Source organism: Adhaeribacter rhizoryzae (assembly GCF_008629685.1).
In the GTDB taxonomy this organism is placed as follows: domain Bacteria; phylum Bacteroidota; class Bacteroidia; order Cytophagales; family Hymenobacteraceae; genus Adhaeribacter; species Adhaeribacter rhizoryzae.
In genome coordinates, this window is the sequence record NZ_VWSF01000006.1 from 1 (window position 1) to 230,686 (window position 230,686).

Below are 230,686 nucleotides of genomic sequence, written 5' to 3' on the forward strand. Positions count from 1 at the left end.
TAGCCGCCAACCTTATTTATTTCCTCTTTGCTGCTTGACTACTGATTAGTAATAAGTAGTAGTTGTAAGAAGTAAGAACCTCAAGCCCCGGTACAGCAATGTAACGGGGCTTTTTGCTTTATAGGGAGATTGGGAAGGTTAAGAGGGGGGGGAAGTGGGTAGCTGTTCTTTTTTACAAAGTTTTTGAATAAATCTGCCTTATCGTTTTAGTTACTGACATTTTCCTGACAGCAGATTAGATATTATAACAGGCTATAAACATCCTGCCATCTATAAGCTACTTCAGCTTAGTAGGTAAATAAATGGGCGTTTAGAGCGGGTCTTCAACTTGCATAATAGAATAGCAAAGCGAATAGGTGTGCAATTATTTTAGCAATAAACTACTCGTTTGCGGGTCTTATAACTTGTAAAATTGTACAGCGTTGCTCCCTAATATTTTCTCCCGTTCCGCTTGCGTTAGCTGGTTTATATAATCTTTTACCAAGTTCATAACTTCTGTATATGAACCTGCCAGGGTACAAACAGGCCAGTCAGAGCCAATCATCAAACGGTCTGGGCCGAAAGCTTCCATTACTACATCTAAATAGGGTTTAAAATCAGTTGGTTGCCAGTAATGCCAGTCAGCTTCGGTTACCATACCCGAAAGTTTGCAGTACACGTTTGAATGATTAGCTAATTTTTGGATATGTTGTGCCCAAGGTAGCAATTGATGGTTTTTAATAAAAGGTTTGGCAATATGGTCAAGTACAAAAGGCTGATCCGGAAATTTAGATACAAACTCAGTTGCTACCGGCAGGTGCTTGGGATATATGAGAATATCATAAGTAAGGTTGAATTTTTGGAGCAAGCTAATACCACGTAAGAAATCCGGCCGCAATAAAAACTGGTCATCGGGTTCAGCCTGAACAACATGGCGTAAACCTTTCAATTTTAGGTTTTGGGAAAATTTGGCTAATTTGGTTTCAACATCCACAGCCTGTAAATCAGTCCAGCCTACTACACCTTTTATAAAATCATGCTGGGTAGCCAAGTTCAGCAAGAATTCAGTTTCAGCTTCAGTTTGTAAGGCCTGCACCGCTACGGAGCCAGAAAAACCATTTTGCTGTAGCAGAGGAGCCAAATGTTCGGGCAAAAAATCCTGCTGCAAAGGCTGCATGGTAGCATCAATCCAATCGTATGCGGAGGGGGAATATTGCCAGAAATGCTGATGCGCGTCTATATGCATGTTTATTTAGTTGGAGCTTTTAGGGTATTGGTAAACCGCCGCTCGGCTTTACTCGCAGTTTTGAGTTCGGTAACGCGGGCAGCCTCATCTTTTTGCTTTTGCAGCTCAAAGGCATCGTATAATTCGCCGGTTACGGTCATTGATTTGTAAATTAACTTATCTTGCTCAACCGTAATAACCTGATACAATTGAGTATTTTCGGCGCCCCGTTCCAGCCATTCCTTATCGCCCAATGTGTACATTTTTGGTCCACTGATAGATACCACATAAACCGGTGCCGTTTTAAGACAACCATTATTTTCTTTGCTTGCTGAACTAGCGCCCCGGGCATACGTATGGTCGTGACCTTGCAAAACCAAATCTACTTTGTATTTATCCAGAATGGGTTGCCAATGTTTTAATAAATTTTCGTTTTCGCGACCAATGGCAGTAGATTGTATTGGGTAATGACAAGTTACTACTGTCCATTTTTTTGGATTGTTTTTTAAAATTTCTTCCAGCCACTTGGCTTGGGCCGGCACCTTCCAGTAAGAATTCAGGCTAATAACCCGTAAATTCTGGTAATCGGTGTAATATACCAGGTCGGGCTCCGATTTAATTCCGTTATCGGGCAAATTAAACTGGGCTGCCCAGTGATGGGTAATACGGGGAAAACCTACAGCATTGCGGGTATATTCGTGGTTGCCGGCCACCAAAATATTAGGCACGGTGGCATGTATAAAAGAACCGGCGGCAAACCATTCCTGCCATTCGGTATCATCTTCCGGGTGGTTTATTAAATCGCCAACGTACAACATAAATTTAGCTTTAGGCACTTCGGCGTAAGCGGCCCTGATAACCCGCGACCAATGGGAAAATACCTGGTTTTGTACATCGCCGAAATAAATAAAGGAAAAAGGTTCGGGTTCTTGGCTGGCAGTTCTAAACTGAAACCACTCGCTCCAGTAAGTGCCATCACCTACCCGGTAAGCATAAAGGGTGTTGGGCAGTAATTGGGTAAAATTAACCGAATGATAGAGCGCCTCGCTCGTTTGGGTTTTAAGCGGCTCGGTTTGAGCTGGCAAAGCTTTAGCGTAATTAGCAAAATTGGCCGAGGCATCGGCCAGTGCAATTTCCGCCAAAGGCGTCTTAACAGATTTATCGGTGCGCCAGGTAACGGTTTGAGAAGTAGTTGGATCGGTTTGCCAGGTTAAAATAATGCGATCAGGTCGGGGCGTTGGCGTGGAGTTTACTTGTTTTACGGCAGTTTGGGCCACCTTTTGGGCCTGCAAATGTAGCGGCAGCAGACAAGCCGTAATCCAGGAAAAATTTAATAAAACAAATATTAAAAACTTTACCCGCATGTGTTCCAAACGCATTTCTTAAGCCTTAATTGTTCTGGTTAACTCAGATGTAAAATATTGATATAGCATTAGAGCCAAAACTGTCTAATAAATACGCTAATTAACGGATGCAGGTAGTAGATTCCGGTTATAACCTTTCGGATAATTCGGAGGGTTTCTAAAATATCACGGGCTAGTTGGTTAGCTGCTAATATTTTTTACTAATAAATTAGTTTTGTATGCTTACTAAGCTGTACTTAATCATTACACTTTTTTGTGAAAACAAAACCAGCTTTTTTTAACTTAAATGAAAAAAAGCTGGTTTTGGAATATTTAAGCTGGGCTATAAGCTTTTGCCACTTGCCGCGACTCGCCTAGACCTTCAATGCCTAGTTCTACCACATCGCCGGGCTTTAAATATTGCGGGGGCTTAAAGCCTAAACCCACACCCGCCGGCGTACCCGTAGAAATAACGTCGCCGGGCAGCAACGACATAAACTGGCTTAGATAGCTCACAATAAAAGGAATTTTAAAAATCAGGTTAGCAGAATTGCCATCCTGCTTGGTTTCGCCGTTTACTTTCAGCCACAAGCGCAGATTGTGTACATCATCAAGTTCGTCGGGGGTAGCCATAAACGGGCCGAGCGGCGCAAACGTATCGCAGCTTTTACCTTTCACCCATTGCCCGCCACGTTCCAACTGAAAAGCCCGCTCGCTGTAGTCGTTGTGCAGGGCGTAGCCAGCTACGTAATCCAACGCTTCTTCTTCTGATACATAAGACGCTTTTTTGCCGATTACCACCGCCAATTCTACTTCCCAGTCAGTTTTTTCGCTGTTCTTCGGAATAATTAAATCATCGTTCGGACCAACCAAAGAAGAAGTTGCTTTAAAGAAAACAATCGGTTCGGTGGGTAGCGCCATATTGCTTTCGGCGGCATGGTCGGAGTAGTTCAGGCCAATGCAAATTATTTTACCCGGTCGGGCAATAGGCGGCCCTAGGCGCTCTTCGGCAGCAACGCGCGGCGCAGATTCCTGGTTTTGCGCCAGCCAGGTAGCTAAGCGGGTTAAACCATTGTTCTGGAAAAAATCTTCGGTATAATCTTCACCAAATGCGCTCACGTCTAAGCGGCTGCCATCGGGTAATAACAATCCTGGTTTCTCACTGCCAGGCTGACCAAAACGAATTAATTTCATTTATATAAGTTTTAAATAATTTATAGTATCAGGTATCAAGTAGCAGGTATCAGGAATGAAGAGCCTTGCTTGGTTTGGGTTTTATCGCTGTTTGTTAAGGTTTTGAATTTATAATCTACAGAAACTAGTTTTGCTAAATCGGGCTGAATAAATTAAGTATTCAGGGTGATAAAGCCGCCGTCGATGGGGTAATTGGTGCCGGTTATAAAAGCCGCTTCGTCGGAACAGAGGTATAGGGCCAGTGCGGCTATTTCGTCGGGGGTGCCCATGCGGCCAATAGGTTGGGTTTTCGATAATTTATCGAACATTTCCTGTTCCTGGCCCGGATAATTTTTTTTCAGGAAGCCGTCTACAAAAGGCGTATGCACCCGGCCGGGCGCAATGCAGTTGCACCGAATGTTATTTTTAATGTAGTCGCGGGCCACGGAGTAGGTCATGGTAAGTACGGCCCCTTTGCTCATAGAGTAGGCAAACCTATCCGGAATGCCAATAACCGAAGCTACGGAGGCCAGGTTTAATATTACGCCGCCACCAATTTCCTGCATGTGCTTTACGGCTGCCAGCATACCGTTGTAAACGCCTTTTACATTTACCTGGTAAATCCGGTCTAAGTCGGCTTCGGTGGTTTGTTCAATATTGCCAATGTGCGCAATGCCGGCATTATTTATGACAATATCAATGCGGCCGGTTTGCTGCTTAATATTTTCGAAAACGGCAGTTACTTCTTCTTGGTTGCTTACGTTGCAGGCAAAGGAATCGGCTTGGCCACCTTGTTCGGCAATATCTTGCAGGGTTTGCGTGGCTGCCTCCGGGTTAAGTTCCAGAATAAAAACGGTAGCCCCCTGGCGGGCAAAAAGTTTAGAAATGCTACGACCAATGCCGCTGCCGCCACCGGTTATTACAGCCGTTTTACCGGCTAAATTAAATATTGACATAGTGCCTTTGGGTTAATATAATGTCAGATTTCTGCTAACCAGAACCGAGCATTACAGGTAAACTTTAATATTATTAATTATAATTCGCGCAGCCAAATATTGCGGAAACGTACCGGATTGCCGTGGTCCTGCAATTGAATAGGGGCTTTGCCGTGCGCTTTATAAGATGGTAAGCCAATATATTCGGTAGCGCCTTTTATTTCGGTATTATGTTGCACCACTACCCCGTTATGAATTATAGTTACCCGGGCCGGCATTATTAACGTGCCATTTTCTTTAAAACGAGGAGCCGTGTATAAAATATCGTAGGTATTCCACTCGCCGGGTTTGCGCATGGCGTTTACCAGGGGCGGCGTTTGCTTGTAAATACTACCGGCCTGGCCGTTGGCGTAAGTACGGTTGTTGTAATTATCCAGCACCTGCACTTCGTAACGGTCTTGTAAAAATATACCGCTGTTGCCGCGCCCCTGGCTGTTGCCTACCACTTCGGTTGGCGCCGACCATTCTACGTGTAGTTGAAAATCTTCGAAGTTTTGCTTGGTGGTAATAGCGCCGGTACCTTTGGTTACAATCATGGCACCATCTTTTACCTGCCACTTAGCGGCACCACCGTCTTTGCCTTTCCATTGCGACAGATCTTTACCATCGAATAAAATAATAGCATCGGAAGGGGCAGCAGTGCCGGTGCCCGGCGTAATTGTTTTTACTTCGGGTTCCCAGAACTCGGTCATCTCGGGTACCATTTTGGGAGGCTTGGGTACCGCACCTGGTTGGGTTTGGGCCTTGGCCTGACCAAAAACGAATAAACCGGCCGCCAGGGCAACTAAGGCCAACTTATTAAAAGTTATAGCGTGAATCATAATTATTGGTGGTGTTGAATATTTTGCGCGTTTAAATATATTAAATATTCTTTCTCTTATGCAAAACTATAGCAAGAATAGGAGATAGCGGCTAATATATTCTGTAATAAATTGAATATTTAATAGTAAATAAATTCAAATTGAAGGCTTTGTAAAGATGCTGCTGGTGGCTAATTGCGTAAGGAACTGCACGGACTTCTATGCAAAAGATTCTTGCTAAATGAGTAATGTGTATTATCATCTAAAACCTTAATTTTATATGAAACCTTAATTTTTTATGCTAAGGAATATGTGCTTTTTCTTTTTGAAAAGGAATTTGTGCTTTGACAAGTTATATAAAAGCAAAAGCCCCGGTTTTGCCGGGGCTTAAAAGTATTTTAGACGCTATTGCGGTGTAGTTATTCTGGGTAATTAATTATCAGATAGATTATTTGCAGGATTTTGTTTGCAGTTCGCGGGCTTCTCTGGAGCCCATTTGGGCAGCCTTTTGTAAATCGGTGCAGGCAGCGGTTTTGTTATTAAGCATTAACTGGCTGTAACCGCGGCCATAATAAGCATTAGCAAGTTTGGGATCTAGTTTAACAGCTTCGCTAAAATCGGCTAAGGCACCTTTGTTATCACGCAAATTCATTTTGGCAAAACCGCGCTCAATGTAAGAATCTATGGCATCGGGTTTCATGGTAATACTTTTGTCGAAATCTGCAATTGCATCTTTTTGTTGATTCAGGTAAACTTTGGCGATACCCCGGTTAAAGTAAGCATCGGCATCATTGGCGCCTAAGGCTACGGCTTTGTCGTAATCGGAGAGCGCGCCAGCATAATCTTGTTTCCGGATTTTTAAGGTAGCGCGGTTGCGGTAAGCTTCCGCATTTTTTGGCTCCTTGCCAATAACTTTATTAAAATCGGCTAATGCACCAGTAAAGTCGTTTACTTCTAGTTTAGCCAACCCACGGTTGTTATACGCCTGCATAAAAGAAGGCTCAATGTATATGGTTTTGGAATATTCTGCAATTGCTTCTTTGTAAAGGCCGGCATCATAATATTTATTAGCCTTATCTAACGATGGATTAACCAAACTTACTTTTTGGGCAATAACGTTGCTGCTAATGGAAAACAAAAGCGCAATAATAAAGCAAAAATTTTTCATGAGTACTGAGTAAGTAATTATGCAGGCAAGGTCAAAAAGTGTGCCCGAAGCCCTAACTATTTTCTTTCACGAAAAAGTTTCCGGAAAATTGTTTCGGAAGGGAATATTTTGGTGATACAACTGCTTTCTTTGAAAAGGATAAATATTTCTAAATTAGTTCGGAAGCTTTGATTCTGGCTTATTGCTAAGCCTTAATTATTACAAAGGCTAAATATTATATCAGGGCTTCCATTTAATCTTTTTAAAAACAATTTGCTTGTAATTATCCCGCTCGTACAACACCCCAATTTCACTTTTAGAAATATTTACCAAATCGGAATATGCGGTAAAATTGGGTTGGTTGGGGGCGGTACTTTTGTCGATTAATATATTTTTGGGCCAAGATTTACCTTCGTCGTAGCTAATGCGCAAGGTAAGGTTATCGCGCAGTTTGGTACTGGCGGCATTGCTGAAAGCAATAATATTTTTACCTTTTTTCTTACCTAACGTTAGCAGGCTGCCTTGGTTAACCGGGTCTATTAAGGTGTGGTCGAACCAGGTACTATCCCAGGTGGTTCCGCCATTGCTGCTTACCGAAATAATCCGGGCCCGAATATCGCCTTTCTGGTTGCGCGAGTTCATCAGGAGTTTACCCCCCGAAAGTTCGGTAGCCGTAGATTCGTTGGAGCCGGGCACCTGTACCGTAATTCCCAGTTTAAAGGTTTTGCCGTGGTCGTCGGTGTAAAAGCAGTGGGCCTGGTAATCCTGGGCTTGCGGCTGCGGATTGCCCGCCGAGTGGTTAGCAGCTACAAAAATGCGGCCTTTGTAAGCACCCGAGGCAAATTGCATGGCGTGGCCGGGAGTATTGGCATAACTGCGCCAATCTTCTGAAAAATTATAAGCAACGTTTATCTGGGGCTGTTTCGGCCGGTGTACCTGGGTGGTAATATTTACGGGCTCCGACCAGGACAGGCCGCCGTCAGTGGAAGTTTTGTACCATACTTCGCGCAAGCCGTTTCCTTTTCTTACTTCGTTTTCGTGGTTATTGCCGGTATTGTAAAACAAAAATATGCGCCCTTTGGGGTAAGCAGGGTCTTTAACATCTACCACCGGCGCCGGATTACCGGCTTGTAAATTATTGTAATCTACCACGGTTTGCAGGTTGCTCCAGGTTTTGCCTTTATCGGTGCTACGCTTCAACACAATATTTATGTCGCCGAAATCGCCGGCACCCTGCACCCGGCCTTCGGCAAAAGCCAGCAAATGCCCGTTTGGTAATCCAATAATAGCTGGTATGCGGTAAGATTGATGTCCTTCCGTTCCGGATATATAAACCGGTACAACAGTTTGCGCCCGCAGGACTAAGGCACAAAAAATTAAAGTACAGGCCAAAAATATTCTTTTCATCCGGAAGATTTTATAAGGGTTTATAATTATTAAGGAGACTAATTTCCGAGGAATATTCGGTTACACAACCAGCTTGGCGTAGAGTTTTTCCAGGGTTTCTTTAGGATCGGTACACAGGCCGGGGTGTACCGCCGAGGTTTGTACCACGGTGCTGCGGGTAGCAGTTAACCAACGAAACCGGGAAGCTATGGGTAATTGCCCAATGGAGCCGCCCTGGCTGCGGCCGGCACAAATGCGTTCGAAAGCCCGGAGGCGTTCCTGCAGTTCCGGAATATTTAGTTCGGGGTTAAAAGCCCGCAACCGTTCGGCGGGTAAGCTATAAATAGTTTGCAAAAAGCCCTGGCTGGCGCAATACAGAATTACGCCCACGTTCATAAATTCTTCGCGTTCTACGCAGGGCACCACCCGGATTACGGCGTACTCAAACAAGTGCTTTTCTGGCATGTTGCGCGGCTTTTACAAATATTTCGGATGCGGCCACCCGGTTAACTAAAAAATGAAAGTAGGCCTGGCGGTATTCTTCCGCGGTTGCAAACGGCGAATCGCCGGTTAACCAAGCGTCGGGAATAAGGGAAACAATGGCTTGGATGCGTTCGAGGCTTAATATTTGCCGGAATTCAGCATCAACCAGTTCGAGTTCAGAAGCCTGGGGTAGCAACACGTGGTCTTTTATTTGGGCAAATGGCCGGCGGGCTTGTTCTTCCAATTCGGGCCACGAATGATGAAAGTAAAACGCTGCGCCGTGGTCAATCAGCCATAATTCTTTGTGCCACATGAGCATGTTGGTGTTGCGGGGCGTGCGGTCTACGTTGGTAATGAGGCAATCGAGCCAAACAATTTGGGAAGCCAGCCGGGCATCAACGGTATTTACCAAAGAGTCGAAGGTAATAGCGCCCGAAAGATAATGCACGGCCAGGTTCAGGCCTTCGCTGGCCCGGAGTAAATCCTGAATTTCTTCGTCGGGTTCAGTGCGGCCAAAAGCTTCGTCGAGGTAAGCAAAAACTATTTCGGGTACCCGTAAACCCAAAGCACGGGCTAGTTCGCCGGCTACCAGTTCAGCAATTAAAGCTTTTTCGCCTTGGCCGGCTCCCCGGAACTTTAAGGCGTACAAAAAATCATCGTCGGCCTCCACAATGGCCGGCAGCGAGCCGCCTTCCCGCAAAGGCGTTACGTACCGCGTTACCTGCACCGTTCTTAACTCGGGTGAGTTATTAATCATAATAGAAACCTTTTCCGGAATTTAGCTTGCCAATGCCCACATAAGCCCAAATTCCCAGCCCAATTCTAATGGGCCGGAGCTTAGTTTAGCAGGGTGCAAATTGCTTAGAATTTCCGAAGAAAAGTACCACCCGTTTTTTTTTTAGCTTTTATTACTGTACAGTAACCTAAAAAATTTAAGTTGTTATACCAGGACAATGATTAAGGAGTATGCTTAATTCATTTTCTGGTTCTGATTTAGGTTTTTTATATGTTCCAGCAAAATAGCCCAAATGGTAATTAACAGAACCGGCGTGAAAATTATGATATACTTTGTCTCGAAATCTGTTTGAATAATTATGGTTAGATGAATAGCTGTAAATATTAATATTAAAATAGCTGCCTTTATTTTAGATGATTTTAGTTCTCTAAAATCTTTGGCCGCCGGATTGTAAATGCGTAACTGCTGTGAAATCTGCTCGGCAAGCCGGAAAAATGCTTCGTTTTCTTCTGCTAAAATCACCGCTTTAGCGGCGTTTACTTTTATTACTAATCGTTTGGTGTTGCTGTTGGACGAAAACTGATCTATTCTTTACCATTGAATACTTTCCCAGGCGATAAAAGGATAATGAGGCAATAGGATGCCTTGCGCATTTAAATAAACCTTGCCAGGTTTTCGGTAGAAAGCAAAAGCCACCGCTGTAACTATGCTCGCACACAGGAATATTCCGATTAATTGGACGGCCGTTTTAGCCAGGTAAGTGGGAAAAGAATACCAAATATAAGTATAAAGGTCAAGCTTGCTTTTGGATAGTTTTACTGGCCAGTTTGAGGGAATATTCTGTTGGGGTGTCCATAATTACTTTATAAACTAAATATTTAGCTTATCTATGGTATTAAAGTCAAAATTCAGGTAATTCTTAATATATAGAACTACCTGAATTTGTTTTATGCAGCAACCAACCAAAAATAGTTTTACCCAGCCGTATTTCTGGTGCTCTTGGGCAGGCCGTTAGTAGGAGCAAAAGCAGGTTCTTCTTTCATGCGGTTCATAACAGAGGTAATACTGCCTACTACGCCCGAAATATCGGCTAAGTCGGTGGGAATAATCATGGTGTTGTTGGCTTTAGCCAGTTTACCAAATTCGTTTAAATATTGCTCGGCTACGCGCAGGTTTACCGCATTCATGCCGCCTTCGGCGTTGATGGCCATGGCAATTTCGCGGATGCCCTGGGCGGTGGCCGAGGCAATGCGTTCTATTTCGGCAGCGCGGCCTTCCGCTTCGTTTATGCGGCGCTGCTTTTCGCCTTCCGAAACGGCAATCATTTGCGATTTTTCACCTTCGGCGCGGTTAATGCGGGCTTGCTTATCACCCTCCGATTCGGCAATAATAGCCCGTTTCTCGCGTTCGGCGCGCATTTGTTTTTCCATGGCATCGCGAATAGTAGCCGGTGGGTTAATATTTTTTACTTCGTAGCGGGTAACTTTTACTCCCCACGGCTCAGAGGCAATATCTACGGCGTTTACAATAGAAGCATTAATGGTTTCGCGTTCTTCAAAAGTGCGATCCAGTTCGAGTTTACCTACCACGCTGCGCATGGTGGTTTGGGCAATTTGGATGGCGGCAAAACGGTAATTATCGATGCCGTAAGAAGATTTAGCCGGATCTACTACCTGTAGGTACAAAATGCCATCTACTTCTACGGCAATATTATCGCGGGTAATACAATTCTGGGGTGGTACATCTATGGCCTGTTCTTTCAGGGTGTGGCGGTAAACAATTTTATCGATAAACGGAATAAGCACGTGAAAACCTGGTTCCAGGCTGGCGTGGTATTTACCCAATCGCTCTACAATAAAAACTGAGCGCTGCGGTACTACTTTTAGCGCCGATAAAAAAAGAAATACAATAAATATGGCTAAGCCAATTAATATGATAGTGGAAGTCATAAGCAATAATTTAAGTTTAAGCTAAAGGTTGTACTACTAAAACAATGCTGTCTTTGGCAATAATCCGGACGGTTTCGCCAGCGGTTACCGGCACCTGCGAAATGGCTTTCCAGTTGGTGCCCCGGAACTGCACGCGCCCGCCATTGGGGCCGGGCAAAATAGGTTCGCTTACGGTGCAAGTATGGCCGATAAATTCCTGGTTCAGTTCATTTGAATTTAAGTAAGGCGTAGCCGGGCTTTTATCTTTTACCAGGAAGCGCCGCAGCACGGCCAAACTAACTAATGAACTGATGATGAAAATAGATAACTGACCGTTGAAGCCAAAATCAAAGAGCAGGCAAGCCAGCGCAGTTAGCCAGGCACCCACCCCAAAGAATAATATAACAAGGCCGGGCAAAGCCAGCTCGGCCAGCAAAAAGGCCAAACCCACGATAAACCAGAGTATAGCCGGATTTTTTATGAGCTCATCCATAGCGATTTAATAAAGTATTAATGGTTAAATCTCAATATACAAAAAATAAATGTTTCTGGCAGCATTTAGCCGTGATAAATACCCCAGAGATACGCAATTGTTAGCGTATTAAGGTTATTTACAGAACCGTGAAAGTTATTAGTAAAAACAACAGTCTTACAAGCGTGGTGTGTTGTACCGTAAATATTGTGCGATTAAGTTTTGGAAGGAATTAATTTCAAAGAGTTATTTTTGAAAAAGCCCAGAAAGGGCGTAAATAATCCGCGATGGGTGCAGCCCATTGTTATAAGGAATATTTAAACAAGCCCTGCAAGGGCGCAATCCGGATAAGGAGATTTAGGATTGCGCCCTTGCAGGTCTTTTACTTTGTATTTTCCAAATACCCAGGACTGCACCCTGGGCTGGAATATTTCGCCCATTCAGGGCTTAATAAATATTCTTCGGCCCAATATTATTGCTGCACTTCTAATTCCAAAACTTGCTCGGTTTTATCGGTTACTTTAAAACGGTTATCCAGGCGGTGGCCAATAATCCAGACAACAGATTTATCGGAGGTAAGTACCATAATCTTAGCTTTTAAATTGACGGGTATTTTTTCGTTTATAAAAAAATCGCTGAGTTTCTTTTTGCCGTTCATGCCCAGCGGCACAAACCAATCGCCTTCTTTCCAGGGCCGTATTTTCAGCGGGAATTGCAGCAAATTTAAATCCAGGGCGGCAATATTTCGGCTACGCGGTATTTTGTAGTTTTCGGCGGGTAGCTGATGTATTTTTAGTTTCAGGCCGTTTTGATCGAAATATTCATCTGCCAAATTAATTTCGAAAGAGCCGTAAACCCGCAAATCTTTGGAGGTAATTACCAACTGGTCGCGGTCTTTTACCAGCACGTGCGTCGCCGATTGAAAGGTTTTGCCCGATATTCCTTCGAAGGTTTCCAGAATAGCGCGGGTGTTTTCGTAATTAAAATTATAATCGCGGAGCAATTCAAAAAGCACCACCGGCAATGCAAGGGCTTCCCGGAGGGGCGTTAAATTCAGGTAAGTAACGCCTGCTTCCTGGCGCAAAGCTTTTGTTTTTATCTCGTTAATATATGCCAGGTAAATTTGTTCGGCGCCCTGTATTTTTTCTACAGTTTGGTTTAGGGTGGTTTCTAAGCTGGGGTTAATATTTTTCAGAACCGGTATTACTTCGTGCCGGATAAGGTTGCGCTGGTATTTGGTGCTTTCGTTTGAGCTGTCTTCGCGCCAGATGAGCTGGTTCTCGGTTACGTATTCGTAAATATCGTCTTTGGTTAAGCAGAGCAGCGGGCGTATTAAATATGCTTTTTTAGCCGCAATGCCGTGCAGGCCAGCAATACCAGTGCCTTTGGTCAGGTTTAATAAGATGGTTTCGGCGGCATCGTTCTGGTGGTGCGCCGTGGCCACGTAGTTGTAGCCGAGTTGTTGCCTAAGCTGTTCGAACCAATTATAGCGCAAGGTGCGGGCCGCCATCTGGGTCGATATTTTTTCCTGCTGGGCAAACTCCAGGGTATTAAATTGTTCGCTGTAAAACGGTACGTTGTATTTTTTGGCTAGCTTTTTGACAAATATTTCGTCGGCATCGGATTCTTCGGCGCGCAGCCCAAAATTGGCGTGGGCCACGCAAAAAGAAATTTTTAGTTTATATAAAATATCGCACAGCACTACCGAGTCGATGCCGCCGCTTACCGTTGCTATTATTTTATCTGTTAAAGTAAAAAGCGCGTGTTGTTCGGCGTAGGCTAAAACTTTATTTATCATAGAAATAAGATTGGTATTTTGTAATTTTGCCAATTATTCAGATTTTAATGAAAAGAACCAACGTATTTTTTTCGATTCTTTTTTTACTCTTAACAACCCTAACGGTTAAAGCCCAGGACAAAATAGAAATATTGCCTGGGGTTGGTTCGTTGCAGCGAGGTGAAAAAAATGGCGTGGAATATTACCGGCTGTTGCAAAATGTGCAGTTAAAGCAAAAAGATACTTACCTGTACTGCGATTCGGCGCACTTTTACCGCGAACAAAACTACGTTGATATTTTCAGTAATGTGCGCGTGGTGCAAAATACTTTAACTGTTACCAGTACCACGGCTACCTACAACGGCAACCAACGCATTGCTACTTTTAAAGGCGGCGTTACCCTCCGCGACGAAAACCTGACCCTGACTACGCCTTCGCTCATTTACAACATGGCTACCCGCGTAGGGCGTTACACCGAAGGCGGGACTATTGTGGAAACCGAAAATACCTTAACCAGCCGGTCGGGTAATTATAACCTCGATTCCAAACTGCTATCTTTTAAAGGCAATGTGCACGTGGTAGGCAAAGATGCCGATATTAAATCGGACTCGCTGCAATATAATACGATTAATAAAACCGCGTATTTTGTTACGCTTACGCACATTAAAAATGAGCAAGGCAACTTAACGGCGCGCGGCGGTTATTATAATACCGTTACCAAAGAATCGCAGTTTTTAAATTCGCAGGTAGAAACCACCGATTATACCATTTCGGGCCAGAAGCTGTTCTACGACCGCACCCGGCAATATTTGCACGCCACCGGCAACGTAAAAATGGTATCGAAAGACCAGAAGAATAAAACTGTAATAACGGGGCAGGAGGCAAAACACTGGGAAGCTTTAGGCCGATCTAAAATAACGGGTAGCCCGGTTATGCGCTCCCTGGTTTCCGGCGATACCCTGTATATTTCGGCCGATACGTTGGTTTCGGTTGATAACAAGGACCCCAAAAAGAAAGATTTTCTCTACGCTTATTACGGCGTGCGCATTTTTAAAACGGATATGCAAGGCAAATGCGACTCGTTGAGTTATAACCTGACCGACTCGCTGATGATGATGAACGGCGACCCGATATTGTGGAGCAACAACAGCCAGTTGGTATCTAACAGAATGCACATGCAAATGAAAAACCGTACCATCGACCGTATGTATATGTATGCCGATGCCTTTATTGTGTCGGAAGATTCACTTAAAAACTTAAACCAAATAAAAGGTCGCGATATGACAGCGTTTTTCCAGGAAGGCGATATTAGAAGGGTAGACGTAAATGGCAACGGCGAAAGTATTTATTTTGCCTTGGAAGGCGACTCGGTACTAACCGGCATGAACAAAACCGTTTGCAGCGACATGGTGCTGAAGTTTAAAGATAAAAAACTCCAAACCATTTCTTTCCTGACCAATCCCGATGCCAGTTTTATTCCGCCGCACGAATTACAAGAGCCCGATAAACGCCTTAAAGGTTTTAAATGGCGGATAGACGAAAAGCCTACCAAAGCCCAGGTGTTGGCTAAACGCACCAAAAAATCGGCCAGGCCAGCCAAACCCGTTGTTGTAGCCGAAGAAAGCGATGCGCCGCCTAAAGCCACTAAAAAGGCAGAGCCACCCCGTAGGAAAGCAAGAAATAATGATAAACCCGCCGCTCCTAAAGTTAATGCCCGGCTCCAGCGGAATAATAATTAAGCTTTAACAATAGCAGCTACCAATGGCCGTTAACTTACTTGTATATGGAAAGAAATTTTCCTAATTTTGCGCGCGCATGAATTCTTTGTTAAAATCGATACTTCTTTTTTTCGCCGGCATTATGCTGTTAAGCGCTTGCGGCGATTACAATAAAATACTCAAAAGCAACAACGTAGACCAAAAATACGAAGCTGCGTTAAAATATTTCGAAAAGAAAGATTATTACCGGGCCGGGGTATTATTGGAAGAAGTTCGTCCGTTGCTGGCCGGTCGGGTAGAAGCCGAGAAAGCGGCTTTTTTATATGCCTATACCCAATACTACGAGCGGCTGTATGCTACTAGCTCCGAATTGTTCCGGAACTTTTTCGATACTTATGGCCGAAGCCCTTTCGCTGAAGAAGGCTTGTTTATGCACGCCAAATCGCTGTACTATGATTCACCGGATTTTAACCTCGACCAAACCAGTACCCAAACCGCTATTGTAGCCATCCAGGATTTCCTGAACCGCTACCCTGAGAGCAAGTACGAAGAAGAAGCCACCAAAATGTACGACGAGCTGGCTGCAAAATTAGAGCGCAAAGCTTTTGAAAACGCGAAGCTTTACAGCCAGATGCGCTATTACCAGGCTGCGGTAACAGCTTTTTCTACTTTTCAGCGCGAATACCCATCATCGACTTTTAACGAAGAAGCGGCTTATTTGAAAATTGTGGCGCAGTTTAACCTGGCCGAAGAAAGTGTGCCAGAAAAGCAGCGGGAACGTTATTTCGATACCGTTGGTTTTTATCAGGCGTTCGTCGATAAATATCCGAACAGTAAATATTTACGTAGTGCCGAAGGACTTTTTGATAAAAGTACCAAGCAACTGGAGCGCTTAAAAGCCCCCACCAACACGGCTAACGTAGAACAAAAATAAATATTAGACATTAGATGTTGGATATTAGATATTAGACACTAGATACTAGACATTAGAACTTGTATAAGAAAACTAATCCCTAACAACTAATTACTAACAACTTTAAACGTAAAACTTACAACTTAATAAATATGGCACAAGTACCTGCATCTATTGTAACCCGTAACATGGCTGATTTTGCCGACGAAACAGGTAACGTTTACGAATCGGTAGCTATTATTTCGAAGCGGGCCAACCAGATTTCGGTTAAAATAAAAGAAGAGCTGAACTCGAAATTAGCTGAGTTTGCTACTACCGTAGATAACCTGGAAGAAGTTTTCGAAAACCGCGAGCAAATCGAAATATCTAAATATTACGAGCGCATGCCGAAGCCTACTAACCTGGCCGTAGAAGAATTTCTGGAAGGAAAAGTATTCTACCGGATGCCCGACGAAGAAGAGGCTGAATAATTTAGCGCATGCTTCGGCAGAAAAAGATTATTCTGGGCGTTTGCGGGAGTATTGCGGCTTATAAAGCGGCGCTATTAACCCGTTTGCTCGTTAAAGCAGAAGCAGAGGTGCAGGTAATCCTGACCGCCTCTGCTTCTGCTTTTATAACCCCTTTAACTTTAAGCACGCTCTCCAAAAAACCGGTATTAACTGAGTTTACCAAAAATGATGGTTCCGGCGAATGGCACAACCACGTAGATTTAGGCCTATGGGCCGATGCCCTGGTAATAGCGCCCGCCAGTGCCAATACCCTGGCTAAATTGGCTAACGGCTTTTGCGATAATCTCTTGTCGGCGGTTTATTTATCGGCGCGCTGTCCGGTTTTTTTGGCACCGGCCATGGACCTGGATATGTATGCCCATCCGGCGGTAACTGCCAACAGGCAAAGACTCCAATCGTACGGCAACACCTTGCTGGAAGCCGGTTACGGTGAGCTGGCCAGCGGTTTGGTAGGGCAGGGGCGTATGGCCGAACCCGAAGAAATTATCCATGTACTCCAGCAGCACTTCCGCCTTGCCGACTCCCGCTTCGCTTAAAAACAAAAAAATATTACTTACTGCCGGCCCCACTTACGAGCCGATCGATCCGGTGCGCTTTATTGGGAATCATTCTACCGGAAAAATGGGTTATGCTTTAGCCGAGGCATTTGCCCGCGCCGGTGGCCAGGTAATATTAGTCAGCGGCCCTACTACTCAAAAAGCCGAGCACCCAGCCATTCAGGTTATTCCGGTAACCACCGCCGACCAGATGTATGCCCAGGTAAAACAACACGCCGATGATGCTGATATTTTGGTATTTGCCGCGGCCGTAGCCGATTACAAACCCAAAGAAGTTTCGACGGTTAAAGTGAAGAAGAAAGAAGAAACGCTCACGTTGGAACTGGTAAAAAACGTAGATATTGCCAAAACCATTGGCCAAACCAAAAAGCCGGGGCAGTTTACAGTGGGTTTTGCCCTCGAAACCGATAACGAAGTGGAAAACGCCCGGGCTAAGCTACAGACTAAAAATCTGGATTTGATCGTTTTAAATTCGTTGCAGGATGTCGGGGCTGGTTTTAAGCACGATACGAATAAAATCACCATCATTCAAAAAGATAAAATAACTATCTTTGATTTAAAGCCCAAGACCCAGGTAGCGGCCGATATTGTAAATTTTATCTCCGAGAGAATTCATGTTTAAATATATATTATGCGGGTTAATATTGTGGTTAGGCTGCCGGCAAGTGCAAGCCCAGGAACTGCAGTGCGATGTAATTATTAACTCGGATCAGGTGCAAATTCAGGACCGGCGGGTGTTTACCGATATGCGCAACGCGGTTTCGAATTTTATGAATAACCAGCGCTGGACCAACGAAACTTACCGGCCCGAGGAACGCATTAAATGCCGCCTGCTCATTACTATAACCCAGGCCCCGCAGATTGGCTCCTACAACGCCATTGCCCAAATTGTAACCAGCCGGCCGGTTTACGGTACCGGGTACGAAACGCCATTGCTGTCGCTCGTAGACCGGAGCTGGGCGTTTGATTACATCGAGGCGCAGCCGCTGCAATTTTCCGAAAATACTTTTACTTCTAACCTGGCCTCGCTCTTATCTTTTTACGCTTACCTGGTGGTGGGCATGGACCGCGATAGCTTTGTGCGGCTGGGCGGCTCGCCGTATTACGACCGGGCTTTGCAAATAATGAATAATGCCAGCACCCAGGCGCCGAATACCACAGGCTGGAAATCGGCGGACGATACCCGCAGTCGTTACTGGATGCTGAACAATTTGCAGGACCCGCAACTGGAAGGATTCCGGGTGGCGCAATATTTATATTACCGGCAAGGCATGGATATTTTTATTCAGAAACCCGAAGATGCCCGGAAGAATATGGTCGAGGCCATAAAAAATATTCAGCAGGTTTTTCAAATCAGGCCCGGCGCGCCTATTCTGCGTTCTTTCTTCGAAACCAAAGCCGACGAAATTGTATCGGTATTTAAAGGTGCCAACCCACCCGAAAAGCAGGCCGTTTACGCCATGCTCTCCCAAATAGATCCCACTAATATTACCAAGTACCAAACCATTATCCAGCGCTGATATTGATAATTATGAATTAGAAATTATGAATTATAAATTAGGGTTCAGAAAAGAACAAGCCTAAACAATGTGTAATTTTGAACATTGTCTAAACTTAAACTTATTTTTATAGTTCTTCTGAAACAGAGCATAAAATTCATTCATAATTTCTAATTCATAATTCATAATTTAAAGGAGTGGGTAAACGGCAGGTAAGAATTTTCCGGAAAGATATTTTGCTCAAAAAAACCGAAATTGAGGGTGTAACGGGGCACGTAATTATGGCCGATCATGTTGTACACAGCGGGCAAATATTGGCGGTTTCGGATAGTCAATTAGCGTTGCGCGACCCGCGTTTTAACAAACATATACTGGAAATTGGTACTATCGAGGAGGTAGTATACGATAAAGAAACTGACTACTAGTTCATGCTGATTGATCTGAAAATAAAAAACTATGCTTTAATAGAGCGGCTGGAGATGCAACCTTCGCCGTTGCTGAATATTATTACCGGCGAAACCGGAGCCGGTAAGTCTATTATGCTGGGGGCGATTGGTTTGCTGCTGGGTAACCGGGCCGATACCAAAATATTGTTTAATAACCAGGAGAAATGCGTGATTGAAGGCGTTTTTGATATTGCCGAATATAACCTCCAGGAGTTTTTTGCCGAAGCCGATATTGACTTCGACAGTACCTGTATTTTACGCCGCGAAATAACCCCGGCCGGTAAGTCACGCGCTTTTGTAAACGATACCCCCGTAACCCTCGATACTATCAAATCGCTCGGTTCTAAACTAATGGATATTCACTCGCAGCACGATACCTTGCTGCTGGGCGATACGGGTTACCAGTTAAATTTAATTGACTTATACGCAGGCAACACCGCTTTGAAAGAGCAGTACGGCGAGGCTTTCCGGCGGTACCGCAAACTGGAAAGCGACCATAAAAAAATGGAAGCCCAGCTGGCGCAGTCGCAGAAGGAGCTGGATTATAATGCCTTTTTACTCAACGAGCTAGCCGAAGCCAAACTGCAGCCTGACGAGCAGGAAGAGCTGGAAGACCAGCTAAAGCAACTGGAGCACGCCGAAGAAATAAAACTAAAACTTAGCCAGGCCACCCAATATATTTCGGATTCGGAGTTTAATGTGTTGTCGGGATTAAAAGATGCTACTTACCTGGTGGGGCAACTGACCGAGTACGGCGAGCATTACAGAACCCTGAAAGAACGCCTGGATAGTTGCGCTATTGAACTGGCCGATATCTCCGGTGAACTGGAAGATGCCGAACGCATTACTGAAGCTGACCCGGAAAAAACCGAACAGGTGCAGGACCGCCTCAATGTGCTTTACACCCTGCAACGCAAGCATCAGGCCCATACCAATGCAGAATTATTAGCGATTCAAGCTGATTTGGAAGAAAAAGTAGGCAGCGTACACAGCTTAGACGAAGGATTAGCCGGTATTAAAATAGAAATGGAAGCGGCTTTTAAACAGGTCGAAACGCTGGCAACACAATTATCGGAAAGCCGGCAAGCCGTGTTTCGGAAGTTTGAATCGGAGTTGCATGGTTTATTAGCCGAGTTAGGCATGCCCAATGCGCGCCTGGTTATTCAGCACAATACCGGTGCGCCTACCAATACCGGTATCGATGTAATCAGTATTTTATTTAGTGCGAACAAAGGTGCCGCGCCGCAAACCCTAAGCAAAGCCGCTTCGGGTGGGGAGTTTTCGCGGCTGATGCTGTGCGTTAAATATTTATTAGCCGATAAAACGGCGTTGCCTACCATTATTTTCGATGAGATTGATACGGGTATTTCGGGCGAAGTAGCGGTTAAAGTAGGCCGGATGATGCAGCAAATGGCAAAGAAACACCAATTGGTAGCTATTTCGCACTTGCCCCAAATGGCCGCCCAAGGCGATGCGCATTATTTTGTTTACAAAGACGATCGCGCCGACCGAACCATCAGCCGCATCAAGAAATTATCGGAAGAAGAGCGCATCCGCGAAATTGCCCAGATGATTGCCGGCGCCAACCCCAGCGATACCGCCTACCAGAGCGCCCGCGAGTTACTGGCCCTTTAGGTTCGTTATTCGTTGGTCGTTAATCGTTGTTCGGTTTGGGTTAGTGGAGATAGTTTTATACTTTTTAAGGGAAATATTGGTTAATTAAACCTTATTTCCTTCGGAATATTAAGAGTCTAAAAATCAGATTTAAATTATTTTGGATAATTAAGTAATGCACCTGCTTACCTGGTAGGTGCATTTATATTTTTAAGTAACCGGAATATGTTTCAAATTTGGGCATAATTGGTAATATTGTATTTTAAAATCCCAACCGAACAACGGATAACGAACAACGAATAACGATACTATGGCTTATAACTTATTAAAGGGAAAAAGAGGAATAATATTTGGGGCTCTGGACGAAAAATCTATCGCCTGGAAAGTGGCCCTGCAGGCAAAAGAAGAAGGCGCTGAATTTGTGTTGAGCAATGCCCCACTGGCCATGCGCATGGGCGAAATAAATAAATTAGCCGAAACCTGTAACGCCCAGGTTATTCCGGCCGATGCCACCTCGGTAGAAGATTTAGAAAAGCTGTTTACCCAAGCCCAGGAAATATTGGGTGGCAAAATAGATTTTGTTTTGCATTCTATTGGCATGAGCCCCAACATCCGGAAAGGCAAAGCTTACGGCGAGTTAAATTACGATTGGTTCCAGAAAACGCTGGATGTATCGGCTTTGTCTTTCCATAAAGTAATGGCCGTAGCCGAAAAACTGGATGCCATGAACGAGTGGGGTTCTATTGTGGCCTTGTCTTATATTGCCGCTCAACGCGTATTCCCAGATTATACTGATATGGCCCAAGCCAAAGCTATGCTGGAATCGATTGCCCGCAGCTACGGTTACCGCATGGCCAAGCAGAAAAAAGTACGGGTTAATACTATTTCGCAATCGCCAACTAAAACTACGGCCGGCACCGGTGTAGGCGGTTTTGATGTTTTCTATGAGTATTCCGATAAAATGTCGCCGTTAGGTAACGCGCCGGCCGAAGCCTGCGCCGATTATTGCATTACTTTGTTCTCGGATTTAACCCGCTACGTAACCATGCAAAACCTGCTGCACGACGGCGGCTTCTCCAGCATGGGAATCTCGGAAGATGTGGTAAACCTGATGACAGCGAACCAGCAAGGATAAACAGCTTGTAATTAAGGGTTCCGGAAGTAATTTGCTATTTATTAGCAGCCAATATTTAAAAAGTATTTTAAAATATTGGCTGCTTTAAGAAATGGTGTTAAGCAAAAAAAAAAGTTTAAGTAATCCATTCGTGTTATTCAGGAAGAATCTAGGTAGTGGACTTGCTAAATAGGTTCTTCCGGAATAACACGAGTTATTACTAGCAAGCAACTAAGTAAGCTATTAAAAATATAGGATTTAGGTGTTTTTTACAATCAATATTTTTGACCTTGCCCGGATTATATGGCTGGTGGCTGCCACCAACGCTTAGCTGGTAATTTTTGGTTTAAAATAATGGGTTCTCCAATCTGAGGGGTAGTTACTTGTACTTGTAAAGCCTTAGCTTTTGCTTGAAGTCTTTCCACGGGTTCGGTCCAGCTATGCATGGCTAAAGTAAAGGCACCCCAATGAATGGGCATCAATATTTTACCTTTCAGGTCCAGGTGCGCTTGTACCGTTTCTTCGGGCATCATGTGAATATTAGACCATAATTCGTTGTATTGTCCGCACTCCAGCAGTGTAATATCAAAGGGGCCGTATTTATTGCCAATTTGTTTAAAGCCCGGAAAATAACCCGAGTCGCCGCTGAAAAATATTGAATCTTGGTGGCCCTGAATAACCCAGGAGGTCCATAGGGTTTGCATGCGGTCGGTTAAACCCCGGCCAGAGAAATGACGGGCCGGCGTTGATACTAATTTAATTCCCTGCAGCTCGGTTTCCTGCCACCACTCCAGTTCAGTAATTTTAGCAGCGGGTATACCCCAGGCTTCTAAGTGCGCGCCAATGCCCAAGGGTACGTAAAAATGGCCTGTTTTCTCTTTTAATTGCTGTATAGAGCCATAATCCAAATGATCGTAGTGGTCATGCGAAATCAGGATGGCATCAATGGCTGGCAAATCTGCGATAGCAATAGGCAAGGTTTTGCTGAAACGTTGCGTACCTACAAAAGAAATAGGAGAAGGTGCCTGACCCAGCATGGGATCGAGTAATAAGCGTTTGCCATCAATTTCTATTAAAAAAGCAGAGTGGCCAAACCAGGTAATGCGGGTAAGGGAATCATTTTTAGCCGCAAACGCCTGCGGGTCTATTTTTTGCACCGGAATAGACCAATTGGGCTGTTGGTTCTCGTCTTTGTTAAACATGTTGGCGAAAACCTTTACGTATCCGGAGAAATCTAAATCCATGGTAGTTTCTAACTGGTTCTGGAACCGGCCATCTTCGTAGAGCGCAGAATGTTGGATAGCTGCCAGCCGTTTTCCGGTTGCCTTACCGCCAAACTGAGGAGAACTATTTACAAATATTAGTCCTCCTAAAACTAATAATATAATTAAGCCGGCTAAAGTATAAAGTAACACCTTGATAATGCTTTTCATGGATAATACGCCATTAAGCAGGTTGCCTTGGCTATTTAATAGAAGTAATGAAATTTGTTAAACTTGTGCCACAACAGGGTTCGGAACACTTTTGCCCAGAATAAAATAAACAAAATCGTTTACTGAATTTAAAGGCACTTCATCCGGAATCGTAATTTTATATTTCTTCTCCACCGCCAATATTATATCAATCAAATCAACTAAATCTAAACCTAATTGATCGAACGATTTGGTTAATAAGCGGGAAACCCGTATACCTTTTTGCGCATAAATAAGCTGCGCAACTTCTTGGTAAATAGAACTATAGTTATTTGGATGCATGTAAGCTAAAAATAAGAATTTGATGGTATTAACTTTTAAGATTTACAAAAGCATACAGACTGGTGAGTTTTAATATTTATAAAGTAAAAGCCAGTATACCTTTTGTATTTATGAATCACCAGCATATTTGAGGTTGTCTGGGCAATGCTGCTGGCACAAATAATCCAGTATTTTGTGGCCTTCGGCCGAAGCCACCCCCATAATAAAGTTCTTTAGCGTTTGCCGGTAAGTTTCTTGTAGGTTAAATTTTCCGGCCGGAAATAATTCCGAATCAAAAATAGTTTCTAATTGCCCGGTATACAGGCGCGCAGTAATATCGGCATCTACATCCGGACGATATAAGCCCGCTGAAATTCCTTGAGCTAAATTGGCTTTAAGATGCTGAATAATGTGTTGTTGCTTGTACGACTGCCATATTAGATAAGCCTGATTATGATATTTTTTTAAATCATAAAAAAAAGAAGTATGAAATTGGAGTAACTTCTTGATGATGTTATTTAATTCCAGGCAAAATTCTTCAATGGCATTGGAATTACTGGGGGTACATTCAATTTTTATTTCGTTTAGGTAGGTAGTCAACGCTTCTTCTACCAATTGATCTTTGTTTTCGAACCACCTGTAAATAGTTTTTTTAGACATGCCCAGGTTTAGGGCAATATCATCCATAGAAATAGTTTTGATACCGTATTTTTTAAAAAGCTCAAAAGCTTGCTTTAATATGCGCTCCTTCACCACTGTGTTTGTGTCCATGCTGCTTTAAAACTTTTTTATTAGTTGAGTTGCCAAGGTTAGAACTAAAAAAACGGGTGCCAATCCTGATAGATTATTGCACCCGTTTTTAGTTCCGGAATGGCTTAATAACTATGGGCCATTTTTTGTTCTTCCAGCATAGCAGTTTCGTGCTCCAGTTCTTCCATGGTTTTCTCTTCTAGCTCAATTTTGGTGCTCTTATCTAAACCAAACTTGGCCAATACGCGGTCGAAGAGGTAATAAATAATAGGCACTACAATCAGGGTTAAGAACATAGAAGAACTTAAACCACCAATCAAGGCCCAGGCCAAACCATTTTTAGAAGCAGCTACGGCCCCACCGGCTAATGCAATCGGCAACATACCAATCACCATCGCCAGCGTGGTCATCAAAATCGGACGGAAACGAATCCGGATGGCTTCTACTAAGGCATCTTTAACGTAAACACCTTCCGATTTCAACTTGTTCGTAAAGTCAACCACCATAATCGCGTTCTTCGCTACCAGACCAATCATCATAATAATACCCAGGATAGAGAAGATACTCAGGGTTTCGGATGACAAAGCCAAAGCTAATAAGGCCCCGATAATCGCCAGCGGAATAGAGAACAATACCACAAACGGATACACATAACTGTCGTACAAGCCCACCATAATCAGGTACATGAAAATAATAGAGGCTAATAAAGCAACTCCCAATGTACCAAAACCTTCGGACTGGTTTTTCAGGTTACCTTCGTACGTAATACCTACGCCCTGCGGCATTTTAATAGCCGCCAACCGCTGCTGAATCTCGGCACCTACCGAACCAGACGGACGACCCACTACCTGCGAATTTACGTTAACGGAAGTTACCCGGTTGGTACGCTCTAGTTTAGATGGGCCCGATGATTGTTTAATATCAGCAAACTGTCCTAAACGAATGGTTTGTCCGGTATTATTTACGAATGATAAATTCGCAATATCCGTTACGTTACGGCGGTCGAATTCATCTAAGCGGATGTTAATATCGTAGTTGTTGGTTCCTTCGCGGTATTCGGCATCGGTGTTACCACTAAAAGCAATCTGCATACCGGCACCCACGCTTTCCAGGGTTAAGCCCAGGCTCGCCATTTTGTCGCGGTCTACCTGCACTTCAATTTCGGGGTTACCACCTTCTACCGAAGTTTCTACGTCGGAAGTACCCGGCACCTGCACTACTTCGTTCATTACGCGTTGGGAGAAAGAAAGTAAAGTATCGAGGTTCGGACCAGACAATACAATCTGGATAGGTGCTTGCGCACTACCCACCATACCAACCGGAACCGGCGTAACTTTAACCCCGGTAATCAGACCTTCGACTTCGGCCTTTACTAATCGGCTAAACTTCTCGGTGCTGAAATCACGTTTTTCTACCGGCACCAAAGCCACAAACACCTCCGACTCATAAGCCGTACCCTGGCCTTGCTGCGAGGCAGCAGTAGCACCTACCGTAGTAAATACCCGGGTTACTTCAGGATATTTTCCTAAGTATTTTTCAAACTGCATCGTAGCCTGATTGGTTTGTTCAACCGTGGCATTTTTAGGTAATTCTAACTGGAAGTTAACCTCACCGCGGTCACCGTTACCAATAAATTCACTACCAATAAATCCGCCTGGTATCAGCATTACCGAACCAATAAAAGCCGCTACAGTTAATACTATTACTATAATTTTATGATTAAAAGACCATTTCAGCGTTGCTGTAAATCCATCGATTACACGGTCTAAGAAGCGCTCAAAAGCCAGAATAAAACGGCCAAATAAGTTCTTGTCTGATACGTGCTCTAACTTAGAAAAACGGCTGGCCAATAACGGAATTAAAGTAAAGGCTACGAACAAACTGATTAAGGTTGCAACGGCTACCACCACGGCAAACTGCCGCAAAATATCCGAAACCAGACCAGTTGAAAGCGCTAGCGGCACAAACACTACTACAATTACCAAAGTAATAGAAGTTACGGTAGCACTAATTTCCCGGATACCATCGTAGGCCGCCTGCGCCGGTTTTTTACCCATTTCCATGTGGCGGTAAATATTTTCAATTACCACAATGGCATCATCCACCAAGATACCTACTACCAGCGAAATCGCCATCAAGGACATCAGGTTAAGGGAGAAACCAAATAAATAAATGGCAATAAAGGTAGCCACCAACGAGGCCGGAATAGACACCATTACAATAATCGCGTTCCGTAAACTGTGCAGGAACAACAACATTACCACGGCTACTAATATTACCGCCAGGAACAAATCGTGCATAACGGAATCGGCAGCCTCTAGCGTAAAGATGGAAGTATCGTTGGCAATATTAAATTTCAGGCCAACATTCGCATAAGTTTTTTCCAGTTGAGTTAATGTAGCGCGGGTTTGCTCACTTACTTCCACGGCGTTGGCATCCGATTGCTTCTGAATGGTAATACCTACCGAAGGTTTCGAATTTACCCGGTTTAATACGTCAATATCTTTTTGCGAATCCTGCACCTCGGCTAAATCGCTTAAGCGCACAACGCCCCGGTTATCCTGACGAACCACCAGGTTTTGCAATTGGTTTAAAGACTGGAATTTACCAGCCAGACGAATTTGGGTTTGGCCATTCGCATCTTTTATTTCGCCGGTCGGGAAGTCTAAGTTAGAAGTACGGATAGCTTGCATTACCTGCAGCGCCGAAATACCATATGCTTCCAGCTTATTGGCGTTCATGTTAACTTTAATCTCACGTTCCTGACCACCTAGTACTTTAATCTGGGCAACACCTTGCGCCCGCGATAACTGCGGTTTAATCTGCTTATCAATCAAATCAAAGAATTCGGTAGCGGGCATGTTGGCCGTAGCACCCAGGTTCATGATAGGTAAATCGTCAAAGTCGAATTTTCCCAAGGCAGGGGCATCGGCATCTTCGGGCAAACGGGCCAGCATGGCGTTTACTTTCCGCTGCGCATCCTGTAAACTTAAGTCTACGTTGGTACCTTGTTTTAAATTAACAACAATAATTGAGAAGCTTTCCTGCGACGTACTTTTAATATTGTCTACGTTTTCCAGGGAAGAAATCGCATCTTCAATTTCCTTTGTTACTGAGTTCTCCACCTCAGAAGGCGAAGCACCCGGATACAAGGTCGTAATGGTAAGCACCGGGGGGCTGAACTTAGGCAGCAACTCGTAGTTTAACGAGTTGTAAGACACTACCCCCAGTAAGGTTAGAACGGTAAACACTACCACCACCAGGGTAGACCGTTGTATAGATACTTTTGTAATATTCATCTTGTTTTATTTCTCTTGATATTGGGTTTAAAACCCAGCTTACAGAATACTCACTTTTAAGCCATCGCGCAGGTTAATCTGGCCGCTTTGTACAACCTTTTCGCCGGCGGTTAAGCCTTCCAGAACTTCAACTTTATCCTGGGTAATTTTTCCGATTTTAATTTTCTTCAGTTTGGCTACGTTATTTTCAACCACATAAACGGCCGGGTCTTGTACGCTACCCACTAAAGCTGCACGGGCTAATAAAAGGGCATCGCGGGAATCGGCAATATCGAAAGAAGCGGTACCGTACATACCAGCGCGCAGGCTGTTATTAGCCGGGTTTTTCACTTCAATTTCCACGTCGTATTTCAAAGAATTATCGGCTTGGGCAGCAATAGCGGTTACGGTACCTTGTACTTCGCCGGCTCCCGCATTGGCTTTCACGTTTACTTTATCACCTTTTTTAATCAGCAATACCTGGGCTTCGTCTACTTTTACATTCAGCTTCAGGCGGTCTACGTTTACAATATCGTACAGCTTGGTAGCCATACCCAGGTAAGAACCTACTTCCACGTATATTTCATTAATCTCACCGTTAATAGGCGAGGTAATGCGGGTTTTGTTTACGCGTTGTTTAGCCGCTACTAACTGGGCTTGCGTGACTTTTACATTTAAGCGGGCATCTTCTAACTGCCGTTTGGTAATGGCTTCGCCGGCGGCTAAATTCTCGAACCGGCCTAAGTCGCGCTGTGCTTTCTCGAAATTGGCTTGCGCCGTAGCTAAATCGGCACTCATGGTATTGGCTTCTACCTGCAACAACAATTCGCCGGCTCTTACGCGGTCGCCTTTGCGTTTTAGCACGCGTTGCACCTGGCCCGAAGTCTCTGACATTAGAGCCAAAGTCTGGATAGGTTCGAAATTACCTTGGGCAATAAAAGAACGGTCTAGTTTATCAATTGCGGGCTGCGTTACCTGCACCGATATAGCTTCGCTTTTTATCTCGGCTACAGCAGCTTCGGCGGCCATTTCTTTTTTATTATTTACCAGCGTGTAAGCTCCAAATCCGATAATGGCTACAGCAATGATGATATAAATAATCTTTTTCATTTTGAGTTTTATACTACTTTATTAATGTTCTTAAATTTCCTTTTGCTTGTAAATAAGTTAGCTGGGCTAACTGGTATTTTAATCTTTCATTGTTTAGGTTGGTTTGGGCTTCGCGTAAGCTAACTTCGGTATCTAGTAACTCAGTCAGCGGCGATAAACCTTCTTTGTACAATTCATTGGTATTGCGGTAAACTTCCTGTGCCAGTTCCACATTGCGTTCCTGAGCCCGAATAGACGATAAGCTGGTTTTCATTTGGGTATTGGCATTCAGCAGTTCCATTTGGGTATTGCGGGTTAGTAACTGAATATCCTGGTCTACTTTATCTACTTCTATCTGGGCCTGACGCATCTGGTTGCGGCGCTGGAAGCCATCGAAAATGGGAATATTTAAACGGATTCCCAGGGTAACGGCTTTAAACCAAGGCTGGCTGTTATCAAAAAAGTTAAACTCGTTGCGTTGCGCGTTGGTGCTGAAATTGCCAAAGCCCGATAACGATGGGTAGTACCGCGACTGAATATTCTTTACATTTAATTTATATAGCGATTTCTGCGTAGTCAGCAATTTAAAGTCAATGCGGTCGGCTAAAATAGCGTTGGCATCGTCCTGTACCGGTACTGCTTCATCCAGTACGTTAGCCGAGTCCGCCAGCTGAATATCCTGGTTCATGGGCAATCCCATGAAAAATTTCAGGGCATTCTTCTGTTGATCATAAGCAGCCGTAAGCGTCTGGCGCTGATTTTCCAGGTTGGTTTTGCTAACCGTAACCCGGTTTACCTGTACTTTGGTAGCTACATCGTTTTTGTATTGCAGGGTTAATATTTTTTCCAGTTGTTCCAGCCGTTTAGTGTTGGCATCAATGGTATTAAACTGCTCTTTTGTTTGCAGCATCTGCAAATACGCCGAGCCCACGTTGTAAATAATTTGCTCTTCGCTTAACTGCTTGCGCAAAGCATACAACTCGCGGGTAGTATTGGCTGCTTCCAGGCCCACAAAAAAAGATTTACTAAAAAGTAATTGCTGCAGTTCCAGGCCACCCGAAACATTGTATTTAGTACCAAACTGCACCGGAATAAGCGTACCCGGCTGGCCGGCTAATTCGCCGGGTAATAATTGGGTAGCCAAAGCCGGAAAAGTATTTAACTGACCAGTTCCGCTTACCTGGGGCAAGCCAGAACCTTTCGTTTCCTTTATTTTATATTCAGCGCTTTGCTCGTCCAGAGCCGCTTTTTTAATATTCTCGTTGTTAGACAGGGCAAACTTAATTGCTTCCTGTAAGGTAAGTTGGCCGGCTGGCGGCACGTTTTGCGAAAAGGCCGGCCAAAAAGAAAGAAGCGTTAAGGCCAGCAACAAAAGTTTTTTGTTCACGGTAATTATTAATGGTTTAGTTATTTATGATAAGTTCAGAATTAAAAGAACTAAAAAGAGAAAAAATATTAGGATTTTCGAGTTTTTTCCTGATCCCATTGCTGCAATAAAAGAGGCAATTGCTGGAAAACATAGTCCAGGAAATCTGCTAATTCTTTAATGCGTTCATTGTATTCTGGGGTTTCTTTGGTGCGTAATGCCAGTACTTCTCGCATAAGCGAATTAAAACCAGCCATAACTTCAATTTTATGTTTAAATTCTTCGCGCCAGTTAGATACTTTTAACCGAAAATAGCGTCTTCTGTCTCCAGAAAAGGTTATATATTCGATGCGTTGCATTTGCAGCAACAGGTTAATGCCATTACTAGTAGCACTTTTACTTATTTGTAGGGCTTCAGTTATTTCGTCGAAAGTAAGATGTGGGTTATCTGAGACGTACAAAAGACCAAGAATACGCCCTGCCACAGGTTGTAAACCCTCGCTTTCATAACTGATGCCAATTTTCTCGATTAATGTTTTTTGCTTATCCGTCAACACTAATTTGGGCTTACAACTAAAAATCATCTTTCTTGCTTATTGTATTTCCCTTCTTTAACGCTGCAAAGGTAATATAGAGTTCATTAAGTTCATAATTTTATGAACTAAAAAAATAATAAATCTTTGTGTAGAAGGTAACTAAAAGTATATCAGGTTTTTATCTGGAATTTAAGGGGGATATATTTACTTAATAGGTATAAATTACCTGCAAGTAAATGCCTATTTGGTTGGTTGCAAAATAATTTATTTATTGCTTCAGCTACTAGAAACCCATATTTTAAGGCTGAGAAATTCACCTGAAAAATATTGTTTACGTGGGTATAACTAAAAACCAGAAGAGACACATTCTAAAATGTGCCTCTTCTGGTTTATAGCAAAGCAGCCGAATTAATCTGGCAGCAGTTTATTCATCTTCGCGGTTAACGGTATTAATATCGAAAGCCGGCACGCACACCGACCAATATTCTGTTTCTTCGTCGAAAGGGTTAGAATATTTTACGCGGGCTCCGCTTTTAACCAGTAAGGTCTCGCCGGCTTGCAATATTATTTCTTCGCCGTCTACTTCGGCCATTTTCCGGCCCCGGATTACAATGGTTATTTCGTCGAACTCTGGTTGCTGGTGTGGCTCCGACCAATGCGGTGGGGCTATCATGTGGGCAATGCTATAGGCTGGGGTGCGGGTAGTGGCTAAACCCAAGTGCTCTTCTATTAATTTGCCATCGGTGGTGGGTACCCGAAACGGTTTAACTTGTTTAAAGTATTTTTTATCTGTCATGTTTTTACAAGGGTATAAGCAAAAAACAAATTATTCTGGGCAGGCGCCTTTGGTAAAAGAAATTACTCCGGCATTTTCGGCCAGGCACGCATTGCTGTAAGTTTGGTTGTTGCAACCGCAAACCGGGTCGTACTGCATGGTGCATAAAGCCTCGGAATTAATTTTTGCCGGATCTATACACAAGGGTTGGGCCGCTTTACAGGTTATTAGCAACAGACTTAAGCAGCCATATAAATAATGCTTCATGCCCCAATTATTACAGTTTTTTTTACCAGATGCAAAAGGTATTTTCTAAAGGCTGTGCATTTAACTAAATATTGCGGTATTATGTTTAGCTAAATAGTAAGGTAAGAGCTAATTATAATTAAATAATTTTTAATAGTATTTCTTATAAGAAAGCAGCCCTTTTACTAATTTTTTCTTTTCTGCTTAAGTAAGCCGCCTTGGTAATTATTAAATGCTTAGGCCGTGCCATAAGGTTAAATATTTAAAAGCACTAGCCTTAACTAGCTAAGATTTTCCGGTAGCAAAGATTCAGATATATATATAATTTAGGTAACTAACTTAACTATTACTACCTGCCTTCGTATAAAAAAATTATTGCAGTGGCCTAAATATGAATGCCTTTCTTTTATTAGAAGCGTATTTACAGGCAAACGCATACATCGTAATGAATTTAACCTTTAAAGAAGAAACAAATGTTAGGTAATGTAAACGACAACAATGGCAAAGTTTTGTTGGCTTTGCTGGCAGGCGCAAGTGCTGGTATTATAGCGGGTTTACTAATGGCTCCCGAAGCAGGTAAAGGTACCCGCGACAGCATTAAGCGTAAAGCGCAGGACTGGACCGATGAACTGGACCAAGTAGCTCGGAAGTATATGCGCAAGCTGGAAGACTTAAATATTACCGGCACCGGCAGCAGTTTAAAAATGCAAGGCTCCTGGGATGAAGTTAAGGGCCGTTTAAGAAGCCAGTACGGCGACTTAACCGATGAAGACTTAACTTATACAGAAGGCCAGGCCGACCAGTTAGTGGGCCGTTTAGAAACGAAGCTGGGTAAAACAAAAGCCGAAATCAGACGCTTAATATCCGAAATTTAAGGCAATATTTTCTGTTAGAGATATAACTGCAATTTAGTTATGATATTATCTAAAGCTTTTTACCTTTGCAACCAAAGCTATAAGTTAAAGATATAGCTATAACTTAATGTAATTAATGCCGTTATATCTGCAAGCAGAAATTAACAGGCCTTTTTTAGGAAACCTTAAAAATTAAAACAAAATCTACAACTATGAAAGACAACAGCGGAAAAATTATTTTGGCATTATTAGCTGGTGCTAGTGCCGGTATTGTAGCAGGCTTATTAATGGCCCCCGACAGTGGCACAGTATCGAGAGATAATCTGAAGAAATATGCTGGTAAATTAAGCAAAGACCTGGAAAAAACTTTTCAGGAAAACATTAACAAATTAAGCAGTTTAGATACCGGGGCTTTATTAGGCAGCCTGGGCTTAGGTGGTAAAGCTGAAAACGGTGGCAGTGCAGCCGGAGGCGCTACTGGTGGTGGCAGTACTACCACTACTGGTTCAAACCCGAATGCATCTGGTAGTGTAGCCGGTGCTTCTGGTTCTGATGCCAGTGCAGGCGGCCCACCAAGAGGCGGCAGAGCAGCCGGCGGAACTAACCCAACGGGTGCCGGTCCGGAAGTTGGCGAAGATGCCTAGAATATTTTAGTTTAAAGCAAAAGCGCTTCCTGGTTTTACCAGGAAGCGCTTTTGTTTTCATAAAGGTGATATTTAAACTTTGCTGATTTGTATAAAGCTGCTGCAAAAATAAAACCTCACAGGTTTTAGGGCCTGTGAGGTTTACTAAAATATTGCCAGATATTAATTACAACTATTATTCTGGCCTTTCGGGTTTCATTTGCGGAAAGAACAGCACATCCTGAATAGAGTTGGAATTGGTCATGATCATGCTCAGGCGGTCGATGCCAATACCTAAACCGGCGGTAGGCGGCATGCCGTATTCTAAAGCCCGTAAAAAGTCTTCGTCCAACACCATGGCTTCGGTATCGCCGCGACGGCCCAGTTCCAGTTGCTCTTCAAAACGGGCGCGCTGGTCTATGGGATCATTTAATTCCGAGAAGGCGTTGCAAATTTCTTTGCCGTTACAGATTGCTTCAAACCGTTCAACCAAGCCTTCTTTACTGCGGTGGCGCTTGGCCAGCGGCGACATTTCTACCGGATAATCGGTAATAAATGTGGGCTGAATAAGGTGTGGCTCGCACATTTCACCGAATATTTCGTCAATAATTTTGCCTTTGCCAATTTTCGGATCGAGGCGGATGCCCAATTTTTCAGCGGTATTGCGCAGTTCAGGCTCGTCCATCTCCGAAATATCTATTTTGGTAAAATGCTCGATGGCTTCGAACATGGTAAAGCGTTTCCAGGGGCGGGCAAAGTTAATTTTGTTTTCGCCTACCTGCACTTCGGTGGTGCCGTGTAAATCCAAGGCCACTTTTTCTACCATTTCTTCTACCAAATCCATCATCCAGTAATAATCTTTGTAGGCTACGTATAGTTCTACCTGGGTAAATTCGGGGTTATGGAAACGGCTCATGCCTTCGTTCCGGAAATCTTTCGCAAACTCGTACACGCCGTCAAAGCCCCCTACAATCAGGCGCTTCAGGTACAGTTCGTTCGCAATCCGCAGGTACAAAGTCATGTCCAGGGTATTGTGGTGCGTTTTAAACGGCCGGGCTGCCGCGCCACCGTATAAAGGCTGCAGAATAGGCGTTTCAACTTCTAAATAACCTTTGGCATTTAAAAACTGGCGCATGGAGTTGGTTAGCTGGGTGCGCTTCATAAAAGTTTCGCGCACCTGCGGGTTTACCACCAAATCTACGTACCGCTGGCGGTAACGCATTTCGGGGTCGGTAAAGGCATCGTAGGTAGTTTTGTTGCCCTGCTCATCTACGGTTTCTTTTACAATAGGCAAGGGCCGCAACGATTTGGTTAATAATTTAAGCTCCGTAACGTGTACCGATATTTCGCCAACCTGGGTAACAAAAGCATAGCCGCGGATACCAATAAAATCGCCGATATCCAGCATTTTTTTAAATACCTCGTTGTACAAAGCTTTATCGTCGCTGGGGGCAATATCGTCGCGCGAAACGTATATTTGAATGCGTCCGGTGCTATCCATCAGCTCGGCAAACGAGGCCTTACCCATAATGCGGCGGCTCATGAGGCGCCCTGCCAGGTAAACATCCTGGTATTCACCAGATTCGGGTTTAAAATTTTCTTTTATGTCTTTGGCAAAGGCCGATACGGGAAACAACTCCGAAGGGTAGGGGTTAATGCCTTTACTCTGAAGTTGTTCGCGCTCGTGGCGCCTGCGTATTTCCTGTTCGCTTAATTGCATGCGGATTATTTTTTATTTCTTTTGAGAAGCGCAAATTTCATAAATATTTTGCCAGTAATCTAACTTTTCGCGTAACTTCTCTTAACCCGAACCATTATAGCCGAATTTTATTACCGCAGCATGTAATATATAAATGAAAGAAATTAACCAATATTTTACCTGCCGTGTGCCTAATATATACTGGCGTTTACGGAGGACGCCAATTAATGTGATTTATCTGATTAGCGTGATTTTAATTGCGTATTGCTGCGGTATTTTAATTAGTGAAGAAAAATAAACAGGCTAAATAACTGGTTTGTAAGGCTAAAAAACATTATATTAGATAGAAATATTTAAAATTATACCTTTTTCCGGCAGTTCACGTTTATTGTGTAAACACCCCTGGAATTTGGATGAAGTGCGAGGTAACGCTGGTTTTTGAAGAACATGATGGAACGCTTAAGTGGCTATTTAATATTATTACTTACGCCCACCATATAAGTGAGCCGCGGGTGCAAAAAATGTTGGAGCCTATGCTGAAAGAGTTTTTGCACGCAAAGAGTTACCAGCAGTTAATTAAACTGGCACAGCAGCAAATATCAGAAGAAGAATTGGTGCAAAAACACCTCCGGAATGGCCTGATAAAATTTAACAGCCCTTTGGTTAAAGTACGGGACGCTAAAATAAAGGCCATGTGTTACATGATAGTACAGGCCGGTGCTATGCAGGCCGCCGCCGAAGGGGAAGAAGTACCGGATTATATTTTAAATCTTTTTCAGGGCCACGAACATATCCTGAACAGCATAAAAGAAGCAGTAACCGAAGCGCTGGTACTATCCGGGGCTAAAGGCGTACAAATAGAAGAATTTAACAGTCAGTAAAAGTAGCTTTCCTTTTCTATACCACGACGAGAGAGACTAAGAGGCTATGAATATCATTGCATATTCGTAGTCTTTTTGTTTATAGGGGCTTTACAATTTGGGTAGCTTAGTACATTGGTTTTATTAAGAAGGAATTTTCGAACGTAACTATTCTTTCTCCTACTTTGAGTTTAAAATCTAAACTATCAACCACAATTCTTGTTAAGCCTCCGTCTAAGGCTGAAGGAGAATTTATCTTCCTGATAATATTCCTAAGCGTAATAATAATTTTATCTTCTGGATTCTGCCTGATTGCCATATCTAATTCGGATAATAAATTGGCCTTGACGGCTTCAAAATCTTTCATGGAATTACCCAAACTTCTTATCTCTGAGTAATGATCTATAATAAAGATTGGCTGTGAATTACCTGGCCACCTAAGTTTAATATATCGCTTTTAGCCTTTTCAAATTCGTCTGGATTAATAGATTTAATACCATCTTCAATCAGAAAAGTTTGAAATTCTAAAGCCAGTGCATCTTTAGCAGTATAGTAAACGCAATAATCGCCGGCTAAACCCATAATATACACCTGGCTTACTTGTTTGCCGCGCAGATAATCGGCCAGGGCCGTAGTTTTCCGGTGGCCATTATCGAAAAAGCCGCTGTAACTATCTATTTCGGAATCAGTTCCTTTCCGGAAAATAGCTTCTACTTTGTTTAGGTTCAGGACTTCGAAAAAGTTAGCGCCGGCGGTACCGTGCACACAATGGTCGGGCCACAACACTTGTTCCAGGCCATTTAAGTCTATTTTTTCGAATACTGTTTTACCCGCATGGTTAGAAGCAAAGCTCTTGTGGTGGGGCGGGTGCCAATCTTGGGTAGCCACCACCACATCAAAAAGCGGTTGCAACTGATTAGCCAGGGGCACTACTAAATCACCTTCGGGCACCGCCAAAGCGCCACCCGGAATAAAATCGTTTTGAATATCTATAAGCAATAAAGCTCTCATGCTCTTTTAAGGTAATATTTTGTGTTTCCAGGAAGAAAGTTGTGCTAAGTTACTTCTAAATTTAACCTATGTGGTAATCTATTTATTGCGCCTGATTATTATGCAGCAAAGCCTTTAGTTAGCGTTTGAATGAGCGGTTATACTGCAGGTAATTTTAGAACGGAAATAATAGTAAAAGGATTAGCCGGTAAGGCAAGAGTAGGCAGGCGTATAAAATAAAAAAGCATCGTTTTCTTAAGTGAAAACGATGCTTAGAACAATAGAAAGAAAATATATTTAAGCTGCTGTGCTTAACTGGTAAGATTTACCTTCGCCAAATATTGGTTCAATGGTATCTTGCAAGCGGGCAGTCACAAAGCTATTATGCAGGTGTACAGGCAGCTCTTCCACAATTCGCTGATATTTTTCCAGGCCAATAGCTTGCGCCACGTAGCTCTCATGTATGCCATTCAGATAACTTACAATATCTAACAACGATTCGTGGAATAATTTAAAGTCAATGTCGGCTTCTACAAACCGGTCAATTTCTTTGTGGCTCGACGAGATACGTAAGCGGCTAAGTAAGTCGAATAAGGTCGTATAGCCCATCCGCCAGGTTATCTGACTCCAATGCTGGGTGTTCCACTTCTCTAATACTTTGCCTGTTTTGGGGCTTCGCAAAGCCGTTTGGCTATTGTTTTGCACCTGGTTCCGGATCGTCTGCGCCCGCAGCTTTCGTGTAGTGCGTAAGAACTGGCCAATCTGCGCCTGAGCATCTATTCCCTTTTCCGGAATTTGCAGCGTAGGTTTATAGCCGGCCAACGGTAACCGGTGCATTGTAAAATCAGGGTAAGGCCCGGCCGCATAATACCCAACCGCTCGCGGATAAGCATTGCGTACCACCAAGCGTCCTACTTCCCGGCTAATTAGTTCGGCACTATTGGTTTTAATATTCAGGGTATACAGAAAAGCCTGCAAACCGGCAAAAATGGTATAGTAAGCCTGCGGGAAAGTCCAGTGCAAAGCATGACGCAAATAATCTTCGCTGCCCAACTCTGCCGTAGCCCGCAAGGCATATTCGGTACTCCAACTAGTTAGCAATATTTTGCCGACAGCTTCCAAATCCTTTTCATCTAGGTTGGCGTGATGCTCCCGGAAGAAAGTAAGATTTTCTAAACTGTTGTCATCGGTATGCTGAATATGGTAATTAATTGCAAAGAAGTAATTCAGAAATACCTGAGCCGGAATAGACTTGCGCCAGGTTTCTTCTGGCTTTATTTGCTCTTGGGCAAAGAGCGGAATTACGTTTTCGTTTGTCACCTTTTTCATATTAAAGAAACAAAATATAGGTAGGGTTTAGTTGCAAATATATTTAGTATTTCGTACTAAAAATAAAAATAAATAGGCTGTAAAACAACATTTTAAGCATAATAATTATATGCTAATATTTTTAGTATTAAGAAATTTGGTGTTCTTCTAAGCGCGTATTTACGCTATTTCTGGCTGTATAAGAAGGGGAAATATTACAAATCGGGTTAGGTACCTATTAAAAAACCAAAAATTTTAGCTTAGCTACGTTTATTTAATTATAGCTACTTTGTGCAGAAATAATGTTAATAAGATATAATGCAATAATTACTGCTGGGTTGTAAGGGTTTGTGCTAAAACTTATTATTGGTAAATTTAAAATTATCTTTTCTTGTAGTATGTGTTTTAATGTGCTTATTTAGTGGTAAATAGTTGTAAAATATTGCTGATGGTTATTTATGGTAAAGAAAAAATATTTAAAAAATTATAATTTAATTGTGTAAATATGATTAATATTGCAGTACTTTAATTATTGAAAAATTAATATAGAGCGCATGCGCATTTTTACTCTACTTTCTTTACTTGTATTATCTTCTTTAACCAGCTTGCGCGCGCAGGAAATACCGGTTATTAAAATCAGAACTATAATACCGCAGCAATACCAGCACAATTTTGTTTTTTTTAATCCGGCATTTGCCGGCTCCGAGAATAAACGGGAAATTGGCATTACCGGACACAAATTATCGATGCAGGAGCCGGGTGGACCAACTAATGCTTTGGTTTATTATCATGCGCCATCGGGCGCCCGCGAATTGCAGACTGGTATTGGTGTAGTAGCTTCTTTAGAAAAGTTTAATCCTTATACCCGCGGCAGATTTGGGTTTGTTTATGCCCGTGGTTTACAGCTTACCAAAAATTTGAGGGTAGCGGGTGGCGTGCAGGTTAATGGCAAATTTTTGAATATTAGTTATGAAGATTATCGCCGTTTAGATCCAAATGGGCAGAACTTAACTTCCGACGATAGTGATGTATGGCCGGATTTAGATGCCGGAATCTGGATTAATGCCCATCCTTTTTTTCTGGGTGGTTCTATTATGAACCTGATGAGCCGGACGTTTGAATTTAAGGGTGATGCTTCGCGTCAGGAAATGCGGGAAGCGCTGATTACGGGCGGTTTTAAGATTCGGTTTGGCGAGCATTTTAATTTAACGCCTTCGGTGTTGATGCAAAAAGGCCTGGATGCTGCTGATAAATCGGAATTAACTTATAATGCTACGGCGGTGCTGAAGTTTTTAGTTTTGGGCGCTTCTTACCGCGGCGAACATAATACCCAAATGCCCTGGTCTTTTAACGGCGGCTTAAATTTCGGCGAAAAGGTATACTTAGTATTAGCCGCCTCTGTGCCCCAAAACACTTATAAGGAGTTCTATAAACACGAACTGGAAGCTAATTTGCGGGTGCGGTTTTAATTATTCCTAAAGGATGATCTTCAGTTATTTACTGCTTTTACGCAACAGCCAAAAATAAAAATTGGCGTAATCCTGGCCGGCTCATGCTGAGAATACAATATTCCGGCAGGAAATTATTTGGCTGCCTGCTGTATAGTTTCTTTCTGAATGACGAATGAGAACACCATGGCCTTCTAAATAATATGCGAGCAGATAGGGCTTAATATTATTTATTAAGCAGGACTTAAGACCGGTAATAATTAAGAAGGGTGCCCGCACTAAATATTAAGATTTTGTTTGGCGTTAACAGCACAATGAGTAAAGATTAGATTTAAGATAATTACACTTTAATTTTAGCGTTAAGTTTGGTGATTAAAACAAAAAAGCCATCTGTTTAAACAGATGGCTTTTTTGTTTCTAAGAAGCAGTTTCTTATAACTGGTCTTTTACAATGGCTACAGCTTCGTGCACGTAAATATCTTTCTGAATATTCTTTGCAAACTTGTTATACCGGCCAACCTTAATGGTGTCGGATTTAGCTGTAGCTAAGTCGGTGGCCAGCGCCGAGGTTTTCAGGCTTGGCATTGATTTTTCTAAACTTTCGTAACGCTTGGTTTCTTCCCGGTTCTTTTTCAAATCGGCCCGGAAAGTAGCTAATTTTAAAGATTGCGAAGAAGCTTCAATGCGTTTTTTCATCCGTTCGGCCTGCTGGGTAACTTGCTTAAAGCTTTGGTTTGTAGCCAGGCGTTGTTGGCTTTTTGCTTTCAGCGATTGCATATTCCAGTTAGGCGTCCAGGGTTTAAAACGAGCTGGTTTAATTTCATCCCAAGGCAACGGATAATCCTGGTCTTTTTCGCCTTGCTCTAAATAGCTGTAAAAATCGGGCAAGGTAATATCCGGCGTAACACCGCGTAACTGGGTGGCGCCGCCATTAATGCGGTAAAACTTCTGGGTGGTAAGTTTAAGCGAACCAAATGGTTTTAAAGCGCTGTACGGGCCACCTTGTAAAGCCTGATCCAAGTCGAATACCTGTTGTACGGTGCCTTTGCCATAAGTGGGGCTACCTACAATTACCGCGCGGTTATAATCCTGCAAAGCAGCAGCTACAATTTCGGAGGCCGAAGCACTAAAGGAGTTTACCATTACAACCAATGGGCCATCGAACTGCACGGCCGGATCTTTATCTTCCAGAACCTGCGGCTGCGAACCACTGGTTTCTACCTGAACAATCGGGCCCTGCGGAATAAATAATCCCGACATTTCTACGGCATCAGATAAGGAACCGCCACCATTGGTACGTAAATCCAGGATAATACCTTTGGCACCTTCGCGTTTTAGTTTCTCTACTTCTTTGCGTACGTCCTCGCCACTGTTGCGGCCACCAGAGCGTTTAAAGTCGGCGTAAAACTTAGGTAACCGAATATAACCTACTTTGGCATCTTCGTTAATTAAGGCCGATTGCGCGTAAGTTTCTTCCAGAATTACTACTTCCCGGATAATCGGAACAATTTTTATAGTGCCGTCTGGTTTTTTAACGGTTAAACGTACTTCGGTGCCTTTTTTACCCCGAATCATTTTAATCGCATTATCCAGGCGCATACCTTCTACGCTTACCGGTTCCTGGTTGGCTTGAGCTACTTTTAATATAACGTCGCCGGCCTTTAATTCGCCCTGGCGGTAAGAAGCACTACCCGGTACAATTTCGGCTACTTTAATCTGTCCTTCGCGTTCCTGCAACGAAGCACCAATACCTTCTAACCGGCCGGTCATTTCAATATCGAAAGAAGCTTTATCTTCCGGCGCAAAATATTCGGTGTGCGGGTCGTAAGTGTTGGTAATGGCATTCATGTACAAAGAAAACTGGTCTTCTTTGGTTGCCTGGTTCTGACGACGGTAAAAATCATCGTAAGTTTTGGTTACTTTTTTGCGGGCTTCTTCTTCTAATTGGGCAAAGGTTTTGCCGGCCTCTTTAGCGTCGCCTCTTTCTTTAGCTTTTTCCTGAATATCCATCATTTCGGATAATTGCCCTAAAGTTTGATATTTCAGGTATTTGCGCCAGGCTTCTTTTAAAGCAGCTTTGTCTGTGGGCCGGGTAACTTTATCCGGGTCTGTTTCAATGGTTTCTTCTTTATCAAAGTCGAAAGGCTTAGCTAATATTTCTTTGTAATAAGCTTCGGTTTCTTTTACCCGGTCGGTGTATAATTTACTGGCTTGTTCAAAGAAATCGTGCGTGCCTAATTTTACCTGGTCGTCGATAGCCAGCTGGTGTTTTTTTAAGGCGGTTACGTCGGCTTCCGTTAAAAATTTCTTGTTCACGTCCAGCCGCTTCATGTAAAGATCAAAAACCTTTTTCGAGAAATTATCATCTACCTTCTCGGGCTGAAAATGCGCACTGTTCAGGCCTTGCATTACTACTTTTAATAACACCGTATTTTTATCGACCGTGCCGGTGGGCGTATCAATAGCAAACGGTGATTTGTGCAGCTTAAGCGAAGCCAAAACGCCTACAGCTAACAACACAGTTATATAAATTAATATTTTTGATCTATAGGAGAACATACTGTTAAAAAATTATAATTTGTGTTTAACTCTAATCAAAAGTAGTGCCTAATATTTAAACGGCATTTACCCAATAATGTACGGTAATTTTAGAAAGATGGGGGTATTTCCATCATTTTCTTATCGAATAAAATAAGTACTAATTTATAAGGCAAGCCCATAAATATAAATTTAGGTAATTGCCTGCAAATTAGCCTGGCGCAGCCGGTTACTCGTTTATTCCGGAGTAAGGTAGAAAAAAATATTTAGTTTATTTAGCTCCGGATTAGAATAACTTTATTTCGATAACTGGAACGGAATAGATATTGTTTTATTTTGAGTAATTGGTGTTCCGGAACGCTGGGCTGGTACCCAAACCGGACCCTCTTTTAGTAAGCGCAAAGCTTCGGCATTTAGTTCCGGCGTTAAGCCCCGCACCACCCGTAAATTACTCAGGCTGCTATCGGGGTTAACGGTAAAACTAAGTACAACTTCGCCTGATATGCCAAGTTGGCGGGCTTGTGCCGGATAGCGGCTATTTTGCTGCAAATATTGCTGGTAAGCGGGTAGGCCGTTCAGGGGCTGCGCCGGCGTTAGGGTGGTTTCGGTTACAGCAGGGTTAGGCGTGCTACCCGGAGCTGCTTTTTTTGCCTGATACCACACCATTAATGCTGCCAGTAAAACTAAAAACAAAATGGCCGTAGTTAGCCCCCAGTTTTTTAAGTGCTGCAGTATGGTATTGGGGTGCCGGTGCACGGCACGGCTTTTCAGGTGGTAATTTATTTCGAAAAGCTGGCGTTCGGTTTGGGCTTTTGTAGAGGTACTTAGGCCATCCAGCGCATCGGCACAAAGGTTACATTCAAGTAAATGGCGTTCTACTTCGTGCCTTTCTTCGGGCAATAATTCATTATGCAAATATTGGTACATAATATCCGCCGACAAATGTTTATCTGGTAAAGCCGATACTGATAATTTATTATTCATGGTGCTTTTGCAGGTAAATTTTTAAGTTTCGCTTGCCGTTCTGAATATAGCTCTTCACTTTATTTAAATCGTAACCCGTTAGCTCAGAAATTTCCTGATAGCATTTTTTATGCAGGTAAAAAAGCTCCACGCAACGGCGCTGTTCTTCCGGAATATGGTTGAGGCCTTCTGCTAATTGGTTTAACTGGTTTTCCTGGTGTAAAGCTGCTTCCGGCGATATTTCTTCGGCGGCAATTTCGAGTTCCGATAAATCTTGCCTGATTACTTTGCCGGCCCGGGTTTTACGGGCGCGCAAAACCATGAGGCAATAATTTTTGGCGGTTACATACAGCCAGCTTTCAAATTTTTGTACCGGTTGGTTTTGCAAGCCCTGCAATATTTTTTCGAATAACTGCATTACCGCGTCTTTGCTGTCTTCTTCGTCTTTCAGGTACTTCAGGCAAATACCATAAACCAGGTGCGTATAGCGTTGGTAAAGCTCCGCCGCAAAAGTTAGATCAGACGTAGCCCGGTACAAACGAATCAGTTCGTCGTCGGAATGATAAGATTGCGGTTTTTTACGGCGGTTAAACATATTTAATTAAGAGATGCAAAAAAGCTAAAATTCCATAATTAAATAAATTTTAGCGCCTTTTGTGGAATCTAAATTACCCGTGCATCCTCTAAGTAATGAAGCTTTTCTGCAGAGAATCCTTCCGCCTTATTTTTTATTCTTAAAATAAACGAACAATCATGAACACTGGATTCTTTTCTGTGGCCTCCCTGGACGATATTGTCTTTGAGGGCCGAAATAAAGCTTATGGCGCGTATGTACTCCGGCAGGAATATCCGTTACGGGTAGTAAAAGCCACCAGCATTTCGCTGTTAACCTTATTTTTATTTATTATGGGGTTAGTTTTGTGGGGGCAGCAAACGCAATTTACAACTGCTACAGAAAGTAGCAAAATAAAAGACAGAACCCTTACTTTAATGCCGGAACCAATATTGCCGAAACCACCAGCAGAGCCAATTGTGCCGGCGCCCGTAACGGCCCCGCCAACAGCAGCAACCAAAGCCTTCCGGGAAATTAAGATTGTATCGGACTTAACTCCCGTAACCGCTAATATTCCGGAACAAAACAGTTTTAGCCACGCCGAGCCAGGTTTAGTAACTACGGCCGGTGATTTACCCGGAACCATTACGACCGTTATTACGGATGAGCCCGGTACTGCAATAGGTACAGCTACCGAAAGCAGCAGTCCGTTTGAAGTGGTAGAAAAAATGCCGGAATTTCCGGATGGGTTAGCCGCTATGTATAAATTTATTGGCAAGCATTTGCGCTATCCCGCCGAAGCCCAAAGCCGTGGGCTAGAGGGTAATGTAATATTAACGTTTGTGGTGAGTGCCACCGGCCAAATATCAGATATTAAAATATTGCAGGATATTGGGGGCGGAGCCGGCGAAGAAGCAAAAAGGGTAGTAGGGTTAATGCCCCAATGGCGACCGGGTTTGCAGCACAACCGGGCAGTACCGGTAAGATTTACTTTGCCGGTCCGGTTCCGGATAAATTAAGGTTCTGTATAAAAGCAAAAGCCCGGTTTTAATAAAACCGGGCTTTTGCTTTTATATATTATTATGAATTAACGGTAAATGCTTTCGCCGTTGCTGTTCCGCCATTCATTTTCCAGGTAAGTAGCATCGTCATCGTTGCGAGGATGCACGCCCATAACAATGCCGCCTTCTTTTACGCCGTGTTCGTATTCTTTAGCGCGATCTTCGGGAATACCAGAGCCAACCAAAGCGCCCAGTAAACCACCAGTTAAGCCACCCGCACCGGCACCAGCTAAACCAGCCGCCAACGGACCAGCTACTACTAAACCTAAGCCCGGAATAGCTACGGAAGTACCAATAGCGGCTACCGCGCCCACAATAGCTCCTAAAGTACCGCCAATTGCTGAACCAGCGCCGGCACCTTCCAAAGCTTTATCGCCTAAATCAGTATTAGCGGTATCTTCACCAAAGTGTTTTTTCCGGGTATCATCCGACATAATTAAGTTAACATCGTCTTTGGTATAGCCTCGGCTATGTAACGAATTGTAAGCCCGTTCGGCACTTGAGCGATCCCGGAACATGCCGGTCATTATACGCGAAGAACCAGTGTGGCCTGACATGGAGCTGCCGGAACTCATACCGGAATCAGACATAGAACTGCCGGAATTTAGGTTACTGTCGTTGTCTAAACCGGCTCTGCTGCTACCCGATAGGTTATTTAAGGAAGAACCGGAAGTATTATTTAAATTATTGTTATTAGCGTTGTTTTGATTATCAAAATCGCGGCCTGAGTTAGCATTATTACCTGTGATATTTTCCATAGTTGTTAAGTTTTTAATTTTATATTGGTTTGCAATAAGTAACAGTTTTAAAACCGGTACCTAATTTAAACTAAACGATACGACCAGGAATTAGTTACAAATACGGGTAACCACAAGTAGCAACCTATTGGTTTTGGGCTTTAAAATTTTTTTAACGAAAAACAATATTTCTGCATCTTTTTGAAGATGTAGGCTATATTGAACCAATATTTTAAATATTAATAAAAGGCTTTAATTTAGTCTGCAGATTTTAGCTTAAATCTGACCATGACGGGTGTGCGGTATAAGCAAAGAGCCTTCCGTATTTTTACTTAGCCTTTGCTTTTTTGCGCCGGTTCATTTCTTTTTTTATCAGGTTAAATTCCCGGCTGCTTTGGCCGGCTATAGCGGTATTTTCATCGGCCCGCCGCAGTAAGTAAGGCATAACCGCTTCTACTGGTCCGTAGGGTACGTACTTGGCTACGTTGTAGCCGGCGTTTGCCAGGTTATAAGATAAATTATCGCTCATGCCATACAACTGCGCAAAATATACCCGGGTATCGTTCGGCGCAATATTATATTCAGCCATTAATTTTACCAGCAAATAACAACTTTCTTCGTTGTGGGTACCGGCGCAAAAAGCTATTCTATCTAAATGCTCCAGGCAAAAAACCATGGCATCGTTAAATAATTTATCGGTAGCGGCTTTGTTGGGGTTTATGGGGTTCGGATAACCTTTTTCCTGCGCTACCCGGGCTTCTTTTTCGAGGTAAGCACCCCGCACCAATTTAGCGCCCAGCATATAGCTGCCGGCTACGGCATCCTGGTAATCTTGCTGCAATACATCTAAGCGATCTTGCCGGTAAAGCTGGTACGTATTGTAAACAATTACCTGTTCCTGGTTATAGCGGGCCATCATGTCTATGGCTAAGCGGTCAATGGTTTCCTGAAACCAGCTCTCTTCGGCATCAATAAAAATCCGGACCTGATAACGATGCGCTCTTTCGCAAATAGTGTTTACCCGGTTGTAAGCCCGTTGAAAAGCTTGTTCTTCGGCCGGCGTTAAAGCTTCCTTACCCTGTACTTTCTTCAGGAGGGTGCCATCGCCGATGCCGGTAACTTTAAAAACCGAAAACGGAATATTTTGGGAGCGATGCGCCTTCTCAATGGTAGCCAGAATTTCTTTGTAAGTCGCATCAAAGCTGTTTTCGTCGTTTTCGCCTTCTACCGAATAATCCAGGATGGTGCCAATATTGCCTTCGGCCAGTTTCTGAATGGCTTCGTTGCACTCCAGCAAATTTTCGCCGCCGCAAAAATGGCTGAAAATGGTAGGCTTAATTAAAAATTTAACCGGTAAGTTCCACCGGAAAGCCTTACTTACCAGTTTGCCACCCGTTTTCACCAGAAAATTATTGTTCATGGTGGCGAAAAGCGTATACATTTTAAAAAGTTCTGCGTCCGATTTAGAAGCAAAGGCAATAGCGGTATTATCAAAAGAAACTGGATTAGCCGGATTCATGAAGTATATATGGTTGAATGCCTAAGCAATATTTTGCAAATTTAACCGCCAATTAAGGTAAAGTAATACTTAAATGGCATGTATCTTTTTGTTTAACTTAAACCTGCCCAGGCTACAAGATGTTTCAAAACCCCAAACGATTAATATTTGCGTAGCGTTTATTTTAGTATTTACTTTGAGCACACTAAAGCAAAGCTGATTTTGTTCGAAAATATTCATATTGGGAAAGATTCTTTAACAGAACTAGGCGAATTTTTAAAGAACCGGGCTTTTGATAAAATTGTGGTTCTGACCGATGAGAATACCTACAACCACTGTTACCCCCACGTAGAACCAATTTTACCGCCGCACCATTTAATAAAAGTTAAAAGCGGCGAAATTCATAAGAACCTGCAAACCTGCGAGCAAATTTGGGAAGAACTAACCGAACAGCAATTAAGCCGCTGGTCGGTGCTGGTAAATTTGGGCGGAGGCGTTATTGGCGATATGGGCGGTTTCTGCGCCGGCGTGTTTAAACGCGGTATTTATTTTGTACAGGTGCCCACCACGTTGCTGTCGCAGGTAGATGCCAGCGTGGGCGGCAAAACCGGCGTCGATTTTCGGGGCTTTAAAAATCATTTGGGGGTTTTTCAGGAGCCGCTTAAAGTATTTATTTACCCGGATTTTCTGCAAACGTTGCCCTTAGCCGAACTAAAATCGGGCTACGCCGAAATTATTAAGCACTGGCTCATCCGGAAAAAAGAATCTTTCGAAACCCAGAAAAATATTGGTTTGCTGACCGAGGATTGGACCGGTTTAATTACCGAATCTGTAGGAATAAAAGCCGAAGTAGTAGCCGCCGACCCTTTGGAAAGAGGGCTTCGTAAAATATTAAACTTTGGGCATACGGTGGGGCACGCCCTGGAAACTTACCGGCTGGAAAAACCCGGACAAGCTTTACTCCACGGCGAAGCCATTGCGGTGGGTATAATTTGCGAAAGCTACCTCTCGCAACAACGCGGGTTGTTAACTTCGGAAGAGGTAACTCAAATCGAATTATTTATTACCTCGATTTACGAAAAAGTAGAAATAACCGCCGACAGTGTACCGGCTATTGCGGCTCTGGCTTTGCAGGATAAAAAAAATACCGGTTCAGTTATTAAATGTACGCTGCTGCAGGGCATTGGTAACGCGGTTTACGACCAGGTTATTACGTTAGCAGATATTCAGGATTCTCTTAATTATTACCGTTCTTTATGAGTGCTACAGGTTCATCCTTATTATATATATACCATCCTACGCAAATTTTAGCTGGTACTGTAACGTTACCGGCTTCTAAAAGCGAAAGCAACCGGGCTTTAATTATTGAAGCTTTATCCGGAGCCGGTTCTAAACTAGATAATCTATCGGAAGCAAACGATACGCGGGTAATTACCCGGCTATTGCAAGAAACCGCCACTGAATTAAACGCCGAAGATGCTGGCACCGTGATGCGTTTTATGACGGCCTACCTGGCGGTAACTGGCCAGCAAAAAACCATAACCGGCACTCCCCGCATGCTGCAACGGCCCATTGGCGTGCTGGTAGATGCCTTACGGGAACTGGGTGCCCAAATAGATTATTTAGGGCAGGAGGGATACCCGCCATTGGCTTTCCGGGGCATTGATCGCAACCACAACTACCCGGCTACCTTACAAGTGCGCGGCGATATTAGCAGCCAATATATTTCGGCATTGCTTATGGTAGCGCCTTTGTTTCCGAACGGCCTGACGCTGGAACTAACCGGTAAAGTTGGTTCCCGGCCCTACATTCAGATGACGCTGGCCCTCATGAAGCATTTTGGCGTGGAAGGTCATTTTGAAGGTAATATTGTGCACGTACCGCCTCAAATGTATCAGCCCGCGCACTATATTATTGAATCGGATTGGTCGGGTGCGAGTTACTGGTACAGTATGGTGGCCTTGGCGAAAGAAGCAACAGTAGAGTTAAAAGGGTTGCGCCGAAATTCGTTTCAGGGCGACAGTGCCATTGCTACTATTATGCAAAATATTGGGGTAGAAACTACTTATAACGAAGGTAGCGTAACGTTAACCAAAACCGCCAGAACCCGCGTGTTTTCCTATGATTTTTCGGATTGCCCCGATTTGGCCCAAACCATTGCGGTAGTGTGTGCTGCCAAAGGCATTGCGGCCGAAATGAGTGGCTTAGAAAGTTTACGCATTAAAGAAACCGACCGGATTGCTGCCCTGCAACAGGAGCTGCGCCAAATTGGCGGTGACCTGGAAGATATTGGCAATGGCGTTTTCCGGGTAAAACCGGCCGTTGCTTTTACTTCGGTACCGGAGTTCCAAACCTACGAAGATCACCGGATGGCGATGGCCTTTGCGCCATTGGCTTTGCTTTCTAAAGTTGCCATACACGAGCCACACGTAGTCCGGAAATCTTACCCGCGCTTTTGGCAGGATTTAGAAAGTATGGGGTTTGCCTTAGAAGCTTCTAACTAAGCTAATTAAGTAAACTTGCTTCTAATTCTTTTCTTAAATATTGCAGGAACGGCGGTGTTTGTTGCAAACGGCTGCCGTACCAGCTAAAAAGCTCCCCGTCAACTAACGTTACCAATGCTTGGGGCAATATTTCCTGAATTTCCCGCAGGTGTTTTTCTTTAAAAGGGTAAGGCTCTGATGATAAAAAAACAACTTTGGGTGAGGCGCTTTGCAGGTCGTCGGGTGTTATAATGGGGTAGCGGTTTAAACTGCCAAATATATTCTGGAAGCCAGCCGCAGCCATCATCTCGTGAATAAAAGTATTGTGCCCAACGCTCATGTAAGGATTTCTCCAAATGAAATAGGCGGCTGGAATAAAAGGCCCCGGTTTTAATTGGGCAAAACCCTCCTTAATATTCTGGATTATTTTTGCGGCCGCTTCGCTGGTTTCGGTTAATAGCGCAATATTCTCCATCATGGCCAGCGCATCGGCTAACATAAAAATATCGCTCACCCAAACCGGGTAATCCTGCGCCAGCGCCTGAATACCTTCTGGGTAATTTTCTTCTTTATTGCCAATAATTAAATCGGGCTTTAAATCCCGAATAATTTCGAAGTTAAAGTTTTTGGTACCCCCAATTTTTACTTTTTCTTTTACCAGGTTAGCCGGATGCACGCAAAACTTGGTCACTCCAACAATTTTATCGGCTAAGCCCAAATCAAATAACAATTCGGTTTGGGATGGTACCAGCGAAATAATTCGTTGCGGAGCCTTTGCCAGTAATATTTGCCGCGATAATTGGTCGGTAAAAGTTTGCGGATACGCCATGTAAATAAATGCCGGATTTTTTATAAAGGTAAATATAAATGATTAGTCCGCGAAGGCAGAGAAGCCGTGGAAATAAAAAACGCTTCCGGTTTAAAACCAGGAAGCGTTAGTAAGGAGTGTAGGTTGTGTGTGTGTGTTATTTGAAGTATCGAAAATCGTGACCGGATTCTAGTTGCACTAAAAATTCGTAAATCAGCTTCGATACATTGTCTACATCTTCTTTATGCACGGTTTCTACGGTGGTGTGCATATATTTTAACGGTAACGAAATAAGGGCCGCAGCTACGCCTTCGTGCGAGTAAGCAAAGGCATCGGTGTCGGTGCCGGTGGCACGGGAAGCCGATGCCCGCTGGAACGGGATTTCTTTTTCCTGGGCCACCCGGATAATCATATCGCGTACATTATTCTGTACCGCCGGCCCGTAAGTAATAACCGGACCTTTGCCACAATGAATGTCGCCGCTGGTTTTTTTCTCGTACATGGGTGCCTGGGTGTCGTGGGTTACATCGGTAATAATAGCCACATTTGGTTTAATGCGGTGGGCAATCATTTCGGCGCCCCGTAATCCAATTTCTTCCTGCACGGCGTTTACGATGTATAAACCAAAGGGAAGTTTTTTCTTGTTTTCGTGCAGCATCCGGGCTACTTCGGCAATCATATAACCACCCACGCGGTTATCGAGCGCCCGGCCTACGAGATATTTTTCGTTCATTACCGTTAACTCATCGTCGAAGGTAATAACCGAGCCCACGTGTATACCCATCTCTTCTACTTCCTGGCGCGAAGAAGCGCCGCAGTCCAGGAATATGGTTTCAATAGTGGGTGCTTTATCTTGTTCTATTTTACGCACGTGAATGGCCGGCCAGCCAAATACTGCTTTTACAGTTCCTTTGGCCGTATGAATATTTACGCGTTTAGAAGGGGCAATTAAAGCATCGGAACCACCATTGCGGCGAACATAAATATAGCCTTGGTCGGTAATGTAATTTACAAACCAGGCAATTTCATCGGCGTGGGCTTCGATTACTACTTTGTATTCGGCTTCGGGGTTGATTACGCCAACTACTGTGCCGTACGTATCTACAAAATATTCATCAATATAGGGCTTAATATACTCCAGCCAAAGTTTCTGACCTTCTGCCTCAAACCCAGTTGGCGAGGCAGTGTTTAAATACTTCTCTAAAAAAGCAAAGCTTTCCTGTTTCATCTTATTAATTACTAGTCCATGGTTTTGAGCCATGAACATTTTGTTTGTTTGTTGTTTTTAGCGGTTTAATTGGCTAAGTTGTATTGGGTCTGAGTTCGTTAATTTGTATTTGAATAATTAAAATTATAAATATTTTTCCATATATTCAAATTTTAATATATTTATTTTTTATAGCGGAATATTGCCATGCTTTTTACGGGGTAAAGTAGCTACTTTGTTTTCCAGCATTTTAAAGGCTTTTATTAGTTTTAACCGGGTTTGCCCCGGCATAATTACTTCGTCTATAAAGCCCCGGTGGGCGGCCCGGTAAGGTGTAGCAAACTTCTGCTGAAACTCCGCAATTTTTTCGGCTAGTTTGGCTTCCGGGTCTTCGGCGGCGGCTATTTCACGCTTAAATATTATTTCGGCCGCACCTTTGGCACCCATTACGGCAATTTCGGCGGAAGGCCAGGCAAAATTCAAATCAGCGCCAATGTGTTTCGAGTTCATAACATCGTAGGCACCGCCGTAAGCTTTGCGGGTAATAACGGTAATGCGAGGCACTGTAGCTTCGCAAAAGGCAAATAGTAATTTTGCTCCGTTGCTGATAATGCCCCGCCATTCCTGGTCGGTACCCGGTAAAAAGCCCGGTACATCTTCGAGTACCAGCAACGGAATATTAAAGCAATCGCAGAACCGGACGAAACGCGCAGCTTTGGTACTGGCATTAATATCTAATACACCGGCTAAAACCGCGGGTTGGTTACCTACAATGCCAATGCTGCGGCCGGCCAGACGCGCAAAACCCACTACTATATTTTCGCCAAAATTTTTATGTACTTCAAAAAAGCTGCCTTCGTCAATAATGCCTTCAATAATTTCGCGCATATCGTAAGGCTGATTTGGATTTTCCGGAATAATGGCATCCAAAACTTTGCGGTACTCATCGTCGGTAGCTTCGTAAGCTTGGTGCGGCGTGGTATCTTCGCAATTTTGCGGAATGTAGCTTAATAGTTTTTTAATGTACTGAATGCATTCCAGCTCGTTGGCGCAGGAAAAATGGGTAACCCCGCTTTTAGTGCTGTGGGTACTGGCACCGCCTAATTCTTCGGAAGTAACGTTTTCGTGGGTAACTGTTTTTACCACATTGGGTCCCGTTACAAACATGTAAGAGGTATTCTCCACCATTAAAATAAAATCGGTAATGGCCGGCGAATAAACGGCCCCACCCGCGCAAGGGCCCATTACAGCCGATATTTGCGGAATTACGCCCGAGGCCAGGGTGTTCCGGTAAAATATATCGGCATAGCCACCCAACGAAACCACACCTTCTTGTATCCGGGCTCCACCGGAATCGTTCAGGCCAACAACGGGCGCGCCGTTTTTCATGGCCAGCTCCATAATTTTTACAATTTTTTCGGCGTGTGTTTCAGAAAGCGAACCGCCAAAAACCGTAAAATCCTGCGAGAAGACATAGACCAGCCTTCCGTTAATAGTACCATATCCGGTTACTACGCCATCGCCTAAGTAATATTCTTTATCCAGTCCAAAATCTTTAGAACGGTGCATGACAAATTTTCCGATTTCTTCGAAAGAACCGGCATCCAGCAGTAAATCTAGGCGTTCGCGGGCAGTGAGTTTACCTTTATTGTGCTGGGCATCAATCCGGTCTTGGCCGCCCCCCAACAAAGCCTCGGCGTTTTTTCGGTTAAGTACTTCTATTTTGCTTCCTGCGCTGGTTTCTGACATACAAATATTGTATCAACAAGAGTGGTCAAAGTTATAAAAAACTCTGCTATAAAAACTTTTAAACGTACTATATTTTGCCTTAAAATAGGCAAAAAAAAGGCTGACCTAATGGCCAGCCTTTATTATTTAAATCTAATATTATTCACCAGTCTTTGGATCTGCCGGAGCTGATTCTGATGATTCCTCAGGTAGCTTTGGTTTGCCGCTGCTCTCAGAACGGAAAGTTAATACTTCTTTTCCTTCTTCGTGGTCGGCAATAATTATGTCACCGTTGGTCACATCGGCCCGCAGAATTTCTTCCGCAATTGGGTCTTCCAGGTATTTCTGAATGGCCCGGTTCAGAGGACGCGCACCGTATTTGGGATCGTAACCTTTATCCGCTACAAAATCTTTGGCCTTATCGGTCAGTTCAATTTTGTAACCTAAAGTTTCTAAGCGCTTAAACAGTTTGCTCAAAGAGATATCAATAATTTTATGAATATCTTCGCGACCCAACGAGTTAAAAACGATTACATCATCCAGACGGTTCAGGAACTCCGGCGAGAAGGTTTTCTTCAGCGCGTTGGAGATAGTACCCCGCATAATATCATCCAGATTTTCTTGCTTGGCTTTGGTTGAGAAACCAATACCGGCGCCAAAATCCTGTAAATCGCGGGCCCCAATATTCGAAGTCATGATAATAATGGTGTTCCGGAAGTCAACTTTCCGGCCTAAACCATCGGTCAGCACGCCATCGTCGAGTACCTGCAACAACAAGTTATAAATATCCGGGTGCGCTTTCTCAATCTCATCCAGCAAGATTACACTATAAGGCTTCCGACGAATTTTCTCCGTTAACTGCCCACCTTCTTCATAACCTACGTAGCCCGGAGGCGCTCCTACCAACCGCGATACACTGAATTTCTCCATGTACTCGCTCATGTCAATGCGCACCAAAGCGTCTTCTTTATCGAAGAGGTAAGTAGCCAATACTTTCGCTAATTCGGTTTTACCAACCCCGGTTGGGCCTAAGAATACAAAAGAACCAATCGGCTTTTTCGGATCTTTCAGACCCACCCGGGTACGCTGAATAGCTTTTACTAATTGCTTGATGGCTTTTTCCTGGCCAATTACTTTGTCCTGGAGCTCATCGCCCATGCTCAGTAATTTCTGGCTTTCGTTTTGGGCAATCCGTTTTACCGGAATGCCGGTCATCATGGCAATTACTTCGGCTACGTTTTCTTCTTTAACGGTATAGCGTTTTTTCTTGGTTTCGTCTTCCCAGTTCTTTTTAGCTATATCCAGTTGGTCTAGCAGGCGTTTTTCTTTATCGCGCAGTTGGGCCGCTTCTTCGTATTTCTGGCTTTTTACTACCCGGTTTTTCTCGGTTTTAATATTCTCAATCTGTTCTTCCAGTTTCAGAATATCTTCCGGTACTACAATATTATTAATGTGTACGCGGGCACCAGCTTCGTCCAGAATATCAATGGCTTTGTCTGGTAAGAACCGGTCGCTCATGTATCTGTCCGATAATTTAACGCAGGCTTCAATGGCCTTATCGGTATAAATTACATGGTGGTGATCCTGGTACTTGTCTTTAATGTTGTTCAGAATCTCGATGGTTTCTTCCGGCGTGGTTGGGTCTACCATTACAATCTGGAAACGACGGGCCAAAGCACCATCTTTCTCAATGTATTGGCGATACTCATCCAGGGTAGTAGCCCCGATGCATTGAATTTCGCCGCGGGCCAAAGCCGGTTTAAACATGTTAGAGGCATCCAATGATCCGGAAGCGCCACCGGCGCCCACAATGGTATGCAACTCATCTATAAACAATATTACATCCGGCGATTTTTCCAGCTCGTTCATAACGGCTTTCATCCGCTCTTCAAACTGACCCCGGTATTTGGTACCAGCTACCAAAGAAGCCAGGTCTAAAGTTACCACTCGCTTGTTAAACAATACGCGCGATACTTTTTTCTGCACAATGCGCAGCGCCAAGCCTTCGGCAATGGCGGTTTTACCAACACCCGGTTCGCCAATTAATATCGGGTTGTTTTTCTTACGGCGGCTGAGTACCTGGGCTACCCGCTCAATTTCTTTTTCCCGGCCCACAATAGGGTCAAGTTTATCGTCTTCGGCGAGTTTAGTCAGGTCGCGGCCAAAATTATCGAGTACCGGAGTACGCGATTTTTCGCCGGGCTTTTTAGCAGTACTGCCTTTGGCAGAACCCGAGCTGCCAAATAATTTATCATTATCGTTATCATCATCGGTGTCGGATGACGCCATTGGATTATTATTCTGATAATCCAGTGAATCTCTGATTGCTTCGTAGTTCACGTTGAATTTGGCTAAAGTTTGTGATGAAATATTATCTTCATCCCGCAGGATGGAAAGCAACAAATGTTCCGTACCGATAATATCACTCTTAAAAATCTTTGCCTCCAGGTACGTAATCTTCAATACTTTTTCGGTTTGCTTCGTCAGCGGTATACTGCCGGTAATACTGGTGTTGTGCGAAGCCGTATTACGGGTAGCCTGCTCCAGTGCATATTTTAATTCGTCGATCGAAACGCCAAGTTTTTTCAACAAGGTTATCGCCGTGCCTTCGCCCTCCCGGATCATGCCCAACAATAAGTGTTCGGTACCTATATAGTCATGCCCCAGGCGAATAGCTTCTTCACGGCTGAGCGAGATTACCTCCTTCACTCTATTTGAGAATTTAGCTTCCATTTATTAAAAGATAAAATAGTAAGTAATGTTTAATTTCTGATGCTTGCCTAAACAGCTTTGCCTCTTAGGTAAACAAGCAACAGCTTGTTAATGTTCAGGAGCGGCGGGGCTGGCCTGTAAATAAAATAGGGCCTCCGGGCCTTGTAAAAACAATACATCAATTATACTCAAGTCAGGTACAAATTGTTTGCCAAAAACCTGATTGTATTGTTTAATGTCCAAAATGGCAGAGTTTAACTTTGGATGTATTTTGTTGCGAAAATCTGCAACGGCTCCTGTGTATGCCGGAATATACGATTCGGTGAGTAAAATCGGTTTTTTAATATTCAGGCATTTCATAAAGAAACGTAAAAGCGCCAGATTTAATTCGAACAAATACGTGTTCTTTCGTTCATAAATCTGTTGCAGGTAATCGCTGTAATACGCAAAGAACGGGGCACTGCCATAAGCCGAGCGGATACTGCGCCAATGCACCTTAATCCAATCCTGGCTGTAGTCTATTTCGAGTTCGGTTATTTTGGTTTTGCGGTTTCCTTTCTTTACCGGAATAGTTAAATCCTGGGGACCGTGCGACGTTAGAATCCGGCACCGGTTCCGGTAACTTTGTTTTATATAGTGTTCGTGTTGTTCAATTAAAATACTTTCGGCCCGAAGCACCTGCTGAAAATAGGCAATGCTGGGGTTATATTGTATTTCGGTTAATAAAATCATGTTGGGTAAGCAGCGGCCTAAGACTTTTGCTATATTAGCATAATTTTATCTTTTAAACCGATTTAAATTACAAATTAGTTATTACACTAACAAATACCGTGCTCAAAAAACCAGCCTTGCGCAAACGCGATTACCCGTTGTGGTGGCTGCTACAGGGGCTTTCGCATTTACCTTTTGAGTTCTTATACTTGCTGGCCGATTTTGTTTATTTTTTACTTTTTTATGTGGTACAGTACCGCAAAAAAGTAGTTTACAGCAATCTTAAAAACTCTTTTCCAGATAAAAGTACCGCCGAAATTCACCGGATAGCCAAACAATTTTACCATAACCTGGCCGATATTATTTTCGAAATATTGAAATTAGGCAGTATTTCGGTGGCCGAGCTGCAGCGGCGGGTTAGTTACCAAAATTGGGAGTTGCTGCAGGAATATACCAATCAGGGTACTTCGGTTATTGGTTTAAGTTCGCACGCCGGCAACTGGGAATGGGAACTGGCAGCTTCAACTAATATATTTTCGGCGCCCATGGATGGCGTTTACAAACCACTAAGCAATCCTTTTTTTGAAGTGTACATGCGTTTTCTGCGCAGCCGGTTGGGGGCTTACCCGGTTCGGATGAAAGAAGTATTGCGCCACCTGGTATTGCACCGGCAGGAGCCCCGTATTTTATGCCTGCTCTCCGACCAAATTCCGCCCCGCGGCGAAATACAATATTGGACCAATTTTTTAAACCAGGATACCGCTTTTTACGTGGGAGCCGATAAGCTAGCTGCGGCTTTTAAGTACCCGGTGGTATTTGTGGGAGCCGAACGTATAAAACGCGGTTATTACCAATTTACGTTTCAATTATTAGCCGAAAAAGGTAGTGTTACCAACCCCGAAGACTACAGTGTAATTGAAGCCTATGCCCGCGAGTTGGAAAAATGGGTACAACGCTATCCCGCCGATTATTTATGGTCGCACCGGCGCTGGAAGCACAAGCGGCCAGCCGACGCGTAAGCCGCTGATAATTTAGCTTGGATACTCTTCAACACGCCTTTTAATCGGGAGAAATAGTTTTATTTTCCTAATTTGCCGGTTTCATAAGTTCGTTTGCCCAATTATGGGGTAAAAGGAGAATTATTATTGCTGTTTTACTCAAAACAAAAGCGCTGATATGGTAAATACTATTCGTCCTAAATTCTTTAACCGCAAAACTTTTCGCGAATTTTTAAAGTCTGGTTCTGCCGGCGGAATTATCCTGATTGCCTGCTTAATTTTTTCCTTAATTATTGCTAATTCACCACTAGGTACGGGCTTCGAGCATTTACTTTCCCGCGAAATAGGTTACCAGTCCAGTAACCTGGAACTACGTTATTCGGTGCTGCTTTGGATTAACGACGGGCTAATGGCCATATTTTTTCTGTTGGTTGGGTTGGAGATAAAGCGGGAATTGGTAGAAGGGGAGCTTTCTTCTTTTAAACAGGCGGCCTTACCGGTATTTGCAGCAGTAGGGGGTATGTTAGTGCCGGCCGCTATTTATGCCTTGTTAAATAATGGTACCGATACAGCCAATGGTTGGGGTATACCCATGGCTACCGATATTGCCTTTGCCATTGCGGTGCTTTCCCTTTTGGGCAAGCAGGTACCGCTTTCTTTAAAAGTATTTTTAACCGCCCTGGCCATTGTCGATGATTTAGGGGCTATTCTGGTAATTGCTTTATTTTATTCCACGGAGATGCACCTGAATTATTTATTATACGCCGGCGGAGTTTTTGCCCTGCTGATAGCTTTTAACTTACTCGGCTTCAAAAATTTAGCTTTTTACCTTATTCCGGGAGTATTTATGTGGTATTTTATTCATCACTCCGGTATTCATGCCACTATTGCCGGCGTACTTACGGCCCTTACGTTGCCCACCACTCCGGGCGCCGAAGAATCTCCCCTGGAAAAATTAGAACACGGGTTAACCAAACCGGTAAACTTTTTTATCATGCCCTTATTTGCGTTAGCTAATACCAACATCCGGTTCGAGGCCGACATGATAGATGGTCTTACCAGCAATTTAGGGTTGGGCATTATTTTGGGCTTATTTATAGGCAAGCCGTTGGGTATTACTTTAATTTCGTGGCTATCGGTAAATTTAAGAATCAGCAGTCTACCCAGTGGCGTAAGGTGGTCGCAAATATTGGGGGCCGGCATACTTGCGGGCATCGGTTTTACCATGTCTATATTTATTGCTTTGTTGTCTTTTAGCAATCCGCTTCACCAAACTGAAGCCAAGTTTTCTATTCTGATAGCCTCTCTTTTAGCTGGCTTAGTAGGTTTTGTCGTTCTGAAATGGCTAGGTAAAAAGACTGTTACAGCCGATAAAACAATAATCCAGCATAAATAAACTTAACAAAAATATTGCTGCTTAATAAATTATGCTGGGTAGCACTTTTGTAATAACTCAAAAGTTGGCGGATTAAATGCGGCTAATATTTAAGTGCTGCATCACTCTTGGGTGAAGTTTACTGTTTTGGCACCCGAGAAAAGTCAGGAAAAATTACTTTACTTTTTCAGTAATCGCCGTATTCCCGAATGCCGGATTTCTATGTTGAAGGTTAGTATAATAATGCTTTGCCTGGTAGCCGGAATATTCCTGATCCTGATGGGCGTAGTTTTTTGGGTGCAGGATAGGTTAATATTTTTTCCGGAGAAGGTACCGGTTGCTTACCGCTACCCGTTTCAGCAGCCATTTAAAGAAATATATTTAAATACGCCCGATGGTAACCAAATACATGCGCTGCATTTTAAGGCTAAACAACCCAAAGGAGTTATGCTTTATTTTCATGGCAACGCCGGCAGTTTGCGTTCGTGGGGTTATTTAGCCGAAGAATTGCTGGTTTACGGCTACGATGTGTTTATGCCCGATTACCGCAGCTTTGGTAAAAGTACCGGAAAATTAAGCCCTGATAATTTATACCAGGATGCGCAATTAACTTATGATTATCTGCGGCAAAGCTTTTCGGAAGAACAAATAATAATATTTGGCCGCTCTATTGGAACCGGTGTGGCTACCAAACTGGCCTCCGATAATAAACCGAAGCAACTCTTGTTAGAAACACCTTTTTATAATTTTGCCGATGTCGCCAAAACCCATTATCCTTATTTGCCCGTTTCGGCTTTGTTAAAATATACATTCCGCTCCGATAAATGGATAAAAAAGGTAAGCTGTCAGGTTTATATTTTCCACGGTACCGCCGATGAAGTTGTACCTTTTAGTTCCGGCAAAAAATTGGCGCAATTGCTAAATAACTCCAATAACCTGGTAGTAATTAAAGGCGGCGGACATAATAATTTAAGCAGTTTTCCGGTTTACCGCGAAGCTTTAGCCAGAATTTTAAAGTAAATCTGCCATTTAGGTTTAACCAACCAGCGCCGGAATTTTTTGAATAAATAACCGTACCTTTGCCGCCGGAAATAATTTAAATTTTTGTAGATGAAAGAATTTGCCCGCGTAATCCTGCACGGCGGAAAAGACCATTCGCTGAAGCGCCGCCACCCCTGGGTTTTTTCCGGGGCTATTAAAAAAATACAGGGCGAAGTAGCAGAAGGCGAAGCTGTAGAAGTATTTAGTGCCGGCGGCGAATATTTGGGCACCGGTCATTACCAACCCGGCGGTTCTATTGCCGTGCGGATATTTTCTTTTGAGCGCGTAGAACTTAATTTTAATTTCTGGAAAGAAAGAATAAACCAGGCTTACACCTACCGGCGGGCATTAAATTTTATAGAAAATAACAATACCAATGTGTACCGGCTGGTTTTTGCCGAAGGAGATAGTTTGCCCGGCCTGGTAGTAGATGTGTATAATAATACCGCCGTAATGCAATGCCACACCATTGGCATGTACCGCATCCGCGAAACCTTAGCCCAGGCCATTGTAGAAGTAGGTGCGCCCACCATTACAGCCGTTTACGATAAAAGCGCCGAAACCCTGCTGGCCAAAGCTGCCGCCCAAGCAACCAACGGTTACCTGATTGGGGAAGCCACCGACAGCCAGGTAGTACAGGAAAATAATAATAAATTTACGGTAGACTGGGTGCACGGACAAAAAACCGGCTTCTTCATCGATCAGCGCGAAAACCGCTCTTTGCTGGCGCAATATTCCCAAGGCAAATCGGTACTGAATACCTTTTGCTATACCGGCGGGTTTTCTATTTATTCGCTTAATGCCGGGGCAAGTTTGGTGCATTCCGTGGATAGTTCTAAAAAAGCCATTGAACTCACCGATAAAAATGTTGAACTAAACGGTACTGCCGATCGGCACGAATCTTTTGCGGTTGATACCTTTTCTTTCCTGAAAGAAAACCCGGCTACGTACGATATAATTATCTTGGACCCACCGGCTTTTGCCAAGCACCAGAACGTGCGGCACAATGCCGTTATGGGTTATAAACGCCTAAACGTTGAAGGTATAAAACACATTAAACCCAGCGGTATTTTATTTACTTTTTCCTGCTCGCAGGTTGTAGACCGGTATTTATTTAACAATACGGTTATGGCCGCTGCTATTGAAGCCGGCCGCAATATTAAAATTATGCACCAACTCAGCCAGCCCGCCGATCACCCGGTAAGCATTTACCATCCCGAAGGGGAATATTTAAAAGGTTTGGTATTGTATGTAGAGTAGCATGTTTTACCTATTAATTTAAATTTGCTAACATTGAAAAAGGCGGACGGTATTAACCGGCCGCCTTTTTTATTAGTTTATGTTTTATTTACAAGACTATACAATAGGCACAATGGCGCCGCAATGGAACTTTTGTATATAATCGTCTAAAGTTTTGGCCGCGTTTTTTAAGTTAGTGGTACCAGTATTAAAGGACTTGGTATTAATGTTAGCGGGCGTGGCTAATTTGCCGGTATAAAAAGTATCTATAAAGGCTAAAGCTTGCGCAACTGAAAGGCCAGTAGTGGAATCAACCCATGATAAATTTACAGCTTTGCCGCTGGCAATACTTAACTTAATGGCACTGGCTTGTAAAAAGGCCATTTTCGCATCGGTCATACCAGTTTTGGCATTTGAAGTACGGAAAATATCGCGGGCTACTTCTTTGCAATACGTATTAGAACCTAATATTACAGAACCGTTAGGGCATTCAAGCGTGCTGTTTGGCCATTCTACATTAGGCTTAGCAAAATAATATCCTAATGAGAAAGAACAACCATCTTCGGTTGGAGGAGGTGTAGTGCAATCTTTAACAGTATAGGTAAAATAACGGGAGTGCGGGTAGCCGCTTAAATCAAAAGACAAAGTACCGGCCCAAGCTTGTCCATTACCCTGAACAGTTGCTAAAGCAAAAATATTTAACACATTGCCCGGAACTGCTGCAATATCGCTTAAAGGAACCGTCATCGTAGATAAGCTAATATTGTCAGAGGCTAAGAAATCTCTATCAAAAGCATATTTTGGCGAAGGATTGATTGCGGTTGGGTCCTCCAAAAAGCCAACCTGCGTCTTAATTAATTTTTCTCCGTTACCGGTTATAAAGGTTATATAAATATTGTTTGCATCCTGGCATACCGTTACAGAGCCTACTAAACTTAAACTAGGACTACTTTCGGAACCTGTAATTTTGTTTAAATCTAGGTTCGTGCATTGGGAGCAATCATCCAAAGAATTTGAGGTACTTGAAACAGGCGCCACACCAGATAGTTGGTCGTCTTTGGAACAGGAGAGGAAGAAACAACAAAACAATAGGGTAAAGAGCGAATGTTTGAATAAATTTTTCATTTGTGTGGAGGTTTTGGGGTTTAGAATATGAATAAATAAATAGTTTGTTAAGTAAACGGCACAGCAAAATAGCGCCAGCATGCTTACGCACTGGGTTTAAAAGCTTACTAAAACAATTTATTTGGTTAAGGGTAGTAATAGAGTCCCAAAGGGGCTTCTAAAATATAGGGTAGGTTAAATTAGCAGTTTTATAGCTGCTACTTTATTGCTCAAGATAAATAATTAAGCAGAAAAAACAATAATATATAATTAAAATATTTTTGGTTATTATTTTATTGATAATATTTAAGCTAATTCATATATTAATATATTTTGATTTATAAAGCCAACATGCGCATTTATCTTTTTATCAATTTTTAAATAATATATTATAGATTGGATTTGTAGCCTTACTGAGTAGCCTTTTTGTTACTATTTTGGTTGAAAGTAACTTGCAGAAATATTAAAGACGAAATAGTAATTAATTAAGGCGAGTGTAGGTAAAAAATAAACCCTGAAGATTCTAACTCCAGGGTTTACAGAAAATTATTGCTCTTAAAACAACTTAATCAATAACTATGTTTTAATGCCGACCGTGGCAACTGCATTGTTCGCCGGCAATGCCCAGCGAATGCACATCCATACCTTCGGTAAACGGAAAGGAGCCACTTACTTTCGGGTTCTCCCAGTAAAACGGCGTTGGTTTTTTATTGTAATTGCCCGTTTCCTGCATGGTAGCCGCATCGTACAAGCGGCCGTTTACCATGGTATAAACCACGCCTTCGGAGTGCTGAATATTTTCCAGCGGATTTTTATCCAGTACAATCAGGTCGGCTAATTTGCCGGTTTCCAATGATCCAATTTCTTTCTCCATGCCTAAATATTGCGCGCCGTTCAGGGTAGCAGCACGTAAAGCTTCGTGGTTGCTTAGGCCGCCTTGTTGCAGCATCCACAACTCCCAATGCGCACCTAAACCTTGTAACTGACCGTGCGCGCCCAAATTAATTTTTACGCCTTGGTCAGCTAATTTTTTACAAGCTTGTGAGGTTAACAAGTGGCCGTTGGCGTATTCTTCATCGGGCACTAAGGTAACCCGACGCGAGCGGCTATCGATAAAAGAACGCGGCATAAACCGTTGTAGCCGGTCTTTATCCCAAACGTTGGTTTTCTGGTACCAATAATATTCACCGGAGTTGGCGCCGTAATTTACAATCAGGGTAGGCGTGTAAGCCGTATTGCTGGCTTTCCAAAGCGAAACTACATCGTTGTAAAAAGGGGCAATGGGAATATTATGTTCAATGCCGGTGTGGCCATCCAGAATCATGGTCATGTTATGGAAAAAAGTAGAGCCGCCTTCCGGCACCACGGCCATGCCCAACTCCCGGGCAGCCTGAATAACCTGCTGGCGCTGTTCCCGCCGGGGCTGGTTATAGCTTTTCACCGAAAAGCCACCCATAGATTTAATGCGGCGTAGGTGTGAGCGGGCATCGTCCAGGCTGTTGATTACCGCTTTAAAATTACCATCAGCGCCGTACAGTACTGTACCCGTAGAGAAAATGCGGGGGCCAACCATAGTGCCGGCTTTTACCATTTCGGATTGGTTAAAAACCTGCTCGGTGCTCGAAGAGGGGTCGTGGGTAGTAGTAACGCCATAAGCCAGATTGGCATAATAAGACCATTGCTTTTGCGGGCTCATACCGGTCCGGAAAGTACCCAGGTGCGCGTGCACATCTACAAAACCCGGCATAATGGTTTTGCCTTTCGCATCAATGGTTTTGGTACCGGCTGGTACCGTTACCTGGTCGGCTGGACCAACGGCTACAATCCGGTTCCCTTCTACTACCAACGTGCCGTTCTGAATTACTTCATCGCTTTTCATGGTAATAATTCGGGCATTGGTAAAGGCTATTTTACCTTGCGGTACATCGGTATTCAGTACCAGGTTAATTTTTAAACCGGTAGAATCGAGGGGAGGTATTTTAGTAACGGCACCCGGAATAAAGGTAAAGCGGTTTTTCAGGTCGTTCGTAAAATATTCCTCGCCCAATAACCAGTGCAGTTTTTGGCTGTCGCGGGACCAGTGCAGGCTGGTGCCGGCATCGCGGGTTACGCGGGTCATGGGAATAACTTTACTATCGGCACTAATTTCTAAACCCTTGCCCGTAGCTGTTAAGGGCACAATGTAAACGTTAAATAATTCGGTAAAAGCTACCCATTTATTATCGGGGCTCGGAACAAACTGGCTGGCGTATTTCGAAAATAAATGCGTAACAGGTTCCTGCCCATTCAGGTTTACACTTTTTAAGGTATAATTGCCGCCTTCGTATGCTGAGAAGTAAATGCGTTGACCGGTTTTGTCGAATATTGGGTTATTGCCGCTTTTCTGTAGCAGGGTTGGGTTACCGCCTTTAGCCGGCAGCCAATAAATACCGGTGTTTTTACCAAAAGCATAGCCCTGGTGATCGTTGCCACCCGTTTTGCTGAAAACAATTTTTTGGCCGTCCGGTGAAAAGGAGGGCGTTTCGTAAAAGCCTTTTTCGGGCGTTAACTTCTGGGGTTTGCTGCCGTTCAGGTCTGTTTTGTAGATGGCGCTTAAATTTTCGTCGTTCCAGGTAGCATACACAATGCTTTTACCATCGGGGCTAAAAGCGGGATAATATTCAAAATCGGTGCCTTTGGTTAGTCGGACGGGTTGGCCGTTGGGGAGTTGTTTTTTATACAGGTAACCGGCAGCGCTAAACACCAAATATTTGCTATCGGGCGAAGTTACGGCGTGCCGAATGGCTTTGGCCGTAAAGTTTTTCGGCGCTATGCCTTCGGAACCAAAGTTATATTTAACGGCATCGGTAATCTGGTGCTTCGATTGCACCCGGAAAGGTATTTCGGTAACTTTATTTGGCTGGTCTATTGCTACTTTCTGAATTTTACCTTTGGCCCAAATAATAATATTTTTGTTATCGGGTGTCCAGGCGTAATTAGGATACACCCCAAATATTGCCCAGGCTTCCTGCTGGTCTTTATCCAGGTTATCGTAAACGGGCCATTCTTCGCCGGTGCTTAAGTTATGTATAAACAACACCGATTTGGTACGCACCCGTCGCACAAAAGCTAATAATTTACCATCGCGCGAAATTTGCGGCCGCACCGCACCGCCTGTTCCGGTTACCACGTTTTCGATGTCGCCGGTATTGCGGTCTACCCGCCGGATCATGTAAATCAGGCCATTGGGATCTTTGTTGTACTCAAAAGTATTACCGCCGCTCATGTCCTCGCTGTAATATACGTAACGGCCATCCGGCGACACATTGGGCTCACCTGCATCCTGTTGGTCGTTTTTGCGCTTGGTTAACTGAATGCCAGAGCCGCCCGCAATGTGGTAAGCCCATATTTCGCCGGCGCCCAGCGAGCGGGTGGCGGTAAAATGCTTGCGGGCTATTAAATATTGCCCGTCCGGCGACCAGGAAGCATTATTCAACAGCCGGAAATTTTCTTTGGAAACTGCACGCGCATTGGAGCCATCCCGGTTCATCACCCAGATATTATCGCCGCCATCCCGGTCGGAGGTAAACGAAATAAACTTGCCATCAGGGCTGTAGCGGGGTTGCACTTCGTAAGATCGGCCGCCAGTTAATAATTTAGCTTCGCCACCAGTAATCGGCAAGCTGTAAATATCGCCCAGCAAGTCAAATACAATTTCCTTCCCGTCCGGACTTACATCCAGGTTCATCCAGGTTCCTTCGGTGGTAGTAAAACTTACTTCTTTAGATGGGCCGTGGGCGGCTTCTACCTGCCATTTTTTAGGGTCGGGGGTAGTTGGTTTTTTATCCTGGGCAATGGCAGCAACAGAACCAGACAAGGCAAGCACACCAGCCAGGAAAGCGTAAAAAGATTTAGACATTAAATATTTAAATAGAAGGTGGTTAAGAATGCAAAGCCAAAATTAAGTAAATCTGAATTGATAAATAAACTCAGGTATATTTTTAAACCTAAAGTGGCTAAAACTAATTTTTATAACCAAAAACTGCCTTCTTTTCTTTAATCCGGTTATTTACAATATCTATAATTTGCTGGTCTGCGCCGGTTAAAACTATTACCGACGTTCCTTTTTCGCGGGCTAAAGAGTCGGATATTCTACCAATATTTTTTATGCTGCGGAAAAGCTTCTGGTGTTCCGGATCTGGCGTGTCACCTACCAGAATTACGTTCCGAAAAGTTAAAGGCTGGGGAAGCCAAAGCAGATAACTGGCGTTTTCGGCGTGGGCCGGTGGTAAGTTAGCTTTTCGGCCGTAGTAGTTAATTGCCCCGGCCTGACCATAATTATCGCATAAAATAATGGTTTGTTGGCGTTGATTCGGCGGTATTTGGGCATAGGCTTTCGCCACGAGGTCGGTTAGTTCCTGCCAACCCAGCATATCGGCGTAATCCTGGGGGAGTTGGTGGTTCTGGCCATCTTCCCAGCGCAAGATGCCAAAATCTATAAATTTAGTAGCATAAGTTGCTGTGGCCAGTGGCGAAAGTACCGGTAAAACCAACGGAAATACTGGAAACAGGAAAAAAAATGGAAATGCCAATAGCACCGGCCGCAGCCAATATTGCCAGCTTTGTTGGGTAATTTTCTCCCAACTCACACTGCCAATTGCAATTAATATGGGGTATAAACCCAGGGTATAATAATTTTTCCCTTGCAAGCCAATCAGCAGCCCCATTACTACCAGAAATATTATTCCCAGAAGCACGTAGGGTTTTCCCCAACGGCTCAGGAAAAGTGCGCCTAAACCCAACGGCCAAACAGGCAAAGCACCAATGCACATAATAATTTGGTCTTTCAGGAAATCGCCGAGGGCTACGTGTTGCAGTTGCCGTTCCTGCAATTCGCGCATGTGCGTAAAAAAAGGCAGGTCATGTTGCAATTGCCAGATTAAGTTGGGCAAAACGAGAACTGCCGTAAGCAGCGTGGTCCAGTAAAATACTTTCTGCCGGAATAATTGGCGGTAACGCGTCAGCAGAAAGCCTACTAAGGTGCCAATGATGAAAAAGCCAACGGTATACTTATTTAGCAGCCCAATGGCCAGGGCAAAACCTAAGGCATATAAATAATTATTTTTGTTTGTCTGAATAAACCGGATCAGTAAATAAAAATAAAGTGTCCAGAGCAGTATATCCAGTGAGTTAGGTTGAAACAATAAATTGAGCCGCAGGTACGCCGAAAATATAAAACAAACACCAGTTAAAAGAAGCGCGAAAGTACCGCCCCCGAGTTTCTGCACCGTTTTACCCATCACGTATAAGGTAAGCGCGCCAAACAAAGCCGGCCAGAATTTAACCCAAAAAATATTATTGCCCATTAGTTGCGTAAACCAAGCCAGAACCGAAATAACCGGCGGCACTTCCAAGAATCCCCAGGCCAAGTGCTTACCTTGATCCAGGTACAAATATTCGTCGCGGTGGAGCTGGTAAGCTGGGTTCAGGAATAAATATTGGATGGTGAACTTGGCCAAGGTTAAGTACAGCAGTAATCTGGTGCTGAATACTCGTCCTGCGTTTTCTACAGTCGGATTACTTTCACGAGGCTTGGGTTGGGCGTTAACGGAGGGTTGCATAAAGGCTTATTCTTTAACCTATAATTGTTTTATTACCCGGGCCGGGTTACCCGCCACCACTACCTTATCCGGAATATTTTTGGTAACTACGCTGCCGGCCCCAATAACCACATCGTTGCCAATGTTAACGCCGGGGCAAATAACCGAGTGGCCACCAATCCAGACATTATCGCCAATGGTAATGGGTTTGCCAAACTCCCGGCCGGAAATTCGCTCCTGCGCATCCAGCGGGTGTGTGGCAGTATAAATTTGTACATTGGGTGCCAGAAAAGCGTTTTTGCCAAAACTAACCCGGCATACATCTAAAATAACACAATTAAAATTGGCGTAAAAATTTTCGCCGAAACTAATATTGTAGCCGTAATCGCACTGAAAAGCGGGTTCTATGTAGCAAGTAGTTTCGGAACGGAATAATTTGGCGAGGATTTGCCGGCGTTTTTCGGTTTCATCGGGATGGCTGTGGTTGTAATCGTAAAGTATTCTGCGGGCACTTAACCGGTCCGCTAATAATTCGGGGTCGTTGGGGTTGTACATACCACCCACCAGCATTATTTCTTTTTCACTCATAAGTTTTATTTTGGGTTTAATATAAAAAAGCAAAGCCGACTTATTAGCCGGCTTTGCTTTTTTATAATGAATTAATATTAAATATTATTCTTCTTTAACTCTTTTACGGCGTGGTCTACGGCGCGGGCGGTTAAAGCCATGTAAGTAAGCGATGGGTTTACGCAGGAAGCCGAAGTCATGCAGGCGCCATCGGTAACGAATACGTTGGGTGCTTCGTGTACCTGGTTAAAGGCGTTCAGCACCGAAGTTTTGGGGTCGCGGCCCATGCGGGCGGTACCCATCTCGTGAATAGCTAAACCAGGGTAAGAGCCGGCATCGTAGGTTTTTACGTTTTTCAGACCGGCCGCTTCCAGCATTTCGGCCGCATCGTTGGCCATATCTTTCCGCATCTTCATCTCGTTTTCCTTAAACTCGGCATCGAAGGTTAACGTTGGCTGCCCCCACTTGTCTTTTACGTCTTTGTTCAGGGTTATTTTATTTTCGTGGTAAGGCAAACATTCGCCGAAGCCACCCAGGCCCATTTTCCATTTGCCTGGTTTGGTCATTGCTTCTTTAAAGTCGGCACCAAAGCCCATCTCGGCTACGGCGCGCTGCCAACCATCGCGGCTGCCGCTGCCCTGGTAACCAAAGCCGCGAACATAATCGCGCTTATCGTTACCAATATTGCGGTAGCGGGGTACGTAAATACCATTAGCCCGGCGGCCAAAATAATATTGGTCAGCAAAATCATCAGATTCGCCGGAAGCGCCGGTCCGGAAGTGGTGGTCCATTAAATTATGGCCCAACTGACCGCTGGCATTACCAAAGCCATTTGGGAACCGGTTAGAAGTAGAGTTCATCAGAATCCAGGTACTGCTCAGGGCCGAGGCGTTTACGAAAATAATCTTGGCGTAATATTCAGTCATCTGGCCAGTATTAGAATCGATTACCCGTACGCCGGTGGCTTTGTTTTTTTTCTCGTCGTAGATCAGTGAGTTTACAATCGAGTCGGGGCGCAACGTTAAATTACCGGTTTTAACCGCTGCCGGCAAAGTAGACGATTGGGTACTGAAATAAGCACCGTAAGGGCAGCCCCGGCTACACAAGTTCCGGTACTGGCAGGAGGCCCGGCCATTTAAAGGCTTGGTTAAGTTAGCTACCCGGCCCATGGTAATTTTCCGGCCCGGAAATTTGCTTTCAACCACCTTTTTTACTGATTTTTCAATGCAGTTAAATTCCATGGGTGGCAAGAATTGCCCATCGGGTAATTGTGGCAGGTTTTCGACCTGGCCGCTGATACCCACGTATTTTTCAACGTAGTCGTACCAAGGGGCAATATCTTTGTAGCGAATCGGCCAATCAGTGGCAATACCTTCTTTCAGGTTGGCTTCAAAATCAATATCGCTGAGGCGGTACGATTGTCGGCCCCACATAATAGATTTACCACCCACAATATTGCCCCGGAACCAGTCAAATCGCTTTTTCTCGGTATACGGCGAATCTTTATCGTTGATCCAGTAGCTTTCGTTGTGTTCGTTATAAGGGTAGTCGCGGCTGATATAAGGATGCGATTCGCGCTGCTTTTGGGTAATGCGGCCCCGGTATTTAAAATCCCAGGGATCTTTCATGGCGGTGGTATAATCTTTAACGTGCTCCAGCTTATGACCGCGTTCCAGCATTAAAGTTTTCAGGCCTTTTTCGGTAAGTTCTTTGGCGGCCCAGCCTCCGCTAACGCCGGAACCAATTACAATGGCATCGTATGTATTTTGAGCTTGTGCTCTTAAATTAAGGTTCATGAATAAAATTTTAATTAACAGGGTGGATAAAAAGAGAAAAGCTGTTGGGCTGCCGGTTTAATCAGGTTGCCCAGGTTTTCTGTCCCGGTTTCAAAGGTTCGCAGGGGCGGTAAGCACCCGGTACCGCTATGTAATTAAGGGCTTTGGTAGCACCAATTTCAGAAGTAAAGTAGCCGGTTACCGTCATTTCTTTAATCATCTGGAAGAACGGGGCGGGGGCGGAGGGCTGGCTGGCTCTTAAAGCGCGGGCATCGGTCTCGGCTTTTTTCAACAACTCGGTTTGCTGCGCTTTGCTGATAGCTAAAAAGCCTTTGCTGTAAGCCTTTTTGGCATCGTTGTCTAATTTATCTAAGCCGCTAAAAAATCTTTTTTGATCTTGCTCCGGATAACAATCGGTTATGAGTACATTAATAAATTCGGGTACTTTGGCGGCCTTGGCACCCGGGGTTTTGGTAGTAGGAATAATCAATTCTGCAATTTCGGCAATCATTTTTTGCTGGTTATCGTTGGCCAGCGGCGAAATATAGCCGTCCGGAATATTGAGCAGGGTGTTGCCCTGGCCGTAAACCAAACCGGAAATGAGCGGGGCCGACAAGGTTACGCCCATAAGGGTAGCAACTTTAAAAATGGCTTCTCTGCGATCCATTAGAGATTAATTTGGAAGTGAAACAATTAATTTGGTGGACAAATATTAAGTAACAATATAGCGGTAATTTTTCTTTTTTAATAGTTGCGCTGCAAGAAAAGCAGAAAGAAATTACTGGAAATAGAGAAACAGCAGGCAAGAAACTGTACGCACACTATTTGCGAACTGGCGTTATTATTCCTAATTCTAAAGTTACAGACAATTTAATTGTTGATACTTCTGCAGCAAGAGCAACAGGCTAATTTATTAAAAGGCTAATCGGCTTAGGTAATTAAAAGCTAACAAACAGCTTTTGCGACAGGTTATAAAAACACAAACCCGTTAAAAGCTAGTCTTAACGGGTTTGTGTTTTTATAAAGAATAATTATTTTACTTTATCTAGTTGTTTTTCATCGCGGTTTTGTTGCCTGTCTTGTTGTTTGGCTTCGCGGGTGGCTTTACGTTTAAAATAGCCTCTTAGTAAAAAGTTGGTTTTTAAAGCTTCCAAATCTTCGTTCAGGTTTATCGAGCTTTTTTCGAGGTAAGTCATGGTATTTTTTAAACTGCCGGCAAACTCCGGGTCGTTTAACAAAACGCCAACGGCATTGTTGCTGTTTTCTAATTTGCGGGTGGTTTCGTTCAGCGTTTGGGTCATTTCGGCGGCAGCAGCCGATGTTTTTTCGAGTTGGGCCACCGAAGATCTAAGCTGGCTAAAAACTGTTGTATCGGTTAATAATTGGTTGGCTAAACCTTCGGGCGTATTTAACTTGGCGGTAAACCGCGATAAAGCCGTTGATGCTTGTAAAGTGGTAGCCGAGGTTTGCCGTAAATTACTAACTATCGAGCGGAAATTATCGGCCATGGTTGAATCGTTCAGGATAGCGCCCATGGTGCCTTGCCCTTGTACCAGGCGGTTGCTCAGGGTCTTAAAATCTTCGGTAATATTTACCAGGTTGGCATTGTTTTTTTGCAGCGTTTCCATCATTACGTCGGTGTCCAGGGCTTCTTCCGAGGCCAGCACGTCTTCGTTTTCGATGCTTGGAGTTTGGCGGGAGCCGCCGTAAATTTCAATAATTTTATTACCAATAAAACTTTCGGAACCCAGGCGGGCTTTGGCATCTTTCCGGATATACATTTGAGAAGCTTCCTCAATATTCATGGTAATGCGCACCTGCGATTCGCCGTGAAATTTTATTTCTTTTACCGTACCAATTTTTACTCCCGAAAACCAGACATTATTACCGGTTTTTAAGCCGGCCACATCGTCGAAAATGGCATAAACCCGAATGGTATCGACAAATCTTTTCTGCTGGCCGCCCAGCGTTAAAATGCCGGCAATAAATATTACCAGGGCCAGAAATATAAAAATACCTACTATTGTTAAACGTTTACTTTCTGCAGCTTTCATTTATTCTATAAAATTATAATCATAAAAGGCCTTTACCCGCTTATCGTCGGTGTTAAATACTTCTTCAAACGTACCCTGGCGTTGAAATTGTCCGTCCAGCAGCATTACTATCCGGTCGCCGGTGTCGCGGGCACAGGTAAGGTCGTGGGTAATAATAATAGAGGAAGTATTAAACCTTCGCTGTACTTCGTTAATTAAGTTGTTAATTTCAATACTGGTGATGGGGTCCAGGCCGGCGGTAGGCTCGTCGTAAAGCATAATTTCGGGCCGTAATATTAAGGTGCGGGCAATACCAATGCGCTTGCGTTGCCCACCCGACAATTCGGAAGGCATCTGGTTAATGGTTTGGGCCAAACCAACTGCATCCAGAACGGTCTCGATTAAATTATCAATTTCCTGCTGACTTAAATCGCGCGAGTGGCGCAAAAGCGGAAACTCCAGGTTTTCCCGTACGGTCATGCTGTCGTAAAGGGCACTGTTCTGGAAAGAAAACCCTATTTTTAACCGCAACTCGTCGAGCTCTTTGGATTTTAATTTGTTTACATCCTGGCCAAGCACATTTATCTGGCCTTTATCGGATTTTAACAGGCCGGCAATAATTTTAATCAATACCGATTTACCCGTACCGGAACGCCCCAACACCACCAGGTTCTCGCCCTGGTACAGATCCAAGTCTACGCCCCGCAATACTTTGTAATCTTCAAAAGCTTTTTTGAGGCCCCGGATGGAGATTACTTTGTTTTCTTTATTTATGTTCGGATTTGTCTTTTTCATTCCAATCGGATTTTAAAGAGCGCGGAGGGCATTAATGACCTGCATGGTTAGCAACTCTTCAATGAAAATAAGAACCATGGCCGTAACCACCGAGGAATTAGCTGCTTTGCCTACGCCTTCTGTGCCCTTAGAAGAATTGTAACCTTTGTAGCAACCTACCATACCAATAGTAAAACCAAAAAGAATGGATTTAAACAACGAGGCAAAAATATCCAGGAACGTAATCGCGTCAAAAACATCTACCATGAAGGTGGTAAAACTGGTTTGTTCGTTTTGGTGTATATTAATGTAGGCGCCCATGAGTGCTACAAAAACCGTATACATCATTAAAATGGGTATCATGAGCGTAGTGGCCAGCACCCGCGAAACTACCAGAAATTTATAAGGATTGGTAGCCGATACTTCCATCGCATCTATTTGCTCAGTTACCTTCATCGAACCAATTTCGGCCCCAATGCTGGAACCTACCCGGCCCGCCGCAATAATGGCCGTAACCAACGGCCCAAGCGCCCGCACAATGGCAATAGAGATTAAAGCGGGCAGCCACGAGGTTGCTCCAAATTCGGTGAGGGAAGGCCGGGATTGGTTGGTAAATACAATACCAATAATAAAACCGGTAAGCGAAATGAGCGGCAAAGAACGCAGACCAACCTCATAAAACTGTTTTATTATTTCTTTGAACTCATAAGGTGGTAGAAAAACCTCTTTAAAGAACCGTATAACAAATTTATACACATCGTAGAGGTTCTGAAACACCCTGTCCACTTTTCTGGAAATGAGATAGCGGCGTTTGGGTTGTTTAACTACAGGTTCTTCTGTATCCATCGGGTATTAGTAAGCCTAATGTTTGTTTAGGTAAATAAATATTGCTGGGTAGTCCGGACTAAAACTAAATAAAGTCTTACTTAAGCCACAATAATTATGTTTGAAATTGTAGTAAAAATCTTTTTTGCTGCTGCCAGCCAATGCCGCCGCGAATTTATAATATTATTGCGCGGCAACAAATTTTAAAACCGTTTCCGGATGTACGGAATAAATAGGTATAAGATAAGGTTAATTTTAGCCGAAATATATTAAATATTAGCCAGGCGAATTTTCTGCCGCAGCCTAAATGCTTACCCTAAACATTTCTTAGAACCAGGCAGAAATAAAAAAGGTACTGCCGGAGCAGTACCTTTAAATATTTAATCTAATAAGAAATTATTCTTCGTCGCGTTTCTCGTAACGTTTGCGGTCGTTCTCGTCGAGGTAAATTTTACGCATCCGGATGCTCTTAGGTGTAACCTCTAATAATTCATCCTTCTGAATATATTCCATAGCTTCTTCTAAAGAGAATTGCTTTTTCGGAACAATCTTCACGTTGTTATCAGAACCGGAAGCCCGCATGTTAGTCAGCTGCTTGCCTTTCTGAATATTAATGGTAATATCGTTGCCGCGGCTGTGCTCGCCAATTACCTGACCCGCATAAACTTCTTCACCCGGATCTACGAAGAATACGCCCCGATCCTGTAATTTATCGATAGAATAAGCGGTACCCGGACCAGTTTCCAGCGAAATAAGTGAACCATTAATACGGCCCGGAATCGGACCTTTATGCGGTTCGTAGCTGATAAAACGGTGGTTCATGATGGCTTCACCGGCGGTAGCGGTTAACACGTTGTTCCGCAAACCAATCAGGCCACGCGCCGGAATATTGAATTCCAGGTGCTGTAAGTCGCCTTTTGGCTCCATTATAGATAACTCACCTTTACGCTGCGTTACCAATTCTATTACTTTACCAGAGCTTTCTTCCGGCACATCTACTACCAGGTGCTCAATTGGCTCGTGGCGTTGGCCATCTATATCTTTAAATATTACCTGCGGCTGACCTACCTGAATTTCGTAGCCCTCGCGGCGCATGGTTTCTATTAACACCGACAAGTGCAGAATACCCCGGCCGTACACCAGGAAAGTATCTTCTTTATCGGTTTCTTCTACCCGTAAAGCCAGGTTTTTCTCAATTTCTTTGTATAAGCGGTCGCGCAGGTGGCGTGATGTAACAAATTTGCCTTCTTTACCAAAAAACGGAGAGTTGTTAATGGTAAACAACATGTTCATGGTCGGCTCATCGATGGAGATTCGGGCCAAAGCTTCGGGCATTTCGGCATCCGCAATGGTGTCGCCAATTTCAAAACCTTCTATACCGGTAAGCGCACAAATTTCGCCGGAAGAAACACTCGGAACTTTAACTTTTCCTAAGCCTTCGAATACGTGAATTTCTTTAATGCGCATTTTTTTAATAGTACCATCGCGCTTGCACAAGCTAATCGCTTCGCCTTCGGTTAAAGTACCGCGATGTACCCGGCCAATGGCAATCCGGCCCACAAAAGAAGAATAATCAAGCGAAGTAATTTGCATTTGCGGCGTACCATCTAAAGTAGGTGCAGCCGGAATTACATTTACAATAGCATCCAGCAAAGGCGTAATGTCTTCGGTTTTCTGCTGCCAGTCGGTGCTCATCCAGCCTTGCTTGCTGGAGCCGTACAGGGTTACAAAATCCAATTGATCTTCGGTAGCGCCCAGGTTAAACATCAGGTCAAAAACCTGTTCGTGTACTTCGTCGGGGCGACAGTTTTCTTTATCTACTTTATTTACCACCACAATTGGTTTTAATCCCAACGAAATGGCTTTGCTTAATACAAAACGGGTTTGTGGCATAGCGCCTTCAAAAGCATCTACCAGCAATAAAACGCCGTCGGCCATTTTTAAAACCCGTTCTACTTCCCCGCCAAAGTCGGCGTGACCAGGGGTATCAATAATATTGATTTTTACATCTTTATACCGAACCGAAACGTTCTTAGATACAATGGTTATACCTCTTTCCCGTTCCAGATCGTTGTTATCCAGAATCAGATCATCGAAGTGTTGGTGTTCGGAAAAGATTTTAGAGGCGTGGATGATTTTATCAACCAGGGTAGTTTTGCCGTGGTCAACGTGCGCGATAATCGCAATGTTTCGAATATTCTGACTCATTATTTTTTATTTCAGGCCGCAAAGGTACAAAAAAATAACTATACTAATAATAATTGGTTTTAAGCTTTGGGCTTTAGTTAAACTTAAAGGCTATTTTGGGCAAAAAAGTTCGTTGTTAGGCAAGGTTTGTGCATTTGAGCAAACTGAAATTGTTTAAACTGCCGTATGTTTTACCCGAAATATTAACTCTTAAAATATTTATATCTCATGAAAATAATACTGCAAATTTTACTGGGCTGCTTTTTAACCTTAACGGCCTGCGCCCAGCAACGCGAAAAAGAAAGCGGTACGGCTGCTTCGGGCGAAGCACCGTTGCCCAATAAAAAAGTAAAAGCTTTGAATCAGCAAAAAACAACTTATGCCGTAGTAAAAACCGAAGCCGAATGGCGGCAACAACTTACACCGGAGCAATTTGCGGTTAGCCGTGAAAAAGCAACCGAGCGGCCATTTGCGAATAAATACAATAACAACAAGCAAAAAGGTATTTATAAATGCATTGGCTGCGGACAGGAATTATTTAGTTCATCCACTAAGTTCGATTCGGGTACCGGCTGGCCCAGTTTTTATAAACCCTTGAATAACCAGGTAGTAAAAGAACTGCAAGATCTGGAATTGGGTATGGTACGCACCGAAGTAGTTTGCAGCCGCTGTGGCGGGCATTTGGGTCACGTATTCGACGATGGACCTAAACCAACCGGCCTGCGTTACTGCCTTAATTCGGCGGCTTTAGACTTTCAAAAAAAATAATACAATTTTATATAAGCTTTATGTATAACCTTTTGGTAGGGCCGGGCCGTATTAATAGTACAAATTCTAGTTAAAAAACATGGACCTGAGTTCAACCACAAATTTAGTACAAAGCACAGCGCAACTAATAATGGAAGCGTTCCGGCATTTTAACACGCCGGCCAACGAAGTATTATCTTACGACCAGTTGCTGCCCTTTTTGGATGAGCGAAGTGAGCATCAGCATTATAAAGATGCTTTGGTAGAAGCAGAATATCACCTGAGCAAAGAAGCCTATGCTACCCCAGACCCCAGCGGTTTGCGGTTGACGGAAGTAGGCTACAAAGCTTTGCAGGAGGGAAAAGAAGCCTAAGAGCTTTGTGTAAATGGTAAACTCGTTAGGTAAACAGAGAGGAGCAAATGAGCAAGGTAGATGGGCGGATAGGAAAGGCAGGGCAAGCTTTAATGGCAGGAGTTGGTTTGATAATGATGGCCTGTACTTCCGCCCGCGAAACTAACGAGTATAATGCGGCGGTCCCTAGCACCATCCAAAGTGATGCGGACCGTCGCGCCATTTATAATAATGCCGATACCAGACCTATAGCGCGGCCGCGTAGCATAAATAACCAGGCCAGCGAAATTAACCGGCAAAAAAATATTGAAGACCGCAGCGTTAATAACCCCAGTAATAACCCAACCGAAGTCCGGACTATGGAATTAGGCCGCCCCACAACCGATACCCTTCCGTAGCTATTATTTATTTTGTTCAGGAAAATTAATTATTCCTGATAAATGGTTATCCTCCTAATAGGCTAGGCTATTAAGATACAAAGCTAAATAGCTTGCCCGCATTAATCTTGGTTCTGCTTGCCGCATTTATTTTAAACAATCCATAATCTTAATAAAAGCTATTGCTTTAAATATTGCCGTTTTCTGGCGTAGTGGCGTTTGGTATTTTAGCGCTAGCCGGTTTTTTTGCGCTGGCAGCTTTTGTGTTTTCTACGGCAACGGCTGGCGTAACTTTGCTATTTCGGGTGCGGGAACTGTTCTTTTTAGCGGAATTGGGTATTAAATCAATTTGGTTTTCCTCGGTATCTGGTGTTTTAGGTATTTCCAGCAGTGCGTTGTCTCCGGCTTTATTGGCTGTCTTAGGGTCGGGGCTTGGCTGTTCTGCTTCGGGTAATGTAATTTCTTGTAGAGTAGGTTCCCCAGTTTTTAATACCTCCTGCAAAATTACTTCGGCACGCATTTTAATTTTTTGGCGGGCTTCTTTCATAATTTCTTTAATGGCCTTTTTGGTATCTTTTTTTACTTCTTTTAATACCTGCTTCATTTTCTTCTTAAACTCCCGTTCCAGTTGCTCCGATAAAGCAGGCAATAAATCTTCTTTGGTCACAACCTTCTTCTTGACGGATTTTTTCTGATCTTCTTTTTTCTCAGGTTTTTTCATTGCAGTAAGATAATATTTTAAATCTATCGGAGAATGCCCTTAAGATAAGTAAACCTAATGGGTTGAAGTATTGGGGTTAGCATTTATTAGCAGTTGCGTAGTTTACGATAGGGTAAAAAGTAATTTTTGTTAAAACCACACTTTAAATATTGGTAAGCCAACACTTAAGCCATTTACGTATATTTGCAACTTTAAACCTGCTTTATGACGAAAAACTATAAACGCTATACTGTTACGGCAGCGCTGCCTTATGCCAACGGGCCGGTGCACATCGGGCACTTGGCGGGAGTTTACCTGCCGGCCGATATTTATGTACGTTATTTGCGTGCGCAAGGTCGCGATGTTAAATTTGTTTGCGGCTCCGACGAACACGGCGTTCCTATTACCATCCGGGCCCAAAAAGAAAATTCGACCCCCCAACAGGTAGTAGATAAGTACCACCGGCTCATTAAAGATTCTTTTGCCGAATTTAATATTTCTTTTGATATTTATTCGCGTACCTCTAACCAAACGCACCATGAAACCGCCGCCGGCTTTTTCACCAACCTTTACGAGAAAGGCATTTTCGAAGAAAAAACTTCACAACAATATTTCGACGAAAAAAATCAACAATTCCTGGCCGACCGCTACATTGTGGGCACCTGCCCCAAGTGCGGCAACGAAAATGCGTACGGCGACCAATGCGAAAATTGTGGTTCCAGCTTAAACGCCACCGACCTGATAAATCCTAAAAGCATGCTCAGCGGCGAAAAGCCCGTGATGAAGGAAACCAAACACTGGTATTTGCCGCTGGATAAATACGAAGATTGGCTGCGCGAATGGATTGTGGAAGGGCATCAGGAATGGAAAGCCAACGTATACGGGCAGTGCAAAAGCTGGATAGACGGCGGCTTGCAACCCCGCGCCGTAACCCGCGATTTAGATTGGGGCGTACCCGTACCACTGGAAGAAGCCAAAGGTAAAGTGTTGTACGTGTGGTTTGATGCGCCCATTGGGTATATTTCGGCTACGAAAGATTTAACCCCCGACTGGCAAATCTACTGGCAAGACGAAGACACCAAATTGGTGCATTTTATTGGCAAAGATAATATTGTGTTCCATTGCATTATTTTCCCGGTAATGTTAAAGGCGCACGGCGATTATATTTTGCCCGACAATGTACCGGCCAACGAGTTTTTAAACCTGGAAGGCGATAAAATATCTACTTCGCGTAATTGGGCGGTTTGGCTGCACGAATATTTAGCCGATTTTCCGGGCAAAGCCGATGTGCTGCGTTACGTGCTTTGCGCCAATGCCCCCGAGAACAAAGACAACGATTTTACCTGGAAAGATTTTCAGGCCCGCAACAACAACGAGTTACTCGCCATTTTTGGTAATTTTATTAACCGGGCGGTAGTGCTCACGCATAAATATTTTAGTGGTAAAGTGCCGGCCAAAGCCGAGTTGCAAACCGCCGATGTAATGGTGCTGGATGAGTTAAAAGCTTTCCCCCAAACCATTGCAGATTTAATTGAAAGGTACCGGTTCCGGGAAGCACTTAGTGAATTAATGAACCTGGCGCGCTTAGGCAATAAATATTTAGCCGATACTGAGCCCTGGAAAATTATTAAAACCGACGAAGAACGGGTTAAAACCATTTTAAATATTGCCCTGCAAATTGCCGCGAGCTTAACCATTGTGGCCGAACCATTTTTGCCCGAAACTGCCCGTAAACTGGCCGCTATGTTGGGTATGAAACAAGACGAATGGGCCGCCGCCGGTGCTGCCGATTATTTAATAGCTGATCATCAGTTAGGAGAAGCGGCTTTGTTGTTCCAGAAAATTGAGGACGATACTGTGCAGGCGCAGGTGCAAAAACTTCTGGATACCAAAAAGGCCAATCAGCTAGCCAATGCTGTAGTGAGTCCGGCGAAGGAAAATATTTCTTTTGAAGATTTTTCGAAAATGGATATTCGTGTAGGCATTATTCTGGAAGCCGAGAAAGTGGCTAAAACCAAAAAGCTTCTGAAATTAAAAATTGACACGGGCCTTGACCAGCGCACCATTGTGAGCGGAATTGCCGAATATTTTGTACCCGAAGCCATTATTGGTCAGCAGGTATCGGTATTGGTAAATTTAGCGCCGCGCGAAATAAAAGGTATTCAGAGCCAGGGCATGATTTTAATGGCCGAAAATGCCGATGGTAGTCTGGCTTTTGTGCAACCTTCTACCGCAGTAAAACCGGGCAGCGGTATTTCGTAAAATAGATATTTCTGTAAAAAAAAGCTGCTTTTGGTTTAGGCCGAAAGCAGCTTTTTTATTGTACAAAATGGTAAATAGGTTCAGCTGTCAGAAAATAACGTTTGGAACGCGAATAAATCTGTTAGCGGGTAATTAATTTAGGCGTTACTACCCAAAAACCAATTGCCGTAAGCACCGAAAATATTCCGGCCAGCCACCACAACGTAGTAAAGCCGTAATTAGCCACAATGCTGGTGCCCAGGTAAGGTGCCAATATATGCGCCGCCGAGTAAGAAAGCGAATATAAACCCATGTAAGCGCCCCGGTTGTAGTCGTTAGAGCGATTAACGGTAATGGTGGCCATAAAAGGCATGGCAAAAATTTCGGCCATACTTAATAAAACCATGGCAACAAATAAAATTAATTGCCCGAAAGCCAGGTTAAGCAAAATAAAAGAGAATCCGTTTAGTAAAATGCCGGTTACAATTAAACGGGTATAAGAAATGCGCTGGCCAATCAGGTAAACCAATATCATCTCGAACAGGAAAACAATAAAACCATTTAGACCCAGCAAAGTGCCAATATGCGCCTCCGACAGTACATAAACCTGCCGGTAATAGAGGGGCAGGGTAGTAAAAAACTGAAAAAATACGACGGCAAAACAGGTACACAAAAAAGCGAAAATCAAATAAGGCCAATCCTGGTAAGGCGATAAAGTGCTTTTTTTCGCGGTTTTTTTCGGATGAGATTTGGGCTGAAAACCTTTGCGCGCATTAAAGTAAACGTAGAAAAACAAGCCGGCCAGAATACAGGTAATACCATCGGCCATAAATAACAACCGGTACGATACGGTAGCCAGCAAACCCCCAATAGCCGGACCAATTGAAAAGCCCAGGTTTATGGCCATTCGGTTAAGGGAAAAAGCCCGGGTAAGGTTTTCGGGTTTGGCGTAGAAAGCAACCGATGAGGAATTGGCCGGCCGCAAACACTCCGTAACCAGGCTGAGAATAAACAATCCGCCTACAAAAGGTAAAAAGCTTTTTAATTGCAGTAACACAAAAAATAAGCTGCCGCCTACTATTAAACTGAAAAACTGCACCCGGAAATGCCCCACCCGGTCGGTAAGCCAGCCGCCTAAAAAAGAACCGCACATAGAACCCAAGCCGAAAGCGCTCAAAGCCAGCCCCACTTGTTTTAAAGAAAAGCCCAACGCCTCGGTTAAGTAAACGCTCAGGAAAGGCACCACCATGGCCCCGCTTCGGTTTATAAACATAACCAACGCCAGCATCCAGGCCGGCCGCGACAAACCACCATAAGCGTTGCGGTATAAGGTTAAAACACGATTCATAAAACAGGCGTATTTAGGCGGTAAATTTAAAAATTTGGCATAAACACAGCAGTATATTATTCTGGTTGCCGAGAGCCTGAATAATAATAGTGTATTTAATAGTAAAATATTTAATACTTAATGTAAAAAATACTTGACTTTTGTAAAAAATACTTTACATTTGTAATGAACTTAAAACTAATCTCTATGAAAACATCATTTTTATTTCCCAACTCCTTTAAGAAAGTGGGTTGGGTATTATTAGTTCCCGGTACTATTTTGGGTTTGCTGGTCCTTTTTCAGGGTTATGAAATAGCTTTCTTAAATGCCAAAGTATTTACCTTGTTTAAGGAAACGCAATTCCTTAATAGCCAAAATCCTGGTGGGCATCTGGTAAACAATAATCTTACAAATGAGTTAGCCAGCGTGATTTTTATGGTTGGGGCAATTCTGGTTGGATTCTCAAAAGAGAAGCAAGAAGACGAGTACATTTCCAAAATCAGGTTAGAATCTTTAGTATGGGCTACTTACCTGAATTATGGATTTTTACTCATTGGTTTATTATTCGTGTATGATACCCAATTTTTAACCTTTATGGCTCTTAACATGTTTACTTTGCTTATTTTCTTTATTATCCGATTCCACCTGGTATTAAGTCAAAACCAGTTTTCAGTTAAGGCTCATGCAGAATAAATTAAGAATAGAAAGGGCCATTAAAAATATTACCCAGGAAGAACTGGCCCGTTTAATTGGGGTAAGCCGCCAAACCATTAACGCCATGGAGTTAAATAAATACGTGCCGTCGACGGTGTTATCGCTTAAAATTGCCCGGGTGTTCGAGAAGAAAGTAGAAGATATTTTTATTCTGGAGGATAACGATTGAATGAGAAAGCCCGCTGCATAAACGGTAAACCTTATTATCAGAAATAAACCTGAATTTAGTTTTTAAACAAAAAAGGCGTTGCCCGAGACAACGCCTTTTTTGTTTTATATGAGTTTAATGGTAAGCAAATCAGGCTGGGAAAGCCGGTATTACCTGCACACAAACCGGAGAAGGCACCTCAACGGAATGGCCGGTAGCGGTTAGTTTACCGGTTTGGCTATCGGCTTTAAAGGTTACAATATTATTGGTGTTCTGGTTGGCTACAAGTAAAATATTCCCGCTCGGGTCGAAACCAAAGTTGCGCGGCCATTTACCCTGGGTTCTTACGTGTTCTACCAAAGTTAAATTACCGGTTTCAGCATTAATTGCATAAACCACCAAACTATCATGGCCCCGGTTAGAGCCGTACAAAAATTTACCGTTCGGCGACACGTGTATATCGGCGCAAAAACTTTCCTGAGTAACACCGGCCGGTAACGTAGAAACAGATTGGGTTTGGGTAAATGAGCCGTTGGTGCTGTTATAAGCCAGCACCGAAATGGTATTATCTAATTCGTGAATTAAAAAAGCAAATTTGCCATTTGGGTGAAAAGTTAAATGGCGCGGACCAGCGCCGGCTTTGGTGGTAAAATCGCCTTCGGGGTTAGGTATTAAACCGCCTTGTTTTGTATCTAAACGGTAGCTTTTTACTTTATCAATGCCTAAATCAATGGCAAATACAAATTTATTATCGGGTGCCGGCACAATGCAGTGCGCGTGGGGTGCTTCCTGGCGTTTAACATTTGGTCCTTTGCCCTGGTGCTGTTGCTTGGTTCTTAAATTACCTAAATGGCCATTGGGCTGTAACGGGAAAATGGCTACATTGCCGCCCACGTAATTAGCCACCAAAGCAAATTTATTAGATTTATCGAGGCTTATATAACAAGGCGCGCCGCCCCCGGTAGCCTGCTGGTTAAGTAAAGTTAAACGGCCGGTTTTTTTATCAATGGCAAAAGCGCTAACGGCCCCGGTGTTGCTGCCGTTAAATTCGGTTACTTCGTTTACCGCGTATAAATATTGGTGGTCTGGGGCCAGGGTAAGAAAAGAAGGATTAGCGCCGCCTTTGTAACCGCTTACTTTGGTGAGTTGGCCTGTAGTGCCGTTCAGCCGGAATTGATATAAACCTAAGTCGCCGGCTTTGGCGTAGGTGCCTACATATACTGCGTAAAACTTCTCTTTCGATTTTTTATCTTTTTGGGCCAAAGCCGAAAAGGCAAACGGAAGCCCAGCCAAGCTGAGCCCGGCTACTTTCATAAAAAATCGACGTGTTTGTTTTTCTTTCTTCATAAAAATTTAATGACTTATGCTACCGCTCGGGTAGCAAGATAAGCAGAATAGCTGAAACGAATAAAGGTATACTAATGCGGTTAAATATTAGTTCTTCGGAAACGAATGGAGACTGTTCAAACAACTGCTAATATAATTGTAGTCATTTATTTAAGCATATTATTAAATATTCCTCCGCAATAAATATTCTATAAAAGATAGTTTCCCAAACTTCGGTAAAATGCTTTAAACCAAAATATATGAAAGCCCCAAAGGGGCGCAATATCCCAGCGATGAGTGCAGCCCATCGGTAAAAGCCCGATAATTTTGTTTCCCAGGGCTGCATCCTGGGCTAGCACGCCCTTTCAGGGCTAGAACAATTTAGAAGGACTTAAAAAAATAAAACCAGGTGTTTGTTTACACCTGGTTTTATAGAATAAGAATATAAAATATCCTTCGTAAAAAGATTTACTTTATAAGCTTAGCTTCTGGAACGGCCAAACCACTTCTTTTTCTTTTTCACTTCTGTCCGGTTTTTCTCGGCGCTGGAAGCAACAATTTCGGCTTGCCCGATAGAAGTAAAGTGGTAAGGATGATCTTCTACGACCGGAATATTTTTCGAAATTAATTTATGAATATCGCGGAGGTAAGGCTTTTCTTCGGCATCGCAGAAAGAAAGCGCAATACCACTGGCGCCGGCCCTGCCCGTACGACCAATGCGGTGCACGTAGGTTTCGGGTACGTTCGGTAATTCAAAATTAATCACGTGGGTTAGTTCTTCTACGTCTATGCCGCGGGCCGCAATATCGGTAGCAACCAACACGCGGGTAGTACGGCTTTTAAAATTGGTAAGTGCGCGTTGCCGGGCATTCTGCGATTTATTCCCGTGTATGGCTTCGGCCTGAATACCGGCATTATTTAAATCTTTCGCTACGCGGTCGGCACCGTGTTTGGTGCGTGTAAAAACCAGAGCCGTTTCTATTTTGCGGTCTTCCAGTACGTGGTTCAGCAGTTTGCGCTTGTTGTTTTTCTCTACAAAATATACTGCTTGCTTAATGGTTTCGGCAGTAGAAGAAACCGGCGTAACTTCAACTTTGGCCGGATTTACCAAAATGGTATTAGCCAAATCTGTGATTTCGGGCGGCATGGTAGCCGAGAAAAACAGCGTTTGTCGCTTAACCGGTAGTTTTGCAATCACCTTTTTTACATCGTGCACAAAACCCATGTCTAGCATCCGGTCGGCCTCGTCGAGTACAAATAATTTAATGCTGTTCAGGTTTATAAAGCCCTGGTTCATCAGGTCGAGCAGGCGGCCCGGGGTAGCTACCAAAATATCGACGCCGCGCTGCAAAGCGGCGGTTTGGGCGTGTTGCGATACGCCACCAAATATTACCAGGTGCCGCAAACCGGTAAACCGGCCGTAAGCCGTAAAGCTTTCTTCAATCTGGATAGCCAGTTCGCGGGTTGGAGTTAATATTAGTGCTTTTATGCCTTTCGGGCCGCGTTCGGTAGTTTGTTCGTTTCTTAATAGTTGCAGAATCGGGATAGCAAAAGCGGCCGTTTTCCCGGTTCCGGTCTGGGCGCAGCCCAGCAAATCTTTGCGTTGCAAAATCAACGGAATAGACTGTTCCTGAATAGGAGTTGGTTGGGTATAACCTTCTTTTTCTAGCGCCTTCAGGATGGGCTCTATTAAATTTAATTGATTAAATGTCATTCTTGGTTTTTATAAGCCGGTTTTTGTAAGCTGATTTCCGCTGTGATGCGGCGAAATGGTTTCGGATAGTTTTATAATTTTTTAACCGGCTGGTTCTGTTGTATAACTCTATTTCGGGCGTAACAATTCAATTACGGCATTATTTAATATTAATAAGCACAATGTAAAACCCAAAGTCTTACCCGAAGGGCGAAGGTACGGTTTTATTATGAACAACAGGGTTTTCTTTTTAACTGCCAGGCAAGCAGCTTAACAAAGCCAAAGAATATTTTTAGAATAAGATTAAACTTACCTTTGTGGCCAATTGGTACTTTGCTACAAATGGTTAAGCGTTTACATTTCGGTGGTATAAATTAAGTGCAAATAGCGCGAATTAGTTTAGTACGCACCTAGAAAATCAAATAAAAATGCAGCTATAAGAATGTTTGCACAATATTTGTACAAACACAAATGTAAACCTGGCTGTGGTTGTTAAGTGAACTAATGATATGGATGAATATTCCAAAGCAAGCTTAATTTATTTAATAAACTTCTAGCTAAGGTATTAGGTAGCTTTGGGCTTTGCCAGAATGGCAGGAGTGGTGCTCTTTAGGGCAGTTAAAATATTTATCTAAGTAAAATATTATGCTGTAGATAGGCGGCTACCTAATGTAAGTTTTAATATTTACCGGAACGCTTTTTAGGGTTGTTCGGGTTTAATGAGTTACAATATAAATTAAATGCATCAAACAAGATTTTTTATCGGGGTTTTCCTGGTTGTTCTGTTATCGTTTTTATTAGATAGATATGTTTTTGCCGGTATCCGGACCATTACGGCTAACTGGAAATCAACCAGGTTAAAGAAAGCAATGCGCTGGGGATACTGGGCTATTTCCTGGGGCGTAACCACTTCTATGCTGGTTTACCCCCTTTTTGGTATGCGCAATGCTTTTACTTATTGGCTGCTCAGCATCTTTTTTACTTTGTTTGTAACCAAGCTGGTTTTTACCCTGGTTTTATTTAGCGAAGATATTATCAGGTTGCTAACGGGTGTGGTAAAATTTATTTTTAAAACTAACAACAGCGGCGTAAAACCTTTAAAGCCGGGCCGTCGCAAGTTTGTGAGCCAATTAGGCTTGGTGCTAGCTTCTATTCCGTTTGCTTCTTTTGTTTACGGTATGATTAAGGGCAAGTACGATTACAAAGTACACCGGCATACCTTATTTTTCGATGATTTACCCGAGGCATTCGATGGCTTTACCATTACCCAAATTTCGGATGTACACACCGGTACTTTTGATAATGCCGAAGCCGTGCAACGGGGCATTAACATGATAAAAGATCAGAAATCGGATTTGTTTGTTTTTACCGGCGATTTGGTGAATAACGTAGCCGAAGAAGTGGAGCCCTGGATGAACCTTTTTGGCCAGTTACGCGCGCCTTACGGGCAATTCTCGATATTAGGTAACCACGACTACGGCGATTATATGGAGTGGGAGAGCGAAGCAGCCAAAGTTGCCAACCTGGATAAACTTAAAAAACACCACGCCGACATGGGTTACCGGTTATTGCTGGACGAAAATATTACCCTGGAGAAAAACGGTCAGAAAATTTCGTTGCTGGGTGTAGAAAACTGGGGCGATGGTTTTATTCAGAAAGGCGATTTAGAAAAAGCTTTAACCGGCGTTGATAAAGATGCTTTTAAAATATTGCTGTCGCACGATCCTTCGCACTGGCAAAATATTGTAAAACATCATCCTACGCATATTCACTTAACCCTGGCGGGCCATACCCACGGCATGCAAATGGGCATCGAAACCCCAACAGTTAAATGGAGCCCATCGGAATTGCGTTATGCGCATTGGGCTGGCCTGGCCGAGGAAAATTTGCGTTATTTGTATATAAACCGGGGCTTTGGCTTTTTAGGCTTTACTGGCCGCGTAGGCATCTGGCCCGAAATTACCGTATTGGAGCTACGTAAGAAAGCAGTAGCTTAATTCAAAATCATAATATTCATAAAAAGGCCGGCTGATAAATATTATCGGCCAGCCTTTTTATTTGCCTGCGTAAGTATTATTGGTATACCCGCACGTAATCGATGTAATATTTTTGTGGTAAAGCCTGCAAATCTACGCCGCGCTGACCGCCCCAGGCGCCACCGATGGCCAGATTCAGAATTAGGTAAAAGGGTCGGTTAAAAGGCCAGGTACTGCTACCGGTGCCTTCGTTTTTAAACGTAAACACCACTTTGTTATCCAGTAAAAAATCTATTTTGTCTTCTGTCCAGTCTACGGCGTACAGGTGGAAATCAGCGTAAGGCTTGGTTAAACCTACTTTCCGGCCTTTGTTCGTGTTTTTTGTGTGGTTGTAAGCTTGGGTATGCACGTTAAAATGAACGGTGTCGGGGTCGAACCCAACATTTTCCATCATGTCAATTTCGCCGCAGGCCGGCCAGCCCACTTGTTTTATGTTTTTGCCCAACATCCAAATGGCCGGCCACGTACCCCGCGCCGAAGGTATTTTAGCCCGCACTTCGATGCGGCCGTATTGCCATTCGCCGGTACCCTGCGTAGTTAAGCTGGCGGAAGTTACCGGTACTTTTTTGCCTTTTACCAACAAAGAATCTTGCCGGGCCTCAATAACTAAATTGCCGTTTTCGACGCGGGCATTTTCTAAGCGGCCTTTGGTGTAATATTGCTCTTCTTTGTTCCGGATGTAGCCTTCTTCTTCTACCCACTTTTTAGGGTTGGGCTGGCCTTTGTAGTTAAATTCATCGGCCCAAACCAATTTTAATTTTTGGGGTTGCGGATTGGGCGTTGGCCGCGAAAATAAAGTATAGCAAAAAACTACAAGTAAACTGAAGTACGCCATGAGGGTGAAATCTGGAAATATTAAACAGGAAATTGCCGGAGAAGCTAACCAGCGCAAAAATATAATATTGCTTTATTTTTTCTGTTCGCAGTTAAACATCCAGTTAATGCCAAATTTATCGGTGAGCATACCAAATTGGGCACCCCAAAAAGTATCTTGCAAGGGCATGGTTACCTGGCCGCCAGCCGAAAGGTTGGTAAACGCTGTTTCGAGTTGGGCAATATTTTCGAAGTTTAACGATAAGGTAACATTATTGCCAATGGTAACTGGGTGATCAGGTAAACTATCGGAAGCCATAATAATAGCTTGGCCCAGTTTTAATATTGCATGCAGTATTTTCTTTTTGTACGCTTCGGGCACGTCCATTGGGGCACTTTCGAAATAGCTCAGCATCGGAATTTCACCGGACAGGGCTTCTTTGTAAAAGTTAAAGGCTTCTTCGCAATTGCCTCTAAAGGTTAAATACGGTTGTACTTCCATGTTATAGTTAGGATTAAAATATTTGCTTAAGCGTAATAAAATCTGAAAAATAAACGGCTAACAACGCAGTAGCCCAAAGCAGGTAAGAACCTAAGATTAAATATTAAGGCATTAAGTGGCTCGTAAATCCTTTTTGGGTTAACTGTTCAAAGGCGTTCCAAACAGCATCCGGAATATCCTGGTGAATCTGAAAGCCTTTGGGCGGGTAGGTCCGGATGCGTTGTAAATCGCCCAGCATAATATTTATTACCTCTTCCTGCGAAATTTCGTGGTTGGGATAATCAGTAAAACTAATTTGGGGCGAGGTAACCATTATTGCTACCGGTTCGCCGGGCCATTGCTTCATAAACGTGGCATAAGCCCGGCGTTCCATATAAGGTTTCTGCACCAAAATCATGCGTTTTATTTTAATATTATTCTTCTGGAGTAAAGCATAAGTTAGGGCAATATTTTCGCCGGTGTTGGTCGAGCGGTTTTCAATCAAAATTTTATCGGCGGGTACGCCCATGTCGCGGGCAATTTGGGCAAATTTATCGGCTTCGGGCTCATTCCACAGGCCATCGGTAAGCCGCCCCAAACCCCCAGAAAATATTAACAGCGGCGCGTAGCCCTGCAAAAACAACTCGGCACCGCGTTCGGCTACCCGGGTATCGTGGCTGCCCAAAACCAAAATACAATCGGCCGGAGCGAGCAAATGATTAACATGATGATAATCCCAAATTAATTGGCTTAAGCGTAAAGTTTCGGAGTCGAGGAACATAAATAATAGTTTTGTCCGGAATATCTTAAAAGAACCTGTAATACAAAAGTACTTTATCTTAAAATCTACCCGTTAAACTAAAACCAGCAAAGGATACGTAGCGTTTAAAAAGTATAATACCCGTGCATTGCACTTAAAATATATTTTTTATTAATTTGTTTTTACAGCATTGCGCAACTTTATTTTATAGCAGCTACATGAAAGATATTCTGCATAGAAATAATGTACACGTAAGCGGCAGCGGAACAACCCCGATGTTATTTGCGCACGGCTTTGGCTGCGACCAAAGTATGTGGCGCTTTATTACGCCAGCTTTTCAGCAGGATTATAAAATTGTGCTGTTCGACCACGTGGGTTTTGGCAATTCGGATGTACAGGCTTTTGTACCGGGTAAGTATAATGCGCTGCAAGCTTACGCCAACGATATGCTGGAAATCTGCGAGGAGCTAAATTTATCCCAAATAATATTTGTTGGGCACTCGGTAAGCGCCATGATTGGTATATTGGCCGCCCTGCAAGAGCCGGACCGTTTTCAGAAACTAATTTTAATAGGGCCATCGCCCCGGTACATCAACGACGAAGATTACGTAGGTGGCTTTAACGCCAAAGATATTGATGGCTTGCTCGACTTTTTAGACAGTAATTATTTAGGTTGGTCGAGTACCATGGCGCCGGTTATTATGGCCAATCCCGAGCGCCCCGAACTAAGCCAGGAGTTAACCAATAGTTTTTGCCGCGCCAATCCGGAAATTGCCAAAAATTTTGCCCGGCTTACATTTCTTTCTGATAACCGGGCCGATTTACCGAAGGTGAAAATGCCGGCCTTGATATTACAGTGTTCCGAAGATGTAATAGCACCCAATTCGGTAGGCGAATATGTGTATAGTCAATTGCCAAATAGCCGGTTGGTTGTAATGAAAGCAACCGGCCATTGCCCTAATTTAAGCCATCCGGAAGAAACAATTGCGGCAATAAAAGGTTTTCTGTAATACTGAGTAAGGGGCAAGCGCGATGAGTAGGGTAGATTACAAAGAATATATACTGGAAAGTGCCGACGATTTATACGAAAATGCGCCGTGCGGTTATTTGTCTTTTTTACCCGATGGCACTATTGTAAAAATAAATAAAACGCTGCTTAACTGGCTGGGCTATAAACGCAAAGAAGTTCTTTTTAAAAAGAAATTTATTGATTTTTTGGCGATTGGCGGTAAAATATTCTACGAAACCCATTTTGCTCCGCTGCTTAAACTACAGGGATTTGCCAACGAAATAAATTTTGACCTGTTGCCGAAAGCCGATAAGCCCGTGCCGGTATTAGCCAATACTATACAACTACGCAACGAAAACGCGGAGCCCCAAATGAACCGGGCAACCCTGTTTAATATTACCGATCGGAAAAAATACGAACAAGAATTATTGCTGGCCAAGAAGAAGGCCGAGGCAGCTACCAAAGTAAAAGCCGATTTTATTTCTACCTTTAGCCACGAGATAAGAACCCCCATGAATGCCATTATTGGCATTACTGATATTTTATTAAAAACTAATCCTACCCCGCCGCAGCTGGAGTACTTAAATATTTTAAAGTACTCGGCAGATAGTTTGCTGAACCTAATTAACGATGTGCTGGATTTAAGCAAAATTGAAGCGGGCCAGGCTACCCTAAACCCGCGAACTTTTAATTTACGTGAACTGGTAAACAGCCTTGTATATAGCTTTAATGTTAAGGCCGAAGAAAAAAATATTGACCTGGAGGTTCACCTTGGTGCGCTAGTACCCACGTTTGTAATTGCCGATGAAGTAAAAATCAGACAAATCCTAAATAACCTGCTCGGAAACGCCGTAAAATTTACCGACACTGGTTGGGTGAAACTAGAAGTAGCTGTTTTGGAAACAGAAAAAGACGCTGCACTTTTAAACTTTAAGGTTATTGATACCGGCATTGGCATTCCGGAAGATAAGTTGACGGTAATATTTGAAGAGTTTGCCCAAGCTACTACCGATACCGAACAACAATTTGGGGGTACCGGTTTAGGGCTTACCATTACCAAACGCATTCTAAATTTATTTAACAGTAAAATAGATGTTCAGAGTGAGCCCGGTAGAGGTACTATTTTTAGCTTTGATTTAAAGTTAAAAACTACTAAGCCAGTAGCAAAACCAAGTGCCGCCCAGGTAGCTGAAAGTACTGCCGGGAGTTTAAAAGGCATTAAATTGCTTTTGGTAGAAGATAATAATATTAATATTCTGGTAACAGAGCAATATTTAAAAAATTGGGGTGTAGATTATGAAATAGTGCGGGATGGCTTGCAGGCAATTTCTAAAATTAACCAAACCGATTTTGATTTAATTTTAATGGATTTGCAAATGCCCGTTATGAACGGCTACGAAGCAGCCAAATGGATACGGAATTTACCTGAAGCCAAGTACCGGCAGTTGCCCATTATTGCACTCTCGGCCTCGGCCAAATCTGACCTGGACCAGCAAATAAAAGAATGCGGCTTTACCAATTTTGTGAACAAGCCTTTTAAACCCGAAGAATTATACAACAAAATAGCCTTGTACACTAAAAAAACAGAAGGTTAAAAACTCAACTCCAGCACGAACCCTTTAATTAAACAAAATGCAAGCAGCCCCCATGTTAAGAGCCGATGCCCTGCAAGGCAAAACTATTTTGGTAACCGGCGGTGGCACGGGTTTAGGCAAATCTATGGTAACCTGCTTTCAGCAATTAGGGGCGCAGGTGGTTATTTGTAGCCGGAAATTAGAAGTGCTGGAGCTAACCGCCCGGAAATTACGGGAAGAAACCGGGGGCGAAGTATTGCCGCTGGGCTGCGATATCCGGTACTATAATGAGGTAGAAGATATGCTGCAGGCAGCCTTAAAGCATTTTGGTAAAATAGATGTACTGGTAAATAACGCGGCCGCAAATTTTGTGAGCCCCACCGAACGCCTGAGCCACAAAGCATTTGATGTTGTAACCGATATTGTTTTAAAAGGCAGTTATAACTGTACTTTAGCCTTGGGCAAGCACTGGATTAGCCAAAAGCAACCGGCTACTATCTTAAATATTATTACAACTTACGCTTCTACCGGTTCTGGTTACGTGGTGCCTTCGGCTTGTGCTAAGGCCGGGGTGCTGGCACTTACCCGTTCGTTGGCCGCCGAGTGGGCTAAATATAATATTCGGTCTAATGCTATAGCACCCGGCCCTTTCCCCACCGAAGGCGCCATGAGCCGGCTTTTTCCACCCCAATTAGCCCAACAACTTGATCCAGTAAAACGCATTCCGCTGAAACGTTTTGGCGAGCACCACGAACTGGCCAATTTGGCAACTTACCTGGTATCGGATTATGCGGCCTTTGTAAACGGCGAAGTTATTACCATTGATGGCGGCGAGTGGCTTTACGGGGCCGGCGAATTTAATTATTTCGACCAGATTCCGGATGAACTTTGGGACGCCCTGGAGCAGCAGCGAAAAAGTAAAGAATAATATTTCATAAATTCAACGCCTAATCAGCAGATTATTTATTAAAAAAATTCATCGTTCGCTCTAAACCAATGGTACCGAAAGATAAACTCATTTCAGCCGCGCGCTGAATTAGTTCGGGTAGTTGTACTTGTTCTTCTTTAAAGAATGGGCTGAGTACGTAATCTACCTGGCGGCCTTTAGAATAATTATCGCCAACACCAAAGCGCAAACGGGCGTATTCATTGGAGCCCAGCGTTTCTTCTATGTGCTTTAAGCCATTGTGGCCCCCAGCCGATCCTTTCGACCGCATCCGTAATTTACCAAAGGGCAATGCCAGATCATCGGTTATTACCAGCATATTAGTTACCGGTATTTTAAGCGAAGTTAAATAATGCGTTACGGCTTTCCCGCTCAAATTCATGTAAGTGGTAGGTTTAACTAAGGTATAGCTTTTGCCTTTGTGTTTTATTTCGGTTACAAAAGCGTGGCGGCTAATTTCAAACCGGGCCTCGTGTTGCTGCGCCAGGTAATCTACCACCATAAAGCCAATATTGTGGCGGCTCTCGGCGTATTCAGGTCCAATATTGCCTAATCCAACTAAAAGATATTTCATGTCCGGAGTAATGTTTTCAGTAGCATTGGCTGGGCGGGTGGTGGCACCAAAACCAAAAGCTGCTTTAATTCTATTTATAATATTGCCCAAGCGTTTTTATTAAGCGGCAAAATTACAGGAATAAACCAAAAGGGCAGTTATTAAAACAAAAATCCTGCCCGGCAGCAAGGCCAGGCAGGATTCTAAAAACAGAAATATTATAAAAATTATTTCTCGTTCTGCTGTTGTTTCAGCGCCCGTGGAATAGTTACGGTAGCTACCGGTGCAGTAGGGTTAGTTAAAATGGTAAAGTTTTCGGCTTTGATTCTGCCAACTTTAACCGAACGTCCTAACTCCAAATCAGAAATATCAACATCGATAAAATCAGGCAGGTTAGCCGGCAAAGCTTTTACTTTAAGCTTCCGCAGTTTGGCTACTAATTTACCACCAGATAATACGCCCGGCGATACACCTACAAAGCGAACCGGAATTTCCATTTTCACTTCTTTGTCATCGCTCAGTTGTAAAAAGTCGGCGTGCAACAATACTTCGTTTACCGGGTGAAACTGGGCATCCTGCAAAATAGCTTTGTAAATAGTACCTTCTATATTTAATTCAACGGTAGCAACCTCCGGTGAATAAATTAAGTCGCGGAACATAATCATAGGCACACGGAAGTGAACCTGCTCGCTGCCCCCGTACAATACGCAGGGTACATACGATTCTTCGCGAAGCTGCTTGGCTTCGGTTTTACCGAGATTTGCTCTTTTAAACCCTATAATCTCTAAAGTTTTCATTATTAAATGGTTTTTAGTGTTTAGCCTCTGGCTTTTCAGCGATCAGCTTAATTATTTTTTATTTTGAGGGTGCGAAATTAGGTATAATAACAGACTAAAACAAATGCTTTAGACTAATCGCTATAAAAACAAGGAACTGATAGATTCGTGGGTTACTACGTTGCTGATAGCCCGGGCAAATAACTGCGAAAAGCTTAAAACTTTGATTTTGGGCGATGCATAACGCAACGGAATGGTATCCGATACAACTAATTCTTCCAACATCGAATTTTCGATGCGCTCGTAAGCCGGGCCGGATAAAATAGGATGGGTAATAATGGCCCGTACACTGCGCGCGCCTCTATCCCGAAGCAATTCAGCTGCTTTGCAAATAGTACCGGCCGTATCCACAATATCATCTACCATTACTACGTCCTGGCCTTCCACATCGCCGATTACCTGCATCGAGGCTATTTCGTTGGCACGCGCACGTTGTTTATCGCAAACTACCATTTCGGCGCCAAATTTAGAAGCAAAAGCGCGGGTCCTTACCACCCCACCTACGTCTGGCGAAGCAAATAACAACCGGTCTAAATTCAGGCTTTTAATGTAAGGCACAAATATGGCCGAGCCATCGAGGTGATCTACCGGAATATCGAAGAAGCCCTGAATCTGGCCGGCGTGTAAATCGCAGGTCATTAACCGGTCGGCGCCCACACTTTGTAAGGCATTAGCTACTACCTTAGATCCAATAGCCACCCGGGGTTTATCTTTGCGGTCCTGGCGGGCATAACCGTAATACGGCACTACCACACAAACTTTATGCGCGGAAGCCCGTTTGGCAGCGTCTACCATCAGCATTAATTCCATCAGGTTATCGGCCGGCGGAAAAGTAGATTGAATCAGGAAAACTTCACAACCTCGCACCGATTCATTAAAGCTGGCAGAAAGTTCACCATCGCTAAACCGTTGGATAGAAACATCACCCAACACGATGCCATAGGCGGCGGCAATTTTTTCGGCGAGGTACCGGGATTGAGATCCGGAAAAGATTTTAACTTGAGGCATTTTGCGTATGTTTTTTGAAAGCGGAACGCGAATTTATAAAATAATAAATCTTGTTACTATAAATTTAAAGTAATCGCTCTTTAAGCTTTCAAAAAGCCTATTAACAAAATTAACAATGTGCTATTTCCGGGTTTAACCCATTTGGAAATCGCACATTGTTAATTTATTTGTTGTCCGACCAGGTTTCGAACCTGGACTCTTCTGAACCAAAATCAGACGTGTTGCCAGTTACACCATCGGACAATTTCCCATTCGCTTACTGTTTGGTGGCACAAATATACGGCGAACTTTTCTTTTTCAAAATCTAAAATTAATTTTTTTGAAAATTAATTCATCAATTTTTCTAAAGCGGTGTCGTACAGCTTCTTAATTTCTACAGTATTTTGGAAGGCTTCGTTGTCGATGCGGCATTCGCCGGTTGTAACGGTACCTAATAAGGTAAAAGCGGTATTCTGGCCTTTTAACGCAGATTCGAAAGCTGCTTGTTGCGCCGGCGCTACCGAAATAACAATGCGGCTCTGGCTCTCGCCGAACAAATAAGCATCTTTCCGGAAAGTTGAATCGGTTTGAATATCAAAGCCTAAATTCTGCGGCATCGCCGATTCCAGCAGAGCAATATACAAGCCGCCGTCCGAAATATCGTGTACTGATTGCACCAGTTTTTCCCGAATCAGATGCTTGGTAGCATCCTGCACCTGGTACTCGGTTTCCAAATCAAAAGCTGGCGACGGTGATAATTTTACGCCGTGGTACGAGTATAAATATTCCGAAGAATTAATATCGTTCTGCGCCGCGCCTACTAAATATATTAAGTCGCCAGCGTTCTGGAAGGCCAGGGTAGTAGCCAGTTCTTTGTTTTCCAATATCCCTAGCATACCAATAGTTGGCGTCGGGAATACCGGACCTTCGTCGGAAGATTGGTTGTAGAAACTCACGTTACCGCCGGTTACCGGGGTCTCGAATTTCTCGCAGGCTTTTTTCATGCCTTTAATGGCGCCCACAAATTGCCAGTAAACTTCCGGCACGTAGGGGTTACCAAAGTTCAGGCAGTTGGTAATAGCTACGGGTTCGCCGCCGGAGCACACAATATTACGGGCGGCTTCGGCCACCGCAATGGCGCAACCTTCTTCGGGGTTGGCGTTTACGTAGCGGCTGTTGCAATCTACCGTAATCGAAATGGCTTTGTCGGAGCCTTTTACTTTAACAATGGCGGCATCGCTGGGGCGGTTGGTCGTCATGGTAGCAGTTCCTACCATGGAGTCGTACTGGTGATAAACCCAGCGGCGGGAGCAAATATTCGGGTGGCTGGCTAAGAATTCAGCTATTTTCCGGTATTCTTCTAAACCTTTTGGTTCTGTTACCTGGTCGATGCTGAACTGCTGAGCTTCTTTAAAATAAGCCGGCTCGCGGTATTCGCGGTGGTAAACCGGGGCGCCGCCGCCTAGCACTAAATCTTCGGCGGGCACATCGGCTACCAATTCGCCGTGCATGTAATATTTTAAGCGTTTGGTATCGGTTACTTCGCCAATCTGGGCGCAGTACAAATCCCACTTATCGCAAATAGCTTTTATTTTATCTTCCTGGCCTTTGTGCACCACAATCAGCATGCGCTCCTGGCTTTCCGATAGTAATATTTCGAAAGGCACCATGTCTTTCTGGCGGGTAGGTACTTTATCGAGCCAAACTTCCATGCCGCTTTCGCCTTTGGCACTCATTTCGGAAGTAGAGCAGGTAATACCAGCGGCACCCATATCCTGCATGCCTACCACACAACCCGATTCCAGTACTTCCAGCGTAGCTTCGAGCAATAATTTTTCCTGGAACGGGTCGCCTACCTGCACCGAAGGTAATTTTTCGGCGGAAGCTTCGGTGATATCTTCGGAGGCAAAAGTAGCACCGTGAATACCATCTTTTCCGGTGGCGGAACCCACAATAAATACCGGGTTGCCCACGCCTTCAGCAATAGCAGAAGCAGTTTTACCTACTTCCACAATACCAGCCGAGAAAGCATTTACCAATGGGTTTACGTTGTAGCATTCGTCGAAATACAATTCGCCGCCTACCGTAGGAATACCAAAGGCATTGCCATAATCGCCTATACCTTTTACCACGCCTTTTAACAAGCGTTTGGTTTTATCGTTTTGAATATTGCCGAAACGCAGCGAGTTTAACTGCGCAATCGGGCGGGCACCCATCGTAAAAATATCGCGGTTAATACCACCTACGCCGGTAGCGGCGCCTTGGTAAGGTTCAATAGCCGACGGGTGATTATGCGATTCGATTTTAAAGCTGCAGGCCAAGCCGCCGCCAATATCTACCAAACCGGCATTTTCTTCGCCGGCCTCGGCTAGCATCCTTGCCGATTTCTTAGGCAATGTTTTCAGCCAGACAATGGAGTTCTTGTAGGAGCAGTGTTCCGACCACATAACCGAGAAAATACTCAGCTCGGTAAAGTTGGGCGTACGGCCTAATATATTTTTAATTTTCTCGAATTCTTCGGGAAGAAGTCCTAATTTCTTAGCAGTTTCTACGGTAGTTAGCTGTTGTTCCACGCCGGTAGCTTTTTTATTGAAGCGCAAAATTAGGAATTTCTATTTTATACCCTCTAAATAATACAGAAATAAAAACCAATTTCCCTTTTGCCAGGAATTCAGTGTTAATTAATTGTCCGGTGGTACGAATATTATTGCTCATAAACATAATAATTGCGGTAGTAGAGCAGATAAGCCAACAGAAAAAGCAAGATAGTTAGTAGGTAAAGTGGTGGATGCAGCAATAAAAACAAGAGCAGACCTATATAAATAAAGAATACCCACTTTAAATAAGTCTCCCGGTTTAGCTTTAAATATAATAAGGTATACAGGAGTAAAATAACGCTGATACCGAATGTAACCAGGAATATTAAGGAAATAATTGCCGCCGGATTAAAGTTGAGTCGGAAAAGCAATATTATTTCGGGTGCCAATAACAGCGTGAAAAGTATAACTTGGTAAGTAAATCGTTGCCAATGGGCATAGGGCAAATATCGCCAAAAGCTTAAAGCTGTTTCCTGAAATTGCTGTACCTGCTGCACCAGCATGGCCTGGGTAATCACAGCCGTCAGGAATCCAATGTAAGTAGGGCGTAAATCGTATTGCGGGTAGGGATAGAGCGTCATAAAGGCGTACAGCACGCCCAAGGATAATATTTTGGTAAGGCCCAGCATTACTTTTTCCTGCCGCAGCAAATACCGCAGCGGCCATAAAACCGGGGGGGCTAATATTCTTTTTTCACTGCTGGTAAATATATTCTTTATTGCCTTTTCCGGAATGGTTTGGGCTAATTGGTGGTGGAAATAAAGAATGGTAAAAAATATTAATAGCAGGTTGTAGGTGGTAGTCACCCATATTACCCAAAAGTGGGCAGTTAGCAGGCCGTAATAACTGATTAATAATGTATAAACCAGCGCCGGTAAAAATAACTGTAAATGGGTTAATCCTAAACTAAGCCACAAAATCCGGCGGGGAAATAGACTAGTGATAAATAAATATTCGTTTTCGGGTGCCCGGATAGTTTTCAGCAGAAAATTAAAGCACTTGAGATAATACAACAAGAACACTCCCAGCACCGAAAAGATAAAAATTGAAGACGTTACCGCTCCCGTTAGAAAATACGGACTTACCAGCATGGTTGGCGGCTGCTGAATACCAAAAGCCAGGAAAAACACTACCAGAAAAAAGCCGGCATTAAGCTGGTAAAATTGCTGCACCACTACTTTGTTAAATATTCTGAGTAGCGCAAACATCAGGAATCTGAAAGCTGGGTTAAGGTTTGATTTTGCACCAGCCAGGTAGCCGTTAAGGGTAATTGGGTCATCTGCGAGTCCTGGTGCGAGGTTACTAGAAAACTGGTTTGGTGCTTACTATTGTACTCCTGCATTAAATTATAAACCAGTTCTACCGTAGCTGTATCCAGGGTGGCCAATGGTTCGTCCAGCAATATTAAACTAGGCTGACCAATAAAAGCCAGCATGAGCGACAGCTTTTTGAGCATACCCGAGGAATAAGCACGCACAGGTTGGTGCAAATAATCTGCGTTGAAATATTTAATTAAGGTAGCTGCTTGGTCGGCCGGTGCTTTATGCGCCTGAGAGAATAAATTTACCAACTCAGTACCGGTTAAGAAACCAGGGTAAAGCGGCGCGGCTTCACCTAAATTAATATGGCGGCGGTGTAAAAGCGGTTGCGCCTGTAAGTTTATGCTTTGGTTTAAGAGAATATCGCCCTGGTACGGAATTAAGCCGCCCAACACCCGGAATAAAGTGGTTTTGCCCGAACCGTTTTGACCTTTTATCCAATGAATACCTGCTGGTACCGTTAATTCCGGAATAGCTAGGATAAGGTTATCACCAAAATATTTTCTGAATCCCCGGAAAGTTAGCATGGAACCGAGCTTGCTTTAATATAAGTTTAAATATGGTTAATATTATCTATTCTTGTTGCAGCACAAAAGTTAATTAATATTCACGTATTTATATAAATAATAGCGCGTATTCGCTGTTATTCCGGCTAAGGTGTTTTTAATGCCAACTTCATTAATATTTTTCGCCCCGACTGCTTTCTGCAGGGGAGTTAAAAACTTAAAATTAGAAATGAATTGAAGATAATCTCCAAGCATTCAATACCCTTTCATTTACAAAGGTTTAAAAACAATCTATGGCAACTATAAGTTTTATAGATGTATGGAACCAACTATTCTCCGGTTAGGAATATTTCTTATCTGAAAGCCCAGGCGGTGCTAAAGATAAGGCTGGTGGCAGATGCTGATAACAGGCTCTACATAAAAATACTAACCTATTAATTTATTTAGCTGCACCAAGAAATATGCCTGACAAGCAGTTTACCTGTAAGCTTAAAGTAGCCGGCTAACCAATATCTTAATTCATAAAGATTTACCTTAAACAGAACAGTTATAAAAATTAATTAAGATGAAAGCTATTTGGAATAATCAGGTAATTGCCGAAAGCAATGATACTGTTGTAGTAGAAGGTAATCATTACTTTCCGCTGGAAGCCGTAAACCAGGACTTCTTGAAACCATCTGATACGCATACTACTTGTCCCTGGAAAGGACTGGCCTCTTATTACACCCTGGAAGTTAATGGGGAAACTAATAAAGATGCAGCCTGGTATTACCCCGAACCAAAGGAAGCCGCCAAGCAAATCAGCGGCCGGGTGGCTTTCTGGAAAGGGGTAGCGATACAACCATAAACAGCAGGCATGAAACAATTTGATGCGATAATTATAGGTTCTGGTCAGGGCGGCACGCCTTTGGCTAAAAAACTGGCTTCTGAGGGGTGGAAAACCGCTTTGATTGAAAAGCAGTATGCCGGCGGTACCTGCGTAAATATTGGCTGCACACCCACCAAAACCATGATTGCTTCTGCCAAAGTTGCCTATACCGTTGCCCACGCCGGTAAATGGGGAGTTGAAGTAGGTGAGGGCAGCTTGAATCTGTCGGCGGTACTGGCGCGCAAAAGAAAAGTAGTGGAAAGTTTTCGTAGCAGCTCGCAGGAAGGATTAGAAAAAAAAGAAAATCTAACCTTAATATGGGGGGAGGCATCTTTCACCGATAAAAAAACAATTAATGTTGTTTTAAACAGCGGCGAAGAAGAAACAATTACATCAGAGAAAATATTTATTGACGTAGGAACCCGGGCTACTATACCCGAAATAGAAGGTTTAAAGGAAGTAAATTATCTTACCGCCACTACCCTGATGGAGCTCGAAGAAGTTCCGGCGCATTTATTAATTTTAGGTGGTGGCTACATTGGATTGGAATTTGGCCAGATGTACCGCCGATTCGGCAGCCGGGTAACTATATTAGAACACCATGAAAGGTTTTTACCTAAAGAAGATGAAGATATAGCCGCCGAAGTTTTAAGTTTTTTAGGGGCAGAAGAAATTGAAGTAATCACCCACGCCGAAGCAACACGGTTTGTTAGGAAAGAAAAAGATATTATTGCTACAATTAAAGTTAAAGAAAAAGAAAGAATAATAAATTGTTCCCATATTCTGGTTTCGGCTGGCCGAACGCCTAATACAGATACATTGAATTTAAAAGCCGCCGGGGTGAAGGTAGACAAACGCGGCTTCATTAAAGTAAATGAAAAATTGGAAACATCGGCTGCCGGTATATTTGCCATTGGCGATGTGAAGGGCGGACCGGCTTTCACCCATATTTCTTACAACGATTATATTATCTTGTATGAAAACCTAGTTAAAGGCGGAAATAGAACCGTTAAAAACCGGCTAGTTCCATATACCGTGTTTTCTGATCCCCAATTGGGCAGAGTAGGCATAACCGAACAGGATGCTATCAAAAATAAATTAAATATAAAAGTGGCAACCCTACCCATGACCCACGTAGCCCGCGCCATAGAAACCGGTGATACACGAGGCTTGATGAAAGCGGTGGTAGAGGCCGATACCGGTAAAATTTTAGGAGTAGCCATTGTAGGTCAGGAAGGCGGTGAAATCATGTCGGTGCTACAGATGGCTATGGCAGGAAATATTACCTGGATCGAAATAAAAGATATGATCTTTGCGCATCCGCTTTACGCCGAGGCGCTGAATAATCTTTTTAAGCAACTGGAAACTGATAAATGATTGCCGTAGAAAATGTTTCTAAAAGCTTTGGTAATACCCTTGCCGTAGATCGGGTTTCTTTTGAAGTAAAAGCAGGCGAAACGCTGGTGCTGCTGGGTACCAGTGGCTCTGGTAAAACAACTATGCTGCGCATGATAAACCGCCTGTTGGAACCAACCTCGGGCAATATTAGCCTGAACCACAAAAGCATACTGGCCGAGCCACCGGAAATTTTACGCCGGAATATAGGCTATGTTTTACAAGGCTACGGCTTGTTTCCGCATTACACCGTTGCCGAAAATATAGCCATAGTACCCAGTTTGTTAAATTGGGGAAAAGATAAAATTTATAAAAGAGTAAATGAATTATTACAGAAACTCCGGCTGCCGCCGGAAAAATATGCTGATGCTTACCCCCACGAGTTAAGTGGTGGCCAGAAGCAACGGGTGGGATTAGCCCGGGCCTTAGCGGCCAATCCGCCGGTGCTGTTAATGGATGAGCCTTTTGGCGCTTTAGATCCGCTTACCAGGGAATCGGTACGGAAGGAATTTAAAGAACTGGATGAATTGAAAGCCAAAACAATTATTCTGGTTACGCACGATGTGCAGGAAGCCTTTGAATTAGGAGATAAAATTTGTTTAATGGATAAAGGTGCCGTCGTACAATCAGGTACCCCGGCCGACCTGATTTTTCATCCGGTAAACGAATTTGTGAAAAGCTTTTTTAGCCGGCACGAACTGCAACTACGATTACAGGCGCTAAGGCTAAAAGATATCTGGCGTGATTTACTTACCGTAGACCCAAGTGCAACTAGCACCTTTACCAGCAATAAAAATATTTGGGAAGCAACCGAAGCCTTAACAAACAAAGGACCCATAATTGCCTATGACCCTGAAACAGGAACTACCAAAAAGTTTGAATATGCAGATTTGCAAATTGCCCTCAAACAGATAAAAAATAATTCCTGATATGGAAGATCAGCAGAGCCTCTGGTTTTTTATGGCGCAGCAATCAGGTAAATTAGGGGAGCAAACCATCGCCCATATTGGATTAACCTTTATCTCCCTGCTGCTGGCGGTATTAATTGGTATGCCGCTGGGTATTTTAATCTCCCGGAAAAGAAATTTTTCGGGTGCGGTGCTTGGCTTGGCCGGTATATTGCAAACCATTCCGTCCATTGCCCTTTTAGGTTTTATGATTCCGCTTTTAGGCATTGGCGCTTTACCAGCCATTACCGCCTTATTTCTGTACTCCTTGTTGCCCATCATCCGGAATACTTTCACCGGTATTAATGGCGTGGATGCTGCGGTGGTAGACGCCGCCAAAGGAATGGGAATGAACAGCAGCCAGATATTATTAAAAGTACAACTGCCTTTAGCTATGCCGGTTATTCTGGCCGGTATTCGCACGGCTACTGTAATAAATGTTGGGGTGGCTACGCTGGCGGCTTATATAGCGGCGGGTGGTTTAGGCGAATTTATTTTTGGCGGAATTGCTTTAAACAACACCAATATGATTCTGGCGGGAGCTATTCCTGCCGCTTTATTAGCCATTCTCTTCGATTTTTTATTATCAATATTACAAAAACAGCAAGTAAGAAAGCAGCATCTGGCGGTTTGGGCTTTGCTAGCTGGAATGCTGCTGTTTTCTTCTTTTTACCTCATTCCGGCATCTACTAAAAAAATATTAGCTGGTTTTACCCCGGAATTTATGGGAAGGGAAGATGGCTATCTGGGACTCAAATCTAAATACGGTTTAGATATTCGGAATGTAGTAATTAGTGATGCCGTCATGTATAAAGCAGTTTATGAAAAAGAATTAGATGTAATTAGTGGTTATAGCACCGATGGGCGCCTTAAAGCCTTTGACCTGGTTACATTGGAAGATGACAAAGGTATTTTTCCGCCTTATTACGCTGCGCCGGTAGTACGAAACGAGGTGTTATTAAAATATCCTGAATTAGAAGTTGTTTTGGGCGTTTTATCCGGACAAATTAACGACAGCATAATGACCGCCTTAAATTACAGAGTAGATTATTTAAAAGAACTACCTGAAAAAGTTGCCCTGGATTTTTTAATTGAAAAAGGCTTATACAAAAAGCCGCAAAATGGCAACAAAGGAACCATCCGGTTAGGCTCCAAAATATTTGCCGAGCAGTATATCCTGATTAATATGTATAGCATGCTCATTAAAGGCTATACCAATCTTAATACCGAAACCAAAACAGGATTAGGGGGGACCAAAATCTGTTTTGAGGCCTTACTCAATAATCAAATTGATTTATATCCTGAATATACCGGCACTGGTTTGCTGGTATTATTACATCCAACCAAGCAAAAACTGAAAGAATTAAATGGTAACCGGGATTCGGTTTATCAATACGTACAGAAGCAATTTTTAAAAGAATACAACCTAAAATGGCTGCAGCCGGTTGGCTTTAACAATGCCTATGCGTTAATGATGCGGCGGCAACAAGCAGATGAGTTAAACATTAAATTAATATCGGATTTAAAACGGTACGTAGCCCAAGAGTAAAAGCTTCGTAATTGCTTTAACCAGCTTCCATCAAATAAAAACCACCGAAGACATTTTGCAGTTAATCCAAAACTCAAAACCGGTTAAAACAACCTGTACATAAATTTAAGGATAGCTCAACCGGTTTTCTGAGAGCCATAAAATATTGCTATAACTTAGAATAGTTTCTTTAAATTCGCAAATATTTAGTTCTCAGATAAATACCGTTTTGTAAAATTTTCAAAATTTATTATTCATTTAAATAAAAAACTTTTAACGAACCAATTTGAATTACGCGAATTATAAATTAATTTTGCGCCCTGAAAAGAATAGGATTAGAATACTTTAATCAAAAATATGGCAAATATTGGCAGAATTACCCAGGTTATTGGTCCCGTTGTGGATGTTAGCTTCTCGGGTGAAAACTCTAAATTACCAAACATCCTGGATGCCTTGGAAGTAATCAAAGGCAATGGCCAGAAAATTATCCTGGAATGCCAGCAGCACTTAGGCGAAGACCGGGTACGTACCATTGCGATGGACTCTACAGATGGTCTTACCCGTGGCGCTGAAGTAACGGACCTGGAAGGCCCGATTAAAATGCCAACCGGCGATGACGTACGTGGCCGTTTATTTAACGTGGTAGGCGAAGCCATCGACGGTATTGCCCAGCCAAAAAGCACCGGCGGTTTATCTATTCACCGTCATGCCCCTCGTTTTGAAGATTTAGCTACTTCTTCGGAAGTATTATATACCGGTATCAAAGTTATCGACTTACTGGAGCCTTATGTAAAAGGTGGTAAAATTGGTTTGTTCGGTGGTGCCGGGGTAGGTAAAACCGTATTAATCATGGAACTGGTAAATAATATTGCCAAGGCTTACGGTGGTCTTTCGGTGTTTGCCGGTGTAGGTGAGCGTACCCGCGAAGGAAACGACTTACTGCGCGAATTCTTGGAATCTGACGTAATTAAATACGGCGAAGAATTTAAGCATTCTATGGAGTCTGGCGGTTGGGATTTATCTAAAGTAGATGCCGATGCCTTGAAAGATTCTAAAGCTACCTTGGTGTTCGGCCAGATGAACGAGCCGCCAGGGGCCCGTGCCCGCGTTGCCTTATCTGGTTTAACCGTAGCCGAAAGTTTCCGCGATGGTGACGGAACTGGTGCTGGTCGTGATATTCTTTTCTTTATCGATAATATTTTCCGTTTCACCCAGGCAGGTTCTGAGGTATCGGCTCTTTTAGGTCGTATGCCATCGGCAGTAGGTTACCAGCCAACCTTGGCTACCGAAATGGGTGCCATGCAAGAGCGTATTACTTCTACCAAGCGCGGTTCTATTACTTCGGTACAAGCGGTTTACGTACCGGCGGATGACTTAACTGACCCGGCTCCGGCAACAACTTTTGCCCACTTGGATGCCACTACCGTATTGAGCCGTAAGATTGCGGAGTTAGGTATTTACCCAGCGGTGGACCCATTGGATTCAACTTCCCGGATTCTGAATGCCCAGGTTTTAGGCGATGAGCATTACAACACGGCTCAACGGGTAAAAGAAACCCTGCAGCGTTACAAAGAATTACAAGATATTATCGCCATTTTGGGTATGGACGAATTATCCGAAGAAGACCGTTTGGTGGTAACACGGGCACGTCGGGTACAGCGTTTCTTATCGCAGCCTTTCCACGTGGCCGAGCAGTTTACCGGCTTAAAAGGTGTATTGGTAGATATCAAAGACACCATCCGGGGCTTTAACATGATTATTGATGGTGAATTAGACCATTTACCCGAAGTAGCTTTCAACCTGGTTGGTACCATCGAAGATGCGATTGCCAAAGGTGAGAAGTTAATGGCTGAAACGAAATAGTTTAATTAGTTAAGAGTTAAAAGTTAAAAGTTATGAGAAGCTAATTCTTAACAACCTTTAACTTTTAACTTTAAACTCATAACTCAAAAACATGTACTTAGAAATAATTACCCCGGATAAAAGTGTATTTGAAGGCGAAGTAAGCTCGGCGCAGTTTCCGGGTACGCAAGGTTCTTTTGAAGTGCTGAATAACCATGCGCCTTTGATTAGTACCTTAGAAAACGGCCAAGTCCGGGTTACCACGGCCACGGGTAATCAATATTTTAATGTAAATGGCGGGGTGGTTGAAGTTCTAAAAAACAGAATTATTCTTTTGGCGGAAGCTGTTACAGAATAATCTTTCCTGCCTTATAAAACTAAAAAGCCTTTCTTTGTCCGGGAAAGGCTTTTTAATTTTATAAGGATGTTGGGTAGTGAGGAGTATACAATATAGCCAAGGCTTCGCTTTTAACTTTTCATTTAAGTAAGGTATTCTCTACCTTTGCGCTTCGTACGTTTTTTATAGATGCAGATGGCCCAGCATAACCCGCCCATTAAACCCAAAGTAACCCCCATTTACCAAACTTCGGTTTTTACTTTCGATGACCTTACCGAACTGGAGGCATATTTTGATCAGCCTTCGCAACGGTATATGTACGCGCGGTACGGTAATCCCAACGCCAACGAACTAGCCGAAGAAGTAAATAAACTGGAGCAGGGCGATGGCGCAGTGGTTACCTCTTCGGGCATGTCGGCCATTTTTACGGCTGTTCTGCTTTTTTGCCAGGCCGGCGACCACGTGTTGTGCGCCGAAGAAATTTACGGGGGCTCGTCGGTGCTGTTAAACCAGGAGCTAAGCCGGATGGGTATAACGGTAACTTATGTGCCGGTTGAAAATTTATACGACCTAAGCAGCTTTACAAAACCTAATACCACACTGCTGCTCGCCGAAACCATGAGTAATCCTTTGCTGCGGGTACTGGATGTGACACGTTTAGCCGCAGCTTGCCAAAAAGAAAGTATTAAGTTAATTATTGATAATACGTTTGCTTCGCCGGTAATTACGCGGCCTTTAACCTTAGGTGCCGATGCGGTAATACACAGCGTAACCAAATATTTAGCCGGGCACAGCGATGTAACGGCGGGCATCGTGGTTACCAAAGGCGAAGAACAGGTAAAGCGCATCCGGCAAATTATGATGCATTATGGCTTAAACCTCAGTCCGTTTGAAAGCTGGCTTGCCGTTAGGGGGCTTAAGACCCTGCGGCTCCGGATAAAACAACACAGCAGCAATGCCTTAACGATTGCTCAATATTTAGCCGCGCACCCCAAAGTAAACCGCGTTTATTATCCAGGTTTAGCGGCACACCCGGACCACGAATTAGCTAAAACCCAAGGCCAGAATTTATTTGGCGGTATGCTGTCGTTTGCCATTGCCGACGACGAAGCGGTGGTAAATAAATTTATGCAAAGCCTGCCAACTATACCGTTTGCCCCTTCATTAGCCGGCGTAAGTACTTCTATTTCGCATCCGGTTCGTACATCGCACCGCTCTTTAAATCCCGCTAAACGCGATGCATTGGGTATTACTATGGGGGTTATCCGGTTATCAGTGGGCGTAGAAGAGCCGGAAGAAATATTAGTTGAACTGGAGGAAGCTTTAAAAGCAATTTAGAAAAGGCAGCAAATAATTTTTCTTAATTTTGAGCAAAATGCTTTTACTTAAGCTAATTCATAACTGTCATTCAGGAGGTACCTATGTAGCAAGTTGCCAAATAGGTACCTCCTGAATGACAGTTATGGATTTGTTGTCCTTAGCTATTTTTTCAACAGAATATTAATTACCAGTACTTTAACAGCTTTCAATATTAATTAATAAACGTGATTTTGGCGTGAATAGGGGTGTTCCGACGTCCGGTCAAGGTTTTATCGGAATAGCCCAGGTAAATAATTCCCAGCACCAAATCTTCTGCCTGCAGTTTCAGAAAAGTTTTCATAGCCGGATGGTAAGCCATGCCGCCGGAACCCCAGTAAGAAGAAATATCCAGCGCCGTAGCCCCCAATAAAATATTCTGAACCGCACAGGCGGCAGCGGCAATTTCTTCGAGTACCGGAATATTAGGTAAATTCCCCCGCTGCATAATGGCAATAATTACATGCGAAGCCATATCGCCCATGTGCAAAAGCTTTTCGTATTTATCCGCGGTGAATTTCTCGGCCGGAATATGCTGCTGGTATAAATCGGCGTGTTGCCGGCAAAATTCTTTTACCTTTTCTTCGGCATAAACCACAAAATGCCAAGGTTCGGTTAAACCGTGGGTGGGTGCCCAATTGGCTAGGTGCAGCAATTCTTTTACTTGGTCCTCAGGAATTTGCTTCCCGTTAATCAGGTGGGGTTTGGTAGTGCGGCGGGTTTGTATAATATGCTGGATGGCAGAAAAGTCGTTCATCAGGATTGGAATTGTTTTGTAATAACAGTGGTGATTTTTTCTAATTGCTCCGGTGTTAGGGCAGAGCCGGATGGCAGGCAAAGGCCTTGGTTAAACAAAGTTTCGGCTATTGTACCGCCATAGTAAGGGGTTTCGGCAAAAAGCGGTTGTAAGTGCAGCGGTTTCCAGAGCGGACGGGCTTCAATATTTTCTTTTTCCAGGGCTAAGCGTAATTGTTCCGGTGTTATGGGTTGGTCTGGCGCTAAAGTAATACAGGAAAGCCAGCGGTTAGAGAAAGCACCCGCTGGTTCGGGTAAAAACCGGATTGCCTTTATTGGGGCAAGCGCTTGTTGGTAATATTCGTAAATCTTACGCCGTTGTTGTACCCGCTCTTGCAGCACTTCTAACTGGCCCAAGCCAATTCCTGCCGAAATATTGCTTAGCCGGTAATTATACCCTACTTCGGAATGCTGGTAATGCGGGGCAGGGTCTTTGGCTTGCGAAGCCAGGAATAAGGATTTTTGTGCCAGGCTGGCATTATCGGTAACCAATGCGCCGCCGCCGGAAGTAGTAATAATTTTATTGCCGTTAAAAGAATAAATGCCTATTGCCCCGAAAGTACCTAAAGCTTTATTCTGATAAGTAGAACCCAGTGCTTCGGCCGCATCTTCTATAACGGGTATATTGTAGCGGTTCGCAATATTCATTACCTCGTTTAACTTAGCCGCCATACCGTATAAATGCACCAGCAAAATTGCTTTGGGCTTTTTACCTATTTGCAACCGCTCCTGAATAGCCTTTTCTAGCGTTACCGGACACATATTCCAGGTATCCGGTTCGCTATCAATAAATACGGGTGTAGCATCTTGGTATAAAATGGGATTGGCGGTGGCTACAAACGTAAAAGTAGAACAAAGCACTTCGTCGCCGGTGCCAATACCTAAAACCTGCAAAGCCAGGTGAATGGCAGCCGTACCGGAATTTAGTCCAACTGCCTGGTTTGCACCGGTTCTTTGGCAAAGTTCTTTTTCAAAATCCAGGATATTTTGTCCGGCCGTGGTAATGTAATTCTCGTCGAAAGCTTTTTGAATATATGCTTGCTCCGTACCGCTCATGTGTGGCGGCGATAAAAATATCCGCGACGAATCAGCCATGGTGTCGTTTAATAATTTTAGCCGGTACGCCCACCGCCGTTACCGCCGCTGGTAAATCGCGGTGCACCACGGCTCCGGCGCCAATAATCGCTTTATCGCCCACTTTCAGAAACTGGATAACCGTAGCGTTGGTGCCCACATATACGCCTTTGCCTAATTCAGAATTCCCGGCAATATTTACATGGGGCATTAGCGAAGTATAATCGCCCAGTTTTACATCGTGGCCCAGGGTACAGCCTAAATTTAAGAGCACGTGTTGCCCCAAGGTAATATTTGTTGTAATTACACAGCCTTGCGTAATAATGGTGCCCTCACCAATCTGGTTAAACTGGTAAGCTTCGTTGGGTACAGCCGGGTGAATTAAGGTCGCGAACTGAATATTTTCGTTCGTGATTTTCTCCGCAACCTGGGCTTTAATGCCGGGGTTACCAATGGCAATGGCTACATAAAGCGGTTCCTTAACGGCCTGTAATTTATCCCGATTTCCCAGGTACGGGTATTTATTAATGGTTTTGGGCGTTTCGGGGTTGTCATCGTAAAAACCAATCATGTTCCAGGTAGGAATAAACTGGTTTATCTGGTGAATCAGCATGAGCACTTCCCGGCCAAGGCCGCTGGCGCCAAAGATGGCAATATTTTTCAGGTACGAGTGGGTTCCTTTATGAGGCATGAGGTACAGTTCCAGTGAATCGTTCGGCAGTAGCACTGCCCGGAGCCTGAATATCGGTTGGCTTCCATAACTTCACAAAGGTGCGGGCTAATATTTTCAGGTCCAAAAAGAAACTTTGGTTTTCGGCGTACCACACATCATAATTAAATTTCTGTTCCCAAGTTATCGCATTGCGGCCATTTATTTGCGCCCAGCCCGTAATACCCGGCTTAACCTGATGCCGCTTGGCTTGTTCCGGCGAGTACAAAGGCAAATATTCGGGCAGCAAAGGGCGGGGACCTACCAAACTTAAATCACCTTTTAGTACGTTCCAGAGTTGGGGCAACTCGTCTAAGGAATAACGGCGCACCAGTTGGCCAATTTGGGTTAAACGCTCGGCATCCGGCAGCAACGTGCCATCGGGCGCACAAGCATCGTGCATGGTTTTAAATTTATAGATGGTAAATAATTTGCCGTATTGACCGGGACGGACCTGTTTAAATAAAATATTCTGTCCTTGCAAAATTAGCAGCAACAAAGCTGTTAAAAGCACCACCGGTAAAGTTACCGGCAGACTCAGGATTATAAATCCTAAATCTAAAGCTCTTTTAAAATATTGCTGGTACATACTTTGTTTTGGGAAGAACTTCAAAATTAAGCTTAAGTTTTCGTTTTTCGAAATATTACGCTGGTTTTCAGCCTTTCTATTTCGGAATAGATATTTTCTGCACGTGATCAACCTGATATTTTACGATAAAATTCACCTGACAAAACAGGAGCGGATGGTTTTTTTGTCTGCACGCGGTTCTATAACTTCGCAGCTATGATTTTATTCCCGAATGCAAAAATAAATATTGGGTTAAATATTGTTTCGAAGCGGCCCGATGGTTTCCGCAACCTGGAGTCGTGCTTTTACCCGGTGCAGTGGTGCGATGCCCTGGAAATATTGCCGGCCGAAACCATGCAATTTTCTTTATCCGGCATTCCGGTGCCGGGTGCCGCCGAAACCAATTTATGCCTGAAAGCTTACGAATTGTTAAAGGCCGATTATGATTTGCCGCCGGTTTTTATGCACCTGCACAAAAATATTCCGATTGGCGCCGGTATGGGCGGCGGCTCGGCCGATTCGGCTTTTGCCTTAAAGCTGCTGAACGATTTATTTAAATTGAATATTAGTACCGAACAGCTAGAAGATTACGCGCGCCGCCTGGGGAGCGATTGTGCCTTTTTTATCCGGAACAAACCGGTATTTGCCATTGAAAAAGGTGATATTTTTCAGGATATAAAGCTGGATTTAACAGGTTACGGCTGCACAGTGGTTTACCCCGATTTACATATTACCACGGCCGAAGCTTACAGCCAGGTAGTGCCACAAGCACCAGCAGAACCCTTGCTAACAGCTTTGCAAGAAAATATTAGCACCTGGCAAGAAACCGTAAAAAATGATTTTGAAGCTGCTTTGTTTCCGCGCTACCCCGTAATTGGTGAAGTTAAAGCACAACTTTACCAGGCCGGAGCCTTGTACGCAGCGATGACCGGTTCGGGCTCGGCGGTTTTTGGTATCTTCCCGAAAGAACAGGCTATGGAACTAACGTTCCCGGCTGCGTATCGGGTGTGGCGGGGGCTGCTTTAAGCTTATATCGCCGGTTCAGGTATCGCTCGATTAAGGAATGCGAAAAAACGCTGAATAAAATAATAACTGCCCCCAGGTAAAAGCCACCCGACATTTTTTCGGAATCTTTAAAAATAAAATAAGCGAACAAAATGCCGTAAACCGGCTCAAGGTTAATGCTTAGGTTTACCGTAAAGGCCGATATTTTTTTCATGAGCCGAACCGAAGCGGTGAATGGGTAAACGGTACATACAATTGCCAGAATCAGCAACCAAAGTACATCCAGCCAGGTGAGCGCTAAATTTATTGTACCGGTATCGGTAAACCAGCGGGCATATACCGGAAAAAATAAGGCAGTAGCCAGACAAGCACCTACCATTTCGTAGCAGCTAATAATGGCGGGCCGGTAGGTTTTAACCAAACGAACGTTTAAGATAGAGAAAACAGCGCTCAGCAATGCCGATACCACGGCCATTACAATGCCTAGTACGTGATCGAACTCGAACCGGAAAATCAGGTATAAACCCAAAATTATTAACAAAGCCATGAATATTTCGTGTGCCTGTATTTTCTTTTGGGTAAAAATTGGCTCCAGAATGGCGGTCCATAAACTAATAGTAGACATGCCCGCCAGGCAAATAGCCACAGAAGAAACCCGCGCCGAAGCAAAAAACAATATCCAGTGGGCCGAAATAATAAAGCCTACCCCTAGCATCCGGATGAATGCTTTGCGACCGACATTAAAGGAAATTTTCCGGAAGTAAATAATCAGGGCCAGGGCAGAAGCGGCCAGCAGCGTACGCACAAAAACTAACTCTACGGCCGGAACGGAAATTAATTTACCCAAAATAGCGGTAAAACCCCACAGAAAAACAATAAAGTGGAGTTCCAGGTAATTTTTAAAACTGACAGATTCTTTCAAAACAAGAATAATTAACTAGCCTTACCCGATGTTTAAATGGGCAAAACGAATAGCGTGAACACAAATATAAACAGGTTGGTGGTGGTTTAGGCTTAAGTTACTGCGTTGGATAAATTTACCTGGGTACGGTTTTATAAAGCACAATTCCGATAAGAGTAAAGACAATAGACGGTATCCAGGAAGCTAACATAGGTGGTACATCGCCTACCTGGGCCAGGCTGCGGCTCATAATTACAAATATTATAAAAATAAAGGCCAGCACAAACCCTAAGGCAATCTGGAAACCAACGCCGCCCCGGGCTTTGCGCGAACTCAGAATTACCCCAATTACCGTTAAAATAATAATGGCAAAAGGGTAACTGAACCGTTCGTATTTTTCAATTAAATATATTTCTACGTCATCGGCGCCCCGCATCTGGCGTTCGTCAATATAGCGGTTTAGTTCGGGTAAGGTAAAAGTTTCGGCCAGGCGGTACGTACTCGCAAAGTCTTTGGGTAATAAATTTAAGGTAGTATCTACGGGGGTGTTATGTACGATTATTTCTTCTTTGTCGCCGTTAATTACCCGCAGCACGTAGCGATCCAGGCGCCATTTCTTTTTTTCGTCGTTCCAGCTAATGGCATCAGAAGTTAATTTGCTTTTCAGGGTGCCGTCTTCAATGGTTTCCATGGTAAAGCGGTAGCCAATATTGGCTGTGTTGTTGTAGCTTTCCATGTAAGCATATTGCGTAGGCGATAGCTTAAAGTGAATATTCCGCTGATCGAACGTGTACGGGTTTTTAATATATTTTACCTCAAACGCTACCCGGGTTTTGTTGGCGTTCGGAATTATCCAACCGATTAAGGCAAAGGTAACGCCGCCAATAATGGCCGCACCCCATACGTAAGGCACAATAAACCGCTTAAAACTCACGCCGCTGCTTAAAATGGCTACTACTTCGGTGTGCGAAGCCAGCTTGGCCGTAACAAAAACAGTAGCAATAAATACCGTTATGGGGCTGAGCATATTGGCGTAAAACGGAATCAGGTTAATGTAATAATCAAACAAGATTTCTTTTATCGATACATTATGCTGAATAAAATCGTCGTTTTTTTCGGTGAAGTCGATTACGCAAATAATGGCAATCAGAATTAAAACCACAAACACGAACGTGGTCAGGAATTTTTTAAGAATATATTTATCGAGGAGTTTCATTCGTGTAAATAACTTGTTTCGTTATTTGTTAGTCGTTAATCGTTGTTCGAAAGCTATTGTTTTTTAATTTTTTAGGGTAAGTTGTTAAGGTAGTTTAATTGTTTAGCAAATAACGCTGTAAGTCTTATAAATTACATGATGTAACAGGTTTGCAAACTTTTAATCCGTAAAATATTAATCCGAACAACGAATAACGATTAACGAACAACGAAATCCTACAACCGCTGCATTACCTGTTTTACTATTTTGTCTTTCCAGGCCAGGTAGTCGCCGGCAATAATGTGCTCGCGGGCTTGTTTTACCAGCCACAAATAAAAAGTAAGGTTATGCACGCTCGATATTTGGGAGCCCAGCATTTCGCCGCTGTGTACCAAATGCCGCAAATAAGCTTTAGAATAAAAAGTGCTGGCGTAACCCCCTATGGTTTCATCTATCGGCGAAAAATCGTTTTTCCAGCGTTCGTTACGGATGTTAATAATGCCTTGCGAGGTAAAAAGCATACCGTTGCGGGCGTTGCGGGTAGGCAATACGCAATCGAACATATCTACGCCCAAAGCAATATTCTCGAGAATATTGGCCGGGGTACCAACGCCCATTAAATAACGGGGTTTATTGGCGGGTAAAATATCGCATACCAATTCGGTAAACTCGTACATCATCTCGGCCGGTTCACCCACCGATAAACCGCCTATGGCATTGCCCTCCCGGTTAAAAGAAGCAATTGTTTCGGCGGATTGGATGCGCAAATCTTTGTAGGTACTGCCCTGCACAATCGGAAATAAAGTCTGGTCGTAGCCGTATTTGCCTTCAGTACTGTCAAAACGGTCGCAGCAGCGTTGCAACCAGCGGTGCGTCATGTCCAGTGACTTTTTGGCATAATTATATTCGCAAGGGTACGGCGTACATTCGTCAAAAGCCATCATAATATCGGCCCCAATAGTGCGCTGAATATCCATGACGCCTTCCGGTGAGAAAAAATGCGTAGAGCCGTCGATATGCGATTTAAATTTTACGCCTTCTTCCACAATTTTGCGGGTACCCGAAAGCGAATAAACCTGGTAGCCACCGCTATCGGTTAATATGGGTTTGTCCCAGCCATTAAATTTATGCAGGCCACCGGCTTGTTCCAGCACTTCCAGGCCCGGCCGCAAATACAAATGGTACGTATTTCCCAATATTATTTGCGCCTGAATATCGTTGGTTAGTTCGCGCTGGTGCACGGCTTTTACGGTGCCAGCGGTACCAACGGGCATAAAAATAGGCGTTTGGATGTTGCCGTGCGCGGTGGTTATTTCGCCGGCGCGGGCTTTGGAATGAGTATCTTTAGCGGTAAGTTCGAATGTCATGGTTGGTGCTGCCGGAATGTCTGTTTTGGCGCAAGGCTTTCTTAAAAAAACAGACCGGTTGTTGGTATTAAAATAACAGGCAAAATTACGGCTAAATATTTAATTTGCCGAACCGGTACCCGTTTATTCCTGCAACCAGCCTATAATCGGCGAAAAATAAGCTAATATTACGCGCTTATTCCGGAATATCGTTTGGCTATTGATTTTTTATATATTCTGCTTATTATTTGTGTGCTCATTCAGTGGGGGTACATGTTTTATTATTTTCTGCCATTTTATTTTTACACCCCGCCGGTAGCAAATTCGGGCCAATCGCCTAAGCCGGTTTCGGTAATAATTGCCGCCCACAACGAACTTAATAATTTACAGCGCCTGTTGCCTGCCGTTCTTTCCCAGCAATACCCTGACTTTGAAGTTATTGTGGTGGACGATCGATCTTCGGACAATACCGCCGAATATTTACAACAATTACAAAGTAAATATAAAAACTTTCGGTATATTAAAATTGAAAATACAGGCCGGCCGGAAAATCAGAAGAAATATGCACTTACCCAAGGCGTGGATTTTGCGCGGTTTGAATATTTATTACTGACCGATGCGGATTGTATGCCATTGAGCAACAACTGGATAGGTGAAATAATGGCGGGTTTTACCAATGGTGCAGCAATGGTGCTGGGGTACTCGCCGTATAGTAAAAAACCAGGTTTTTTAAATCATTTAATCCGATTTGAAACCTTGTTATCTGCAATTCAGTATTTGTCTTTTAGTGTAAAAGGCAGGGCTTATATGGGGGTAGGCCGGAACCTCTCTTATACTAAAAAATGTTTCTATGAAAGTAATGGGTTTACCGCACACATAAATATCTTGGGAGGAGACGATGATTTATTTGTACAAACCGCTGCTCCGCGGCACAAAGTAAATATAGCTATCAGCAGAGAATGCCAGACCGAAAGTATTCCGAAACAAACGTATTCGGAATGGGTTATTCAGAAAAGGCGACACCTAAATGTGGGCCGTTATTATAAACTGGCCGATAAATTGCTGATAGGAATCTTTATGTTATCTAATATTTTCTTTTATTTAACCGCTATTTTTCTTTTGTTTGTGCCGGATAATTTAATCTTCCTTGGCATACTTTTTACCCTACGCAGTATCGTTGTATACTTTGTGTATGTTTTATTAGCCCGAAAAATTAAAGAGCCTTTATCGGTTTTTCTCTTGCCCGTGCTCGATTTGGTTTACTTTTTGAACTACCTGATGCTGGGGGCCTCTGTATTAATTCTTAACAAAGTAAGATGGAAATAAACAATAAACAATTTTCTGCTAAAGCGAAACACGATTTTAAACTTATTCAGGCGGCCGTAGAGGAGGGCGACGAAAAAGCCTACGCGGAGCTGATGAACATATATAAAAAGCCCGTTTACCACGTGGTGCTTAAAATGGTGCGCAACCCCGACGATGCCGAAGATTTAACCATTGAGGCTTTTGCCAAGGCTTTCCGGAACCTGCATAAGTTTAACCCGGAATATGCATTTAGTACCTGGCTTTTCCGGATTGCCACGAACAACTGTATCGACTTTATCCGGAAAAATAAAATCAAAACTATGAGCATCGACTCGGCCATTAAAATAGATAATGGCGATGAGATAAACATTGATTTTAAAGACCTGAACCTGAATCCGCAGGAAAGCGCTATTAAGAACCAGAAAATCCAGATTATGCAGTTTATCGTAAGCAAACTGCCCGATAAATACCAGCGCCTGGTTACGTTGCGGTATTTCGATGAATTATCGTACGAAGAAATAGCTACTGAACTGAACGCCCCACTGGGTACTGTAAAAGCCCAGCTGCACCGCGCCCGCGAGTTGCTTTACGACATGGTTAAAAACAAGAAGCACTTAATTTAAATTTTAGTTATTAGTGCTTAGTTGTTAGTTCTTTCTTTAGATAAAAAGAATTTTAATAAAATATTAAATGTAAGCCCCGGTGCTGTTCAGGTATCGGGGCTTATTTTTTACTTTCGCCGGTAAATTGCGGCTGTAACCTAATATTTATTTCTGCGGGCAGGTCTTTTTAAACGATGTAATCGCAAAAAACTATTTCATCCAGCTTTAACTTAGCATCAGGAAGCGAGGAAATTAATTTCGGGTGCATAAATTTACAAAATATTAATCTCAATGAAATTCCAGCATTAATTACCCAATTAGCACATTAGCATATTACCACATTAAATAACTAGCACAATAATCAATATAACATGACTGTTCAGGCCGCTACTCTTGTTACTAAATATTTCCCGAAAATTACGCCCCGCCAGCAAAACCAGTTTAACCATTTAGAACAATTGTTGCGCGACTGGAACCTGAAAATAAACGTTATTTCGCGGAAAGACATGGACCAGATTAGCCTGCACCATATTTTGCATTCGCTGGGTATTGCTAAAGTAGTAGAGTTTCCGGCGGGTAGTGCGGTAATGGATGTGGGTACGGGCGGCGGCTTACCCGGTTTGCCCCTGGCTATTCTGTTTCCGGAAGTAAAATTTCATTTGGTGGATTCAATTGGTAAAAAAATAACCGTGGTGCGCGAAATAGCCCAGGCCTTGCACCTGCACAATGTTAGAGCCACCCAAGCCCGGGCCGAGCAGGTTACCGAAAAATACGATTTTGTAGTTAGCCGGGCCGTAGCCCAATTAGGCGAGTTCTACACCTGGATTCACAACAGCTTTAAACAACCCACCGATAATTTACACGGCCTTTATTATTTGAAAGGGGGCGATTTAACTGCAGAAATAGCAGAATCGGGATTAATTACCCAGGTGCACGAATTAAAACAATATTTTGAAGAAGAATTTTTCGAAACCAAGAAAGTAGTTTTTGTGCCGGTTACCCATTTTTAACGCAACAACATTTATTTTTGCTGTTTTTATAGTTTAAGAAACAAGCAAACTGCTATTAAATACAAGTTTTCTATATAATATCTTGAATAAGATAAAGTCAGATGAATAATTTGTAAAATATTGATTATTAATAATTTAAATTTAATATTTTAGATAAATAAAGTCTGTTTTTGTTAGAATAAATATTTTTTCTCTGTTGCCATAGATTACTTTTGAATCACTAATCTAATTAATAGTAACTATGGAAAAAGAAATATTTTTTCTCTTTAATCCGGATGCTCCGGAAATTATTTTAGATAAAAAAGAAAAATATCGTTCAGTATTACCCCAGGCAGCACCGGCAAAGCGGCCTGAAAAAAAAGCATCTTCTTTAAAATTACATGCAACCCTTCGCAAAGTATTTTGCTCTACTTGGTGGAACTAATACCCGCTTTGAGTTAAACAATAATTTTATACCCCGGCATACCACCTGTGCAATTATTTTATTTTCAGTGTTATAAACAGTTATTTCTAAAATTAACGACTGTTTTAGTGAAAATTTGTATTTTTTTAAAGATATTTGCACTTCTATTAGAACAACATATGAGAAGCCTGCTGATTATCCTGCTATCCTTTACGGTAGTATCTGCGCTGGCACAAAACCGGATTTCCGGCAAAGTAACCGATGCCCGCACCGGCGAAGCTTTACCTTTTGTGAGTGTATATATCAAAAATACAACTACTGGTACTACTACCGATGAAAATGGTGCTTACAATATAAAATTATCTAACTTACCCGACTCGCTTACGGCCTCGTTTGTGGGGTACCAAAACCAAACAAAAGCGGTTAAAAAAGGCGCTGCCGCGCAAGTAATTAATTTTGATTTGGGTTTAACCAGCGTTAGCCTGAACGAAATATTAATCCGGCCCGAAGAAAATCCGGCCTTCCGGATTATGCGGCAGGTTATGGCTCACAAAAAGAAAAACGATAAACGTAAACTAACGGCTTACCAGTACGAAGCTTACACCCGCATGCAGTTGCAAGCCGATAATCTGCTGCAGAAAAAAGGCCGGATTGGCTTGCGCTCCGCCGTAACCTCTTTGGTAGACACCCAATTATTTGTAACCGGCCAGAATGGTAAAAAACTGATGCCTTTCTTTATTTCCGAAAGTTTATCGGATTATTTTTATAACCGCGACCCAAGAAAAACAAAAGAATTGGTGAAAGCTACTAAGGTTACCGGTATTGGTATTCAGGATGGCACCCTGGTTTCGCAGGTAATTGGTAATATTTACCAGGATTACAACTTTTATCAGAACTGGGTAAGTGTACTGCGGAAAGATTTTATCAGCCCCATTGCCGACGGCTGGAAAGGTTCTTACGAGTACGAATTAGAAGATAGCCTGCTGGTGGGCGAGAACTGGTGCTACCAGATTAAGTTTAATCAGAAACGGGCCCAGGATTTGGCTTTTAACGGTTACCTCTGGATAGACGACGAAACATTTGCCATCCGGAAAATTGATGCTACCATCAGCAAATCGGCCAATATTAATTTTGTGGAAGGAATACACCTGGTACAGGAAGAATTGCCCACCGAGGCGGGTGCCTGGCTGCCGGTGAAAACCCGTATTAATATGAAAATATCGCCTTTGAGCGAAACCCGACCCGGTATTTGGGTTGACATTAATACATCGGCAAAAAAAATTAAAGTAAACAATCCGCAAAAATCCAGCTTTTTTGACGAAGCTATTCAAATAGTGCAGAAGGCGGGTACCAGCACCGATACGTTTTGGGTTGCTAACCGCCACGATACCTTAACTGCCGCCGATCAGCGTTTGTATACCGTAGTAGATTCTATTAAGCATTCGCCGCGCATGGCCCGGTTTGCCACTATTGCCAATGTGCTGGCTACCGGCTACTTTAAGGTAGTTAAAATTAGCCTGGGGCCTTACCCGTATTTGTACGCCAACAATAATATTGAAGGGCATCGTTTTCAGGGAGGCTTTAAAACCAATATTGATTTTAGTAAAAAATGGGAATTTAGCGGCTATACGGCTTACGGTACCCTCGACCAAAGATTAAAATATGGTGCCAACGTACGGTATATTATTACCCGTAAACACTGGAGCGAAGTAGGTTTTTCGCGGCGCGAAGATTTGCAGCGGGTAGGCTTTATGTCGGAGAAGCTGGCAGCCAGTCCGTTTCTGATGGGTTTTTCCCGGTTCGGCGATTTAAGACGGCCGGTATTTACAAAAGAAACCAGCGCTTACTTGCAGCGGGATATTTCGCGGGGCGTAACGCAACGGATTAGCATTGCCAACCGGGTATTTCAGCCGCAGTACAATTTCGCGTTTTATAACAAAGGTGCCGATAACCAGCCCGTACCTACCAAAGATTTTACGACAACAGAGTTAAGCTTTTTAACCCGGTATGCCAATAACGAAGTAAAAGTTATTAACGATAACGACCGCATTAGCTTAGGTAACGGCAAGTGGCCGGTGGTGTCGTTTAAATATACTTTGGGCCTGAATAATTTCCTGGGTTCTACCGTAGATTACCAGCGCGTAGATGCCGGTATTACGCAATCTTTTGTAATGGGCCGGTTGGGTAAAGCCAATTATCGCCTGGAGGCTGGCAAAGTATTTTCGCCCGTTCCGTATCCGTTGCTGGAAGTACACTTGGGTAACCAAACGCCTTTCTACTACGTGCAAACTTTTAACCTGATGAATAATTTTGAGTTTGCCAGCGATACCTACGCCTCGCTGCACTACGAACAATATTTTGAAGGTTTACTGTTGAATAGCTTACCCCTGATAAAAAAACTAAAATGGCGCTTACTGGCTACTTCTAATGTGTTGTACGGCCACCTGAGTAAAGAAAATTTAAACCTGATTGTTCCCCAAAACCCGGATAATCTGGCCCAGGATTCTTTTAAATCTTTAAATAACGGCCCTTATGCAGAGGTAGGTTATGGCATCGAAAATATATTCCGGGTAGTACGGGTAGATGCCATTCACCGGTTAACTTATTTAAATGATCCGGCGGTAAAGAAATTTGGTTTACGGGTTTCGTTCCAGTTTAAACTTTAGGTATTTTCTAAAGCAAAAGCGTTCTGATATTTAAAATCAGAAATCATTATTATTTGATAATAGAAGAAAAGAATTCGGCTGTTCTTCTGTCGGAGTAATAAATATTTTGCCAGAAGTCTTCGGTAAACCCCACGTGTCCTCCGTGCCGCGGCGTTTCCAGAAATAGATTAGGATTTTGTTCGGCTTCAGCTACCGGAAAACACTCCGGCGATAAAAACGGATCGTTTAGCGCATTAACCAAAAGCGTTGGAATGCGAATGGCCGGTAAATATTGCCGGGAACTGCATTGGTTATAATAATCTTCGGCATTTTTAAAACCGTGAATAGGGGCGGTAAAACGGTCATCGAACTGCGGAAAAGTTTTTAATTTTTCGTAGCCATCCAGGGTTATGCCTTCGGGTAATAAGGCCATTTTATCGGTTAATTTACGGTGGAGGGTTTTGAGGAAGCGCTGCATGTAAACGCGGTTTTCCAATTTGGCCATTTGGGCTGAAGCAGTTAAAATATGACAGGGCACCGAAAAAGTGGCGGCTGCTTTTACTTGCTGCGGTACCAATTCGGGCTGCTGGCCTAAGTAATTAAGCGTAATATTGCCGCCCATACTAAAGCCTACTAAAAATATTTCGTTGTAACGGCCGGTCTTTAAGGCGTATTCTACTACGGTGTGCAGGTCATCGGTGGCGCCCATGTGGTAGGAGCGGAGCAGTTTATTGGGTTCGCCGCTGCAACTTCTAAAATTCCAGGCCAAAACATCCATCTGTATTTTATGCATTTGCTTGGCCATACCTTTTACATAAGGGCGGTCGGTGCTACCTTCCAAGCCATGCGAAATAATAGTTAAACGTCGGTGTCCTTTTATTGCCCAATCCAGGTCCAGAAAATCATGGTCAGGTGTTTCGATGCGTTCCCGGTGGTACAAGATGCTTTTCTCCTTTCGGAATAAAGCCGGAATAATGGTTTCTACGTGCCGGTTAAAAAAGTAAAATGGGCCGCCCCGGTAAGCGGAATTTAAAACTGGCATACTAAACTAATTTGAACACAAAGGTATTCTCTTTTTTAAGCAGGTTAAAGATTAATCTGAACCTAGGTAAACTTTGTTAATTACCTTTACACCAAAAATAAGGCCGGTTTGTTAAAATATATGCAACCTAATTGCCAGTGCTGAATCATAAATACCAGAGATTTTTTTTTATTAAGTTTGGAAAGCAACAGGAAAAGCTATAAATTTGCACCTCATTCAGAAAAGAATAAAAAATATTTATAATATAAACCATGGCTAATCACAAGTCGGCATTAAAAAGAATCAGAGCTAACGACGCTAAGCGGGTATTAAACAGATACCAGGCTAAAACTACCCGTACATTCATCAAAAAATTAAAAGGTACTACTGATAAGGCCGAAGCTCAGGAGCTTTTCAAAAAAGTTTCTTCTATGCTGGATCGTTTAGCAAAACGCAACATTATTCATAAGAATAAAGCTGCCAATAATAAATCTAAACTGGCCAAACACATTAATACCCTGGCAACTGCTGCTTAATATTTCGCAGCTTTAATTTCAGAATCTGGCTTAGCCAATTTAAAAAGATTTTCCTGTTTTTTATAATCAGTAGCCTTGCCTTTGGGTAAGGCTTTTTTTATGCCTACAGCTCAGGCGAACTGCACCAATTCGCAGGCCCTTTAAAAACCAGCAGTAGTATATTTTAATTTTGTCCAGCGAAGAGCAATAAAAAAGCCGGCAAATATTTACCGGCTTTTTTATTGCTAAAATATGAAATCAGTGCAATCTATTTAATCATTAAAATCAGCGGTCTTATTTGCGGCTTAGCTTAATGGTATTGGCACTGGTGCGATCAGTGGCCGGCATGCTGGTAATATTTACAACTACGTTGCCATCCATTACATGTCCGTCATGGGTTAAAATAGACCGGAAATCTGCAATCAGGTTATCTGTTGAAGATATTTCTTTATCGTAATAATACGTGCGAACTCCCCAAACCATATTAAGTTGGTTAACCAAACGGGCGTTATCTGTGAATACAAAAATATGCGATTTAGGGCGGTGCTTGGCGGTGTGGAAAGCAGTATAACCCGAGCGGGTCATGCAAACCACGGCAGCAGCTTCGGTATCGCGGGCCAGGGCGCACGCATTAGAGATAACAGTTTTACTGAAGAACGACTCAACACCAGGCTTTGGTTTTACTATTTTATGGTAAACCTCGCCGTTAGCTTCTACCGAAGCAATGGTGCGGCTCATGCTCCGGATGGTTTCCAGCGGGTAAGAACCAGCGGCAGTTTCGGCACTTAACATTACAGCGTCGGCTCCATCAAATACGGCATTGGCTACGTCGTTGGTTTCGGCGCGGGTAGGGCGGGCATTGGTAATCATGCTTTCCATCATTTGGGTAGCAATAATTACGGGCTTGCCGGCTTTGTTACATTTCTCTACCATCATTTTCTGCAGCATCGGCACGTCTTCGGCTTTAATTTCAACGCCCAAATCGCCGCGGGCTACCATTATAGCATCGGTAGCGGCAATAATTTCGTCGATGTTACGGATGGCTTCCGGCTTTTCTATTTTAGCAACTACCAGCGTGTTTTTACCCCGTTCTTTTATGATGCGTTTAATATCGGCAATGTCCTGGGCCTTGCGCACAAAAGATAAGGCAACCCATTCTACATCGTTATCTAAGCCAAAATGGAGGTCTTGCACGTCTTTTTCGGTAAGCGAAGGTGCTGAAACCGACGTGTCGGGTAAGTTAATGCCTTTACGCGGCTTAACCGGACCGCCATAAATAACCACTACTTCTACTTCTTTGTCTTTATCGGTAGCTAAAACCCGCAATTCAATTTTACCGTCATCAATCAGGATGGCATCGCCTACGTTTACATCCCGGGCCAAATCCATGTAAATAGTAGATAAGCGGGTAGCGGTACTTACCGAATTATCGCAGACCAATTTTATTTTATCGCCGGCTTTAATTTCTACCTGGCCGTTTTCTACATCGCCCAACCTAATTTTAGGGCCCTGTAAATCCTGCATGAGGCAAATGTGGGTACCCATTTCTTGGTTAAGCTGGCGTACCGTTTGCACTACATGGCGGTGGTCTTCGTGTTTGCCATGCGAAAAATTGAGCCGGAATACATCAACGCCTTCTTTAATCAGGGCCGAAAGCATCTCATAATTATTGCTGGCCGGGCCAACCGTGGCTATAATTTTGGTCTTGTTAAATTTCACTTCCATAAAATATTAAAACATCAGGTTTTCCTTAAACCGAAAGGAATTAGGGTCAAATTTTTTAACGTATTGAACTAATGGTACAAGCTTAAAGCTATTCAGAAGTTCCTGCTGGCAGTTGCTGAGCACGCCGGAAATCTGGATAATGTAATCGAACTCTTTAATATCGGGTACCAGAAAAGGTTTTTTTAAAGTGCTTAAGTCTACGGATTTGTTGCGGATAAGTCTGAAAGTACTATGGTCGGTGGCATGCAGGTAGTTAGATATCACGAGGCGCCCTTTGTTAAAAAAGTCGTACTTTAAGTCTTGTTGCTTGATAAGCCTTATTTTAAAGCATTTATTCAATGCCCATGCAAGTTTATGTTCTTTACTGGAAGAAACCAAACCAAAAATATCAAAATCATAATCGTATGCTACTTCCAGCTTAAATGTTTTCATAGAGCGTATGGGTTTAAAGGTGAAAGTTGATGATAGGAATGAACGCTAAAAGTAAGCAGCCTTTGAATTAATTGCTTCACCAAAGGGAGAAAACATTTATCCACAAGGGTATCTGAATAATTTTTTTTGACATTGTGTTTTTAAATCTCTTAATTTGCACAGTATTTCAAAAAACTAAAGAAAATGTCAGAAATCGCAGAAAAAGTTAAAGCTATTATCATCGATAAATTGGGTGTAGAAGAATCTGAAGTGACGCCGGAGGCCAGCTTTACCAATGACTTAGGTGCCGATTCTTTGGATACCGTAGAACTTATCATGGAATTTGAAAAAGAATTTAACGTTTCTATTCCGGATGATCAGGCTGAAAACATTGGCACCGTTGGTCAGGCCATCAGCTACCTGGAAGAGCACGCTAAATAGTTCTTCCTGATTATTTTTTCTGTTCAACACATTTCCCAAATTTCCACCCTCTGTGCTAGCCTATGGAGCTTAAGAGAGTTGTAGTTACTGGCCTTGGCGCACTCACGCCGCTTGGTAATACTGTTTCAGAATACTGGAATGGTTTAATCAACGGAGTGAGTGGTGCCGCGCCGATTACACGATTTGATGCCAGTAAATTTAAAACTCAGTTTGCCTGCGAGGTAAAAGGGTATAACGCCGAAAACTATTTCGATAGGAAAGAAGCGCGTAAAATGGACCTTTTTTCTCAGTTCGCCATGGTTACCGCCGACCAGGCCGTAGTAGATGCCAACCTGTTGCAGGATGGCCTTGACCCGGACCGGATTGGCGTAATATGGGGCTCCGGCATAGGAGGGTTACGTACCTTTCAGGAAGAATGCGTGGCTTTTGCCCACGGCGATGGTACCCCACGCTTCAATCCTTTCTTTATTCCCAAAATGATAGCCGATATTAGTGCCGGCCATATTTCTATAAAATATGGTTTCCGCGGACCTAATTTCGTAACGGTATCAGCTTGTGCTTCGGCTACCAACGCTTTAATCGATTCTTTTAATTATATCCGGTTAGGAATGGCCGATGTAATTGTAAGCGGCGGTTCGGAAGCGGCTGTAACCGAAGCCGGTGTGGGTGGATTTAATGCTTTAAAAGCGTTGTCTGAGCGTAACGATTCTCCCGAAACTGCTTCCCGTCCCTTCGATAAAGACCGCGATGGTTTTGTACTCGGAGAAGGTTCGGCGGCAATTGTGCTGGAAGAATACGAACACGCGAAAGCCCGGGGTGCTAAAATTTACGCCGAAATTATTGGTGGCGGCATGAGTGCCGATGCTTATCATATTACGGCTCCGCATCCGGAAGGCTTAGGTGCCTTAAACGTAATGAAAAATGTAATCCGCGATGCCCGCATTAAACCCGAAGAGGTAGATTACATAAACGTGCACGGTACTTCTACGCCGTTGGGCGATTTAAGCGAGGCCAAAGCCATACAAGAGGTTTTTGGCGAACACGCTTATAAGTTAAACATCAGCTCTACCAAATCCATGACCGGTCACTTGTTGGGAGCGGCTGGGGCAATAGAGTCTGTAGCAGCCATTTTGTCTATCCAAAACAATATGGTGCCGCCTACCATTAATCATTTTACCGACGACGAAAGTTTCGACCCAAAATTAAATTTTACGTTTAACAAAGCGCAGGCCCGCGAAGTAAATGTAGCTTTAAGTAATACTTTTGGGTTTGGCGGTCATAATACTTCGGTAATATTCCGCCGGGTAACGGAGTAGGCGTAATCCTGTTAGGTTGGTGTTTACACTTTTTAATAAATTATTACATAAAGACCGGGCCTTTATTAAGGCCATAACAAACGTTACAAACATTACGCCGGATAATGTTTACTTGTATACGCTTGCCCTTACCCATACGTCGTTTGCCAAACAAAATCAATCGGCTAAACTCGAAACAAACGAACGGCTGGAGTTTTTAGGCGATTCTATTCTGGGGGCAGTGGTAGCGGAATTTCTGTTTAAAAAATTTCCTTACAAAGACGAAGGTTTCCTAACCGAAATCCGTTCCCGGATTGTAAACCGCGAGTCGCTGAACCATATTGCCGTAAAAATTGGCCTGAATACGCTAGTTAAAATAGACCAGCAAAACCAGCATACCCGTTTCAAATCGATAAATGGCAATGCGCTGGAAGCTTTGGTGGGCGCTATTTATTTAGACAAAGGCTACAAAACCACTAAAAAGTTTATTCTGGATAAGCTTATAAAGCCGCATTTCGATTTTCATACCTTATTAAATACCACCGTTAATTTTAAAAGCAAATTAATAGAGTGGGCCCAAAGCCAGAATAAAAATATCCGGTTCGAAATTGTGCAGCAAAAGCAATCGGGCAGTACCACCGAATTCACCGCCGAAGTAACCATCGACGATAAACCAATTACCACCGGCACGGGTTATTCTAAAAAGAAAGCCGAACAGGCGGCAGCCGAAAAAAGTTTAACCTTGCTGCAGGTTGCTTAATTTCGGCTGGATTAGTGTGCCTTGCGTATACGCACATTAAAATCAGGTTTTCCTTTTTTTATAAGCTTATGCAAACTTCTTTAAAACTGGCAGGCGCTGCCCTGAACCAGACTCCACTCGATTGGGAGAATAATCTCCAGAATATTAAAACCGCCATTACCCAAGCCCAGGAGCAAAAGGTAGATATTTTGTGTTTGCCCGAACTTTGTATTACGGGTTATGGCTGCGAAGATTTGTTTTTGAGTCCGTGGTTACCCGAACGGGCTTTTGAGAAATTACTGGAAGTAAAAAATTGGTGCGCGGGATTAACGGTTTGCATCGGTTTACCCGTGCGTGTGTTCGGGCAGGTTTTTAATACGGCCTGCGTTATCCGGAACCAGGAAATAATTGGGTTCACCGCCAAGCAATTTCTAGCCAACGATGGGGTACACTACGAGCCCCGGTGGTTTTCGTCGTGGCCGGCCAATGAAATCCGGGAGTTCCAAATAAATGGCCAAACCTACCAGATTGGCGATATTATTTATGAAGAACAAGGAATAAAATACGCTTTTGAAATTTGTGAAGATGCCTGGCGACCCGATACCGATCGGCCTGCAGTGCGGCATTTAGAAAAAGGCGTACAACTTATTATAAACCCCAGCGCCAGCCACTTTGCCATGAGCAAAACCGACCTGCGGTATAAACTGGTGCTGAATGCTTCTAAAAAATTTAACTGCGCTTATTTATACGTAAACCTGCTGGGCAATGAAGCCGGCCGCATGATTTACGACGGCGAAATATTAATTGCCCAAAATGGTAACCTGGTGCTGCGCAATAATTTACTCAGCTTTAAGCAAGTAGATATGGAAGCATCTGCGGTAGATTTTGCCAACCCGTTGCCACCAATTAACCAGATGGTTTCGTTGGGTGAAATTGACGAATCGAAAGAATTAATAGCGGCTTTAAGTTTGGCATTATTTGATTATTTGCGCAAAAGCCGGAGCAAGGGTTACGTACTCTCGCTTAGTGGTGGGGCCGATTCTTCGATGTGCGCCGTAGCGGTGGCCGAAATGATTCGGCGGGCCATTTGTGAGATTGGGTTAGATGAATTTACCGAACGGCTGGGCTTTTTTAAACCAGAAGAAATTGCCGAACTTAAAAATTTAGCGGAAGATGCCCAGGTAAAAGCGCTTTGTGGTCGTTTGCTTATTTGTGCTTACCAGGCTTCCCGCAACTCTTCCGAAGATACTTTTCTATCAGCCGAAGGCCTGGCAAAAAGTTTGGGCGCTACTTTTTATAATTGGTTTATTGATGATGAAGTAGCCGGTTATACCTATAAAATTGAAAAATCGATTGGCCGTAAGCTAACCTGGGAAACCGACGATGTTACCTTGCAAAATATTCAGGCGCGGGTGCGGGCTCCGGTTATCTGGATGCTGGCGAACTTAACTGGTTCTTTATTAATGTCTACTTCTAACCGCAGCGAAGCCGCCGTTGGTTATGCCACCATGGACGGCGATACGGCCGGTAGTATTTCGCCGCTGGCCGGCGTAGATAAAGCTTTTTTGCGGCAATGGCTCGTTTGGGCGCAGCGCGAATTGGGTTACGAAGGCTTGCAGTACGTAAATAATCTGCAACCTACGGCCGAATTACGACCCGCCGAACAAGCCCAAACCGATGAAAAGGATTTAATGCCGTATCCCATTTTAAACCAAATAGAACGGCATGCGTTTTACGACCGTTTATCACCGGAGCAGGTTTTCGAAAAAATGCGCGGTTCGGAACCCGACGATGTGCTGAAAATGTATATTCGCCGCTTTTATACCCTCTGGACCCGCAACCAATGGAAACGCGAACGCTACGCCCCGGCCTTTCACCTCGATGACTATAACCTGGACCCCCGGAGTTGGTTACGGTTTCCGATTTTAAGCGGCGGCTTTAAAGAAGAGCTGGATTTTTAATGCCATCAGCTAAATAGTTAATATAATATAAAGCAGAAGCCCCGTTAGTAAATTGGGGCTTTTGCTTTATATAAATAGGCGCTTGTTGTGTACTCCCCACAAAATCGTAATTTTGAATTTTACATACCTAACTATGGCTGTTTTAAATTACATTACCTGGGACGTATCCGACGAAATATTCCGATTTACCTTGCCAATATTTGGCAGTGTGGCTTTGCGTTGGTACGGGTTGCTTTTTGCATTGGGCTTTGTTTTCGGACAAATAATTTTGACCCGCATTTACAAGGCCGAAGGTGTTCGGGAAAAGTGGGTAGATGTAATTACGCTTTACATGATTGTGGGTACGGTATTGGGAGCGCGTTTGGGTCATTGTTTGTTCTACGAGCCGGAAGTATATTTAAAAGACCCCATCCGGATACTTAAAATATGGGAGGGTGGTTTGGCCAGCCACGGGGCTACCGTAGGTATTTTGCTGGCCCTTTACTTGTTTGCCCGAAAATATAAATTTGATTATTTGTGGGTACTAGACCGCATTGTAATTGTAGTGGCTTTGGGCGGGGCTTTAATCCGGTTGGGTAATCTGTTTAATTCCGAAATTGTAGGTAAGGCAACAGATGTACCCTGGGCATTTATATTTATGCGTAATTTTGAGTTTCCGCAGGTTCCCCGGCACCCGGCCCAACTTTACGAGTCTATCTCCAGCTTTTTATTATTTTTAGCGCTACTCTTGCTTTGGAGCCGTTTAAAAGCCGCTACGCCGCGCGGCCGTATTTTTGGTTTGTTTGTGGTTATTTTATTTACCCTGCGTTTTTTATACGAGTTCCTGAAAGAAGCACAGGTAGATTTTGAAGAAACCATGACTTTAAATATGGGGCAAATATTGAGTATTCCGCTTATTTTAGTGGGCTTATGGGTATTAATTCGTTCTTACACCCACCCGGTTGTGCCGGTTATTGATCCTTTCGATCCGGAAGAAAGTAAAGTTAAAGTAAAAAGATAAGCTGCCGGTACGCAGTTTTGTAAAATACCCGAGTAGCGCCTTGTAAACAGGACGTTTCCTCATTCCGTAACAACCATTAGGGCATTTTTAGAGGCAAATTAAACCTTGAGAAATGCCCTAATATTTTTTGGTTGCAAAAACGCAAATATTAAAGCTTCGGGTAGTGCCGGCTAAGGAATATTAAAAAATAATATAATTACTAGTAAATTATCTTGCTTTGGTATATGCGTTAAAATACCAGCGCTGTATTAATTATTCACCCTTAACCCAAAACACATGAAAGTAAAACAAATATTAAATTTACCTGTCGGGGCATTTCTAATTTTGATTTTTATGAGCGTAGGCGCGTTTGGGTTTCGGGTTAGCGAGTCAGCGAATATTGCCGGTACAAATCAGAAGCTAGCTGTTGGGGCACTTACAGGGGCCTGGCGTTTGGTAAAAACAACTGATCCGGCCCGAACAGCACCCAACGTTGTAAAAATATTGACAGATGGTTATTTTACGGCCGCCGATTATAACCTGAATAATAAAGAATTTATAGGCGCGCAAGGTGGTACGTATACCCTGCAAAATGGCCGCTATACCGAAAACCTGGAATATTTTACCCAAGATTCAGTACAGGTTGGTACCAGTAAGGTATATAATTTAACTACCAAAGGCAGTACCTTGCAACTAACCAGTACAGCAAAAAACGGTAAAAATATTATTGAAACTTGGGAGCGGGTAGATGCCGGCGACAGTCCGCTTACCGGTGCCTGGCGCATTCGGGAGCGCGAAACCCAGCCGGGCCAGATGACGGTAATGCAACGCGGTGCCCGCAAAACCATAAAATGGCTATCGGGTAAGTGGTTTCAGTGGGCAGCCATTAACCCCGAAACCAAACAGTTTTTTGGCACCGGCGGCGGCACTTACACCCTTAAAGATGGCAAGTACACCGAAAATATTGAGTTTTTCTCCCGCGATAATAAACGGGTGGGCATGAGCATTTCTTTTGATTATGAATTGAAAAACGGCGACTGGCACCACCGGGGTTTAAGTACTACCGGCAATAAAATTTACGAAATCTGGGCCAAAGAAAAATAAATCGGGTTTAGCTTAAATAATATTTATGCCGGATGTTGGTTGAAATGAAATATATACGTGCTTAGTTGGCTGGCTCTTTACGGTTTTTAAAAAGAATACCGGTAGAGGTGCCCTTCTTCGTTGGTAATAATTAGTTCTTGGTTACCCGTGAAAACGGCGCCTTCGGTTTGGCCAACCTTACCTAAATTTAAGGTTTGCATTTTACCACCGAAGAAACCACCCGTAGCTGTGGGGTGGAATAAATGAATTTTACCTTTGCTCAGCAGCATCAGCGTTTTACCATCCGGGCTAATATCGGCGCTGGTAACCGGTTGGTTTACTTCATATTGTTCGATTAGCTTGGCTTCGTAGGTGCCGGGTTTATCGGGCAATTCGTATAATTTGGCTTGCACGCCGTCTTCCCGGTCTTTGGTTACTAAGTGCAATTTGTTCTGGTGCCAGAATATAGCTTCACAGTCGAATTCATAATGGGCTTTATCGGCGGTGCCATTTTTGCGGTCGGCGTATTCAAAGGTAATTTCCTGCAGGTTATCTGGGTCTTGCGGGTTAAGCTTATATATTTTCAGCACCTTTCGTTTGTTGCTGTTATTCCCGGTATCGCCAATGTAAATATTCCCTTTGTTATCGCGAGCCAAATCTTCCCAGTCTACATTTTCGGCATTGTTTAAGGTTATAGTTGCCAGTAAATTTCCTTTTTCGTCTATTTTGTAAATATTAGCCGGGTTGTTCGCATCGCTGTGGGTGTAATATATTCCGGGTTTCCCGGCTTGTTCTATGCCCGAACTTTCTTTTATTTCGGAAGGCAACGCTGCAATTTTTATGGCTATGTTTTCGGTTGTGTTGGTGGCATTAGTAGTGGAAGTTGTTAATTTCAAAGTTTCAGCAGGAAGGGTATTAGAAGTACCGTAATCAGTAAAACCGTAGACTGCTACAGAGCAGCATATTAAAACAATCCCCAATTTAAGAATCAAGCGCATATTCGTTCTTCAGAAACAAAAACTAATTAAAAGCATTTTTGTATTTTCCAAATAAATAAAACGCAAAACAAGAAGCGGGGTTTTCTGGATTAAAAACAATAATGCTTTTGTGCCATCAGGGTACCGGATCGTAACCCGTGCCGCCCCACGGATGGCAGCGGGCTAAACGCTTTAAAGCTAACCAACCGCCCCGGAACGGGCCGTGTTTGGTAACAGCCTCGGCGGCATATTGCGAGCAAGTTGGTGTAAACCGGCAACTTGGTGGTTTAAGGGGCGAAATCATTCGTTGGTAAATCCAAATTATACCCAATAAAATTTGTTTAACTATCCCTTGCATAATTGTATCGGTTACCTTTTAAGTACGTAAATAACCCTTGCTAATGAGGTAAAATTAATAACTAAAATCTGCAATTACCGGGCGGGTACATGAAATATAAAAATAAGCTGGTGCTCCTAATAATGCTGGTTTGTTTAAGATTGCCTGTTTGGGCCGGCAACGATCCGCAACCTGCTGGCGCCCGGACAGCCGGTTTAGCCGGAGTAGCCGTAACGCTAACCGATGTGTGGGCTGTAACCAATAATATAGCGGGCATTACGGCTATTAAGAAACCTACCGTTGGCGTTTACGCCGAGAACCGATTTAATTTAAAAGCCTTAAGTACCGTTACCCTACAGGGCGTATACGCTTTAGGAAAGAACGGTGCGCTTGGGCTGGAATTGCTGCGGTTCGGCGATAAATTGTACAACGAACAAAAACTGGGCTTGGGTTATGCGCACCGCATTGGTCCGGTGAGTTTGGGCCTGAAAGCGACCTTGCTGCAGCTACACCTGGAACAATTGGGCAGCCGGCGAGCTGTGGCTCTGTCGTTTGGCGGCCAATCCGAAATAATTCCGAAACTTACCTTTGGCGCTCATATTTTTAATTTTAATCAGGCCAAATTAGCCAGTTACCAAAGCGAGCGGTTCCCTACGGTTATGAAAGCCGGCTTGGCATATCAGCCCGGTTCTAAATTATTGCTGAGTTTAGAAACGGAAAAGGACTTGCGGTATTCGGCTGATGTTAAAGGAGGATTGGAGTATAAACCCATTACGCAACTGGCTTTACGTACCGGTTTTTCTACCGCCCGGCAAGCTGCTACGGCAGGGGTGGGTTTTGTTAGCCAGCGGTTTAGCATCGATTATGCCTTGGGCAGCCATTCGGTTCTGGGTGTTAGCAACCATCTTTCAATTTCTTACGGGTTTGAATAAAGGCTTATGGGGAGAAAACTCTTGCTACTGGGGCTTGCTTTTGTTTTTCAGTTTACGGCTAAGGGCCAGGAATACCAGCGGCCGGCTATTAACCTGGAATTAATGGTGCAGGAATTACTGGCGCAGCAAGAAGAAGATAACCCGGTTTACGAAGATATTTACGAGAATTTGCTGTTGTATTATCAAAATCCTATTAACCTGAATAATACCAATCCGGAAGAACTAGCTACTTTATTTGTTTTAACGCCCGCCCAAATCCAAAATTTGTTCAAGCATATTCGGGCGCAGGGTCAACTCTTGAGTATTTATGAATTGCAGGCCGTACCTGATTGGGATTTAATTACCATTCAAAAAATATTGCCCTTTGTAACCGTGCAAGACCCCAGTTTATTAACTTCAAGGCAAGCGCTAGGGCAGCGTATATTTAATAACAATAACCAATATTTAATAGCCCGCTACGACCGAACCTGGCAGCAACGCCGGGGCTATACTGCCCCCGATACCATTGGCAACCGCCTGACTATCCGTTATACGGGTTCGCCGGACAAATATTTGCTACGCTACCGCAACAGCCACGCCCACGATTTTAGCATTGGTTTTACTGCCGAAAAAGATGCCGGCGAAGCCTTGGCCTGGAACCCCAATCAACACCAGTTCGGGGCCGATTTTTATTCTGCACACTTACAGGTTTACAACAAAGGCAAGTTAAAAGCGCTGGCTTTAGGCGATTACCAGTTACAGTTTGGGCAGGGCTTGTTGCTGTCGTCAGGGTTTTCGGTGGGCAAAGGAAGCGAAACCATTACCACCGTGCGCCGCAGCAACGTGGGTATCCGGCCGTATTCGTCGGTGCTGGAAAGTGGCTTTTTCCGGGGAGCAGCGGCAACCTATTATATCCGGCAAAATATGGAGCTTACCGGTTTTATTTCTGGTAAACGGATTGATGGGGCTTTACAGGCAACAGAAGATAGTTTGGCACAAAACGCGTTTTCTTTTGGCGGCGTGCAATCTTCGGGGCTGCACCGAACGCCTACTGAGTTGCAAAATAAACACCAGCTACGCGAAAGCATTTACGGCAGTAACCTAACTTACAAGTCGCCGGACCGCAATCTGGTTGCCGGCGTAACTATACTAAATACCAGTTATAATATTCCTTTGCAGCGAAACAATGCAAGCTACAATGCCTTTAGTTTTAACGGTCGCCAGAATACCAATGTAGGGGTGCATTACAGTTATAATTTTCAGAATATAAATATTTTCGGCGAAACCGCCCGCTCTACTGGTGGCGGACTGGGTACGGTAAATGGGTTAATGGCCAGTTTGTCGAAACAAGTTGATGTGGCTTTGGTTTACCGCAACTACGCCCGGAATTTTTATAATTTTTACGGCAATGCCTTCGGAGAAAATACCCGCAATCAAAACGAGGTGGGCTGGTATACGGGTTTAAAGATTAAGCCCTATGCCAAATGGGAAATTACTGCTTACTACGATAAATTCCGTTTTCCTTGGCTGAAGTACCGGGTAAATGCGCCATCGCACGGTACGGAATATTTGGTGCGGGTGCTGTATAAACCCACCAAAACAGCCAATTTGTACGCCCAATTCCGGCAGGAAACCAAAGGTTTAAACCGCCGCGACCCGAACCGCCAATTAGATTATGTAGCCCCGGCAACCCGCCGCAATTATTTATTTTACCTGGATTTTTCGCCGCTGCCGTTTTTGGTTTCCCGCACGCGGGTACAAATGAGCCAGTACCAACACGAGCATCCCTGGGAAACCGGCTATTATATCGGGCAGGAAGGAATTATTAGTTTAGGTAAAACCGTAATCAGTGCGCGGTTGGCATTTTTTGATACCGATGATTATGACACCCGGCAGTACGTAACGGAGCGCGATGTGCTTTCAGCATTTTCGGTACCGGCGTTTTTTGGTACGGGAACCCGCGTTTACCTGGTTGTGCAACAAGCTTTAAGCAAAAAAATAGATACCTGGCTTAAAATTGCCAATACGCAATACCATAATCAGGAAACTATCGGCTCCGGCTTAGAACAAATTTCCGGACCGGCCCGCACCGATATTCGTTTTCAGGTACGCTATCGTTTGTAGAATATAATGATTGAAATGCTAAACGAAAAACCGGATATAATAAAATTTATTAAAAACAATATAGAAAATTCTAATAGTTAAATGTTGAAGTAAAATTTCAGATTGAAGTAGTACCTACTAAGAATTTCGCTTTGAATATTTAAAGGAGTAGTAATCTCTATTAGTTTACTTAAAATCTACTCATATCAAGTAGACTTTTTTATTTTAAATTAAATAGTATTATTATGCTTCTCGCTTCTACTTATTTAAACGGCTAGTTAATTCTAGTAGCTAAAGCATTGCTGACGCTTCGTCTAATTACTAACTTTATTCGATTACGTTGTAGAGGGCATAAAATATAAGATGAGGAGGTAAGGCCAAAAAAATAATCTAAAATGTTCGATAAAGTATTTGATTCTTTTAAAGATAACTTCTCTCAAAAATCAAGAAACCCTTTTCTTGCAACAATCCTTACAATATGGATATTTAGGAATTGGCGATTAGTGTATGGCTTGTTTACTTTCGACGAAAAGACAACTCAGAAAGCTAAAATAGCTTATATTTCCAATTATTTCAAAAAAGTTTCTTTTTATGAAGACTTATTTTACTGTATCGGTTATGCATTCGGTGCTTTAGTTATCACCTATTGCTTACTAGGAGCATCAAGATTTATCATTGATTTATATGATAACATTATTTTGCCCCGGATCAAGAAAATAACGGACCCTAAAAGCATTGTAGATAAAATGGTGTTCGATGAGGTTGTAACAAATCTTGGGAGCTTTGAAAAAAAGTTGGCTGATGAACGAGAAGCAAGAATTAAAGCTCAAAATGAAAGAGATTCCCTAGAATCTCGTAATGCGGACCTCTTCGTGAGTAATGCTCAATTATTACCATTAAAAGAAGAAAATGAAAAACTATCAAATAAGGTTAAACAAAATGAGATTAAAATTATTGAACTAACAGAATCACATGTATCCTTCAAAAGCGTGGAACAGGATTACTTTTTGGTTAAAAATGAGAATGAGAAACTTAAAGTCCAAATAGTTAACTTCAAAGATGAAATTGCTGGTTTGTATGAGATAAAAAGGGATCGAGAAGTAGTAGAAAGGGAAAACTTAAAGCTCGAAGCTGAAAATATAAAGCTTGAAACTGAACTTAATGATATCTTAAATAAAAGTATATTGCCTAATCAGGATAGTATAGATGATGTTCAAACACAATTAAAAAAATCAGGAAAAACTTTGCTTTTTATAGAATTAGCGAAATCCATTTACAATGGTAAATCAATTAATACCATCAATTCCGAGTCTAAGGAATTAATTAGTTATTCCGAAAAGTACAACTTAATTAAACTAAGAAATAGTGCAGGAGATGTTAAACAATACGAGCTTACTGACTTAGGTAAACACGTTTTTCTACTCTTGAGAACAAGTGAACAAAATAAATAGGGGGTTAAAAGATAACCGCGCTAAGAAATGAGAACAAAATGTTTTATAGCCTTGTGACTGCCTAAAATCTTTCTTAATCTTTTTTTCTGCGTAATAATAGCTGTTAAACTGGACGCCTTGCTCAAAATTGCTTGAATACATTATAGTCACTGCAAACCAGTAGTCCTAGCTTGGCAGAAGTTGCAAACTCCACCCGCATGAATACTCATTACTAATTATCTTAGCAGATCTAGAATATTTGATAAGTAATTTACTGTGGAATAATGTATTCTTTAAAATTACTTTCTATAAAGAAGAATTAAAGAATCAAATTTACCAAACAACCTGCTGGGTACGCCTTTTCACTTCCCGTATATATTTTCTGTCTAAGCCGGTTTCGTCAGCAATTTGCTTTACGGTTTTGCCCTGACTTAATTTTCTTTTTACTAATGCTTCGTTCGAGAGCCGGTGGCGGTTGGATTTTACCTTTGGCTTGGTTTTGGTTTTACTAGTGGTGGTTACGGCGGGTTTGCTTTCGCTTTTGGTGCTAACTTCCGACTCGGTAGGAGTTTCCGGTTTTTCGTTGTGGGCTAATATTTCTGTATTTACTATTTCAGTATCAACGGGTTCTGGTTCTACTGCTTTCCCCGGATTACTTATCTGGTTATGGCGGCTGTAGGTATTTTGGGTATAATCTGGCGTTTCACTTTCAGCTTGTTCTTCGGGCGTAATATATTCCGCTTCTACAAAGGCGGGTTCTGGTTCGTACAAGAGGTTAGATGGCCCGAATTGCACCGCGTAGATCGCCGCCGCAATAATTACAATAATCAGAAAAGCTCCCAAGCCCCCGCCACCTTTTTCTTCTTTGAGCCAACGTTTAAAATTCATGTTTAAATTTATTCATTTGGTTAAAGCCCGGGATAATTTTTAGCTTCTTCGGCTTCCAGTTTTTCCAGGAGCAACTGCCGGAACAAACCGGCTAAACTAATCCCTTTTTTATCGGCTAATATTTTGCCTTTTTGCAGTAAATTTTTCTCCAGTCTTATCTGAAACGATGTTTTGCCTTCTTTATCAGCTTCTTCTAACATAGGTCGGGGCTTCTTCTAAGTAATATTTAAGTAACAGTTATATTAACCAATACTTAATCGTTACGAAATTAACTTAAAAGTGATACACAAACGTTATACATAGATCGAATTTAATTAAATAATGCGCTCAAGTAGTATTTAGATTCAAGCTATAAATTGAGAACTTGAGAAATAATACTTAGCTATAACGTTAATTTTTAATTTGCCAACCTAGGCTGTTTTGGGCTAATAGACAGAAGAAAGCAATACTAATTATTTATTGATGACGTATTATTTGCCTTCTTTTGAAGAAAATAGCTAATCCTGCGCCTGGAAAAACCATGCCAGAATTAGCTGTTATTAATATAGGCGTTTAAAAATTAAACTTGATGCGTGGTGGCGTAACGCTGATAACACCTTTAAAAAATTGCCTAGCAACTTTTATAGCAAACGTTGCAGGGGTTTACAATTGGGGCGAGGGCGCGCTTGCAACAATTGACCTCTTGGGTCAAATTCCAGGTAAAAGTGTTTTAAAAACAAAGCTTTTAATTTTTCGCGGCCCCGCTGAATTCTGGATTTAGTATTAGTTAGCGTAAGATTTAAGCTAAGCGCAATTTCTTTTTGCGATATACCTTTAATATCGCTTAGGTAAAGCGGGCGGGCATATTTTTCGGGTAGCATCGCGAGCAGGGGTTCAAGTAGTTCCAGCATTTCTGTGGCAAAATTATTATCTGTTTCGGGCAATATTTCTTCAAAATTGGCCATAGAACTAACCGGTTTATTGGCCCGGTAATAATCTGTGATAGCGTTGCGGGTAACCTGGTACAGCCAGGCTTTGGGGTTTGTTACTTTTGGTAATTGCTCGCAGTTCTGGTAAATCTTTAAGTAAAGTTCTTGGGTAAGGTCGTGGGTAATATCCGGGTTGCGCACTTGTTTCCGAATAAAGCCTTTTAATTTTTCTTCGTAAGTAAAAAATAAAGGGGCTACCTGGTTGCAAGGCGCAGGTGCGGCTGAGCAGCAAATATTATCCTGGTTCTGATTCATTTGAATAAAGTTAAACCCCTATCAGTTGGCTCCGGCGCTCCAGCAGGCATACATCGCGCCAGATGTCGTGTAACTGACCTATTTTTTCGCGCACGCCCACTACCCGGAAGCCACAATTTTCGTGCAAAGCCAGGCTGGCGGTATTTTCTTTAAATATGCCGGCCTGTAAAGTCCAAAGGCCATTCGCTTCCGATGCTTGAATTAAATTATTTAGCAATTTTTTGCCAATGCCCATACCCCGGAATTGCTCTCCTATGTATACACTTACTTCGGCTACGCCCCGGTACACGCACCTGCCCGAAACCGGAGTTAAAGCGGCCCAACCCGCTACTTCCTGTTCGTGTAAAGCCACCAGCCGGCTGTGCGGCAAATGACTTTTATCCCAGTCCGGCCAATCCGGCGATTCGGTTTGCAGGGTAGCATTTCCGGTGGCAATACCTTCAAGGTAAATCCGGGAAACAGCGGTGTAGTGCTGGGCCTGTAAAGGCTGTATAGTAAGGCTTTTGGTAGCTAAAATACGCATATTGCCCAAATATTTAACTTTAAATTAAGAATAATTTCGCTCATTTATAAACCTGACCAAAAGCAATTAAATTAACTGGTTTTGGCCAGGTGCGGTTAAGTATAGCGAATATTTTTGTTCCTGTTGCCGAAGTAGTTCTGGTAATATTATTTTTCGCAGCAAGTGGGTTCGCAGCATGCCGAATTGGCTGGTGCTTTGGCTTCGGTGTAAGTAGTAGAGGAACCAAAAGTATAAAAAGCTTCCCAATCAATGCCTTGGGGGTCAGTAATCCAGGATTTTTCCGATTGCGCGTAGCAGCAGGTGGTTTGGCCTTCTTCCCGGATGGCACCTTTAGCCTGTTCTAACCGATTGTAAACTTCGTTTAGTTCTTCCGAACTTTCGGCCTGAATACCTAAGTGCTCCAGGCCAATTTTGTCGGACCGCAACGAAATAGCAAAGTTTACCCGTGGGTCTTCCAGCAGCCATTTGGCATAATCGGGCTTTAAAACAGTTGGCGAAGCGGCGAATAAGGCATTATAAAAAGCTACTGATTCATCCAGGTTTTTAACGCGTACGTGCACATGTAATCTTTTCATGGTTCTTTGGTTTAGAGGTTAAGATTTATTTACACCCCGATGACGGTAAGCCGGCTGAAAAGACGCAGAAATTTTAAAATATATTTTAGATATTTATAAGCTAAACCATTTAGCCGCATCGTGGCCGCTGGCAATGGCTAACTCCATAGGCGTTTTGCCGGTATCGGTCATAGCATTAATATCGGCCATGTGTTCTAATAAAAATTTAATTAATGCTTCGTCGCCGTTTTGAGCAGCCGCGTGCAAAGGGGTAAAGCCTCCCGCCTGTACTGCATTTATATCGGCCCCGTTTTCTAGTAAAAGTTTTACCAGTTCAATATTTTGGGCAGCAACCGCACTGTGAATTGGGCTTACCCGCAGGCCATTCTCAGAGGCGGCATTTACATCGGCCCCGTTCTGAATTAACAAGTGCGCTACCTCCGGGTAGTTAAAAAAACAAGTCAGGCCCAGCGGGCTAAAGCCATCGGCCGACAAGACGTTTACCGAGGTTTGATCTTCTGCTATGTGTTTTGTTACCGCCTCCAGGTTGCCGGTAGCGGCGGCTTCGTGAATGGTTAATTCTGGGCTTTTCGCTATTAATATTTGTGTAATATCAGGCTGGCGGTGGTAAACCGATAAAAGGATCAGCGATTCGCCGTTAATTCCTTTGGCTTCTTGCAGTAAATCTGGTTGGGCTTCCAGCATAGATTTTACCTGGGCAACATCGCCGGCTTTTACCGCATCAATTAATATAGGAGCTTCTGACATAGTTCTAAAATCTTTAGCAGTTTTGATTTTAAGCAGTAATATAACTGCATTATAACATTACTATAGATTTATATAAGTTCGTTGGTTAGGGCTATTTAGTTGCAAGTACCACCTGCATTTTATCTGCTTTCTGAATTTTTTTGTAAAATTCTATTAGTTCGTTGTAAGCAGAAGCAGGAAAACGGCCATTGTTTATGCGGAGCGTACGGGTATAAGTCAGGACATCTTTTTCTATTTTTACCGAAGCCGAATATTCTCCAAAACGGGAATTTATTACCTGGGGCTCAGGTATAAGTTCAGGCTCGAAAGTGCTGGATGGTAATTGGTAACTAATTACATCGGTATCGATATAGGGCATGCCCGTTATTACATCTAAGCGCCGGTTTTCAACTTTAGGCGGAACATAACTTAATTGGTTTAATAAATTAGGCGTTAAGAATAAGCGTTTGCCACTGATAGAACCGTATTTATTAATAGTAATATTTAATTTTTCGGTTACAGCCGGCAGTTTTCCTTTTTGCCGGCTAAAGTCATATTTCCGGATTTCAAAACTGGGTATTTTTACATTGCCATAAAGCCATTTTTTCTGGGTATCCGAATCGGCCGTTATAATGTGGCTTATTTCGTCTTGTTGCAAGGCAGTGTAAGTAGTTTCTATATTGGCTAAGCCATTGCCACTGGCATCTAAATTTACTGTTGCTTGTCGGTTTTGAAGGTTTTGCGGGGCATTATAAACCGGCGTTTTAATTAACTTGCCACCTTCTGGGGTGATTAATAAAGCATGGCGTTTGCCCGTAAAACTTCCGGAATAACCCCACGATTCGGATTGGCTGGTACATTCTAACCAAATGGTATCCTTAGCCATGGGTACGCACAATACCGCGTGGTTAAATTGGTTACTCGGAAAATCAACCTGGATATCGCGTTCGTTTCTGCCAGCCCGAATGAGGGTGTAGAAAGAGTTAATGCCTACCGCCTTTAACATGGCATGCGTGTAATTAGATAAAGCTTTACAATCGCCGTAGCCCTTATTATCCACAAAAGAGGCTTCAAAAGGCTGATATCCACCTATGCCCAACTGAATACTTACGTAACGGGTCTTCGACTGCAAGTATTCATATATTTTCTGCACTTTGGTTAGGTCGTCAGGCGCATCGGCTACCAGCGCTTTTAAATGAGCAACCGTAGCTTCCGGCAGTTTGTCTTTACCAGTATTTAATTGGTTAATCCAGTTCCCGAAAGATGTCCAACTATTCATATTTCCTTTATAGCCTTCGTACTCAAAATCGTCAGGGGCGGTAAATAGGGCCGGTACCTGTTCCAAAAAAGAGGGCTGGAAAGGAATGGTTTCCTGGGCAGCCAAACCAGCTACTTGCCAGGTATGCACCTGGTTTTTATCCTGGACAGAAACCTGGGGCTTATCTGGCAGGTTAATTCCTTTATGGCGGAAGGTCATGCCGGCCGGAATAATTACCTGGAATTTAGCTGATTCTACCGCCAGATTTGTTTCGTCTTGGGGGAGCCAGGTTGGATAAAATAATAAACCATTATAACTGATTTCGTACTCGTATTCTACTGTATAAGGGTACTGAAGTGCATTCAATTTAGCGCCCTTTACCCGACTATCATCGAAAAGGCTGCCATTATCAACGGCACTTACATCTATAATATCCGATTTTTTCAGTTGCTTTGTTTCTTTACCATTTTGATCATATAAGGTGCCTTTCAGGTAATTTACTTTGCTTTGCTTGTCGTAAGGCACCATTAATATTGCGTGTTCGGCTGCATTTTCGTCGAGAATGGTAACCACATACCGTATTTTTTTGGTGGCCGCACTTACAGATTTCACAGTAAAGGTAGTTTCGTGCTCGCGAACTACGGCGTGCGCATTTTCTTTTAGTGCTTCCGGCACGCGTGCTACTTCGTATTTGGCCGCCGGAGTCGGATTATAAAAAGTTACCCAAATTGGCAGCAGAAAGTGGTAAATAATGGTACTAATCATAAAATATTATAAAGAAATCTTCTACAAAGAATCAAGCAAGGTAGGCGAAATTAACTGGTGTGATACCCCAAAGAGGCCCACACCAGTGTTTTAGTTTTAATTACTTTGTTGTTTAATAACTATTTGCTCGGCGTGCTTGGCTACAATGTGGTTATAAAACTCTTTTAAATTAGGGTATTCGGCAGCCTGAAAACTAGGGCGGTTTATAGTTAATTTACTCATTACATTTACTGTATTGCCTAATACTGTAATACTATAAATAAAACGGCCACCATTCTCGGGCAGGCTTATCACGGCATTTTTAGGCTGTTCTTCTACTTTATAACCTTCGGGTAATGTATAAGAATATACATGGGTTTCATCAATAGGAGTGGCAAAATCTACTGGAAATTTGCGGGTGTCTAGTTTGAACGGATTCTCTTTTTCACCTAGATTCTGCATTGGTTTCAGGTAAATAGTATTAACTGGTTTTTCCTGACCAGCCAAGTTCACCTCGTAACCAATTTTTAAGGCTTCGGAAGTGGCATCAGCGTTCCGGATTGTAAACTTGTTTATTTCCCAGTAATCAGTTTTGCTCAGGGCTTTCTCTACATATTTCTTTTCGCCTTCGGCCGTAATTTTTTTCCGGTACGACATAGCCGCATAACCAGCACTGGAATGTTCTATTTTTCCTGTAACAGAATTATCCTTTCCAATAACAAACGAAGATTGGTACATATTAGAGGCTTTTGTGGTGGGCATAAGCGAAACCCAACGTGAACTTTTGGCCGAAACCAATAAACCTTCCCGGTTTAAGCAACGCACCGGTAGCATATTGGGCATGGCATCACGCTCCGAGGCATCCAGCAGGTATTCTTTTTCGCCGATTATTACGTGGCCAATAACATAATTAAATTTTGAAATACTGGGGTATGTAAAGCTGCCTACAAAACCATTGCTTCGGGTACTCAGAATAACCGGGTTGGCCTCTAAACCGGCTTCTTTAAGCATGGCAACTAAAAGTAAGTTTATATCAGCCGAGCTGCCGGTGCGTGTTTCTAGAGCTTTTCGTAAGTTGTTTTCGGCGAATAGCCGGAAATGGTCGTTACATTTTATATTTTCTTTTATATAAGCGTAAATAATCTGCATCTTCTTTTCCGGATCGCTTTCGTTAGCCACCAACGGCGCCAGTGTTTCTTTAGTAAAACCTGTTTTGGTAAGTTGAGCCCCAAATCGGTCGCTGGCCATTAAATTAGCGCTTACTTTTTCCCAGGTATTATTAAAGTTTGTTATCATTTGCCCCGGGAAACTAACCTGACCCAGTTCAAATTCAATGCGCGAAACAAAATTGTTGATCGAAGTCATATAAGGCTCCTCCTGCAATGCTGGCACATCTTTCATTATCCAGTGGTGCTCTTTACCGGTAGGGTTATTTCCGGTTAATCCTAATTCTACATTTACCCGATTAGCCGTATAAGTCTCATAGGGTTCATACCCCTGCGATACTTGCTTGTAATCGAAATATTCCGGAATAATAGCTTTGTATTCGCTCCAAAGCGTTGGAATGGTGCGTTGAAAAGTCCAGTCGCGTAACGTAAACAAAAAAGGTGATTGAATGCGATAAGAATATTCAATAATGGAGCCTTCTTTTACATTGGGCATGGTAAATTTATGCGAAGTCCAGTTATCGGTATTTTTTTCTTCAAATATAGATTCCTTGGTTAGCTTACTGGCTTCCACTTTACCATCTACCAGGTTGTAAGTAAAACCTTTTAAATTATTAACCGATTCTTTTTCACCTTGATTAACCCGATACAGAGCGGTGGTAACATCAGCCCATTCATAACCAGATTTTTTTAATATTTTGATAACAACATGCCGATCAAAATTTATAATTAAACCTGTATTGGCATGAAAGGAGAACTGAGATTTGCCGGAATCGTACAAAACGACGGCACTAGCACTGGTATCTTGGTCGTATTTTGATTTATTGAAGTCTTCCGGTGATATTTCGCCAAGCTTCTGAAACCTGAATTTAGGCTTATCCTGGGCAGTTACATTTGATTAACAGCTAATTAAAATAATAAATAATAGTAAGTAATGTTTTTTCATTATAGAGCTAATTGGTTTCAAAGCCCAAATAAATACAATTTTATTAATATATAAAAATTTTAATATTCAAATGTTTTAATAAATTTTCTAAAGGTACTTGTGTGAATTAAAAAAGAATGATTTTGTTAAATATTTATAGGCACAACCTTAATAAGGAAAATTTAGAAAGGTGTGTACTCTACCAAAATCAGGTGAACCAAGTGTTTTTAAGTATTCGTAAAAGTTTGTTCTTTTACGTGCTGTTAAAAACAGCGTAATAAAAATTAAAGTTAATAACGAGCTTTAACCAGAACTGCTTGCTAGGAGTGGTTTAAGTGCCGGCTTTTAAAATAAACGAAAGTGTCTACATTATTAGATTTTATAGGAAATACTCCTTTGGTGGAATTACAGAATATTAATAAAAACCCCAAGGTAAAATTACTAGCCAAACTGGAAGGAAATAACCCCGGTGGCAGTGTAAAAGATCGGGCTGCTTACGGCATGATTAAAGGCGCATTAGATAGGGGCGAGTTAAAGCCCGGCATGAAATTAATAGAGGCCACCAGCGGCAATACCGGTATTGCTTTAGCTATGATTGCCCGGTTGTTTAACATAGAGATAGAACTGGTAATGCCCGAAAACTCGACGGAAGAACGGGTGAAAACCATGGAAGCCTACGGCGCTAAAGTAATATTAACCTCCGAGAAAGGCTCGATGGAAGAAGCCATTGATTATACCTTGGCTAAAGTAGCAGGTGGCGGGTATTTAATGCTAAACCAGTTTGCCAACCCCGATAATTATTGGGCCCATTACCGCAGCACCGGTCCCGAAATCTGGCGCGACACTGCCGGCACCATTACGCATTTTGTTTCTTCAATGGGTACTACCGGCACCATTATGGGCGTTTCGCGTTACCTGAAAGAGCAAAGCCCAGAAGTACAAATTGTAGGCGTACAACCCCTGGAAGGTTCCCAAATACCGGGTATCCGGCGCTGGCCCGAAGCTTATCTGCCGAAAATATTTGAACGCGAACGCGTAGACCGCATAATAGATGTAAACCAAGACGAAGCAACTGCTACCACCCGGCAACTGGCCAGTGTAGAAGGGGTTTTTGCCGGCATGAGCAGCGGCGGCTCCGTGGCAGCAGCTCTTAAATTAGCCAATGAACTGGAAGAGGGCGTAATTGTAAGCATTATTTGCGACCGTGGCGATCGTTACTTATCGTCTAATCTTTTCAAATAAATAATTAAGCTTAAGCAGCCGCCTTAAATAGTAGCTTGGGCTAGGGCTAAGTTGATTAAGTAAAATAAATAGCTTGTTTCAGGCCGGCTTCTTGGCTATTAAATATTAAGCAACGACCAGCATACCGGTAAAACTTCTTTGCCAGTGTTGCTGGTCGTTTTTATGTAAAAGGAGTTTAATTAAGTGGCGTTAAATCGAAAGCCTGCCGGTTAACTAAAAACCCGGAGAAACAAATCGGGAGAAAAACGGTTAAAGGCATATATAATCGACCTAAGTAGAACTATGAAAAAACTAAATACACTCTTGCTAAGCGGCTTGGTAGCTTTAGCCGTGGCGGGTTGCCAATCTAAAACCGGCGAAAACCAACAAGAAGCAACGCAAAATGAGGCAGCAAGCGAAACCGGTAATATTAGTAGTGCCGCTGATTCTTTGCCGGCACCTTTTGCTACCGAACCAACGGCTAAAATAAGTAAAGTTATTGGCTGGCCCGCGAACAAAACACCTACTGCTCCGGCTGGTTTTGTTGTTTCTAAATTTGCAGCGGAGCTCCAAAATCCCCGCTGGATTTACGTAGCGCCCAACGGCGATATTTTAGTTTCTGAGGCTAACTCAGCCCCGCGCTTAAAAGAGAAAGTTAAAGCCCAGCTAAATGGTAAGGCTAAATCGCAGAACATGGGTGAAAGTGCCGATCGCATTACCTTGTTCCGGGATGCTGATAAAGACGGTAAACCCGAGGTACGCACTGTATTTTTAGAAGATTTGAACCAGCCGTTGGGCATGCTGATTCTGAATAATTATTTCTACGTGGCTAATACCGATGGCTTGTGGCGTTACCCATACCAAGATGGCCAGACCAAAATAGCGGGCAAAGGCGAAAAAATATTGGAATTACCGGCTGGAGGCTATAACAACCACTGGACCCGCAATATTATTGCCAACGCCGATGGTTCTAAAATTTATATTTCGGTGGGTTCCGGTAGCAACGTGGGCGAAAACGGCATGGAGCACGAGGTGAAACGCGCTAATATTTTAGAAGTAAACCCCGATGGCACTGGCGAACGCATTTATGCCAGCGGTTTGCGTAACCCCGTGGGCATGGATTGGGCACCGGGCACCAACACCTTGTGGACGGCCGTAAACGAACGCGATAACCTGGGCGATGATCTTGTGCCGGATTATATTACCAGCGTGAAAGAAGGCGCTTTTTACGGTTGGCCCTACTCTTATTATGGTCAGCACGAAGACCCCCGCATGAAAGGCCAAAAACCTGATTTAGTTAAAAAAGCCATAGCGCCGGATGTACCACTAGGTTCGCATACTGCCTCTTTAGGCTTAGCCTTTTACGACCAGAAAGCTTTTCCGGCTAAATACCAGAACGGCGCTTTTGTGGGGCAGCACGGCTCTTGGAACCGGTCGGAGTTGGTAGGTTACAAAGTGGTTTTTGTGCCTTTTGCCAACGGGAAGCCCAGCGGTAAACCCGAAGATTTCTTAACTGGCTTTGTTTCAGATTTAGGTAAAGGAGAAGTTTACGGTCGCCCCGTTGGGGTAACCGTAATTCCTGACGGCAGTTTGCTGGTAACCGACGATGCCAGTAACACCATCTGGCAGGTGAAAGCAGGAAAATAACGCTGGATTCCTATTAAATACAATTAAATACAAAACGCCTTTTCTAAAATTAGGAAGGGCGTTTTTTTATTATCTGCCGTTACGGACAATTTCTTTAAATATAACTTGATGGCTAAGAATCCCATCTCTGTCATTCAGGAGGAACCTATTTGGTTACCTGCAAAATAGGTTCCTTCTGAATGACAGTACTGGATTGCTTGAACTTCTATTTTTGCTTTTGTGTAACACTAATTAATTCAGTATATTTTTAATCTGCCACTCTCTTAAACGTAATCTTCTAGTATACCGGCTCCTTGCCGAATTATTTCGTATTGGTCGTTCTGGCAATCTACTACTGTAGACGGAATGTTTTGGCCGTAACCGCCGTCAATTACCACATCTACCAGGCCTTTAAATTTTTCATAGATTAATTCGGGATCGGTAGAATATTCAATTACTTCGTCTTCGTCGCGGATAGAAGTAGAAATAATAGGGTTGCCCAATTCTTTTACCAAAGCCAGCGGAATCTGGTGATCGGGCACCCGGATACCAACCGTTCTTTTCTTGGCGCCAGCCAACTTTGGTACTTTGCTGCTGGCTTCCAGAATAAAAGTAAACGGACCAGGCAAGGCCTTTTTCATTATTTTATACGTTTGGGTAGAAATAGACCGCGCATAATCCGAAATATGGGTAAGATCGCTGCAAATAAAAGATAAATTAGCCTTATCGGGCTTTAATCCTTTCAGAAAGCACAGCCGCTCTAACGTACGGGCATTATGCAAATCGCAGCCCATGCCGTAAATCGTGTCGGTGGGGTAAATAATAATGCCGCCTTTGCGCAAAATTTCCACTACCTGCAAAATTTTATTTAAAGGCGGATTATCCGGGTGAATTTTAAGAAAAAGTGCGTTGCTCATATCAATAAAAGTAAACGAACTAATGTACTCCGGTTGCCAACAGAAGGTTATTCAGGAAAGGCGATTGGGATAGATTTAGCAGCAAAGATTAATTTGAAAAATTACTTACGAGCGCAAAATATTAAGCCCAATGGAATAGTTTACATTAATAGTTTGTTTATCAGCAAATAAAGTTAAACAAAATAATTTCCGGGGCACCTTACCGGCAGCAGCTTATTTATTATTTTTGTAGCATGACTACCTCTAAGAAAAAAATTAAAAAGACACCAACGAGTAAATTTCGGGTAATTCTGGCTGTGTTTGCCGTAATATTTGTAAGTTTTTCCTATTACGCTTACCAAATTGTTTATACCCCCAACGTAGATACCAAAGGCGACCGGGCTTACATCCGGATTCCGGAAGGGGCTTCTTTTGAGCAAGTAATGGATTCGATTGATAAAAAAAATGTAATAATTGATAAATTGTCGTTCCGGTTTATGGCCAAACTCATGGATTATCCTGAATTAGTAAAGGCTGGTCATTACGAACTTAAAAACAACTACACCAATTACCAGTTAATCTCCGATTTGCGGGCGGGTCGTCAGTCGCCGGTTAAACTCACGTTTACAAATATTCGGGTTAAAAAAGATCTAACCCGGAAACTGAGCGAAGATTTATCTGCTACTCAAACCGAACTGGATTCTTTGCTCTCCGACGAAAAATATGTAAAGGCCCTGGGTTTCGATACCACCACGGTTTTAACCATGTTTATTCCGAACACATATGAATTGTACTGGAATACCAACGCGCAGGAATTGGTAAAGCGCATGAAAAAAGAGTACGATACCTTCTGGACTGCCCAGCGCGAAGAACGGGCCAAAGCTTTGGGCTTAACCAAAACCCAGGTATCTACGCTGGCCTCCATTGTGCAAGCCGAACAATCGCAGCACGCCGATGAGCGTCCCTGGATTGCGGGCGTATACCTGAACCGCCTGGAAAAAGGAATGCCGTTGCAAGCCGACCCCACTGTTGTTTACGCCGTTGGCGATTTTACTATTCGGCGGGTATTAAACGTGCACCTGCGCACCGATTCGCCTTATAACACCTATAAATATAAAGGCTTGCCGCCCGGCCCCATCAATTTGCCTTCTATCCGGTCTATAGACGCCGTACTAAACCCGGAGCACCACGATTATATTTATTTCTGCGCCAAAGAAGATTTTTCGGGTTACCACAGTTTTGCCCGCAACGAAACGGAGCACCTGCGAAATGCCCGTCGCTACCAGGCAGCCCTAAACGAACGAAATATTTTACGGTAATTATGAATTAGCAATTATAAATTATGAATAATTCGTAGTTTAATAATTTCTATTTCATCAATTTGATATAGTGCATAGTCATTGTTTTAAACAGTAGGATTATTTATTAAACATTCATAATTCATAATTTAAAAAAACGTGTTCCAATCCGAAGTACAAATTAGGGTAAGATATTCCGAAACCGACCAGATGGGTTATGTTTATTATGGCAATTTTGCTGCGTATTACGAAGTAGCCCGTACCGAAGCGTTTCGCAAACTGGGTATTTCGTATAAGGAAATGGAAGAGGAAGGTATTATTATGCCGGTATTAGAAATGCGGACCAAATATATTAAGCCGGCCCGCTACGACGATTTACTTACCATAAAGGTGCAGGTAAAAAACAAACCCCAGGGAACCCGTATTCTTTTTCATTACGATGTACTTAACGAGGCGCAGGAACTATTAAATGTGGGTGAAACGACGTTGGTTTTTGTAGATGTAAAATCTGGCCGGCCCATTGCTTTGCCCCAGAGCATTCTCGCGCAGTTAGATAGTTATTACAGTTAATGGGTATTACCGGAAAATATGTAAAAAACCGGCGGTCGTACCGCAAATTTATGCTCTTTCTGAAACGATTAACTTTTCAGAATGGGCAGGCTTCGGTTTACGATGTAGTGGATGTATTGCTGAACGAGCTCAAACTCGATTCTATTACCAAACGGGCTTCTTACATGGCGTTTAACTTTACGCTTTCCATGTTCCCGACGGTTATTTTCCTGTTTACGCTTATTCCTTATATTCCTATTCCGGATTTGAATATTAGCATCATGAATTTCATGGAAGATTTTATGCCCAAAGAAATTTATGAAGCCACCGCCGGAACCATTAACGATATTGTAAATATTCCCCGGGGTGGGTTGTTGTCGGTTAACTTTTTGTTTGCCTTGGTGCTTTCTACCAACGGCATAATGTCGCTGATGGATGCTTTCGACAAAAAATACAAGACTTTCCGGAAGCGCACGTACCTGCGCAAGCGCATAATTGCCACCTTGCTAACCTTTGCCTTGTCTTTTATTCTGATTACCGCAATTGCCGCTATATTTTTTGGTACTTACATTCTGGATGTGCTCGTATTTTACGAAGTGGTTACTGAACGCTTCACCTATTCTTTAATTGTGTTGCTAAAATATATATCGGTCATATTTCTGTTTTTAATAGCCACCTGCTCTATTTATTATTACGTACCGGCCATTCACGATAAGTGGCCTTTTTTCTCGGCCGGCGCCGTGGTGGCTACCCTTTTAATATTTTTGGTATCCTGGTTATTTTCTTTATACATCAGTATTTTCGATACCTATAACCATTTTTATGGCTCCATTGGGGCTTTGGTGGGTTTAATGATTTGGTTAGACTTTGTTTCGATGATTTTAATTTTAGGTTTCGAAATAAATGTCAGCATTGATTCGGTAACCAAACGCCTTGAAAGATAATATTTTAGGTAGATAAAAGGGCTTTTTCTGGTTTTTTGTTTAAAATATTACCCTGAAACTTGCGGAAATTTTTTTCGTTTCGTTTTGAAAATAAAAGTTAAACGTATACTTTTGTTCCCACTTAGAGAGATGGCAGAGTGGTCGATTGCGGCGGTCTTGAAAACCGTTGACTGTAACAGGTCCGGGGGTTCGAATCCCTCTCTCTCTGCGGATTAATCAAAACAGTTAAAAGCCTGCAAATACAATATTTGTAGGCTTTTTTCATTTCTGTATGCTACCAAATTATTCATTCTTGCATAAGTAAGTGGTAAGTTGTAGTTTTTTACAAATATTTTAACCGCATCTGCTTAAAGCAATTTCCCCAGAACTTTATGGCATGTGCCATCTATGCCCATCAGATAATTAACTGCCTGAATAGGTACAATTAGAAGTTACGTGTTATTAGTTTACAACAAATTAATATAGAGCTAATTAACTCAAGCTATTTTACCCTGCAGGAACAGCATGAAATCCAGCGTAAAGACCAGCAGTTACGTTTACCGGTTGACAGTATGCTTTATTTAAATTAAATTTGAAACTATTTATTCTATAAAACTACTGAAGTGAAACTTACTACTCACCGGTACAGTTTTTACTGCGTCACCCACGAATTCAATAAAACTTGGTTGTGGCGAGTAAGTTAGGCCGCTCAATAATAATCAAGTAAAAATTGCTTCTCCCTCCATTTTATAACTGCTCAATATTTTTATAGGTGGATTCAACCAGGAAATATTTTAATGCCTTGAACTAATTATCTGTTTTGAAATTTTATAAAAAGTATATTTTTAGGAATACCAATCAGCGGCTGAGAAAGAATATTTACCTGCTTCTTTTATCCGGAATATATTCTCTATTCTCGGGTTTTACCTTAAATCAACCTGAAAACATAATAAAGAAATATAGTGTTGAGGATGGTTTATCGTTGGGTATAGTTACCAGTATTACCCAGGATAAAAGGGGCCTGATGTGGTTTGCGACAGAAGATGGCCTAAATCGGTTTGATGGTTATAAGTTTAAGACCTTTAAGTATAACCCGGAAAATAAAAGTAGCCTGGCTGGTAATTTCGTCCGAAAAGTTTTTACTGATTCCAAAGGCGTAATCTGGGTTTCCTCCCGGCGCGGATTAAACCGTTTTGAACCCCAAAAAGAACAGTTTACCCATTATCGTCATCAAGCTAAATTAAGTGCTTCTATTGTCGGCGATGATATTAGTGATATAACAGAGTCGGCTTCTGGAAACCTTTGGATTGCTTCTTATAATGCCGGGTTCTCTTATTTCCACCGGAATAAAAATACTTTTTCGGCTTATAATAAACAGGTATTACCGGCCTTAGCCAGTCATAAAATTATTTGCCTTTATGAAGATACCAAAGGCTGGTTATGGATAGGCACCCAGGATGCCGGTATTCAGGTGTTTAAGGTGGCCAACGGGGTAGTGCAGGAGAACATAAGCTTGCCTTTGATAAATGACTTGCCGGCAGCAAGCATTAAATGTATTTACGAAGACAACTTAAGCAATATTTGGGTAGGAACCGCCAACGGCTTGTATAGGTACGATCGGGCAAAAAATAATTTTTTCTTATTTAAGGGCCCGCAATATTTCAACAATAGCAGTATAATTTTATCCTTGCTCGAAGACCATAAGGAAATGCTCTGGGTGGGCGTTCAGGATGGGGGCGTATATAAACTTGATTTAAGACAGCTAAAACATAGAAACCCCGCTGCGGTGGCTTTTACGGAAGTTAAAAGCCAGGATGGCATCCGGCGGCTGACCCAACGTTCGGTGCAGGCGCTTTACAAAGATAAAAACCAGAATATTTGGGTGGGTACCGTGGGCAATGGCATTGCCATGGTTAGCAGTGCAAAAGAAAAGTTTATTAATTTCCGGATGTACGACCGCCAGCGAAATTTACACCTTAACAACGATATTCGCTTTTATGGCACTTGTACCGATAGGGTAGGAAACTTCTGGTTAGGAACCGATGGCAACGGATTATACCGTTGCCGGCCGAACGGGGAAATATTAAACCATTACGATAAAAGCACTAATAACGGACTGACCGATAATGCCATTCTTTGTGCTTTGCAAGATAGCCGGGGTAATTTGTGGTTTGGTTCTTATTCAGAGGGCTTGTTCTTGTACCAGCAAGCAACCGACTCGTTTATAAATTTTAAGCACGACCCTAATAATCCGCAATCCTTGGGCGGGAATGATGTGCGCGTTCTTTATGAAGATTCAAATAAAAATCTCTGGATTGGTACCAATGGTGGTGGCCTCAGCCAATTTAATCCTGCATCCAAAACTTTTAAAAATTATAATACCCGCAATAGTAAAATAACCTCTAACGATGTAAGAGCCATTGCCGAAGAAGAAAACGGAAAATTATGGCTGGGAACTTACGGCGGCGGAATATTAGAATTTCTGCCGGAAAAAGGATTCTTTAAAACGGTTACTCTGAAAAAAGGAGATAAGAATTTAATAGGGAGTCAAACGGTTTTATCTCTTTCTTTAGATAAGCTCCAAAACCTCTGGATTGGTACCGAAGAAGATGGATTGCTTAAATATTATATTCCCGCCAAAAAAGTCTGGCATTTTAATGATAATAATGGGCTGATTAATAATACCATCTATGCCATTCAGCCTGATTATTTCGGGAATATTTGGGTTAGCACCAACAAAGGCCTCTCCAAAATATCAGAAAAAACCTCAGCCATTTTAAATTACGACGCAACAGATGGTTTACAAAGCGGGCAATTTAACGCCACCTCGCTTATTACTAATGCAAAAGAAGGTATTCTGGGCTTTGGCGGCACCAGAGGATTTAATCTTTTTTATCCCGGGCAGTTAACCGAGAAATTAAGTGCGCCCAAAGCGTTTATAAATAATTTGCAACTTTATGGTAAACGCGGTAATACTGGCCAACTGGAGCAGCATGTTATAGAAAAATCCAACATAACCTTACAACCCGATCAATCGGTGTTTACCCTGGAATTTGGCGCCCTGGATTTTGTGGAACCCGAAAATATTAACTACGCCTATAAACTGGAAGGGCTGGATCAGGACTGGAATTACGTGGGTAAACAGCGCACCGCCACTTACCGGTACCTGGAACCCGGTTCTTATACCTTCATGGTAAAAGCTTCTAACCAGGATACGAGCTGGCCGGCAAATTTTACTTCGGTGCAAATTACGGTTTTACCTCCTTTTTGGCGAACGCCCCTTGCTTATGTTATTTATATAATTTGTTGCGCCTTACTTATTTATGGCCTGGTGCTGCTGTATAACCGGCAGAAAAGACTAAGGCGTCGGTTAACGCTAGCCAAAGCCCAGAGCCGCAAACAACGGCGGATTGCCCGGGAACGATTAAGCTTTTTTACGGAGGTTTCCCATGAGTTCAGAACGCCGCTTACCTTAATCTTGAGCCCCCTGGACGATTTATTAAGCAAGGAAGCCAACCCCGAAACCGGCAAAAAATTAAAGCTAGTCCACAAAAATGCCCAAAAACTATTAAACCTGATAAACCAATTGCTCGATTACCGCAAAGTAGAAGCAGGCAGTATGGTTTTAAAAGCGAAAGAAGCAGATATAGTGGCCTTTACGCAGGAAATATTTCTTTCTTTTGGCCATTTAGCAGATAAAAACCAGATTAGCTATTCTTTAAAAACGCCGGAAACACCAGTCTTGGCTTATTTTGAAAAAGAAAAACTGGAAATGGTAATTACCAATTTATTGGCCAATGCCTTTAAATATATTGGCAAAGGCAATAAAATAGAAGTATGCGTGCAAACGGAAGCTAGGTTATCTCCGCAAGGGCCCGCCGGCTTTGTGAAAATTGAGGTGAAAGACAATGGCATTGGCATTCCTGTAAGCCAGCAAAAACATATTTTCGATTGGTTTTACCAGGGAGATCCCGTAACCTCTATGAGTTCTGGTTTAGGGCTGGCTTTAGCTAAGAAGTTGGTACAGTTACACAAAGGCGAAATATTTGTTCAAAGCAAGGAAGGAATGGGGTCTGTTTTTGAGTTTAAAATTCCGCTGGGAACGGCACATTTAAATCAGGCAGAAATTTGTACAGACGAAACGCCGGCTATTTTGGCAGAAAGTGCACTACCTGTTTTTACGGAAGAAGAACTAACTAACCTTAACCCAAACAGTTCTAAAAAAGGGCTTAAAAAGATTCTTATTGTAGAAGATGAGGCAGATATCCGCAAATTTCTAAAGTACTACCTCGAAGAAAAATTTATTATTATAGAAGCGGCCAACGGGCAGGAGGGACTAGATTTAGCCTTGGCGCAGCACCCCGATATAATTATTAGCGATGTAAAAATGCCGGTAATGGATGGCATAACTTTATGCAATAAGTTAAAAGCAAATATTCAAACCAGCCATATTCCGGTGGTACTCTTAACCGCCAGAACAGCGCTTACCCACCAGAAAGAAGGCCTGGAAACCGGTGCTGATGCTTATTTAACCAAGCCGTTTAGTCCGGAGTTGTTAAAACTTAAAATAGAAAACCTGTTAAAATCGCAGGAACAGCTTAAAAAGTTTTACCTGAATCTCTTTAACCTGAATAATCCGCAGGCTGAAAAAGAAGTTAAAACCGTTGATGAAAAATTCCTGAAAAGAATATACGAAATTCTGAAAGAGAACTTAGATAACCCGGAATTTAATGTGAATGAACTGGCAGCGGCCCTGAACATGAGCCGGTCTTTGGCCTATAAAAAAATTAAAATGCTTACGGGTGTTTCTCCGGTCGAGTACTTAAGATCGCTCCGCATTCAGGAATCGGCGAAGCTTTTAAAAACCGGTAAATTCAAAGTCTTCGAAGTAGGTTACCAGGTAGGTTTTAATGACGATAAATATTTCCGGCAGTGTTTTTTGAAAGAATTTGGCTGTAACCCCTCTGAGTTTATAAAACAATCAATGGTTGTTTCGTAATATTGGTAATTTTTCAAATAATAGGTCTTTTATTTGAAATATTAATATTTATAAAGTTTAAAACTGTAAATATTTTCAAAAATTTACACGAAAACTAGATCCTGATTACCGGGTAATTACCCATTTGTCCCCCCCTAAATATTAGTTTATCCCCGGTTTGCTGGTGGTAAATGCCGTTAATTTGACGAGTTGAAACCCAGAAAAGTTATGGGCGCTGTTGTATTCTTCAGGGTTCATTTTCCTGCCTGTGTTTCAATACAAATTGAATTAATGTCAAATTAATTACCACGCAAATGCACACAAAACTACTAAAAGGTATGAGGCTCCTGTTACTGTTGCCTCTGCTAATCTTGCAGGTTTCTGTGGCCATGGCCCAGGAACAACTTGTCACCGGCAAAGTCACCGATGAAGCCGGTGCCGGCCTGCCCGGCGTAACCGTTCTGTTAAAAAATACCACCAACGGAACCACAACCAACCCTGATGGTACGTACCAGATTCAAGTGCCGGCTGGCGGTGGTACGCTGGTGTTTTCATTTATTAGTTATCTAACACAAGAAATACCGGTAAATAACCAAACCACCATTAATGTGTCTTTAAAAACCGATGCCAAGGCCTTAGACGAAGTGGTGGTAATCGGTTATGGTACCCAAAAACAAGTTACCGTAACCGGTTCTATTTCGCAAGTAGAAGGTGAGGCCGTAAATAAAAGCCCGCAACCTAACCTTTCGAATGCTTTAGCCGGCCGGGTTTCCGGGGTAATTATAAATAATAGGAGCGGGGAGCCCGGCTACGATGGTGCCCAAATTCGGGTAAGAGGTTTAGCCACCACCGGCAATAACGATGTTCTGGTTGTAGTAGACGGCGTACCGGGCCAGATTGGCGGTTTAGACCGGTTAGACCCCAACGATATTGAAAGCATTACAGTTCTGAAAGATGCTTCTGCTGCTATATACGGTAACCGTGCCGCCAACGGGGTAATATTGGTAACCACCAAGCAAGGTAAAACCGGTAAACCGGTAGTTTCCTATAGCTTCAACCAAGGGTTTTCTTCACCAACCCGTTTACCCAAATTTGCCGATGCAGCCACGTATGGTACTATTTTAAACGAGATTGATTACTACAATAAACCAGCCGGCGGCTTAAATCAGCGTTATTCCGCAGACGAAATAGAGTTGTTCCGCAACGGTTCTGATCGGGATAACTACCCTAATACCAATTGGTTAAAAGAAGTTTTAAACCCGTATGCGCTGCAAAACCGCCAGAATTTATCTATAAACGGCGGAACCGAAAACGTTAAATATTTTGCATCGCTGGGAACCGTTTACCAGGACGGACTTTATAAAAATGGCGCTACGAATTACAAGCAATATAATTTCAGAACCAACCTGGATGCCAACATCACCAAGCGGTTCAATATTGGTTTATCGCTGGCTGGCCGACAAGAGAACCGGCAGTTTCCGCAGCAAGGTGCCGGCGGCATTTTTTGGCAAACCTATCGGGCTTATCCGTTTATTCCGGCTTATTATTCCAATGGTCTGCCCTCGCAAGGGGTAGAAGGTGGTATTAACCCGGTTATGATTGTAACCGATGCGGCCGGATTAAATAAAAACCAGGGCCTGATATTTAATGGTATTTTAAGAGCTCGTTACGATTTACCGGTACTCGAAGGCCTTTTTGTAGATGGTTTTTACTCCGTTGACCGGGGCCAAAGCTTTACCAAGTCGTTTGTAAAGCCCTACTTAGTGTATTCCCGCGAAAATAATAACTACCGGCCTATAACGGTAGGCGAACCAAAAGGCTCTCTATCTCAGATTCAGGAAAATACCGGGTTACTAACAGCTAATATTAAATTAAATTTTGAGCGCCAGTTCGGCAACCACGGCATTAATGCGTTTGTGGGTTACGAGCAAAGCGAAAACCGCTTAGAGCATTTTGAAGCCGGCAGAAGAAACTTCCCTACCATTCTTACCCCGGAACTGTCGCAAGGCGGCACCCGGCCCGAAGACCGGAGCAATGCCGGCTGGAGCTGGGTATTTACCCGCAAAAGTTACCTGAGCCGTTTTGCCTATAATTTTAAAGAAAAATACCTGGCAGAACTGCAAATGCGGGTAGATGGTTCGGCTAATTTCCCCAGCAGCAGCCGTTATGGTTACTTCCCGGGCGTTTCTTTTGGCTGGCGGATTTCAGAAGAACCTTGGGTTAAAAACCAATTTGCTTTCCTGGATGAGTTAAAGTTACGGGCCTCTTATGGTCAGTTAGGCAACGATAACGTAGGTTCCAACCAATTCATAAATAATTATATTCTGGCCAGCCGGTACGTAATTGGTGGCCAAGTAGTACCAGGATTAGATCTTACCAAACTAGCTAACCCAAATATTACCTGGGAAGTATCGCAGAAAACCGATGTTGGTATAAGTGGTATTCTCCTGGATAATTTAAACTTCGAGTTTGTTTACTTCCAGCAGAAACGGAAAGATATTCTGGCCAGCCGCAACGCTTCTGTGCCCCAGGTTACCGGCATCGTAAACCCGTATGGTTCTGATCCGTTGGTACCTTCCGAAAACATCGGTCAGGTAGATAATGACGGTTTTGAAACTACTTTGGGGTACAACAAAAGTATTGGCAATTTCAAGTACAATATTTCGGGTAATTTAACTTACGCCAAAAACAAAATTGTATTTATAGACGAGGCACCAAGCGTTTTAGCTTACCAGCGCCAAACGGGCGGTCCGCTTAATACCTCGCTGCTCTACCGTTCTATTGGTATTTTCCGCACCCAGGACGAATTAGACAAATATCCGCACGATCCGAACGCCAAATTAGGCGACCTGATTTACGAAGACTACAACAAAGACGGCAAAATAACCGCTGATGATATGGTTAGAACCGAACTGGGTAATATTCCGCAGATTATGTACGGTTTAAACTTAGGGGCAGAATACAACAGATTTGATTTATCGGTGCTTTTCCAGGGGCAAGCCCGGGCACGGCAATATGTGCTGCCCGATGTAGGAATTAGCGGTAACTTCTTTAGCACTTGGGCCGATAACCGGTACAGCCCTACCAACCCGAATGGTTCTTATCCGCGGGTAGATACCCGCACCGGCTCGGCTATTAGCGGCGGATTGTACCCCAGCGATTTTTGGTTGTATAATACTGCGTTCCTGCGCCTGAAAAACGTGGAGTTAGGCTATAACCTGCCCGATCAAGTATTATCCCGCATCAAAATCTCTAATGTAAGGTTGTATGCGAATGCTTTTAACTTGGCTACGTTCACCAAAATAAAAGATTTCGACCCGGAAACCAGCTCCTCTAATGCGCAGTTTTACCCGCAGCAAAGAATTGTGAACCTGGGCGTGAATGTTAAATTTTAATAGAAAATAAGCGATGAAACTTAAAAAATATATTTTATTAACGCTTGGGTTAGCATCCTTTCTTTCGTCCTGTAAAGAAAACTTCTTAGATGTAACCCCAACCGATCGGGTTTCGGATGAAGCCATTGTTGCCGATTCGGTCTTGTTTGAAGCTTTTGTAATAAACCGTTACTTAACAGCCAGACTGCAGGATAAAGAAGCCGACGGAGCGCCTCCGGGATTTGGCCGGGGTTACGAATATGCCATGTGGAGTTCGCTAACCGATGAATCTATTTACCGGAGCGATGATTTTACCTGGCTTATTCAGCGGGGACAGTTAGCACCGGAAAACACCGGTATTACGGGTTCGTTGTGGGGCAGAAGTTACCGGAGCATCCGGGAAGTAAATTATGCTTTAGCTAACCTGGATAAAGTAGCCATGAGCCAGGGGCACAAAAACTTAATCTCCGGCGAATTAAAATTTATCCGGGCTTTCCGGTACCACGACCTGATCCGGAATTATGGCCAGGTGGTGCTTTTAGGTGATAAGGTAGCCCAGTTAGGCGAAGACTTTACCGATCCGGTTTTGTTTCAGCGTTCTGGTTTACAGGAAAGCATCCAGTACGTAACCGCGCAGTTAGACGAAGCAATTGCTGCTTTGCCTTTAAATAACAGCAATACCTGGCAAAAAGGAAGAGCCACCAAAGGGGCGGCTTTAGCTTTAAAATCCCGGTTATTGCTTTATGCTGCCAGCCCGCTTTACAAACAAAATGGTACTACGGTTACCTGGCAGCAAGCGGCCGATGCGGCAAAAGCTGTTATGGACTTGAGCAAGTATAGTTTAGACCCTAATTACGGAACCATGTTTGTGGATGAGGCCGGCAAAAGCCCCGAAATAATATTTGCCCGGTATTATAATTTAGATTCACGCCATACGGCCCTCGAAATTGCCAACGGCCCTAACGGCTACGATGGCTGGGGTGGCAACACGCCTTTACAGAACCTGGTAGATGCCTACGAAATGAAAAACGGTATGCTTACCAAAGATCCGGCCTCCGGCTATAATCCGCAAGCTCCTTACGAAAACCGTGATCCGCGTTTTTACGCCACCATTTTGTATAATGGCGCTACTTACCGCGGCAGACCCGTAGAAACTTTTACCTCGGGTGGAAAAGACAGCAAAGATGGTCCATCTTCGTGGAATACTTCGCAAACCGGTTATTACCTGCGTAAGTTTATGGATGAAAATAACCCTATCCAAAATCCGTGGAACGTAGCTGGCCGCCAACCCTGGATTTATTTCCGCTACGCCGAGACTTTGTTAAACTATGCCGAAGCGCAAAATGAGGCAGTTGGCCCGGATGCATCGGTTTACGCCGCTGTTAATTTGGTTCGCCAACGCCAGGCTGTTAATATGCCACCGCTTCCACAAGGGCTGTCGCAGACCGCTATGCGGGAACGTATCAGGAATGAACGCCAGGTAGAACTTGCTTTTGAGGAGCACCGCTTTTACGATGTGCGCCGTTGGTTAATTGCTTCTACTACCGAAAACGTACCGGCCTACGGTATGGATATAACCAAGCAGGGCAATAATTTTGTTTATTCTCAGAAAGTAGCCTTAGAAGGACGGCGGTTCGAAGAAAAGCATTATTGGCTGCCTATTCCCAGAGCAGAAATTCAGGCTTCCGGAACTAAGTTAGAACAAAATCCCGGTTATTAATATTCCCTCATTATCTACAAAGCAAGGTGCTGCCGCTGGTGGCACCTTGCTTATTCTATCCTTTCCCGTTACAGATAGGTAATTTCAGAATTTCTATGTTTAAAATATTTAATCGGTTAAAAAAACAGACCGTTTATATACCCGCAACGGCCCTGTTAACCTGTTTACTGGTACTGGCGGGTTGTAAGAAAGCACCCAATGAAATAACAGGTAATAGCCAGGATGACCCGCAACCAACAGCATTGGTGCAAATAGATGCTACTAAACGATACCAGCGCGTGAGCAATTTTGCGGCTTCCGATGCCTGGGCCTGCCAGTTTGTGGGCAACTGGCCCGATGCCAAAAAAAATGCCATCGCCGATTTACTTTTTAGTACCGAACTGGATATTAATGGCCAACCCAAAGGAATTGGGTTGTCTTTGTGGCGTTTTAACTTAGGTGCTGGTAGTGCGCAGCAGGGCGAGCAAAGCGGTATACAAGATGCCTGGCGCCGGGCCGAATCGTTTTTAAATACAGATGGTAGCTACAACTGGCAACAGCAAGCCGGTCAGGTTTGGTTTTTAAAAGCAGCGCAGCAACGTGGGGTAAAAGAATTTTTGGCTTTCCCCAACAGCCCGCCGGTAAACTTTACTATTAATCAGAAAGCCTACGCCACAGATGGAAATCCTAATTTATCTCCCGCCAAATACGATGCTTTCGCCGATTATATGGCCGATGTTATGCAAGGGGTGGAGCGCGTACACGGAATTAGGTTTAACTACATTAGCCCGGTAAATGAGCCACAATGGGATTGGAGCGATGGCGGCCAGGAAGGTACCCCTTTTATGAATGAGCATATTGCCGGTATTGTTCGAGCACTTAACACGTCGCTGGGCCGGAGAAATCTGCAAACTAAAATTGATATAGCCGAAGCTGGCAAAATAAATTATCTCTACGAAGTTGCCGATAAACCCAACCGGGGAAACCAGATAGATGCTTTTTTTAATAATACTTCTCCCAACTACCTCGGGGATTTGCCGCAGGTAAGTAAAGTAATATCGGGCCATAGTTATTTTACTACTTCGCCGGTTGCGGAGGCCATAGCGGCCCGTAAAGCCCTGGCCAGCAAAGTAGCTTCTGTGCCGGGACTAGCGTTCTGGCAGTCGGAATATTGTATTTTGGGCGATAATGCCGGCGAAATTAATGGCAATAAACGTGATTTAGGCATGAATTCGGCGCTTTACTTAGCCCGGGTAATTCACAACGATTTGGTTTTTGCCAATGCATCGTCCTGGCACTGGTGGCTGGCCATTTCGCCCTATGACTATAAGGACGGTTTAATATATATTGATAAACAAACTACTGATGGCAATTTTTACGAAAGTAAAATGCTTTGGGCTTTAGGTAATTACAGCCGTTTTATCCGGCCGGGCGCAGAACGGCTGGAGGTGCAACTTTCCGGCGGACCACGGGAAACGGAAAATTTATTAGTGGCATCATCTTACCTCGATAACGCGCAAAATAAGTTAATAACGGTATTGGTTAATCAAAGTATTAAGCCGGTACCGGTTCAGTTGCGCCTAACCGGAGCTGGTCTTAAAAATATTAACGGCTATGTAACTTCAGAAACCAGTAACCTGAAGCCACGCGCCATCCAAAATATAGACGAAGCAATAACAGTAGATGCCCGTTCAGTAATCACGCTGGTATCCGACTTACAATAATATTTTAAAAATACTATCGTCCTTCTAACAATAGCCGGAAAGTTCTACCGGAGGAGTGCGCCTGCTGGGAGTTTTAAATGGGCTAGGAATAATCTCAGCCGGGTATTATTGCTTGGTGGGAAAGAAGCTAATATTTTGTACAGATTTGTGCTATTTCAAATTAAAATAATATGTTGAAGATTTCATTAAGCTTTATTACAGCTTTTCTGTTTACGTTTAGTACCGGCGAAAAATGGGACTTTACTAAAAAACCGGAAACGAAACTTGGCGTGGCTAAGGTGCCCAATTTTCCAAGTGAACTTAAGGTTACAAATTTTGCGGGCCCTGATTTAACGCCCAGCCCGGCTTGTTTAGCGGTGGCACCCACCGGCGAAGTTTTTGTGGGCGTAGATATGCAAGGCTCCCTGGGTAAAAAGCCAAATCTGGGTAGCATTGTTAGATTAGTAGATACCGATAACGACGGCAAAGTAGATAAGCACACTACTTTCGCTAAAGTTAATAACCCCCGCGGCATTATTGCTTTAGGCGATAAATTATACGTTTTGCATGCGGTTTTCTCAGAACAAACCGGCCTGGCCACCGGCATGGACCTGGTAGTTTTTGAAGATAAAGACCAGGATGGCGTAGCCGATGGCCCTTCCAAACCTTTAATTGAGCACATCAGCAACGCCAAATTTATTCAGGAACGCGGCGTAGACCACGCCACCAACAACATCCGGATGGGAATTGATGGCTGGATTTACATTGCTGTTGGCGATTTTGGCTTTCATGATGCGGTAGACCGAACCGGTAAAAAATTAACCATGCTGGGCGGCGGCATTGTACGCGTTCGGCCCGATGGTACCGAAATGGAGGTATATTCCCACGGCATGCGTAATATTTACGATGTAGCCATCGACCCTTTTATGAATATTTTTACCCGAGGTAATACCAACGATGGCGGCGGCTGGAACATTCGTTTTAGCCACCAGGTGCAATCCGGTGAATACGGCTACCCGGTATTATTTCAGCATTTTACCGATGAAATTATTCCGGCTTTGGTAGACTTGGGTGGCGGTTCCGGAACGGGTGCCTTGTTCCTGGACGAACCCGGCTGGCCGGCCAAATACAACCAGGTATCTTTAATGGCCGATTGGGGCCGGAATCATCTGTACATTCACCGGGTAACACCAGATAAAGCCAGCTTTAAACAAAAGGAGGAAGAATTTATCTCTTTGCCGCAGATATCGGATTTAGACGTAGATGGTTCGGGCCGGATGTATCTGGCCGCCTGGGATGGAGCTGGTTATTCCGGTAACCCAAATAAAGGGCAGGTGGTGCGGGCCGTACCGCAAAACTGGAACTATAAAGCTTTTCCTAACCTGAAGCAAGCTTCGGTTAAGGATCTGGCGGCTTTGCTAACTTCTCCCAGCGCCGTTGCGCGTTTAAATGCTTCGCAGGAATTGCTAACCCGGCCGGTAAAACAAGCTACCAAAGCGGCCTGGCAAGTGGCTACAAACAAAAAATTACCTTTGGCCAACCGGGTAGCCGGCATATACACCTACGCCCAGGCGGCCGGAGAAAGTGGTATTAAAAACCTGGTAAAGTTAACGCAGGAAACAGCAGTGCGCGAGTTTGCCTTACGTGCCCTGGCTGACCGGAAAACGCATCTTGCCAAAGTACCGCTGGAGCCGTTTCTGGCAGGCGTAAAAGATGCTTCGGAGCGGGTGCAGGTGGCAGCCATCGTGGGTTTAGGCCGCTTAGATAAAAAAGAGGTTGCTGCTGCTTTACTACCGGTAAGTGTTCCGGCTACTTTTGTAGCCCCTGGCAAAGACGTAGAAGGGCCGCATGCTACGCCCAATGCCGCCATTATTCCAGCCCACGTAGCGGTTCGGTCTTTGGTAAGTTTAAATGCCGTGGATGCTTGTGTGCAAGCCATCGGAACCGAAAATTCTACCTTGGCTTTATGGGCTTTGCGTTACCTGCACACGCCGGAGGCAGTAGAAGGACTCATGAATGCCTACGGTAAAACCCAGGATAAAACCCTGAAGAACCAGATTTTAATAACATTATCGCGGCTTTACAAGAAAGAAGCGCCGTACGATGCTTCGTGGTGGTGGAGTACCCGTCCGGATACGCACGGCCCCTATTACAAAGGCATAACCTGGGAAGCCTCGCCGAAGATTGAGCAATTTTTAAAAGCAGAATGGAATAAAACCGATGCTACCGGCAAGCAGTTGTTTGCGGATCTAAACGGTCGGCACCGGATGGAAATTCAGGAGTTTGGCGGTGGTGAAACCCTGGCCATTACCGAAGAAGCAAAAGTAGACCTGGAAAAAATTAAAAACCAGAAAGGCCAGATTGGTAAAACTTCTATTGAAGACGTAATGATTGCCGTGGCTAACCTAAAAGGCGATGCGGTAAAAGGAAAAGCCTTATTTACCCAACAGGGTTGTATTGCCTGCCACAGTATCAGTAAAAGCGAAAAAATGAAAGGGCCGTTCATGGGGCAAATTGGCTCAATTATGAACCGTGAACAAATTGCCGAATCTATCTTAAAGCCAAATGCTTCTATTTCGCAAGGGTTTGCCAGCGTATTGATAAACACCAAGGGCAACAAGAGTTACATGGGCTTTATTACCGGCGAATCGGCTAACCAATTGGTTTTGCGCAATATTGCCGGAGAAGTATTTACGATTAAAACCAGCGACATTACTTCCCGCAAGGAACTGGAAACATCTATGATGCCGGCTGGTTTAGCCAATGCTTTATCGTTCGAGGAGTTCGCTTCCCTGGTTACTTTCCTTTCGGAACAGAAAAAATAAATTATTCAGATTAAAAGGCAAAGCCAACTATTCGGTTTGCCCTTGTTGCTATAAAATATTAGTTCAAGGTTGATTTTGTTGCCGAAATCAGAATATTGTTAATAAAAGGAGAATTTGTTTAGGTGGAAAATTGGTGGCCGGAGCAATCTGGCTGCCAGTTTTAAAAGATAATTATTTTATAAAACCAAAGCAGGACCGAGGGCGGGAGGTATTTCCGCAACAAATAAAAACGCCTTTAGCGGGAATATTTTACCGTTTTAAGCTAGCGTAATATAAAACTTTACCGGATATTATGCCTGCTTTTACCTGGTACGGTGTAGCCGAAAAATATTCTTTTTCCCCTAAAAACTAGTTAAAAATTGTGTGCCTGTTAAAGTAACTTTTACCTGTTGCTGAAATAATATTTAAACCTACATCACGATGAAATTTAAATTTTTATTCTTCCTTACACTGTTATTTCTGGGTATTTCAAGTGAACTACTGGCCCAACAGGGCCGGCAACAACTGCTGTTTAACGATTACTGGAAATTTCATAAAGGTGATTTAACAGGCGGAGAAAAAGAGAATTTAGATGATGCAAACTGGCGGAAACTCGATTTGCCGCACGATTGGAGTATAGAAGGGCCTTTTAGTAAAGAGTGGGCAAGTGGTACGGGGTATCTGCCGGGCGGTATTGGCTGGTACCGGAAAACATTTGAAGTAGCACCCTACGCAAGAGCTAAAAATATATACCTTTATTTTGATGGGGTTTACAAAAACAGCGAAGTTTGGATTAACGGGCATTATTTGGGAAAACGGCCCAGCGGCTATACGCCCTTTTATTACGAGCTTAGTAAATACCTGAACCGGAAAGGCAAGAACTTAATTGCCGTTAAAGTAGATCATACCAAGTTTGCCGATTCCAGGTGGTACCCAGGCTCGGGCATTTATAGAAACGTGTACCTGTTGGCCGTCGAGCCGGTACACATTAATGTATGGGGCGTTGCCTTCACCACGCCCGAAGTAAGCCAAAATAATGCCGTTGCGCAGGTAGTGGTTTCGCTGGCAAATAAATCTAAAAAAGCAACTAATATTGAAGTAAGAACCGAACTCCGCGACCAGCAAGGCAAAGCGGTAGCCGAGGCCCGGCAGCAAGTATCGGCCAAAGCAGGGCAGGAGGCTGAAGCCACTTTGTCCTTTCAGTTAAAGAATCCAAAGTTGTGGTCGGTAGATAACCCGAACCTGTATAAGCTATATGTGGCTTCTTATGTAAACGGTAAAAAAACCGACGATTACGAAGAGCAAGTAGGCTTCCGTAGTTTTAAGTTCGATGCGAACAAGGGCTTCTCCCTGAATGGTCAGCCTATGAAGCTGAAAGGCGTTTGCATCCATCATGATGCAGGTGCTTTGGGAGCAGCGGTACCAGAAGAAGTTTGGGTAAGGCGCCTGAAAGCATTAAAAGAACTAGGTTGCAACGCTATCCGGATGAGCCACTACCCGCACCAGGATTATATTTACAAGCTGTGCGATGAAATGGGCTTTCTGGTACAGGACGAAGCGTTTGATGAATGGGAGGCAGGCAAGAACAAATGGATTGAAGGCTGGAATGTGGGAAAACCGGGTAAAGACGGCTCTCACGAGCATTTTGCTGAGTGGGCAGAACGGGATTTGCGCGACATGATTTTACGTAGCCGCAACCATGCTTCTATTATCATGTGGAGTATCGGCAACGAAATTGATTACCCCAACGATCCGTATTCGCATGAAGTACTGAGTACCGGCCGGAACCCGCAGATTTACGGTAAAGGCTATCAGCCAAACAATCCTCCTGCCAGCCGGTTAGGTGAAATAGCCCAGAATTTGGTAGCTGTAGCCAAAAAATACGATACTTCCCGCCCTATAACGGCTGCCCTGGCGGGCGTGGTAATGTCTAACTTCACCACCTACCCGGATGCATTAGACTTGGTAGGATACAATTACCAGGAATACCGCTACCCCGAAGACCATGCCAAGTACCCGAATCGTATTATTTACGGCAGCGAAAACGGCAAAGGGCTGGATGCCTGGCTGGCCGTAGACACGCTCAATTATATTTCAGCGCAATTTCTCTGGACCGCTTTCGATTTTATGGGAGAAGCAAGGTCCTGGCCCGTGCGTAGCAGCGGGGCGGGCTTACTGGATTTAGCAGGATTCCCTAAACCAGATTATTTTTTCCGGCAAAGCCTCTGGTCTGATAAGCCGATGGTATATATCGCCACTTCTAAAATACAAGAGCAAACTGGAAATCAGCGGTTCCGGCCCGTAACACCTGCTTGGAACTGGGCAGCAGGAGATAAGATAAAAGTGAGTTGCTATACCAATACAGAGGAAGCAGAACTGTTTTTAAACGGAAAATCATTAGGGAAAAAACCATTTAAGCAAGCAACTGCCCGTGTTTTGGATTGGGAAGTAGATTATCAGCCGGGCGAGCTACTGGTGAAAGGATATAAGAATGGGAAAGAAGTAAGCCAACACTTGTTAAAAACCACCGAAGCCCCTTATGCCCTCAAAGCCACTATCGACCGTAAATCTCTTGTTGGCAATAAAAAAGAGCTGGCTCATATAGAAGTGGATGTAGTTGATAAAAACGGAAACACCATATACGGAGCCGAAAATGAAATAACGGTAAATATAGAAGGACCGGCTAAACTGATAGGCCTGGAAAGCGGCAGCCTTACCAGCCACGAAGACTATAAAGCTAACAAACGGAAGACTTATCGTGGCAAACTATTAGGTTATTTGCAGGCACAACCAAACGCCGGTACAGTAAAAATAACGCTGCAATCCCCAGGCCTACAGCCACAGACTATGGAGGTGCAAGTAAAATAATTTGTTAACGGTAAAGATTTTATCGCAAGTAACGATGACAATGAGCTTCATAATAATATGAGTTTAAAGCCCTAATTGTTAACGAATGTTACGCATTATTGTAAATTATATAAGTTTAAGTAACTCACTCGTGTCATTTAGGAGGAAACTATTCGGTTGCCTACTAAATAGTTTCCTCCTGAATGACAGGTGTGGGGTTTAATATATCAAAAGTTGATATTATCCTTACTGTTGCGTAACGCCCGTTATTAATTTTGGAAGGCTATCCTGTTTTCTTAAAAAGCTGAGTTATCTAATTATTCCCTTTTTCTTTATTGTGATTGCCGGCGCTTGTTTGTAATTAGATGTATATATCAATAAATTACAAAATAAATTGGTTTTATACAATTAATTGACTACTTTCAACTAATATTCTACAGTTCTATTTCAGGAACTGTTATTTGTAAGGGTGATATATTTTAATATTCTGGTGTTTTCGCCCTATAAATTTAATTTTTTATTCGACTGTAAATAGTATTTCTATTTAACGGTTTAGCTCTCCAGTTCTGGAAGCAATGCTGGCTTCCCGAATAGGCTGCACTAGGCAGCTCCTTTCCATAATCCTAAATTATAAATCTTCCTTTTAAAAAATTCTTATCAGAAAGAACTTATGGAAAATTTATCAACTATTTCGGCACCAGATGCTTTACTTGCCCCCCCGTGGCGGTGGACATAACATAATGTAGGTGGGAAAGCAATTTGTAATGGAGGAATTCTAATTGACTTGTCGCGGATGCAGACCGTTCATGTTGATGCCAGGACGGGAGCAATGCGCTAAGACAGAGGTAAGAGCCGGTAGGAAAGAAAAGAACCAAGTACAGGTTTTATTTATTATTCCTTAATGCCCATTTTAGTTGACTACCTACATGGCTGAAAGCCAGATTTAATAAATAATGCTACACCCAAAGCGATCAGCAATCAGCGCAGAAAATAGTTTTTCTTTCTCTTAGCTGCCAATAATAATTCGATTAAGCCTCCATAATTCCCTTTAACCAATTATTATGCTGTATCAAGAAATTTTATAGTTATTAAGAGGTAAAATAGCTTAATAGTCAGATAATATTAAGTTCGAAATAATTAAAAGAAGGGCGTTTCTTTGATATGCATAATATTTATTAACCCTTAATCCACCACTCAAATGAAAAAGAAAATACGCCTGCTAATTGCGTGGGGCTTATCCATCATGTTACTGCCTCCCGGCCAATCGTTGGGTTATGCCCAAATATTGCCCCTGAATAAATCAAACCCAGATGGTTCCTTAAAATCTGGCCTTGCCGCTGCATCCGGAAATGTACTTTCCAATAATACAGTACCATCGAAGCGGAGTGAATTTAAAAACAACTACCAGGCTACCCTCAAAGCAGTTACGGGTAAAGTAACTTCCGAAGCCGGCGAGCCTTTAATTGGCGTAACGGTCGTAGTTAAAGGAACAACGGTGGGTACCAGTACCGATGCTACCGGTAATTATTCCATAGAAGTACCGAATGATGGCGGCACTTTGGTTTTTTCTTACATAGGATTTTTAACCAAAGAAGTACTGGTAGGTAATGCTACTACCCTTAATGTAACCCTGGCCACTGATGCGAAAGCCTTAGAGGAAGTAGTGGTGGTAGGATATGGCACCCAGAAAAAAGAAACCCTGACCGGTTCCGTGGCCAGTGTGAATGGTGAGTTACTAACTACCCGCCCCGTAACCAACCCAACGGCTGCCATTCAGGGCCGTATGCCGGGTGTTAGAATCGTGCAAAATTCGGGAGAGCCCGGGAATGAAGGGGCCTCCATTCGGATTAGAGGAATAGGTACTTTTAGCGGAGCCGGTTCTAACCCTTTGGTTTTAATAGATGGGGTAGAAGGAAACTTGTCTAACCTGGATCCTAATAATATTGAAAGTATTTCGGTGCTGAAAGATGCGGCTTCGGCATCTATTTATGGCTCCCGGGCCGCCAATGGGGTTGTGCTGGTAACGACGAAGCAAGGGAAAGAAGGGGAAATTAATTTGGAGTATAATGGGAATTATGGCATTCACACGCCTACCAAAATGCTGGACCTGATTACCAATTCCGCTGAATATATGGAATTATGGAATGAAGCCAAACAAAATACCGGCATTACCTCGGGTTTATACACCCCAGACCAAATTGCTTTGTACCGGAATGCAACCGACCGAAATCTTTACCCGAATGCCGACTGGGTAGATATTGTATTTAATCCGGCTCCCACCCAAATTCACAATTTGAGTTTTAATGGCGGAAGCAAAGGTACCCGTTTTTTTGTGGCCTTAGGCCATGTAAATCAGCAAGGGGTAATGAAGGGATTTGACTATAAAAAATATAATGGTCAGTTTAATATTACCTCCCAGATAAACAAGAATATTCAGTTTGGAACAAATATTTCTTTAATGAAAGGTGACCGGCAGGCAACCCGGCAAGGATCCGAAGATGCTTTCCTGGCAACTTTGTCGCAGGCGCCTACCTATTCGCCTTGGTTACCGGATGGAAGCGGCCGGTATAGCTTTAAAGCTTATAGTTTCGAGAGCAACAACAAAAACCCATTGGCTATAATTGAAAATGAGGTTCTCAGGAATACCGATGATTATAATTTTAATGTGCAAGGCTGGACGGATGTAAAGTTATTTAAAGGCCTTAACTGGTATACCAAAGCGGCGGTTGTAGGCAATTTTACGGAGTGGAACGACTGGCGGCCCTTGGTGCCTTTGTACAATTTTCATTCGGGCGATTTTATGTCGGACCTGGACGTGGGCGGTCAGGGATTGATTAATCAGACGGAACGGAATATTTATACCAATTTATATACCTACCTCAAATATGAAAAGGAATTAGGCGCGGGACACTTAATTAACACCCAGCTTGGTTTTAGCCAGGAGGAAAACAACTATCGGTTTCTTAACGGATACCGGAGAAATTTCACCAGCAATAACTTAAGAGAATTAAATGCCGGCAGTCCGGCGGTGCAAAATTCCAGCGGCTCTAGCAACGAATGGGCTTTACAATCCTTCTTTGGCCGGTTAGGGTATAATTACAAGGAGCGTTATTTATTGGAATTCAACCTCCGCTACGATGGAACTTCCCGGCTGCATGCAGATAACCGGTGGGGTTTATTCCCGTCATTCTCGACGGGCTGGCGGGTAAGCGAAGAATCGTTTGTTAAAAATGCCGGCTTGAACTGGTTAGATGAATTTAAAATTCGCGGTTCGTACGGCAAATTAGGTAACCAGAATATTGGTATTTACCCATACCAGAGTATACTGGGCTTAACCGGAAACTACCCATTTGATAATACCAATCTTTCTTCTGGGGTAGCGCAAACTTCACTGGCCAATCAAGACATCCGGTGGGAGGCTACTAAAATTACGGATATTGGTTTAGATATGACCATCTTCAGAGGCCTTTCCCTTACTTTCGATTGGTATAAAAAAGTAACAACCGACATATTAAGAAGCTCCCAAGTAACTGGTATTGTGGGGTTAAACCCGCCTACTGTAAACAATGGAACCATGGCCAACACCGGTGTGGAAATAGGTTTGCAGTACCGGAATGAAATTAAATCCGGGGTTTTTGAGGGGCTTACCTATAACGTAGGAATTAATGCCGATCACTTCAAAAATGAACTAACGCATTTTGGGGCCAGAGAAATCGGGGGCACTACCATTAAAGAAGAAGGCAGACCCTGGGATACTTTCTACATGCTGGAGTGGGATGGCATTTTCCAGTCGACGGATGAGATTGCCGCTTCTCCTAAGCAATATAACGACAACACGGTACCTGGGGATTTAAAATTCAAAGACCAGAACGGCGATAATATTATCAACGACGACGACCGGGTTCCTTTAGCGGGCCGGTATCCTAACCTGAATTATGCGCTAAACTTTAATACTGCCTGGAAAGGATTCGATCTTTCTTTTTTCTTCCAGGGTGAAAGCGGCCGTAAGATATATGCCAACAACTGGGGAACAATACCTTTTGTGCAGGGAACTCCTCCTACCACCGATTGGCGGGACCGCTGGACACCTGATAATCCATCAACCACCATGCCTAGAATCTACTGGGGTTTTAATGCGCCCAGCAAAATTACCCGGAGTTCTACTTATTTCTTAGAAGATGCGGCCTATTTAAGATTAAAGAACTTAACCCTGGGTTATACCATTCCTGCTACGCTGGTTAACCGCATAAAAGTAAAAAGATTGCGGATATTCGTTTCTGGTGATAACATGCTGACCTTTAGCGATTTTCCAGGTCTGGACCCCGAAAGAGCGGAGAGTGGAAACCTGGTAAGATATCCGCAGAATAAAATTTATTCTGCCGGAGTTAATGTTCAATTTTAATTAGTAACACCAATGAAAAAGTATATATATAATTTATTTAAATATAGCGCCTTAAGCCTGTTTTTGCTGGCTGGCAGTGGTTGTGAAAAAGATTTTCTCGAAAAGAATCCCCTGGACCAGATATCCTCTTCTACTTTCTGGAAAACGAAAGCAGATTTTGATATGGCTTTAACCGCCAGCTATGCCACGTTGCAGAACAGCATTTTTTCCACGGCCATGCCCAATATGGATGCGCTGACGGATAACGGCTATGGACAACATAATTATAATGGCAGCCAGCGGATTGTGCAGGGCGATATTTCCCCTTCTTCGGGTGGTTTTATTAATGATGTTTATAACGGCAGTTATCAGGGCATAACCCGGATTAATATTTTTCTGCAGCAGTTAAGCAATTACCAGGGTGCAGATATCAGCAACGATCTTAAAGCCCGATACGAAGCGGAAGCCAGATTCCTACGGGGATTTTATTATTATCAGTTGTATTTTTTCTACGGGGCGGTGCCTTTGGTTACGGAACCATTAACCCTGGAAACGCAAAATCAGCCCAAAGCACCGGCCGATAAAATATTGGAGCAGGTTATGTCGGATTTGAATTTTGCTATTACCGCCTTGCCAAATGTACGCTATGGTGCAAACAACGGGCATGCGGTAAAGTCTTCCGCCGAAGCTTTCAAAGCCAGGGTGCTGATGTATGTGGGTTATAATGAAAACGGAGAACCTAAACCGGAGATTCTAACCCAAGCCAGAGATTTATTGTCAGGGTTAATGACAAGTGGTTATAGCCTTGATCCGGTATACGAAAATGTATTCCGATACAACACGCAGGAAAGCAGCCCCGAGATTATGTTTTCCATCAAGTTTCTGGCGCCCGACAATGCCACCGCTATGGATCAATGGTACGGCGATTGGTTAGTGGTAAGTCCGCTGCAAAACATGGTTAACGCTTATGAAAGTACCGATGGCCTGCCTTGGGGTGTTTCGCCGTTAACCAACCCGAATAATCCCATGGAAAACCGGGACCCGCGATTAGCCAAAACTATTTTTGTGAATGCACCTAAATTTAATGGCAAAGAGCACCTCCCTTCTAATAATCGGCCAACCGGCTACGGCGTAGCTAAGTTTCTTAGTCCGGATTTAATGCCTTACGGGTATTCTACCCAAAGCCACCAGGACTGGGTGGTATTGCGCTACGGCGAAGTTTTGCTGATGTATGCGGAGGCCCAAAATGAATTAGTTGGTCCGGATCAGTCAGTGTATGATGCCATTAATGCTATCCGCTCCCGGGTTGGTATGCCTGATGTTCCGAAAGGCTTAAATAAAGTCCAGATGCGGGAAAGAATCCGCCAGGAAAGAAGAATTGAGTTGGCTTTTGAAGGATTTAGATATTATGACCTTAAAAGATGGCGCACCGCGGAAACCGTATTACCCCAGGTAAAGGATGGCATTATTCCTTACAAATTCGAAAAACGATTTTATTTATGGCCCCTTCCGCAGACCGAAATTGATAAAAGCCAGGGCGTACTGGTGCAAAACCCAGATTACAAGTAAAATAATTAAAAAAAATTTATAAAAGGTACCTGCCGTAATTGTTTAAGCTATAGCCTGAACAGTTATGGCAGGTATTTTTTTAACTGCCCAGTACAATGTGCTGACGTTAAATACTGAAATTGAATAATTCTTTAATGGTTGACCTGTTGTAAATACAATATTCTGTTGCCTGTAGCTCCATCCATACCTGAATAGCACCAGAATTATTCAAAAGCAATTATTAGGAAACATTAGTAAATGACGGTAGCCAATCTTTAATGCAAAACGAAGGAGCTTTCCGGAAGCAACTGGAGCAGCGGCAATAATTAAAAGAAATCCGCTAGGTAAAGGCACTAGCAACCCCGTTTATATTGATTGCGGTAATCCTGCGGGGTGTTACCAGTAATTTGTTTAAAGTTTTTATGAAAACAGGTAAAATTATTAAAGCCACTTTCAAAACATAAGTGTTTAATACTAAACTTGTTTTCTATGAGTAACTTGCAGGCATAGCCTACCCGAATTTCTAATAAAAACTGGGAAAAGGTTTTCCCGGTTTTGGTCTTAAAATAGCGGCAAAAGGAATTAGGTGTCAATCCGGCTACCGCTGCAATTTCCTCTAAATAAATCTTGTCTTTAAAATTCTTAAAGGTAAAATCGTAAATGGTATTGATTCGTTCACTTTCCAGTTCCGAGAGGTCTCCCTGAAAACCGATGGAAGAAAGCGTTGTTAGCTCCTCCGTTGCGGCAATTGTTAACAAGCATTCAATTAAAGCTATAATTCTAAGCGGCCCCTCCGATAAGAGTATTTTTTGAATTAACCCGCTTACTTTTTGTGCGGCGGTACCAGGAATAAGAATGCCTCTTTTCGCTTTATCCAGGATTATTTTTAAAGGCATGTTTTCGGGCAAATAAAGAAATTTATCGCCCCAAAAGTTTTCACAAAAATGAACAACCGTAGCATAGGCGGTTTCTGAGGTGTTTTCCTGAAAATATAGGTCATCGTAGCGCCAATAATGAGGCAGGTTAGAACCTACTAATACAATATCTCCCGCATTAAACCGCTTAATATTATCCCCGACAAATTGGGTGCCGCTTCCTTTATGAAAATGAACTAACTCTATTTCAACGTGGAAATGCCAGCTGTTATTGACATTCGGAACATTATCCTGGCGGACGCTGAAAGAATGGGCCGGCCCGGGGGAAACTTTAAGTAATTGGGGTTTCATCAGGATAAATATTCATAAAATATTTAAATATTAACACAAATAGGGTAAAAAAGCTTAATACTAAGATAATAAACAATAAGTAAATTTAGGCTGATTACGCTTTCTTTGAGGTTGAGCCAGGCACTTTTCAGACTAGTAGTGCTACCAAACGCCTGCTGCTAAACTTTACCTAAACATGTTAAAAAACAATAACCGGTTTGCCATTCTCTTAATTACATCTTTATTTTTTTTATGGGGCTTTGTCCTAAATCTTAATCCCATTCTCATTCCGCATTTAAAGAAAGCTTGCCAACTAACCGATGCGCAATCCGCATTTATCGATTCGGCCTCGTATCTGGCCTATTTTCTGCTGGCTATTCCCGCCGGATTATTTATCAAACGGTTTGGCTACAAAGGGGGTATTATTTTCGGCTTATTACTATTTGCCATCGGGTCTTTTTTGTTTTACCCAGCCGCCGAAACCCGCACGTATGGGTTCTTCCTGCTGGCGCTTTTTATTATTGCCAGTGGCCTTACTTTCCTGGAAACAGCCGCTAACCCTTATATAACGGTTTTAGGCGATCCCGAAGGGGCTACCCAGCGCCTTAACTTTGCCCAATCGTTTAACGGATTAGCAGCAACCCTGGCACCTTTTCTGGGTGGTCTGTTTATTTTATCAGGACAAAATTTATCCGCCGAAACCGAGGCTGCAATGAGCCCACAGGCCTTGGATGCCTACCTGCAGCAGGAGGCTGCTTCGGTTAAAATACCTTTTCTGATTATCGGGTTTATTGTATTAATGGTGGTGGTGCTGCTTTGGCGAACACGCCTACCCGAAATTGAGGAAGAAAAAGATGGTGCTACGGAATCAGGCGGTTCTATCTTAAAAGAAAAGAACCTGATGCTGGGCGTAATGGCGCAGTTCTTTTACGTGGGAGGCCAGGTCTGTGTCAGTAGTTTTTTTATTCGCTTTGCCGGGCGGGTAGCAGGCATCGAAGAAAAAACAGCGGCCTTGTTTTTATCCGGCGCCTTATTGGCCTTTATGGTTGGCCGCTTTTTTGGCACTTTCCTCATGAAATATATTCCTCCGGCCCGCTTACTGGCTCTTTATAGTATCATTAATGTATTTTTATTAATTCTGGCCGTGATACTGCCCGGCATGTTCTCGGTTTATGCCTTGGTGGGAGTAGAATTCTTTATGTCTATTATGTTCCCGACTATCTTCTCGTTAAGTATTCGGGGGCTAGGTGCCAAAACCAAGTTAGGTTCGTCGCTGGTGATAATGGCCATTGTGGGCGGGGCCATTTTCCCGGTTATTATGGGAGCTGTTTCCGATAGCACGAATATTCAGATTGCTTATTTGGTGCCCGTCGTTTGTTTTGTGGCTATATTTTATTTCGCGCTCCAGAATTTTGCGGTGAAAAGAATAAAAATGGCCACGGCTCATTAAGCCGCAAACACCAATTATCTGTTACAAATAAGGAAGCTTTGTTTGTAACAGGCTAATAATTTTTTCAGAAACTAATATTTGCTACCCAATTATATGAATACAGCAAGCTTAAAAATTCCGCCCGTAGTTTTTGGTACCAGTGGCTTAGGTAATTTATTTACCGCTTTAACCGATGAAGTTAAATGCGAAATAGTTAAGCAATGCCTGCTGCACGCCGAAAAACCGGTTGTGTTTGACTCCGCCGGTAAATATGGGGCTGGTTTGGCGCTGGAATCGTTAGGTAAATGTTTGTGGGAGCTTGGGGTTAAACCAGAGGAAGTTATCATCAGCAATAAACTGGGGTGGCTGCGGACCGAACTGAAAACCTCGGAACCAACCTTTGAGCCGGGCGTTTGGAAAGATTTAAAGTATGATGCCGTGCAGCGCATCAGTTACGATGGCATATTGGAATGCTTTGCGCAGGGCAACGAATTGCTGGGTGGCTATATTCCCCAACTGGTATCGGTACATGACCCGGACGAATATTTGGCCCAGGCCAAAAGCGAAACAGAAAGAGAAAAATTGTATGACGATATCCTGGATGCTTACAAAGCCCTGGCCGACCTGAAAGCACAAGGAAAAGTAAAAGCAATAGGAGTGGGGGCCAAGAACTGGAAAGTAATCCAGAAAATCGCGCAGGATGTCCGGCTGGATTGGGTGATGATTGCCAACAGCATGACCATCAAAAATCACCCACCTGATCTCTTAGCTTTTATGCAACAACTACAGGCGCAGCAGGTGCAAATCATAAATTCGGCGGTTTTCCACGCGGGTTTTTTAATTGGCGGTGATTATTATGATTACCGGCTTATTCAGCCCGACACGCCAGAGAACAAAGCACTTTTTGCCTGGCGTGAAGAATTTTTCGCTTTGTGCCAGGAATTTAATACAAAACCAGCAGAAGCTTGTGTGCAATTTGGGCTTACCGCCCCCGGTGTGGTTAGCATCGCCCTTAATACCACTAACCCCAAACGAGTGAAAGAAAACGTAGAGATGGCTTTTGTGCATATTCCACCTGAATTCTGGCAAGCCATGAAAGCCAAAAAGCTGATTCGTCCGGATTACGCTTTCTTACCGGAATAGTAGCCCGTTAAAGTTGCCGGTAAATGGAACCCTTTTATTACCTTTCTAACAATTGTGATTAGATGAAAACATTAGTTTGTACCACGCCCGGACAGTTCGAATATACCCAAGGCGAAAGACCAACATTAACCAAAGGCAATGCCATTATTAAAATTAAGCGCATTGGCATCTGCGGCACCGATTTACACGCTTATGAAGGAACCCAACCGTACTTTGAATATCCGCGCATCTTAGGCCATGAACTGGCCGGTGAACTGGTGGAAGTGGACGGTGCGGAAGGTTTTGCGATAGGAGAAGCGGTCACCTTTATTCCTTATTTTAACTGCGGTACTTGTATTGCTTGCCGTTCGGGTAAACCCAATTGCTGTACGGCTATAAAAGTGTGCGGGGTGCATACCCACGGCGGGATGGTCGAATATTTATCGGTGCCGGCGTATGCTTTGGTGCACGGCGAAGGCTTAAGTTTTGATGAACTGGCTTTGGTGGAACCTTTGGCCGTTGGGGCGCACGGGGTAAGAAGGGCCGGGGTACAGCCCGGCGAATTTGTGCTGGTGATTGGGGCTGGCCCCATTGGTTTGGGTACCATGGAATTTGCTCGTATTGCCGGCGGTAAAGTCATTGCCCTAGATATTAATGCCGCCCGCTTGCAGTTTTGCCAGGACAAGCTACAAATACCCTACACCCTTAATGCCTTAGACCCGGACGTAACCGAAAAGCTCGCCGAGATAACCAATGGCGATATGCCAACGGTAGTCATAGATGCGACTGGTAACCAAAAAGCCATTAATAATGCTTTTAAATATATGGCGCACGGCGCCCGGTTTGTGCTGATTGGCTTACAAAAAGGAGAAATCAGTTTCAGCCATCCGGAATTTCATAAACGCGAAGCCACCCTCATGAGCAGCCGCAATGCCACCCGGCAAGATTTTGAATTCGTGATTGCCTCGATGAAGAAAGGCTTGGTTAATCCGGCTACTTATATTACCCACCGGGTTTTATTTAACCAGGTTAAAACCGAATTTGAATCCTGGCTCAACCCGACAACCGGCGTTATAAAAGCCATGGTGGAAGTAGAGTAAATATTTATTTTACCTCCATCCTGTTACCGTATTTTATCCACCAAAAATAATTTCTGATGAATGTAATTAAAACTTGCTTATTAGCATTCCTGGTATTTTTTCTGACGCTCACCCAGGTGGCCGCACAGGCAGATTTAAAGCTTTGGTATAAGCAGCCAGCTAAAATCTGGACAGATGCCCTGCCGGTGGGTAATGGCCGTTTAGGCGCCATGGTATTTGGAAGAGCCCAGGAAGAACTGATTCATTTAAACGAAGAAACCCTGTGGTCGGGCGGGCCGGCTAATTTAAACCCGAACCCGGAAGCGCCTAAATATTTGGCCCAGATAAGAGAAGCCCTTTTCCGGGAAGACTATAAGGCGGCGGCTGAGCTTTGCAAGAAAATGCAGGGTTTGTACACCGAATCCTATATGCCCTTAGGCGACCTGATAATCAAACATAACTTAACCGGTGAACCTACCGAATATTACCGCGATTTAGATATTTCTAATGCCACCGCTTTAACCCGCTTCAAAATAAACGGCACCACTTACACCCGGGAAATATTAGCGTCGGCACCGGACCAAATTATTGTCATCCGCCTAAAAGCCGATAAAAAAGGCCAGTTGAATTTTGATGCCACTACCAAAAGCTTAATCCGGTTCAAGAACCTGGCCGCCGGCCAGCAGGAACTGGTCATGAAAGGCGAAGCCCCTTCCCACGTAGACCCAAACTATGTGCGGTACAACCCGGAACCGGTTATTTACAATGAGGCGGATAATTGCCGCGGCATGCGGTACGAATTGCGGATAAAAGCTAAAAACAAGGACGGCCAGGTTACAACCGATGCAACGGGTCTGCACATCAGCAATGCCACGGAGGTAACGCTTTATATTTCGGCCGCCACCAGTTTTAACGGCTTTGATAAATGCCCGGATAAAGACGGAAAAGACGAATCGGCCCTGGCCCAATCTTACCTGAACAAAGCTTACGCCAAGGATTTCGATAATATCCGTCAGGCGCACATTAAAGACTACCAGAGTTATTTTAACCGGATGAGTTTATCGTTGAACAATAACCCGCCGGTAAATCTGCCCACCCTGGAACGGTTGATGCGCTACACTGACGGCGCTAACGATCCTGGACTGGAAGCCTTGTATTTTCAGTATGGCCGTTATTTGCTCATTTCCAGTTCACGGCCCGGGGGCATTCCGGCCAATTTACAAGGTATCTGGAACCCCATCCTGCGGGCTCCCTGGAGCAGTAACTTCACCACCAATATTAATGTGCAGATGAATTACTGGCCGGCCGAAATGGTGAACCTTTCGGAACTACATAAGCCGCTGATTGAATTTGTTAAAAACACCGCTGTAACAGGACGCGAAACAGCTAAAAACTTTTACAACGCCAAAGGCTGGGCGGTGCATCATAATTCCGATATCTGGGCCACCTCTAACCCGGTGGGGGATTTAGGAAAAGGAGACCCTTCCTGGGCCAACTGGGCCTTAGGAAGTCCCTGGCTAAGCCAGCATTTATGGGAGCATTACGCCTTTACCGGCGACCAGGGATATTTGAAGAATACGGCTTACCCCATCATGAAAGAAGCCGCTATTTTTTGTATGGATTGGCTCGTGGAAGATAAAAACGGCCGGTTAGTAACCGCGCCGGCCTCTTCGCCGGAGAATATTTTTATTGATGATAAAGGCGAAAAAGGCAGTATATCCGTGGCTACCACCATGGACATGCAAATTATCTGGGATTTATTTACCAACGTCATCGAAGCTTCCGAAAAACTGGGCACCGATGCTGAATTCCGGAAATTAATTATCTCGAAAAGAAATAAGCTCTTTCCATTACAGATTGGTAAAAAAGGGAACCTGCAGGAATGGTACAAAGATTGGGAAGACGAGGACCCGCACCACCGCCACGTTTCGCATTTATTTGGCTTGCATCCGGGCCGCCAGATTTCTCCTATAAATACTCCTCAATTTGCCCGGGCCGCGCGCAAAACCCTGGAGGTAAGAGGCGATGAGGGTACCGGCTGGAGCATTGCCTGGAAAATTAATTTCTGGGCCCGGTTGCACGATGGCAATCATGCTTATAAGCTCATCCGCAATTTGCTGCGCCTCACCGGCCAGGAAGGAACCAACTACGCCAAAGGCGGCGGCTCTTATTCCAACTTATTTTGTGCCCATCCGCCTTTCCAGATAGACGGTAACTTTGGCGGAACTTCGGGCATCGGCGAAATGATGCTGCAAAGCCACGATGGCGCTATTCATCTGTTACCGGCTTTACCAGATGTTTGGAAGGACGGCAAAGTAACTGGGATGCGGGCCCGTGGCGGTTTTGAAGTAGATATGGAATGGAAAAACGGACAACTAATTTCTACTACCATCCGCAGCCTGAACGGCACGCCCGCCAAAGTAAGATACGGCAGTAAAGTAGTAGATTTGAACCTGAAAAAAGGGCAATCTAAAACGTTTAAGGGCAACCTGCTAGGTTAATAACCTGAAGGTTTACCGGATAATCTCCAGTAAACCTTCAGGGATAAGTCGCCAACTTTCTTCTATATAAAATGAGCAATAAACGAAGAAGCTTCTTGAAACAAGTAACTACCTTGGGCGTTGCAGCTACCGTAGCTCCCGGCATAATAAGTGCCAGGCCGGCGGTGAAATCTGCTGCTAGTAAGGAAGGCGAAGGATTTACTTTTTTGTTTCAGGGCGATTCGATTACAGATGGTAACAGAACCCGCAACAACGATTGGAACCACGTAATGGGGCATGGTTATGCTTATAGCATCGCCAGCAAATTATGGTATGAATTACCAGCGAAGAAGCTCCATTTTTTTAACCGGGGAATAAGCGGCAACAAGGTTACTGATTTAGCGGCTCGCTGGCAAACCGATACGCTCGATTTAAACCCCAATGTTTTAAGCATATTAATAGGTATTAATGATGTGGCCGCTTTCCTGAACGGCAATCAAGATTTTACGGCGGAGGAGTATGAGCGTGGTTATCGGGCTTTATTGAGACAAACCAAAGAGCAGTTGCCTGACGTTCAGTTGGTGCTATGCGAGCCTTTTATTTTACCGGTCGGCAAAGTAAAAGCGCAGTGGGCTGCTTACGAAGGCGTAGTCCGGAAACGGCGGGAGATTGTGAAAAGGTTAAGTGCGGAACACCAGGCAATTTTAGTAGAATTTCAGCAAACATTTAATAAAGCATTGACCAAAGCTCCCGCCGAATATTGGATATGGGACGGCATTCATCCAATGCCGGCGGGCCACGAACTGATGGCCCGCGAATGGATTAGCCAGGTAAGTAAAAAACTGAAATTCATTAAATCCTGAGTGCGTACAGCTCTTTGGTTAGATTAATATAGCTATTCTGCTGGCATTTATTAGTACAGAATACTTAATCAAGCAACTTTAATCAGTAGAACCTTATTTCAAGAAGCGGCTGCATTAATATTTAGTATTGGCAGCTTAGAGTTTAACCACCTTATCGGCCGAAGGTGCAGATGAACAAGCAAAGAAATCTATAGCTTAATCAGTTAAAAAAAATAATCCTGCCGCTTCCATAAACGGCAGGATTATTTTAAAGAGGAATAATCCTGTTCTGGAACATTTGTGCTATTTTAAATTAACAATAACTCTTCTTTGCTCTGTGTAAGTTGCGTTTGCATTTGTTCCTCCGCTGCTTTTTGGGTAAAAATCTTGGGTAATAATTCTTCGTAGTACAAGATGCCTTGGAGTAAATTCTGGCGGAAAGCCTGCAAATATTTTTGTTGTTTGTCGGTTATGGGTGGTACTTGTTCTGCCACCAGGTTCCGGAAATAATCGAGGTACATTTTTAGTTCGTTCAGGAACACATGGGGCCGGTAAGTTTGGTTGAGGAGGTTGGTGCGGCCGTAAATATGGTCTACCATTTGGGCCAATGAGAAAACGCCGGAGAAATAAGCCAGGTTGGGGCCGGGGCAAATAGCAACGGGACGGTTATCTGGTTTCCGGCCAATTTGCAGCACCTGCAAAGCAGCGTTGGCCAAGCCATCGCATAAGCATTCTTTGGCAAGCACATTTTGGGCTTTTTCCTGGTATTCGGCTAAGTCTAGCGCTTGTAGTTGGTTTAATTTTAGTTTCTGGTATTTGCGCGAAGCGGTGCAGATGGGCGTACTGGTAAATTCGGTGTTGGAGACCAGGTACTTTTTGGTGCAGGGGCTGCCGGGCCGGTCGCGCCCAATGCGGTAATCTTTTATTGCTTCACTGCTGGTGTTTCGCAAGGCATTAAACGGTACACCTAACGGCGAAATCGGGCTCAGGTATAAATCTTCGGCACGGGCTTGTACTAATTTTTCAAGGGTTTCGGCATCTACGGTGGTGGCTTCGGGCACGAGCAGGAAAGGCGTTCCCCAACCGGTGGCTTCTACCCCGTAATATTGAAGTAAAAAGTTTTGTTCGGCAGCGGTGCCAATACCGCCCTGCACGGTAATGCGCTGGGTAGGCGTAGTTATAAGAGCTTTTAGATCTTTTTGATTGAGCGCGGCCTGGTACATTCCGAATAACTCTTGTTTTAGACTTTGTCGGTTTTGCTTGAACTCTTCCAGAATGGGGCCTAATAAATAACCATCGGTGGCAAAAGCATGGCCGCCGCAGTTTAAACCTGATTCAATCCGGAACTCCGAAACCCAAATGCCTTTCTTGGCTAATATTTTACCTTGCACCAGCGCTGAGCGGTAATCGCTGACTTTGATAATTACTTTCTTGCGGAAATTTCCGGCTGCATCCGGCAAAAAACCGGTAAACTGATCGAGGTAAGCATACAACCGCATATTCATACCCGCCGAAAACACCACCGATGCCGCAACCGAACTGTTGGCAAAACCCCGCAGTGCCGCCAACGCATCGGAATATTCCGGCGGAAGAGGTTCGCCGTTTTTGCGGTAGTTGGTTTTATCTAATTTGGTCATGATGTTTACATCAATGGTGCCGGGCTGTACCTGCGCGCGCAAAGCAGTTTCGGCTTGCTTTTTCTTTTCCGGATTGGCAAGTTGCAGCATTTCTAAATATTGCACTTTCACGGGTGAGGTATCGGGCAGCAAAGAAAAATATTTGGTTAAGTCTGACTCCGGGGTAAATGGCTGGCAACGCATCTGCTGAATTTGACTGGTAACCAGTTTGTCTAATAAATTCAGGTAAGCGGTAATGCGGCGCGCGCGATAATCTTCATGGTTGGTATCTATGGGCGTAAAAGGTTCTTCGTTTAAGCGGCTGTAATATTCCCGCATTTGTTCCAGCAAGGTATCGTCGCTGAGCGATAACACCGAGGAGATGCCGTAGCGGGCTACTTTCAAGGGCGTATCAATAGAAAAGGCCAGCCCCATAACCGGAATATGGAAGGTGTGTAAGGTTGTTTGTAGCATTTATATAATCTTTGAAAAGAAACAGGCAACACCCGCCAGTATATTTAACCGCAGTAGGATTTTACTAAGTGGGTAATTTGCCATAATTGTAACTGTCCCGAAAGGTAGGCGGCCTAAAGAAGTTTCAGCATGATTAGGTGCAGCTACCTAACTGATATCGGTCATTGTTTTTTGCAGCAATATTTATTCGGTTTAAACTGGCATAAATACCTGATCCTGATTTCCTACCCGAATGACCAGCATTCTTTTAACTGCCGCCAAGGTTAACTAACTTGCTCGGGATTAGAAGATCAGAGTTTTATTAACCGGTATATCTGGTTTTACTAAAAATATATAAACTTGAAAAATAGCTGGCTGAAAATAGCGCTTTTAAACTTTGTGGTAATTGCCCTACTGGGTTTGTTTCTGCGCTGGTTTATGGTTTCGCCACCGGCCAATTTTAATTACAAATATCTGTTGCACGCCCATTCGCACGTAGCTATTTTGGGTTGGCTTTTTTCGGCTGTTTTTGTGGCTTTGGTGGGCGCTTACCTGCCGGAGAATATGCGTCAGAAAAAAGTATATAGTTGGCAGTTCTGGCTGGGGCAGTTAACTGTGCTGGGTATGTTAATCAGTTTTCCGGTACAAGGCTACGGGCTATATTCTATTATTTTTTCTACCCTGCATATTTTTATAAGCTATTGGTTCATTTACCAGTTTCAGACCGATGCCCGGCAAGCCAGCCTGGTAAGCAACCGGTACGTAACTTCTTTCCGGTTTATTAAAGCGGCCTTAATTTTTTTAGCGCTATCTACCTTAGGCCCCTGGAGTTTAGGCCCCATTATGGCCACGGGCGGCAGTGGCAGCCAATTATATTATAATGCCATATATTTTTACCTGCATTTTCAGTACAATGGTTGGCTAAGTTTTGCTGCGTTAGGCTTGCTGTTCTGGCTCTTCGAAAAGCATCATTTAAATATTAATTTAAGGCAAGGACAACAAATATTTCACTTGTTTTTCTGGTCTTGCTGCTTGGGTTATTTGCTGTCGGTGCTCTGGATTAAGCCGCCCGCTGTGGTTTATTACCTGGCTGGTTTAGCGGCGGTGGCCCAAGGACTAGGCCTCGTATTATTTTTGCAACTGCTTTATCGGCAACGCCAGCATATAGCTAAAATCTTTACCGGCTGGGGCAGTATTTTATTTTCTTTGGCCATGGTGGCCTTTGTTTTAAAAATTATGATGCAGTTAGCTTCTGCAATTCCTTTTATGGCCGATCTGGCTTATACTGTTCGGAATTTTATTATTGGTTACCTGCATTTGGTGTTAATTGGCTTTATCAGTTTCTTTTTATTCGCCTTTTTTATACAGCAAAAAGCATTTAATACTACCCGCCCCAGTAGCCGCTGGGGATTAGGTATTTTTATTACGGGTTTCTTCCTGAGCGAAATATTATTATTCCTGCAAGGTTTGTTTTTCTGGGCGAATTGGGGAATGTTGCCGGCGTATTTTCAAGTATTATTTGGGGTTAGTACCTTCTTACCTATTGGGTTAATATTATTCTTAATCGGTCAGCGGCAGAAACCATTGGTCTGGCAAAAGCAACTGGTTACGCCGGAAGAAGTTTTGTAGCTGTTTATTCGTTATTACAGGCAAAACCAGCTTCGGTTATTTTTTATCTGGTCCAAAATGCGTCCGGGAAATTATCGGTTACCGGGGTAGCGTGCGACTGTTCTAAAGCAGCGCCAATATTTTTTAATTCCTGTTGGGTTAAAACTTTTTCCAGATGCGGAAATAATTCTCTTTCTTCAAATCGAATATGATTATCTACGTAATCTGCCAATTGGTTTAATAAATTGGGGGTTGGGGCCGGCGTGCTTTGTATTACCTGCTCAATCAGGCTTTTAATTTCCTGGTGCTGTTGCAGGGCTTTCTGGCACAAAGCATCGTTTACCTTTAAAAATAGTTGTTCTTCTTCCTCCTGAAAATGCTGCCGCAGATGATTCTCCCAAAAATAGGGTACATACGCTCGAATCCTGTTGGTATCAACTTCTTTTCTAAGCCCCTGGCGGATTTTCCAGCAAAATAATAAGCCGGTATGGTGTTCGCGCGATAAGATTACTATGTGTTTGCTGCGTTTTAAAGGTTTTATATCCATTAAAATATTACTTTGGGGTAAGCGGCTGTACTATTACCTGCTTACGGTTTTTAGGCGCATTTACCTATGTATTTACTTAATCTTTTTAGCGTTTGGGTTAATAACAGTTACTGCCAATTAGCCTTTTACTTATTTTCTTTTAAGGACAGAATATAGCTCGCCATTATTTTGGCATCTGTTAAAGGTACTTTTGGGTGCGGACTCATAACTGCCCGGCCCCAGGAGCCGCTGCCGCCGCTAATTATTTTTTGCGCCAGCATGTCAAGGTACGGGGTTTGCACCGGGTACCGTTTGGCAATATCTTTAAAAGCCGGACCAATAGATTTTTTATCTTCTTTGTGGCAGGTGTAACAATCAGAATAAGCAATTAAAACTTCTCCTTTCTCGGCCACGGCAACCGGAATAGTGTCGTTTTCGCCGGGTATGGCCCGGATATAATCTTTCTTAATTTGGGTATTTTGTTTAGCGGGTTGGTTACAGCCCAGAAGCAAATAACTGCCTAAAAAAGCGCAGATAAAAATATTTTGCAATTGCTGTAACAGATTAGGAGAAAACATACCGAACCTCTTCTGATAATCCGGAAATTAAAAATATTAACGTAGTAAAGTTGATATTTTATTTTTTAATAATAAAATACCGGCACATCTTCTATATAGCTGTTAAACACAAACCTGCTTTATTTTAAATTATTCCTGTTAGCCTTTGCCATTTTAATTATTGATTATTTTATACTAATTTATCTGTCTTTTTAATTCTGGATGAACGCGCCCGCGAATTAACCACTGTGTGGAAGAACCCCGCCGACGGACTTTGGTGCGCATGAGTAATCTGATGGAACGGGTAAGAAAGTATAATGTCCGGGAAGATTCCCGCACGAGCATTCAGGACAAGCACTTGTTTTTCCCGATACCGCAGAGCGCCATTGATGCTAACTTTAGTGTGCAACTGGAACAAAACCCTGGTTATTAATAATCGCCTTTGTGCTGGTTTAACTTTAGGTAAACGCAACATTGTATTGCCCGGGTGCTTTAGCCCCGGGTTTCCGTACCCTGACTGAAGTCAGGGGCAATTTAAAACCAGGCTATTGGACAAAAGGGCATGTAGTGGTTGCTATGGTATAAGCTTAAACCAGCCTAAATAATTATTAAATACACTTTAACCAATTGAAATTTAGATGACATCCAATAGACGCGAATTTATAAAAAATAGTGGTAAGCTGGTAGCCGGCAGTTTATTATTGCCAACTGTAGGTGCGGCTTTTACCCAGCCCATGAAAACTTTAGCCCCTAAGAAAATATTCCTGAAATCGGCCTGGGCTACTTCAAATATTGGGGATATTGGCCACACGCCCGGCACCTTACGGATTTTAGAAGAACATTACCCGGAGGCCGAAGTAACTTTGTGGCCTTCTGTGGTGAACGCCGAAGTAGAAGCCATGTTGAGCAAACGCTTTCCCAAAGTAAGAATTGTAAAAGGCAGTCTGCAGCAAGGCGAAGGTGAACCCTTTAATCCAGTAATATTAAAAGAATTCCAAGACACCGATTTATTCCTATATAACTCTGGTATGCATTTTAACTTTGGCTTATTTAATTACGACTGGAACAGCAAAATAGGCCTGGTAACGCAATTTTTACTTTGCCAGGAACTAGGTAAACCTTACGGACTCTACGGCCATTCCTTCGATAAATTTGCAGAGCCCAGCCCAATAATATTTCGGCAGGTATTAAATAAAGCAGCTTTTATTTATTGCCGCGATTCTGCCTCCTTGGATTATTTAAAAGAACATGGGGTAAAAGCGCCTATTATGGAATTTGGTCCGGATGGTTGCTTTGGCATTGACACCCTGGATGAACCAAAAGGCTTAGCTTATTTAAAAGCGAACGGGTTAAAAGAAAAAGAATTCTTAACGGTTATTATCCGGAGCCACACGCCAAAGCCTAATACTTCTCCAGACACCAAAGATAAACTCAATCCACCGCAAGCTACTCCGGAGCAAAAAGCGCAGGACCAGGTAAGATTTGAAAAGATGAACGCCCTGATTACCGCCTGGGTGCGGCAAACCCAAAAGAAAGTATTAATTGCACCCGAAGTTTTTAAAGAAATGACGGCCGCTAAAACCATGGTGTTCGACCAGCAGCCGGCCGATGTGCAGAAATATATCGTAGTCCGGGATACTTTCTGGAATGCCGATGAAGCTTTATCGGTCTACAAAAGGGCGCACACGGTAGTGGGCATGGAGCCGCACTCCCTGATTATGGCCTTAGCCGTGGGCGTGCCGGTTATCCATACTTGTCCGTTTACCTATGGCAAAAAAGGCTGGATGTTTAAAGATATTGGCTTGGGCGAGTGGCTGTTCGATATTGATAAAGCGCCCAAAGAAGATATCATCAACACGATGCTGGCCATCCATAAAGATTACAAAGCCGCGCGACAAAAAGCTGCTCAGGGGATGAATTTTGTAAAACAACGGCAAAAAGATACGGTGCAAACCATCCGGAAGGTAATGGTATAAATATCAGGCTTTTCAAGTAAAATATTCTAATAGATGAACCGCAGAAAATTCATAGAAAATGCCGGGCTATTATTTGTAGCAGCCCTGTTTACGCCCATCATCTTGAACGCTACGGGTAAAGAAAATCCGACTATTCTGATTGTTTCGGGGTGGCAGGATGTAAATATCGGCGACATTGCGCATACGCCCGGCTTGATTGCCCTGCTAAAAAAGCGCTTGCCCAAAGCCCGGTTAATACTTTGGAAGCGGAGTAAAAGCCAATTGGTAGAAGACTTGATGCACAAGCATTATCCGGAACTCCGGATTATTAACGGCAAGTACGAAACAGACAACGAAGTAAAACAAGCTTACCAGGAAGCAGACTTTTTTATTCACGGTTCCGGGCCATCGGTAATTGCGGCTGATTTCCTGGCTTCGTGGCACAAAGAAACCCGAAAGCCTTTCGGTATTTTTGGAGTGACTATTGGCGAGGTGTCCGCTTCGTTAAAAAATACCTTGCAGCAGGCAGCTTTTATATTTACCCGCGAAACCGCTTCGATAGAAGTATTGAAAAAAGCCGGATTAGCCGGTTCGCACATTGCCTTTGCGCCGGATGCCACTTTTGTGCTGGCCATTCACGATGAACAAAAAGCGAAGCAGTTTATGCAGGCAAATAAACTACAGCAGCGCAAATTTATTTGTGTAATACCGCGCCTGCGCCGCACCCCTTATTATAAAATTAAACCCAATAATAACGGCTGGTCCGAAAAAACAATCCGGGAAGTAAACGAGCTGAACGATAAATATAAAGAGATAGACCACGCCAAGTTGCGGGAAGCCATGATTGCCTGGGTGCGGAAAACCAAAAACAAAGTAGTGGTGTGCCCCGAAATGACTTACCAAGTAGATATTATGGATGAGCTCTTGATTAATCCTTTGCCCGCCGATGTAAAACCCTTTATCGTAAAGCACGGCTACTGGCTCCCCGACGAAGCCGCCTCTTTATACGCCCAGGCCACCGCCGTGCTCAGCTTCGAGTGCCACTCGCCGATTATAGCGGCCGCCAACGGCACCCCCAGCTTTTACCTCCGGCAACCCGAAGACACCATCAAAGGTCAAATGTATTACGACCTGGGTCTGAAAGACTGGACTTTCGAGATTAACGAAACCACCGGCCAGCAAATTACGGAACGCCTGATGCAGGTTCAGGGTAATTATAAAGCGGCACTTAATAATGTAAAAAGTGCGGTAGCCAAAGTAGATAAACAATACGATTTAGCCCTTCAGGTATTAACCGAAAAATTTAATATTGTGTGATGCAGAATTTAACCTAATCGCAACATTAGTTCGGAAATTTAACCCAGTAATTTTTCGCATGCTGAACCATTGAACCACAATATTTAGAGCCTTAATATTTTAAATTAATATAATGGTAATACGGAAAAGTATTTAAATTTTTAAAAATACATCAACTTTGAACAAAATTTTATCTCTAATTAGGATAAATAATTCAATAATGTAAAAGCATGTGGTATGGTACCTTTATTGATTATTCTAATTTAAAAATTATATTAGCAATCAGAATATTTCCCAAACAATCTTTATTGGCTCCTTTATTCTCAATGGCAGTAAATCTCAAAAACTTTACGGATGAACAATTACTGGTATTCCTAAAAGAGAATAATGAGCTTGCCTTTGACGAAATTTACAACCGCTACTGGGCCACCTTATTTAGTCAGGCTTATAAAAGATTAGGCAATAAAGAAACTACCGAAGAGCTGCTCCAGGACTTGTTTACAAAACTTTGGGTTAACCGGCATCAAATTACGTTAACCAGTACTTTAAGCGCTTACTTAGCTGTATCTATCAAATATTTAGTTCTAAACCAAGTAGCAAAAGAAGCAGTAAGAACGCGGTTTGCGGTAGCGCAAAAGCAAGTGCAGGTAACCCACAATAACTTAACCGAAGAAACCATTATTTCTCAGGAATTAGAAGGTTTGGTGGCGCAGGAAGTAGCGAAGCTGGCCCCTAAATGTAAATCTGTATTTGTTTTAAGTCGTTTTAATCAATATTCAAACAAAGAAATTGCGCAGGAATTAAATATTTCTGAAAAGACCGTTGAAAATCAAATTACCAAAGCCATTAAGCTTTTAAGAACCGGTTTAAAAGAATCCCTCACTTCTGTAATTATTTTGCTGAGTTCCCTGGTCTAGCACCATTTTAGCTGCATTGAAGAATCAATAAGTAAATTGATTCTTTCTTCTGATTGGTTTAATCAAACCACCTTTCAAAAATTATTTTAAAATTTTATAAAACAGCATAGGGGGTAAGCGCGACTTACCTGACTTACTAATAGACGTGCCCACGCGCGGCCTTTAATTTTGGGGATGAGAAAAGATATTTCGAGCGAACTTATAAAAAAATATTTAGCGGGCAACTGCTCCGAAACGGAAAAAAGAACTGTGGATGAATGGTTTGCCAGCTTTGAGCAGGCAGAAGATTTTATCAGCGATTTACCGGATAACGAGCAGGAAAGACTAAAAAGTAATCTGTTAAGCCAGATAAAAAGAAATATTCAGGAAGCCGGGTTTAACCAGGTTGCTACGCCAGAAGCAAAAGTATTGAAGCTCCCAAGTACAAATAAGTTAAACAAAGCTGCTTTTTATGCTTATAAAATAGCGGCTGTATTGGTGTTAACCTGCGGTCTGGCATTTATTGGCTATAAATATTGGGCGGAGCAAAAATTTAGTAGCACCGTTACAGCAGCAACCGTTTTTAACAATAATCAAAAGCAGATAAAAAAAATAATGCTGCCAGATGGCAGCAAGATATGGTTACAGGAAAACAGCAGTTTGGCAGTAGCCGATAACTTTGGCCAGATAAGCAGAGCGGTAACTTTAACCGGTGAAGCTTTTTTTGAAGTGGCTAAAGATACAAACCGGCCTTTTGAAATTAAAACGAATGGTGTAATTACCCGCGTGTTAGGTACAAGTTTTAATATTAAAGCCTATGAAAAGGACCCTAACGTAGAGGTTCAGGTAGTTACGGGCAAAGTTTCGGTGTTTAAAACGGAAAGCTTAGATGCCAAATCAAACGCAGCAGAAAATGCGGAAGATGCAACTAAGGCCGTAGTTTTAGTGCCTAATCAAAAAGCAACTTTTGTAAAAAGTACGCATAATTTGGTTAAAAATAAAGTGGCCGCCCATGAGCTTAAAACAGTGTTTTCTAAAGCTTCACTTTCCTTTGAAAATACCGCTATCGGGCAAGCCATTCAAATGCTTAATGCGCGGTTTAATGCCAATATTAAGCTTTCCAACGAAGATTTAAATAATTGCTCTATCTACGGCGATTTTACAGACCAGAATTTACCCGAAATACTGGAAGTAATTTGTAGTTCTATTGAAGCCGAATATAGCTTATACAAAGATGAAATAATTATTACCGGTGCCGGCTGCCCTTTAAATAAACCTTTACCTTAAATAAAAAAGCATGGATAAATAAATACGCTTCCATATTTTCTGAAAAAAGAATAGGCGTGTTGCGACCACGCCTATTCTTACAAAACCAGCTTCTTAGCGCTATATAAACGCTAGGCCAGATTTCTACTGTCTTATTTTTTCACGAAAACAAAACACACAAATGTATGAACATTAACCTGAATTCCTATCCGGATATTGGTAAAATCATGAAGGTAACCCTTACGCAATTATTAGCAATTGTTTTATTTGCCAGCCTCGTACAGGCCAGCGATATAAAAGCACAGGCTATCTTAAACAAATCGGTTAGCCTGAATATTTCTAATACCAGTTTAAGCACAGTTTTAACTCAAATAGAAAAGCAAACGGCGGTTAAATTTGTTTACAGCCGGGAGTTTATAAACAGCGATAAACTGGTATCTATTAAAACCAATAACAAGCATTTAAGAAAAGTATTAGATGATTTATTGAAGCCACTAAATATTACCTATGAAGTGGTAAATGGCCAGATTTCGCTGCGCCGGAAATTGGTTACACCAACTACTTCTGAAGCTGTTAATTCCGAAGTACTTAATACCGCAACCCCGCAGGATTCGCCTATAACCGGCAGGGTAAGCGACGAAAAAGGGGAGCCGCTGCCGGGCGTAACCGTGGTGCTGAAAGGTTCTAACAGTGGTACTACCACGGGCCCGAACGGTGCTTATGCTTTAACCATGCCGCAAGCAACGGGTACACTCATATTCTCTTACATTGGTTTTATTACCCGCGAGGTGGCTGTTTCGGCCGGACAAACTACCGTAAATGTAACGCTACAGGTAGATGCCAAAAGCCTGGAAGAAGTAGTGGTGGTGGGCTACGGTACCCAAAAGAAAGAAAACCTGACTGGTGCAGTTTCTACCATTAATAGTAAAGAAATTGAAAGCCGGCCGGTATCTAGCGTTGCTATGGCTTTGCAAGGATTATCGCCGGGTTTGGCTATAACCCGCGCCACCGGCCAACCCGGCGAGGAAGGCATTGGCATGCAAATTCGGGGGGCTACCTCTGCCAACGGCAACGTAGAACCACTGTTAGTTGTCGATGGCGTGTCGAGCCCCGGCGTAACGTTGCAAACCCTAAACCCCAATGATATTGCCAGTATTACGGTATTAAAAGATGCGGCGGCGGCCGCTATTTACGGTGCGCAAGCCGCGGGTGGCGTTATTCTGGTTACTTCTAAAAAAGGAGCTGCCGGTAAAACCATATTTGAATATTCATCCATTGTGGGTGCCGATTGGGCTTTAAATGTGCCCGAAAGAATGTCTACGTGGGAAGAACTGGAAAATAACAACCTCGCCCGATTAAATTCCGGTGCTGCCGCGGCCCATAGCGCCGAAACCATTCAGATATTAAAAGAAGGCACCATGGAATACCGGATTAATCCGAACGATACCACCCGGTACCAATATTTTGGCAGTAAAAGCATTGTTGATCAAATGTTGCGGAAATATTCCATGATGCAAACCCACAATATTTCGGCCCGGGGCGGTACCGAAAAACTCAACTTCTTGGTTTCGATGGGTTTTTACGATAAGCAGGGCGTGTTTAAAGTGGGGCCGGATAAAAACGAGCGCTATAACGCCCGGTTAAACCTCGGAACCCAGCTTACCAAACACCTTTCCCTCGATACCCGGTTAACGTATACCTTGCAAAAACAGGAAGCGCCTTCCACCGGTACCAACGGCAACGGACTTTTATTGTATAATATTTACCGGTATTCCAGCATTAATCCTTTGCTAACGCCAGATGGCCGGTACAATACCACGTCTGGAGCTACTGCTTACGCCATTATGGATGCCGGTGGCTACAACAATTACAACCGCAATTTTTTTGATGGTGTTTTTACCGCCAGAGTAGCCGATGTAGTTAAGGGCTTAGAAATAAGAGGTATTTATGGGGTGCAGTACCGGCGCGGCGATCGCGATCTGTTCCGGCGCACCGTACAAAGGTGGTACCGCACCGCTCCCGGCGATATTATTAACCCTTCCAACTCTTACAATGTTACCCAGGACCTAACCCAAAACAACAACCTGCAGTTTTTGGTAGATTATAATTACGAACTGGGTACAAAGCACAAGTTTCATATCTTGGGCGGTTACCAATGGGAAGATAGCCGGTTCGAAGAACTCTCCACGGGTGTTACGGCTATGGTCAGTAACGATTTGCCGGCCCTGGGCTTAGGCGACGAAACCACCAAAACCAACAACCAGCGCATTAATACCTATGCTTTTCAATCTTATTTCGGGCGTTTTAATTATAGCTTCGCCGATAAATATTTATTTGAAGGAACCCTGCGGGTAGATGAAAGCTCCCGGCTGGCTCCTGGTTTAAGAACAAAAACTTTCCCTTCGCTTTCTGCCGGCTGGAACTTGCACCGCGAATCCTGGTTTTCCTTACCAGTTATTTCGGAGTTAAAATTTAGAGGTTCCTGGGGTACTTTAGGCGCGGCTTCCGGCATTGGTCTTTACGATTATTTAGCGCTGATGAGCCGGAACGCTAATTTGGTACTGGGTTCGCCGGAAGTTAAAACCACTTATTTTGCCCAAACCGTAGTGCCTTCTGCGAATCTTTCCTGGGAAACCATCGAAACCAGCAATGCCGGCATCGACCTGGGATTTTTTCAGAATAAAATTCAGGCCAGTTTCGATTATTATATCAAATATAATCGGAACATGCTGACGGCCGTTCAGTTGCCGGCTACCTTTGGCACCGGTACTCCCCGCATTAATAATGGCGAACTAAAATCGTGGGGTTGGGAAACAGAACTGAGATACCGCGATAAAATCGGCGAAAATCTACTGTTTTCCGTGGCTTTAAACGTGTCTGATAACCAGAACGAACTAATTAATTTTTCCGGACGCCGGGTTATTTCGGCTGGTACAGTCGGAACCCTGGAAGGCTACCCCATTAACTCTATTTGGGGCTACAAAACCGATGGTTATTTTGCCACGAACGACGAAGTGAAAACCTGGGCTTTCCAGGATAGCCGTACCGCGGCCGGCGATGTTAAATATCTGGATTTAAACGGCGATAAACGGATAACCGTTGGTTCGGGCAGTGTAGAAGACCACGGCGATCTGGTTTACCAGGGTACCACGCAGCCCCGGTATTTATTTGGGGCAAACCTGAATACCCAATGGAAAAACTTCGATTTTACCGCTTTCTTCCAGGGCGTGGGTAAACGTAATTTCCTGCCCACCCGCCAAGCCCTCGATGGCAATATTGCCACTTTTTACCAGGCTTTAGCCATTCACCGCGATTACTGGACGCCTGAGAACCCGGATGCCCTGTTCCCCCGGCCGTTTATTAATGCCACCCATAATTTCCTCACTTCTGATAAATGGATACTGGATGGTAGCTATATCCGGTTAAAAAATGTTCAATTGGGCTATACGTTGCCCCAGCTTTTGATTAGTAAAGTTAAAATAGCGCGGGCCCGGATTTATTTCACCGGTCAGGATTTGCTTACCTTTTCTGGTTTAGGCAAGTTTCAGGGCTACTTCGACCCCGAACAGCGCGATGGCGTAGCCGCCGATTACCCCTTCTTCGCCACGGGCGCTTTGGGTATAAATATTACTTTCTAAAAAGTCTGTTCATCTTTTATAAGCATAAACATGAAAACTACCATATTTAAAATACCGCTCCTTATTTTATCTTTTTGCTTTTTGGGTTGCGAGGTAGAACGCATCCCCGAAACCCAGATCAGTGACCTTTCTTTCTGGAAATCTGAGAACGATATAAAAGCCGCCACAAATTATTTATACACCTTTCTGCCGGGTTTTACCCGCGACGAAGTCTGGTCTGATAACGCTTTTGGTGTTTCGCCCGACCCTATTAGCGATGGTACCCGTTTAGCGCCGGCCACTGCTACGGATTATACTACGCCTTACCAATTAATTAGGGCTGCTAATAATATTTTAGAGAAAATACCGCCCGCGCCGGTAACCGACGATATTAAAAACCGGTACCTGGCCGAAGCCAGATTTTTTCGGGCTTTTGCTTATGTGCAGTTAGTGCAGAAATATGGTAGCGTGCCGCTTATTCTTAAAACCCTGCAAGAAGATTCACCGGAGCTAAGCGAAGGGGCCGCGCCCCGGCAAGCAATTATGGATCAGATTTATGAAGACCTTGACTATGCCACAACTAATTTGCAGAGTTTTAGTAGTTTAGGTGGAGCCGGTTACGGCCGGGTTTCTAAAACGGCAGCGTTAGCCTTAAAAGCCAGAATTGCGCTTTTCGAAGGCACCCGTGCTAAATTTCACAACGATGGCGACCCGGTAAAACACCTGACCATTGCTGTTAGTGCTTCTAAAGAAGTAATGGACAGCAAGCAACATAGCTTGTACCCCAACTACGCCAGCCTTTTTCAATACGCCGGCGAAGGCTTTCAGAACAAAGAGAATATTCTGGTAAAACAATATGGTACCGCGCCTTCTAATTTAGTGCTGAACCATAATTTCTCCGAAAACCTGTATACCGGTGGCGCTAACCCTACCAAGAGCCTCGTAGATAGCTACTTAATGAAAGATGGTTTGCCTATTACCAAATCGCCGCTGTACAAAAAGCCCACTACTTCCGTCGAAGTTTTTACCGACCGGGATGAACGATTAGCGGCTTCGGTATTTAGGCAAGGCGAGCCCTACAATACCGGTGCTACCTTTAACACCCCTTTAAATTATCATAAAACCGGCTTTGGGCCGAAGAAATATTTCAACGCCACCGATTTTACCACCCGCCAGGCTTTGCTGGATTTGGTGCTTATCCGGTATGCCGAAGTCTTGTTAATAAACGCCGAAGCCCAGTTTGAATTAAACGAAAATATTTCGGATGAAAACCTGGATTTAACGCTTAATTTATTGCGTAACCGGGCCAAAGTAGCCAAATTAACGAACGCTTTTGTGCAGGATAATGGCTTAGATATGCGGGAGGAAATCCGGCGGGAGCGCCGGGTGGAACTGGCTTTAGAAAATATGCGGTACTGGGATTTAATCCGTTGGAAAACCGCCGAAATTGAATTGCCCAAAACAGTGCTGGGAAATTATTTTTTCAGTGCCGAATTTGGCGTACAAACCCCCGTGGTGGTGAACGAAGAAGGGTTTATCATCGCGCATAATGCATCCTTCCGGCGCTTCGATCCCAAAAGAGATTATTTGTGGCCTATTCCGGTTAATGAATTAGGTCTGAATCCGGCTTTAAAGCAAAATTCGGGATGGTAGGATTACCGGCAGTTGGGCCAGAATATTCCAGGCTAATATTTAGACAATATTAAGGCGAGCCGCTTAGGCCCCTGCTGCTGCTAAAAATTGAATATTTTACTTATACAATCCTTTAAAATAGAAATGAAGATATTTAGAAAAAAAATAACCGCCGGCTTAATCTTGCCGGTGGTATCTTTTTTTGCTGGTACCCAAGTTGCTACGGCCCAGAAATTTGTATTGCCCGTGCTCCCCGACACCCAGATAGAAGTAAGAGCCAGGCCCGATATGCTGCATAGCCAGCTAAATTGGTTGGTACAAAAAAAAGATTCGTTAAAAATGCCCATGGTGCTGCACGTAGGCGATGTTGTTGATTATGATAATATTACGCATTACGAAACGGCCAGCAAAGCCTTTAAAATATTAGATAGTGCGCGCCTAGGCTATGCCTTGGCCGTTGGCAACCACGACACCGAAGCCGTAGGTGAAAATAGCGGTAGCGCAGCGCCGGGTAATGTGAACCAGAATTTGCGCAAAACCACCAAATTCAACACGTACTTTCCGGTTAGTAGGTTTACTATGCAAAAGGGGCGGTACGAAGAAAACAAAAGCGATAATGCGTATTATACCTTTAAAGCCGGCAAATTAAAATGGCTGGTATTAACCTTAGAATTCTGCGCCCGCCAGGGCCCGGTAGATTGGGCCAATAAAGTAATTGCGGCCAACCCCAAGCACAACGTTATTATTTTAACCCATTTCCACCTCACCTCTAAAGGAGAAATTAACCAAACCAATGCCGGCTACGGCGACTTAACCACGCAAGCCATTTACGACAAGATGATTAAAAAGCATAAAAACGTCCGGATGGTTTTAAGCGGGCACGTGGTAACTTCGGCTACCCGCGTAGACAAAGGCGAACACGGCAATAATATTTACCAGATATTGCAGAATTATCAATCCATAGATTCGGGTGGAGGTTACATCCGGTTGCTCGAAATAGACCGCAAAGCCAAAACCATTTCGGGCAAGATGTATTCGCCGTACTACAAAACTGAGAAAAACGATGCTTCTAAATTCACCTTTACCGATGTAGATTTTTTAGGCAAAAGATAACGCTGCAAAAGGAGTTTAGTAATTAATTTAAAGAAGGTTTATTCTTCTGTTCTCATTAGATTAACTTCTTCAAGTAAATAAAAAGCCTGCAAATAAAATATTTGCAGGCTTTTTATTTATTAGGTTAAAATTATTAGCGAACAATTACCAACTTACGGGTTTTTACATAACTACCAACTTTTAACTGGTAACTATATATGCCACTGGCCAAACTGCTGGCATTTAATATATAAGTGTGGTTGCCGGCCGGCTTATGCTCCTTCATCAGCAGCCTGACTTGCTTGCCTAAGTTGTCATAAAGTGTCAGTTCTACGGGTGCTTCTTCCGGAATGGTAAATTCAATAGTGGTGGTAGCCGAGAACGGATTAGGCTTATTCTGAGCTAGAGCATAGCCGTTTTCTAAGTACTGGTTGCTAAAATTGAGTAAGTAGGGGTTTACCATAGCCCCAACAATTTTATCGGTCACGAAAGCTACCCCTTTGTTTTCGGCTATTATTTGTTCACCGGTGTTGCTATTGAATATTCTAAACTCAATTATTTCCCCGGCATCAGCGGGTTCGCCGTAGATGGTTAGGTAAATACGGTTGGCTTTGAGGTTAGGCATATATTCGGCTTGCGTAAACCCACGGCACACTCCTTTAATGTAAGCACCTACCGAATACTGGTCATTTGCGACAGGCATGCCGTTGAGGTTCAGCATACCCGTCAGGGTCATGGTGTATTCGTACTGGTGCTCATTCACTTCAAAGTTAGAACCATCGGTGGCTTTGCGGCGATATGTTAAGCTGGCCGGTGCCGAAATTTTTAGCTTGTAGCTCTGGCCGGGGTCCATTGTTTTTAAATCGCCGAGCCAGGCATTCACCGATGTGGCGTAAGTAGCAAAAGAGGTAAAGCTTTTTAAGAAATCATCATTCTTAGGCACAAACGTATTACCCAAGGCTGTTTTAATAGCAGCGTTCATAATTTTTGGATAGCCAATCCAGTTCCAGCCGCCGGTTAACGAAACAGGGGTAAAGGTTGTTGGCGTAGTACCAACCAGGCGTAGCGTATCGGGTTTATCTGATAAATATACCATATAGCCACTGGTTAAATTAACCGTCTTCAAGGTACCGCTCCAGCCAGATTGTGGCGAAAAGTCGGTAAAACTAGTCTGGTTTTTTATAGTTATGTTATTGCCGGAGGCCAGTAAACTGCTAAATACTTTTTCGCGGCTCATATCTGGGGTAGACACATTAAAGGATACCCAGTTCCAGCCTTTTTGCAGCGGAATTACCTGGAAAGTACCTTCTGAATGCAGGATGTAAGGCGCATTGGCATTTCCGGTTATACCATCAGCCACAAAAGCTGGTTTTTCCAAAGCGCCGTATTCCACACCGGTTAAAGCATTCCACATCCGGAAAGTAATAGTTTCTTTGCCGGCGCCGGCTTCGTTACTGTAAACAGTAAGGAAGGCTGCATATTTGCCCGGCATGTTATCTATTTCCCGAATTTTGGCTACCCCCCGGGGCACACCATTCACAAAGGCGGCAATAACATCGCGCTTATCTGTAGAAGTAGGCGTGTTGGCAGGCGGATTACTCAAGGTATACTGTACCACCATATTCATGGAGTAACTGTAAGCGGCTGGATTCACACGCCAGGCTACTGGTATGGCCATTAGTTCTAATTTAACCGGTAAGGCTTCCATAAAGCCATCTATTTCGGCATTAATTATACCTTCGTAAATACCTGGCTTTAATTCATCACTAATAGCAAATTCCAGTGGGAAGACGCCGTAAGGTTGTATTACACCTTTTTGCGCAGAAGGAGTAAGCCAAGCGGGGTAACTGCTTAATTTGAAAGCTTTGCTAACTTCTGCGGTATTTTTAAGCTCAGCTTTTAACTTAATACCAGCGCCAATAGTAACTGCAGCCGCCAGGGTTTCGGGGTCCCAGAAAACGGGTTTTACATTTACTTTAAACGACCAAACTGTTGGATATTTCTGAATATTGCCGGCATTGTCTTCAACACCACTTACCGTTGCCGTCAGTTCTACGCCAGCCAGAGAAATATCGTTAATAGCTGTTTCGGGATTGGTTTTAATAATTAAGGTATTGCCGGAACACTGTACTTTAATATCCAGCGTAGCACCGGTATCATTTCGGATCAGAGCTACTTTAGAACTAAAATTCTGCGAACAATTAATTGTTTTATCGAAGGTTACACTAATATTTTGCCCTTGCCTTAAAAAGTTATCGGCGGGAGACGGGGTACCGAAGGGCGCCACCGAGGCTCGATCAATATTTCCTTTTAGCACTTCCGAGTAAGTTGTCTGACCTAAGGTTTCGCACGTTGCAAACGCCCTTATCTCGTACTTACCATCCGCAAACTTTGCTAAATCCGATACATCCCAGATGTAATCTTTAAACTGATCGATAAGTTGCGCCTTCGGAATGGTGGTTGCTGTTTCCCAGGTTTTACCTTCGGCCCGGTACTGTAAACCAACCGAAGTAAAAGTAGGATTATTTACATCATAACCCGTAAGCGTAACCGTCATCTTATTGGCACTGCCCTGGTTAATCAGCCAGTTGTCGCCGGGTTTACTAATTTGTACGGTACTGCACTGGCTCTGGAAATTAACGGAGATAGAAACTGTATCGGTATTCACAAAAGAGCCCCCGTTCTGGAAGATGGCATATTCGCATTCGGGGTACATCATTAGTTGTATGTCTTTGTAGTTGAAAGCGTATGGCCCTCTTTCTACCGTAATGGTTATGGGAATAGATGGTCCGGGCTGCAGGAAGAACACAACCGGGGTCGTATTAATAATCTGGCCTCCCATCCGGATAATGGCACCATCCATATTGGTAGCCGGCACTACCCGCACGGCATATTCCCGGCCTTCCTCACTTTCGTTTACGTTGGCAATATTTGCTACAAATACGGCGGGCTCGTTAGCGGGCACATTGCTAACGGTATAGCGGTTAAGGTCTATCTGGGGTTTATCGCGGGTTTGGGTACCGGGCTCGTTGGGGCAACTACTGGTACCGGCATTTAGCTTAAACAGCGGAGTATTGTAGCGCGGGTCATTGTATATATCCACGCTAAAAAAATCACCAATATCATCATCATCCAAATGATAACCAATGGTGGTGCTTTTGGCAATACTGGTATTGGTGGTAGTCTGGCTCGACCATTTAAAATTGATTAGGGCACCCAAATCGGCAGATAAGAAGCCCCCTAAGTAGGCAAATCCGCCAATGGCAACATCTTCATCGATAAAGGTAGAGAAATCATAGGTGGTGGTATTTTCGGTAGATTTTGTGATTACTGATGTAAACGGTGCGCCGGCACTGAACGAACGGTTTTCGACAAAGTGCTGCTGCGAGATTTCTTCTCGTTGCTTATCATTATTATCGAGCACTTGCTGCCACACGTTAATAGAGCTGTTTAACATTTGTACCGTATCTTTTGCCGACTGCAAACCGGTACGGGTAGCTCTTTTCTCGCTTATTTCTTTTAAGCGCTTTAATTGGGTAAGAATATTATAACGAATCTGATAATCGGTATAAGTATAAGTGGTGGCAATAGATTCGGGATTCCAGTAAATAGATACATCCGGCACTACCTGGCAATTTTCTACTTTTACAATATCAATCAGCCCGTAACGAATGTTGTAAGAAGCGCCTACGAATACATCGCCTTGCGAGCCGGTAAATACATTGGTATTAGCCGTAGAAAGTTGCTGCGTAGCGGTAATGGTAGTGGCTAAGGCATCGCCGTTAATGGTGGTTTCCCCGTTTAATAATTGGGTATCAAATTTAATACCGGCCCCAAATTCCGGCACAAATGGGAGGCCACTAACCCCGCCGCCTATTTTTAGGTTAACGAAAGCACCGGTTTCTTTTGAATTAGTAACTGCCGTTTGGGTAATAAAAGTATAAGAAGAGTCTTTCTGCAGATAGCTGTAACTTAAATCGCCCATTGGGTCGTGCAATATTAAATGAGGGAGTTCGGGCGTGCGGGTTACAAAAGTGCCAGACCGCGGTTTGCCCCCTGTTACAATAACACTAAAAGAAGCGGTTACGGGCACCGCAGCGCCTGCTTTAGCCGTTACTTCAAACCTTTTCCTATACGGCGCTACAATGTTGGGTAATCCGGTTTTAAGCGAATAAGTAACCATGCCATTGCCTGCCGGTATATTAAAAACTCCTTTGTCACCAACATCATCGGTAATTTGCAGCTCGCCATCGTTTACCAAACAGCTGGTATTTAAGTAAGTATTAATTTCCCTTACCTCAATTTTTATTGGGTACAAGAAATGCTGTTCCATTACATAGTCGTTGTTGCACTTGGTATTGGGCAAATCTTTGAACGTTACAGATAAGCCTTCGTGAAATACAAAAGGCGCTTTACGCGTAACAGCTACATTATTTACTATTTCCGGTTGGGTCAGGTCTAATTCAATGCGGCCCTGAGCGCCCATTTGTTTTAAAATATTTCTGTTGTTATGAGAAGTTTCTTCAATTTGCAGGGAATATTTCTGGGCGGGTAATTCAATTTGCTGGCTGCTGCCGTTAACCGTAATGGTTTGGTTATAACAATAAGTATCGGGCGTCGCCGGATCGGCTACCGAACGGATATTTACTTTAAAAGATGCCGTTACGGCATCGCCACAGCCCGAAAGTAAACTTATCAGTACTTTCTCTTTTTGCGTGTCCGTAAAATTTACGGTTACCAATTCCGTAGTAATCGTTACATTTTCGGATGCTTTGTTAAAAGTATGATGGTAAAAGTCGGGTTTCACATTGTAGGTGCCTTCATTCTCCACGTTAATCAGGTACTTACCTTCTATGTTCGTCCGGTTACCAATATCTTTTCCGTCCAGGAGCATGCTTACGCCTGCCACTGGACATCCGTTGGGGTCGGCTACCGTTCCGGCAATGGTATAAACCGTATTATCTTTAAAATTCACCCCATTTACCACATACAGGTTCTGATCCAAAGTTCTTTTGTGGGTAATCGGGTCGAACTCATGATCGCCTTTGGATGGCGTTAGGGTAAATTCTGCATTATTGAAATAGTAAATATTCTTAATCTCGTAGTACCCGGCGGCATCGGTTACAGCTTTAAACTCAATAGTAGTACCATTGTGATTGTAGGAGGAGATTGAAGTTCCGTTCACCACACCGGTAGCTACTACCGTTACGCCGGCCACGTTGGCCCCGAATTTAGATTGTACCGTGCCGCTTATTTTACCATTAGGCATTATATAGCCAGTATTGTCGTAAGAAGGAAAAGTTCGGCCGTCTTTAATCGGGGTAAGGCGGTAGGTATATGCATACCCCGGAATGGCGGTGTTATCGTTGTAAAAGGTGGCGTTTTTGTTTAAAATTTCTACCTCTTCAAAAGCCGATGAATTAGGTACGCTGCGCTCAATCCGGATATTGTCGGCAAAGGAAGAAATATTGACCCATTCCATACGTACCCGGTTGGTAAAGTCTCCGTCTGAAGCTGTAAGGTTCATGGATTTGGAGGCCCCTGTTACCACAACGCCCGCGGATTCGTGAACTCCCCACTTGGTTGAATAAGTACGTAAGGAGTAGCTATGAGTCGCGCCCGGGTTTACGGAAGCGTCTTTCCAGGACCGCTGATCCCCGTTGGCCGTATCAATCAGGATTCCATCCCGGTAGATCCGGTAAACTGAATTTGAATCCGGAATATCAGTACCCTTACTCCATTTTAGTTCTATGTAATCAAACCCCGCTTGATTGGATGCCGTTACGTTGGTTGGGTTTTTGATAGCAACCGTAGAGGCGGCTCCTTCCACACTATAACCCGGCGCATTATGTTCTTCTTCGTTCATAGCCCTGGGAAAACCGCTCCAAACCCAGGTTAAACAGCCGCCCGAAGGGTAGCCTTCCTGATACCTTATACTCCCATAACCATTTTGACCTGGCCCTACAGCTATTTTTTTTGAGTCGTTATTTTGCAGCTTGGTGTCGCCTCTGTCAACAAAATAAATATCTGGATTTGAATTATTTGGTTTATACCAAATCTCAAGAACTGGCTCCTTTTCACTACCGCAATTTACTACATCCAATCCTTCCCAGGTATAGGTAAGGTAGTAATCCGAGCCTTTACTATTTATAGTAGTGAGCAAATCAGGGTACACCCGCTGCGCATTAGCAAAAAAAGAACTTGTAAATAGCAGTATGGTCAGGGAATAGAAAAGAAATAATTTAAACTTCTTTTCTGCCGGAAAAAGCCTTAAATAATTAATCTTTTTCTGCTTATCGGGTAAATGTCGCATCATAATTTTAAATTTAAGTTGATTGAATTATTGAAAAATAAAGGGTGAACGGAATGGTAGAATATTTGCTGGAAAAGGGAAATTGATTATAAATACAAAAAGCTTCAGTAGAGTAATAACAGGAGCGTGCGTGCTATGCCGGAATATTTGTAAATAATTGTTTAACTAAGTTTTAGAGGTAAGCCCTAAACCTGGTTTTGGTATAAGCGTGGCGGCAATACTGCAGTACTTTATCTGGCTCTGAAATATGCGAATAGCTTTGTTCTCCGCCTTATTTCTGTAGCTTTTAGCAACTGCTTGCTTTTAAGAACAAGTTTAAACAAACCAGTATAATTAATATTAAGCAGTATTTATCCTGGTTTTATGCTGCTTTGGTAAAGATTAAAATTTGTAAACTTTATTAGGTAAAATTAGATTTTAGTTAGAGGGAGCGTTAGTAAAAATCAGACAATATTTACAACAAATTGGCCAAAAGCGGCCTTTTAAAGTAAATTCAGGGCTTTATTGTGGAGAAATATCTGAAAACAGAGGGTTTGACTATGATTGCTTAATTTGGGATAATACGTAGTGGGAAGGAGAAACAGCAAATTGCTCTTTAAAACATTTAGAAAAATAAGAAAGTCCCTCGAAGCCGGTTAAGTCAGCAACCTCCGAAACAGAATGACCTTCCTGTAAAAGTACAGCGGCTTTACGCAGCCGGTAAGTCCGGATAAGGTTATTGGCATTCATAACCGTAATGGCCGATAACTTGCGATGCAGGGTTCGGGTACTCACATTCATTTCTGAAGCCAGCTGCTCAACGGCAAACGTAGCATTACCAAGTTCGCGTTCTAATATTTGGTATATTTTCAGCAGAAAAGGGTCTTCTGTCGGCTTCTCCGGTAAGTTCTCCGGCATAATTTCCGGGGCTGACTGCCCATATTTTTGGTGCCAATACAAGCGTAAGGTATTCTGGTAATTCAGCCAGTTAGCTACCCGTAAGTGCAGTTCCTGCAGGTTAAAAGGTTTAGTTAAGTAATCGTTGGCACCGGAAGAAAGCCCTTGTACGCGATTATTTGTTGAGGTCTGCGCCGTTAATAATATTACGGCAATGTGGGTGGTAAGAGGCGTACTTTTTATTTTTTGGCACAGCGAGAAACCGTCCATCTGGGGCATCGTTACGTCGGTAATTATCAGGTCGGGCAGTTCCTGCTGGGTTAGTTGCCAGCCTTCAGCGCCATTAGTGGCCGTTATTACCCGGTATTTGCTGCCTAGTTCCTGCGAAATAAAAGTAAGTAGTTCATCGTGGTCTTCTACTACCAATATTAAAGGTGCATCTGTTGCAACTTGGGGTAGGGGTTCTGAAGCAATTTCTGCTGCCGGCAAAATAATATTGGGGGTACTTTCCTGCCAGGATGAAACCAAATTATCGGCTATTCGCACCGGTAAAGTTATGGTAAAGGTTGTTCCTTTTTCTGCCTGGCTCTCTACTTGCACGTGCCCGCCCAATAATTCGGTTAGTTCTTTTACCAGAAAAAGGCCCAGGCCCGAGCCAGCCAAAGTTTGGGTGCGGAAATCGTTTACCTGGTAAAACCGGTCGAATACAAAAGGTAATTGCGCTGCCGGAATACCAATGCCATTATCAGTTACCCGCAGGCAAAGTAAATCTTCTTTTTCGCCGACCGTGCTACAGGTTAGTTCTAACTGCACTGTTCCGGCTGCCGGAGTAAATTTAAGCGCATTAGAAAGCAGGTTATAAATAATTATATCGAGTTTTTCTGCGTCGAAAAAGTATTGGGTATTATTATTTTCGGGAGCGTACTGCAACTGAATATTTTTTTTCTGGGCTTGTAAGCGAAAGGTTTCTACTAATTGCCCAATAAATACAACTACATCGGCCTGTTTTTCATTTACGCCCAAACTGCCGGCTTCCAGTTTAGCCGAATCCAGCAATTGGTTTATCAGGCGCAGCAAGCGTTGCGCATTCTGGTGAATAATATTGTGCTGCTGCCTGATTATTGTTGGGGGCGGTAGCATTGGTTGCATCCGTAATTGTTCCAATGGATTAATAATTAGCGTTAACGGCGTGCGAAATTCATGGGTAATATTGGTAAAGAATTGGGTTTTTAGTTGGTTTAGCTCTTCCAGTTTTGCCTTTTGCAGGTGTTCCAAGGCCAACTTATTTTGCAGGCGAATGCGGTTCAGCCGAAACCAGAATAGCGTACCAATAATACCTAATATTAACAGGGCGTATACCACGTAAGCAACCGTAGAAAGATAAAATGCCTGCCCTACCAAAATTGGTATTTGCAATTCTTTTCCCCAATAGCCATTGCTGCTCTTCGCTTTCAGGCTTAAGGTATAATGGCCGGCCGGCAAACCGGCCAGTTGAATATAGTTTATGCTGCCAATATTTTGCCATTCGTTTGTAAGGCCGGCTAGCTTATAAGCAAACTGGTTATTAGCATTAGCGGGTTCAAAATCATTTTTAAGTGCAAAATATAGGGTGACAAATTTATCCTGGTAATGAAGGTTAATTTGTTTTAAGTTGCTGATGGCTAAAGTAGTTTCTTCTATTTTGTTTTGCTGGCCCTTGTGCTGCACTAGCTTTGTGAGCATAACCTGGGTTGCTTGCTTGGCAGGCAAAAATTTAGTTGGGTTAAAATAAATAATGCCATCCATCGAGCCAAAATACAAATTGCCATCTTTGCCAACTAAAGCCGAACCTTGGTTAAATTCATTTGTAAGCAGGCCGTCGGCGGTATGAAAATTCCGGAAAGATTTGCGTTTTATATCCAGGCGCGATAAACCATTGTAAGTGCTTATCCACAACTGATTTTCTGCACCCGGCAAAATGGCACATACTTTATCATCGGCTAAACCGTCCTGTACCGTATATTGTGCTTCAACCCGGCCATTCTCCGGATTAAATACATTTATGCCGCCGCCTTTGGTGCCCAACCACAAATTGCCGGCGGGGTCTTCGTAAATACAATTAATAAAATTATGCGTTAACCGGCCTTGCTTAGTACCGGGGCTAGTAGCCGCAAAATGTTTAATTAAGCCCTGCTCTTTTTGGATGCGGTATAACCCGTAATCGGTGCCTAACCAAATAGATTTATCGCGGCCCTGATGAATGGCCAATATTTGTAAAAGCGGAAAACTTTTCTTTTCGGGGCCCCAGTTAAAAAGTTGCGCCTGACCGGTTTGCGGGTTTAGCGTATACAAATTATTATAACCGCCCAGCCATAGTTGCCCTTGGGTATCTTTTAATACAGAATAATTATGGGTAGATACTATAGGCGCTTTGTTTTTAGCCGGAGCCTTGGGTTTATTTAAGTAAGGCGTAAATGTTTTGTTAGCCAAATTAAAATGCAGCAGGCCTAAAGATTCGGTAGCCATCCAAATGCTACTATCGTTACCCGGCACCAGCGCGCGGGCCAGCGGGTTAACCCAGGTATTATTTTGTTTTATTTTATACTCTTTAAATTTATTCAGAGCCGGGTTGTACTCAAAGAAGCCGCTATAACTGCCTATAAATAAATGGTTATTGGCTGATTGCAACATACCCCGCGTACTAAAATAAGGATAAGCGCCCATACCTTTGGGCAAAGAAATGGTTTTAAAAAAGCTTTCCTGGTTATTTAATTTATAAACACCAAAATACGAACCAAACCAGAGTTGATCGTTCTGGTCTTCGTAAATGCATTCTATCTGAAAATAACTGGCACCGCTTTGCATAAAGGGGGCGGTAAAATCTTCCAGCTGTTTAGTTATAGGGTCGAAACGGAAAAGCTCACTTTGGGTAACCAGCCACAGAAAATTTCTTTTATCCTGGTGAACGTAATGAATCGGATTTTTAATTAAACCCAGTTGTGCCACATCACCCAAGGAGATAAATTTATTTTTATCTGGGTTGTAAGTGTAAATAGTGTGGTCTTTCACGTACAATTGGCTGTTTTTATTTGCAAAGAGCGCTATTGGTTGCCTGTTGGCCGGCAACGAAAAATCGTTGCGTACCTGCCCTTGCAAATTCAGCATCCGGAAACCATGTTGTTCATCGGCTATCCACAAATGTTGCTTTTCGTCTTCGGCTATATTCTGCACAATTCGCTGCAAACCGGTAAAATCAGGCGCAAAAGAATTGGCAACCTGCAAAAAAGATTTTTCATCCCCCGACCGATACAAGTAACCATCATCGGCACTGCACCAGATAGCGCCATCGTGGGTTTGGGTAATGGCGTATATTACTTTTTTAGCTGCAGTTACTGCCACAGAAGTAGCCAGATAGGTACTAATAGATTTACGGTCGGGGCTTAAACGTTGCAGGCCATTGCCGGTACCAATCCAAAGGTTGGCCTGGCGGTCTTCGTAAAGGGCCAGCACTAAATCAGAAGCTAAACGAATATTGCCGGTATTGGTACTTATTTTTACGGTATTGTTGCCATCATAACGTAGTAAGCCGCTTTCGGTGCCAAACCACATAAAGCCAAATTTATCCTTTAAAATACACTTTACTTTGTACCCATCTAAGTTGGCTATTTTGAGGAAAGATTTTTTAGGAGATGTTGCTGCACCCTGGGCGGCATCAGTACGATTTATGAAGCAACTTAGACTTACCAGCACTAAGAGCCATTTTATATAAATCATATATTTTAAATTCAGCGCATCAACAGTTTATTTGTTGATCGAAAGATTATTAAAGATATTAGTATATTAAAAATTAACCAAGGAATATTATATTTTAATGTTGGTGGTAGCTTTGTTTTAAGCTGAATATATTTTAAATATCTAAAAAGGCGGCTCTGTTTATAGCAATGGAATAGCTTTAGGCAAGCGTATGTGCAAATGCGAAATATTGGTAAACCCAACCCAAAATAGGACAGTTAAAAGTTTAAATCTAAGTTATTGTTAGCAGGATGCCGCCAGGAAATAATGTTAAGGTTTATTTTTGAAAGTGGTAGTAAACAGGCAAGCTAAAAAATAAACCAAGTTCAAATATTACACTTTCTAATGCGCTGATCTATTACATAAGTGCAAGCTGCTGCTTACTAAATTATTAAATATTTAAGTTTTTTGAGGTAAATATGAATTAAGGTAAATTTTTTACTATTGTAGTAGGCTTGGTTTTTTAACCATTGATATTCAATAAATTAAAGTTTAAAGCCATATTATTTGCTAATTTTTTAAAAACTGGCGGAAGCATAAATAAATTTAACAAGAATATAGTAAACATTAAATGTTAAATAATTTGTCAGTATAATTATCTTAGTGTAATTTTATCGCTGGAATGACAAAGGCAGCATTGAAATATTTTCTGAGCCTGGGTATACTCTTATTGAGCGTATATGGTAACCTGTATGCGCATGGCAATAAGGTGTGTAATTGCCATTCTTTTAAAAGTACGCTGGTAAGCGCTGAGCAATCCAGATTTAGCGCCGGACAAAATACCCAGTTCCAGAGCATTAAAGCAACGCTATCGGTTACAGAAAGCGAAAACTGTAAAATAATTGCGGCGGAAATTGAGGAAGAAAAACACGAATGGATTTCTTTCAAAAAGTATTTAGCCCAAAGTAATTACTTTACTACGCTTTTTTACGTCCTCGCATTCGGCTACTTCAGCCTCTTCATTAAAAAATGTTTAGATTCGTTTAAGCACGCGCTTTATTTTTCCACTATTAAGTGGTTCCTGCTGTTTCGGGTTATCCGAATTTGATTTAATCTGCAAGTTGCCGGCAACTTAAAATTGCCCAACCTTTCTCCTCTTAGTTTTTACAACCCTGCTTCTGTTAGCATTTGCTAATAAGAATGCCTTCCTGTATGGTGTTTGTACCTCTTACAAGGGTAACACACACCGGTATTTATTATACATACTTCTTTAAAAACTACCTAATTACCCCTTATAACATCTTAAAACCTTAATTCACGTGAAAAGAATTTTCATGCTCATGGGCATGTGTGCCTTGTTTTGCTACACAAGTTGCCAATCTAAAAAAGAAGAAAAAGAGGAGAAAACCACTTTTCTGGTAACCAGTCCCTTAAAAAAAGACACTTTAATTACAAAGGAATACGTCAGTCAGATTCATGCCATCAGCCACATCGAAATCAGGGCTTTGGAGAAAGGCTACTTACAGAAAATTTTTGTAGACGAAGGCCAATCGGTGAGAAAAGGGCAACTCATGTTCCAGATTATGCCCACCATGTACCAGGCCGAACTGCAAAAAGCACAGGCCGAAGCCAGCTTTGCGAATATTGAATACCAGAATACGCAAAAGCTTGCCCAAAGCAACATTGTGGCGCCTAACGAACTGGCAATGGCAAAAGCTAAATTAAACAAAGCAAAAGCCGAAGTAACCTTAGCCCAGGTGCATTTAGGCTTTACCCAAATAAAAGCGCCTTTCGATGGCATCATGGACCATTTCCAGGTACGGTTAGGCAGCCTGGTAGACGAAGGCGATTTGCTTACTACTTTATCTGACAACAGCCAGATGTGGGTATATTTTAATGTGCCCGAAGCCGAATATTTAGACTATAAAACCAGCCTGAAAACCGAGAATCAGACCAAAGTAAAGCTGATGATGGCGAACCAGCAGGTGTTTGAATTTCCGGGTAAAGTAGAAACCATTGAAGCCGATTTTAACAACGAAACCGGAAATATTGCTTTCCGGGCTACTTTTCCTAACCCCAAAGGCTTATTGCGCCACGGCGAAACCGGCAATATTTTAATGGAAGTTCCCATGAAAAATGCCCTCCTGGTTCCGCAGAAAGCTACCTTCGAAGTGCTGGATAAAAAATACGTGTACGTGGTAGATAAAGACAATGTATTGCGGTCGCGGGAGATTTCCGTAGCCGCCGAATTGCCGCACATTTTTGTAGTTCAAAAAGGCCTGGCGCCAGACGATAAAATTCTGCTGGAAGGCTTGCGACTGGTACGGGAAAACGAAAAAATCCATACCAAATTCGTGGCACCGGCTAAGGTTATGTCTGAATTAGAATTATATGCCGAATAATCAAATATTTAAAAGCAGCAGACAACATGTTTAGTAAGTTTATACATCGGCCCGTATTCGCTATTGTAATATCGGTCATGATTATTTTTGTGGGCGGCTTGGCAATTAAAAAATTGCCTATTTCCCAGTTTCCGGATATTGCCCCCACTACCGTTAATATTTTTATTGCTTACCCAGGCTCCAGTGCCGATGTATTGGTGCAATCTACGCTCATAACTCTGGAACAGGCCATTAATGGGGTAGAAGGCATGCGGTATATTGCCTCGGATGCTACCAGCGCCGGTGAAGCTACGCTTCGGATTATTTTTGAACCAGGCACCGACCCCAACGATGCGGTTATCCGGGTAAAAACCCGCGTAGACCAGGTAATGCCGCTTTTGCCCGAATTGGTGCAGCGAGAAGGGGTGGTAATCACGCCTATTCAGCCTAGTATGCTGATGTACGTGAACCTCTATTCTAAGAGCGAGAATATGGACGAGAAATTCCTGTTCAACTACGCTACCGTAAAAATGATTCCGGAAATACAGCGGATTAAAGGCGTAGCCCGGGCGCAAATATTAGGTAGCCGGCGGTACGCGATGCGCGTTTGGCTAAACCCCGACCGCATGCGGGCCTATAAAATATCTGTGGAGGAAGTAATGGAAGCTTTGGGCGAGCAAAGTATTATTGGCCGCCCCGGCCGGTTAGGTCAAAGCTCCGGTATTGCCGCGCAGTCCCTGGAATATGTGCTTACTTATAAAGGCCGGTATAATAAACCCGAAGAGTACGAAAGCATTATTATCCGGGCCAATGCCGAAGGGGAAAGCGTACGCCTGAAAGATATTGGTAACGTTGAATTGGGCAGTGAATTTTTTGATATTTATTCGAACCTGGATGGCCACCCGTCGGCCGCGATTGTATTAAAGCAGAACTACGGCAGTAATGCCAGCGATGTAATTGCCGAAGTAAAAACCCAGTTGGAAGAAATGAAAGCTTCCTTTCCGCCGGGCATGGATTACAAAATCAGCTACGATGTTTCGCAGTTCCTAGATGCTTCTATCGAGCAAGTGCTGCATACCTTACGCGACGCGTTTATTCTGGTAGCCATTGTGGTTTTTATATTCCTCGGCGACTGGCGTTCTACCTTAATTCCTATTCTGGCAGTGCCGGTATCGTTAATCGGGGCGTTTTTTGTGATTCAATTCTTTGGCCTTTCCATTAACTTAATTACCTTATTCGCACTGGTACTGGCCATTGGTATTGTGGTAGATAATGCGATTGTGGTGGTGGAGGCGGTGCACGCCAAAATGGAAGAAACCAACCTTTCGCCTTATAAAGCTACCATAGAAGTATTGCGCGAGATTGGTGGGGCTATTATTGCCATTACCTTGGTAATGACCGCCGTATTCGTGCCTTTGGTATTTATGTCGGGCCCGGTGGGTATATTCTACCGGCAGTTTTCCATTACCATGGCCAGTTCCATTATTATTTCGGCGGTAATTGCCCTTACGCTTACCCCGGTGCTGTGCGCCATGTTATTAAAAAATAATCATGGCAAACCCAAAAAGAAAAAAATGCTCTCAAAAGGGCTCGACAGTTTTAACCGCGGCTTCGAAAAACTAACCGGCAAATACATAGGTTTGTTAAGAGCTATCGTGAGCCGAAGAGTCCTGACTTTTGGCATATTACTGGCCTTTGGCGTGGGCATATTCTTCGAAAATAAAATTCTGCCGGCCGGCTTTATTCCGAACGAAGACCAGGGTACCATTTATGCCATTATTCAAACGCCACCGGGCTCTACCTTGGAAACCACCAACCAGGTTTCGCAACGGCTACAAAAAGTCTGCGAAGAAGTTGAAGGAGTAGAATCGGTTTCTTCGCTGGCTGGTTACGAAATTATGACTGAAGGCCGGGGTTCCAACGCCGGTACCTGTTTAATCAACTTAAAAAGCTGGTCGGACCGCCACCACACCGTGAAGGAAATCATGGAAGAATTAGAAGAAAAGTCGAAAGGCCTGGGCGCCGTTATCGAATTCTTCGAGCCGCCCGCTATTCCGGGCTTTGGTTCTTCCGGCGGTTTCTCTATGCGTTTACTGGATAAAAACTCCAGTACCGATTACCATGAGTTCGATAAAATTAACAAGGAATTCATGGATAATTTGAGCAAGCGGCCGGAGCTTACGGGTTTGTTTACCTTCTTCGCGGCTAATTACCCGCAGTACGAATTACAGATAGACAATAACCTGGCCATGCAAAAAGGGGTGTCTATTGGCAAAGCCATGGAAAACCTGAATATTTTAATCGGCAGTACCTACGAACAAGGCTTTATTAAATTTAACCAGTTCTTCAAGGTTTACGTGCAGTCCGACCCTAAATTCAGAAGGCTGCCATCTGATGTTTTAAACCTTTTCGTGAAGAATGAAGCCGGCGAAATGGTGCCTTACTCGTCTTTCATGAAGCTAAAGAAAACGCAGGGCCCTAACGAAGTAACCCGTTTCAACTTGTACAATTCCGCTTCCATTCAAGGGCTGCCGGCGAAGGGCTATACCACTGCCGATGCCATCCAAGCGGTACAGGAAGTAGCTGCTAAAACGCTGCCCAAAGGCTACGATATTGCCTGGGAAGGCCTTTCTTACGACGAATCTATCCGGGGAAATGAATCGCTTTATGTGTTCCTGGTTGTATTGTTGTTTGTTTACCTGGTGTTGGCGGCGCAGTACGAAAGCTTTATTATTCCGTTGGCCGTAGTGTTCTCGCTGCCGGTGGGGGTATTTGGTTCGTTTTTGTTATTGAAGCTGATGGGACTGGAAAACAACATCTATGCCCAGGTAGGTCTTATCATGCTCGTGGGTTTATTGGGTAAAAATGCCGTGCTCATTGTAGAATTTGCCGTGCAGAAACGCCAGCAAGGCGCTACCATACTCGAAGCAGCCATAGAAGGTTCCAGGGTGCGTTTCCGGCCAATCTTAATGACTTCGTTTGCTTTTGTGGCCGGTTTAATACCCTTGATTGTGGCAACCGGGGCCGGCGCGATTGGTAACCGGACCATTGGGGCATCGGCGCTGGGGGGTATGTTATTCGGGACCATTTTTGGGGTAATTATTATCCCCGGCTTGTACTATATATTCGCCAAATTGGCCGACGGCCGCCACCTGATTAGAGATGAACACGAAACACCGCTGACCGAAGAATATGTTTATGCCACTGACAGTTTTTCCCAACCTGTAGAAATTGAAGATAATGTTCGTTAATAAAGTGAAAAATTGGGCGGGGATAATATTGGTTGCCTTAACCTACACCGCCTGTACCGTACCCGCCGTGGTACAAAAAACCGAGAATAAGCAAGTGCCTGCGCGTTACACCAACGCGCAGGATACCACCAATACCGCCCGCCTCCGGTGGAAGGAATATTTCACCGACCCGAACCTGGCGGCCCTGATAGATACGGCCCTGCAACACAACCAGGAGCTGAATATTACCCTGCAGGAAATCCAAATTGCCCGCAGCGAAGTAAGGGCCCGGAAAGGGGAATATTTGCCTTTTGTAGGCGCCAGAGCCGGGGCCGGCCTGGAAAAAGCACCCCGTTACACCCATATTGGTGCCAGCGAAGCAACCACCGATATTGAGCCAGGCAAAGAAATGCCCGAGCCGCTGCCGGATTTTGTGGGCGGTTTTTTTGCCCGCTGGGAAGTAGATATCTGGCACAAGTTGCGGACGGCCCGGAAAGCCGCCGTATCGCGGTATTTGGCATCGGTGGAAGGAAAAAACTTCATGACCACCAACCTGATTGCCGAAATTGCTAATTCTTATTACGAGTTGCTCTCCCTTGATAGCCAGTTGGATATTGTGAGGCAAAACATGGAGATTCAGAACAATGCTTTACGCATTGTAAAGCTGCAGAAAGAAGCCACCCGGGTAACGGAACTGGCGGTGCGCCGGTTCGAGGCCCAGGTACTGAATACCCAGAATCGGCAGTACGCCATACAGCAGCAGATTACCGAAACTGAGAACCGGATTAATTTTTTGTTGGGCCGGTACCCGCAGCCCATTACCCGGAACAGCCAAAGTTTTGATAACCTGGTGCCGCAGGTGGTGCAGACCGGTATACCGGCGCAGTTACTGGCTAACCGGCCCGATATCCGGCAGGCCGAACAGGAGCTAACCGCCGCTAAGCTGGACGTACAGGTAGCCCGGGCCAACTTTTATCCTTCGTTGGGGATATCGGCTGGTCTGGGCCTGCAGGCTTTTAACCCGGCCTACCTGGCTAATTTTCCGGAATCTTTACTGGCCACCCTAACTGCCGATGTAGCTGGCCCTTTGATAAACAAGAACGCGATAAAAGCTACTTATTACAGCGCCAATGCCCAGCAAATTCAGGCCGTTTATAACTACGAACGGACCATTCTGAATGCCTACCTGGAAGTGGCCAATCAGTTATCGAACATCAGTAACCTGGAGAAGAGCTATGATACCAAATCGCGGGAGGTACAGGCGCTCACCCAGTCGATTGATATTTCCAACCGCTTGTTTATGTCGGCCCGCGCCGATTACATGGAAGTGTTGCTAACCCAACGGGAAGCGCTGGAAAGTAGGTTCGACCTGGTTGAAACCAAAATGCAGCAATTAAATGCCACGGTGAATATTTACCGAGCCTTGGGTGGTGGCTGGCAGTAAGGTTAGGTTGATTTAGAATGAGAAAGCCATTTTGCCGGAGGATAAAATGGCTTTCTCATTCTAAATCAAACTTTATGTAATTTGTAGCAAGATTTAGCTATTAATAGCAAAGGGGTAATGTCAAAATGCTAAGTAAGGGCTCTTCAAATAAATTATTATGAATCTATCTAATAATCCGTAAACTAGGACGCTCTTCCATATTAAAATAAAAATCTCTTATTTCTGACTCATGTAAACAAAGTATTTCTGAAAGCTCAGCCATCGTATAATTTAAATCCCTTAAATGACTTTCTACAACTTCTGAAATAAGGGTTGGAATTTCTTTTGGAAAATACTGAGGCTCATTAACCTTATAGCCATACTTATTCATTTGTGTAATTAACAACCTATATTGACTATTAGTTATAGTGCCTAATTTTTCGGCCCTATACAAAATCATTTGCATAGATACTTTCCATTGCATTTTTAATTCAGCTAAGCGCTCAATAGAAAGCCTTCTAATGAAAGGTTTAATCTCGTTTTCAGGTAACAATAGTTCTCCTGCAAATTCCCAAGCTTCTTTTTCAACATCCCTATCAGGTGAAATAGCCTGCCCATGATGCAGCAAAAGATGCCCTATTTCATGCGCTAATGTAGCCTTTGTTCTATCAGCAGACATGGAACCATTTATGAATATTATTGGATTGCCAGTTCTAACAGGCATTGATAAACCATCAATCTGCGGGCTTAAATCTTTTAAATAGACAATAATAATCCCGTTATTTTCAGTGATTTCTGTTAGGTTATTAATTCTCCCTTTAGGCACTCTCCAAATATCTCTAATATATTTAGCACACTCGCTAGGAGTTCCATGTGTGTTTATATCCCAAAGCTGATAATTTCTTTCAGGTATATCTATAGATGTAAGTAGTTTTTCAAGGTTAAAACGAGAAATATTCATTAAAGCTTCCATTTTTTTAGACTCTACTTTGGTCGCTTTACTTTTCTTCCTATAGTAAAACATTGCCGGTGGTAAAGGTTCTTCCTTTTGATAAAAGAAAGAATTTGGATACTTTAATATTCTTGCTAGTTGTTCAATAAAATTTTCAGTAGCACTTAAAGTTCCATTCTCAACTTTGGACAAAGTGCCTTGTAAACAACCAAGCTGTTCTGCAAGCTGGGCTTGAGTTAAAAACCTCGCCTCTCTTGCAATTGTTATCATTTTCGGATTTATGGCAATAGGCGTTGTGAACATCTGATTTAAATTTAATTAGGCTTTAACCTTCTAATTGGTTTTCTCCATTTTTAGGTATTTTAATACCCTCCTTAACTTTGGTTCTTTTAACAGGAGCAATTACCGGTTCTGGGTTCATTGGGAAATCTATATTACCCAATCCTTCTGATGTATTATTCAATAAATCAAGAACCCATTCGGTGACACCATCAACACTCAGTAGAATATAAATACCTGTAACTTCGGTAGATGTAGTGTCTAAAGTAAAACCAAAGTACAGGTTAGTAAGTTTCTCTCGGTGGTTAAAACAATCCCCCTGTTTTTCAAAAATTAGCGACTGCCCCGTATCAGGTTTTGGTGGTCTCAGGGTCTTCTTGTCTAATTTATGGAGAGTTATTAGAGCGAAATCTTTAAGCTTTATATGAAAAAGTTGATTTGTAGTATTAACAATTAGACCATCTAGGTTATTACATTCTAATCGGACTTTTACCTGTGTGCTAATGTGGTCGTGCAACATATCTGCTATGCAACTTTTTCGGTAAATAGTGTTTCCTTGTGATCGGATTTTATTTACTTCTTTAACTGCTTCGTAAACTGATTCAGTAAGGTCTAGCTGAATTGACTTTAATTTTTCTAAGACTTCTTCTGGTTGTAGATAACTTCTCATATTTCCCATAGTTTCGGAACAAACATACAAGTTAATTGCAAAATATCAAAAAAATATTCCGCAAAAAATAAAAAAAATATTCCTATAATTTAATGCCTGAAAATCAGCTTTAGCTTTAAGAGTCCTCTATGGCGCGGAAGTTACTTCCGTGTCTTTCTAAACCTAAATAAATATTCTAATTAATAATTTCGCAGACTGTATGTTCTTAATGAAAAGTCACGGAAGTAACTTCCGCGCCATAGTAGCCATAGTTGTGGTCGCCTTCAAAGCTATTGATATTCATTCAAACTATTCTCCAATCAAACACAAACCAACAAAGGTGATTTCTTAATTTCTGGTAATCAAGGACTTATATTGGTTTGGTCTTACCTGATTATTAAGGAGAAATTCTGTTGGGAAACTTGGTTTTACTTTTCGTTTCTTACCGCTACGGCAATTTTGGAATCGGCGGTACCGTAATACAAAAACCATTTGTTTTTGAAATGCACCAATCCTTCTACAAAACAAACCTCATTTACCTCGCCAATTTTTTCGTAAGGTTTGTCGGGCTTAATAAAATGGGCGTTGGTTCTTTGGAGTAATTTGTAAGGTTTGGTTTTATCGAAAAGGGCTTGTCCGGCGCTGTATGTAAACTTTGGCAAAGCAGGGTCGTTGAAGTTGGCGGCATTGCTGCCGTTATAAATTAGTAAAATGCCTGCCTCTTGCAGCATGGCATAAGGGCCGGGTTCCACCAAACGGCTATCGAAATACCCCATGCGCGGGTGTAATACTGATATCATTTTTTTAGATTCTGCATTTTCGGCTACTTCCCAGTGAATAAGGTCATTAGAAGTAGCCATAAATAAATTGGTATCGCCGAAATACATCCAGTACTTGCCGTCTATGCGGGTGGCAACCATTTTGTCGCCGGTTAGTTTGGCTACAATGGCTCCCGATTTAGACCAGGTATCTTTGTATTTGCCTTCGCCTAAAACCAGGCCGTGCTTGGTCCAGGTTTTCAAATCTTTGGATGTAGCCAAACACAAGCGGGCAGTTTTGCCATCATAGGCGGTATAGGTTAAAATATAGATGCCATCTTCACTTTCTACAATGCGGGGATCTTCTATGCCGCCTTTCCATTCGTATTTTTTAAAATTGTCTTCGGCCGGAAATAAGATGGGTTCGGGTTGTTTGGTAAAATGCAAGCCATCTTCGCTAATGGCCAAACCTAACCGCGAAGTCATTTGGTTATCCTGGGCCCGGTAAATCAGGTATATTTTATTATCTTTTACAATGGCAGATGGGTTTAATACATTTCTTTCTTCCCACTTAACGGCCTGGTTGCTAATAGGAGAATAGAAAGATTGGGTGCGGGAAGGCTGCAGAATAGGATTAAGGCTATCTACTTTAACAAAATTTAGGAGGGCCCAACTGGTATCGGGTGTAGCGTTGGGTAATGGCTTATTTTTTTCCTGTTTACAAGTAATAAGCAAGAAAGCTAGGAGTATAAAGCAGATTTGTTTCATGTAAAAGCTATAAAAGTATCTGGTAAGTTATGCTATAAGAAACCCTGCACGCCAGCGTAATAGTTAAGCTTTGAGCAGAAGCGGCCATTTCTTAAATGTAAGATATTTACCAATATTTTTAATTTATTTAATGATTATAATAATGGTTCTTAAAGGCGAATATTTTTCATCTTTCCTGATAAAAGTAAGTTTATTATTAGTTGTGCCTGTTTTAGTTATGCGTAGAGTTAGCGTAGCGCTCTACGCATTACATGGATGGCCAATCTCTGATTGGCGTATTTGCTAATAATATAGGCTAGGAATGCCAGTTTGGCCAAATGGTGTTCCTGATTTTAACTTTATAAGGTTTGTTATGCCAGCAAATAAGTTAGTAGGATAATCGCTTTTTTCGGATTCCGCCAATCAGGAGATTGGCTTTTCATAAAATGCGTAGCGAGCTGCGCTAACGCTACACAATAACTGAGTTGTCGGGGTAATTTCTTTTTTAACTATCAAATATCATTATAGCCGATGTCAAAACTTGCAGGAGATTAATCTAAGAAAAACAACCACCCCTAACCCCTCCTAAACTTAGGCGGGGAACTAAGTTACCTTTTCCCAAATATTTAATTCTGATAAGTTGTGACAGAATCTCTAGGGAATAAAAATGCGATTAAAAACCAATTTGGCGCATCCTGAGCTTGTGGAAGGAGCTATAATAATATTGTAAATTAGTATTGGCTATTTAGACAAGTTCAATAGGACTACAATGTTGTAAGCGCCTAAACAGATAAATATTCGTGCAAATATTTTGGACTATTCCGGATAAGGAATTACTTGATGCCGGACAATAAATATTGCTTTACCTCTTAACGGGCTTTATTTTTTTTAATATTTTGCACTGTTAAAGCAGGTTAGGTCTAACTTATAATACTGGTTAATATTTGGTGGGTTAAAGGTTTCGAAATAAAACCCGCAATCGGATATTCATTTGCTCTTTCTTTATCTTGAGGCAGCATAGAACTGGTAAGCACAAATATCCGGGTCTGGCTTAAGTCTAGTTCGGGTGATTGGGTTGCTTCTTCCAGAAATTCAAAGCCATCCATAACGGGCATTTTTAAATCTATAAAAATGAGTTCCGGCAGTTTTTCGTTGGTAGCGGCAATGGCCTTTAGTTTTTCCAGGGCCTGCAGACCGTTATTAGCCGTAAATATTTGGTTGCCAACGCCGGCTTTTTGTAATATTCTTTTAATTACAAAACACCAGTTTTCTTCATCGTCTACGACTAACACGGTATTTACCGGTTGCACTTTTTCTGCTTTTGCCCCTACAGCACTTTGTTCTTCCACTTCTTAAATTTTTACAATCGTATATTTTTTAAAACCCGGGCAGGTTGTATAATTAACGGATGCTTTACATGTCGGCCCTAAAGTAAACCTTAAATTCGGAGCCAGTTCCGGGCTCGCTTTCTACTTCTATTTTGCCCCCCGCATTTTCTACCATCCGCTTTACCATAAATAAACCAATGCCGGTTCCGTCTACGTGGTCGTGAAAACGCTTAAACATGGTAAATAATTGACCTTGCTGCCGCGGTGTCATACCCAAGCCATTGTCTTTTACCCTTAATACCACATAAGGTTCTTCCAGGTGGGTATGAATCCGGACAATGCAATCCCGTTCGGGAGCCTGGTATTTAATGGCGTTGCTAACCAAATTATAAAGAATGCTCCTGAAGTTCTTACGGGAAAACTGAAGCTGATGCACCTGAAAATCAGTTTGCATGAAACAGGCTTTCTGCTTGCCCGGAGAATTTAAATCGGCCAGAATATCTTTGTATACTTCCTGCACATTAATAATTTCTACGGAGAGGTTTTCCTCTGAATCTTTGTGCAGCCGGGTAATCTCGGTTAAGTCTTCGATGGTGTGCTTCAGGCGGTTAACTGAACCAATTACCCGTTGTACAATTTCTTCGGTACCGTCGTTTAGGGCGTTGGCTTCGGCTAAATCTTCCTTTAACAGCAGCATCAGGGCTTCTATGTTGGTAACCGGCGACCGCAAATCATGCGAAGCCGTGTAAATAAAATTATCCAGGTCCAGGTTGGTTTTTTGCAGTTCGCTGTTTTTGTGTTCTAAAGCACTTTGTTGCCTTTCGGCCAGTTTGTCCTGCAACTCTTTCTGTTTGGTAATATTGCCGGTAATTTTAGTAAAACCAATGTGTTTACCCTTCTTATCAAAAATAGGAGTAAGTGTAACCGTAGCCCAAAAAAGAGAACCATCTTTCCGTTTGCGCCAGTCTTCTGCTTCATAAGAGCCATTTTGTAAGGCGGCTTCCAGTTCGTGCTGCGGGTGACCGGCTTGCTGGTATTCATCGGGGTGTAAAATGCCATAATACTGGCCTATTGCTTCTGCTTCCGTGTAGCCTTTAATACGCTCCGCGCCTTTGTTCCAAACCGTAATAATTCCTTTGGTATCGGTAGCAAAAATGGCGTAATCTTTTATTTGTTCTATAAAATAAGAATTAAGGCTTTCTTTCGAGTGTAACAGGTTCATAAATAAGTAGAGAATATCCAGTTACTTTCTTCTACTTATAATTGTACTGTAGGGTTAAAGCAGTTTTCGAAATGGTTGTTTTTAGCAACCAGCATTTACCTGCTCGCATTTAATAAATACGCATTAATCTTAATCCTGTAGCATTTGCAGCGTTGCAGCAGGAAATTATATTTAGCCAGCCCAAAAGGTAATATTGGTTTTTACCCATAGTGGCTGGTAAGGCCTTTTATACCATAGGTTTTTGCACGCTCAAAAAAAGAAGGAATATTTTTGGGAGGAGATTTATACGATTGGGTATTATTTGCGGGGTTAAAAATGCTAGTAGCTTGTTTTAGAAGTAAGAAAGGTAAACCGGCGCTTACGCTGCTTACTCCTAAAACAAGCCAATATTTGGGGTTAATCAAGCGTTTTATAATTGCGCAATATCAAATTTTTTCATTTGCATAAAAGCCTGCATTACGCGGGGCGCTTTTTCCGGGTTAGTCATTAATTGGCCCAGCACGGCCGGTACAATTTGCCACGATACGCCAAATTGGTCTTTCAGCCAGCCGCAACGGTCTTCCTGGCCGCCTTCAGAGAGTTTGCTCCAGTAATAATCTATTTCTGCCTGGGTGTTGCAATTAATTACCAGCGATATGCCCTCGCTAAAGCTAAAGGCGTGCGCTAAAGAGCTATCCATGGCCATAAATACCTGATTTCCTAATTTAAATTGCGCATGCTTTACCGTGCCCGTTACATCACCTTCGTTTTCGTCGTACTTTAAAATGCCTACTACCGATGAGTTATGGAATACCGATGTGTAAAATTGAATTGCCTGCTCGGCCTTGCCGGCCTGGTGGCGGGTAAACATAAGGCAGGGCGTAAATTTCTGGCCTACATCTTCTAATTTACCCAGCGATAATTGCCAACTTACGCCAAATTTATCTTGTAAAAAACCGTATTGCTCACTCCAGGGGTAATTATCTAAGGGCATCATTACCATGCCGCCGGACTGCAATTTTTCCCAGGCATTTTCCAGTTCCTGTTTATTATCGCAAACTACATAAAACGAAATCGAGGGGTTAGGTACATGGGTCGGTCCGCCGTTCAGGCCCATAAATTTCTGGCCGGCTAACGTAAAGTTCACGACCATTGGGGTATTAACAGTTATAATTGAATCCTTAAAAACAGAACAATATAATTCGGCGGCCTCCTGGGCGTTTCCGTTAAACCAAAGGCAAGGATATATTTCGTTGGACATAATTATTTAGTTACTGGTGTTTAGTTACTGATTTTGAAAGTTAATTGCCGGGCAGCTAAGGCTTGTTGTAGTTTGGGCAAGGTGCTTTTACCTATGCCGTGGAGTTGCAGAATTTCTTTTTGGCTGAAAGTTGATAATTGTTCTACGGTGCTGATGCCTTTATTGGCTAGAGCCCGCCTGGCAGGGGCAGCCAGTTCGGCTAGCAAACCCGTGGCGGGCTTCTGTTCTTTTTCACAGGAAGGGCAAACCGGGCAGTCGCTGGTTTTAACATACGAATGCCCGTTTGTGCAAGTCCTGGCCGTGGTTGTACTGGCAACCATTATTTCTTCTGGTCGCAGTTAAACATCCATTGTACACCAAATTTATCCTGGCAACTGCCGTAATAATCGCCCCAGAACATATCCTGCAGTTCTTGTTCTACCTGGCCGCCTTCCGAAAGCGCTTTAAACAAGTTATCGGTTTCTGCGCGGGTATCGGGTTGCAGCATAATATAAACATTGTTGCCCTTGGTTAACTTAAAACCCATCGATTCAGGCGCATCTGTTCCCATAATAACGTGGCCGCCCAGAATGGGCAAAGCTACGTTCATTACCAGGTTTTTATCGGCTTCGGGTAAAGGCGGCATGTCGTCGGAGGGCGGAATATCGCCGAAACGGTAAATACCCCCGATAAACTCGGTGCCAAAAACAGATTTATAAAAATTAAAAGCTTCTTCGGTCTGGTTCGTGAAATTTAAATACGTGCTTACTTGTGCCATAAGAATATTAGATAGATGGGATAAGACAAATATTGAAAACTAGGCTTCACAAATTTCTTTTAATTTTTGCAAAGCTTGGGGCCAGGTTTCGTCGAAGTAAGGTTTATGTTCCAGGTTAGTATCCACATCTACCTTAACCAAGGTAGTCCCGTTTTCTTCCTGAAAAGTGTAGTTCTCTAAAGCGCCCGCCCAGGCATCTACTTCCGGACCCGTAGTAATTTCTTGATTGTTCTGCATCATACCCAAGTGTTCGATGCTAACGAACTGGTTGGGAATATTTTCTTTTATCCGGCTCACCATTCCTCCCAGGTTGCCGTCTTGATCTTCGCCTAAGAACTGGATTTTCGCGCCTTTCTCCCAGGAACCTGTGTAGCGCGAACTTGGGCTAAATACGGCCGTCCAGGTAGTATAATGATTGGCATCCAACATGGTGCGGTATACTTTCTCGGCACTGGCCTGAATGCTGATTTGAAAATGCAAGGATTCTAACTTACCGGAGGTTTCTGTATAATTTTTAAAATTATCTAAAATAGCTTGCCAGCCGGTTTGCTGCATTTCCAGGGAATGGGTTTGTTCGGCGTCAAATGTTTCGGTTACTGTTGTGTCCGGCCCTTGGTCATTAAATATTACCTGCACTTTTCTGCCGTCTTCCATGGTGTATTCAATTAATTGGTGCTCTTGCACCGCAGTATAAGTACCGGTAAAATCGAACCCAAAGCTACCGTCTATTGCCTCCATGCGCGAAAGAAACTGGCCGCCTACCCTTAAATCGTTTTCGGCCCGGGTGGTATGCCAATCGTCGGAAGCCTGGTTCCATTTTGCAACATGCTGGGGTTCGGTCCAGCAACGCCAAACTTTTTCTACCGGCGCATTTACGGTAGTTTCTACTTTAATGGTGGTTAAATTGGTTGTTTCCATGGTAAATAGTTAAAAAGTTAAATCCTGATTGCGAGCTTGTTATTACAAATATAGAGGAATTGTTTTGGGCAGAAGAGGGGCAATAATGACAAAAAAAGGGCTTATTACGACATAATTAATTTGTTGTAAAATTTCTGTTTTAAGATCAGTAACTGCTATTCCGCAGAATTCTCTTGTAAAGGGTTTATTAGCCTAAGCAACTTATTCCGGTCATGCTGGTAATCCAAATTTGAATTGCCTGCACTCCCATATTTAAGGCTTTTGGGGAACAAGAGTTAATAAGACAATCTATAAAAATAAAATTAGGATGGAAAGCCTTTAAGTAATCTTATAACCACTATTATTTTAGGTATACTCTTGGGTTAATAAAAGTTATAAGCCAAAGGCTCATTGTCAGGACGAAGCAAAGCGGGTAATATTTATGTTGGAAAGCACACGCTAATTAATCTTTTGAAAGATTGCATCTTTCAAGGCTGAGGTGCTAACTGTATTTGAAAGTCTAAGTTTGCTCCCGGCCGCGGGGCCCCGTTTGGTCATTCGGGCTGTCTAAGCTTGTTTTCCTCGTACCTCGGAATGCTAAAGCACCACAACCTTAGAAGGCCCTCTCTGTCCAAACTGCTGTAGTCTGCTTCGTAGCTACTGCCTTTCTAAGCCTGAATAATTATTGTTAATAATTAATAAACAAGCCCGCTCAACAAAGCAAATCCGCAACAATATGGTTCGGCCGAACTCCTTCCCTAATTTAGGGAAGGTGCCCGGAGGGCGGAAGGGTTAATCAGAAGAAAAGCCGTACCGGAGAAAGCTAAAAAGGCCGATAAAGTACCCCAGAATACCAAAGAACCTTCATTTAAAATATTGCCTGAACAGCCTTCCTGTGGAATAATGATTATTGGATTTGGTATTATACGACTGAATTGTATTTCAGGAGGCAGAATAAACCGAACCTGAATTAGTGATTTGGAACAGGGTTTTACCTAATCACCAATTCAGGCCCGCGGCTCAGCTAAATATTGCTAACCCTTAATACGCACAATGGTTTACTTTAATTCTTTCTGAAAGAAATCAATAGTTCGTTTCCAGGCCAGTTCGGCGGCTGTTTTATCATAACGCGGGGTAGTATCGTTATGGAAACCGTGGTTGGCATTGGCATACATAAAAGCCTGGTATTCTTTTTTATTTTCTTTCAGCGCGGTTTCATAAGCCGGCCAACCCTCGTTTACCCGGGTATCCAGGGCGGCGTAGTGCAACTGGATCGGCGCTTTAATTTTAGGAACATCTTCTAGGGGTGGTTGGCCGCCGTAAAAAGGTACAGCCGCTGCTAAATTAGGAATGCGTACGGCCATCATGTTGGCAATCCAGCCGCCAAAGCAAAAGCCCACTACGCCCACTTTGCCGTTGCAGTCTTTATGCGTTTTCAGATAATCGTAGGCCGCTATAAAATCTTCCAGCATTTCGTTGCGGTCCCGTTTGCTTTGCATTTCCCGACCGGCATCATCGGTACCCGGATAACCCCCTAAAGGCGTTAAGGCATCCGGCGCAAGCGAAACAAATCCGGCCAGGGCGGCCCGCCGGGCTACATCTTCAATATGCGGATTTAAACCCCGGTTTTCGTGCACCACTATAATGCCGCCGAGTTTCTTTTTAGCATCTGCCGGTTTAGATAACAAGCCTTTAATGGTATTGCCACCTTTCGGCGATGCGTAATTCGTATATTCTGATTTTAGACGCGGATCGTCGGCTTTAATTTGGATAGCACCTTTATAATCCGGCATCAGGAAACTCATGAGGGAGGCAACGGTAAGGCCACCAACGGCATAAGCAGATAACTTGTGAATAAATTCCCGCCGGTCTACCCGGTTATGGGCGTAATCATCGTAAAGGTCAAATACTTCTTGTTTGAGATCTTCTTTCTTGATTTCGTTCATGTTAGTGCGTATATATTTATGCTTAATATAGAGATTTTTCCCTTGCAAATCTTTATTTCTTTTACACCAACATAAATATTAAAAAGCCCATCTGCCTTATATTATACCATTATTAAAGTGAAAATACGCCTTCGCTTCTTTATTAATATTTTCTAAAGAATACCCACCCATCTCGGTCATTCTGTAGAATTCGAAGAATTCCAAAAGAATCTTCTGCATAAGTTGGATAACAGGTAATAAACCTAGTCTGGAATTTACCTGTAACATCTTCTATGCAGAAGATTCCTCCGGAATGACGGGGATGGAGGAAAGAATTTATATTATCAACTATGGAAGGTATTTTATACTATTGGTATTATAAAATAAAAAGCACTCCCCAGCAGAGAGCGCCTTTCCGTCTAACAAACAAACAACTGTAATCTAAACAAATTTTGTAATAAGTTAAATTCAGAAAGTTAATTTATTGTAAATTTTACAATAACAAGTATGCATGCTGAGTAATATTCTCAGCTTAGTTTAAAAAACAGGAAGTAAAAAGCATGTTTTTATGCTGCTTTTAAGTAACCGGAAATATTAATTGGTAGCGCCGCCGCTCTGGCCGCCGCCGGAAACATCGTCGTTTTTAATGCCGCGTTTTTTGCGGGCAATATCGCTTTGTAATTTACCAAACCGGTAATTAAACGATAAACTCAGCCGGCGCATCACGTAAAACGATTCGGAATTCTGGTAAAAGCGGGTGTCCTGGAGTTCGTTAAAAAAGCGTCGGTTGCGCTGAAAAGGGCTGCTGATAGATAAATTAATACTGCCTTTATCTTTATCGAAAAACATGCGGGTAACCGAAAAACTATTATATGCGAAACCCGCCGAAGTGCCTTGCAGCAATATTTGCGGCGAATTATAACCAATATTACCGCTGGCCCGCCATTTTTTGCCAAACTTATAACTTAAATAACCAAACACATTGGCCGTAATACCATTGTTACTCACCGGCGTAAGCGTGCTGGTATTGGATGCGGTATCGGTTACGGTAATTACCCCGTTTAACTGCACAAAATTAGCGCTGGCATTCAGGTTCACGTTCAGGTTTTTGGTAAGGTTCATGTTGGTATTAAGCGAGAAGCCCAGCCGCTGGTTTTTACCAATATTGCCGTAAGTGGTGCGGGCCACCGAATCGGTACCCAGGGTGGTAAATTGCTGAATAGAGTTGTTGGTGAAATTATAGAACAAGCTGGTATTTACCGATGTTTTTTTCACGAAGGTACTATAGGAATAATCGAAAGAGTGGTTGGTAGCCGCCCGTAAATCAGGATTACCAAAGTAAATATTGCGGGGGTCTATGCGGTTTACGTACGGGTTCAGGTACCACAGGCCGGGCCGTTCGATGCGCTGGGTATAACCTAACCGCATATTTTTCATGCCTTTTAATTTCCGGGAAACGGCTATAGAAGGAATTAAATTAAAATAATCCTGTTCGGCAATGGTGCCCGAAGAAGCAAAGTTGGCGTTAATGCGGGTTTCTTCGAGCCGGGCACCAAATTTAAAGCCCCAATCGCCTTTTTTAAAGCCATAAGAGGTATAGCCGGCAAAAATATCCTGGTGGTAATCAAAATTATTGCTTTGGCTTGGGTCCAATACATATTCGCCGTTATCGGGGTTTAAGTTGGCGTAAAAATAATCGCTGCTGTTGAGGCGGGTAATGGTTTTTAAGCCAATTTCGAGGTTGTTTTTACCAATGGGCTGCACGTAATCGGCTTGAACGGTGTGT

General features: G+C 43.2%; 181 protein-coding genes and 2 tRNA genes (1 of these 183 cut by a window edge). 85 read left to right on the plus strand and 98 right to left on the minus strand.

Annotated features, from left to right (window positions below):
• Positions 1-397 precede the first annotated feature (397 nt).
• The 13 genes from F0145_RS09750 to tilS all read right to left on the minus strand — a co-directional run bounded on the left by F0145_RS09750 (position 398) and on the right by tilS (position 13,465).
• Positions 398-1,225, minus strand: coding sequence for an amidohydrolase family protein (locus F0145_RS09750; protein WP_150088225.1), 828 nt, complete (start codon positions 1,223-1,225; stop codon positions 398-400).
• Between the two features lie 2 nt (positions 1,226-1,227).
• Positions 1,228-2,583, minus strand: a complete 1,356-nt coding sequence (locus F0145_RS09755; RefSeq protein WP_150088226.1) for a purple acid phosphatase family protein — start codon at positions 2,581-2,583, stop codon at positions 1,228-1,230.
• 297 nt (positions 2,584-2,880) lie between these two features.
• Positions 2,881-3,741: a fumarylacetoacetate hydrolase family protein gene (locus F0145_RS09760; protein WP_150088227.1), complete on the minus strand. Its 861-nt coding sequence runs from the start codon at positions 3,739-3,741 to the stop codon at positions 2,881-2,883.
• A 152-nt stretch (positions 3,742-3,893) separates the two neighbouring features.
• The gene (locus F0145_RS09765) at positions 3,894-4,670 is read right to left on the minus strand and encodes an SDR family NAD(P)-dependent oxidoreductase (RefSeq protein ID WP_223815969.1); all 777 of its coding nucleotides are present in this window, start codon (positions 4,668-4,670) and stop codon (positions 3,894-3,896) included.
• Between the two features lie 83 nt (positions 4,671-4,753).
• Positions 4,754-5,536, minus strand: a complete 783-nt coding sequence (locus tag F0145_RS09770; protein ID WP_150088229.1) for a 3-keto-disaccharide hydrolase — start codon at positions 5,534-5,536, stop codon at positions 4,754-4,756.
• 427 nt (positions 5,537-5,963) lie between these two features.
• Entirely contained in the window at positions 5,964-6,683 is a 720-nt protein-coding gene (locus F0145_RS09775) for a tetratricopeptide repeat protein (protein WP_150088230.1), read from the minus strand.
• Between the two features lie 219 nt (positions 6,684-6,902).
• A complete protein-coding gene (locus F0145_RS09780; RefSeq protein WP_150088231.1) occupies positions 6,903-8,069 on the minus strand; it encodes a sialidase family protein in 1,167 nt (388 codons plus the stop codon).
• Between the two features lie 60 nt (positions 8,070-8,129).
• Entirely contained in the window at positions 8,130-8,513 is a 384-nt protein-coding gene (locus F0145_RS09785) for a DUF3037 domain-containing protein (RefSeq protein WP_150088232.1), read from the minus strand.
• Positions 8,491-9,288, minus strand: a complete 798-nt coding sequence (locus F0145_RS09790; protein WP_150088233.1) for a HipA family kinase — start codon at positions 9,286-9,288, stop codon at positions 8,491-8,493. Before F0145_RS09790 ends, F0145_RS09785 begins: the two co-directional genes overlap by 23 nt.
• Before the next feature lie 213 nt (positions 9,289-9,501).
• Positions 9,502-9,789 carry a hypothetical protein gene (locus F0145_RS09795; protein WP_150088234.1) on the minus strand — a complete coding sequence of 96 codons (288 nt, stop codon included), beginning with the start codon at positions 9,787-9,789 and terminating at the stop codon, positions 9,502-9,504.
• 452 nt (positions 9,790-10,241) lie between these two features.
• Positions 10,242-11,216, minus strand: a complete 975-nt coding sequence (locus F0145_RS09800; RefSeq protein WP_150088235.1) for an SPFH domain-containing protein — start codon at positions 11,214-11,216, stop codon at positions 10,242-10,244.
• 16 nt (positions 11,217-11,232) lie between these two features.
• Positions 11,233-11,688: an NfeD family protein gene (locus F0145_RS09805; protein ID WP_150088236.1), complete on the minus strand. Its 456-nt coding sequence runs from the start codon at positions 11,686-11,688 to the stop codon at positions 11,233-11,235.
• A 451-nt stretch (positions 11,689-12,139) separates the two neighbouring features.
• Positions 12,140-13,465 (minus strand): tRNA lysidine(34) synthetase TilS, encoded by a 1,326-nt coding sequence (gene tilS, locus F0145_RS09810; protein WP_150088237.1) that lies wholly within the window; start codon positions 13,463-13,465, stop codon positions 12,140-12,142.
• Positions 13,466-13,512: 47 nt separating this feature from the next.
• Here tilS and F0145_RS09815 point away from each other — a divergent pair, with 47 nt between their 5' ends.
• From F0145_RS09815 to F0145_RS09850, 9 genes are all read left to right on the plus strand, one after another.
• Positions 13,513-15,183, plus strand: a complete 1,671-nt coding sequence (locus F0145_RS09815) for an OstA-like protein (protein ID WP_150088238.1) — start codon at positions 13,513-13,515, stop codon at positions 15,181-15,183.
• Between the two features lie 76 nt (positions 15,184-15,259).
• On the plus strand, positions 15,260-16,096 hold the full coding sequence (locus F0145_RS09820) for an outer membrane protein assembly factor BamD (protein ID WP_150088239.1): 837 nt from the start codon (positions 15,260-15,262) through the stop codon (positions 16,094-16,096).
• A gap of 131 nt (positions 16,097-16,227) precedes the next feature.
• Positions 16,228-16,545 (plus strand): DNA-directed RNA polymerase subunit omega, encoded by a 318-nt coding sequence (locus F0145_RS09825; protein ID WP_150088240.1) that lies wholly within the window; start codon positions 16,228-16,230, stop codon positions 16,543-16,545.
• An 8-nt stretch (positions 16,546-16,553) separates the two neighbouring features.
• A complete protein-coding gene (locus tag F0145_RS26930) occupies positions 16,554-17,120 on the plus strand; it encodes a flavoprotein (protein ID WP_190277519.1) in 567 nt (188 codons plus the stop codon).
• Complete coding sequence (gene coaBC / locus F0145_RS26935; protein WP_190277520.1) at positions 17,074-17,763, plus strand: bifunctional phosphopantothenoylcysteine decarboxylase/phosphopantothenate--cysteine ligase CoaBC; 690 nt, start codon at positions 17,074-17,076, stop codon at positions 17,761-17,763. The genes F0145_RS26930 and coaBC overlap by 47 nt, the downstream gene beginning before the upstream one ends.
• Positions 17,756-18,661, plus strand: a complete 906-nt coding sequence (porD, locus tag F0145_RS09835; RefSeq protein ID WP_150088241.1) for a type IX secretion system protein PorD — start codon at positions 17,756-17,758, stop codon at positions 18,659-18,661. Before coaBC ends, porD begins: the two co-directional genes overlap by 8 nt.
• Before the next feature lie 176 nt (positions 18,662-18,837).
• Entirely contained in the window at positions 18,838-19,065 is a 228-nt protein-coding gene (locus F0145_RS09840; RefSeq protein WP_150088242.1) for a hypothetical protein, read from the plus strand.
• Between the two features lie 3 nt (positions 19,066-19,068).
• Positions 19,069-20,721 (plus strand): DNA repair protein RecN, encoded by a 1,653-nt coding sequence (recN, locus tag F0145_RS09845; protein ID WP_150088243.1) that lies wholly within the window; start codon positions 19,069-19,071, stop codon positions 20,719-20,721.
• Positions 20,722-21,010: 289 nt separating this feature from the next.
• On the plus strand, positions 21,011-21,835 hold the full coding sequence (locus F0145_RS09850) for an enoyl-ACP reductase FabI (protein WP_150088244.1): 825 nt from the start codon (positions 21,011-21,013) through the stop codon (positions 21,833-21,835).
• A gap of 278 nt (positions 21,836-22,113) precedes the next feature.
• Here the strand turns inward: F0145_RS09850 and F0145_RS09855 are convergent, their stop codons facing one another.
• The 9 genes from F0145_RS09855 to F0145_RS09895 form a co-directional block, all read right to left on the minus strand.
• Positions 22,114-23,247 carry an MBL fold metallo-hydrolase gene (locus F0145_RS09855; protein WP_150088245.1) on the minus strand — a complete coding sequence of 378 codons (1,134 nt, stop codon included), beginning with the start codon at positions 23,245-23,247 and terminating at the stop codon, positions 22,114-22,116.
• Positions 23,248-23,304: 57 nt separating this feature from the next.
• Entirely contained in the window at positions 23,305-23,568 is a 264-nt protein-coding gene (locus F0145_RS09860) for a phosphopantetheine-binding protein (RefSeq protein ID WP_150088246.1), read from the minus strand.
• Positions 23,569-23,676: 108 nt separating this feature from the next.
• The gene (locus F0145_RS09865) at positions 23,677-24,318 is read right to left on the minus strand and encodes a TetR/AcrR family transcriptional regulator (RefSeq protein ID WP_150088247.1); all 642 of its coding nucleotides are present in this window, start codon (positions 24,316-24,318) and stop codon (positions 23,677-23,679) included.
• Between the two features lie 104 nt (positions 24,319-24,422).
• Positions 24,423-27,596: an efflux RND transporter permease subunit gene (locus F0145_RS09870; protein WP_150088248.1), complete on the minus strand. Its 3,174-nt coding sequence runs from the start codon at positions 27,594-27,596 to the stop codon at positions 24,423-24,425.
• 39 nt (positions 27,597-27,635) lie between these two features.
• On the minus strand, positions 27,636-28,685 hold the full coding sequence (locus F0145_RS09875) for an efflux RND transporter periplasmic adaptor subunit (RefSeq protein WP_150088249.1): 1,050 nt from the start codon (positions 28,683-28,685) through the stop codon (positions 27,636-27,638).
• Between the two features lie 13 nt (positions 28,686-28,698).
• Entirely contained in the window at positions 28,699-30,051 is a 1,353-nt protein-coding gene (locus F0145_RS09880) for a TolC family protein (RefSeq protein ID WP_223815941.1), read from the minus strand.
• 68 nt (positions 30,052-30,119) lie between these two features.
• Positions 30,120-30,587 (minus strand): GbsR/MarR family transcriptional regulator, encoded by a 468-nt coding sequence (locus F0145_RS09885; RefSeq protein ID WP_223815943.1) that lies wholly within the window; start codon positions 30,585-30,587, stop codon positions 30,120-30,122.
• Between the two features lie 403 nt (positions 30,588-30,990).
• Positions 30,991-31,362: a cupin domain-containing protein gene (locus F0145_RS09890; protein WP_150088251.1), complete on the minus strand. Its 372-nt coding sequence runs from the start codon at positions 31,360-31,362 to the stop codon at positions 30,991-30,993.
• A gap of 30 nt (positions 31,363-31,392) precedes the next feature.
• The gene (locus tag F0145_RS09895; RefSeq protein WP_150088252.1) at positions 31,393-31,608 is read right to left on the minus strand and encodes a Kazal-type serine protease inhibitor domain-containing protein; all 216 of its coding nucleotides are present in this window, start codon (positions 31,606-31,608) and stop codon (positions 31,393-31,395) included.
• A 452-nt stretch (positions 31,609-32,060) separates the two neighbouring features.
• On the opposite strand from F0145_RS09895, the gene F0145_RS09900 reads away from it, so the two are divergent.
• Both F0145_RS09900 and F0145_RS26830 read left to right on the plus strand, forming a co-directional pair.
• Entirely contained in the window at positions 32,061-32,462 is a 402-nt protein-coding gene (locus F0145_RS09900; protein ID WP_150088253.1) for a CsbD family protein, read from the plus strand.
• Positions 32,463-32,653: 191 nt separating this feature from the next.
• A complete protein-coding gene (locus F0145_RS26830) occupies positions 32,654-33,085 on the plus strand; it encodes a YtxH domain-containing protein (RefSeq protein WP_150088254.1) in 432 nt (143 codons plus the stop codon).
• Between the two features lie 175 nt (positions 33,086-33,260).
• Here the strand turns inward: F0145_RS26830 and lysS are convergent, their stop codons facing one another.
• Positions 33,261-34,784 (minus strand): lysine--tRNA ligase, encoded by a 1,524-nt coding sequence (gene lysS, locus F0145_RS09910; RefSeq protein ID WP_150088255.1) that lies wholly within the window; start codon positions 34,782-34,784, stop codon positions 33,261-33,263.
• A 392-nt stretch (positions 34,785-35,176) separates the two neighbouring features.
• On the opposite strand from lysS, the gene F0145_RS09915 reads away from it, so the two are divergent.
• The gene (locus F0145_RS09915) at positions 35,177-35,644 is read left to right on the plus strand and encodes a hypothetical protein (RefSeq protein WP_150088256.1); all 468 of its coding nucleotides are present in this window, start codon (positions 35,177-35,179) and stop codon (positions 35,642-35,644) included.
• 106 nt (positions 35,645-35,750) lie between these two features.
• On the opposite strand, the gene F0145_RS09920 is transcribed toward F0145_RS09915, so the two are convergent.
• From F0145_RS09920 to F0145_RS09930, 3 genes are all read right to left on the minus strand, one after another.
• Positions 35,751-35,990: a hypothetical protein gene (locus F0145_RS09920; protein WP_150088257.1), complete on the minus strand. Its 240-nt coding sequence runs from the start codon at positions 35,988-35,990 to the stop codon at positions 35,751-35,753.
• A gap of 35 nt (positions 35,991-36,025) precedes the next feature.
• The gene (pncA, locus tag F0145_RS09925; RefSeq protein ID WP_150088258.1) at positions 36,026-36,634 is read right to left on the minus strand and encodes a bifunctional nicotinamidase/pyrazinamidase; all 609 of its coding nucleotides are present in this window, start codon (positions 36,632-36,634) and stop codon (positions 36,026-36,028) included.
• A 276-nt stretch (positions 36,635-36,910) separates the two neighbouring features.
• Complete coding sequence (locus F0145_RS09930) at positions 36,911-37,942, minus strand: hypothetical protein (RefSeq protein WP_150088259.1); 1,032 nt, start codon at positions 37,940-37,942, stop codon at positions 36,911-36,913.
• A gap of 533 nt (positions 37,943-38,475) precedes the next feature.
• Between F0145_RS09930 and F0145_RS09935 the strand changes: the two genes are divergently transcribed.
• Positions 38,476-39,390 (plus strand): PorP/SprF family type IX secretion system membrane protein, encoded by a 915-nt coding sequence (locus tag F0145_RS09935; protein WP_150088260.1) that lies wholly within the window; start codon positions 38,476-38,478, stop codon positions 39,388-39,390.
• Between the two features lie 411 nt (positions 39,391-39,801).
• Here the strand turns inward: F0145_RS09935 and F0145_RS09940 are convergent, their stop codons facing one another.
• The 3 genes from F0145_RS09940 to F0145_RS09950 all read right to left on the minus strand — a co-directional run bounded on the left by F0145_RS09940 (position 39,802) and on the right by F0145_RS09950 (position 43,465).
• Complete coding sequence (locus F0145_RS09940) at positions 39,802-41,889, minus strand: carboxy terminal-processing peptidase (protein WP_223815945.1); 2,088 nt, start codon at positions 41,887-41,889, stop codon at positions 39,802-39,804.
• Positions 41,890-42,204: 315 nt separating this feature from the next.
• Positions 42,205-42,891, minus strand: coding sequence for a TonB family protein (locus tag F0145_RS09945; protein ID WP_150088262.1), 687 nt, complete (start codon positions 42,889-42,891; stop codon positions 42,205-42,207).
• A complete protein-coding gene (locus F0145_RS09950) occupies positions 42,884-43,465 on the minus strand; it encodes an RNA polymerase sigma factor (RefSeq protein ID WP_150088263.1) in 582 nt (193 codons plus the stop codon). Before F0145_RS09950 ends, F0145_RS09945 begins: the two co-directional genes overlap by 8 nt.
• A 158-nt stretch (positions 43,466-43,623) precedes the next feature.
• Here F0145_RS09950 and F0145_RS09955 point away from each other — a divergent pair, with 158 nt between their 5' ends.
• Positions 43,624-44,442 (plus strand): energy transducer TonB, encoded by an 819-nt coding sequence (locus tag F0145_RS09955; RefSeq protein WP_150088264.1) that lies wholly within the window; start codon positions 43,624-43,626, stop codon positions 44,440-44,442.
• A gap of 68 nt (positions 44,443-44,510) precedes the next feature.
• Here F0145_RS09955 and F0145_RS09960 read toward each other — a convergent pair whose 3' ends face one another.
• Both F0145_RS09960 and F0145_RS09965 read right to left on the minus strand, forming a co-directional pair.
• Complete coding sequence (locus F0145_RS09960; protein WP_317133172.1) at positions 44,511-45,242, minus strand: hypothetical protein; 732 nt, start codon at positions 45,240-45,242, stop codon at positions 44,511-44,513.
• A 307-nt stretch (positions 45,243-45,549) separates the two neighbouring features.
• A complete protein-coding gene (locus F0145_RS09965; protein WP_150088265.1) occupies positions 45,550-46,740 on the minus strand; it encodes a proline dehydrogenase family protein in 1,191 nt (396 codons plus the stop codon).
• Positions 46,741-46,887: 147 nt separating this feature from the next.
• Between F0145_RS09965 and aroB the strand changes: the two genes are divergently transcribed.
• Together aroB and aroA are read left to right on the plus strand one after the other, a co-directional pair.
• Entirely contained in the window at positions 46,888-47,979 is a 1,092-nt protein-coding gene (gene aroB, locus F0145_RS09970; RefSeq protein ID WP_223815946.1) for a 3-dehydroquinate synthase, read from the plus strand.
• Positions 47,976-49,223 carry a 3-phosphoshikimate 1-carboxyvinyltransferase gene (gene aroA / locus F0145_RS09975; RefSeq protein ID WP_150088266.1) on the plus strand — a complete coding sequence of 416 codons (1,248 nt, stop codon included), beginning with the start codon at positions 47,976-47,978 and terminating at the stop codon, positions 49,221-49,223. Before aroB ends, aroA begins: the two co-directional genes overlap by 4 nt.
• A 1-nt stretch (position 49,224) precedes the next feature.
• Here the strand turns inward: aroA and F0145_RS09980 are convergent, their stop codons facing one another.
• The 5 genes from F0145_RS09980 to F0145_RS10000 all read right to left on the minus strand — a co-directional run bounded on the left by F0145_RS09980 (position 49,225) and on the right by F0145_RS10000 (position 56,389).
• Entirely contained in the window at positions 49,225-50,031 is an 807-nt protein-coding gene (locus F0145_RS09980; protein WP_150088267.1) for a helical backbone metal receptor, read from the minus strand.
• A gap of 136 nt (positions 50,032-50,167) precedes the next feature.
• Complete coding sequence (locus F0145_RS09985) at positions 50,168-51,238, minus strand: M42 family metallopeptidase (protein WP_150088268.1); 1,071 nt, start codon at positions 51,236-51,238, stop codon at positions 50,168-50,170.
• 168 nt (positions 51,239-51,406) lie between these two features.
• Positions 51,407-52,966, minus strand: coding sequence for an acyl-CoA carboxylase subunit beta (locus F0145_RS09990; RefSeq protein WP_150088269.1), 1,560 nt, complete (start codon positions 52,964-52,966; stop codon positions 51,407-51,409).
• 138 nt (positions 52,967-53,104) lie between these two features.
• Positions 53,105-55,678, minus strand: a complete 2,574-nt coding sequence (locus F0145_RS09995; protein WP_150088270.1) for an ATP-dependent Clp protease ATP-binding subunit — start codon at positions 55,676-55,678, stop codon at positions 53,105-53,107.
• Positions 55,679-55,765: 87 nt separating this feature from the next.
• A complete protein-coding gene (locus F0145_RS10000) occupies positions 55,766-56,389 on the minus strand; it encodes a WbqC family protein (protein ID WP_150088271.1) in 624 nt (207 codons plus the stop codon).
• 98 nt (positions 56,390-56,487) lie between these two features.
• Between F0145_RS10000 and F0145_RS10005 the strand changes: the two genes are divergently transcribed.
• From F0145_RS10005 to F0145_RS10020, 4 genes are all read left to right on the plus strand, one after another.
• Positions 56,488-57,387, plus strand: coding sequence for a lysophospholipid acyltransferase family protein (locus F0145_RS10005; protein WP_223815948.1), 900 nt, complete (start codon positions 56,488-56,490; stop codon positions 57,385-57,387).
• A gap of 157 nt (positions 57,388-57,544) precedes the next feature.
• Positions 57,545-58,762, plus strand: a complete 1,218-nt coding sequence (nhaA, locus tag F0145_RS10010; protein WP_150088272.1) for a Na+/H+ antiporter NhaA — start codon at positions 57,545-57,547, stop codon at positions 58,760-58,762.
• Positions 58,763-58,873: 111 nt separating this feature from the next.
• Positions 58,874-59,761, plus strand: coding sequence for an alpha/beta hydrolase (locus F0145_RS10015; RefSeq protein WP_223815950.1), 888 nt, complete (start codon positions 58,874-58,876; stop codon positions 59,759-59,761).
• A gap of 90 nt (positions 59,762-59,851) precedes the next feature.
• Complete coding sequence (locus F0145_RS10020; protein WP_150088274.1) at positions 59,852-61,042, plus strand: class I SAM-dependent rRNA methyltransferase; 1,191 nt, start codon at positions 59,852-59,854, stop codon at positions 61,040-61,042.
• 96 nt (positions 61,043-61,138) lie between these two features.
• On the opposite strand, the gene F0145_RS10025 is transcribed toward F0145_RS10020, so the two are convergent.
• The 10 genes from F0145_RS10025 to typA all read right to left on the minus strand — a co-directional run bounded on the left by F0145_RS10025 (position 61,139) and on the right by typA (position 75,886).
• Entirely contained in the window at positions 61,139-62,146 is a 1,008-nt protein-coding gene (locus F0145_RS10025) for a hypothetical protein (protein WP_150088275.1), read from the minus strand.
• Between the two features lie 562 nt (positions 62,147-62,708).
• Positions 62,709-66,023 (minus strand): amidohydrolase family protein, encoded by a 3,315-nt coding sequence (locus F0145_RS10030; protein WP_150088276.1) that lies wholly within the window; start codon positions 66,021-66,023, stop codon positions 62,709-62,711.
• 103 nt (positions 66,024-66,126) lie between these two features.
• Positions 66,127-67,725: a glycosyltransferase family 39 protein gene (locus F0145_RS10035; protein ID WP_150088277.1), complete on the minus strand. Its 1,599-nt coding sequence runs from the start codon at positions 67,723-67,725 to the stop codon at positions 66,127-66,129.
• Between the two features lie 18 nt (positions 67,726-67,743).
• A complete protein-coding gene (locus F0145_RS10040; RefSeq protein WP_150088278.1) occupies positions 67,744-68,292 on the minus strand; it encodes a sugar O-acetyltransferase in 549 nt (182 codons plus the stop codon).
• 77 nt (positions 68,293-68,369) lie between these two features.
• On the minus strand, positions 68,370-70,067 hold the full coding sequence (locus F0145_RS10045) for a GMC oxidoreductase (RefSeq protein ID WP_150088279.1): 1,698 nt from the start codon (positions 70,065-70,067) through the stop codon (positions 68,370-68,372).
• A 61-nt stretch (positions 70,068-70,128) separates the two neighbouring features.
• On the minus strand, positions 70,129-70,713 hold the full coding sequence (locus tag F0145_RS10050; RefSeq protein WP_150088280.1) for a gluconate 2-dehydrogenase subunit 3 family protein: 585 nt from the start codon (positions 70,711-70,713) through the stop codon (positions 70,129-70,131).
• A gap of 364 nt (positions 70,714-71,077) precedes the next feature.
• On the minus strand, positions 71,078-72,100 hold the full coding sequence (locus F0145_RS10055) for an MlaD family protein (RefSeq protein WP_150088281.1): 1,023 nt from the start codon (positions 72,098-72,100) through the stop codon (positions 71,078-71,080).
• Positions 72,101-72,874 carry an ABC transporter ATP-binding protein gene (locus tag F0145_RS10060; RefSeq protein ID WP_150088282.1) on the minus strand — a complete coding sequence of 258 codons (774 nt, stop codon included), beginning with the start codon at positions 72,872-72,874 and terminating at the stop codon, positions 72,101-72,103.
• Positions 72,875-72,886: 12 nt separating this feature from the next.
• Positions 72,887-73,699 carry an MlaE family ABC transporter permease gene (locus F0145_RS10065; RefSeq protein WP_150088283.1) on the minus strand — a complete coding sequence of 271 codons (813 nt, stop codon included), beginning with the start codon at positions 73,697-73,699 and terminating at the stop codon, positions 72,887-72,889.
• 375 nt (positions 73,700-74,074) lie between these two features.
• The gene (gene typA, locus F0145_RS10070; RefSeq protein WP_150088284.1) at positions 74,075-75,886 is read right to left on the minus strand and encodes a translational GTPase TypA; all 1,812 of its coding nucleotides are present in this window, start codon (positions 75,884-75,886) and stop codon (positions 74,075-74,077) included.
• 207 nt (positions 75,887-76,093) lie between these two features.
• On the opposite strand from typA, the gene msrB reads away from it, so the two are divergent.
• From msrB to F0145_RS10085, 3 genes are all read left to right on the plus strand, one after another.
• Positions 76,094-76,633, plus strand: a complete 540-nt coding sequence (msrB, locus tag F0145_RS10075; protein ID WP_150088285.1) for a peptide-methionine (R)-S-oxide reductase MsrB — start codon at positions 76,094-76,096, stop codon at positions 76,631-76,633.
• 79 nt (positions 76,634-76,712) lie between these two features.
• Positions 76,713-76,985, plus strand: coding sequence for a hypothetical protein (locus tag F0145_RS10080; RefSeq protein ID WP_223815952.1), 273 nt, complete (start codon positions 76,713-76,715; stop codon positions 76,983-76,985).
• Between the two features lie 47 nt (positions 76,986-77,032).
• Positions 77,033-77,362 (plus strand): hypothetical protein, encoded by a 330-nt coding sequence (locus F0145_RS10085; RefSeq protein WP_150088286.1) that lies wholly within the window; start codon positions 77,033-77,035, stop codon positions 77,360-77,362.
• 166 nt (positions 77,363-77,528) lie between these two features.
• Here the strand turns inward: F0145_RS10085 and F0145_RS10090 are convergent, their stop codons facing one another.
• Positions 77,529-78,062: a hypothetical protein gene (locus F0145_RS10090; RefSeq protein ID WP_150088287.1), complete on the minus strand. Its 534-nt coding sequence runs from the start codon at positions 78,060-78,062 to the stop codon at positions 77,529-77,531.
• 204 nt (positions 78,063-78,266) lie between these two features.
• Between F0145_RS10090 and metG the strand changes: the two genes are divergently transcribed.
• Positions 78,267-80,303: a methionine--tRNA ligase gene (metG, locus tag F0145_RS10095; RefSeq protein ID WP_150088288.1), complete on the plus strand. Its 2,037-nt coding sequence runs from the start codon at positions 78,267-78,269 to the stop codon at positions 80,301-80,303.
• A 121-nt stretch (positions 80,304-80,424) separates the two neighbouring features.
• Here metG and F0145_RS10100 read toward each other — a convergent pair whose 3' ends face one another.
• The gene (locus F0145_RS10100) at positions 80,425-81,630 is read right to left on the minus strand and encodes an MFS transporter (RefSeq protein ID WP_150088289.1); all 1,206 of its coding nucleotides are present in this window, start codon (positions 81,628-81,630) and stop codon (positions 80,425-80,427) included.
• 186 nt (positions 81,631-81,816) lie between these two features.
• Between F0145_RS10100 and F0145_RS10105 the strand changes: the two genes are divergently transcribed.
• Positions 81,817-82,302, plus strand: coding sequence for a hypothetical protein (locus F0145_RS10105; protein WP_150088290.1), 486 nt, complete (start codon positions 81,817-81,819; stop codon positions 82,300-82,302).
• On the plus strand, positions 82,292-82,492 hold the full coding sequence (locus F0145_RS10110) for a helix-turn-helix transcriptional regulator (protein WP_150088291.1): 201 nt from the start codon (positions 82,292-82,294) through the stop codon (positions 82,490-82,492). Before F0145_RS10105 ends, F0145_RS10110 begins: the two co-directional genes overlap by 11 nt.
• Before the next feature lie 129 nt (positions 82,493-82,621).
• Here the strand turns inward: F0145_RS10110 and F0145_RS10115 are convergent, their stop codons facing one another.
• Both F0145_RS10115 and F0145_RS10120 read right to left on the minus strand, forming a co-directional pair.
• Positions 82,622-83,818, minus strand: coding sequence for a lactonase family protein (locus tag F0145_RS10115; RefSeq protein WP_150088292.1), 1,197 nt, complete (start codon positions 83,816-83,818; stop codon positions 82,622-82,624).
• Positions 83,819-84,278: 460 nt separating this feature from the next.
• Positions 84,279-85,511 carry a DEAD/DEAH box helicase gene (locus F0145_RS10120; protein WP_150088293.1) on the minus strand — a complete coding sequence of 411 codons (1,233 nt, stop codon included), beginning with the start codon at positions 85,509-85,511 and terminating at the stop codon, positions 84,279-84,281.
• A 719-nt stretch (positions 85,512-86,230) separates the two neighbouring features.
• On the opposite strand from F0145_RS10120, the gene F0145_RS10125 reads away from it, so the two are divergent.
• Positions 86,231-87,487, plus strand: coding sequence for a metallophosphoesterase (locus F0145_RS10125; RefSeq protein ID WP_150088294.1), 1,257 nt, complete (start codon positions 86,231-86,233; stop codon positions 87,485-87,487).
• Positions 87,488-87,563: 76 nt separating this feature from the next.
• Here the strand turns inward: F0145_RS10125 and F0145_RS10130 are convergent, their stop codons facing one another.
• The 3 genes from F0145_RS10130 to F0145_RS10140 form a co-directional block, all read right to left on the minus strand.
• Positions 87,564-88,361, minus strand: a complete 798-nt coding sequence (locus tag F0145_RS10130) for a glycoside hydrolase family 16 protein (protein WP_150088295.1) — start codon at positions 88,359-88,361, stop codon at positions 87,564-87,566.
• Positions 88,362-88,433: 72 nt separating this feature from the next.
• Positions 88,434-88,841 carry a VOC family protein gene (locus F0145_RS10135; RefSeq protein ID WP_150088296.1) on the minus strand — a complete coding sequence of 136 codons (408 nt, stop codon included), beginning with the start codon at positions 88,839-88,841 and terminating at the stop codon, positions 88,434-88,436.
• Positions 88,842-88,944: 103 nt separating this feature from the next.
• Positions 88,945-89,601 (minus strand): YdcF family protein, encoded by a 657-nt coding sequence (locus F0145_RS10140; RefSeq protein ID WP_150088297.1) that lies wholly within the window; start codon positions 89,599-89,601, stop codon positions 88,945-88,947.
• A 197-nt stretch (positions 89,602-89,798) separates the two neighbouring features.
• Between F0145_RS10140 and F0145_RS10145 the strand changes: the two genes are divergently transcribed.
• The 3 genes from F0145_RS10145 to F0145_RS10155 are packed head-to-tail and all read left to right on the plus strand — an operon-like array spanning position 89,799 to position 93,091.
• On the plus strand, positions 89,799-90,590 hold the full coding sequence (locus F0145_RS10145; RefSeq protein ID WP_150088298.1) for an alpha/beta fold hydrolase: 792 nt from the start codon (positions 89,799-89,801) through the stop codon (positions 90,588-90,590).
• Positions 90,591-90,612: 22 nt separating this feature from the next.
• Positions 90,613-92,184 (plus strand): PAS domain-containing hybrid sensor histidine kinase/response regulator, encoded by a 1,572-nt coding sequence (locus F0145_RS10150; protein ID WP_150088299.1) that lies wholly within the window; start codon positions 90,613-90,615, stop codon positions 92,182-92,184.
• Positions 92,185-92,221: 37 nt separating this feature from the next.
• Positions 92,222-93,091 carry an SDR family oxidoreductase gene (locus F0145_RS10155; protein ID WP_150088300.1) on the plus strand — a complete coding sequence of 290 codons (870 nt, stop codon included), beginning with the start codon at positions 92,222-92,224 and terminating at the stop codon, positions 93,089-93,091.
• Positions 93,092-93,122: 31 nt separating this feature from the next.
• Here F0145_RS10155 and pth read toward each other — a convergent pair whose 3' ends face one another.
• The 7 genes from pth to F0145_RS10190 all read right to left on the minus strand — a co-directional run bounded on the left by pth (position 93,123) and on the right by F0145_RS10190 (position 99,928).
• A complete protein-coding gene (gene pth / locus F0145_RS10160) occupies positions 93,123-93,683 on the minus strand; it encodes an aminoacyl-tRNA hydrolase (RefSeq protein ID WP_150088414.1) in 561 nt (186 codons plus the stop codon).
• Positions 93,684-93,889: 206 nt separating this feature from the next.
• Positions 93,890-94,459: a 50S ribosomal protein L25/general stress protein Ctc gene (locus F0145_RS10165; protein WP_150088301.1), complete on the minus strand. Its 570-nt coding sequence runs from the start codon at positions 94,457-94,459 to the stop codon at positions 93,890-93,892.
• Positions 94,460-94,579: 120 nt separating this feature from the next.
• Positions 94,580-95,506: a ribose-phosphate pyrophosphokinase gene (locus tag F0145_RS10170; protein WP_150088302.1), complete on the minus strand. Its 927-nt coding sequence runs from the start codon at positions 95,504-95,506 to the stop codon at positions 94,580-94,582.
• Between the two features lie 170 nt (positions 95,507-95,676).
• Positions 95,677-95,749: transfer RNA gene (locus tag F0145_RS10175), tRNA-Gln, on the minus strand.
• 83 nt (positions 95,750-95,832) lie between these two features.
• A complete protein-coding gene (gene purL / locus F0145_RS10180; RefSeq protein WP_394349581.1) occupies positions 95,833-98,085 on the minus strand; it encodes a phosphoribosylformylglycinamidine synthase subunit PurL in 2,253 nt (750 codons plus the stop codon).
• Between the two features lie 104 nt (positions 98,086-98,189).
• Positions 98,190-99,290, minus strand: a complete 1,101-nt coding sequence (locus tag F0145_RS10185; RefSeq protein WP_150088303.1) for a hypothetical protein — start codon at positions 99,288-99,290, stop codon at positions 98,190-98,192.
• Positions 99,290-99,928 (minus strand): ABC transporter ATP-binding protein, encoded by a 639-nt coding sequence (locus F0145_RS10190; RefSeq protein WP_150088304.1) that lies wholly within the window; start codon positions 99,926-99,928, stop codon positions 99,290-99,292. Before F0145_RS10190 ends, F0145_RS10185 begins: the two co-directional genes overlap by 1 nt.
• Before the next feature lie 544 nt (positions 99,929-100,472).
• Here F0145_RS10190 and F0145_RS10195 point away from each other — a divergent pair.
• The 7 genes from F0145_RS10195 to F0145_RS10225 all read left to right on the plus strand — a co-directional run bounded on the left by F0145_RS10195 (position 100,473) and on the right by F0145_RS10225 (position 108,162).
• On the plus strand, positions 100,473-100,754 hold the full coding sequence (locus F0145_RS10195; protein ID WP_150088305.1) for a DUF427 domain-containing protein: 282 nt from the start codon (positions 100,473-100,475) through the stop codon (positions 100,752-100,754).
• Positions 100,755-100,763: 9 nt separating this feature from the next.
• A complete protein-coding gene (locus F0145_RS10200) occupies positions 100,764-102,152 on the plus strand; it encodes a mercuric reductase (protein ID WP_150088306.1) in 1,389 nt (462 codons plus the stop codon).
• On the plus strand, positions 102,149-103,099 hold the full coding sequence (locus F0145_RS10205) for an ABC transporter ATP-binding protein (RefSeq protein ID WP_150088307.1): 951 nt from the start codon (positions 102,149-102,151) through the stop codon (positions 103,097-103,099). The genes F0145_RS10200 and F0145_RS10205 overlap by 4 nt, the downstream gene beginning before the upstream one ends.
• A gap of 1 nt (position 103,100) precedes the next feature.
• Positions 103,101-104,666 (plus strand): ABC transporter permease/substrate-binding protein, encoded by a 1,566-nt coding sequence (locus F0145_RS10210; protein ID WP_150088308.1) that lies wholly within the window; start codon positions 103,101-103,103, stop codon positions 104,664-104,666.
• 336 nt (positions 104,667-105,002) lie between these two features.
• Positions 105,003-106,508, plus strand: coding sequence for a F0F1 ATP synthase subunit beta (gene atpD, locus F0145_RS10215; RefSeq protein WP_150088309.1), 1,506 nt, complete (start codon positions 105,003-105,005; stop codon positions 106,506-106,508).
• Positions 106,509-106,599: 91 nt separating this feature from the next.
• Complete coding sequence (gene atpC / locus F0145_RS10220) at positions 106,600-106,845, plus strand: ATP synthase F1 subunit epsilon (RefSeq protein ID WP_146903722.1); 246 nt, start codon at positions 106,600-106,602, stop codon at positions 106,843-106,845.
• Between the two features lie 174 nt (positions 106,846-107,019).
• Positions 107,020-108,162 carry a trans-sulfuration enzyme family protein gene (locus tag F0145_RS10225; protein WP_150088310.1) on the plus strand — a complete coding sequence of 381 codons (1,143 nt, stop codon included), beginning with the start codon at positions 107,020-107,022 and terminating at the stop codon, positions 108,160-108,162.
• Positions 108,163-108,355: 193 nt separating this feature from the next.
• Here F0145_RS10225 and F0145_RS10230 read toward each other — a convergent pair whose 3' ends face one another.
• The 4 genes from F0145_RS10230 to F0145_RS10245 are packed head-to-tail and all read right to left on the minus strand — an operon-like array spanning position 108,356 to position 111,371.
• Positions 108,356-108,937 (minus strand): nitroreductase family protein, encoded by a 582-nt coding sequence (locus F0145_RS10230; RefSeq protein WP_150088311.1) that lies wholly within the window; start codon positions 108,935-108,937, stop codon positions 108,356-108,358.
• Positions 108,937-110,070: a DegT/DnrJ/EryC1/StrS family aminotransferase gene (locus tag F0145_RS10235; RefSeq protein WP_150088312.1), complete on the minus strand. Its 1,134-nt coding sequence runs from the start codon at positions 110,068-110,070 to the stop codon at positions 108,937-108,939. The genes F0145_RS10230 and F0145_RS10235 overlap by 1 nt, the downstream gene beginning before the upstream one ends.
• Positions 110,063-110,740, minus strand: a complete 678-nt coding sequence (locus F0145_RS10240; RefSeq protein ID WP_223815954.1) for an acetyltransferase — start codon at positions 110,738-110,740, stop codon at positions 110,063-110,065. The genes F0145_RS10235 and F0145_RS10240 overlap by 8 nt, the downstream gene beginning before the upstream one ends.
• Positions 110,730-111,371 (minus strand): sugar transferase, encoded by a 642-nt coding sequence (locus F0145_RS10245; protein WP_317133173.1) that lies wholly within the window; start codon positions 111,369-111,371, stop codon positions 110,730-110,732. The genes F0145_RS10240 and F0145_RS10245 overlap by 11 nt, the downstream gene beginning before the upstream one ends.
• A 171-nt stretch (positions 111,372-111,542) precedes the next feature.
• Here F0145_RS10245 and ispE point away from each other — a divergent pair, with 171 nt between their 5' ends.
• Positions 111,543-112,352, plus strand: coding sequence for a 4-(cytidine 5'-diphospho)-2-C-methyl-D-erythritol kinase (ispE, locus tag F0145_RS10250; RefSeq protein WP_150088313.1), 810 nt, complete (start codon positions 111,543-111,545; stop codon positions 112,350-112,352).
• Here the strand turns inward: ispE and F0145_RS10255 are convergent.
• The 3 genes from F0145_RS10255 to tgt all read right to left on the minus strand — a co-directional run bounded on the left by F0145_RS10255 (position 112,300) and on the right by tgt (position 115,794).
• Positions 112,300-113,253: a DMT family transporter gene (locus tag F0145_RS10255; protein ID WP_150088314.1), complete on the minus strand. Its 954-nt coding sequence runs from the start codon at positions 113,251-113,253 to the stop codon at positions 112,300-112,302. The two genes, ispE and F0145_RS10255, sit on opposite strands and share 53 nt — an antisense overlap.
• 115 nt (positions 113,254-113,368) lie before the next feature.
• Entirely contained in the window at positions 113,369-114,448 is a 1,080-nt protein-coding gene (locus F0145_RS10260) for an LptF/LptG family permease (protein ID WP_150088315.1), read from the minus strand.
• A 215-nt stretch (positions 114,449-114,663) separates the two neighbouring features.
• Complete coding sequence (gene tgt, locus F0145_RS10265) at positions 114,664-115,794, minus strand: tRNA guanosine(34) transglycosylase Tgt (protein ID WP_150088316.1); 1,131 nt, start codon at positions 115,792-115,794, stop codon at positions 114,664-114,666.
• A gap of 252 nt (positions 115,795-116,046) precedes the next feature.
• Here tgt and F0145_RS10270 point away from each other — a divergent pair, with 252 nt between their 5' ends.
• The 5 genes from F0145_RS10270 (at position 116,047) to F0145_RS10290 (ending at position 121,759) form a co-directional block, all read left to right on the plus strand.
• Entirely contained in the window at positions 116,047-117,099 is a 1,053-nt protein-coding gene (locus F0145_RS10270) for a glycosyltransferase (RefSeq protein WP_150088317.1), read from the plus strand.
• The gene (locus F0145_RS10275) at positions 117,090-117,701 is read left to right on the plus strand and encodes an RNA polymerase sigma factor (RefSeq protein ID WP_146903759.1); all 612 of its coding nucleotides are present in this window, start codon (positions 117,090-117,092) and stop codon (positions 117,699-117,701) included. Before F0145_RS10270 ends, F0145_RS10275 begins: the two co-directional genes overlap by 10 nt.
• A gap of 350 nt (positions 117,702-118,051) precedes the next feature.
• A complete protein-coding gene (gene rsmG / locus F0145_RS10280; RefSeq protein WP_150088318.1) occupies positions 118,052-118,690 on the plus strand; it encodes a 16S rRNA (guanine(527)-N(7))-methyltransferase RsmG in 639 nt (212 codons plus the stop codon).
• A gap of 241 nt (positions 118,691-118,931) precedes the next feature.
• Positions 118,932-119,114, plus strand: a complete 183-nt coding sequence (locus tag F0145_RS10285) for a hypothetical protein (protein WP_150088319.1) — start codon at positions 118,932-118,934, stop codon at positions 119,112-119,114.
• 158 nt (positions 119,115-119,272) lie between these two features.
• Positions 119,273-121,759: a DUF5686 and carboxypeptidase-like regulatory domain-containing protein gene (locus tag F0145_RS10290; protein WP_150088320.1), complete on the plus strand. Its 2,487-nt coding sequence runs from the start codon at positions 119,273-119,275 to the stop codon at positions 121,757-121,759.
• Positions 121,760-121,808: 49 nt separating this feature from the next.
• Here the strand turns inward: F0145_RS10290 and F0145_RS10295 are convergent, their stop codons facing one another.
• A complete protein-coding gene (locus F0145_RS10295; RefSeq protein WP_150088321.1) occupies positions 121,809-122,780 on the minus strand; it encodes a YheT family hydrolase in 972 nt (323 codons plus the stop codon).
• 251 nt (positions 122,781-123,031) lie between these two features.
• On the opposite strand from F0145_RS10295, the gene rpsT reads away from it, so the two are divergent.
• A complete protein-coding gene (gene rpsT, locus F0145_RS10300) occupies positions 123,032-123,295 on the plus strand; it encodes a 30S ribosomal protein S20 (RefSeq protein WP_150088322.1) in 264 nt (87 codons plus the stop codon).
• 273 nt (positions 123,296-123,568) lie between these two features.
• On the opposite strand, the gene pyk is transcribed toward rpsT, so the two are convergent.
• Both pyk and F0145_RS10310 read right to left on the minus strand, forming a co-directional pair.
• Entirely contained in the window at positions 123,569-124,999 is a 1,431-nt protein-coding gene (gene pyk, locus F0145_RS10305; RefSeq protein ID WP_150088323.1) for a pyruvate kinase, read from the minus strand.
• Between the two features lie 6 nt (positions 125,000-125,005).
• The gene (locus F0145_RS10310) at positions 125,006-125,431 is read right to left on the minus strand and encodes an IPExxxVDY family protein (RefSeq protein ID WP_150088324.1); all 426 of its coding nucleotides are present in this window, start codon (positions 125,429-125,431) and stop codon (positions 125,006-125,008) included.
• A gap of 183 nt (positions 125,432-125,614) precedes the next feature.
• Here F0145_RS10310 and F0145_RS10315 point away from each other — a divergent pair, with 183 nt between their 5' ends.
• The 6 genes from F0145_RS10315 (at position 125,615) to F0145_RS10340 (ending at position 131,929) form a co-directional block, all read left to right on the plus strand.
• Entirely contained in the window at positions 125,615-125,851 is a 237-nt protein-coding gene (locus tag F0145_RS10315; RefSeq protein WP_026462992.1) for an acyl carrier protein, read from the plus strand.
• 62 nt (positions 125,852-125,913) lie between these two features.
• Complete coding sequence (fabF, locus tag F0145_RS10320) at positions 125,914-127,167, plus strand: beta-ketoacyl-ACP synthase II (RefSeq protein WP_150088325.1); 1,254 nt, start codon at positions 125,914-125,916, stop codon at positions 127,165-127,167.
• A gap of 19 nt (positions 127,168-127,186) precedes the next feature.
• Positions 127,187-127,906, plus strand: a complete 720-nt coding sequence (gene rnc / locus F0145_RS10325) for a ribonuclease III (protein ID WP_223815956.1) — start codon at positions 127,187-127,189, stop codon at positions 127,904-127,906.
• Between the two features lie 68 nt (positions 127,907-127,974).
• On the plus strand, positions 127,975-129,846 hold the full coding sequence (gene nadE / locus F0145_RS10330) for an NAD(+) synthase (protein WP_150088326.1): 1,872 nt from the start codon (positions 127,975-127,977) through the stop codon (positions 129,844-129,846).
• Positions 129,847-129,979: 133 nt separating this feature from the next.
• Positions 129,980-130,846: a prolipoprotein diacylglyceryl transferase gene (gene lgt / locus F0145_RS10335; protein ID WP_150088327.1), complete on the plus strand. Its 867-nt coding sequence runs from the start codon at positions 129,980-129,982 to the stop codon at positions 130,844-130,846.
• A gap of 276 nt (positions 130,847-131,122) precedes the next feature.
• Entirely contained in the window at positions 131,123-131,929 is an 807-nt protein-coding gene (locus F0145_RS10340) for a hypothetical protein (RefSeq protein WP_150088328.1), read from the plus strand.
• A gap of 86 nt (positions 131,930-132,015) precedes the next feature.
• Here the strand turns inward: F0145_RS10340 and F0145_RS10345 are convergent, their stop codons facing one another.
• Both F0145_RS10345 and yidD read right to left on the minus strand, forming a co-directional pair.
• Positions 132,016-132,804 (minus strand): SdiA-regulated/phytase-like domain-containing protein, encoded by a 789-nt coding sequence (locus F0145_RS10345; protein ID WP_150088329.1) that lies wholly within the window; start codon positions 132,802-132,804, stop codon positions 132,016-132,018.
• A gap of 217 nt (positions 132,805-133,021) precedes the next feature.
• Positions 133,022-133,243, minus strand: a complete 222-nt coding sequence (gene yidD / locus F0145_RS10350) for a membrane protein insertion efficiency factor YidD (RefSeq protein WP_150088330.1) — start codon at positions 133,241-133,243, stop codon at positions 133,022-133,024.
• 89 nt (positions 133,244-133,332) lie between these two features.
• Between yidD and F0145_RS10355 the strand changes: the two genes are divergently transcribed.
• The 3 genes from F0145_RS10355 to F0145_RS10365 all read left to right on the plus strand — a co-directional run bounded on the left by F0145_RS10355 (position 133,333) and on the right by F0145_RS10365 (position 137,687).
• Positions 133,333-134,154, plus strand: a complete 822-nt coding sequence (locus F0145_RS10355) for a PorV/PorQ family protein (RefSeq protein WP_150088331.1) — start codon at positions 133,333-133,335, stop codon at positions 134,152-134,154.
• 6 nt (positions 134,155-134,160) lie between these two features.
• The gene (locus F0145_RS10360) at positions 134,161-136,257 is read left to right on the plus strand and encodes a helix-hairpin-helix domain-containing protein (RefSeq protein ID WP_150088332.1); all 2,097 of its coding nucleotides are present in this window, start codon (positions 134,161-134,163) and stop codon (positions 136,255-136,257) included.
• 374 nt (positions 136,258-136,631) lie between these two features.
• Positions 136,632-137,687 (plus strand): hypothetical protein, encoded by a 1,056-nt coding sequence (locus tag F0145_RS10365; protein ID WP_150088333.1) that lies wholly within the window; start codon positions 136,632-136,634, stop codon positions 137,685-137,687.
• 312 nt (positions 137,688-137,999) lie between these two features.
• On the opposite strand, the gene F0145_RS10370 is transcribed toward F0145_RS10365, so the two are convergent.
• The 8 genes from F0145_RS10370 to F0145_RS10405 all read right to left on the minus strand — a co-directional run bounded on the left by F0145_RS10370 (position 138,000) and on the right by F0145_RS10405 (position 145,550).
• Positions 138,000-138,554 carry a hypothetical protein gene (locus F0145_RS10370; protein WP_150088334.1) on the minus strand — a complete coding sequence of 185 codons (555 nt, stop codon included), beginning with the start codon at positions 138,552-138,554 and terminating at the stop codon, positions 138,000-138,002.
• Positions 138,555-138,574: 20 nt separating this feature from the next.
• On the minus strand, positions 138,575-138,754 hold the full coding sequence (locus tag F0145_RS10375; protein WP_150088335.1) for a hypothetical protein: 180 nt from the start codon (positions 138,752-138,754) through the stop codon (positions 138,575-138,577).
• Positions 138,755-139,174: 420 nt separating this feature from the next.
• Entirely contained in the window at positions 139,175-139,777 is a 603-nt protein-coding gene (locus tag F0145_RS10380) for a sigma-70 family RNA polymerase sigma factor (RefSeq protein WP_150088336.1), read from the minus strand.
• A gap of 10 nt (positions 139,778-139,787) precedes the next feature.
• The gene (locus F0145_RS10385) at positions 139,788-140,300 is read right to left on the minus strand and encodes a GNAT family N-acetyltransferase (RefSeq protein WP_150088337.1); all 513 of its coding nucleotides are present in this window, start codon (positions 140,298-140,300) and stop codon (positions 139,788-139,790) included.
• 146 nt (positions 140,301-140,446) lie between these two features.
• Positions 140,447-140,875 (minus strand): ArsI/CadI family heavy metal resistance metalloenzyme, encoded by a 429-nt coding sequence (locus tag F0145_RS10390; protein WP_150088338.1) that lies wholly within the window; start codon positions 140,873-140,875, stop codon positions 140,447-140,449.
• Between the two features lie 93 nt (positions 140,876-140,968).
• Entirely contained in the window at positions 140,969-141,622 is a 654-nt protein-coding gene (locus F0145_RS10395) for an ankyrin repeat domain-containing protein (protein WP_150088339.1), read from the minus strand.
• 91 nt (positions 141,623-141,713) lie between these two features.
• Positions 141,714-143,624: a DUF3857 domain-containing protein gene (locus F0145_RS10400; protein ID WP_150088340.1), complete on the minus strand. Its 1,911-nt coding sequence runs from the start codon at positions 143,622-143,624 to the stop codon at positions 141,714-141,716.
• 96 nt (positions 143,625-143,720) lie between these two features.
• Positions 143,721-145,550, minus strand: a complete 1,830-nt coding sequence (locus tag F0145_RS10405) for a transglutaminase domain-containing protein (RefSeq protein ID WP_150088341.1) — start codon at positions 145,548-145,550, stop codon at positions 143,721-143,723.
• A gap of 504 nt (positions 145,551-146,054) precedes the next feature.
• Here F0145_RS10405 and cysM point away from each other — a divergent pair.
• Complete coding sequence (cysM, locus tag F0145_RS10410; protein ID WP_150088342.1) at positions 146,055-146,936, plus strand: cysteine synthase CysM; 882 nt, start codon at positions 146,055-146,057, stop codon at positions 146,934-146,936.
• A 282-nt stretch (positions 146,937-147,218) separates the two neighbouring features.
• Positions 147,219-148,562, plus strand: a complete 1,344-nt coding sequence (locus tag F0145_RS10415; protein WP_150088343.1) for a PQQ-dependent sugar dehydrogenase — start codon at positions 147,219-147,221, stop codon at positions 148,560-148,562.
• Between the two features lie 263 nt (positions 148,563-148,825).
• Here F0145_RS10415 and F0145_RS10420 read toward each other — a convergent pair whose 3' ends face one another.
• A complete protein-coding gene (locus tag F0145_RS10420; RefSeq protein ID WP_150088344.1) occupies positions 148,826-149,458 on the minus strand; it encodes an L-threonylcarbamoyladenylate synthase in 633 nt (210 codons plus the stop codon).
• A 233-nt stretch (positions 149,459-149,691) separates the two neighbouring features.
• On the opposite strand from F0145_RS10420, the gene mltG reads away from it, so the two are divergent.
• The 12 genes from mltG (at position 149,692) to F0145_RS10485 (ending at position 175,562) form a co-directional block, all read left to right on the plus strand.
• The gene (gene mltG, locus F0145_RS10425) at positions 149,692-150,756 is read left to right on the plus strand and encodes an endolytic transglycosylase MltG (protein WP_150088345.1); all 1,065 of its coding nucleotides are present in this window, start codon (positions 149,692-149,694) and stop codon (positions 150,754-150,756) included.
• Between the two features lie 138 nt (positions 150,757-150,894).
• Positions 150,895-151,305: an acyl-CoA thioesterase gene (locus tag F0145_RS10430; protein ID WP_150088346.1), complete on the plus strand. Its 411-nt coding sequence runs from the start codon at positions 150,895-150,897 to the stop codon at positions 151,303-151,305.
• On the plus strand, positions 151,305-152,228 hold the full coding sequence (locus tag F0145_RS10435; protein WP_150088347.1) for a YihY/virulence factor BrkB family protein: 924 nt from the start codon (positions 151,305-151,307) through the stop codon (positions 152,226-152,228). Before F0145_RS10430 ends, F0145_RS10435 begins: the two co-directional genes overlap by 1 nt.
• A 123-nt stretch (positions 152,229-152,351) precedes the next feature.
• Positions 152,352-152,436 (plus strand) — tRNA-Ser (locus tag F0145_RS10440).
• A gap of 795 nt (positions 152,437-153,231) precedes the next feature.
• Positions 153,232-157,206 (plus strand): hybrid sensor histidine kinase/response regulator transcription factor, encoded by a 3,975-nt coding sequence (locus F0145_RS10445; RefSeq protein ID WP_150088348.1) that lies wholly within the window; start codon positions 153,232-153,234, stop codon positions 157,204-157,206.
• A gap of 317 nt (positions 157,207-157,523) precedes the next feature.
• Positions 157,524-160,580 carry a SusC/RagA family TonB-linked outer membrane protein gene (locus F0145_RS10450; RefSeq protein WP_223815958.1) on the plus strand — a complete coding sequence of 1,019 codons (3,057 nt, stop codon included), beginning with the start codon at positions 157,524-157,526 and terminating at the stop codon, positions 160,578-160,580.
• Positions 160,581-160,593: 13 nt separating this feature from the next.
• On the plus strand, positions 160,594-162,279 hold the full coding sequence (locus tag F0145_RS10455; protein ID WP_150088350.1) for a RagB/SusD family nutrient uptake outer membrane protein: 1,686 nt from the start codon (positions 160,594-160,596) through the stop codon (positions 162,277-162,279).
• Positions 162,280-162,374: 95 nt separating this feature from the next.
• Positions 162,375-163,982, plus strand: coding sequence for a glycoside hydrolase (locus F0145_RS10460; protein ID WP_150088351.1), 1,608 nt, complete (start codon positions 162,375-162,377; stop codon positions 163,980-163,982).
• 170 nt (positions 163,983-164,152) lie between these two features.
• Positions 164,153-166,786 (plus strand): DUF7133 domain-containing protein, encoded by a 2,634-nt coding sequence (locus F0145_RS10465; protein ID WP_150088352.1) that lies wholly within the window; start codon positions 164,153-164,155, stop codon positions 166,784-166,786.
• 420 nt (positions 166,787-167,206) lie between these two features.
• Positions 167,207-169,633 carry a sugar-binding domain-containing protein gene (locus F0145_RS10470; protein WP_150088353.1) on the plus strand — a complete coding sequence of 809 codons (2,427 nt, stop codon included), beginning with the start codon at positions 167,207-167,209 and terminating at the stop codon, positions 169,631-169,633.
• Between the two features lie 1,177 nt (positions 169,634-170,810).
• The gene (locus F0145_RS10480) at positions 170,811-174,014 is read left to right on the plus strand and encodes a SusC/RagA family TonB-linked outer membrane protein (RefSeq protein ID WP_223815960.1); all 3,204 of its coding nucleotides are present in this window, start codon (positions 170,811-170,813) and stop codon (positions 174,012-174,014) included.
• Positions 174,015-174,026: 12 nt separating this feature from the next.
• Positions 174,027-175,562 (plus strand): RagB/SusD family nutrient uptake outer membrane protein, encoded by a 1,536-nt coding sequence (locus F0145_RS10485; RefSeq protein ID WP_150088354.1) that lies wholly within the window; start codon positions 174,027-174,029, stop codon positions 175,560-175,562.
• A 332-nt stretch (positions 175,563-175,894) separates the two neighbouring features.
• On the opposite strand, the gene F0145_RS10490 is transcribed toward F0145_RS10485, so the two are convergent.
• A complete protein-coding gene (locus F0145_RS10490; RefSeq protein WP_150088355.1) occupies positions 175,895-176,767 on the minus strand; it encodes an AraC family transcriptional regulator in 873 nt (290 codons plus the stop codon).
• 175 nt (positions 176,768-176,942) lie between these two features.
• Between F0145_RS10490 and fucP the strand changes: the two genes are divergently transcribed.
• From fucP to F0145_RS10515, 5 genes are all read left to right on the plus strand, one after another.
• Positions 176,943-178,196 (plus strand): L-fucose:H+ symporter permease, encoded by a 1,254-nt coding sequence (fucP, locus tag F0145_RS10495; protein WP_150088356.1) that lies wholly within the window; start codon positions 176,943-176,945, stop codon positions 178,194-178,196.
• Between the two features lie 93 nt (positions 178,197-178,289).
• The gene (locus F0145_RS10500) at positions 178,290-179,318 is read left to right on the plus strand and encodes an aldo/keto reductase (RefSeq protein ID WP_150088357.1); all 1,029 of its coding nucleotides are present in this window, start codon (positions 178,290-178,292) and stop codon (positions 179,316-179,318) included.
• 62 nt (positions 179,319-179,380) lie between these two features.
• Entirely contained in the window at positions 179,381-180,397 is a 1,017-nt protein-coding gene (locus F0145_RS10505) for a zinc-binding alcohol dehydrogenase family protein (RefSeq protein ID WP_150088358.1), read from the plus strand.
• Positions 180,398-180,453: 56 nt separating this feature from the next.
• The gene (locus F0145_RS10510; protein ID WP_150088359.1) at positions 180,454-182,877 is read left to right on the plus strand and encodes a glycoside hydrolase family 95 protein; all 2,424 of its coding nucleotides are present in this window, start codon (positions 180,454-180,456) and stop codon (positions 182,875-182,877) included.
• A 71-nt stretch (positions 182,878-182,948) separates the two neighbouring features.
• Positions 182,949-183,719, plus strand: coding sequence for an SGNH/GDSL hydrolase family protein (locus F0145_RS10515; RefSeq protein ID WP_150088360.1), 771 nt, complete (start codon positions 182,949-182,951; stop codon positions 183,717-183,719).
• Between the two features lie 287 nt (positions 183,720-184,006).
• Here F0145_RS10515 and F0145_RS10520 read toward each other — a convergent pair whose 3' ends face one another.
• Complete coding sequence (locus F0145_RS10520; protein WP_150088361.1) at positions 184,007-185,788, minus strand: nitronate monooxygenase family protein; 1,782 nt, start codon at positions 185,786-185,788, stop codon at positions 184,007-184,009.
• A gap of 339 nt (positions 185,789-186,127) precedes the next feature.
• Between F0145_RS10520 and F0145_RS10525 the strand changes: the two genes are divergently transcribed.
• The gene (locus F0145_RS10525; protein ID WP_150088362.1) at positions 186,128-187,396 is read left to right on the plus strand and encodes a hypothetical protein; all 1,269 of its coding nucleotides are present in this window, start codon (positions 186,128-186,130) and stop codon (positions 187,394-187,396) included.
• A 43-nt stretch (positions 187,397-187,439) separates the two neighbouring features.
• On the opposite strand, the gene F0145_RS10530 is transcribed toward F0145_RS10525, so the two are convergent.
• Together F0145_RS10530 and F0145_RS10535 are read right to left on the minus strand one after the other, a co-directional pair.
• Complete coding sequence (locus tag F0145_RS10530) at positions 187,440-187,922, minus strand: hemerythrin domain-containing protein (protein WP_150088363.1); 483 nt, start codon at positions 187,920-187,922, stop codon at positions 187,440-187,442.
• A gap of 125 nt (positions 187,923-188,047) precedes the next feature.
• Positions 188,048-188,479, minus strand: a complete 432-nt coding sequence (locus tag F0145_RS10535) for a c-type cytochrome (RefSeq protein ID WP_150088364.1) — start codon at positions 188,477-188,479, stop codon at positions 188,048-188,050.
• Between the two features lie 229 nt (positions 188,480-188,708).
• Between F0145_RS10535 and F0145_RS10540 the strand changes: the two genes are divergently transcribed.
• The 8 genes from F0145_RS10540 to F0145_RS10575 all read left to right on the plus strand — a co-directional run bounded on the left by F0145_RS10540 (position 188,709) and on the right by F0145_RS10575 (position 200,233).
• The gene (locus tag F0145_RS10540) at positions 188,709-188,891 is read left to right on the plus strand and encodes a RagB/SusD family nutrient uptake outer membrane protein (protein ID WP_223815962.1); all 183 of its coding nucleotides are present in this window, start codon (positions 188,709-188,711) and stop codon (positions 188,889-188,891) included.
• Between the two features lie 205 nt (positions 188,892-189,096).
• Positions 189,097-190,434 carry a polysaccharide pyruvyl transferase family protein gene (locus F0145_RS10545; RefSeq protein ID WP_150088365.1) on the plus strand — a complete coding sequence of 446 codons (1,338 nt, stop codon included), beginning with the start codon at positions 189,097-189,099 and terminating at the stop codon, positions 190,432-190,434.
• Between the two features lie 33 nt (positions 190,435-190,467).
• Positions 190,468-191,730, plus strand: a complete 1,263-nt coding sequence (locus F0145_RS10550) for a polysaccharide pyruvyl transferase family protein (RefSeq protein WP_150088366.1) — start codon at positions 190,468-190,470, stop codon at positions 191,728-191,730.
• Between the two features lie 305 nt (positions 191,731-192,035).
• The gene (locus F0145_RS10555) at positions 192,036-192,626 is read left to right on the plus strand and encodes an RNA polymerase sigma factor (protein ID WP_190277521.1); all 591 of its coding nucleotides are present in this window, start codon (positions 192,036-192,038) and stop codon (positions 192,624-192,626) included.
• Positions 192,627-192,800: 174 nt separating this feature from the next.
• Positions 192,801-193,892, plus strand: a complete 1,092-nt coding sequence (locus F0145_RS10560; RefSeq protein ID WP_150088368.1) for a FecR family protein — start codon at positions 192,801-192,803, stop codon at positions 193,890-193,892.
• Between the two features lie 164 nt (positions 193,893-194,056).
• Positions 194,057-197,509 (plus strand): TonB-dependent receptor, encoded by a 3,453-nt coding sequence (locus F0145_RS10565; protein WP_223815964.1) that lies wholly within the window; start codon positions 194,057-194,059, stop codon positions 197,507-197,509.
• A 30-nt stretch (positions 197,510-197,539) separates the two neighbouring features.
• Positions 197,540-199,141, plus strand: a complete 1,602-nt coding sequence (locus tag F0145_RS10570) for a RagB/SusD family nutrient uptake outer membrane protein (RefSeq protein ID WP_150088369.1) — start codon at positions 197,540-197,542, stop codon at positions 199,139-199,141.
• 123 nt (positions 199,142-199,264) lie between these two features.
• Positions 199,265-200,233, plus strand: coding sequence for a metallophosphoesterase (locus F0145_RS10575; protein WP_150088370.1), 969 nt, complete (start codon positions 199,265-199,267; stop codon positions 200,231-200,233).
• 133 nt (positions 200,234-200,366) lie between these two features.
• On the opposite strand, the gene F0145_RS10580 is transcribed toward F0145_RS10575, so the two are convergent.
• Positions 200,367-206,528: a T9SS type A sorting domain-containing protein gene (locus tag F0145_RS10580; protein WP_150088371.1), complete on the minus strand. Its 6,162-nt coding sequence runs from the start codon at positions 206,526-206,528 to the stop codon at positions 200,367-200,369.
• Positions 206,529-207,062: 534 nt separating this feature from the next.
• Complete coding sequence (locus F0145_RS10585; RefSeq protein WP_150088372.1) at positions 207,063-211,154, minus strand: hybrid sensor histidine kinase/response regulator transcription factor; 4,092 nt, start codon at positions 211,152-211,154, stop codon at positions 207,063-207,065.
• Between the two features lie 640 nt (positions 211,155-211,794).
• Between F0145_RS10585 and F0145_RS10590 the strand changes: the two genes are divergently transcribed.
• From F0145_RS10590 to F0145_RS10605, 4 genes are all read left to right on the plus strand, one after another.
• Positions 211,795-212,220, plus strand: coding sequence for a hypothetical protein (locus F0145_RS10590; RefSeq protein WP_150088373.1), 426 nt, complete (start codon positions 211,795-211,797; stop codon positions 212,218-212,220).
• Positions 212,221-212,446: 226 nt separating this feature from the next.
• Positions 212,447-213,514 (plus strand): efflux RND transporter periplasmic adaptor subunit, encoded by a 1,068-nt coding sequence (locus F0145_RS10595; RefSeq protein ID WP_150088421.1) that lies wholly within the window; start codon positions 212,447-212,449, stop codon positions 213,512-213,514.
• 26 nt (positions 213,515-213,540) lie between these two features.
• Entirely contained in the window at positions 213,541-216,744 is a 3,204-nt protein-coding gene (locus tag F0145_RS10600) for an efflux RND transporter permease subunit (protein ID WP_150088374.1), read from the plus strand.
• The gene (locus F0145_RS10605; protein ID WP_150088375.1) at positions 216,734-218,167 is read left to right on the plus strand and encodes a TolC family protein; all 1,434 of its coding nucleotides are present in this window, start codon (positions 216,734-216,736) and stop codon (positions 218,165-218,167) included. Before F0145_RS10600 ends, F0145_RS10605 begins: the two co-directional genes overlap by 11 nt.
• Before the next feature lie 163 nt (positions 218,168-218,330).
• On the opposite strand, the gene F0145_RS10610 is transcribed toward F0145_RS10605, so the two are convergent.
• The 11 genes from F0145_RS10610 to F0145_RS10660 form a co-directional block, all read right to left on the minus strand.
• Positions 218,331-219,401 carry an XRE family transcriptional regulator gene (locus F0145_RS10610; RefSeq protein ID WP_150088376.1) on the minus strand — a complete coding sequence of 357 codons (1,071 nt, stop codon included), beginning with the start codon at positions 219,399-219,401 and terminating at the stop codon, positions 218,331-218,333.
• 22 nt (positions 219,402-219,423) lie between these two features.
• Positions 219,424-220,047: a hypothetical protein gene (locus tag F0145_RS10615; RefSeq protein ID WP_150088377.1), complete on the minus strand. Its 624-nt coding sequence runs from the start codon at positions 220,045-220,047 to the stop codon at positions 219,424-219,426.
• Between the two features lie 407 nt (positions 220,048-220,454).
• Entirely contained in the window at positions 220,455-221,552 is a 1,098-nt protein-coding gene (locus F0145_RS10620; RefSeq protein WP_150088378.1) for a glycoside hydrolase family 130 protein, read from the minus strand.
• 899 nt (positions 221,553-222,451) lie between these two features.
• Entirely contained in the window at positions 222,452-222,880 is a 429-nt protein-coding gene (locus tag F0145_RS10625) for a response regulator (RefSeq protein ID WP_150088379.1), read from the minus strand.
• Between the two features lie 64 nt (positions 222,881-222,944).
• Positions 222,945-224,081: a sensor histidine kinase gene (locus tag F0145_RS10630; RefSeq protein ID WP_150088380.1), complete on the minus strand. Its 1,137-nt coding sequence runs from the start codon at positions 224,079-224,081 to the stop codon at positions 222,945-222,947.
• A 409-nt stretch (positions 224,082-224,490) separates the two neighbouring features.
• Entirely contained in the window at positions 224,491-225,321 is an 831-nt protein-coding gene (locus F0145_RS10635) for a VOC family protein (protein WP_150088381.1), read from the minus strand.
• Positions 225,322-225,341: 20 nt separating this feature from the next.
• Positions 225,342-225,641, minus strand: a complete 300-nt coding sequence (locus F0145_RS10640) for a helix-hairpin-helix domain-containing protein (protein ID WP_150088382.1) — start codon at positions 225,639-225,641, stop codon at positions 225,342-225,344.
• Positions 225,641-226,078 (minus strand): VOC family protein, encoded by a 438-nt coding sequence (locus F0145_RS10645; RefSeq protein WP_150088383.1) that lies wholly within the window; start codon positions 226,076-226,078, stop codon positions 225,641-225,643. Before F0145_RS10645 ends, F0145_RS10640 begins: the two co-directional genes overlap by 1 nt.
• Positions 226,079-226,117: 39 nt before the next feature.
• Positions 226,118-226,996 carry an SRPBCC family protein gene (locus tag F0145_RS26940; RefSeq protein ID WP_150088384.1) on the minus strand — a complete coding sequence of 293 codons (879 nt, stop codon included), beginning with the start codon at positions 226,994-226,996 and terminating at the stop codon, positions 226,118-226,120.
• A 1,037-nt stretch (positions 226,997-228,033) separates the two neighbouring features.
• Positions 228,034-228,921, minus strand: a complete 888-nt coding sequence (locus F0145_RS10655) for a dienelactone hydrolase family protein (RefSeq protein ID WP_150088385.1) — start codon at positions 228,919-228,921, stop codon at positions 228,034-228,036.
• A gap of 573 nt (positions 228,922-229,494) precedes the next feature.
• Positions 229,495-230,686, minus strand: the final stretch of a protein-coding gene (locus F0145_RS10660) for an outer membrane beta-barrel family protein (RefSeq protein ID WP_150088386.1). 1,289 nt of this gene lie beyond the right edge of the window; 1,192 of the gene's 2,481 nt are visible here — the last part of the coding sequence; its start codon lies beyond the right edge, outside the window; its stop codon occupies positions 229,495-229,497.

What these genes read in the sequence shown, in the direction of transcription:
- F0145_RS10115 (WP_150088292.1), bottom strand. Translation starts at nt 83,818, where the DNA reads ATGAAGAAAGAAAAACAAACACGTCGATTTTTTATGAAAGTAGCCGGG.
- metG (WP_150088288.1), top strand. Translation starts at nt 78,267, where the DNA reads ATGACGAAAAACTATAAACGCTATACTGTTACGGCAGCGCTGCCTTAT.
- F0145_RS09955 (WP_150088264.1), top strand. Translation starts at nt 43,624, where the DNA reads ATGAACACTGGATTCTTTTCTGTGGCCTCCCTGGACGATATTGTCTTT.
- F0145_RS09865 (WP_150088247.1), bottom strand. Translation starts at nt 24,318, where the DNA reads ATGGACACAAACACAGTGGTGAAGGAGCGCATATTAAAGCAAGCTTTT.
- nadE (WP_150088326.1), top strand. Translation starts at nt 127,975, where the DNA reads ATGCAAACTTCTTTAAAACTGGCAGGCGCTGCCCTGAACCAGACTCCA.
- F0145_RS09800 (WP_150088235.1), bottom strand. Translation starts at nt 11,216, where the DNA reads ATGACTTCCACTATCATATTAATTGGCTTAGCCATATTTATTGTATTT.
- F0145_RS09945 (WP_150088262.1), bottom strand. Translation starts at nt 42,891, where the DNA reads ATGAATAATAAATTATCAGTATCGGCTTTACCAGATAAACATTTGTCG.
- F0145_RS10555 (WP_190277521.1), top strand. Translation starts at nt 192,036, where the DNA reads ATGGCAGTAAATCTCAAAAACTTTACGGATGAACAATTACTGGTATTC.
- F0145_RS26830 (WP_150088254.1), top strand. Translation starts at nt 32,654, where the DNA reads ATGAAAGACAACAGCGGAAAAATTATTTTGGCATTATTAGCTGGTGCT.
- F0145_RS10370 (WP_150088334.1), bottom strand. Translation starts at nt 138,554, where the DNA reads ATGAATTTTAAACGTTGGCTCAAAGAAGAAAAAGGTGGCGGGGGCTTG.
- F0145_RS10315 (WP_026462992.1), top strand. Translation starts at nt 125,615, where the DNA reads ATGTCAGAAATCGCAGAAAAAGTTAAAGCTATTATCATCGATAAATTG.
- F0145_RS10620 (WP_150088378.1), bottom strand. Translation starts at nt 221,552, where the DNA reads ATGAAACAAATCTGCTTTATACTCCTAGCTTTCTTGCTTATTACTTGT.
- F0145_RS10515 (WP_150088360.1), top strand. Translation starts at nt 182,949, where the DNA reads ATGAGCAATAAACGAAGAAGCTTCTTGAAACAAGTAACTACCTTGGGC.
- F0145_RS10275 (WP_146903759.1), top strand. Translation starts at nt 117,090, where the DNA reads ATGGAAATAAACAATAAACAATTTTCTGCTAAAGCGAAACACGATTTT.
- F0145_RS09825 (WP_150088240.1), top strand. Translation starts at nt 16,228, where the DNA reads ATGGCACAAGTACCTGCATCTATTGTAACCCGTAACATGGCTGATTTT.
- F0145_RS09750 (WP_150088225.1), bottom strand. Translation starts at nt 1,225, where the DNA reads ATGCATATAGACGCGCATCAGCATTTCTGGCAATATTCCCCCTCCGCA.
- F0145_RS10225 (WP_150088310.1), top strand. Translation starts at nt 107,020, where the DNA reads ATGGCCCAGCATAACCCGCCCATTAAACCCAAAGTAACCCCCATTTAC.
- lgt (WP_150088327.1), top strand. Translation starts at nt 129,980, where the DNA reads ATGGCTGTTTTAAATTACATTACCTGGGACGTATCCGACGAAATATTC.
- F0145_RS10290 (WP_150088320.1), top strand. Translation starts at nt 119,273, where the DNA reads ATGAGAAGCCTGCTGATTATCCTGCTATCCTTTACGGTAGTATCTGCG.
- F0145_RS10590 (WP_150088373.1), top strand. Translation starts at nt 211,795, where the DNA reads ATGACAAAGGCAGCATTGAAATATTTTCTGAGCCTGGGTATACTCTTA.
- F0145_RS10035 (WP_150088277.1), bottom strand. Translation starts at nt 67,725, where the DNA reads ATGCAACCCTCCGTTAACGCCCAACCCAAGCCTCGTGAAAGTAATCCG.
- F0145_RS10210 (WP_150088308.1), top strand. Translation starts at nt 103,101, where the DNA reads ATGGAAGATCAGCAGAGCCTCTGGTTTTTTATGGCGCAGCAATCAGGT.
- F0145_RS10385 (WP_150088337.1), bottom strand. Translation starts at nt 140,300, where the DNA reads ATGCGTATTTTAGCTACCAAAAGCCTTACTATACAGCCTTTACAGGCC.
- F0145_RS09870 (WP_150088248.1), bottom strand. Translation starts at nt 27,596, where the DNA reads ATGAATATTACAAAAGTATCTATACAACGGTCTACCCTGGTGGTGGTA.
- F0145_RS10630 (WP_150088380.1), bottom strand. Translation starts at nt 224,081, where the DNA reads ATGAACCTGTTACACTCGAAAGAAAGCCTTAATTCTTATTTTATAGAA.
- msrB (WP_150088285.1), top strand. Translation starts at nt 76,094, where the DNA reads ATGAAAATAATACTGCAAATTTTACTGGGCTGCTTTTTAACCTTAACG.
- fucP (WP_150088356.1), top strand. Translation starts at nt 176,943, where the DNA reads ATGTTAAAAAACAATAACCGGTTTGCCATTCTCTTAATTACATCTTTA.
- F0145_RS10420 (WP_150088344.1), bottom strand. Translation starts at nt 149,458, where the DNA reads ATGAGCAACGCACTTTTTCTTAAAATTCACCCGGATAATCCGCCTTTA.
- F0145_RS10145 (WP_150088298.1), top strand. Translation starts at nt 89,799, where the DNA reads ATGAAAGATATTCTGCATAGAAATAATGTACACGTAAGCGGCAGCGGA.
- F0145_RS09780 (WP_150088231.1), bottom strand. Translation starts at nt 8,069, where the DNA reads ATGAAAAGAATATTTTTGGCCTGTACTTTAATTTTTTGTGCCTTAGTC.
- pyk (WP_150088323.1), bottom strand. Translation starts at nt 124,999, where the DNA reads ATGGAAGTGAAATTTAACAAGACCAAAATTATAGCCACGGTTGGCCCG.
- yidD (WP_150088330.1), bottom strand. Translation starts at nt 133,243, where the DNA reads ATGCAAGGGATAGTTAAACAAATTTTATTGGGTATAATTTGGATTTAC.
- F0145_RS10260 (WP_150088315.1), bottom strand. Translation starts at nt 114,448, where the DNA reads ATGAAACTCCTCGATAAATATATTCTTAAAAAATTCCTGACCACGTTC.
- F0145_RS10040 (WP_150088278.1), bottom strand. Translation starts at nt 68,292, where the DNA reads ATGAGTGAAAAAGAAATAATGCTGGTGGGTGGTATGTACAACCCCAAC.
- F0145_RS10105 (WP_150088290.1), top strand. Translation starts at nt 81,817, where the DNA reads ATGAAAACATCATTTTTATTTCCCAACTCCTTTAAGAAAGTGGGTTGG.
- F0145_RS09965 (WP_150088265.1), bottom strand. Translation starts at nt 46,740, where the DNA reads ATGAATCCGGCTAATCCAGTTTCTTTTGATAATACCGCTATTGCCTTT.
- F0145_RS10120 (WP_150088293.1), bottom strand. Translation starts at nt 85,511, where the DNA reads ATGACATTTAATCAATTAAATTTAATAGAGCCCATCCTGAAGGCGCTA.
- F0145_RS09935 (WP_150088260.1), top strand. Translation starts at nt 38,476, where the DNA reads ATGCGCATTTTTACTCTACTTTCTTTACTTGTATTATCTTCTTTAACC.
- F0145_RS09820 (WP_150088239.1), top strand. Translation starts at nt 15,260, where the DNA reads ATGAATTCTTTGTTAAAATCGATACTTCTTTTTTTCGCCGGCATTATG.
- atpC (WP_146903722.1), top strand. Translation starts at nt 106,600, where the DNA reads ATGTACTTAGAAATAATTACCCCGGATAAAAGTGTATTTGAAGGCGAA.
- F0145_RS09960 (WP_317133172.1), bottom strand. Translation starts at nt 45,242, where the DNA reads ATGGAAAATATCACAGGTAATAATGCTAACTCAGGCCGCGATTTTGAT.
- F0145_RS09900 (WP_150088253.1), top strand. Translation starts at nt 32,061, where the DNA reads ATGTTAGGTAATGTAAACGACAACAATGGCAAAGTTTTGTTGGCTTTG.
- porD (WP_150088241.1), top strand. Translation starts at nt 17,756, where the DNA reads ATGTTTAAATATATATTATGCGGGTTAATATTGTGGTTAGGCTGCCGG.
- F0145_RS10535 (WP_150088364.1), bottom strand. Translation starts at nt 188,479, where the DNA reads ATGTTTTCTCCTAATCTGTTACAGCAATTGCAAAATATTTTTATCTGC.
- F0145_RS10360 (WP_150088332.1), top strand. Translation starts at nt 134,161, where the DNA reads ATGGGGAGAAAACTCTTGCTACTGGGGCTTGCTTTTGTTTTTCAGTTT.
- F0145_RS10470 (WP_150088353.1), top strand. Translation starts at nt 167,207, where the DNA reads ATGAAATTTAAATTTTTATTCTTCCTTACACTGTTATTTCTGGGTATT.
- F0145_RS10310 (WP_150088324.1), bottom strand. Translation starts at nt 125,431, where the DNA reads ATGAAAACATTTAAGCTGGAAGTAGCATACGATTATGATTTTGATATT.
- F0145_RS10595 (WP_150088421.1), top strand. Translation starts at nt 212,447, where the DNA reads ATGCTCATGGGCATGTGTGCCTTGTTTTGCTACACAAGTTGCCAATCT.
- F0145_RS10045 (WP_150088279.1), bottom strand. Translation starts at nt 70,067, where the DNA reads ATGAACCTTAATTTAAGAGCACAAGCTCAAAATACATACGATGCCATT.
- F0145_RS09860 (WP_150088246.1), bottom strand. Translation starts at nt 23,568, where the DNA reads ATGCATCCAAATAACTATAGTTCTATTTACCAAGAAGTTGCGCAGCTT.
- F0145_RS09930 (WP_150088259.1), bottom strand. Translation starts at nt 37,942, where the DNA reads ATGAAAAAGGTGACAAACGAAAACGTAATTCCGCTCTTTGCCCAAGAG.
- F0145_RS10205 (WP_150088307.1), top strand. Translation starts at nt 102,149, where the DNA reads ATGATTGCCGTAGAAAATGTTTCTAAAAGCTTTGGTAATACCCTTGCC.
- F0145_RS10550 (WP_150088366.1), top strand. Translation starts at nt 190,468, where the DNA reads ATGAACCGCAGAAAATTCATAGAAAATGCCGGGCTATTATTTGTAGCA.
- F0145_RS10485 (WP_150088354.1), top strand. Translation starts at nt 174,027, where the DNA reads ATGAAAAAGTATATATATAATTTATTTAAATATAGCGCCTTAAGCCTG.
- F0145_RS10270 (WP_150088317.1), top strand. Translation starts at nt 116,047, where the DNA reads ATGTTTTATTATTTTCTGCCATTTTATTTTTACACCCCGCCGGTAGCA.
- F0145_RS10235 (WP_150088312.1), bottom strand. Translation starts at nt 110,070, where the DNA reads ATGGCTGATTCGTCGCGGATATTTTTATCGCCGCCACACATGAGCGGT.
- F0145_RS09790 (WP_150088233.1), bottom strand. Translation starts at nt 9,288, where the DNA reads ATGATTAATAACTCACCCGAGTTAAGAACGGTGCAGGTAACGCGGTAC.
- rpsT (WP_150088322.1), top strand. Translation starts at nt 123,032, where the DNA reads ATGGCTAATCACAAGTCGGCATTAAAAAGAATCAGAGCTAACGACGCT.
- F0145_RS10565 (WP_223815964.1), top strand. Translation starts at nt 194,057, where the DNA reads ATGAACATTAACCTGAATTCCTATCCGGATATTGGTAAAATCATGAAG.
- F0145_RS10460 (WP_150088351.1), top strand. Translation starts at nt 162,375, where the DNA reads ATGTTTAAAATATTTAATCGGTTAAAAAAACAGACCGTTTATATACCC.
- F0145_RS09850 (WP_150088244.1), top strand. Translation starts at nt 21,011, where the DNA reads ATGGCTTATAACTTATTAAAGGGAAAAAGAGGAATAATATTTGGGGCT.
- F0145_RS10065 (WP_150088283.1), bottom strand. Translation starts at nt 73,699, where the DNA reads ATGGATACAGAAGAACCTGTAGTTAAACAACCCAAACGCCGCTATCTC.
- F0145_RS10130 (WP_150088295.1), bottom strand. Translation starts at nt 88,361, where the DNA reads ATGGCGTACTTCAGTTTACTTGTAGTTTTTTGCTATACTTTATTTTCG.
- F0145_RS09760 (WP_150088227.1), bottom strand. Translation starts at nt 3,741, where the DNA reads ATGAAATTAATTCGTTTTGGTCAGCCTGGCAGTGAGAAACCAGGATTG.
- F0145_RS10640 (WP_150088382.1), bottom strand. Translation starts at nt 225,641, where the DNA reads ATGGTTGCCAGTACAACCACGGCCAGGACTTGCACAAACGGGCATTCG.
- F0145_RS09775 (WP_150088230.1), bottom strand. Translation starts at nt 6,683, where the DNA reads ATGAAAAATTTTTGCTTTATTATTGCGCTTTTGTTTTCCATTAGCAGC.
- F0145_RS10230 (WP_150088311.1), bottom strand. Translation starts at nt 108,937, where the DNA reads ATGAACGACTTTTCTGCCATCCAGCATATTATACAAACCCGCCGCACT.
- recN (WP_150088243.1), top strand. Translation starts at nt 19,069, where the DNA reads ATGCTGATTGATCTGAAAATAAAAAACTATGCTTTAATAGAGCGGCTG.
- F0145_RS10200 (WP_150088306.1), top strand. Translation starts at nt 100,764, where the DNA reads ATGAAACAATTTGATGCGATAATTATAGGTTCTGGTCAGGGCGGCACG.
- F0145_RS10605 (WP_150088375.1), top strand. Translation starts at nt 216,734, where the DNA reads ATGTTCGTTAATAAAGTGAAAAATTGGGCGGGGATAATATTGGTTGCC.
- F0145_RS10140 (WP_150088297.1), bottom strand. Translation starts at nt 89,601, where the DNA reads ATGTTCCTCGACTCCGAAACTTTACGCTTAAGCCAATTAATTTGGGAT.
- F0145_RS10365 (WP_150088333.1), top strand. Translation starts at nt 136,632, where the DNA reads ATGTTCGATAAAGTATTTGATTCTTTTAAAGATAACTTCTCTCAAAAA.
- F0145_RS10080 (WP_223815952.1), top strand. Translation starts at nt 76,713, where the DNA reads ATGGACCTGAGTTCAACCACAAATTTAGTACAAAGCACAGCGCAACTA.
- F0145_RS10240 (WP_223815954.1), bottom strand. Translation starts at nt 110,740, where the DNA reads ATGCCTCATAAAGGAACCCACTCGTACCTGAAAAATATTGCCATCTTT.
- F0145_RS09980 (WP_150088267.1), bottom strand. Translation starts at nt 50,031, where the DNA reads ATGGCGTATCCGCAAACTTTTACCGACCAATTATCGCGGCAAATATTA.
- F0145_RS10150 (WP_150088299.1), top strand. Translation starts at nt 90,613, where the DNA reads ATGAGTAGGGTAGATTACAAAGAATATATACTGGAAAGTGCCGACGAT.
- F0145_RS10480 (WP_223815960.1), top strand. Translation starts at nt 170,811, where the DNA reads ATGAAAAAGAAAATACGCCTGCTAATTGCGTGGGGCTTATCCATCATG.
- F0145_RS10570 (WP_150088369.1), top strand. Translation starts at nt 197,540, where the DNA reads ATGAAAACTACCATATTTAAAATACCGCTCCTTATTTTATCTTTTTGC.
- F0145_RS10125 (WP_150088294.1), top strand. Translation starts at nt 86,231, where the DNA reads ATGCATCAAACAAGATTTTTTATCGGGGTTTTCCTGGTTGTTCTGTTA.
- nhaA (WP_150088272.1), top strand. Translation starts at nt 57,545, where the DNA reads ATGGTAAATACTATTCGTCCTAAATTCTTTAACCGCAAAACTTTTCGC.
- F0145_RS10585 (WP_150088372.1), bottom strand. Translation starts at nt 211,154, where the DNA reads ATGATTTATATAAAATGGCTCTTAGTGCTGGTAAGTCTAAGTTGCTTC.
- F0145_RS10645 (WP_150088383.1), bottom strand. Translation starts at nt 226,078, where the DNA reads ATGGCACAAGTAAGCACGTATTTAAATTTCACGAACCAGACCGAAGAA.
- tilS (WP_150088237.1), bottom strand. Translation starts at nt 13,465, where the DNA reads ATGATAAATAAAGTTTTAGCCTACGCCGAACAACACGCGCTTTTTACT.
- atpD (WP_150088309.1), top strand. Translation starts at nt 105,003, where the DNA reads ATGGCAAATATTGGCAGAATTACCCAGGTTATTGGTCCCGTTGTGGAT.
- fabF (WP_150088325.1), top strand. Translation starts at nt 125,914, where the DNA reads ATGGAGCTTAAGAGAGTTGTAGTTACTGGCCTTGGCGCACTCACGCCG.
- F0145_RS09785 (WP_150088232.1), bottom strand. Translation starts at nt 8,513, where the DNA reads ATGCCAGAAAAGCACTTGTTTGAGTACGCCGTAATCCGGGTGGTGCCC.
- F0145_RS10050 (WP_150088280.1), bottom strand. Translation starts at nt 70,713, where the DNA reads ATGGATCGCAGAGAAGCCATTTTTAAAGTTGCTACCCTTATGGGCGTA.
- F0145_RS10580 (WP_150088371.1), bottom strand. Translation starts at nt 206,528, where the DNA reads ATGATGCGACATTTACCCGATAAGCAGAAAAAGATTAATTATTTAAGG.
- F0145_RS10355 (WP_150088331.1), top strand. Translation starts at nt 133,333, where the DNA reads ATGAAATATAAAAATAAGCTGGTGCTCCTAATAATGCTGGTTTGTTTA.
- F0145_RS09755 (WP_150088226.1), bottom strand. Translation starts at nt 2,583, where the DNA reads ATGCGTTTGGAACACATGCGGGTAAAGTTTTTAATATTTGTTTTATTA.
- F0145_RS10100 (WP_150088289.1), bottom strand. Translation starts at nt 81,630, where the DNA reads ATGAATCGTGTTTTAACCTTATACCGCAACGCTTATGGTGGTTTGTCG.
- rsmG (WP_150088318.1), top strand. Translation starts at nt 118,052, where the DNA reads ATGACTGTTCAGGCCGCTACTCTTGTTACTAAATATTTCCCGAAAATT.
- F0145_RS09990 (WP_150088269.1), bottom strand. Translation starts at nt 52,966, where the DNA reads ATGTCAGAAACCAGCGCAGGAAGCAAAATAGAAGTACTTAACCGAAAA.
- F0145_RS10340 (WP_150088328.1), top strand. Translation starts at nt 131,123, where the DNA reads ATGAAAGTAAAACAAATATTAAATTTACCTGTCGGGGCATTTCTAATT.
- F0145_RS10195 (WP_150088305.1), top strand. Translation starts at nt 100,473, where the DNA reads ATGAAAGCTATTTGGAATAATCAGGTAATTGCCGAAAGCAATGATACT.
- ispE (WP_150088313.1), top strand. Translation starts at nt 111,543, where the DNA reads ATGATTTTATTCCCGAATGCAAAAATAAATATTGGGTTAAATATTGTT.
- F0145_RS10445 (WP_150088348.1), top strand. Translation starts at nt 153,232, where the DNA reads ATGTGGTTTGCGACAGAAGATGGCCTAAATCGGTTTGATGGTTATAAG.
- F0145_RS10375 (WP_150088335.1), bottom strand. Translation starts at nt 138,754, where the DNA reads ATGTTAGAAGAAGCTGATAAAGAAGGCAAAACATCGTTTCAGATAAGA.
- F0145_RS10655 (WP_150088385.1), bottom strand. Translation starts at nt 228,921, where the DNA reads ATGAACGAAATCAAGAAAGAAGATCTCAAACAAGAAGTATTTGACCTT.
- F0145_RS10510 (WP_150088359.1), top strand. Translation starts at nt 180,454, where the DNA reads ATGAATGTAATTAAAACTTGCTTATTAGCATTCCTGGTATTTTTTCTG.
- F0145_RS10415 (WP_150088343.1), top strand. Translation starts at nt 147,219, where the DNA reads ATGAAAAAACTAAATACACTCTTGCTAAGCGGCTTGGTAGCTTTAGCC.
- F0145_RS10395 (WP_150088339.1), bottom strand. Translation starts at nt 141,622, where the DNA reads ATGTCAGAAGCTCCTATATTAATTGATGCGGTAAAAGCCGGCGATGTT.
- pncA (WP_150088258.1), bottom strand. Translation starts at nt 36,634, where the DNA reads ATGAGAGCTTTATTGCTTATAGATATTCAAAACGATTTTATTCCGGGT.
- tgt (WP_150088316.1), bottom strand. Translation starts at nt 115,794, where the DNA reads ATGACATTCGAACTTACCGCTAAAGATACTCATTCCAAAGCCCGCGCC.
- F0145_RS10110 (WP_150088291.1), top strand. Translation starts at nt 82,292, where the DNA reads ATGCAGAATAAATTAAGAATAGAAAGGGCCATTAAAAATATTACCCAG.
- F0145_RS09855 (WP_150088245.1), bottom strand. Translation starts at nt 23,247, where the DNA reads ATGAAAAGCATTATCAAGGTGTTACTTTATACTTTAGCCGGCTTAATT.
- F0145_RS10170 (WP_150088302.1), bottom strand. Translation starts at nt 95,506, where the DNA reads ATGCCTCAAGTTAAAATCTTTTCCGGATCTCAATCCCGGTACCTCGCC.
- F0145_RS10000 (WP_150088271.1), bottom strand. Translation starts at nt 56,389, where the DNA reads ATGATTTTATTAACCGAAATACAATATAACCCCAGCATTGCCTATTTT.
- F0145_RS10635 (WP_150088381.1), bottom strand. Translation starts at nt 225,321, where the DNA reads ATGTCCAACGAAATATATCCTTGCCTTTGGTTTAACGGAAACGCCCAG.
- F0145_RS10530 (WP_150088363.1), bottom strand. Translation starts at nt 187,922, where the DNA reads ATGGATATAAAACCTTTAAAACGCAGCAAACACATAGTAATCTTATCG.
- F0145_RS09875 (WP_150088249.1), bottom strand. Translation starts at nt 28,685, where the DNA reads ATGAAAAAGATTATTTATATCATCATTGCTGTAGCCATTATCGGATTT.
- F0145_RS10450 (WP_223815958.1), top strand. Translation starts at nt 157,524, where the DNA reads ATGAGGCTCCTGTTACTGTTGCCTCTGCTAATCTTGCAGGTTTCTGTG.
- F0145_RS10055 (WP_150088281.1), bottom strand. Translation starts at nt 72,100, where the DNA reads ATGAAAGCTGCAGAAAGTAAACGTTTAACAATAGTAGGTATTTTTATA.
- F0145_RS10085 (WP_150088286.1), top strand. Translation starts at nt 77,033, where the DNA reads ATGAGCAAGGTAGATGGGCGGATAGGAAAGGCAGGGCAAGCTTTAATG.
- F0145_RS10380 (WP_150088336.1), bottom strand. Translation starts at nt 139,777, where the DNA reads ATGAATCAGAACCAGGATAATATTTGCTGCTCAGCCGCACCTGCGCCT.
- F0145_RS10435 (WP_150088347.1), top strand. Translation starts at nt 151,305, where the DNA reads ATGGGTATTACCGGAAAATATGTAAAAAACCGGCGGTCGTACCGCAAA.
- coaBC (WP_190277520.1), top strand. Translation starts at nt 17,074, where the DNA reads ATGTACTCCAGCAGCACTTCCGCCTTGCCGACTCCCGCTTCGCTTAAA.
- F0145_RS10505 (WP_150088358.1), top strand. Translation starts at nt 179,381, where the DNA reads ATGAAAACATTAGTTTGTACCACGCCCGGACAGTTCGAATATACCCAA.
- lysS (WP_150088255.1), bottom strand. Translation starts at nt 34,784, where the DNA reads ATGCAATTAAGCGAACAGGAAATACGCAGGCGCCACGAGCGCGAACAA.
- F0145_RS10295 (WP_150088321.1), bottom strand. Translation starts at nt 122,780, where the DNA reads ATGCCAGTTTTAAATTCCGCTTACCGGGGCGGCCCATTTTACTTTTTT.
- F0145_RS09815 (WP_150088238.1), top strand. Translation starts at nt 13,513, where the DNA reads ATGAAAAGAACCAACGTATTTTTTTCGATTCTTTTTTTACTCTTAACA.
- F0145_RS10090 (WP_150088287.1), bottom strand. Translation starts at nt 78,062, where the DNA reads ATGAAAAAACCTGAGAAAAAAGAAGATCAGAAAAAATCCGTCAAGAAG.
- F0145_RS09985 (WP_150088268.1), bottom strand. Translation starts at nt 51,238, where the DNA reads ATGAAACAGGAAAGCTTTGCTTTTTTAGAGAAGTATTTAAACACTGCC.
- F0145_RS10490 (WP_150088355.1), bottom strand. Translation starts at nt 176,767, where the DNA reads ATGAAACCCCAATTACTTAAAGTTTCCCCCGGGCCGGCCCATTCTTTC.
- F0145_RS10560 (WP_150088368.1), top strand. Translation starts at nt 192,801, where the DNA reads ATGAGAAAAGATATTTCGAGCGAACTTATAAAAAAATATTTAGCGGGC.
- F0145_RS09915 (WP_150088256.1), top strand. Translation starts at nt 35,177, where the DNA reads ATGAAGTGCGAGGTAACGCTGGTTTTTGAAGAACATGATGGAACGCTT.
- pth (WP_150088414.1), bottom strand. Translation starts at nt 93,683, where the DNA reads ATGAAATATCTTTTAGTTGGATTAGGCAATATTGGACCTGAATACGCC.
- F0145_RS26940 (WP_150088384.1), bottom strand. Translation starts at nt 226,996, where the DNA reads ATGGAAACAACCAATTTAACCACCATTAAAGTAGAAACTACCGTAAAT.
- F0145_RS10455 (WP_150088350.1), top strand. Translation starts at nt 160,594, where the DNA reads ATGAAACTTAAAAAATATATTTTATTAACGCTTGGGTTAGCATCCTTT.
- F0145_RS10060 (WP_150088282.1), bottom strand. Translation starts at nt 72,874, where the DNA reads ATGAAAAAGACAAATCCGAACATAAATAAAGAAAACAAAGTAATCTCC.
- F0145_RS10500 (WP_150088357.1), top strand. Translation starts at nt 178,290, where the DNA reads ATGAATACAGCAAGCTTAAAAATTCCGCCCGTAGTTTTTGGTACCAGT.
- F0145_RS09995 (WP_150088270.1), bottom strand. Translation starts at nt 55,678, where the DNA reads ATGGAAGCTAAATTCTCAAATAGAGTGAAGGAGGTAATCTCGCTCAGC.
- F0145_RS10390 (WP_150088338.1), bottom strand. Translation starts at nt 140,875, where the DNA reads ATGAAAAGATTACATGTGCACGTACGCGTTAAAAACCTGGATGAATCA.
- F0145_RS10135 (WP_150088296.1), bottom strand. Translation starts at nt 88,841, where the DNA reads ATGGAAGTACAACCGTATTTAACCTTTAGAGGCAATTGCGAAGAAGCC.
- F0145_RS10545 (WP_150088365.1), top strand. Translation starts at nt 189,097, where the DNA reads ATGACATCCAATAGACGCGAATTTATAAAAAATAGTGGTAAGCTGGTA.
- mltG (WP_150088345.1), top strand. Translation starts at nt 149,692, where the DNA reads ATGACTACCTCTAAGAAAAAAATTAAAAAGACACCAACGAGTAAATTT.
- F0145_RS10610 (WP_150088376.1), bottom strand. Translation starts at nt 219,401, where the DNA reads ATGTTCACAACGCCTATTGCCATAAATCCGAAAATGATAACAATTGCA.
- F0145_RS10165 (WP_150088301.1), bottom strand. Translation starts at nt 94,459, where the DNA reads ATGAAAACTTTAGAGATTATAGGGTTTAAAAGAGCAAATCTCGGTAAA.
- F0145_RS09890 (WP_150088251.1), bottom strand. Translation starts at nt 31,362, where the DNA reads ATGACAGATAAAAAATACTTTAAACAAGTTAAACCGTTTCGGGTACCC.
- F0145_RS10030 (WP_150088276.1), bottom strand. Translation starts at nt 66,023, where the DNA reads ATGTCTAAATCTTTTTACGCTTTCCTGGCTGGTGTGCTTGCCTTGTCT.
- F0145_RS09805 (WP_150088236.1), bottom strand. Translation starts at nt 11,688, where the DNA reads ATGGATGAGCTCATAAAAAATCCGGCTATACTCTGGTTTATCGTGGGT.
- F0145_RS10575 (WP_150088370.1), top strand. Translation starts at nt 199,265, where the DNA reads ATGAAGATATTTAGAAAAAAAATAACCGCCGGCTTAATCTTGCCGGTG.
- aroA (WP_150088266.1), top strand. Translation starts at nt 47,976, where the DNA reads ATGAGTGCTACAGGTTCATCCTTATTATATATATACCATCCTACGCAA.
- F0145_RS10285 (WP_150088319.1), top strand. Translation starts at nt 118,932, where the DNA reads ATGGAAAAAGAAATATTTTTTCTCTTTAATCCGGATGCTCCGGAAATT.
- F0145_RS10600 (WP_150088374.1), top strand. Translation starts at nt 213,541, where the DNA reads ATGTTTAGTAAGTTTATACATCGGCCCGTATTCGCTATTGTAATATCG.
- F0145_RS10520 (WP_150088361.1), bottom strand. Translation starts at nt 185,788, where the DNA reads ATGCTACAAACAACCTTACACACCTTCCATATTCCGGTTATGGGGCTG.
- typA (WP_150088284.1), bottom strand. Translation starts at nt 75,886, where the DNA reads ATGAGTCAGAATATTCGAAACATTGCGATTATCGCGCACGTTGACCAC.
- F0145_RS10185 (WP_150088303.1), bottom strand. Translation starts at nt 99,290, where the DNA reads ATGTTTGCGCTACTCAGAATATTTAACAAAGTAGTGGTGCAGCAATTT.
- F0145_RS10465 (WP_150088352.1), top strand. Translation starts at nt 164,153, where the DNA reads ATGTTGAAGATTTCATTAAGCTTTATTACAGCTTTTCTGTTTACGTTT.
- F0145_RS09950 (WP_150088263.1), bottom strand. Translation starts at nt 43,465, where the DNA reads ATGTTTAACCGCCGTAAAAAACCGCAATCTTATCATTCCGACGACGAA.
- F0145_RS26930 (WP_190277519.1), top strand. Translation starts at nt 16,554, where the DNA reads ATGCTTCGGCAGAAAAAGATTATTCTGGGCGTTTGCGGGAGTATTGCG.
- F0145_RS10190 (WP_150088304.1), bottom strand. Translation starts at nt 99,928, where the DNA reads ATGCTAACTTTCCGGGGATTCAGAAAATATTTTGGTGATAACCTTATC.
- F0145_RS10400 (WP_150088340.1), bottom strand. Translation starts at nt 143,624, where the DNA reads ATGATTAGTACCATTATTTACCACTTTCTGCTGCCAATTTGGGTAACT.
- F0145_RS10025 (WP_150088275.1), bottom strand. Translation starts at nt 62,146, where the DNA reads ATGAAAAATTTATTCAAACATTCGCTCTTTACCCTATTGTTTTGTTGT.
- F0145_RS10615 (WP_150088377.1), bottom strand. Translation starts at nt 220,047, where the DNA reads ATGAGAAGTTATCTACAACCAGAAGAAGTCTTAGAAAAATTAAAGTCA.
- F0145_RS09770 (WP_150088229.1), bottom strand. Translation starts at nt 5,536, where the DNA reads ATGATTCACGCTATAACTTTTAATAAGTTGGCCTTAGTTGCCCTGGCG.
- F0145_RS10155 (WP_150088300.1), top strand. Translation starts at nt 92,222, where the DNA reads ATGCAAGCAGCCCCCATGTTAAGAGCCGATGCCCTGCAAGGCAAAACT.
- F0145_RS09920 (WP_150088257.1), bottom strand. Translation starts at nt 35,990, where the DNA reads ATGAAAGATTTTGAAGCCGTCAAGGCCAATTTATTATCCGAATTAGAT.
- F0145_RS09895 (WP_150088252.1), bottom strand. Translation starts at nt 31,608, where the DNA reads ATGAAGCATTATTTATATGGCTGCTTAAGTCTGTTGCTAATAACCTGT.
- F0145_RS10020 (WP_150088274.1), top strand. Translation starts at nt 59,852, where the DNA reads ATGAAAGAATTTGCCCGCGTAATCCTGCACGGCGGAAAAGACCATTCG.